Raw genomic sequence first — 230686 nt, 5'->3', positions numbered from 1 at the left:
GTTGGGATTTTGATCCTTATGTCTGGCAGCATGGCTTGTTGTTGCCATCCAATGACGGCCAAAGCCGTTATGTCAGCACGCCAACGATGCATCAGCTGGTGAAGACCATACTTGGTGATACGACGCTGCATCTGAATTGTCGCATCACGGAACTGAGTTTCAGTCAGAGCAGCTTCAGCAGTCAGCATGGTGGGGAATGGACATTAAGCTCGGCTGAAGGCGCCAGCTATCCTGGATTTGACGCCGTGGTCCTGACCTGTCCGCCAGAACAGTGCCGCCAGTTGCTGGCGAAACATCCGCTTGCTATGCAGATCCCGCCTGCACTGTTGTTGCCCTGCTGGGCGGTTTCATTGCAGCTGTACCGCGCAGTTGACCATCCGGCAGATGGTATTTTTGTCAAAGAGGGGCCGCTCAGCTGGTGTGCCCGGCAAAGTGCCAAACCAGGCAGAACCGGGATGACAGAACAATGGCTGTTACATTTTAATGCCAGCACCAGTCTGCAACTGCTGGAAGCCAGTCCGGAAGAACTTGCGGCGTTGGCCCAACTGGAATTCAGCGCCATCATCGGGCAAAAAGTTGAAAGCATCCAGTCACTCTGCCATCGCTGGCTGTATGCCAGTTATAATCCGGCGCAGCCAGCACCAGGGCTGCTGACTGACAAAGACCAACAACTAATACTGGCCGGTGATTGGTGCCTGGGTGGCCGGGTCGAAAATGCTTATCTGGCTGGCCTGCAGGCTGCAGCACGCCTGGTGCCAGAATCAATGACTGCTGCTGCCTTGTCAGCCGTTGCCAATGACTCTATGCTGGAGGACGCCATAGTGGCAAGGCATTGACGATAAAGGAGTTCAGATGGGATTGTTCAGTGGATTGTTGGGGAACGCCGGTGCAATTGATGTGGCTGAAGTCGAAGCCGAGCTGGCCAGCTTACTGGCTGACGGCGAACAGGCCGAGCAAGCATTTAAGTTGCTGCGTGATATGATTGTGTTTACCAACAAGCGGTTGATCCTGATTGATAAACAAGGCATCACCGGCTCAAAGAAAGAATATATGTCGGTGCCTTACCGCTCGATTGTGCGCTTCAGTGCTGAAACCAAAGGTCACTTTGATCTGGAATCAGAACTGGTCATTTGGCTTAGCAGCACGGCGGAGCCGCTGCGTAAGACCTTCAGTAAAGACGGCAACATTATCGCGGTGCAAAAAGCGCTGGCAACTTACGCCTGTCGCTAACGCACTGGTGGTTTAGCGGGGTACCGGCAGCGACGGGGTCTCAGGCTTCGTCGCATAGAACTGCCGGCTGTGATCTATCAACTTGCACAGCTCAGCCACGCCATCAAGGGTGCGGATTGTAGCGCGGTGCAATAAGTCGGCATTCGGTTGCGCCCGTTGTTGCAGTTGCACTGCTTTGAGGCTGGCAAAGCGTGTGGTGTAGTCCGTCAGGCGGCGTGGTTCTGTGTCTGATACTGGCTGCACAATCAAATCCGGCTGTCGTTGTAATAGCGCTTCAGCGCTGACCTGCGGATAAGCTCCGGCGGCGTCGGCAAAGATACTCTGCGCACCGCACAGCTGCAGCGCCTGTGCTGGCCATGCGCCCGGTCCAATCGTCGATAGCGGTTCGTCCCATAACTCGTAAAACACCCGCACGGTTTTTTTCTGCTGATATTGCTGGCGCAGTGCCGCCAGGCGAGACCGAACCGCACTGGCCTGTTGACTGGCGCGCGCTTGTTGACCGGTCAGGTTACCGAGACGCTCCAGATCCGCGGCAATATCGTCCAGCGTTTTTGGCTCAAAGCCTTCGGTGCGGATGCCGAGCCGCTGCAACTGGCTGATATCCGCGGCCGGGCTGCCACTTTGCCAAAACAGCACTAAATCAGGTTTGAGTGCCAGAATACTTTCCAGTTGCAGCCCGGCATAGTTGCCGATACGGGGGATAGCAGAGGCCTCTGCCGGATAATCGGCATGTTCGACGGTGCCGACAATCAGGCCGCCGGCACCAATACTGTACAGTTGTTCGGTTAAATGCGGTGCCAGCACTACCAAACGGGGGCCCGGTGCGGCCAACAACGGCGATGTACACAACAGCAATACCAGTGCGGTGACTGAAAAACGCATTACCAGTCCACTCCTTGTTGCGCCCGGACTCCGGAGTCAAACGCATGTTTGATATTTTGTACTTCACTGACGGTGTCTGCCAGCTCAAGCAAGGCGCGGTGACAGCCCCGACCGGTGATCACCACATGTTGGCTAGCCGGCCGGTTCTGCAACGCGGCTAAAACGTCATCCAGCGCAATATAGTCATACGCCACCATGTAGGTCAGCTCATCAAGCAACACCAGGTTGAGCGCCGGATCCAGTAAAAACTGTTTGGCCTGTTGCCAGACCTGTTGTGCTGCGGCGATATCGGTCTCGCGGTTTTGTGTATCCCAGGTAAAACCGGTAGACATCACCGCAAAAGGTACACCGTGTTGTTGCAACAAATTACGCTCACCGCAGTCCCAGCCACCTTTGATAAATTGCACGACAGCGGCTTTCTGACCATGACCGGTAGCGCGTGCCACGACGCCAAACCCGGCGGTTGACTTACCTTTGCCATTGCCGGTGATCACCAGTAATAAGCCTTTATCGATAGTCGCGCTGGCGATGCGGGCATCAACCTGTTCTTTTAGCTTTTGCTGGCGTTTCTGGTGACCGGATTTCTGTTCCGGTACAGGCACTTCATGACTCATTTGGACTCCGGCGTCGGCTAATTAACAACAGAAAAAACGCACTGCCGCATAAAGCGGTCAGAATGCCAATGGGCAATTCTTGTGGTGCCAGCGCACTACGGGCGACGGTATCGACCCAGATCAGAAAAATCGCACCGCCAAGCGCACTGCCGAATAACAACGTCAGGATTTGGCCACCGAACATCAGCCTGATCAGATGCGGGATCATCAGACCAACAAAGCCAATACCACCACAATAAGCGACCACCACTGCGGTCAGCAGGGCGCAAAGTAACAGCAACAGCAGACGCCAGCGGTTAACCGCCACACCGAGGCTTTTTGCCATATCGTCGGACCAGGCCAGCGCCACCAGTTGGCGGCGACCCAGACTACAGACCACTAAGGTCAAAACCAGTGCGATCGCCAGCAACTGAACGGCCTGCCAGTCAGCGTGGCTGACGCTGCCCATTAACCAAAAAATAATCCGGTTGGCGGCAAAACTGTCGGCCTGAAACAGCAATAAACTGGCCAGCGCGCTGGCACAAAATGACACGGCAAGACCGGTTAGCAATAAGGTGCTGAGGGATTGCATGCCTTGCGCGGTGGCCCGCTGTGCCAGTGTCAGCACCAGCAAGATCGCGATCAGCGCACCGGCAAAAGCCGATGCCGGCAACGCCAGTGCCAGCGCCGGGAACAACAAACTGCTGATAGTGGCGCCGAGTGCGGCACCGGACACCACACCAAATAAATACGGATCGGCCAGTTCGTTCCGGCTGAGCAGCTGTAGCAAGGCGCCACACAGCGCCAGGGCTGCGCCGGCAAGTCCGGCCAGCAATACGCGGGGCAGGCGTAATTGCCAGAAAATTTGTTGCGGCAGGGGATCGGTCGCCTGGCCGGTTAATAGTGACCAAAGCGGCAAATCGACCACGCCGATCTGCAGTGCAGCGATCACACTGACACCGGATAGTCCGATTAAAAGTAACAGCTGCAACACGCTGTGGCGGGTCATCGGCACTCCGGGGCAAAAGTTACACGGCAGTGCTGATCAAATGGGCTGTGATCAACCAGACAAGGCCGGCCATACACCTGTTCCAGCAGTTGAGGTTGCAGCACCTGTGCCGGAGTGCCAGCCGCCAGTAACTGTCCATGCTGTAACACCAGCAACTCATCACAATAAGCTGCCGCCAGATTAATGTCGTGAAAACTGGCAAGAACGGTCAGACCACTGCGGCGTAATATCGCCAGCAGTTGATGCTGATAGTGGATGTCCAGGTGATTGACCGGTTCATCAAGTAACAATACACAGGCCTGTTGCACCAGAACCCGGGCCAGATGGGCACGTTGTTGTTCACCGCCGGATAAGTGGCGCAGCAAAGCTGATGCCTTGTCGGCAAGGCCAACCTGACTGAGTGCGGCGTTGATGGCGGCTTTATCTGCAGGGGTGTCGGCCTGCCACAATGCTTTATGCGGCATTAAGCCCAATTGCAGCAGTTGCTGCACTGTCATCTCTGTGGGTGGTTGCTGCTGACTTAAATAGGCCAGCTGGCGGGCGCGGGCGCGCGGTTCGAGTTGTTGCAGGGGCTGTTGCTGTAACAATACCTGGCCCTGATCAGGGGATTTCAGTGCGGCCAATAGCTGTAACAATGTCGATTTACCGGCGCCGTTGGCGCCGAGTAAGCCATAGATTTTGCCTGCTTTCAGGGCAAAACTCAGCGGCCCAAGCAGGAATCCGCCGGGGAGTTGTAGTTGGACTTGTTGGCATTGCAGTAACACCGATGTGTCGGTCATTAAATGCTGCACCGAAAAGAACGGCTGTGGTACAGCCAGGAAAAACAATGTACGGATAGTAACAAATATTCAACGCAAGGCCCAGCCCGCCGCACGCGGCGGCGGTGGGCAATTAAAAGCATCAGTCTTTAGGTGTGTCCAGTACGTCCAGCGCTTTGGCGATGTCCTGTGGTGAACCGGTGTTGCGCGCCAGCGCCACATAAGCCACTGGTACGATATACAAGGTCAGCAACGTGGCAAAGCCAACACCGGCACAAATGACCATGCCAATCACCATCCGGCTCTCAGAACCTGGCCCCGAGGTGATAATCAACGGAATACTGCTCATCACAGTGGTAAAGGCCGTCATCGTAATAGGGCGCAGACGCTGGACTGCTGCCTGATGAATGGCCGCAGTGAACTCCACGCCGGCATCCCGTAGCTGATTGGCGAACTCAACAATCAATATGCCATTTTTCGCCACCAATCCGATAATCATCACCAATCCAATCTGGCTATAGATATTCAGTGTCATCCCGGCCAGATAGAGGCCACCCAGCGCACCGGCCATGCCAAGCGGCACCGTCAGCATAATGACAAACGGATGAATAAAACTCTCAAACTGCGCAGCCATCACCAAATAAGTAATAATCAGCGCCAAAGCAAAAATCAGGATGGTCGATTCACCGCTGTTTTTAAACATCAGCGACTCGCCTTTATAATCAATACCGCCGACGTCTTTAATCTCTGTCCGCACCACACCTTCCAGGTATTCCAATGCTTCACCGAGGCTATATCCCGGCGCCAGATTGGCCATAATGGTGATAGCGCGCATCCGGTTATACCGATTCAGTGTTGATGATGTGGCTTCTTCTTTCAGTGTCACCAGATTGTCCAGCGGTATCAGCTTGTTTGAACCCGTGGATCGCACATAAACACCAGTGATGCTGGTTGGATCGCTGAAATCCGAATCGGCGCCTTCCAGAATAAGATCGTATTCTTTACCGCGATCAAGGAAGGTCGTCACACGGCGGCCGCCCAGCATGGCTTCCAGCGCCCGGCCGACCACGCCAACCGAAATGCCCAGATCGGCGGCGCGTTCGGTGTTAATTTCCACCAGAATTTGCGGCACAGTTTCTTTGTAATCGTGATCAAGCATTTGCAGGTTCGGGTTTTCCCGCGCTTTTGCCAGCACGATGTCGCGCCATTTGGCGAGTTCTTCATAGGTATTACCCTGGATGACAAACTGCACCGGCCGGCCACCACCGCCACCGCCACGGCCAGCAGTCAGGCCGCTGCGCATATTAGTAAAGGCGCGCACGTCGGTCAGGTTATTGAGTTTCTGACCTATCTCCTGCATCAATTCTGGTGTACGGCGTTGACCGTTATGCCAGTTTTCGCTGCCGACAATCGCCATGCCGCCGCTGTTACCAAAGCCAGGTACGCGGATCAATAAACGGTTCAGTTCACCTTTTTCGTAGTAGGGCAGCAGGATATCTTCAATCAGCCGCATGTTTTGTTGATTGGACTGATAACTGGCGCCTTCCGCCGGGCTCATCATGACAAAAAAGGTGCCGCGGTCTTCCTGTGGTGACAACTCCGATGGCAGCAATTTCAGCAGTAACACGCTGATAACGACACAGCTGCCAAGCACCAGCCAGCTGGGCCAGCGTACCCGCGTTACTATTTGCAGCTGACGCAGATAAGCGGCTTCCACTTTTTCCATCGCCCGGTGGATAACCAGACTAAAGCCCCGTTTCTCTTTTTGCACTTTGAGCATCTTGCTGCACAGCATTGGTGAAAGCGTCAGTGCGGCAATCGCGGAGAATGCCACCGCAGCAGCAACCGCCAGCGCAAATTCAGTGAATAATTTGCCTAAATCACCTTGCATAAACACCAGCGGGACAAACACCGCGATTAATACCAGTGTGGTTGCGACAACCGCAAAGCCAACTTCGCGGCTGCCATGGTAGGCCGCCAGTAGCGGTGGCTGGCCTTGTTCAATCCGCCGGTAAATATTTTCCAGTACGACTATCGAATCGTCGACCACCAGACCAATCGCCAGCACCATGGCTAACAGCGTCAGCAGGTTAATCGAGAAATCCAGCGCATACAGCACGGTCACGGCAGCAATCAGGGCAACCGGCACTGTGATGGCTGGAATAAAAGTGGCGCGGACGCTGCCTAAAAAGGCAAATATCACCAGGACCACCAGCACCATGGCAATACCGAGCGTGACATAAACTTCATGGATAGATTCGGCGATAAACAACGATGAATCATAACCCGGCACTATAGTTGTTCCGGCCGGCAGACTGGCAGAGATCCGATCCACTTCAGTTCTGACGTTACGCACCACATCCAGTGTATTGGCTTTGGACTGCTTGATAATACCGATGCCGAGCACGTTCTTGCCGTCGCTTCTGAATTCACTTTCTTCATTTTCTGAAGCCAGGGTCACATCCGCAATTTCGCCCAGCCGGACTAAGTAGTTGTTGTCGCCTTTTTTCACCACCAGGCGGCGGTAATCATCCTGAGTTTTATAGGTACGGATCACCCGGACGATAAAATCGCGGTCGGCGGATTTAACGTTACCGGCCGGTAATTCGACGTTTTCATTGCGCAGCACGTTTTCAATATCGGCGACTGTGACATTTCGCGACGCCATCGCATCTTTATTCAGCCAGATGCGCATCGCGTACTTGCGCTCACCACCGATTTGCAGCCGGGCCACACCGTCGACCACCGAAAATCGTTCGACGATATAGCGGTTGGCGTAGTCGGTCAGCTCCAGGTTGGTCATGGTGTCGCTGTTCAGCAAAAACCAGGCGATGGTGTCATCGTCACCGTTGGCTTTGACCACTTGCGGCGGTCTGGCCTGATCTGGCAAGCGTTCCATCATCCGTGACACGCGTTCGCGCACATCATTGGCGGCGGCGTCGATATCGCGGTTAACATTAAATTCGATGATGACGTTCGAGCGGCCGACACGGCTGCTGGAACTGATATTGATGATACCTTCGACGCCACTGATCAAATCTTCCAGCGGCTGGGTAATTTTCGATTCAACAATCTCAGCTGAAGCGCCGGGATAGTCGGTGCTGATGGTCACCACTGGCGAATCGATATCCGGATATTCACGCAGCGGCAGCATACTGAAACAGACGATGCCGAAGATCACCAGCACCAGGTTAATGACGGTTGCGAATACCGGACGTTTGACAGACAGATCAGACAGCAGCATGGTTTATGGCTCCGACCGCGTGATCACCACGCCGGTGCGCAGCTTCTGGCTACCTTCTGTGACAATTTCATCGCCGGCTTTAAGACCCGATATGACCTCAACCAGGCCCGGTAAACGCTGGCCGGGGATGATTTCCACCTGGCGGACTTTATTTTCAGCCTCGACCACAAACACATAATGTTTGCTTTGCAGCGGCATCACGGCTTTTTCAGCGATTTGCACGACCTCAGCTTTGGCCAGTTCAACATGCACATTCAGCAGCATGCCCGGGCGCAGTTTCAAATCGGCATTGTCGATCACGGCATGGACTTTCACCGAGCGGGTCACCGGGTCAATCCGTGGGTCAATGGCCTTTACCTTGCCCTGAAAAGCAAAACCGGGATAGGCAATGTTGTCGGCGAGGATAACCATATCGGTTTGCAATGCTGCCAGATAACGTTCAGCGATATTAAATTCAACGCGGATTTTACTGATATCGTCCAGTGTGGTCAGTTCAGTGCCTGTGGCGAGGTAGGCGCCATTACTGACCTGACGTAACCCCAGCACACCGTCAAACGGCGCGTGGATCACCAGTTCATTGAGCCGGGCTTCGAGTGCGTCGAGCTGGGCGCGGGTGGCATTGACTTTGGCTTGCTGTTCGTCGAGCAACGACTGTGCGCTGGCCTGGGTCCGGGTTAAGTTTTTCAGCCGCGCTAACTGGCGGTTTTGCTCCGTCATCAGGGCCTTCAATTCAGCAATGCGGGCGCGCTCTTCGGTATCATTAAAACGGGCGATTAAATCACCTTTTTTCACCGGCTGACCTTCCCGGATATTCAGTTCAATCAGATAATCACTGCTGGCATTGACGATACGGGCGGAATCATAAGCCAGTGCCGTGCCCAGAGCGTCAACTTTTCGGGTCAGTAATGCGCTTTGAACTTTACTGGTGCTGACATAAATTTGGTTCTCAGTCCGTCGACTTTGGTCTTGCGGCCCTGTTGTTTGAAAGAATAAATACAACATAAAGCCAGCCAGCAATAAAAAAATGATCCAAATCAGGCGTGAATGGTTAATCAATGTCAGAACTCCGGTCCATATATTTCATCAAAAACTGATGTATTGTAGGGAATCCGTTCTGTATTAGATGTCGGCGTTATCGCAGTATGAGGTCGATTGGTCGTATCAGCGCGAAAATTCAGGAGATGAAATGGCGGACAAAAAGTGCGAACGCTGCAGAATGATTCGGTTTTACCTGGTCTGGACCATTCTGATGAGCTTGTTAATGTATTGGTATATGCAATCGCTATGACACACCGTCAGTTTTATGCTGCCTCGGCCAAAGGTGGTGCGACGTTGTTTCTGACGGCTGCGGCGATGTTATTGGCGGGGATGTTGTTGCTGGCAGTCCGTGCTGATTTGATGGCGGCCCAAGGCTGGGTGTTGTGGTTCCTGTTGACCCTCGTTGCTGCTTATGTCGGCATCATGAAACTCCGTGCACCGGTTTTGCTGGCAGAAACTACAGCCGATGGTTTGCGTTATTTTCACCCACGCGGCAGCTGGTTTATTCCATGGAGTTGTTTGGGGCAGGTCCAGCAAGTGACGTTGCAGGGCCGTGAAATGGCCTGGATTGGGGTGCGGGTGCTGGATTACGACCAAATTCTGACGGCTATCCCTTTGCGGCTGGCCGTACGGTTATTGATAGAACAACGTGGTTTGCTGATAGCGGCGGCGGGGGGCGGTTGTCCTGACGGGCGCTGTGTCAGCGACTATCTGACCGATGTCAGTGCCTATCGCAGTAAAACGCGGCTATACAAAGGCGTGCAGGCGATGTTCGCCCAGCGCATGGTGCATCTGCGGCAGTTTGTGCAGGCTGACCTGCTGATCCCTGCAGATCTGGCTAATTGCAGCGTCAGTGAATTTTGCCTGTTTATCAATCGGCAGCGGTTGAATTTTACTCAGGAAAACAACGGCTAGACACACCCCAACTGCTGGTTCATAATGCAAAAAACTTCCTTGCAGATTTGGTGAATGCACAGATGAGTACATATGAAAGACCTTTTCTGGTCAGTGGTCGTAATACCATTATCCACAAACAGAAAAAACTCGATTTAGTGATTATCAATGGTGATACCGACCCGGTAGTCATCGTATCCCGCACCGGCGTGAAAAAATTTGAAGAAGAAGTGCCGGCAAATCGGGTTGAAGCAAAAGAACGTTATATGGAACTGGTCGATATCGGCAGTTCAGATGTGTTTGGTGAAAGCAAAACATTATTGTTTGTGCAGGCACTGAACAACAAAGAATATAAAATCGACTACACCAAAATCGGCACTGATCTGTTTATCCGTGTTCATCAGGAAAACTATATCTGACCGTATTTCAACGGGCCTGAACGCACAATCGCTTGCATTCATGCCCGTTTTTTGTTTCAGTAACGCCACAATCAGTTTCTTTCATGTGATGTTGTCGTGAATAAAGTAGCAATGCAATTCAGCAAAGATGAAGACTTCGTCGAAGTACGGGTTGCAGTCGGATTGTATGATCTAACCGAGCAGGCTGTCCGTGACGCTTTGCAGGAAGCAGGCTACGCCCGTTGTTTTATTCTCACCGAACAAATTAACCAGTTATTGTCTGATTATCAGGCGCTGCAAAACGATATCAAGCTGAACAAACTTAAAGAAGGTGTCGTGGTCCGGCGTAAAATTGCTGAGCGCCGCAATGCCGTATTGACCATTCAAATTGCTGCCGACTCGATGTCTGCCGTGGCTGAAATTGTTGCTGCCTGGGGCGGCGCACCTGTATCAGCAAATGATCTGGTCAAAGCTGCACAAGAAGCCGGCGTTAGCTTTGGATTTCAGAAAGAGGCGATCGTGCAGCTGGTTGGCACTGCCAGCCGTGCGGAGCCCGGCAGTAAATTACAACAGATAATTGCGATTGGCCGCGTGATGCAGCCAGGTCAGAACGCCAGTTTTGAGGCCTTGGTAGAAGGGCTGACTGTTCGTCCCAACAGGCCTTTGCAGGTCAGCGAGTCAAAAGTCGATTTGCGTGACTTTGGTGTGATCCCCTCGGTTCGTATTGGAGATCCCGTAATCAGACGCCGTCCACCAACTAAAGGCGCAGACGGTGTTTCCGTTCGCGGTGATATTACCCTGGCACCTCCGGGCCAACAGGTCGAATGGAAGCCGGGTGAAGGGACTGAAGTCAGCCCAACCGACGCAGATGTGCTGATTGCCAGTCGGGATGGTATGCCACGGGTATTAGATGCCGGAGCGGCAGTTGATGAAGTCTACGCGGTAAAAAAAGTAGATTTGTCGACCGGTCATGTTCAGTTCAAAGGTTCCGTCATTATTAACGGCGATGTGACTGAAAGTATGAAAGTGATTGCCGGTGGCAATATTTTTATCAAGGGCATGGCCGAAGGATCACTGATTGAATCTGGTGGCGACGTGCATATTGGCGGTGCCATTATTGGCCATCAGTTTTCGGCACAGGATAACAGTCTGGAAAATTTCAGCACCGTGGTGCGGGCAGCAGGCAGTATCCAATGTACGTTGGCCCAATATGCGCGCATTGAATGCCAAGGCGATTTTCAGGCAACGAAACAAATTAATCATTGTGATGTGAATGCACGCAGTGTGATCGCCGGCACGGAAGATAAGCTCAATGGCAAAATTGTCGGTGGCAGTTTTTTGCTGGATTTTGGTCTGAAAGCCGGTATTTTAGGTGCTCCTTCAGAAAGCGCCTTACAGATTAATTTGAACCGTCGTATTGATCCGATCCTGGAAAAACAGCAGGCACTGAAGCAGAACATCGCCATGGTCAAACAGGAAATGGAGCAGATCCGTCAAAGCGTCGAACAAATGAAGCAACAGGAACGGTCGGAAGCTGCAGTGGAACAGATGAAATACCTGGTGGAAGATTTTGAAGCGCAAAAAGCTATCGCACTGGCGTTGATAGAAGACGTGAAACTGCTCGAAGTTGACCGGCTCAGCAAAATGACCGAAGTACTGGTGCTGGTGAAGCAGCAGATGTTCGCCGGCATCGAATTTAAACTGGGCACTGAAGTCTTGCCGGTGAAACGGGAATATGGTCCCAGTAAGATCCTGCAACAGGAAACACGGTTGAGCATTGAGCCCTGGGTCAGCTGAGAAAACCGACCAACGGACCGCAGGCTGCGACTTTCACGGCTCTGCCAACCGTTCTGTTGTGCCCGCGTATGGTATGCTGTGATGATATTGTTACCTTGCTGAATTGTGATTTGAAGTGAATATAAAGTGGTTGTGCTTAACAGGCCTGATTTTACTGCCACTCTGGACGCAGGCCAGCGAATGCAAGATGGCCTTTCGCCACGGCATCCTGATCTCCCCAGACCAAATCCGCATCCAAACCGCTGACCGTACCCAATACCAAATCAATAATGACCAACAGCTGTTTATTCAGGGCGAACTGCAGCAGTTGTCTGCTGAAGATATCCGGGTATTACAAAAATACAGTCATGGCATGCGCAAATTTGTGCCGCAAGTGGTTGGGATAGCTGTAGATAGTATGGAACTTGGTTTGCAAGCGATCGAGAGTATGCTGGTTGGGGTAGGGAACAAAGCCCAGCAGGAAGAATGGCAGGCGCTGGTACGTGAAACCACTTATCAAATCATGTCGCGTTTTGTCCGCAGTGGCGAACACTTTTACCTGGCGCCGCAAAGCCTGAATGAAATGGACGCTTTCTTACACGGTGAATTAAAGGAAAATCTGAATAATCTGGCAAAAAACACCGTTGGTGCAGTGTGGCAGGCGCTGCGGGATGCGTTGCAACAGACCGACGATAACTTTGAACTGAATGACAGCCGCGACTGGCAACCGGTCGAGCAACTGGTTGATAAAATCAACTTAGGTCTGGATGCCAAAGCAGATGAACTGGAAGCGAAATCAGCGCTGTTCTGTAATCGTCTGGTTGAACTTGACCAAATCGAAACACAGCTGCAACAACGGGTGCCGGGCCTCGCCGCATATGACGTGGTGATCGCTAAATAAATCAAAACCAGTGGGTGGCTCAGACCACCCCATAATCGTTGCCAAGCACCGCCGGCATGGCGTTATCCACTTCATCACTAATGGCATCCAACGTTTTTTCGGCTTCTGCCAGTTCGCTGACTTCAGCGATATGAAACAGCGCTTCGCCTTCATTGACTAACGGCAGGTTGTTGCGGCCAATGATAATGCCACTGAATGGTGCATGGACTGCCACTTCAAAATCAGAATACGGCGAATAGATATGAGCCAGCACATCTCCAGCCGTCACAATTTGACCGAGGCCCTGATAATACCGGGCGATCCCGTCGTGTTCGGCGCGGATCCAGCTACTTTTCTTTGAAAATAACGACCCGGTTTTCTGCTGACGTTTCAGCGTTCTGAGCATGCCGAGACTGTGCATCACATTGACAATACCCCGTACACCGATATTGATGGCTTGCTCGTCAAACCGCAGCGCTTCGCCGGCTTCATACAAAATAATTGGAATGCCCATGCCATTCGCGGTGCCACGCATAGTGCCGTCGCGACTGGCTGCCTTGATGATGATGGGGGCATTAAAACTTTCGGCCATGCGCAGCGATACTTTGTCTTTCGACGTTGCACGCACTTGCGGGTAATTGCTGCGATGAATGGCGCCAGTGTGTAAATCAATGACATGCGTCGATTTTTTTAAGATCCGATCGGTAAATTGCCAGGCCATCCGGCTGCCGAGTGAGCCCTTTTCACTGCCGGGAAAGCTGCGGTTTAAATCGCGTCGATCGGGCAGATAACGACTTTGCTGCACAAAACCATAAGTGTTGACAATCGGCACCACAATCAAGGTGCCTTTAATATTATTCAGCCGCGGCAAGCGCAACAAACGCCGGCAGATCTCCACACCATTAATTTCATCACCATGTAACGCGGCGGTAATTAACAGAACCGGCCCCGGTCTTTTGCCGTGAATGACATGCGCACCGATATTCAGTTCGGTATGGGTATAGAGTTTGCCAAACGGGATATCAACGACCATCCGTTGCCCTGGCGCGATTTGACTGTTGCCGAGTACAAAATCAGCCTGCACCGGTGTGACTGGTGAGGGTGATGCCTGGTCCGGCGATGGTTCAACGGTCAGATCCGCCACAATGTCTGGTACGATATCCGGCAGATCAGCAGGTGCAGTCATCATCGTTCCTGATGTTTTTGGTATTGGCTTTCCAGATAATCCAGAATCGCACCGGCTACGTCAACCGTTGTAGCTGCTTCGATCCCCTCCAGGCCAGGTGAGCTGTTGACTTCCATCACGACTGGACCTTCTTTGGATTGCAGGATATCGACGCCGGCGACAGCAAGCCCCATACACTTTGCCGCCTGCAGCGCGGTTTTTCGCTCTGCAGTGCTGAGTTTTACCGCAGTCGCAGTGCCGCCGCGATGCAGATTCGAGCGAAACTCACCGGCTTTGGCCTGACGTTTCATCGCGGCTACAACTTTATTGCCGACGACAAAACAGCGGATGTCGGCGCCTTTGGCTTCGCTGATGTACTGCTGCACCAGAATATTGGCATTGAGGCCCATAAAGGCTTCAATCACACTCTCTGCGGCCGTGCGGGTCTCGGCTAATACAACACCGATACCTTGAGTGCCTTCGAGTAATTTAATCACCAGTGGGGCTCCGCCGACCATTTCAATCAGGTCCGGAATGTCGCCGGGTTTATCGGCAAAACCGGTGACCGGCAAGCCAATACCTTCCCGAGCCATCAGTTGCATTGAATTGAGTTTGTCGCGCGCACGGCTGATCGCGTCAGCGGTATTCAGGCAATATACGCCCATCATTTCAAACTGACGTAGCACGGCATTGCCATAAAAGGTGATGGATGCGCCAATGCGTGGGATCACCGCATCAATGCCCTCTAATGCCGTGCCGCGGTAATGGATGGACAATGCGTTATGGTTGATGTTCATATAACACAAGGTCGGATCTATGACTTCGACCTGATGACCGCGTGCTAATGCTGTATCCACCAGGCGACGGGTGGAGTACAGCTCAGCGTTACGGGATAATACAGCAATTTTCATGCGGACTCCGAAGCTCGCAAAGACTGATCAGGAATTGCCTGATTCTAGACGGGTTTTTTAAAAGCGGGAAAGTTGCCAGCCATTTTGCAGATCTATGGCACCAGCAGTAAAGAACCAAGTCCCAGAAATACAAAAAAGCCGATGACATCGGTCACCGTGGTTAAGATCACTGAGCCAGACAAGGCCGGGTCAATCCGGGCCTTTTCCAGCCAGACCGGGATTAATACACCGGAAAATGCTGCGACCAGGATATTGATGACGATAGCCAGCGCAATAACCATTCCGATGATCCAATCGCCAAACCACAGATAGGTCACCGCACAAATTACAATCGCCCATAATACGCCGTTAATCAGCCCAACCCCCAACTCCTTGCGCATCAAAGCCCAATAGGTTTGTGGTGTGATTTGCCCCAGTGCCAGACCGCGGATGATTAACGTCAACGTCTGGCTGCCAGCGATGCCGCCCATACTGGCAACAATCGGCATTAACACGGCCAAGGCGACCTGTTGTTGTAAAGTGGCTTCAAACAAGCCAATAGTCCAGGCGGCGAGAAAAGCGGTCAATAAATTGATGCCAAGCCAGACGGCACGGCTTTTAGCACTGGACACGACCGGAGCAAATAAGTCTTCGTGTTCATCGAGACCTGCTGTATGCATAAACTGGCCTTCGAGGCTTCTGCGCACATTCTCCAGCGCTTCACCAATCGAAATACGTCCGAGCAGTTTGCCTTCATCGTCTATCACGGCCAGGGCGCTATAACCTGAGCGGGCAACGATATCAGAACCGGTGTCGAGATCCATTTCCCCTTCGACCATCGGCGCGTCTTCATCAATAAACTCAACAACCGGTAAATGCGAAGGCGCGCCTAACAGGCGAGTACCGTGCAGCTGACCGACATAACGACCGGTGCGATCAACGACCATTACGGAGTCCTGATATTCGGCATCTTCATTGAGCTTTTTAAACATCCGTACCGCATCCCGCACTTTGGCATTGTTGCGGATTGTCAGTACATCGTGATCGGCGTAGCGACCACATTGATCGTCGGTATAAGCGAGGGCGGTCGCCAGCCAGAGTTTTTCGCTGGCATCGAGTTTAGAGCAGGCCGCCTGATAGACCGCGTCTGGCAGTTCATCCAGCAGCTCAATCAGATCGTCCACATCCATCCGCGCCACCAGCTCAGTCAGCGCGGCATCAGGCAGTTGTTTAAAGATATTTTCACGCGCGTCTTCGCGCATATAACCGAGCGCATGGATCTGCTCGTCCGGATGCAGGCCAAGCCAGGTGCTGAGCCGCTGCTCCAATGGCATGGCTTCAAGCGCGACAGCGATCGCTTCCGGCTCCAGCTGGCTGAGTTTTTCCCCAAGCAGTTCGGCTTCCTGCTCGTCAAAACTGTCGCGGACAATCTCTTCGATATCCAGCAGCTGGTTTTCAGCCATAATCAGGGCCTTGTCGACAGGACTAAGCTACAGAGTCCGGTGGGTCAAAAATTGCTGCGGATGATACCGCAGCTCAGTAACATTTTTATAGTCAATTCAACAGCATTTTTCGAGTTTGTCGCCGGAGAACCGTTACCACCAGCGTTTAATTTTAAAACTCAGTAACATGCCAAGCGCAATCACCGCCATGCCGGCCAGCGTCCAGAAATACCCCAAAGGCATGTGCAATTCCGGCATATGGTCGAAGTTCATCCCATAAATACCAACAATAAAGGTCAGCGGAATAAACACCGTAGAGACCATCGTCAGCACTTTCATCCGTTCGTTAATTTGATGAGAAGAGGTCGACATATAACTGCTGACCAGATCGCCAAGTTGGTCGTAATACATCTGAGTCATGGAATGTAACCGCTCGAACTTTTCATAAAAATCTCTGAGTTCAACCGGTTCAAATTGCGACATCACACCAGCGTCGCCGTCATCCGGAGTCAGCAGGTCGGCGAACATGTCTTTCTGATAAGCGAGGTTACGGTCAAGTTTACGGAATACGGATCGGAACCGCATGATCCGGCTCATTTTATGGTCATCGCCGTGAGAGAGCATTGCGTCTTCAAATTCACCGAGTTCATCTTCAAAATTGATTAATTTTTCCAAATAGCTGGCTGACACTGTGTGGATGTAGCTTTTTACCCATTCTTTGATTGGAGTCACTGGTCGGTTCACATCGAATGCCTGGACTTTGTAATGACCCGCTTCCTCTGGCAGCTGACATTTATAAAGCAGCACCTGATTGGAGAATAGCAGCGACAGCTGGGCATGGCCTGGATACTCGTGGAAGCTTTCACCGGCAAAAGCCCGTAAAATCAATAATGTAAACCCATCGTAGGCTTCGAGTTTCGGTGGGTGACGCTCGCGTAGATAATCCTCGGCTATCACCGGGTGGATTTGAAAGTGGTTCAGTACTTGTTGTTGTTCAGCATAACTGGCGGCCGATAAGTCGATCCAGGCTTTCTGGTCGCCATGCAGCGGCAGTTGGAGCAAGTTCAGATCGCCGGATTGCCAGGCGTTGGTTTCCGGATTATATAAATGCAGGATCAGCATGCATCGTCCTTTTTGCTTATTCTGCGCCCAGCATAAGCAGTTCCGCGCGCCTGGACCAGCACAAGTTAGTCTGGCGTGCGCTAAAAATAAACCCCGGCAGTTGGCCAGGGCTTATTTCATAGTGGATAAAACCGGTAAATTTACGCGCTTTGTTTACCTTTGATATAGGCGTCCACCAGTGATTCCAGCACGTCCAGCGGTACTGCACCGTTTTTCAGCACCACATCGTGGAATTCGCGGATATCAAATTTGTCACCCAAGGCTGTTTTTGCTTTATCGCGCAGCTGAACAATTTTAATCATGCCGATCTTGTACGCGGTGGCCTGAGAAGGCATCACGATATAGCGCTCGATGGCATTTTCCGCTTCGGTGCGGGCGTTGGGGGTGTTGTCCGCCAGGTACTGGATAGCCTGTTCGCGGGTCCATTTTTTCGCATGAATACCGGTATCCACCACCAGACGGCAGGCGCGCCACAGTTCCATCGCCAACCGGCCGAAGTCAGAGTACGGGTCCTGATACAGGCCGATATCTTTTGGCAGTAACTCAGTGTACAGACCCCAACCTTCGATATAGGCGGTATAACGGCCAAACTTACGGAATTTCGGCATATCACCTAATTCCTGGGCGATGGCGATCTGCATATGGTGGCCCGGAATACCTTCATGGTAAGCCAGCGCTTCCATCTGATACTTCGGCATATCTTTCATGTTATGCAGATTGGCGTAATAAGTACCTGGTCTTTTGCCGTCCATTGACGGCTGCTGATAAAAAGCTTTGCCGGCGGACTCTTCACGAAATGGTTCTACCGCTTTGACGATCAGGTCTGCTTTGGGTTTGACCAGGAACAGGCTGTCAAGCTGCGATTTCATATGGTCAATCAGCCGGGTCGCTTCGGCTAAATAGGCGGCTTTGCCTTCGGCAGTGTCCGGGTAATAGAACTGGGCATCGTCGCGCATAAAAGCGAAAAACGCATGTAAATCGCCTTTAAAACCAACCTTTTGCATGATGGCTTTCATTTCATCATGAATGCGTGCGACTTCGGCCACACCGAGCTGATGAATTTCTTCTGCCGTCATTTTCGTGGTGGTAGTGCGTTCGAGCGCCATATTATAAAAGGCTTCACCGTCTTTAAAACGCCAGACACCGTCGTCAGTACCGGCTTGTTTTTCCTGGGCGGTTAAATAGGCAATCAGGCTTTCATAGGCTGGTTTTACGCTGCTGGTCAGCGCCACTTCCGCTTCTTTAATCAGTAACTGTTTGGCAGCATCTTCCAGCGTCAGCTTGTTGACTTTATTGCGAAAATCTTCCAGCAAAGTACTGTCTGCACCGGTGCTGAAAGGCGCACCTTTGATGATGTTCTGACTGGCCGCGATCGCCAGTGGAAACACAAATTTCGGTGGAATAATCCCCAGCTCGGCGCGTTTGGTCAGCTGAGCTTCCAGTTGTTTGAACAGCTGCGGAATGCCGTTTAACCGCGCGATATAGGCTTTAGCGTCTGATTCGTTTTCAATCTGATGTTGGTTAATCAGTAAAGAAGGCACGCCGGAATGCATGCCAAACATTTGATTGACCGGATAGTTGTAATAACGCCATTTATCGTTGGCGATATCCTGTTCCAGTTGCTGTTTAAACAGCTGATAACTTAGTGCTGTCTGGGTATCCAGTTTCGCGACATCAAATTGCGCCAGATCGGCTAAGGCTTTTTTCGTCAGCGCCAGCTCTTTGTCACTTTGCTCGTCGGTCAGCTGGTCCCACTTGTCGTAATCCTGTTTAATGCCAAGCTGGGTCAATGCCATCGGGCTTAGGGCGGCTGCATCCATGAAATATTGGTCAAAAAACGCATTGGCCTTGGCAGATTCGGTTTGTGCTGTGGCAGGCGCAGCTTGCGTGGCCGCGGCTGGTGCTGCCGGGTTAGCCGTCTGTTCCGGTGCTTTATTACAGCCCGTCAATAAGGCAGCTGAGACTGCAATAGTCAGCAGTTGAAGTTTTAGAGTCATGATATCCCCGGGTTATTGTTCATGTTTTACTGGGTAACACCAGTCAGGCGCTGGTGTTATAAAAACAGCTGCAGTAGCTCGTTCAGGAAACGCACGCCATGTGGCGTGATCTGCCAGTGCAGTGGTGTGTCGCTAACTAATCCTAACTGCACGGCGCGGGCAAGCGCCGGCGCCACCGTTTCGACAGACAACCCGGTATATGCGGTAAAGTCGGCCTTGGGGCAGGGTTCCAGTAAGCGGAAGCGATTCATAAAAAATTCGAAAGGTAGTTCGTCGGGTTCGACCGGGGTGCTGCTATCAAGATAACCGCGGCTTAAATCCATATAGCCTTTTGGGTGTTTGATTTTGACGGTGCGGACAATAGTTGCAGTTTCATCTACACCGCTGGCCGGACGAGTGATCTTGCCATGGGCACCACAACCGATACCGAGATAATCGCCAAATCGCCAGTAATTCAGATTATGCGCACATTGATAACCGGTTTTACTATAGGCCGAGGTTTCATACTGCTGATAGCCGGCCGCGGCCAGCAGCGCATGTCCCTGCTCCTGAATATCCCATAGCGCTTCATCTTCCGGCAGCACTGGCGGGCGTGAGGCAAAAGCTGTATTGGGCTCAATAGTCAGTTGGTACCAGGATAAATGCGGTGGATTTAAATCAATCGCTTGTTGTAAATCTGCCAAAGCGTCGGACACGGCCTGCCCGGGCAGGCCATGCATCAAATCCAGATTAAAGCTGTTCAGGCCCTGCTGGCGCAGCTGTGTGGCCAGTTCAGCGGCACGTCGGGCCTGCGCCGGATTATGAATGCGGCCAAGTGCCTGCAACTGCGCGGCCTGAAAACTCTGCACACCGATCGAAAAGCGGGTCAAGCCGGCAGCGACATAGCCGGCAAAGCGGCTGGCTTCGACGGTGCCCGGATTGGCTTCCATCGTCACTTCAAGATTGGGCTCACACGCCATTCTGGCGCGCACACCGCTCAGGATGGCAGCGATGCCTTCCGCGCTGAACGTGCTGGGCGTGCCACCACCGATAAAAATACTATGCAGCGCACGATTGGGGACCAGTGTCAGATCCTGGTCCAAATCGGCCAGCAAATGCGCGATATACTCGGCTTCCGGAATGCCTTGCTTCACCGCATGCGAGTTAAAATCACAATATGGACATTTCTGTACGCACCAAGGGATATGGATGTACAGCGACAGCGGGGGCAGTTGTAACACCGTTAACCCCGCAATTGCGTCAATAATAACCGCAGCGCCAGGCCACGATGACTGAGCGCAGCTTTTTCGGCTTTAGCCAGCTGCGCTGATGTTTTCCCAAGCTCTGGCAACCAGAAGATTGGGTCATAACCAAAACCACCTTCGCCGAGTTGTTGCTGATTGATTTGGCCAGACCAACGGCCATGCGCGATCAGCGGCACCGGATCGTCCGCATGTTGAACTAAAGCCAGCACACAATGAAATTCAGCGCTGCGGTCGGTATGTTGCTGCATATTCTGCAGTAATAAGCGGATATTCGCGGCGTCTTTTGTTTCTTGCGCAGTGTCCAGGCCATGCATCGCGGCGTAGCGGGCAGAATAAATACCCGGCGCGCCGCCGAGCGCGTGCACCGCCAGGCCTGAATCGTCAGCGATCGCCGGCAAACCGGTCAGTCGCGATGCATGCCGGGCTTTCAGAATGGCATTTTCGATAAAACTAAGGCCGGTTTCATCGGCATCCGGCACGCCAAACTGGCTTTGTGGCAGCACCTCGACGCCATAATCGGCCAATAAACTTTGTAGTTCAGCCACTTTGCCGGCGTTACTGCTCGCCAGTACCAGTTGTTTAAACATAACCGCTTCCTGTTATTCCGGGTAAACATCCTGGGTGAACTTCAGCACCTGCAGTTCATTACCCTGACGAATGGAGAGTTCAATGGTGATTTTTTGCTCAGAACGCGCTTCAACACCGGCCAGATAATACATTGCTGCGCCTTCTTTGACTGGTTTAAAGCTCAATTGCTGACGCTGTCCTGCCAGGTTGGTTGCAGTGCCGCTTAGTTCAACCGCCTGCGCTTTTTGGTCTGCAGTATTGAGCACCGAGATATTCAGCAGCTGGTAATTACGGCTGCGGCTTAACTGGTAATTTTTGGCGATATCCGCGTCCAGCATCGTGGTTGGCATCAGCATGTAATGCACATCCCATTTGCCAAGTTGTTGTTTTTGGTCAGCTAAGCTTGGGAAACTACCAAGCAAAAACAGCAGAAACAGTGGGTAGAGCAGCGCAGTTACAAGTTTCATCACAGGCTCCTTGAAAAGACTAGGCGGGTGGTAACCCCAGCGCAGTCAGCGCCGCCGGGATTATTTTTGGTTGGCGGATCCGCAGTTGTTTATGCCGGTTCAATTCGCCACGTTCTAATTCAATCTGGCTTTTAGCCACGTCAAACCACTGCGCCAATAATTTAATCACATGGGCATTGGCTTTGCCGTCGACAGGCGGTGCAGTGATCGCCACTTTCACTGCATCACAGTGTAAACCGACCACCTGGTCGCGACTGGCTTTGGGCTGCACGTAGATCTGCAGGATTAAATCCCCGTCGATCCAGCGCCAGGCGCTGGCTGTAGATGACATATCAGAACATACCGATAAAAAAGCTCTGTAACAGGATCTGCAGAAATTGCAGCGCGACCAACACAATCAGCACCGACAAATCAAGGCCACCCATCGGTGGGATCACTTTACGGACCGGCGCTAACAAAGGTTCAGTCAGCTGCACCAGCACCAGTTCCATCGGATTGCGGCCTTGTGAGAACCAGCTCAGGATCGCGCGGATAATCAACACCCAGAACAGCAGACTGCATGCTTCTTTTATCGTCGTCAGTACGGCGCCGGACATTAGGGCGATAATATTCAGCTGCCCGACCAGCAGCAGCTGAATGAGCAGCATTTTGCCGGCGCTGACCAGCAAGGCCAGTACCAGCGCCGCTGTGTCAAGTTTACCGATACTTGGGATCATCCGGCGCAGTGGGATCAGCAGCGGATTGGTTGCTTTAACAACAAACTGGCTGAGCGGATTATAAAAATCAGCGCGGCTGGCCTGCAGCCAAATGCGTAATAACACCACCATCAGGTACAGATTAAAAACAGTATCCAGCAGAAAATAAAATGCGTTGTTCATGCGGTTTCCTTGTCAGAGCAGGTTAAATCGGCATATTAATGAATAGTTTACAGCGTATTCGCCATCTCTTCAGCCCGGCGGATCGCTGCCTGCATTGCATCAGCAACCAGCAATTCGAGGCCGGCATTGCGCATGGTTTCAATGGCTTCATGCGTCGTACCGCCTTTACTGGTGACCTGCGCCCGTAAATCGGCAAAGCTGAGTGGCGAGCGGGCGGCCATCGTTGCGGCTCCCAATGCGGTCTGGACCACCATCTGATGGGCTTCGTCCGGGCTAAAACCGAGCAGTTCAGCCTTTTGCGTCATCGCTTGCATAAAGTAAAAAAAGTAGGCGGGTGCGCTGCCGGTGACAGCAATAATGTCGTTGATTTGACTTTCCTCGTCGAGCCACACCGTTTTACCGGTGGCACTGAACATGCTGTCGACAAAAGATTTTTCATAGTTAGAGCAACGACTGGAAAAAATTCCGGTGACACCCAGCCCGACTAGAGATGGTGTATTGGGCATAGCCCGCATCAGCCGGACTGGCCCTAGCCATTCTTCATAGCGGCTGACTGGTAAACCCGCTGCGACGGTAACAAAAAGTTTTTCGCTGATATCAGGTACCCCAGCGATCAGCTGACGGCAAACCTCACCCATCAGCTGCGGCTTAACCGACAAGACAATGACATCAGCTTTTTGCACGGCCAGCAGATTGTCCTGAGTCACTTCAATGGCAAAATCGGCGGCAAGGGCATCGAGTTTTGGCCTGCTTGGATTGGCGGCGATGATGTTCGCGGCCGGGTAGCCGGTGTTCACCATGCCCCCGATGATGCAGCGCGCCATATTGCCGGCGCCGATAAAGGCTACTGTGTTGTCATTCATGCTGTTGATTCGTTGTCTGAGAGTTATCGCGTTAACTGCGCGCGCCGAAAATGGCGGAGCCCAATCTTATCATAGTTGCCCCAAAAAGAACGGCTTGTTGCCAGTCATCTGACATCCCCATAGACAACTGATCTGCCGCTGGAAATTCTGCCTGAAGCGTGGCAGAAAGCTGCTGCATCGCGGCAAAAGCCTGCTGATTGTCACCATTCACCGCCGGGGCAGGGATTGCCATCAGGCCGGCCAGCTGGATATTCGGCAGATTGCTGATCTGACGTGCCAGTGGCAACAGGTCTTCCGGCATAATACCGGATTTGCTGTCCTCGCGACTGATATTGACCTGCAGCAGTACCTGCAGCGGCGCTTTGCCGGCCGGGCGCTGGGCGGACAAACGTTCGGCAATTTTCAGCCGGTCAATGCTATGCACCACGTCGGCGTAAACCGCGATATCGCGGGTTTTGTTGGACTGTATAGGGCCAATAAAATGCCAGCGGATCTGCGCCAAATCCGCCAGTTCCTGCGCTTTTGTCGCAAGTTCCTGCACATAGTTTTCGCCAAACTGACGTTGTCCGGCCTGATACGCTTCGCGTATGTCATTGACTGGCTTGGTTTTACTGACGGCGATTAACTGAGCAGTTGTGCCATCAGATGACTGAATTTCTGCAAGCGCCCTGTAGGCTGTCTGTAAGCGTTCTGCTATGGTGTTATGCATCAAAACCTGATTTGCCTCTTCACTGACACAGGAGTATGTCGTCATGGATATTACCGAATTACTGGCGTTCAGCGTACAACACAAAGCGTCGGACTTGCACCTGTCCGCCGGAGTGCCACCGCTGATCCGCGTCGATGGTGATGTGCGTCGTTTGAATATTCCACCGCTGACGCACAAAGACGTGCATGCGCTGGTCTATGACATTATGACGGATAAGCAGCGTAAAGAATACGAAGAGCGGCTGGAGTCGGATTTTTCCTTTGAAGTGCCGGGACTGGCGCGGTTCCGGGTTAACGCCTTTGTGCAAAATCGCGGCGCGGCGGCGGTGTTCCGCACCATTCCCAGTGAAGTATTGTCGCTGGATGATCTTGGTGCGCCGGATGTATTCCGCACTATCGCCGAAAACCCGCGTGGACTGGTGCTGGTGACCGGGCCGACCGGTTCCGGTAAATCGACCACACTGGCGGCGATGGTGGATTACATCAACACAGGCCGGCACGAGCATATTCTGACCATTGAAGACCCAATCGAATTTGTGCACCACAACAAACTTTGTCTGGTCAACCAACGGGAAGTGCACCGCGATACTTTAAGTTTCTCTAACGCTTTGCGCTCAGCGCTGCGGGAAGATCCGGATGTGATCCTGGTCGGTGAGCTGCGTGACCTCGAAACCATTCGCCTGGCAATGACCGCGGCTGAAACCGGTCACCTGGTATTTGGCACTTTGCACACCACATCCGCGCCGAAAACCATCGACCGGATCATCGACGTGTTCCCTGGCGAGGAAAAAGCGATGGTGCGCTCAATGTTATCCGAATCGCTGCGCGCCGTGATTTCACAGACGCTGCTGAAAAAAATCGGCGGCGGTCGGATTGCGGCGCATGAAATTATGATTGGGGTACCAGCCATCCGGAACCTGATCCGCGAAGACAAAATCGCCCAGATGTATTCAGTGATCCAGACCGGCGCCTCGCATGGCATGCAGACGATGGACCAGTGCCTGCTCAATTTGGTCAATCGCGGACTTATCACCAAACAGGATGCCCTGGCTAAAGCGCAGGACAAAAATGCCTTTGGTGCCATGGGCCGGATTTAACGGAGCATATGATGGAATTAATCAAACTGCTGCAAAAAATGGTCGATGTGAAAGCATCGGATATGTTTGTCACCGCCGGCATGCCGGTGGCGGCGAAAATCAATGGCGAATTGCAGACCATAGAGCAGGAGCCGCTGAGCGCTGAAGACTCGCTGGCCATCGTGCTGGCTTGTATGAACGACAAGCAAAAAAATGAATTCCTGACGCACAAGGAATGTAACTTTGCCATCGCCAATGACGCCGGGCGTTTTCGTGTGTCGGCTTTTTTCCAGCGCGATCAGGCCGGCATGGTAATGCGCCGTATTGTCACCAAAATTCCCGATGTAGATGAGCTGGGGTTGCCGCCGATTCTGAAAGAATTGATCATGTCCAAACGTGGCCTGCTGTTGTTTGTTGGTGGCACCGGCACTGGTAAATCCACCTCGTTGGCAGCATTGATTGGTTATCGCAATAAAAACGCCCGCGGTCATATTCTGACTATCGAAGATCCGATTGAATTTGTGCATGACCATGGCAAAAGCCTGATCACCCAGCGTGAAGTGGGGATTGATACCGAATCCTTTGATGCGGCGCTGAAAAGTTCATTACGTCAGGCACCGGACGTGATCCTGATCGGTGAGATCCGCAGCCAGGATACGATGGAATATGCACTGAGTTTTGCTGAAACCGGTCACTTGTGTATCGCCACATTGCACGCCAACAACGCCAACCAGGCGATTGACCGTATTTTGCACTTAGTACCAAAAGAAAAGCATGCCAAACTGATGTTTGATCTGGCGCTGAATTTACGCGGCATTGTCGCGCAGCAACTGATCGCAACTGCGGATGGCTCAAAACGGATGGCGGCAATTGAAGTGCTGACCAACTCACCATTGGTCGCTGATCTCATCAAAAAAGGCCAGATTGACGAGATTAAAGCGGTGATGGCGAAATCGCGTGAACTCGGCATGCAGACCTTCGACCAGGCGCTATATGACCTGTATCAACGCAATCAAATCAGTTACGCCGATGCGCTGCACCACGCCGATTCACCGAATGACTTACGATTGATGATTAAACTGCGTAACAACGAAACTGCCGGGGCTGGCTTTTTGGCCAATGTCACAGTGGACGGACTGGAAAAGCCTGATCGCTGAGTCATCGGCAAGCAACAGGAAAAACGCGGCTTTAGCCGCGTTTTTTTAATCAGATGACTGTCAAACCCGGCCAGAGATGTTCACTGTCCAGCGCTGCCGGCAGTACCAGACCTGCTGGCGGCTCAGTACCAACAAAACTAAACCGTGCTACTGGTTCGCCGTCAATACTGACATTTTCGCAGAACATCTGCAGCGGTCGCACCCACAGGCCAAAATCGCCATACAATGCGCGATATAGGGCATAAGGCGCATCTTCTTCACTGTGACGCACCAGCGCCAGCAGTTGGTAATAACGGCCTTTGTAGTGCCGGTAAAAACCGGGGCAGGGCAACTCAGCCATGTTGTTGCTCAAACCAGCTCTCCAGAATTAACTTAGCAGAGAAACAATCGACTGCGTCTTTGCTGAGTTTTTTAAATCCGCCCTGTGAAAACAACTCTGCCCGTGATTCGACGGTGGTCAGCCGTTCATCGTGCGCCTGCACTTTGACGCCAAAACGACCGTGTAGGCGATTAATAAACTTGTGCACCCGAGCGGTAAATGGTTGCTCGGTGCCATCCATATTCAGCGGCAGGCCAACGACAACCAGTTCTGGCTGCCATTCTTTTATCAGCGCTTCAATCTGATTCCAGTCCGGTGTACCGTCCACGGCTTTTAATGCTTTTAACGTGCTGGCGGTGCCGGTCAGACGTTGTCCAACCGCCACGCCAATACTTTTAAGGCCATAGTCAAAGGCCAGAATACAACTCATCTGTGTTCCTGTTAGTGTGGCCTGCGATCAGGCATGTCCTGCCTGTGGACTTAACTGCCAGCTCTGAATTCCGAGTTTGGCCGTAGCGCCCTGCCATTTTTCGCCATGCGGCAAGTCAAAAATAATCCGGTTATCGGCCGGTATCACCAGCCAGCTATTGTCGGCGAGTTCCTGTTCGAGCTGACCCGGACTCCAGCCGGCATAACCCAGTGCCAGAATGAATTTGTCTGGCGCAGCTTCGGTGGTCAGTTGCTCCAGAATATCCTTTGAGGTGGTGATCATTAAATCCTGATTTAGTTGCATGCTGCTGTTAAAACCAGCTTTTGGAGTATGCAAGACAAAACCTCGGTCATTTTGCACCGGTCCACCGGCACAGATCTTCATTTTCGCTGCATCAGAACCGCCGTCAAACTCGATTTCCAGTTGTTCCAGTAAATTGGCGATATCGACCGACAACGGATGGTTAATCACTATTCCCATGGCGCCGTCGGCATTATGTTCACAGATATAGGTCACGCTTCGACCAAATAAAGGGTCATCCAAACTTGGCATTGCAATCAGCAGGTGGTTTTGTAAACTTTCCACGGCGAACTCCTCAGGCTTTTTTAGCCTGTAATAACAGTTCAATCTGATCAAACAACATGCCGGTAATTGAAACCGGAAACGCAGCCTCAATTTCGCGGATGCAGGTTGGGCTTGTGACATTAATTTCGGTCAGTTTGTCACCGATGATATCAAGACCGACAAAAATCAACCCTTTGGCTTTCAGTGTTGGGCCTACAGCACGGGCAATGGCCCAGTCACTTTCGGTCAGAGGACGAGCTTCGCCGCGACCTCCCGCAGCAAGATTGCCACGGGTTTCGCCGCTGGCCGGGATCCGGGCCAGACAATAGGGTACCGGTTCGCCGTTCACCACTAAGACGCGTTTGTCGCCGTCAACGATCTGTGGAATATAACGCTGCGCCATGGCGTACATAGTGCCGTGCGCGGTTAATGTCTCCAGTATGACACTGACATTGGGATCTTGCGGTTTTAAACGAAAAATAGATGCGCCGCCCATGCCATCCAGCGGTTTTAAGATCACATCACCTTCGGTCTGATAAAACGCCTTTAATCGCGCCGCATCGCGGCTGACCAGTGTTTTCGGCGTATGTTGCGCAAACCAGCTGGTATACAACTTTTCATTGGCATCGCGCAGGCTCTGCGGTTTGTTCACAATCAGCGTGCCGGCATCTTCAGCGCGCTCCAGAATATAAGTCGCGTAAATAAACTCAGTATCAAACGGCGGATCTTTGCGCATCAGGATCACGTCCAATTCAGAGAGCGCAATGTCCTGTTCACCCTGAAATTCATACCAGCGCGCCGGATTTTGCTCCACGCTCAACAGGCGGGTGCGGGCGCGGGCCTGCCCCTCTAACAGGTATAAGTCGGCCATTTCCATATAATGCAATTGATAACCGCGGCTTTGCGCCTGCAGTAACATAGCGAAACTGGAATCTTTTTTGATATTGATGGCGCTGATAGGGTCCATCACGATGCCGAGTTTAATCAACAGCTTACTCCTTAATCAGGCGAGGTCGCCCAGTTGTAATTGCAATGCAGCGATAGCCGTCAGTGCGGCCGTTTCCGTGCGCAGGACCCGAGGGCCCAGCCGTACCGGCTGAAAACCGGCTGAAGTCGTTGCTGCGACTTCACGGTCACTGAAGCCGCCTTCCGGACCTATCACTAGTCTAAGCCGGTCCGTTGGTGATAATTGCTTAATGGTGGCGTTGGTCCAGGGATCCAAGGTCAGTTTCAGACAATTGTCTGCCTGACCGAGCCATTTTTCCAGAGTGACGGGCATGTGCACCGGTGGCACCACCGAGCGGCCGCTCTGCTCGCAGGCGCTGATGACAATTTTTTGCCACTGTTCGCGCTTTTTTTCCAAACGTTCGGCGTCAAGTTTAACGCCACAGCGTTCGGTAAACAGCGGCGTAATTTCACTGACGCCAAGCTCGACCGCTTTCTGGATGGCAAAATCCATCCGATCGCCGCGGGAGATACCTTGTCCCAGATGTAACTTCAATGGCGATTCGATCGGATTCTCGCTCGAGCTTTGGATATCGACAACCAGCTGCTTTTTGCCAACTTCGATAATGACGGCGGCGTAATTATTGCCATCACCATTAAACAGTTCGAGCGCTTCGCCGGCTTGCATTCGCAAGACTTTTCCGGCGTGGTTGGCGGCATCTTCACAGAGCGCCACAGATTGTCCCGGTGTTAACGGGCCGGGCTGATATAAACGTATTGTTCGCATGAGGCCTGATTCAGCAGCAGAAAAACTGCTATGGTAGCAGTCCCTTGGCGCTAAGGGTACCTCGAAAGGAGTCCTTGTATGGGCGTAGAAAAAGTCTCATCGGCGGCACCGGCAGTATTGGCGGTGTCGCAACTGTGTAAAAGTTATGGTGCGCTGAAGGCAGTGAACAACCTCAGTTTCAGTGTGCAGGCCGGTCAATGTTTTGGTTTACTTGGGCCCAATGGCGCCGGTAAAACCACCACGCTGGAGATGCTTGAAGGTATTATCAAACCTGATAGCGGCAGCATTTTTTATCATGGCGAAATCGCCGGCCGGCAGCATTTTCAGCAACTCGGAGTGCAGTTTCAGCAAACTGCTTTGCAGGATTTTTTGACCGTTGAAGAAACACTGCGGATGTTTGCTGCATTTTACCCGCAACCGGCTGACATTCAGCAGCTTATCAGGCTCTGTGATCTGGGCGACTTCTTAACACAAGACCACAAAAAGCTATCCGGCGGGCAGCGTCAGCGATTATTGCTGGCCTTAGCGCTGGTCAACCAGCCGCAGATCCTGTTTCTGGATGAACCGACCACCGGGCTGGACCCGCATGCCCGGCGTAATTTCTGGACGCTGATCAAACAAATTAAACAGCAGGGCAGGACCATTATTCTGACCACCCATTATATGGACGAAGCTGAGCAGTTATGTGATGACCTGATCATTGTCGATAAAGGCCAAATCATTGCACAAGGAGCGCCACAGGCTTTGCTGCGCCAGCATTTTGAAGGCGCTTTGCTGCAGCTGCCGGACCCTGGGTTTATTCCGTCTTTACCAGACGGCCACCATGCATCGCTGCAGGGCGGACAGCTCTGCATTCAGACGCCTGACGTGCAGCACAGCATTCAGGCGTTGTTGCAGCAGCAAGTGCCGCTGCAAGGCCTTTTAGTCAAATCGGCGACGCTGGACGATTTGTTCCTCAAACTGACCGGCCATGCCTTAAGCGGTGTTACCACGGAGGCTGAATGATGTTTAATTTCAGACGTTTTAGCGCGGTGCTTAAAGCGCGCAATCTTGAGTTCTGGCGCGATCGGGCGGCACTGGGCTGGAATTTACTGTTCCCGTTTTTATTAGTCGCCGGTTTTGCCTTTGTCTTTTCCGGTGAGCCGAAAGCCGAATATAAAGTAGGCGTGTTACAGCAAAGTACGGTGCTCGATACGACGCAACATCCGCTATTAACTACCCGTTTTGTCGAATTTGTGCCTTATCAGGCCGAGGCCCTGGCGCGGCAACGGCTGGCCCATCATCAGATTGACCTGGTGCTTGATTTAGCAGCAAAGCGTTATGTGGTGAATCCGGATTCGGCCAAAGGCTATCTGGTGGAAAAAATCTTGTTACAGCAATGGCCAGGCGCTATGCGGGAAGAGGTGACAGGGCAGGCGATCCGTTATGTCGATTTTGTGCTGCCGGGTATTCTTGGCATGAATATGATGTTTTCTTGTCTGTTTGGCGTTGGTTATGTGCTGGTGCGCTACCGGAAAAACTCGGTGCTCAAACGGCTGCAAGCCACGCCTTTAACGGCGCTGGAATTTGTCGGCGCTCAGGTCGTGTCGCGTTTAGCCATAGTGCTGGCAATTGCCGGTGTAGTGTTTGTCAGTTGCCAGCAGCTGTTTGGTTTGATGATGCTCGGCAGTTATGCGCTGTTATTGCTGGTCGCCGCTTTAGGGGCATTGTCGATGATTGCGCTGGCGCTGCTGATTGCCAGCCGTTTACAAAGTGAAGAGCTGACCGGTGGACTGCTGAATATGACCAGCTGGCCGATGATGATTTTGTCCGGCGTTTGGTTCAGCCTGGAAGGCGCGCCTGCAGCGGTGCAATGGTTTGCACAGTTGTTTCCGCTGACGCACTTAGTTAGCGCAGCTCGCGCGGTAATGCTGGATGGCGCCGGTTTTGCCGATGTCAGTGTGCAACTTGGTGTGATGGCGGCGATGAGTCTGGTGTTTTTAATGGCGGCGGCAGCTTTGTTCCGCTGGGCCGGCGACGGGCGTTAATCTTTTACCTGCAAGTGACGAAAACCCCTGAAAATCGCAGTGCGCTTTTCAGGGGTTTTGTTTTTACAGCGCCGGGAAGGTGTAATGCGCACCAATTCCCAGCGGAATGCCCAGCGCCCAATAGAGCAACAGGAAGGCGCTCCACAGCACCAGGAAACATACTGAGAATGGCAGCATCAACGCGATCAAAGTACCAATACCGGTCGATTTCACGTACTTCTGACAGAACACCACGATCAGCGGGAAGTACGGCATCAGCGGCGTAATAATGTTGGTTGAAGAATCACCCACCCGATAAGCGGCCTGGGTTAAATCCGGCGATACGCCAAGTTCCATCAGCATCGGCACCATAATGGCGCCGATCAGTGCCCATTTGGCCGACGCTGAGCCGACCAACAAATTCACTGATGCGGTCAGAAACACGATACCAACCAGAGTCACACCCAGTGGCAATGCCAGCTCTTTCAGTGCCAGCGCACCTTTGATTGCCAATAATGCGCCGAGATTCGACTGACCAAACGCATAGATAAACTGGGCGCAGAAAAACGCCATCACCACGTAATAACCCATGCCGGACATCGCTTTGCTCATGCCCTGGACTATTGCGCGGTGATTGTTCGCTGAACCCGAAACATAGCCAAAGACCACACCGGGAATTAAGAAAAACACAAAGATGATGCTGACTATGGACTGCATCAAAGGTGCTGTTGCGCTGGTTAACAGACCGTCTGTGCCGCGCCAAGCCGAATCAGCAGCTGAAGCCGACCAGATCAATAACAAGCCGGACACCAGCATCGACAAAGTGGCGTAGCGCAGGCCTTTACGCTCAGCATCGGTTAAAGCATCCAGTTTTGGCAGACTGGCCGGGTCACCGTCAACTTGCGTGTGTTTCAGCCGTGGCTCTATCACTTTGTCGGTCAAAAACCAGCCCACCAGGATGATTAAAGCAGCAGATGCGCTGGTAAAAAAGAAGTTATTCAGCGGGTTAATGGTCATCTCGGCGGCAGAAGGGTGAGCAGAGAGGCGTGCGGCTGCTTGGGTCAGGCCGGCCAGCATCGGGTCTAAACTCGACGGTACAAACAGGCTGGCAGAAAAACCGCCCGACACGCCGGCAAAAGCGGCGGCAATACCAGCCAGTGGATGGCGGCCAGCAGCATAAAAAATCACAGCTCCTAGCGGGATCACCAGCACATAACCGGCATCGACAGCGACGTGGCTTAAAATACCAACGGCAATCAACACTGGTGTCAGCAGCATTTTTGGCGTGACATTTAAAATCGAACGCAGGCCCGCATTGATAAAACCGGTATGTTCTGCAACGCCCAAACCCAGCATCGCGACCAGGACCACGCCAAGTGGTGGGAAGCTGACGAAGGTACTGACCATCTTACTCATAAAAGTCGTGAAGGCCGCGCCATCTAATAAATCGACGATGACAATAGGTTTGCCGGTACGTGGGTCTATTTCGCTGAATTGCACGCCGGACAAGGCCCAGGAAATCAGCCAGACGGCCAGCATAAATAGGGCGAATAACACAGCGGGATCGGGTAGTTTGTTGCCCGCGCGTTCGATTGCATCAAGACTGCGCTGCAACCAGGGTTTGGTCGTATCGGTAGACATAGAGTTTCCTAATTGTTGTTTGTCCTTTGTTATAAAAGCTTAAAAGGGCAGATAGCAATCAGGAAAAACCTGAGATGTGATCAGTTTGTTACTGAGTGAAGATAAAAAAAGGGAGCCGAAGCTCCCTGTTGATCAGAGTCTGAGATCACAGACCGGCTTCAGCACGCAGTGCGTCAGCTTTGTTAGTCTGTTCCCACGGGAACTCATTGCGGCCAAAGTGACCATAAGCAGCGGTCGCTTTGTAGATTGGACGCTCGAGGTCGAGCATCGCAATCAGGCCGGCCGGACGCAGGTCGAAATGGGCCCGGATCAGTTTAATCAGCTGGTCTTCTGACAGTTTGCTGGTACCAAAAGTCTCGACGCTGATAGAGGTCGGTTCTGCTACACCGATGGCGTAAGATACCTGGATCTCACAGCGCTCAGCTAAGCCGGCTGCAACGATGTTTTTCGCCACATAACGGGCAGCGTAGGCGGCTGAACGGTCAACTTTTGATGGATCTTTACCAGAGAAAGCGCCACCGCCGTGACGGGCCATGCCGCCGTAGCTGTCGACGATGATTTTCCGGCCGGTCAGACCGCAATCTCCCATTGGGCCACCGATGACAAAACGACCCGTAGGGTTAATGAAGAACTTCGTGCTCTGACGCAGCCATTCAGCCGGCAGTACAGGCTTGATGATGTGTTCCATCACCGCTTCGCGCAGATCTTCAGTCGAAATAGTGTCGCAATGCTGAGTTGATAACACCACGGCATCGATACCAACAGGTTTGCCGTTTTCATAAATGAACGACAGCTGAGATTTTGCATCCGGGCGTAACCATGGCAGCGTGCCATCTTTACGCACTTTGGCTTGTTGTTGCACCAGACGGTGAGAATAAGTGATTGGCGCTGGCATCAGTACGTCAGTTTCATTGCTGGCGTAACCAAACATCAGACCCTGGTCGCCGGCACCCTGATCTTTCGGGTCTTTTTTATCAACGCCTTGATTGATATCCGGAGATTGTTTACCGATGGCGCTTAACACCGCGCAAGAATTGGCATCAAAGCCCATATCAGAATGCACGTAACCGATTTCACGGATAGTGCTGCGGGTCAGCTCTTCAATATCGACCCAGGCAGAAGTAGTAATTTCGCCACCAACCAGAACCATACCGGTCTTGACGAAGGTTTCACAGGCGACACGGGCTTTTGGGTCCTGTTCCAGGATGGCATCCAACACCGCATCAGAGATTTGGTCGGCGATTTTATCCGGATGTCCTTCAGAAACTGACTCAGAGGTAAAAATGTGTTGTGCCATTCTAACTTATTCCAATGGGTTGGTTGTTTAAGCGCCAGGCGCCGGAAAATTGGGCTGCGTATTCTAGAGAAACAAATGGCAGTTTGCCATATTTTTTTGCCGCCCGGACGTCTTTCTATCTGCAAGAGTACGGGTTATCGGACGAACGGATCAAAACTTAAGGCAATCAGCATGGATCCGGTTTTATTCGTTGCCAAGGTGGGCATGGTCTGGGAAAATAAACCCGAACCGATGCGACGCGTAAAATAAATTTGCCTGTTTATTAAAAAACAGTATCACGCCATCCGAAGCGATACAGGCAACATAAAAATCCACTTGGATAAGATCCCGACAATTAGTAGCAGGAGTGACAATGCTGTCCCGCAAACAACTCGCCAACGCCATCCGCGCGTTAAGTATGGATGCAGTGCAAAAGGCCAAATCTGGCCACCCGGGCGCCCCGATGGGGATGGCCGATATCGCCGAAGTATTATGGCGTGATTTTTTAAAGCACAATCCACAGGACCCGCAGTGGGCTAACCGTGACCGTTTTGTTCTGTCGAACGGCCATGGCTCTATGTTGTTATATTCGCTGTTACATTTATCCGGTTATGACCTGTCTGTCGACGACTTAAAACAATTCCGTCAATTGCATTCACGCACGCCGGGTCACCCGGAATATGGTTATGCACCTGGTGTTGAAACCACCACAGGTCCGCTGGGGCAGGGGATCACCAATGCGGTAGGCATGGCGATCGCCGAAAAAGCACTGGCAGCGCAGTTTAACCAGCCAGGCCATGCCATTATTGACCACTATACATATGCGTTTCTGGGCGATGGTTGCCTGATGGAAGGTATTTCGCACGAAGCTTGCTCTTTAGCCGGGACTTTAGGCCTTGGCAAACTGATCGCATTCTGGGATGACAATGGCATCTCGATCGATGGCCATGTTGAAGGCTGGTTCACCGACAATACGCCGGCCCGTTTTGAAGCCTATGGCTGGCATGTGATTGCCGGTGTCGACGGTCATGACGCTCAGGCAGTTGCGGCAGCGATTCAGGCTGCGCAAGCAGAAAGCACCAAACCAACACTGATTTGTTGCAAGACTATCATCGGTTACGGTTCACCGAATAAATCCGGTAGCCACGATTGCCACGGCGCGCCACTGGGTGATGCAGAAATTGCCGCAGCCCGTGAATTCCTGCAATGGCCGCATGCGCCATTTGAAGTCCCGGCCGACATTTACGCCGCCTGGGATGGTAAAACCAAAGGTAACACTTTACAGCACAGCTGGAACGCACAGTTCGCGGCTTACGCTGCAGCGCACCCTGAACTGGCTGCCGAGTTAAAACGCCGGTTAAGCGGTGAGTTGCCAGCGAACTGGAAAGCAGAGTCAGATGCTTATATTGCCAAGTTACAGGCAAGCCCAGCTGCGATCGCCAGTCGTAAGGCCTCGCAAAATGCATTAAACGCATATGGCCCGTTATTGCCGGAACTGCTGGGTGGCTCTGCCGATCTTGCCGGTTCAAACCTGACCATCTGGTCTGGCTCTAAAGGTATCAGTGCTGAGGATGCCAGCGGTAACTACCTGTATTACGGTGTGCGCGAATTCGGCATGTCAGCCATCATGAATGGTATCGCGCTGCATGGTGGTTTTGTGCCATACGGTGCAACCTTCCTGATGTTTATGGAATATGCCCGTAATGCGGTGCGTATGGCTGCGCTGATGAAACAACGGGTGATTTTTGTTTATACCCACGACTCGATTGGCCTTGGCGAAGACGGCCCGACACACCAACCGGTTGAACAGCTGGCTTCGCTGCGTGTGACACCAAACCTGATGAACTGGCGTCCTTGTGACCAGGTGGAATCTGCTGTTGCATGGCAAGCAGCAATTGAACGCACCGAAGGCCCGACTACGCTGATTTTCACCCGGCAGAATCTGGCACAACAAGCCCGTACTGATGAGCAGGTTGCCGCCATCCGGCGTGGCGGTTATGTGCTTAAAGACAGCGCAGGTACGCCGGACCTGATCATTATTGCTACAGGTTCAGAAGTAGAGCTGGCGGTACAAGCCGCGGCAAAACTGACGGATGCTGGCCATAAAATCCGTGTGGTTTCGATGCCATCAACTGATGTGTTTGACGCTCAGGATGCCGCCTACCGCGAAGCGGTGTTACCGGCTGCCGTCACCAAACGTGTTGCAGTCGAAGCTTGTATTGTCGACAGCTGGTATAAATATGTTGGTCTGAATGGCAAAATCATCGGCATGACCGGTTTTGGTGAATCGGCGCCGGCTGAGCAGTTGTTTGAATACTTCGGTATCACCACTGCTGCAGTTGTCGAAGCCGCCGAACAGTTACTGGCGTAAGCGGTACTTTCAATGCAAAAGGGGCTTGGAGCCCCTTTTGTTTAACTTCGTGACAGTCCAGACAGGTAACAGCGCTGATGACAATCCGGATCGCGATCAATGGGTTTGGCCGAATTGGCCGCAGCATTGTACGCGCCATTTTTGAACAACAGTTACAAGATGAAGTGCAGGTAGTCGCAATTAACGAACTGGCGGAAGCCCGCGGCATCGCGCATTTACTGAAGTATGATTCCAGCCATGGCCGTTTTGGCACTTCAGTAACTCTCAACGGCGAGATGTTAGTTGTAGGCGATCAACAGATTCAGCTGCTCCATCAGCCAGATCCGGCGTTTTTGCCGTGGAAAGCACTACATGTCGATTTAGTCTTAGAGTGTACCGGTGTGTTTGGCAGCCGCGCCGATGCGATGAAACATCTCGAAGCCGGTGCTGGCAAAGTACTGTTCTCGCATCCGGCTGGCGCTGATATTGATGCGACAGTGATTTATGGTGTCAATGAGCAACAGCTCAACGCGACCATGCGCGTCGTGTCTGCCGGCTCATGCACCACCAATTGTATAGTGCCGGTATTGAGTGTGCTGGATAATACTTTTGGCGTCGAAAGTGGCACTATCACGACAATTCACGCCTCGATGCACGATCAGCAGGTTATTGATGCTTATCATCCGGATTTACGTCGCACCCGTGCTGCCAGCCAATCCATTATCCCGGTCGATACCAAACTTGCCCGGGGCATTGAACGCATCATGCCGCATCTCGCCGGCCGCTTCGAAGCGATTGCCGTACGTGTGCCAACGATCAATGTTACGGCAATGGATTTGTCCGTTGCACTTCATCAGGATGTCACCGTTGAAGCGGTGAATGCCGCGCTGCAACAAGCCCGCTTGTCTTTGCCGGGAATTCTGGATTACACCGAAGAGCCATTAGTTTCCGTTGATTTTAACCACGATCCGCATTCGTGCATCGTCGATGGTTCACAAACCCGGGTTAGCCATAAACGACTGGTGAAGTGTTTGGTCTGGTGTGACAACGAGTGGGGCTTTGCCAACCGAATGATCGATACCGCGCGTGCCATGATGAGAAGTCAGTAACGGCACTATAAACAGAATAACAGTATTCAAATCAACAAAAGGAGATGGTCATGTCCGTGATTAAAATGGCTGATTTAGATTTAGCGGGTAAACGCGTACTAATCCGCGAAGATTTAAATGTACCGGTAAAAAATGGCGTAGTGACTTCAGATGCGCGCTTACGTGCCGCACTGCCGACGATCGAACTCGCGCTCAGCAAAGGCGCAAAAGTGATGGTGTGTTCACACTTAGGCCGCCCGGAAGAGGGTGTCTATGCCGAAGAATTTTCGATGCAACCAGTCGTCGATTACCTCAAAACTGCATTAACAGCGCCTGTGCGTCTGGCCAAAGAATATCTGCAGGGCGTTGACGTAGCTGCCGGTGAAGTTGTGGTGTTTGAAAACGTCCGTTTTAATAAAGGCGAAGGCAAAAACGACGAAACTTTGTCAAAACAACTGGCCGCGTTGTGCGATGTGTTTGTGATGGATGCATTTGGCACTGCCCACCGCGCACAAGCCACCACACATGGTGTAGCCAAATTTGCGCCTATCGCCTGTGCCGGTCCTTTGCTGGCGGCTGAACTGGAAGCCTTAGCCGCAGCGCTGAAAAACCCAAAACGGCCGTTAGTCGCGATTGTTGGTGGCTCTAAAGTGTCGACCAAACTGACAGTCCTGGAATCTTTGTCCGGTATCGTTGATCAGCTGGTCGTTGGAGGTGGAATTGCCAATACTTTTATCGCAGCTACTGGTGCAACTGTCGGTAAGTCTTTGTATGAGGCCGATCTAATTCCGGAAGCACAGCGCTTAATGGCTGCGGCGAAAGCAAACGGCGGCAATATTCCTGTGCCAACCGACGTGGTGACCGGCAAAGCCTTTGCTGAAGATACACCCGCTAGTCTCAAACCGATTGCGGATATTGCCAACGACGATATGATTTTTGATATCGGCCCAGACAGTACTGCTGCATTGGTAGAGATCTTAAAAACTGCAGGAACTATTGTCTGGAACGGTCCGGTAGGTGTGTTTGAATTTGCGCAGTTTGAGGCAGGAACTAAAGCGATTGCTGAAGCGATTGCGCAAAGTGATGCGTTCAGTATTGCCGGTGGTGGTGACACGCTGGCCGCCATTGACAAGTATGGTGTGGCTGAACAAATCTCCTATATTTCTACCGGTGGCGGTGCATTCCTTGAGTTCTTAGAGGGAAAAACCTTGCCAGCAGTTGAAATTCTTGAACAACGCGGCAAAAGCGCGTAAAAATGATGTTATAAAACAGTCTGTTCGCCGAAACCTATTCCAAGCCGGCAGATCCTGACCGGCACATCCGGCGCAAAAGCGCCGGGTTCGGTGACAGCTCTGAAACTTACCCTACAAAAAGTGAGGATTTCATGGCTCTTATCTCGTTACGTCAGATGTTGGATCATGCCGCAGAATTTGGTTACGGCGTGCCAGCGTTCAACGTCAACAATCTTGAACAGATGCGCGCGATTATGCTGGCAGCCGATGCAACGGACAGCCCGGTCATTGTGCAGGCGTCTGCAGGTGCACGGAAATACGCCGGTGCGCCATTCCTGCGTCATCTGATCCTGGCGGCTGTCGAAGAGTTTCCGCATATCCCGGTGGTAATGCATCAGGATCACGGTACCTCTCCAGCGATTTGTCAGCAGTCTATCCAGCTCGGTTTTTCATCCGTTATGATGGACGGCTCGTTACGCGCAGATGGGAAAACACCAGCTGACTATGATTACAACGTCGATGTAACCCGCCGTGTTGTTGAAATGGCGCACGCCTGCGGCGTTTCGGTCGAAGGTGAGTTAGGGTGTTTAGGCTCACTGGAAACCGGTGCTGCCGGGGAAGAAGATGGTGTTGGTGCAGATTGCGTGCTGAGCCATGACCAGATGCTGACAGACCCTGAAGAAGCGGCGCAGTTCGTTAAAGCGACTGGAGTGGATGCATTGGCTATTGCCTGTGGCACTTCCCACGGGGCTTACAAATTCAGTCGTCCACCAACAGACGATATTTTGGCAATTGATCGGATTAAAGCCATTCATGCCCGCATCCCAGATACGCATCTGGTGATGCACGGCTCCAGTTCGGTCCCGCAGGACTGGCTGGCGGTGATCAATCAGTACGGTGGTGAAATTCCGGAAACTTATGGCGTTCCGATAGAACAAATTCAGCAAGGGATCAAATTCGGCGTACGCAAAATCAATATTGATACTGATTTACGTTTAGCGTCTACCGGTGCAATCCGCCGCTTTATGGCTCAGCATCCGGCAGAGTTTGATCCACGCAAGTATTTACAGGAATCTGTCAAAGCCATGATGGAGATCTGTAAAGACCGTTACCAGGCATTCGGTTGTGCCGGGCAAGGGTCAAAAATCAAAGCCATTTCTCTTGAGCAAATGGTGAAGTTGTATGATTCGGGCAAACTGACTCCGAACATTAAATAAGCAGAAAAATGAATGTTTTATTAAATTTTAAAGATAAGAATTTAATAGCAGCATTCCGGGTAAATCTGTAAGCGGATATTGCGGTGAAACAGGTCTGGCTGGCTGTCGTAGTTATATTGACATCCATTGTTTTTGCTGCAATGATGCGGGCGGTTTACCCTCTAACCAGGTCATTCTTTTTTACAAGTTTGGCCTTTCAAAATACAGGTTACGTTAATCAGCAATTATTGGTTGGGAACTATGTCTAACAATAACATTCGTAAAAACCTGATCGCATCAGCCATCGTTGGTGCTTTCATGTTCGGTGGCGTTGCAACCGCAACGACTCTCGCAGAAGTCACCAATACTGGTGTGCAAGCTGCCAAGGCATCTGCGCAGTCTCAGGAAAAGATCAACAACATTTATGAACAGTCTCAGGAACTGCTGGCTGAATACCGCACACTGGTAGAACAGACAGAAAACCTGAAAGTTTACAACGATCACGTGAATACGCTGGTGAACGATCAAAATGCACAGCTGGGTTCATTTGACAAGCAGATTGGTACGATCGAAGGCACCAAGCAGGGTATCGTTCCATTAATGTACAAAATGATTGATACGCTGGAAGCTTTTATCAAAGCAGATATGCCAATCGATCAAACAAAACGCCTGGAACGTATTCAGCGTCTGCGTGACCTGATGGGTAATTCATCTGTAAACACTTCTGAGCAATACCGTATGGTGCTCGAAGCATATCAAATCGAAAAAGACCTGGGCACAGCCCTGGTTACTTACACTGACAAACTGAACGTTGGTGGCGGTGAGAAAACAGTTAACTTCGTTTATGTCGGCCGTGTTGCGCTGTTGGCGATGTCGTTGGATGAGAAAGAAGCCTGGATGTGGAACAAGTCTACCAACCAGTGGGAAGCACTGGGTGCTGAGTACCTGGATTCTACTAAACTGGCTATCCGTGTAGCTGGCAAACAATCTCCTCCACAATTATTAAAACTTCCAGTGTTAGCAGCGGAGTAAGAATAAATGAAGAAAGTGTTTAAAGGTTTAATGATTGCAGCTGCAGTCACCATGTCTGCTGGCGTATGCTTAAATGCAGCGGCAGATACAGCGAAACTGGATCAGCTGTTAGAGCAAGTCAAAAAGAACCGCGCTGCAGATGCCAAACTGGATGCTGCTCGTGAGCAGGAATTCCTGTCTGACCGTGCTGACAAACAAGCTCTGCTGAGCAAAGCAAAAGCTGCTTTCGCTGCAGAAGAAGCGCGTGGCAAGTCACTGACTAAACAGTTTGCTGACAACGAAGGTGCTATCGCAGCTAAAGAACAAGAGTTGTTAAATGCTCAAGGTACTTTAGGTGAGATGTTCGGTATCGTTCGTGGTACTGCAACAGAAACTATCGGTGCAATCGCAACTTCTAATATCAGTGCTCAGTTTAAAGGTCGCGAAGACTTACTGAAAAAACTGTCAGTAGCTAAAGAGCTGCCGACGATTACTGAACTTGAAGAACTGTGGATCGCTCTGCAAACAGAAATGACCGAGTCTGCCAAAGTCTCTAAGTTTGACGGCGAAGTAACAGGTCTGGACGGCACAAAAGCGCCAGCTTCTGTAACTCGCGTTGGTTCGTTCAACTTAATCACTGACAACGGTTTCCTGGTGTATAACGCTGACACCAAAGAAATGCAGCCTCTGGTTAAACAACCAGAATCTTATGTTGTTTCTGACTCAGTTGCGTTCAAAAATGCAGCTGCCGGCGAGCTGAAAGCAGTATATGTTGACCCAACAGGTGGTAACTTGCTGCGTCTGAAAACTCAGGAAGCTACTCTGGAAGAGCAGTTCCATTCAGGTGGTACTCCAGGTTACGTTATTACTGTTCTGCTGATCATTGGTTTACTGATCTCTGCAGTCCGTTTCCTGTCACTGACTGCGGCAAGTTCAAAAATCAACAGCCAGTTGAAAAATCTGAACAATCCATCAACGGACAACGCACTGGGTCGTATCCTGAAAGTTTACCATGACAACAAAAAAGCTGACGTGGAAAACCTGGAACTGAAACTGGACGAAGCAATTATGCGTGAGACTCCAGCAATCGAAAAAGGTATCGGTATCCTGAAACTGATCGCTGCAGTAGGTCCTCTGTTAGGTCTGTTAGGTACAGTAGTTGGTATGATTGGCGCGTTCCAGATGATCACGCTGCACGGTACCGGTGACCCGAAAATCATGGCAGGTTCAATCTCTATGGCCCTGGTTACTACGGTTCAAGGTCTGTTATGTGCGCTGCCACTGTTGTTCCTGCACTCTTTACTGCAGTCTAAATCAAACTCAATCCTGCACATCCTGGATGAGCAAAGCGCTGGTATCATCGCTGCTCATGCGGAGAAGGAGCGCTCATAATGCATAGCCTGATAGAGCTTTGGGAATCTGTCAGGGATTTTATCGCAACCGGCGGTGATGTACTTTATATCGTCGCCCTGGTGCTCTTCATCATGTGGATTCTGATTATAGAGCGCTTTTGGTTTATCAGTCGTGAGTACCCGGCCATGCGTGACAAAATCATCGCTGACTGGAATGCAAGGACTGATACAACTTCTTGGTATGCGCATAAAATCCGTGAAGCCTGGGTGTCGCAAGCGAGTACTCAGCTGAATGAGCGTATTAATGTTATTAAAACTCTGGTTGCGGTCTGCCCAATGGTTGGTTTGTTGGGAACTGTAACAGGTATGATTGCAGTGTTTGAAATTATGGCGTTAGTCGGCACGGGTAACCCGCGTTTGATGGCATCAGGCATTTCAATGGCAACAATCCCGACTATGGCGGGGATGGTGGCTGCATTATCTGGAGTTTTTGTAACGTCCAAATTAGAAGCGAAGGTAAAAGCTGCTGTCCACGAGTTGGCAGATAGCATGCCGCATCATTGATTAGAGAGTGATTTATGGCACGTAAAACTAGACGTGAAGCAGAAGAAGCAGCGATTGACTTGACGCCAATGCTCGACGTTGTATTCATCATGCTGATTTTCTTTATCGTGACCACTTCTTTCGTTAAAGAAGCGGGTATCGATGTTAACCGTCCAAAAGCAGCAAAAGCTCAACAGAAGCCTTCAGCAACGATTTTTGTCGCTGTCCGGGCCAATGGTGAAATTTGGTTGGATAAACGCGCAGTTGATGTAGAGCGTGTAGGTGCAACCATCGAGAAGCTGTTAGCTGAATCTCCGACTGACACTGTAATTGTGCAAGCGGATAAAGAAGCGAAGCACGGTGTGGTTGTATCTGTAATGGATCAAATCAAACTGGCTGGCATTGAGAAGATCTCGATCGCGGCGGAGAAGTAATATGGCTCGGTTATTACTTTCACTCTTAATTGGTGCGGTAATAACGTTTTTCCTGTTTGTATTGATGGCATTTTTAGTAGACAGCGATGATGCTGTCTCTAATGTCGCAAAGGAACAAATCGTTATTGAGATAAACTCGACGCCGCCTGAGTCAAAAGCTCAGACCCGAACTCGGGTACCGCCGCCGCCGCCGCCGCCACCGCCGGAGCCGCCAAAGCAGCAGATCGTGCAGGAAGCATCTAATACAGATGCAGGGACAATCGGTTTTAACGCGCCAACAGTTGATGTTGGTGGTGTGAATAACGGAATCGGTGATCCTTCTGGTGCGATGATGCGTGATGGTGACGCAACACCGATTGTGCGGATTGAACCGAAATATCCGGTACAAGCCGCCCGGGATGGTATCAATGGCTGGGTAAAAATGCGTTTTTCCATTATGCCTGATGGCTCAGTGGATGAAATTGAAGTTGTTGATGCTGAGCCGAAGCGGGTATTTGACCGCGAAGCAATTCGTGCGTTAAAACGTTGGAAGTACTCACCAAAAATTGAGAATGGTCAGGCGTTAAAGCAGACTGGGATCATGGTGCAGTTAGACTTCAACCTTGATAATGCCGGAGGTTAAGTATGAAATTTAACAAACTTACATCTGCATTGATGGTGTTTGCTGCAGTCGGTATTGCCGCTCTGCCGGTAAGCTCTGCATTTGCGGCTCCGGATGCTGCCAAGATTGCTGAGCGTAAAGCCCGTAAATCTCAGGCAGTAGGCGAAAAAGTCGGTAAAGCGATCGGTAAAGCCTATGAGCTTTATGGCCAGAATAAAGTCGGTGAAGCATTGGCTTTGTTGGAACCTATCGAAGCATCGAACACTTTTGATAAAGCCTACTTAGATAAGTTTATTGGTCAGCTCTACATCGAGAAAAATCCGGCGAAATCATTAGATTATATGATTAAAGCTGTAAAACCCGATGTACTTGGTTTTACTGATCAGGCCACATTGTTGCGAAATATCGCAGACTTGAGCTTGATGGGTAAAAAGTACGAGCAGGCAATCACTTATTACACCAAGTGGGGTGATTTTACTGGTGAGATGGACGCAAACGTCGATCTGCGTATTGCCAACGCATACTACGAAATGAAGCAGTATGCCAAGGTAATTGCGCCAGCCGATCGCGCTATCGAACACTCGAAAACGCCGAAAAAAGAACCGTACCAGATGAAGTTCGCTTCATACTACGAGCTGAAGCAGACTAAGAAAGCTATCGAAGTTTTGGAAATAATGTTGCCATTGTTTCCTAATGAGAAGCAATCCTGGGTCATGTTAGGCCAGTTCTACTCTGTTGATGAGCAATACGAAAAAGCGCTTGCGATTATCGATATGGCCTATAAACAGGGTTTATTGAAGACAGAAAACGAGATTAAGTTACTCGCTAACCTGTACAACAATAACAACGTGCCGTTTAAGGCCGCTGCATTACTGGAAAAACACTTAACCGCAGGTCTGTTAAAGAATGATCGTGCAATCCTGATGAGTATCGCAAGTTCATACTCGTCGGCACGTGAATTTGAAAAAGCTGCGAAGTTCTACGGTATGTTAGCTGCTAAAGAAAACGATGGTGAGGCCTATCGCCGTCAGGGTGATGCACTGGCAATGGCGAATAAAAACGCCGAAGCAGCCACAGCATTACAAAAAGCGTTAGAAGCAGGCACCAAAGACAAAGGTAAAGTTCACGTGTCGTTGATCGGCGCATACTTTTACCAGGGCAAAATGCGTGAGGCTTATCAACAAGTCGTGCTGGCACGCCAGCATGGACAAGAAAAGATGGCTAACTCATGGGGCCCTTACGTAAAAGAACGCGCTGAGAAAAAAGGCATCAAGCTTTAACTCCAGCTGTTAAAAAACCCGCCATCTGGCGGGTTTTTTTATCACTGATGCATTTCAGTCAGCTGAATTGCCAAAAAAGCCAGCGTTTAAGCTGGCTTTATTTTGTCAGAACATCGATGGTCTCAATGTTCTTCAGTGACAGACCCAGGATGTTCTGCATCCTGGGTACGCAAATCGAGCATTTTATACTTATCAATTAATGAGTATAAAGTGGGGCGGGTTACTCCTAGCAAATCAGCAGTTTTCGACAGATTGCCATTGGCCACGTTGTAGGCATGGCGAATCGCCTGCGTTTCTGCCTGTTCCCTTACTTTACGCAGGGTAGGGAGAGTGTTTGGCTGACTGGATGGCAGTAACCCAAGGTCTTCAGCACTGATGAACTTAGTATCAGCCAGGATCACAGCCGACTTCAGTTTATTCTGTAATTCACGGATATTGCCTGGCCAGCGATGGCCCAGCATTGAGTTAATCGCGTCTTCAGTAAACCCTTGAATATTAGTGTTAAATTCAGCATTAAACCGGTGTAAAAGTGCCTTGGCGATAATAACAATATCGTGACCACGGTTGCGAAGTGGCGGGATATTGAGTGTTATTTCACTGACCCGGTAGAATAAATCCTCACGGAAGCTTTGTTCAGCGACCATTTCTGCCAGGTTACGGTGAGTCGCACAGACAACTCTGACATCTACTTCGATCTCTGCACGACCGCCGACGCGCTCAATCACACGCTCCTGCAAAAAGCGCAGCATTTTGGCCTGTAGCGCCAGCGGCATGTCGCCAATCTCGTCGAGCATCAGAGTGCCGCCATTGGCGGTTTCGATTTTACCTAAAGTTGTTTTATGGGCGCCGGTAAATGCGCCTTTCTCGTAGCCGAATAATTCACTTTCCAGCAAGTTATCCGGGATGGAGGCACAGTTGATTGCGACAAAAGGTCGATCGGCGCGCGGGCTTTGTTTGTGGATAGCGCGGGCGAAAACTTCTTTCCCGGTTCCTGATTCACCTAACAACAATGTGGTGATTTCAGTCGGTGCGATTTTCTCCACCATCCGGCAGGCTTTCAGAATAGATTCGCTGTTGCCGATAATGTCTTGCTGTTTGTATGCCGTCGCTTTCAGGACACGGTTTTCATTTTCTATCTCACTGAGTTTGAAAGCCCTGGCTACGATGACATTTAGCACGTCGACATCAATTGGTTTTTGATAATAGTCGTAAGCGCCAAGCGATATTGCCTGCAGTGCATGTTCAGTATCGGTGCTACCAGTGATCACAATGACCTTGGTATTGGGGTTGTGTTGCAGAATTTCAGTAAGACATGCCAACCCTTCAGATGCATTCGTTGGGTCTGGCGGCAGTCCAAGATCTAAAGTCACAACAGCAGGCTCAAAACGTCGTAGTTGTTGCAGTGCCGACGGACGATCTTCAGCAAAAACCACTTCGTAGTCGGTCAGGCTCCACTTCAGCTGCTTTTGGATGCCAAGATCGTCATCAATTGCGAGTAATGTTTTCATACAACATTCCGTGTATCAGTTATGGTGGTTAGTGTAAAGGAAGCAAAATGGTAAAGGTAGTCCCACGTCCCACCTCACTGCTTACCAGCAACTGTCCCTGCTGTTGCTGGACAAAAGTTAAAGCATCATACGCGCCAATGCCCATCCCCGCATTGCCTTTTGTGGTATCAAATGGTTTAAACAGCCGGGTTTGAATAAATTCTTGCGACATGCCGCAGCCAGTATCAATAATCTCCAACCTAAGCTGTCCTTCACTTTGCTGCACAACAACCCGGACTTCACCATCATCTGCAGTCGCATGCTGCGCATTGTCGATCAGATGAAACAGCACATTCGCAAAGCGTTCGGTATCAATAGTGAGTTGGCAATCATGGTGCATAACCAGGACAGGTAAGGGCAGGTTGGCACTGCACCGTTCCGCGATCAGAGTCTGCAGTAGTGTACCAACTGCGGTTTTCTTCAATTGTTCCTGGCCAGATTGCTTATTGGTGAGCTGTGCCAACATGTTTTGTAGACGGCTTTGCATTGCTTCTATGGTGGTAAAAGCATCGTCGACAAATTCGGGGTTATGCCGGTGCTTTTGCGCATTTTTCAGCAGCATATCAATTTGTGCTTTCACATTTTTCAGATCATGTACCACAAAAGCAGACATTCGGCTGAAAGCAACAAACTGGGCATTCTCCGACAACGCTTTACTCGCTTCGTCCATAAATAAATAACTGGCTATTTGCTCGGTGACCGCATTTAAATAATCACGCAGTTCCCAATTCAGCCTGAGTTTTTCATTGATATTACTCTCGAGCACGCAGAAGCCCCATAACTGATTGTTTTTCAGAATCGGGATCAGAATGCTAAAAGTAAGTCCGGATTGCGCCAGCATGCTACGCAGCTGAATAATCATATTGTCTTTTTTGTCACTGAAATCTAATAGCCACTGCTTGTTCTTTTGCTCTCTGATCACCAGCTGCAATGCTTGATGTTCATTTTCACCAAACTCTAACTGGCCTTGTGTCGCCAGCACTTGCAACTGTTCCTGTTGCAATTTAACCAATGCGCCGTGGCTGTAACCTATCGCATGGCACCAGGCACTCAGACAGACCTGTGCAGTATTTTCGTTGGCAAATTCGATCTTCTTGAGTTCGCGCGTCAGTTCGACCCATTTTTCCCGGTAGTCAAAAGTATTGGCAAAAAAATGCTTCTCAATGAAAACACGGCCTTTACGCCGCAGGCCGTCGGAAAAAACCAAAGTGCCAAGGACTGCGGTACCAGCGACCACAAAGACTACCTGCAACAATGTTGTCCAGTTGCCACCGATATAACTCAGGTAGTAACCGACGACTGCTAATAGACACAGATAAATACCGGCAGCCAGCACCAGCGAACTTTGCAGGACAATGTCCCGCGAGACATAGACATTGATGCCCCAGGACTTAATCCGTTTAACTGCGACGACCAGAAACGGCAACATGAACAGGTTGACAAAACCACGCGCCTGCCAGGTTTGTTGATTGATTTTGCTCAATAGAGCAGCTTCTGCCAGCAGGTAAAAATCAAGTAATAAACAAATGCCAACGGCGATAATCAGTGGTTTGAATTGCCACTTCTGTCCGCCGGATTGTCGATATAAGGTCTCCACCATCGCCAGCATGACAATAACCAGTAACAGCGTCCCCATCAGACGCAAACCGGCCGTATGCAAAATAAACCAGCCGGCGATTAGCCAGCTGCACAAGACCAGCAGTGTCATTCGCACTTTTTTTAATGCAAGCCACTGTCTGAGCGAAATGTCAGTTTTGCTGAGTGCTGACAACAAAAACAGCAACAACAAAGATTTCTGAATTGTTTCAATGACAAACGAGAAATCTGTAATAAATGCCAGCTGCAGCGACAGACCGTTATGCACAGCCCACAGCACAGAACACAAGGTATAAGCCGACAATAACGATTTTTGCGACGTTTTCACTCTGACGGTCAGCTGTAGAGCCCAAAACAATAAATAGCCGATCGCCGCCAGCAGAAAGCCAAATTGCCCCGGAGTGACTTCAATATTCATGGCTGGTTCCTGTCCGGGTTCTGCGATAGCAGCTGATGTAAGTGTTTGATCGGTATCGCATAAGAAATTCCACTAGGATCGCTCAAAATCGCCTCTCGGCTGCTTTTGACCAGCACCATATTGATCACCCCAACAACTTCCCCGGTATCCTGGCGATAAAGCATGCTGCCGCTATTACCGGGATATGCAGTACCATCTAATTGATAAATCATAAAAGGGTCGCGTAACTGACGTAAAGTTGCAGCAGAAATGACCTGACTGTTGTCCGCAGGGATAGCGATCGGTGTCAGAGCACTGAGTAAGGCGCCATGGGTGGCAGGATAAAGCCCCAGAACCCCGGTGATTGGGTAACCGGTGAATGCCAGTTCAGTCCCTTCAGCGACGTAATCTGATGTAGCGAGCTTCACGGCGGGCAGAGTTCCGGCAATCTCCAGCACAGCCAGATCGTGGGCGCGGTCCACTCGTGTTTTCTTGATTGGATGGACTTGCGGTTGTTGGCCGTGGCCAGACAGCACCACGTATGATTCGTTCTTTTCTTTATCAACAGGCGTTGCGATGACATGATGATTGGTCACAACCAGATTGCCCGGTGCAACGACAAAACCAGAACCAAGCAGCTTCAGCCGTGGTGAAGCTGCAGGACTGTATATAGCCAGGGCAACGACTGAGGGTTTCAGTTGCACGATCAGCTCTGGCAATGCCGCCTGAACTGGCCGTAACAGCCCTGTCAGACACAGCATGCACAGAAGACTCCGGAAGTGTCGGTAAATCAGGCGTTCCATACTTATCAGGCTCGGTCGGTGCTGGACTAAAATCGAATTCGCATCTTGAGCAAATTGGTACATACTGAAACTCTCAGTTCAGTGGCAGATGCATGATGTCTTGGTGGCCAGTATGACACAACTGCAATCGCATGAAATAGTGCCAATTTTTTCTGGTGGCGGCACCCGATTGCCTTGTTATGTAGGAATTTTGATAGCGCTGAAAGACCTTGGACTGAATTTCCACAGTCTGGTCGGCGTGTCTGGCGGCAGTATCGTGGCAGCGATGGTTGCTGCGGGTAAAAGCTTTGATCAGATGCGCGATCTTGCGCTTCATACTGATTTTAAACAATTTCGCGGTTTTTCTTTGATGAATTTGATCCGGACAGGCGGGTTGTCCAGTGGTGATACGTTTGAACGCTGGATGGATAATCAACTCGCTGGCGCTCGTTTCTGTGATTTGTTGTTAGATTTGCATGTATTGGCGACCGACATCAACGGTGGTGGTCCTGTCGTATTTAACAAAGCACGTACCCCACAGATGAAAGTATCAGAGGCAGTCCGCTATTCAATGTCGATTCCGCTGTTGTTTTCATTCAAGACTTTTGAAAATCACGTGATGGCGGATGGAGTGATCCTGGCGGAAGATGCGTTACATCAGGACTGGTCTGGTCGTGATGTACCTGTGGTGTGTTTCCGGTTGAAGAGTGAAGGTGAAGATAAACCGATCATCCGACGTAGACTTTTTCCGTTGGTCTCATATATTCTCATGTTAATTCAAACATTTATGAACGCGATGTCGAGAGAATACGTACATGCCCAGTATTGGCATAATACCGTGCTGATTAATACTGGAGATGTATCGTCGGTAGATTTTGCTTTGCCAGTAGCTAAAAAAGAACAACTGTTACGGCAGGGCTATGATACAACCATGGCCGTGATCCCGCACAAGCTCGGTTGGATACGGACTGAAGTGACGACTAATCAGCGGGAACGCCATGTTGGTTTGTCATAGCACATCGACTTTCTATACTAAAGGAGCAGGACCTGATCTCAGCAGCTGATAGCGCAACATGTGCTGGCTTTTTGCAGTTGAGTCGAAGGAATGGGTAGCGCAACTGTTGAGTCATGTTGTGCTTGCCGGTGAACATTGAGGAATCTGTCAGGTTTTTATGAAGCATTTAAAGAAATTACAAGAGCTACCTATAGTTGGAACTCTGGTGAAGAAAGCTATTGGTGTGATGGTCAGTAATAACGCCAGCAGCATCTCAAAGCATTTTTCACAGTTTCTGCAGCCACAGCTGGCGTTAACTGAAGAGTTAAAACAGAAAGTCTATAACGTCAGACATCAGGTGTATTGCGAAGAGTTAAAATTTGAGCCTGAACGGCCTGATCAGGTAGAGCTCGATGATTTTGATGCACATTCTATCCACTGTTTTGTTCGTCACATGACCAGTGGCAATATGGCAGGCACTGTGCGCCTGATCACTTCCGCTGATGATTCAGAGTTGCTACCAATCGAGAAATATTGCCTGCACTCAATTACCGATCATGAATTTAGCCCGGCAGCTTTTCCGAGAAACAAGATCTGTGAAATTTCACGGCTCGCGGTACTTGAACAGTTTCGTCGACGGGAAGTCGATAAATTTAAAGGCGCCGCTACCGGTGCTATTAATGTTGAAGCTTATTCTGAAACTGAGTTACGTTGTTTCCCTTACATTGCTATCTGCCTGTATTTTGCAGCGGCATCCACAGCTTTTCATGCGCAAAAAGAACATGCTTTTGTCATGATGGAGCCTCGTCTGGCGCGCAGCTTGGCATTTGTCGGTATTAAGTTTCATCAGATTGGTCCTGTTATTGATTATCATGGCCGGCGGGCGCCGTTTTATATTAATAAACCGATGCTGTTTGACGGATTGTCACCGGGCTTCAAAAAGTTGTTAAATGAAATTGAAAAGTCACTGGCAAATTCAGTTAAAGAGCATGGCTTTACCGATGGCCCACTGGAGCCAAAGAGAGAACCAAACAAAAGTATGCTCCCACAGCGTTGAGTCGACATGAAAATAGAATCAGCGGCAGTCACTTCAGGCTGCCGTTTTTATTGCGATAAGGACCTCAGGATGAACAAAGAGCCGCAAATCGCCAGCCTGGCAATTATAAAATGGCGTCAGTTACTTGGAGACGAGTACGTCATTACAGCCAGCGAGCCGCTGAAGCTGGCAGCAACAGCCACTTTCGCCACAAGCGCAACTGTCTCAGCAATACTAAAACCATCACGTGAACAGGTTGCGGCAGCTGTTGCAATAGCGGCTGAATTCAGTATTCCGCTATATACCATCAGCTCAGGCAAAAACTGGGGTTATGGGTCCCGTGTGCCCAGCGTTGATGCAGCAGTGCTGCTTGATTTGGGGCGTTTGACCGAGATCTCTGGTTACGATCCTGAACATCATCTGGTCACCGTCGAAGCGGGAGTCACGCAGCGTCAGTTGGCTGACTACCTTTTGGCGCAAGGCGGGACTGACTGGATGGATTGTACCGGCTCGCATCCGGATTGCAGTATTGTTGGTAATACGGTTGAACGGGGATTTGGCCATACACCTTATGGCGAACATGCAAATTTTATCGGTTCGATGGAGGTACTACTGGCTGATGGCAGGATCATAAAGACAGGTTTTGGCCGGTTTGATGGCGCAAAAGCCAGTGGAATGTACAAGTGGGGATTAGGCCCGGCACTTGATCAACTGTTCTTACAGTCGAACTTGGGTATTGTTTTGAGTATCACTTTGTGGTTGATGCCAAAACCGGAGCAATTTGTCGCATTTTATTTGTCGGCACCGAATGAATCTGCACTCGAACAAATCGTAGAGGCCTTAGTACCGTTAAAGCGCAGTGGCGTGATCACCAGCTTGCCACATATTGCCAATGCTTACCGGGTTCTGGGGGGGATGCAGCAGTATCCGTGGCCAATGTTTCAAGGCAATTCGGCGCAATTTCCACTGCAGGGCAATATATTGACTCAATTAAAAAAACAGTGGCAAGTCGGTACCTGGAACGTATCCGGTGCTTTATATGGGACAAAAGAACAGGTTGCCAATGCGCGAAAACAGGTCCGGCGTGCATTGCGGACAGTGAAGGGCGCCAGACTGAATTTTATCAGCGACAATTTGTTACGTTTTATCGAAACCTTTCAGAAGCCCATCGCACTCATCACACGTATGGATATTCCTGGCATGTTGAAAGTATTGCGACCAGTTCATAATATGATGAAAGGGCAACCCAGCGCGCAATTTTTAGCCAGTTCATATTGGCGGATGAGAACTACCCCTGACGGTCGCTTTGATATGGACAGGGACAATGTCGGATTAATCTGGAGTGCGTTTGTAGCGCCCGCCGATGCGAAGAATGCACGCCAGCTGATGGAAATCGTCGACAAAGTTTTACCGCAATTTGGCTTTGAACCAGCGGTGACCCTCACATTATTAAACGAGCGTTGCATCGATGCGGTAGTCAGCATTTCATTTGACCGCACTGCCAAAGCGCCTGAAGGGCAGACCTGGGACGAGCTTGCATTACAATGTCGCGACAGGTTATATCAAACGATGTTCTCGCATGGTTTTTACCCGTATCGCACCGACGTCGATAAAATGGCGGAAATGGTACACTGCGGTGATCCGCAGTATCTGCAAGTGTTAGCAGATTTAAAAATTGCATTAGACCCTCAGGGAATCCTGGCACCTGGACGGTACATTTCAGTAGCGTCAGAAAAGTTTACAAGCCCAGTAAATAATTAAATCAGTACAACCATAAGTTATTGAATATAAGCAAAAATAATAAATGGCATGAGAGTTGCTTTATGTCTGTCAGTAGTAGTTTTAGCCTGGCAGTAACTGGTAGGCGAGTCAAAAATACAAGGTGGTAGTAACATGAAATTTAAAACTCTTTTATCAGTAAGTGCTCTGACAGTTGCAATGTTCGCAGGCTCAGTTCAGGCTGCAGTAATTCCTGCTCTGCAATTTGCCACTCAATCTGGCTGGTTAGCTGATGGTGTGAATTCTTCCAGCAAACAAGCAAATGGCACCGTATATGACTGTGCTGCTGGTACAACAGATGCAGCGAACGGTTGTGGTTTAACTTTCGCAGGCGCAGCTGGTCTGCCAAACGCGTACGATACAGTGTCTTGGGGCTCTGCTGCTGCAAAAAGCAGTCTGAACATCGCTTCTAAATCTGATGTACTGGTAACAAACGGTGCATGGGTTCAGACTGGTTTAATCACTCACTCAAACAAAACTATTCCAACAGGCTCACGTTCATTATACAAAATGGACCTGGAAACTCTGTTTGCAATCGTTAACCCACCACTGGGTGCAAATTCAGCAACAGTTGGCATTCAGTTCAACGAAACTCCAAACGTTGCTGACTTGTCAAAATGCCCAATTCCTCAGTTATCTGGTACTGGTTGTGATGACACATTCCTGATCAAACTGAACCTGCCAGCAATCAATTTCTGGGTTGGCGTTGAACACTACAAAATTTCTTTCAAGCTGAACCCATTATCAGGTGTTACGCAATCAGTAGTTAATCCAGACGGTTCTATCCTTTTGGTTACTCGTGAAGGCACTAACAACCAACTGGAGCTGCTGGCTCAACTGACTATGGCTGTGCCTGCACCAGCTACTGTTGGCATGTTAGGTCTGTCACTGGTTCTGCTTGGCCTGCGTCGCCGCGCAAAATAATTGCGATGGTTACAACACCAGGTGTTGTAACCTAAATAAAAAACCCGGTTGGAAACATCCGGGTTTTTTATTGTCTGAAATTTCTTGCCGATACTGACTCACATCAGATGTAGTTGATCGATACCAACCGCTAACCGCTAACGTCTAACCGCTATCAGGATTGTGGACACCATAACTAAACACTATATTTTGTTGTTGATCTGCAAGTAAAGTAGGGACTCAGTGGATGACTGCTGTTTTGAATAAGCAGTGTTTTCAGGCAGGGGAGCTGCTGTGGCGACGTGGATCCAATACGACACCGGCTTACATTTGCTAATGCCAATAAAAAACGGATGCATGTTGCATCCGTTGTTAAAAGTACTGAGCAGGTAATCCGATGGTTAGTTCAGTTTTGCCTTCAGCGCGTTAACCTGAGCAGCAGACAATGATTTATCGCCAGCGATTTTATCCAAAATTGCTTTGGCTTTATCTTTCTCGCCCTTTTTAATCAGCCCATCTGCGTAGTTTAATAGCACCGCCGCATTGTCTGGCCGCAGTTTTAATGACTCTTCGAACTTCAGCAAGGCTTCGTCGACTTTACCTGAAGCGAGTAATACAGACCCATACGTATCCAGCACATCCGGATTCCGGGGGGCTAATTTCATTGCACGTTCAATATGTTGAGTGGATTCAGCCAGCTTATTGGAGTCGAGCAGGGTCCATGCCAGATTGTTTAGTACAGCTACATTGTCTGGCTCTTTAACCAGTATCTGGTTAAACATCTCAATTGACTTTTGTTTATCACTTTTGAGCATCAGGTTGGCGTAAAACAGCTGCAACGGACCATCATTGGGTTTGGTCGTGAAATGCTGTTCAACAAATTGTTTGGCTTTGTCGATATCTCCGGCACGCTCATACGTATCGGCGATCATCAGTGCCGCCATGGTTGATTGGCTTTGCTGATAACTTTCTGTCAGCGCGGTCAAGGCTTCTGTTGGTTTGGCCGCGGCCAACAAGATCCGGCCTTTGATAAACTGGACGTCAGCTTTACCAGCTTCTTCGGCCGGCAGCGTTGCTAACAATTTCAGTGCTTCATCATTTTTGCCATTTTCTGCCAGTAATTGCACCTGAGTACCAAATAACACTTTGTCTTTCGGCGATTTTTTCAGTTCTTCAGTCGACACGGCCAATGCTTTTTCAATCTGCTTGTCCAGAATGAGTGCGCGAATGTAGGTATATACGGATTCTCGCTCGGCCGAGTTCAGCTGATACCACTGCGCGGCAGCAGCCAACGATGCTTTGATGTCTTTTTTCACTGTTCGCTCATGCTCAATCAGCAAGGCCCAATGTAAAGCATGGCGTTCGGCTAACGGTTGTTTGCTGTCTTCCAGTACCGTCAGCGCTTTATCCTGTTGCTTCTGATCGACCAACATCCGCGCATATAACACCGCGACGTTATAATTGGCTGCCTCTTGTTTATAAAGCGCTTCAGTGCGTTTAAGAGCTGAACTGTCTGCCTCTGTACGCGTCATTGCATATAGTTGCTCCAGTGCCGGCAAATATTGTGGATTTTTATCCAACAAGGTTTCTAATGTTGTTTTTGCCGCGGCGTTGTCTTGTTTCGCTTGTTCAGACACCGCTTTTAACAGATAAGTAAAAGGTAATTCACTTTTTGCGGCCAACGCGTCCTGAATGTATTGCAAAGCAACTTCGTCATTGCCTTGTTGCAACGCCGAAAATGCCAGCATGTTCATACCTTGCACCTTCATCTTTTCGTCTTTCAGCCATTCTTTGGCCAACGCTTCAACTTCTTTGTATTTACCTTGCTGCAGATAAGCAGACGCTAATAACAATTGTGGTTGTTGTTCTTTCGGCGCCATTTTTGCTGCTTGTTCGAGCAAAGACAGACCTTGCGCCTCCTGACCTGGGATGCCGAGCTTTAACGCGCCGATCGCGAGTAAATCCTGCTCAGATTTGGTCTCAGTTCCTTGCTCATATTTATTGACCAGTTCTTCCGCGGCGCCATTAGCTCTTTGCTTCAAAAGCTGGAATGCGGTGGCACTGACCAGCTGCACGTCATTGGCTGCGGCCTGGTTTTTCATTAATTGTTCCTGCGCTGCATCAGTGTTGCCGCTTTGCAGTTGCAGGGCGATATAGAGCTTTTGTGCTGGTGGATAGCTGTCCAGTTCGCCGCGGACTGCCTGCAGGTGATTTAGTGCCTGGTTGCCGAGCCCTAGTTGTGATGCTGCGAGTGCTGCCAGCACTCGGGTACTGACTGAGCTCAATCCAGAGTTAATGGCCACTTCACTATATTCTTTGGCTTTCTGGAAATCTTTTGCTTCAAAAGAAATCACCGCCTTGAGGTAGTTTGCTAACGGTTGTTTCGGGAACAGTTTGAGCAACTTATCAAGTTCAATGCCGGCTTCTTTAAATTTGTCCTGAGCGACATAGGTCTGGGCCAGTAATAAACGTGCCTGATGCCCTGACGGGTTAATTTTCAGATACTCGTTGAAGCTGGCAACGGACGCATCAAACTGAGCGAGCACGTTTTGTAACTTAGCGCGTAATAATAATGCTTCCCGGTATAGCGGGTTAGTTGCCGGGATCCCGGTCAGAGCTGCTAATGCTGCTTCATGCTTTTTGTCCATAATTTGCAGTTGCGCTGAAGCCATCGCTTTGATGCCTGCATCGCTATTTTGCGCCAGGCGCTGTAATTCAGCTTTTGCATCCGCAGCTTCTGAGGCTTCGATAGCTGCCAGAGCCTGATACAGCTGAACAAAATCCAGATTAGCAGCGGAGATGCCGCTTTCTTTACTGAGCTCGGCCAGCTTCGGGAATTGTCCTGCCAGGAAATAGGCCTGCGCTAGCGGCAAAGACAGTTCATTGATGTCAGCACCATATTCTCGGGCGCGTTCCAGCTCTTTGGTTGCTGATAAACCATCGCCAACCTGCAGATAAATCTGACCCAGAGTCAGACGAACTTTGGCATTTTCCGGTTCTTGCTGTAAGGCTGATTTCAGCTCGATCACAGCCGCAGAATATTCTTGCTTACCGATAAAAGTCTGGGCGTCCTGCAGGTGTTGAGTGGCATCTTTTTTACTGCAACCCTGAGTAACCAATGCGGCCAGAATGCAGCTGACCAGGAGTGTTTTTTTCATCTGTGTAATCCTTTATACATTCTCAGGCGTTCTGCCGCGGGCGTTGCGCAGAGTTACGCCGGTTTGATTGATATGGTTAAGCCGTTTTGCCCAGTTTTTCTGTTATAAAATGGCGTAAAGAGCCAACTGTAGTGAACAGCTCTGCGCTGAGTTCTGCGTCGTCGAACACGACATCATATTGGTCTTCCAGCAATGTCAGAATGGTCATAATACTACTGGAATCAAATTCGGGGATGGCACCTAATAATGGTGTTTGATCGGTCAGGTGGTGGTGGGGGCCTAATACCGATAACAGGATCTGTTCGAGCACCTGTCCGGTCTGAGGTTGTTGGTCCCTCATAGTCAACTCCAATGGACATCAGATATTTGCACAATGTACTCTAACACAGATTAATCACAGGCAAACTATTTTGCCGCCGGAAAAATGCTGCCTGTTTTCAGTGAATTGGCGTCATATCCGGGAAAGCTGGCCCACAGGAAATTGCATGCTGCTGACCGACTCACTGGAAGGATTATTGCACCTCGGCGCAACGCGCTGGCCGCTGCAAATTGCGCTGAAAGATCCGCATGGGACTTTGACTTATGCTGAGTTGTTCGCACAGGTGCGGCAGCGCCAACGGCAGTTAGCTGCCGCGGGTTTAAATGCGGGCGATCGCTTGTTGTTACAGCTACCGAAGCAACGTGAGCTGGTGATCGAGTTGTTTGCTGCCTGGAGTCTCGGTGCTTTAGTGGTGCCGGTGCATCAGGCGCTGAAGGCACAACAATTACAATATATTGTGCAGGATTGCTCGCCGCGACTGGTCTCCATGACTGCGGCGAGGCGGACTCAACTTGCAACAGAATTCAAATTACCTGCCGGTTGCGACTGGTTTGACAGCACTGATTTCGATGAAGGCGCGCAGCAGGACCAAAGCCATGTGCAAGCTGCCGGAATGTCGGCGCAGCCGGCGGCGATTCTGTATACCTCAGGCAGCACTGGTATGCCTAAAGGGGTGGTGTTGTCACAGCTGAACTTACTGTTAGGCGCAGCCAGTGTCAGTCAGTATCTCGGTTTGCAAAACGCCGATGTAGTGCTGGCGCTGTTACCCTTTAGTTTTGACTATGGCCTGAATCAGCTGTTAAGTGCGGTCAGCGTGGGTGCCACCGTGGTGTTGCTGGATTATTTACTGACGCAGGATGTCGTGCGTCAGGTTCAGCAGCATCAGGTCACTGTGCTGGCCGCGGTGCCGCCGCTGTGGGCCGCGTTGGCGGATGCGCGCTGGCCGGATGGCAGCGCTATGCAACTGCGGCTTTGGACCAACTCGGGCGGTGCGATGCCACCGGTGTTGCTCAAACGCCTGCAGCAATGTTTTCCTAACGCGAAACCATATTTGATGTATGGTCTGACCGAAGCCTTTCGCTCTACCTATTTATCACCGGATAAACTGCCAGAAAAACCGCAATCGATTGGCCAGGCCATCCCATTTGCCGACGTGCGGGTGTTACGCCCGGATGGCACTGAATGTGCGGAGGGCGAACCCGGAGAACTGGTCCATCGCGGACCGCTGGTTAGTCTCGGTTATTGGGGCAAACCAGAGTTGACCGCCGAGCGATTCAAGCCTGATCCGTTATTGCCGCAGGCTGTTGTACACCGGCCGCCGGCAGTGTGGTCAGGCGATCAGGTATGGCGGGATGCCGATGGCGACCTGTTTTATCTCGGTCGGCTGGATGAAATGCTCAAATGTTCCGGCATCCGCATCAGCCCGACTGAAATTGAACAACAATTTTATGCATTGGTGGCCGGCGTGACAGATGTTGCCGCGATCGCGGTGCCGACTACCGCCGCAGATAATGCTGTGTTATTGCTGTTTAGTGCAGCGGAAGCGCTGGACACCGTCGCACTGATGACGGTGCTTAAGCAACAATTGCCGGCCTATATGTGTCCCAAAGCCCTGATACAATTGCAGCTGTTGCCGAAGACGGCCAATGGTAAACTCGACCGTAAGCAGCTGTCTGTGACTTATAAGGATTATTTTTGTGCACCCTCTGAATCCGCTTAATCCCGAGTTATTCGCAGCGCAGCCACAGCTTGCTGCGGCGCTGACGCCATTTGCTCACCAACAAAATGATTTGCTGGTCGGCGGTAAAACAGCGGCGCAAATCGCAGCGTTATTGGATGCTGAAGTGTTTTATGCATATGACCGTGCTGCCATCAAAGCGCGGGTCCAGTCACTGCGCGCCGCGCTGCCTGCGCGGGTTAAATTGCATTATGCCGTCAAAGCCAATCCGTATTTTCCGGTGGTGCACTGCCTGGCTGCAATGGTCGATGGGATGGATGTGGCATCACGACGGGAACTGGTGCTGGCGCTGCAAAGTGGTGTTGATGCAACACAGATTAGTTTCGCCGGGCCCGGTAAAACCGATGCTGAACTCAAAGCTGCGATCGCCGCAGGCTGTGTAGTGCATCTGGAATCGGCTGGCGAAATGCGCAGGCTACAGGCTTTGTGTTTACAGGCCAATGCTTCTGCCCGTGTCGCGCTGCGGATTAATCCAGAATTTGAACTGCGTGCTTCCGGGATGAAAATGGCCGGTGGTGCCAAAGCCTTTGGTATCGATCAGGCGCAGGTCTGGGATTTATTACCCGAGCTGCAAACAGGTCCGCTGCAGCTGGTCGGTTTTCACTTATATTGTGGGTCGCAAAACCTGCAGGCTGACGCTATTTTACAAAGCCAGCGGCAAAGCCTGCAGTTATTGATGCAGCTGCGGCCGCATTGTCCACAACTGCAGTTTTTTAATCTGGGTGGTGGATTTGGTGTGCCATATTTCCCGGCCGATAAGCCACTGGACTTAACAGCAGTGGGCGCGGGCATGCAGCAGTTATTTGCTGAATTTGCCGCCACTGTAGCAGGGCTTGAAATCATCCTTGAACTCGGTCGCTACCTGGTCGCCCATGCCGGGGTATATTTTAGTCGGGTCATCGATGTGAAAAGCTCGCATGGTCAGCAGTTTGTGGTCACGAACGGTGGTTTGCATCATCATCTGGCAAATTCCGGCAATTTTGGTCAGGTGGTACGGCGCAATTACCCGGTGGTACTGGCCAATAAACTGACCCAGGCACCGGCGGGACCAATGCAGGTGGTCGGGCCTTTGTGTACGCCACTGGATATTTTGGCTGACAAAGTGGCGTTGCCGGAAGCGGTGCCCGGCGACTGGTTTGCTGTGTTGCAGTCCGGCGCTTACGGCGCCAGTGCCAGTCCACAAGGATTTTTGAGTCATGGTGTTGTCGCTGAAATACTGTTGTGAGCCCTGGTTTTTGTCTACAAGGAAGGTCTGATGCGTAAGTATTTTTTTTGGAGCGGTGTGCTCGCCAATATCGTTTTTCTGGCCATTCTGCTGATCTGGGCCCGCAGTATCTATTGGTATGGATTGCCATTGCCTTTGTATAGCCAGAAAGTGGCAGCTGATTTACGCGTCAATTTCCCGAGTGTCGCGTTTGTCGCGCCAATGTTTGATTTCTTTGCCCGTTTCGAACAGAAGAATTATTACTTTCGTACAATCGAACCGGAGCGCTGGAATGGTGTAGGCGCACATCCGGACTATCAGCCGGCAGCTGCTGCGGACCATGTCACAGTGGCCGATATTGACAGCCTGAAGCAGGCCTTAAGCAAGGCAAAACCGGGTCAGCAGATCATCGTTGAACCCGGGACTTATACTTTTGACCGGACTTTTGAGTTGCGTCAGGCCGGCAGTGCCGGCGCACCTATCCGTTTGACCGGCCGGGCGATGCATCAGGTCAGGTTTGAACTGAAAGGCGAGGGGCTGATGTTGCTGGCGCCACACTGGCACTTTGAAAATATCAGCTTTGCCGGCAACTGCACTATGCATGATCACTGTGAACATGCCATCCACATCGCGGGCAAGGCCAGTGATGTTGTGATCCGCAATAACAGCTTTGCCGACTTCAATTCGGCGATAAAAGTCAATGGCCTAAAAGGGAATTACCCTGATCGTGGTTTGCTGGAAAATAACACTATCTACAACAGTAGTGCGCGTAAAACCAAAGGGTCTGCCACGCCAGTAGATATAGTCGCCGCCAATGACTGGCGTGTCGCAGGCAATTTTATTTTTGATATTCAGAAGGCGGCCGGCGATCAAATCAGCTATGCCGCTTTTATCAAAGGCAATGCCAGTGGCGGAGTGTTTGAGCGTAATCTGGTGATGTGTGAGGCCAATTTAAAAGACGGCCGCCATACCGCCATTGGTTTGTCGTTTGGCGGCGGTGGCACTGGTCTGGTCTACAACCGGGATGGCGTGGCCGGAACTGAACATCGTAACGGGGTCATGCGCAACAACATTGTTATGCATTGCCCGAATGATGCCGGCATCTATCTGAATAAAGCCGCAGACAGCTTGTTGGAAAACAATATTGTTTATAACACGGTTGGAGTTGACGTGCGTTATAGCCAAAGCTCAGCACTGTTGCGGAACAACGTGATCAGTGGCCGCGTCAATAACCGTGACGGCGGACAACATCAGCTGGAAGCGAATTGGATTGAAGCACGGAATTTTTTCACCGGTCGGGATCGGTTAAAAGATTTGTTTGTGGCGCCAGATGTGCTGGATTTCAGTTGGCAGCAGCCTTATCCGTTGCCAGCCGCGCCGCAAAAATCAGCGGACGGCAGTATCACTGATTTTTGTGGTGGACTGGTGCAGCAGCCTTATCTCGGCGCCTTTGCCGGCGACCAGTTCTGTATTAAAGCGAAGCCTTGATCTCTGCAGGCTTGGTTGTTGTCGCGGCACAGTTTTTTAAAAACAACACGGATGCGGCCATCAGCTGTTGCAGGTGACCTGCGTCCGTCAGCGTGTGGTTGGCCGCCGTTATGTCGATGACGTTTGCCTGCTGCCACAGCGACTGATAGGCGGATTGCTGTAACAATTGCCGGCATTCGGCTGCAGTCAAATCTGCGCCACTGAGGATTAGCTGCACCGGACCGTTGAATTGCTGCCAGTGCAGCAGCGCCTGCGGTATTGCCGTATCAACATTGAGCGTGGTCAAACTGTCTGTGCCTGAGGTTGTCCGCTGCGGAGTCGTTTGCCGATAGCCCGGCAAAATTTTTGCGAAGGCCGGCCGGATCAGACTGAGAATACTGGTCATACTGGCGCTGGCCTGCCATTGACCGCGGAGCAGTTTTTGCCAGAATTCTGCCGACAAAAGCCGGCGCAGGTAATAGAACTTCAGCATAGTGCGGGCATGATTTTCTGTGGTTCGGCACCAGGGATTCAGCAGGATCAGCGCCTGTGGTTGCAGCCACGGGCTCGCTAACAGTGCCGCCGTTGCGCCATCACATAAGCCGAATAACACTATGGGTCTTGCCTTGCCGAAATATTGCTCAAGTTGGGCTGGCAGTTCGGTCAGATAACTGGCGTGATTAACAAAAGTCCCAGGCTCACCATCTGCGTCCCCAAATCCAGGAAAATCAAAGCGTAAACTGGCGAAGCCGGCCCGTTGCCAGTGCAATGCCAGTTGTTGTTGCATCCGGTGGCTACCGGTGCGGGTCTGGGCGCCACCATTGACCATCAGCACTAACAGCTCTGAAGCTGCCGGCTGATAAATACCAAGGCTTTGCTGTCCGGCAAAGTTTAGTGGCACTACCTCGGCAGCTCCAGCCGTAAGACCGGACTGCGCACACCCATAGCTTAGTGGGTGCATGGGACGGCTCCGGTTAAAAATGTCAGGCTGGCTGCTAACAAATCACCGGTATCTGTCGGCTCCTGACTCAGCCAGTAGGGAGCCGCCAAAATGGTCTGCAGCTGTAGTTCGGGATGCGCCAGTTGAACTTTTTTTGCCACAGCACTCATTTCGCCGGTTAACGAGCTTTCCAGCCACAACATCGCACTGGAACCGGACGGTAACTGCGGTTGTAATGCCTGAATGTCAGTGCGCAGCTGCAGGGGGACTGCATAGCCGGCGACATCAAGAATGTCATCTGATGGAGTCACGGCAGCAGAGCTGAGCAGCTGTTGGCGTTGTAACTGTTGCCAGAAGCGCTCGGTTTGTAGCAGCGGCTGCCATAGCAGGATCTGTGTGATATTCAGTTGCGACTGCAAGGCTGGCAGCCAATCCAGCAGCAGTGCAGCGCCAAACCTGCAGCCAAGCAGCTTGACCTGCGAATACTGTTGCAGCTCCGGCAAAACATGCAGCAGATCTGCCCGCCATTGCTGTAACGAAATCTGGCTGAATTGGCCTGCACTGTCACCAGTGCCGGTAAAATCAGGTAAATAACTGTCGATACCAAAGCTCGCCAGTTGACGGGCCAGCTTGGCGAACAAACGCCGACAGCAATTCATTTCCTCGGCAAAAGGCGGCAGGAACAATAGCGCGGTATGGCCAGGTGATGCGGCTGAATGCCATTGCGTCAGCAGCCAGCGGTCTTCGATATAACGTGCGGTCAGCACCGCTTGTGCCGACATTAATCCGGATTTTTTTGGCGTATCAGATGGCTGCATCAATTGGTTTCCATGTCAGCGGGTTCTGGCTACAGCGACGATGCGTTGCTTCCACTGTCGTATGCGCGCTTTTAGCCGTAACAGCGCAAACTGCAGCAAAGCTGCCGGCTGATTCAGCCGATAAGCCTGCAGCTGATACAGCGGCGTCATGTTATCCATCCACTGCGCTTTATAATGATCATTGCCGGTCAGAAAATCGATGGTATGGACCTGGTCCACCTCGATCACATGATCCAATAAGGCCGCAGTTAACACAGTCCCCGGCGAATAGTGATCAAAAGTCTGGTCTTGCGCCAGTTTATAGATAGCCGCGACGCCATCCGCCACCAGCCAGCATTGGGCTGCAACCGGGCGCCCCTGCAGCCAGAGTACACCCAGCCGCAAACTGTGGTTGTGCGACGCAAGGTCCAGCAACGCATTGATAAAATCCGGATTCGGCTCTGCCGGTTTCCAGCTGTGCTGATAGACCTGCCAATAGGCCGCTACCAGCTCCGGTGTCGCCAGTTGGCTGATATCAATATGGGCGCCATCTGCGACCAGTTTTTGCCGTTTACGCCGGATAGTATTGCGTAGCTGTGAAGGTCGTTGTTGCCAATAATTTTCTGCCCGGGCCGTCCAGTTATCACTGCAGTGACTGAAAAAAAAGCCCCAGCCGGGCACTTGCAGTTGTTGCAGTTGCTGCTGTTGTCCGGCCGTCAGTGGCTGTAGTTGTAACCGCTGGATCGCAGGGTACGTCTTACCGACAGTTTCAAACAACTGTAGCCAGTCACCAGGAAGAGCCGGTGCTTTTGGCCCGAGCGCAGGGGAATAATAGTTAGATAAGCTATTGATCTGCCGCCCGCCAGCACTGCAATACAGGGCAAGTTGCCACTCTGCTGCGCTGTCGCCAGGCTGATCGGCGCCTAGCATATAACACTGTGAGTCGGTCATCCCCATGAAGCGGGCGAGGTGCTGATACCAAGGTGCCGGCTGAAACCAGGGCATCGCTGAATGGTCATCCGGCTTTGCGCCAACCGGCCATTGGCTATGTACCTGCTTATTTTCTACCGGCAGTGTCTGTCCGGCTTGCGGCCGCTGTGTCACATCAGCGTCCGGCATAAGCCTGTTTAAGTTTTTGGTCAATGCGCTTTAATGGTACATCCATCCGTGTGCACCCAATTTGATCCGGCCGTACATTAAGTTCAATCATTTGTGGACCATCGGGGGCGATGGCGACATCAACACCCGCCACCCGCACATGCGGAAATGCCTGCAGCGCCTTGCCGGCAATCGCCTGACATTCTGCCCAGAACGGTATTTGCACACCGCTGACCTGAGCGCCGGTATCCGGGTGCTGCGCCAGCTGGCTCCATGGTTCACGGGAGTATGATGCGAATTTTAACTTGCCAGTCTGAATATCAATAGGGCAATACAAGCCGCCGCTGCTGGTATTATCAACCAGACTACCTTTTTGGCCGACACGTAAAAATGCACCGGCGATTTCGGTTTTTCCCGGCAATTGATAAACCCAGATGCGCAGCGTATTCACCGAATTTGGATGTAAAGCTTCCACAACCGGATGTTGTTGTAAATAACGTTCAATGATGTAGCCGTCGGGGTTTTGTTGCGCCTGTTGCCACCAGCTGTCAATGCTGACCTGTACTCCGCTGAATGGGTGCTCAAATACCACGTCATCCGCTTGCTGCACCACTGCAAAAGCTGAAAAACCGGCACCACCAAAACCTTCCACCAGCTTTAAACAAATTTTCTGGCCAACCAGACCAGCACACAGCTGTTTCAGCTGCAAAAGTGTTTGCAGCGGGGTGCCATCAGCACAGACGCCGGCTTGCGGATGCAGATAAGCGATAAATGCTGGTGTGGGTACTGCAAGGAGCTGCAATACCGCTTTCTCTACTACCTTGTGCTGAGAAGATTTTTGATAGGGCCGCGCATTCCAGCGGTCAATAAAAGCATTGTATTCAGTGTTGTTGACGTGCAGCCACTTGTCATTGAATGGCAGATCCGGTCGCCAGAACTTGCCTTGAATGTAATAACCAGGGCCAATGCGACGCAACAAAAACAACGCGGTCATCTCTGCCAGTTGTCGCCATTTCGGCAGTTGCACGATCTGCAGATTGTCCAGTTGTTGCCAACAGCGTCGAATATCTTTCCATGCTTGCATAAAGGATCCAGGGAGCAGATTTAATACGTATGCCAGCTTTGGTTGCCATAATACGTGAAGTGATACAGCGCACGAGATTAATGCGTTTTCCAAAGCCTGTAAAGCTGTGGTCTGAACAGGTCGGCACGCTGTCCGCCCGACCTCACGCTGTGGCATAATGCAAAGAGATAGACGAATCGGCAAATTGTCGGTGCGGTTGATGACAATGACGGGGCTTCTGATGAAAAATTTGTGGTTATTGCTATGCATAACCGGGTTAATTAGCTGTGGCAGCGGTGGTGGAGACAGTCCAGCGCCAGCGCCCACGCCGGTCGTCACTAATAAAGTTGTCCAGGTTACGGTAAACGGTACCGGACAGGTCAGACTCAGCGATGGTCAGGTGTGCCAGCAAAGCTGCAACCTGACGGTCAGTAACAGCAATATCGAATTAACGCCAGTTGCGGCAGAGGCTACGCAGTTTGACAGCTGGCAACAGGACTGTTCAGGCACCGGTAGTTGCCGGCTCGATTTGACTACGCTAAGCACAGCCAAAGTGGTAGCCAGTTTTGTACCACGACATGTCGCATTGCGACTGACTTCACAGCCCGGTGGTAGTATTGACTATAGCGCCGGCACACTAACGGGAAGCTGCAGCAGCAGCTGCAGCATTACGGTGCCATTCGGTACTAATGTTGCGTTACAGGCCAAAGCCAACACCTACAGCGATTTTACCGGCTGGCAAAATATCTGCAGTGCCACTGCAACGTCGCCTCGTTGCGAATTTGTCTTGAGAGAAGAGGCAAATATCGTGGCCAATTTTGCCACGCAGCAAGTCGAGTTAAAGATTGTGGTCAGTGGTCCGGGTGAAATTAGCAGCCCGACGTTGAGCACGCCGTGTCGTACAGATTGTAACTACAAAGTGAATGCTGGTACTCAGGTAGAACTCAAAGCCTCTGCCGATGCAGGACAACGTTTTAGTGGTTTTAATCTGCCATGCCTTAATGCAACGCCCTGTACTGTCACCATGGAAACCAACCGGACAGTCACTGCCGGTTTTGTCGCTGATGAACCGGCGGCGGACGATAATGTCATCACGCTGACGAACCCAACCAGCCAGGCACTGACCAACTATCCGTTGCAGTTTGCCCGGCCTTTTGTCGCGGGGGAAATCACCCAGGCGCCGCAATTAAAATTGGCAGAGCAACTGTTGCCAACTCAGGCCGACATCAAACAGCGTTATCCGGACGGCAGTGTGCGCCATGCCATTATATCGGTGCTCATCCCCGAGATAGCGCCGAATTCGACCGTCAGACTGCAGCTGGTGAACCAGCCTGTCAGCACCAATCAAACAGGCCTGAGCCAGGCACAAATGCTGGCTGATGCCTTTGATTTTGATGCCCAAATCAAAGCAGTATTTGCCGACAATCAGACACAACAACGATCAGCACGTGAGTTGCTGAGTAAAGGGAAATTCAGTTACTGGGTGCAGGGACCGATTGCGACTACGGTGTTAATTGCAGATCACAGCGAAGAGCGGACCGGTGATTTTGGTGCAGACACACACAGATCAGTGCGGCCACTGTTTTATGCCACGTTTTGGCCGGCGCTGAACAAGGTGCAAGTCCGGTTTGTTGGTGAAGTAAGTAATACTCAGGCATTGCAGGACCAGACTTATGATCTGACTTTGCTGGGCGGCGCCAAAGCACCACAGGTGTTATACCAGCAAACTGAATTACCGCATCTGGCTATGACACGCTGGACCCGTCAGTTCTGGCTCGGCGAGCAAGTGCCAGTGCTGTCACTGAATCACCAGTTAGGTTATCTGAGCAAAACCCGGTTGTTGCCGAACTTTGACTTAAAACGCAAAGTGCCGGAAACCACGATGGCAACACAGTTCAGTAACTGGCAAAAAACGGCGAAGGATCTGTATAACATTGGTTTCTGGCAAAAATCGATGCCAGCTGCCGGCGGCCGCCAGGATCTGGGCTTATATCCCAGCTGGACAGTACGCTGGCTGTTCACCGGCGATTGGCGGATGACTGAAATTGCGCTGCGTCAGGCTGAACTGAGTGGCGCCTGGCCCATCCATTTGCGGGAAGGAGGCAGCGGGCGCACTTTTGATGAAGCACGTCTGGTGTCGGGGCTGGGCCGGATCCTGTCGATTAATCCGGGCGGTCGTCCGACTTTATGGTTTAAATCTGACCGGTTGACCTGGCCTGAAACGGCAGCCGGAGATCGCATTCAGGTGGTATCAGCACTGGCGTCCAACAGCTGGGTGCCGGATGTTGCACATCATCCGGACCTGGCGTCTGCACAATATTTGCTGACCGGTGATTATTATTTCCTCGAGCAAAGCTGGTTTTCTGCGGCCTATACCACGATGAATAACAATGCCGGTGCAGGGGGCTCGACGCTCGGTCGTGGTCCGACCGGCAGCGAAGGCGCATTATATTCAGGCGAAGCCCGGGCACAGGGCTGGGCCTTACGCAGCCGGGTGCATGCCGCTTCGGTGTCGCCTGACAATTCGCCGGAACGGGCTTATCTGGAATTGTTGACTGTCAAAGCGCTGGAGATCTGGGAAGGTTTGTACGATGTGGCGAATCCTGCCGCCAAATATCCGGACCTGCGCACTTTTGGCCGCAGTAAGATTGGACCGAAAGAATTCCCTTATGCTGCGGGAGCACCATCGCCACTCGGACAATGGAGCCACAGCGAGCAGAAAGAGACAACCTTCAGCGATGGCTATTATGATTACAGCAAGGCGGCCGCCGGTGCTTCGCCCTGGATGGCGCATCTGGTGATTCTGGCGCTCGGCAGAGCAGAAGAGCTGGGTTATCCTGCCGGTCCGATGAAAGGTTTTGTTGGCCGGATGCTGACGGGGCCGGCGACGACCGAGGGATTCCCACTGGAACTGTTGTCGGCGTATCGCCAGCCTTCGATCCGCCAGCCAGACGGGCTCTGGTTTACCAATTGGCTGCAGGTACAGGATGCCTATCTGGCGACTTATCGTGCCGAAGAAATCGCCCGTTATGCCACTGGTGTAACCATCGATGCTGAGTTTGGTTATAACGCCATTGTACTGGCAACCTCAGCTTACCTGACTGACTTGCCGGGGGGAGCCCAATTGTATAAGTTCTATTCAGAGCGCTGGGGCAATCTGGTTGAACTCGACAGATCACCGAAATGGGCATTAAAACCACGTTAACCAGACTGGTTGACAGGCGTTAATGCCAGTGGGTTAATAGTAACTAATTCAATCGGCTGATGTTTTTAGATGGACAGTATCAGCTTTACTTAGTGTGATGGGGAAGGGATCGATGAAAAACGTTGCAGTGGTAACGGGTGGTACCCGTGGGATTGGAAAGGCAGTGTCAATCGCACTGCAACAGCAGGGTTATACCGTGGCGGCCGTATACGCCAGCAATGATGCAGCTGCAGAGCAATTCAGCACTGAAACCGGCATCCATGTGTATAAATGGGATGTCAGTGATTTTGCGGCTTGTAATAGTGGTTTGGCGCAGGTTGCGGCAGATCTCGGGCCTGTCGCTGTCGTGGTGAATAATGCCGGTATTACCCGCGACACTATGTTTCATAAAATGACGCCAGAACAGTGGCATGCGGTGATTAATACCAATCTGAATTCGCTGTTTAATATGTGTCGCCCGGTGATTGAAGGTATGCGTGAACGTGGCTTTGGCCGCATCATCAATATTTCATCAATCAATGGTCAGAAAGGTCAGCTCGGTCAAACCAATTACAGTGCAGCCAAGGCTGGTGATATCGGTTTTACCAAGGCGCTGGCACTGGAAAATGCCAGTAAAGGCATTACCGTGAATGCAGTGTGTCCGGGTTATGTTGAAACCGATATGGTGAAAGCGATGTCACCCGATGTCGTCAGTGCGAAAATTCTGCCGAATATTCCGGCGGGTCGGCTGGCCCAGCCGGAAGAGATCGCCCGCTGTGTGGCATTTCTGGCATCAGCAGATGCAGGTTATATCACAGGTTCTACGCTGTCCGTCAACGGTGGCCAGTATCTGGCATAACGCGGTCTGATGCAGCACGCTGAGTTGCATGTGCTGTACGGATAGAGGTGCCGGGCAATTTGATAGCCCGGCACCGTAACAGTTCCCGACGCTACAATAGCGTTAGTGCCCGACCGGCCGGTTTTGTAGTTGCTCCGGTGTGGCGTAAATAGTAATGCCAACGGCCGCCAGTTTTTCCAGTTGCTGGTAAAAATCCTGTGCACCAATCAGCCAGCATGATGCAGCGCCGACCTGGCCCTGCCGTAACAAACCACAGGCGACTAATTCGTCTTTCATATACTGCTGCAAATCGCTGCGGGACGGGTGATCAATCCGCATCGCGGCCAAAGACTTGTCGTAAGGCCTGACCGGCACTTGCCAGACTTTATCCTGATCATCGATACAGCGCAGCAAACACTCGGATTGCCAGACCGGCAACGGAAATTGCGCACCCATGGTATCTTCCAGCAGATGGTAAAAAGTGACCGGTCCCATACTGATGCCAAGACCCAGCACTTTAGCCTGTGGCAGTGTGGCGAAGCGTTGCCAGGGCGAGCCTTCGCCAAACACTGATGGCGCTTTGTGATGTGCTTCCGTCAGAAAAACGGCATCTTTCCCCCAAACCGACACGGAATGCGTCGGGTGCAGGCTGCGCTGCACGCCGCTCGTTGCCAGGAAAGCCTCCGGTAAACGGCCCATATGGGTGCCGTGGATCCTAAGGTCAAAACAATAATCTGTCAGCTTGCAGGTATTGTCGATAGTGCCGCCAGGCAAATAATAAGTCGGTAACAGAATATTGCCATTGGGACCGACGGCAGCTTGCAATGCCGCGATCACTGCAGCCGGGCCGCCTTCGACATAACCCAGACTCTTTAATGACGAATGCAAAAAAATCGAATCACCAGGCTGGACGCCAAGTGCCCGCAGTTGTTGTGTCAGCTGTTGCTGACTGACATGTGGGGCCTGTTCTTTCAGCTCTTTGGCCGATTGCTGCCGTTGGTAATGCTTTAGCAGCTGTTTCAGCTTTTGTTTCAGATAACTCAGCATAATGGTGGTAGATCCCTGCTCATCAAAATTTCATATACATTATTCAGAATGTTATGGTCTGCTCATCTGGGCGTTGAGCAGCATGTCTTTGTTCGCAGCTATTCTGGTTGAACTCTGCGCATACAAGGTTAAACTACACCGACTTCAGCTTAAGAAACAATGACAAATGGAATTTTTGCAGTCTGCGGCGATCTCGGCCGAGCTTTGGCAGGCCTCGTTACCTGAACTCAGTCAGGTCAGTGTTTATCAGCAATGGGGCTTTAGTGAGGCGATTGCTGAGGCTTATGGTTATCAGCCGCAGCGCTTTGCCATGCGTCAGACTAATGCCAGCCACTACAGTGCTGTCGTCACGTTGTTTCGCTTCGGTAAGACCTGGGTTTCTCTGCCATTTTGCGACTGTGGTGGTATTGCGGCGGTAGACGCCGCAGCTGGTGCAGAAATGCTGACAGCACTGCAGCAACATCTAAACGGTCAACCGGTGATCCTGCGTCAGATGCATTCGTTGTCGCCGCAGCCCGATGAATTACATCTGCAGCAACAGAAAGTACGGATGGTGCTGGCGTTACAAAGTGATGCCGACGCGCAGATGCAGGCATTTAAAGCCAAACTCCGATCGCAGATCCGTAAACCTGAGAAAGAGAATTTTTATTGTAAACAAGGCGGTATCGAACTGCTGGCAGATTTCTGGCAGGTCTTTACCTATAACATGCGTGAACTTGGCTCGCCGGTACATAGCAAAGCGTTGTTTGTCGCGCTGATGCAGCAAGCGGATTTACGCAGTCAGATGTTCGTGGTGTACAGCCCGGAGCACCAGCCAGTCGCTTGTGGTTTTGCCATGGGTTATGGCGGTATGCTGGTCAATCCATGGGCCTCTTCAGACCGACGCTTTCAGAAACATGCCCCCAATATGCTGCTGTACTGGCAGATGCTGCAATTTGCCATTGCCAATGGCTATCAGCACTTTGACTTTGGCCGCTCCACACCAGGTGAAGGCACATACAACTTCAAGGCGCAGTGGGGCGCTGAGCCTGAACCGCTGCATTGGTACAGCAGCGAAGCGGACGCCGGTACTATCGCTGATAGCCGGTTGAAGCAGCTGGTGATCCAAATCTGGCAGCGTTTACCTTTGCCGTTGGTTAACCAGTTGGGCCCGGTTTTGCGTAAACGCATTCATCTGTAACAGCACTCTACAAAGGAATGGCTATGACGCTGCAGGCCCAGCTAGTTAAATCTGATATGGTCGCGCACTTCAGCACAGCGGACTATTGTCTGTGCTCGCGGGATCACACGGTGTTTCAGTTCGACTATCACAGCAGTCAATTGCGCAAAATCTGCCAATTACCGCCGGCGAAAGCTGGGTTCATCGGCTTCCTGAAAGACAAAATTGCCCGCAGCAGTCTGTACCGGCGTTTGCGACCAGCGCCGGGCCTGAGTCATCTGACGCAGACACCGGATGGCACCATTGTCATTGTCTATGACCGGATTTATCTGTGTAAGCCAGGTGGTGACGCCAGGTCCGCCATGCCATTAGTCAGCAGCCTCGGGCGTTTTGCGCCGCCGCTGCGTAATGGCATGGCCGTAGAGCAGCGCACGGGACTGGTGTATTTCGGTGAATATCTGAATAACCACAGCCGTGATGTACGCGTGATTTGTATTGACCCTGTACTAGACACGGCCCGGATCTGCTGGCAGTTCAGCCGGCAGCAAATCAAACATATTCATGCCATTGTGTATGACCCATTTCGCCAGCGCCTGTGGATCACCACCGGTGACAACGATGCAGAATCAGCGTTTTATTACACGGACGACGGTTTTGCCAGCGTGCACAAATTTGCCGGCGGCGATCAGACCTGGCGTGCCACCGGGTTATTGTTTGATGAAACTGGCATGGAATGGGGCATGGATGCCGGCAAAGACGCACCAGCCGACGCAGTTAATTATATTTGGCGCTGGGATTTTGCCACGGCCAGCAGGACGCAACGTTGTATTATCGGAAACCCGGCTTATGCGGTCAGTTCGCTGGATAATGGTGGTGCTGTGCTGACCACGACCTACGAACCCGGGCGCTTGCAGGATACGCCCGAGCAGAGCGCGTTATGGTATCGCAGCCCGGCCGGCGACTGGCAGCAAATCTATGCGCAGGATTATCAGTACAGAGCCATGCCGGGTGTCAGTAAATACGGCATGTTATACATTGCGCAGGGCACAATCCCGGCAGCGCAGTTGCTGTTTTCGCCAGTGAATTGTCGCAGCGGCCAATTTGGCATCTTCCGCCTGCCGCCGCTTTAACGACGACAGGCGTTATCTGCCTGACCGGTTTCGCGACACCGGCCCGTTTAATCGGCGAGCCGGCTGAATGGCCAGCGTTTGAGTTTTTCCGCTTTGATACCCAGTTCCAGTAAGACTTCGTGGCAATCGCGAAGTCCGTCTTTGCGCACATAAATCAGGTACATAGCATAACTCAGCACGCCGGTGACTACTTTCACCAATAACACTGTGACCGGTATAAGCTGTAGCTGCTGATAACAAAACCATGCGGTCAGCCAGACCGTGGCACACATAAACAAAGCCGCTTCGAGCGGTGTTTGCAGCGCTTTAAAATACCGACGTAACGAGAAATGCAGATGGCGGCGCGCCTGCACAAACAGATACACCGACGACAGCGGATAGGAGATCAGCAATGCATAGGCTGCACCCATCAGCCCGCCATTCACCACGCCAATATACACACTGAGTGGGATGGTGACCGCGCACAAAGTGGTGTAGCTGGCGGTAATACCCGGTTTGCCAATCGAGAAAAATGCCTGCGTGATCAGCGGGTCTACTGACTTCACTAAACCGATGACACAAAGTACCTGTAAAATTGGCACCGCTTCGAGCCAGTTGTCGCCAAGCACAACCGGCACCAGTTCCGCCGCCGACAGGCCCATGCCAAGAAAAATCGGAAACGACAGCAATGCGATACCGGAAGTTAACCGGCGCAGCGCATTGTCTAAGCGTTCTGGCTCTTTTTGCATGCGGGCGAATAAAGGCACAGATGTCTGGATCACCAGGCTGGTGATGTATTGTGTCGGCAATGTCGCTAAGGTGGACGCCATCGAATAAACCCCCATCGCGCTGGCCCCCAGCACTTTGGTGATGATTGGCGTTTTGGCGCTGTTGTACAGGTACCAGGTAATTCGGGAGTAGGTCACTGCGGCGCCGAACTTCATCAGACCCATGGCTGCTCGCATATCGCCAAGGCGGCTCGGTAACCAGTTACTGCAGAGAAACAGGCAAATGGAACGAAAGCTCTGCGCCGCGATAAAACCCCAGACCAATGACCAGGCTTTAAAGCCGAGCCAGGCCAGCACCAGCGTCACGATACATTGCAGCAGGATCATCGCAAATTCGATACCGGCATAGACTTTGAATCGCATCTCGCGTGCCAGCAATGCATCCGGTACTGTGGACAGCGCGCCAATAATAAACGTCAGACTGACCACTGCCAGCATACCGGCGAGTTCAGCATAACCAAAATAGCCGGCCAGCCAGGGACTGGCCAGATACAGCGCACCATACAAGGCAGAGCTAATAAATACCGCCAGACAAAAAGCACCGTTCAGCTCCTGCGCGCTGATCTCGGCGCGGTGTTTGATCGCTGCCCCAAGGCCAATTTCATTAAAAAAGCCGATAAAGCCAACGATCACCATCACGATAGCCATCAGGCCGTAATCTTCCGGAGTCAGTAAACGGGCCAGGACCAGCGTATTGACAAAGGAAATCAGCTTGGCTGCGCCTTTGCCCATGCCAAGGTACATCAAACCTTTCAGAGTTTTATTTTTAAGCTGGTCCACGTCAGTTCCGTTGTGCTGTTTGAGATGACAGTTGTGTCAATAACGTCGCGAGTTGCACTGCGCCCTGAAACCGGCTGAAGCTATCAGGTACTGTTACTGTGTCAGATGCAGACCGGTTGATTAATTGCTGCAAGGCACTTTTTATTTCCGAGCTTTGCCAGACCCGCAAACAATCCGGCACGCGGCGGCACACATCGGCAGTGGCACTATCCGGCGGGCAAATGGCCAACAATGGTTTTGCTGACTGCACATAATCGTACAATTTGCCCGGCACCTGATAGTTGAAAATTTCATCCTGGATCAGTAAGTTGGCAGAAGAACCCATCATTTCGGCCTGGGCTTCGGCAAAAGGCACCGCCGGCAAAAATTCGACCAGTTCACTAATGCCAAACCGTTGCAAATCACTGGCGAACTTCTCCGCTTTGGCACTGCCGCGAAACTTCAGCACGAAGTTCTGTCCATTGACCAGTCCCTGTTGTTTCAGCTCACTGATCGCCTGAAACAGTGGGCTGACGTCGCGGCCATTACCATACAAAGCGCCACTGTACAGCAGGGTGTACTTGTCCGGTCTGGTCGCGTCTGGCAATGGAGTTGGCACATAGCCATTTTCAATGACGTTGAATTTATCTGCTGGCAGCATTGGATAGATCCGGCGATATAACTGCGCCGCAGCTTCGCAGGTCATCACGACTTTGCTGGCCTGCAGCATCACTTTACGTTCCAGATGGCGCTGGATGGCATTAAAGTGCTGGTAGGCCGGATTGTAATGACATTGCAGCGGATCGCGGAAATCGGCCACCCAAGGCAGCTGATGCTGCAGACTGAGCTTGCGGCCAATCAGATGTGACGTCATCACCGGATAGGTGGACCATAACAGCTGGATATTCTTCTCACGGATCAATCTGTTACCAAGCTGCACCGCCGGAAAATACCAGGGCCAGTAGCGGTCTGGCACTGCCAGTATGTCAGGCGAACGGCCGGCGACGGCAATTTTTTTACTGATATCAGTCGCCTTTGCCCGGTAAATACGGTCAGCCAATGCGGCAGGAACCTGCAAATCATGGTCAAACCGCTGATAGACGTCCGGCGTGGCGGTCAGGATGTAGGGATCCCAGCCCAGTTCAAGCAGATACTGAGCAAAACGGTACGGGCGCTGTACACCGGCACTGCGCGCCGGTGGCATTTCAAAAGCAATCAGCAGGACAGAATTGGCGGCCATCAGGCACTGACTCCAAGCAGATGACGTAATAACGCACTGAAGCCAGATAACTCAGCTTCCAGTTCCAGCCAATGTACATCTTCGCCATCCAACACCCGGCGGATTTGCAGCGGATCTGAGCCAGGCTGATGTAAGCCAATATGCGTCGTGGTTGCAGTTTGCACGCCATTGCTGTGCAATAGTGGCAGATGTGCGGCCTGATACTCGCCACTGGGATAACAGAAATGTACCAGCTGCTGTGCCGGTGTGAACTGAGCTAACCAGGCACGGTTCTGGTCGATTTCATCGGCAAAAGCCGCACTGTCCAGCGGACTACAATGGCGATGGGTGTGTAATTGCAATTCAACATTGGCTTGTTGTAATGTGGCTAATTCATTTTGGTTCAGTAGCCGGAACAATGGTTTGCCAGCATGCACCAGACTGACACCCAGCTGCGCAGCCAGGTCATACAAAGCGACGCTGCGCTGTGCGACATCGGGTAACGAATCCAGTTGCTGACAGATTTGCCGGACTAATTCGGCGGGATTGGCGGCTGGCAATGTGGCGTTCAGCACTGGTTGTCCCGGCAGCGTCAGCGACATGGCGTGCTGGCGGCTTTTCCATAACAAATACGACACCGCGACATTCAATACCGGGATCTGCTTGTCGGCATAATAGCTGGTGACATACAACATCAGCGGAAACTGATGTTGTTGCAACGTCCGTCCAACCAGCTCAGCGGTGCCAGACCAGCCGTCGTCCATTGTCAGCACCAGTTGCCGCTCGCGCTGTGGGTTAGCCAGCGCGTCAGACAGCGACACTATCCGGTATTGACTGCGGGCCAGATAATTCAGCCGCGCGGCAAAAGTTTCCGGTCGCATAAACAGTTTCGGCCGGAACTGATGTTCATCCAGATAGGCAAAACCGTGGTAACACAAGACCCGGACATGGTATCGGTATAAATAATGGCAAATGGCAAAAACACCGAAAGTCCGTGCCAGCCACAAGAACATCAGCTTAATTTTTTTAGACATGATTGTGCCAGTTCCGTCAGAAAAGACTTGGTGTTCAGCAACGCCAGTCGTCGGTCACCCGGGTAATTTAAATCTGATTTGATTGCCGGATGCAAAAAATACAGGAAAAAACCCAGCAGGCTTTTAAGTTTAGGCAATGCGGCAACCTGCGGATCTTTCAGCTTGGACAACAAATAGCCAAAATCAGCCGGAAAGGCATGGCGTGCCCGGATCTTCGCGGTCAGTCGCACCGGCTGTGCGGGTTTGACGTCAAACAGGAAATAATCCATTTGGATCACCGGGAAATGGATGCCAGCATGAATATCCAGATTCAGCGCCGCCCAGTACCGTGAGTTCAGTTCGATAAAATCAAAGGTCTGAGTCTGGTGGTGCCATTTATATTCGACCATCGCTGGTCCATTCCACCGCAGTGCTTTTAAGCGGTGCACGGCATCCTGGTACATAGGTTCAAACCACCAGCTTTCACGCAGCGAGGTCAGACCGCCGGTGTGTGGATTTTCGTGGCTGGCCACAGCCATCGATTCTGCCAGGATCTGACCATCCTGCATCAGCAGGTTCACGGTGGCTTTGACGCCCTGGCTGCAATCTTGCAGCAATACTTTATGGTAGTTGGCAAAAGCGTCGATGACAGCCTGGCGTGCGTCCTGCGCCTGGCTGACTTTACGCACCAGCGCCTGATCACCGCTACGGGCGTAATATCCGTCACCTTTGACAAAATACGGCAGACGCCAGCCGGTAAAATCGACTGCGTCAAAGTCACTGGGACTATCCAGTACGGCAGTACGCGATATGTGCGCATGCAACTGTGTATCAGCTGATTGCAAAAACTGATTAAATACAAACACTTTTGATAAACATCCGTACACTAGCTCCGCGTCTGGCGGAATGGCCATCAGCGGGCTGAACTCGGCAAAACAATCACGGACGGCCAGCAAAAAACCTTCACTGGGAATAATGGCGCGGATATTTGCTTGCTGGATTAGGTCGCGCAGCCAGCCGAGGTAGGCCGGATCTTCATAGGCCGGACACTGATAATGAAAGCTGGCAAAAGCCGACAGACAGCCCAGGGCGCCGGCTTTGGCAGATGCCGCGTGCACCTGATAACCATGTTGTCCGAGCGATCGGACCACGGCGACTGCGCCTAATGAATCCGCTTGTGGTACAAAAATCGCGTAGGCCTGCCGATCTGCAGCGCTGACCTGTTGTCTGTTGTCTGCATTAGTTGCCATGTGTACCTACCCATTCCTTTAAGAATCTGATGCTGTAGCGTTCGGCCACAATATGTAACGCCAGGCGTAAACTGAATAGCCACGGGTTGCGATCCCAGGGCGTGAAACGTCGCAAACGGAAACGACACTCTTCTGTCGGTCGGGCCTGGCCCCAATCCGTGCAAAAAGCCGCCGCAAAACCACAGTCCTTGACCTGAGCGATATGCTCGTCTGAAAAGTCGACGGCGAATTTACCATTCGGATAAGCAAAATAATGCACCGGCTGCGCTAATAGCTGTTCCAGAATCGCTTTACTTTGGGCGATTTCCTGGCGTGCGGTCTCGGCTGATTCCAGCGCCAGAATTGGGTGGTGCACCGTATGCGCACCAATTGTCATGCCCGCCGCGGCCATTTGCTTGAGCTGCTCTGCGGTGACAAATTCATGATGCATTTGCGGCACACCGGTCTGCGCGATGAGAGCTGCGATCAGTTGGTTTCGTTGCGCCATCGCGTGATATTTAATCAGGTCGGTAATGGCGACAATACTGCGATGGCGCTCGGTTTTCCCGCTGGTTGCAAACTGACGGTCTTGCAGCTTTAGCATGGTGATTTCAGCGGGCGCCTGCAAAATTGCGTTGGCTATTTGGTTTTCCCACAGGTAACCCTGCTGTAAGCCTTGTGTGCTGATAAAAAAAGTGGCCTGAAGCTGGTAACGTTGCAACAACGGAAAAATGTGGTCAAAACAATCGGCAAAACCATCATCGATAGTAATGACGACCGCATTGGCCGGCACTTTCCCTTCAGCAGCCAGTTGCAGCGCTTGTTCCAGTGATAACACCCGGAAAAAGCGTTTTAACTGCTGCAGTTGCTGTTCAAACACACCAACATCCAATACCTGTTCGTTCCAGAAGGTATGAATGGGCATGACCCGGTGATAATTCAGCACTGCGAAGCTGGACCCGCTGCTGGCGGGTTGTTTGCATTCTTGCTGTATTTGATTGCGCTTTACCATCACAGCCTATGACTTCCCTGGCAATGTCTGAAAAGCCGGAGCGGCAGAAGCACCGGCGTTGGCAGTTTCTGCACGTTGTTGTCGCGCCATGGTACAAAGCACCACAGCCAAACCAATGATCACAAAAGTTAAATCGAAGTAGGGCTGACTGAGCAAAGCACCGCTGACGCCAAAGACAATCATCGACACCTTCAGACTATTTGCCACGTTGCGCAACCATTCGTTTTCGCCGGCGTGGCTTGCCGCATAACCCAAATGCCGGTAAGCCGCCAGTAATAACATCAGGTAGATGAACAAGCCGCAATAACCCAAATCGCCTAATACCTGAAAATAGATACTGTGCGCTGCCTTGGCAAAAGGAAAGCTGACATGCGAGGTTTCCACTATGTGGTCAAACTTTTTAAAGTCCGGTTCATACAACCGCCACAGATAAGTGTTCTGACCGGCTTTAAAACCGCCACCAAACACCGGATGATCGTTGGCCATCAATACCGCTTGTTTCCACGCCTGCACCCGGCCAATAAACGACATGTCTTCGGTCGCAGTTTCAATGGTATTCATCCGGTCGAACCAGCTTTGCGGCATCAGCGACGGCAGGGCGCCAGCAACAATCAGGCTGCCTGTCAGGATCAGGATTTTGTTTTTCCCTTTCAGGAAGTAGAAAAACGCTACGATACAAAGACCGATAAAGCCACCACGTGAGAACGAACCGATAATACAGACGATATTGGCGATAATTACACCGAGCATGATTTTTTTCAGCAACTGATGTTTGGTGCTGTTATAAAGGAAAAAACACACCGGCAGCAGCATATTCAGTGCCAGTGCTAAGTCATTTCGATCACCGATGCGGGTGCCCGGCGGCCCGACAATAATATGACCCGCGCCGGAAATAATGTATTTCAGCCCTTCGTTACAGCCAATCAGACTACCGGCAATCGCGACCGCCCACAGCATCACTTCAACTCTGTGTCTGGTGTTGACGACCATTGTCACCATAAAAAACAAAAAGATAATTTTCCAGAACACGTCCCATTCAAACCAGGCAACAGTAGAAATGCCTTCAGTAAACATGGTTGCCAGCGTGCCCCAGACAAATAACACCAGCATCCAGATACTGGCGCTGGTAAAGGCGCCTTTTCCTTCCCGTTTATTGATAATAAACGACAGCACCGTTACAGCCGTGATCACCAGATTGACGCGCAGACTGGTACCAAAACCCCACACCCAGGTATGGGGCGCAAAAATAGAAGTCCAGGCAGATAACGCTACGCCAATAAAAGGGCGACGGAATATAAAATAGAGGGCGACCGGCAGAAAACATAACAGGAACAAGTCACGCATGGATTATTGGTCCTGCTTAAGAGCGTACAGACAAAGGATCAATACCGAAACCAGCGAAATCAGAAAAAACAGACTATCCACGGACTGAGCCTCCCGCCATCACTTGCTGATAAAGCAGATTAAGCTGGTCTGCAGTGTGTTGCCAGCTAAATCCGCAGGCGTGCGCCCGGATCTGGTCCCGGTCGAAGCGACGTTGCTGACATTGTTTGACTGCCGTGGTCAGTGCTGCGCTGCTGCGCTCTGCTAATAACAGCCCCACATCATCATTTTGCAGCATTTCTGCTGCAGAGCCGACCCGGGTCGAGATCACCGCTGCACCACAGGACATCGCTTCGAGGATCACATTGGGCCAGCCTTCGCTGCTGGACATCAATACCAGCGCATCAGCAGTGGAGTAAAACCGGCACAATTCCTGTTGCGGTCTGTTGCCGAAAAACTGCACCCGATCGGTCAGGCCAAGCTCAGCACTTTGTTGTTGCAATGCACTAAGTTCCGGACCACCGCCAACAATCAGTAGGTGTACGTCGGGTAACTGAGCTAATGCACATAACACCAAGGCATGGCCTTTGAGTGGCACCAGATTGCCGACCATCAGCAAGGTATAAGCATTGCCAAGCCCTAACTCGGTTTTTAATACCTGCTGGGACTGTAGCTCCGGTTTAAATTGCTGCTGGTCGACGCCATTGGGCAACACGATAGCTTTAGCCTCAGGGCAACCGAGTCGCAACAGACCGGCTTTCAATCTCTGACTGACCGCACCACAATAACTACTGAGCCGGATCGCCTGCTTGATCAGCAAACGCGGTAAGTGATGTTGTGGCAGGACTTCAATATCGCTGCCGCGGGCTGTGATCACCAACGGGAGTCCGGCAGCCTTGGCAATTTTACTGACCGCGTAGCCGTCCGGATAAAAATAATGACAATCGATTAAATCGAAATGACGCAGCTGCAGCGGGCCAGCGCGAAAAAAGCGTCTGAGTCCACTCAGCAGGGTAAAAGGATTCAGGTACATGCCGAGGTATGGGATCGCCAGATAAGTCGGGTGGTACACGGTAATGCCATGTCTTTGGCATTGTGCTGGCACCTGAATATTGTGATAACGACCTTGCCACCAATTAATAAAAGGATAGCGGGGGATTGGTGCCACCACAGTCAATTGGTAATCCGGATAATAACGTTGCAGTTCACGCAGCCGGGTTTCAATAAAGATACCATGGCGAAACTGCTCATCATTCGGATACAACGTGGTGATCACCAGAATGTTCATTTCAGCAAGCTCTGGTACAGCGGCAGATAGTTGCTAACGCTGTTGTGCCAATTACGTTCGGATTCAACATAATGCCGGCCGCGTTGCAACACGTCAGGCCACTGGGCACGGTTCGATAATAAACTGATGATTTTGTCGGCCATAGCACTGACATTATCCGCCTGAAACAAATAGCCGTTGACACCATCGGTGATCAATTCGTGGTGTCCGCCAACATCAGATGCCAGCACCAACTTACCCTGTGCCATCGCTTCGAGTGGCTTCAATGGCGTCACCAGATCGGTTAAGCGCATCGATTTACGTGGGTACACCAATAAATCGACCAGACTGTAGTAGTTGTCAATCTGCTGGTGTGGTACCCGGCCGGTAAAAATGACTTTGTCTGCGACGCCTAGCGACTGCGCTAGCTGGCGTAGTTGTTGCTCCTGTGGGCCACCGCCAACCAGTAACAAACGTAAATCCGGAGCTTGCTGCGTGATACTGGCCAGCGCGGCAATAGCCAAATCCAGCCCTTCATACGCATAAAAAGAGCCGAGGAAGCCTAACACCTGGCAGCCAGTCAGGCCGAGCTCGGCCTCAAGTTGGGCATTCTTGGGCCCACACATCTGAAAGTGTTCGACATTAACTGCATTGGGGATCACGGTCAGTTTATTGGCCGCGAAACCGCGCCCGACCAGATCTTTACGCAGGCCTTCACAGATAGTCGTCACTGCGTTTGCGCGTTTGACGACATAATTTTCCAGCTGGCGGGTCAGTGTGTAACGTAAATCGCCTTCTTTACAGCTGCCATGATCAACAGCCGCATCTTCCCAGAATGCCCGGATCTCGTACACCACCGGCAAACCACATTTTTTACTGGCTTGCAGCGCCGCCAAGCCATTGAGTGCTGGTGAATGCGCATGAAGTATGTCTGGCTTTTCCAGTGCAACGACTTCAAGAATACGTTCAGTCATTGGCCCGACCAGCGCCAGTTGATTAAATCCTGGTAGCTTAGTCATGATGCCGCTTGGCTGTGCGGAGCGATAAAACAGCAGATCGTCTGCAGTTTCAGTACCTGCGACGGCATTACCGTGTTTTGGGCTGGTGACATGGCAGGTTTGAATACCCAAAGCTCGTTGCTGGTTCAGGATCGAACGGCTGCGAAACGTATAGCCGCTGTGCAGCGGGATTGAGTGGTCAAATATATGCAAAACCTTCACGTCACAGTTCCTTTATTGCGATTGGCGCAAAAAATTCTCAAACATTAACAAGGTCCAAAGCGCTGTGCTGTGGTCGCGCTGACCTGACTGATGCTGATCGAGCCAGCGTTCTATCGTATCCATTTGAAACCAGCCGCAATTGCGCATCAGATCACTGAGTAATGCCTGACGCAGCTGCTGTTGCAGTGCGCCGCGAAACCATTCTGCCAATGGCACCCGAAAGCCCATTTTTGGCCGGTACAGGATGTCCGCCGGCAAATAGGGTTCCATGGCTTTTTTCAGCACGTATTTCCCTTCGCCTGCACGTAGTTTCTGCTGTGCCGGGATCTTCGCTGTCCACTCCACGAATTTATGGTCCAGGAACGGTACCCGCACTTCGAGACTGTTGGCCATACTGGCGCGGTCGACTTTGGTCAGAATATCGCCAACCAGATAGGTGCGGATGTCGATATATTGCAGCAGCGCCAGTTCATCGTGACCATCAAAGTCTGCCGCCACTTCGCGAAACAGCTGCAATGTGTTGTAGCCGGCCAGTTGTTGTTTCAGTTGAGGTGAAAACAGCTGGTCGCGTTGTTCTTGTTTTAATAACGATACGGCATGCAGATAACCTTCAACCTGATCCATCGCCAGCGCCTGAAAGGTGGTTTTAGCACGCAGAAAACGCGGCGCCCAATCCAGTTTCGGATAGAGTTTACCCAGCGGTTTGAAGATAGCTTTGCGCAACGCTTCCGGCAGTTTATTGCGGACCTGCTGCTCGGCCATCAACATTTTGTAGCGCCGGTAACCAGCCAGCAGTTCGTCCGCACCATCGCCTGACATACAAACGGTTACTTTGCTGCGTGCCAGTTCACACACCCGGTAGGTGGCGAGGGCGGAGGAATCGGCATAAGGTTCGTCGTAAAAATGAGCCAGTTGCGGGATCAGGCTAAAGTCATCGGACTTAACGATTTTGCTGTCGTGCTGCGTATGATAGCGTTCAGCGATGTGCTGGGCATAACTGGTTTCGTCATAGGCCGCTACATCAAAACCAATAGAACAGGTTTTGACCGGCTGGTCTGACATGCCGGCAATCAAAGCCACCACAGCGCTGGAATCAACGCCGCCGGATAAAAATGACCCGAGCGGAACTTCAGTTACCAGATGGCTGGCAATCGCCTGATTCAGTTCCGCAACCAGCTGTTGCTGATAGTCGGCATCAGACAGCTCGATTTGAGTTTTGTAACTCAGATGCCAGTAGGTGTGCAGCTTCGGAGTCGCAGCTGAGACTGACAGCGCAAGTGTCTGCGCCGGGCATAATTTCTGTACTGACTGATAAATAGTGGCGGGTTCTGCGACATAACCAAGAGTGAAATATTGCTCAATCGCTATTGGATTAATGGTCTTGTCCAGTCCTGGGATCAACTTCAGGCTTTTCAACTCTGATGCAAAATATAAGGTCTGGTCAAACAGGGTGTAAAACAGTGGTTTAATGCCAAGGCGGTCTCGGGCAAGCAGCAGGCGCTGTGCAGCTTTATCCCAGAATGCATAAGCAAACATGCCTTGTAACCGCTCGACACAGGCATCACCCCACTGCATGTGACCACGCAGGATCACTTCAGTATCACAATGGGTTTTAAATACATGACCCAACGCTTCCAGTTCAGCGCGCAGTGCCATGAAGTTATATATTTCGCCATTAAAAATCAGCACATAACGACCAGACTCGTCGGTCATAGGCTGCTGGCCACTGGCAAGGTCGATAATCGACAGCCGGCGGTGACCCAGGCCAATCTGCTCATCGATGTATTGGTCGCCCTCATCAGGCCCACGATGATATTGTGCCTGGTTCATCGCGGCCACTAAGGCTGCGTCAACCGGACGTCCGGCCTGTAACCGAAACATGCCAACGATGCCACACATAACAACTTCCTAATGGTTAATTTGCTGATAAAGCGCCAGATATTGCGATACCATAGCCTGTTCACTGAACTGCCGGCAAACGGTTTCCCTGCATTTTATGCTTTCAAGTTGCACCCGCTCCGGGTCGTGCAGATAGGTCAGCATCATTTCGGCCAGGGCCGTCGGATCTGCGACCGGTACCAGACTGCCACGACCGGCGGCCAGCAGCTCAGGCAGGCCGCCCACTGCAGTGGCAATGACTGGCAGTCCGCCTGCCATCGCCTCTAACACCGTCATTGGAATACCTTCGGCAACGGAAGACAACACAAACAGCTGGCTTTGTGCCATCAACTCAGCGATGTCGTGACGCTCGCCCAGCAATTTCACCTGTTGCGGTGTAAACCCAAGTCGCTGATATTGTTGTTGCAGCCGTTCGCGTTCAGGGCCATCACCGACCAGCCAAAGCTGACATGGCTGCTCGCTTTGTTTAAGCACAATGGCCATAGCTTCTAACAAAGAACACTGGTCCTTAACGGCAGAGAGTCTGGCCACATGGATAAAGGTAAAGGGACGTGCTTTGATTGGCGATGGACAAAATTTTTCTGTATTGACACCGTTGTAAATCAACTGATTTTTACGCGCAGGGATCCTGACGACCTGGTCCATCCAGCGATGTAAATCTGCGCTGACCACAACATAGGTCTGCAAAAAAGGACTAACCAGCCGGCGCAGCCATTGATACTTCTTATTTTCACCGTTGGGGTCGGAGATATCGCGACCGTGCTCGGCATGCAAATGACCGGTGACGCCAGCCAGCCAGGCGATTGGGTGATATTCAAGGGTCGCCAGATTATAACTGTGCAGAATGTCGGGTTTGATGTCGCGCAATAAGCGCCATAGCTTCAGATGAATACCCAAATCTTTGCCAGGCCTTTTGTGCAGGCAATACACTGCAACATCTGTTGGCAATTGGCTGGCAAATTCAGTCGCAATAGTCAGGCTGATCACTACATGGCGGCATTGAGTCGCCGGCAACTGGCGGATACAGTTCAACATGACGCGCTCAAGACCACCGGTGTCCAGACTATAAATCAGATGGGCTATTAACATCGGTTCTGTCTGCATCAACGGATAACTTCCAGTTGCGCCAGCGCGCGTTGCAGATTTGCCGGTGGCAGGTCGGCGATTTTACTGGCAAACAGCACCGCTCGGACTTCGGAAAAGCTATGTTCGTTCAGCAACAAAGCTTGCACCTGATACCATTTCGCGGTCAATTCAGAGGTTGTTTGCCTGTTACCAACCCGATAATAAAATGCCAGCGTCTGGAAATCACCGCTGCTGTTACGTAGTTCCAGCAACGCAACCGGTTTACCGTCGCCAACCATCAGTTGCTGCTGCTGCATCACACGCCACTGCCGGCGCTGATATAGATTATTTTTCCAGCCGATCAGCTCGCCTTTGTCCTGTTTATGGCCAAATTGGGCAAACAGGTATTGTACGCCAAGGTCATCAACGGCCTGAAGACGTTGCAGGCCGTCAAAGAAGCCAGGCTGCCAAGACTTACCGGTTTGAGCTACCAGGCCTGCCGGCGCTGCGGCTACGGACGGCTGCTCCGGCGTTGCCGTGACACTGATTTGGAAACGCATGGTAAAACACAAGACTAAAATTGCCATGCCGGCGCCAAACACCGGTAATGCCGTCACTGGTTGTGCAGAATGAACCACTGGTACCGGCTTTGGCTGCGGATCTGCACATTTCCCACCGAGCCAGAACATCAAAAACATCACCAGGGCAAAGAAAAACCAGCCGTAAATAAAGTGATCCATGCCAAAGCCGTATTGCATCTGAGTAGTCTCACCAATCCAAATCAGGAAAAACGCGCGGAAACAATTCGCAATGACGGAAAAAAGCAGGATTGAAACCATAAACAGCAGATGTTTCCACCAGCGTTGGTAGGTTAAATATGAAAAAACAGCACCAATCGCCAGCGACGCGATCAAAAAACGCAAGCCAGAACAGGCTTCCGCGACTTCAAACTGGCCTACGGGTGTTGTCAGATACAAACCTTCCCGCAGCACCGGAATGCCCGACCATTGTAACAGCATGACGCTGGCATTGGCGGTGATATCCTGCAGAGGCGGATTGAGAGCATCGCCAAATGGCACCATAAAAATCAGATAAAACAATGGAAAAGCAACCTGATAGGCCAATTTCCAGCCGAGTAATGACAGCAGTAGTAACTGCAGACTGAGTATCGCGCTGAAATGAGTCAGGGTATTGATATCCGCAATGTAACCCACGAGCCAGATGCTGCAGCAAGCGATTACGGCCAGCAATGGCAGCCAGGTCGGGCGGGGCAATGCGGTGATGAGTTCCCGTCGGTCGTACAATAACCAGGCCGAGATCAATGGGATCAAATAACAATGCGTATAGGTATCCGATTCCTGCCAGATTTTTTCCATACTCTGCAGCGTCGGCCAGAACACAAAACCCCAGCCGAGCAGCACAGCGGACAGCAACAACAAGAATTGAACCGGCTTAAACTGTGACATTGCCAAGATAACCAGACAGCGGTGCTAAAGTTGCGGGCCAGGTAAAGTTTTGCTCAACCCAAACGCGGTTCGTGCAGCCTTGCTGCGGTTGCTGCAACATGTGCAAACACAAAGTGGCAAACTCGGCTGCATCATCGCTGGCTGCCAAATAGTCGGACAATGGTGCGTTGATGCCTTCCATTGCCATACAGCTGGCGACCACTTTTTTGTCCATCGCCATCGCTTCAAGCACTTTGTTCTGAATACCGCGGGCGATCCGCAAAGGCGCAACGACCATGTCGGCATTGGCCAGATAAGGACGGACATCATCGACCCGGCCGGTCACCCACACCTGATCTTTGCCGTGTAAGGCCAGGACTTGTGAGGATGGGTTACCACCGACAATATAAAAATGTAAATCGGGCTGCGCTACTCTGATCTGCGGCCAAACATGCCGGCAAAACCAGGCTACAGCATCGACATTGGCCCAATAATCCATGGCGCCGGTGAACACCAGATAACGACCATGCAACGGATATTCGGCTGTTGACAGCGTTTGTTCAGGATTAAAGAATCGGGTATCAACACCGTTCAGGACAGCGTGAATTTTGTTTGCCAAGGCAGCTGGCATCAACTGACGGAACATTGCGGCTTCATCCGGAGACACAAACAAGCTGTAATTAAAGCGTTCACAATATTGCTGTTCATAGCGTTGTAGCTGCCGATGTTCGCGGTTGTAAACCCAGCGCATCACGCCAGTTTGATGCTCCGCATATTGGCGCCATTTATCGGAATCGATATCAATGTAATCAATGACCCGGTGCAATTGGGCAAATTCCGGGTGATCAACGTATTGCGCCATCGACGACGAAAATACAAAAACTTTGTCAATTTTATGTTTCTGAATGGTTTGTTTGACCCAGTACCGTAGTTCCGCATCATAAAAGTAGGGCAGTGTGATCGGCTTGTTAGTCAAAAAGGCGCTGAGGCCCTTTATTTTTGACACCAGCTTGCGTTGCCGGCGGCATTTGAACTCGACACACCAATCGGCCAGTTTATCGATGTACTGGAAATCGTATTCGTCATCAATAAAACAGCCAAGATAAACTTCATACTGTTCAGACAAAGCTTTTAATAAATTGAAAGAGCGAATTTTATCGCCTTTATTTGGCGGATATGGAATGCGGTGGCAAAGATACAGCAGTTTGGGCTTAGCCATGCTGAACACCTGCCTGACCTGCGACACCGGTAGGGGAGTCAGAATTATGTGCTAAAACACTTGTACCGCAGGATCCAGCAGATAGACCCAGAACAAAAGCGATCGGATGAGTTGCAGGCAATGGGTGGTACATCTAAATCCCTTAGTTGTTATTTTTCTTACTTAAATCGTTGCAGTTCGCTCTGATAAACTTGATCCAGACTACCCCAGTTGAACTGGGTCAGCAATTGCCCCAGCTTATTTTCCATTCGGTTCAGATTGACATAATGACGGAAACGGGACTTTAACGGCGCACCTTGTACCCGTGGCTGCTCCGGGTCTATTTCCCACGGGTGGAAATAAAACATATAAGGCATCTTATCTTCGCGCAGAAAACGTGAAATCAGCCGGCTACTCAACCAATACGGCATCAGCCGGAAGTAGCCCCCGCCAGCGATCGGCAGCTGTTTGCCGTGCATCACTAAAGTAGGCATTGGGATCTCTAACAGACCTTCCGGGCGAAGATAAGGCTGTTGTGGCCAGTCAGGGACGCCATACAGATCGTGTTTCACCGGGTAAGTGCTGGAACTGTAGCTGTGACCGATTTCTTTGAGGATCTCAAACGCCCATTCACTTTGTTTATTGATGGAGAAACTTGGTGCCCGATATCCGACAATTTCTTGTCCGGTCAGTTGTTCCAGCATGTCCTTAGCCCGCAATGCATCGGCTTTAAATTCAGCCGGGGTTTGCTGGTGGACTTTCGTATGCGCGTAGCCATGGCTGGCGACCTCGTGGCCGCGGCGTTGTACTTCTTTAACCAAATCAGGGAATTTTTCAGCCACCCAGCCAAGAAAGAAAAAAGTAGACTTGGCATTGTGCTCGTCAAATAAATCAAGCAGGCGACGAGTATTGATATCAACGCGTGGCACCAGGCCATTCCAGTCTGCGGGCTGAATTTGTTTTTCAAACGCCGCGACGTGGAAATAATCTTCCACGTCGACAGTCATCGCATTGAGTTTTGATAAAGCAGCTGACATCAGAATTAACGGCCCTTGCCAAAGATTACTATTTCAACTGTTCTGATCAAAATGACCAAATCAAGCAACAAGGTCCGGTGTTTGATGTAATACAGGTCAAACTTCAGTTTTTCTTGTGCGTCTTCAGTCGTTGAGCCATATGGGTACTTCAGTTGCGCCCAGCCAGTCAGGCCAGGTTTTACATTATGGCGTTGATTGTAATAAGGAATTTCTTTGACTAATTTCTCGACAAATTCCGGACGCTCTGGCCGCGGACCGACAAAACCCATATCACCTTTGATGATATTAAACAGTTGTGGCAGTTCGTCGATCCGGTATTTGCGGATAAATCCACCGATTTTGGTGACCCGTGAATCGTTTAGTGTGGCCCACTGCGCACCACCGGCTTCGGCGTCTGGCCGCATACTACGGAATTTCAGGATCTGAAATGGTTTACCATCGATGCCAATCCGGATCTGCCGGTAGAACACTGAGGCGCCGGTGCGCCGTCCATCGTCAAAATAAATTACCAGCGCAGTGATCAACATCAGTGGCCATAACGCCGCCAATACAAACAGCGCCAGTACAGCATTTAAGCGGTGATCCAGACTGGTTTTAAACCGGTGGTTCATTTCAAAACCATTCGAATAAATCACCCAGCTTGGGTATATAAGGTTCACTGCGATCTGCCCGGTTTCCTGCTCAATAAAGTCGAGGATTTCGATCACATCGACACCGCGGGTTTTACACTTAAACAAATGTTCAACTGGCAGCATGTTGCGCCGTTCATCACAGGCAATGACTAACTGCTCGATTTCGTGCTCAACAGCGTATTCGTAGAGGCTGGTTTTATAATCGAACTGGATAACTTTTGAATCCGGGATATGGCCTTCCTGGTCGCCGTCGATTTTCACGAACCCGTGGATCTCAAAGTTTTTCCGGTCGACATTACGACGCATGCGGCGCTCGATAATCGACGCGCGCTCACCCGAACCAAGCACTAAAACGCGTCGGCGGCTGATTTTGGTAATATCGTGATAGTGGAACAACATCCGGAATGAGGTCAGCGTGATTAACGAAATCAGCGACGAAACCAGATTAAAGATAAAGCCGAGATGTAAAGAGGGGATCAGGCTGAAGATGAATACTTCGAGCAGAATACCTGCCAAAAACAAGGTGATTAGTACTCGTTTAAGCACTCCACCTGTATCTTCACGCAGTTTCTGGTCATACAGACCTACTGACAATGCACACAACATGACGCAGCCGGTATATAACACCGCGTTAATAGCAGCCAGTTCCTGATCTATCGGTTGATAAAACGATAGAATAAAAGAAGCCGCAAAACTTGACGCCAGTAGTAATAGCATTTCGCCCAGCAGAAAGAGTTTCTCTGCAAGCGTGTTTCCCCCGTAACGAACAGCCTTATTCATTAATTACTTCTTCCCGGAACATTCTGAATTAAGTGCAAATTTCCGCACAGTGATCTTGACTTAGTTAAGCAGAGGCAGAAGTATACGCCGATGGTCTGGAAACTGGAATTAAATTTTTATGATAGCCGTCACAGCTATGTAAAATTCAGTTATATTAAAATCGCATCAGTAACAAAGGACGTATAAGAAATGAAAGCAAGTTCTGCTATTGCCGTGGTCGTTGGATCTGTGATGTTACTTGGGTTGCAGGCTTGCAGCACCAACGAATTGCCAGGCGCTACTGTACAACCGGCACGCACCACTGCGGTTGACCAATACAGCTACCTGATCGGTCCAAATGATTCAGTGACAATATTTGTCTGGCGGAACCCTGAATTGTCAGGTTCATTTATTGTCCGCCCGGATGGAAAAATCAGCACCTCTCTGGTCGAAGATGTTCCCGTCGCCGGCCGCACACCGACGCAGTTTGCCCGCGATATGGAAAAAATTCTCGCTAAATACATTCGCGATCCGGTCGTGACTGTTTCGGTTTCAGGATTTGTGGGTCCGTTCAGTGAGCAAGTGCGCGTGATCGGTGCCGCGGCAAAACCTCAATCCTATCCTTATCGCCAATACATGACTGTGCTTGATCTGATGATCGCTTCAGGCGGCCTGACTGAATTTGCCAGCGGCAACGGTGCCAAGCTGGTTCGGGTTAAAAATGGCAAACAAATGACTTATGACGTTCGCCTGGACGACCTGGTGCGCGACGGCGACATCTCTGCAAACGTTGATATTTTACCCGGTGACATCGTCATTATCCCTGAAGCTTGGTTTTAAAATCGCGTCTGCGGAGTAGTTAGATGAAGGAATTAAACCTTGCGCTCGAGATGTTGCTGGTTTATCTGCAAGGGATTTGGCTTCGACGCCGTTATATAATTTTAACGGCGTGGTTGATTTGTCCTCTGGGCTGGTTATTTGTCTTTAACATGCCACCGACCTATCAGGCCGAGGCAAAGTTATTTGTTGAGACCCGTTCGGTCCTCGCGCCTGTCCTGCAAGGCCTGACGATCAGAGACAATCCTCAGCAGGAAATCGAGTTGATGGCACGGACTTTGTTAAGCCGGCCGAATCTGGAAAAAATCGCCAAAGCAACCGACATGGATATTTATGCGTCGGACAGCGCTGCCTATGAAAAACTGATTGACGCCCTGAAAAATGATATCAAGCTCGGGTCTTCAGGTCGGGAAAATATCTACGTCATCTCTTATTCAAATGCCTCGCCGAAAATGGCTTTAAAGGTTGTTCAGGAAACTTTAAATACCTTTATTGAAAACCGCGTCGGTGATTCCGTAGCCAGTTCGAAAAAGGCTTCTGAATTTCTTGACACACAAATAACCGACTATGAGAGTCGCTTAGTTGAAGCCGAGCGTCGCTTATCCGAATTCAAAAAAGAGCAAATCGCGTTAGGGCCGTTGTCTGACAGTAATTTTTATGGTCGGATTGAGGGCGAAAAAGAACGGCTGGAAGAAGCTCGGTTAACACTGCGGGAGTTGCAAAGCAAACTCGAGTCTTCACGCCGGCAGTTGCGTGGCGAAGATCCATTGGCATCAAATCAGTCCGGTGGAAATTCAAGCCTGACAACTCAATATGATGATCGAATTAAAGCTCTGCAGAATCAGTTAGACGCTTTGTTGATTCGTTACACAGACCAACATCCGGACGTGGCGGAAACTAAACGGCTGCTGGATTCGTTGCAGGTGATGCGTAAGCAGGAAATTGAAGCGTTACAACAGGCTGCCCGTGGTAACCCAAGTGCAAGCAGTGGGTCACAAAACGAGGTGTATCAGAATCTGAAGATCATCACATCAAATCTGGAGAATGACGTTGAGTCGGCCAAGGTTAGGGTGAAGAGCTTTGAAGAAAAGCTGGAAACGCTGGAACGCCAGCGCAACGTAATTCCTGATATAGAGGCCAAGTTTGCGGGATTAAACCGCGATTACGAGCTGACAAAATCGAAGTACGAAGAACTGTTAAGTCGTCGCGATGCATTAAGTCTGAGCCAGAAAGCTGACGAATCGCAACAAGACGTACAGTTCCGCGAAATCGAGCCACCACGGGTACCAATGAAACCGTCGGGCCCACCGCGTATTGTGTTTTACACCTTGGTATTATTTGCGGGTGTGATTGGCGGTCTGGCGATGGCATTAGTGCGTAGTCAATTGCAACCGGTAGTAACGTCTGCGCTGCAGTTAAAGACAATTTCAGATTTCCCGGTTTTTGGTCTGGTTTCTCATACATCCAAAGATGTGTTATTGCGTCAAAGCAAAAAACATCTGTTGTATTTCCTTGCACTCTCCGGAGTACTGATGCTCTGTTATACCTTGCTGGTCACCAATGAGCTGGTATTTGGTATTACAGCGAAACAGATTTTAGGATGGTTGATATGAGTACGATAGAAAAAGCACTGGATAAACTGGGGCAGGCAATGTCAGCGCCCACAGAGACTGCGAGTGCGGACATGCCGGTAGCGACCATTGAACGGTCGATTGCGGAGCCTGCTGACCATAGAACCGCCAGTCAGTTTATTGATATTGATTTAGAGAGTTTATCCAAACGTAATTTCGTAGCCAAAGCAACCGAACGCAAACTGATATACGAAGAGTACCGGGTGATCAAACGCAAATTGATTAACAATGCTTTTGGTCCTCTGAGCAGCAGCTTGCGCAACCCGAATCTGATCCTGGTATCCAGTAGCAGACCTGGTGAAGGCAAGACATTCACGTCGGTGAATCTGGCATTGAGTATTGCACTGGAGCAGGACAAAACCGTGTTGTTGGTTGATGCCGATGTGCTTCGGCCAAACGTCTCCCGCACGCTGGAGATCAGCGTGCCACGAGGCCTGACTGATTATCTGAGCTCAGACAATGTCGATGTTACAGACATCATGTACAGCACTAATGTGGAACGGCTGAAACTGATTGCGGCCGGTAAACCCCACCATCTGTCTACTGAGCTACTCGCCAGTGACAAGATGGCAGCGTTGGTGAACGAGTTTGCATCACGCTACCCGGACCGGATCGTTATTTTTGATGCACCACCATTACTGGGGGTCAATGAAACTTCGGTATTAGCCGGCATGTGTGGTCAGGCTGTGATTGTGCTTGAAGAGAACAAAACCAAACTGAATGAGCTGGAAAAGGCCATCAGCATGCTGCCGCCTGATTTAGCCACAGGTTTTGTGATCAACAAAGCGCATTACAGCAGAGACAAGGGGTATGGTTACGGATATGGATATTATGCAGAGTAATAGAGTACCAACACTGCGTTTTGCCACCTTGTTGCTGGCTATGTTGCCAGCGATGGCGCGGGCTGACTTTGATATTAAACCGTCGCTGTCCAGTGCTATTTACGCCTATGGTATTAAAAATCAGACGGTTGAAGCTGATGAGGGGATGGCGTATGAAGTCTTACCTGAACTGGATTTGTCATTTCGAGGCAGTTGGCTGACAACGAGCCTGAATTTGCAAAGCCAGAATCTGGTATTTGATGACGCCCAACGCGATAACGAAAACCTGTTTAGTTATCGTTGGTCTGGCAGTGCCAGTTTCCTCAATGAAGCCTTGGATTTGCAGGTCGGGGCCCGCCAAAGTAACAGAACGGCTTCAGACTCGACGTCCCGCTATCAGGACGAAATCAGCGCCACCGGTGATTTGGCAAAAGTTGAATCGCAGTTTGCTTCATTGTCCTTTTCCCATGACCGTTTTGATTGGGCCATGATGGATTTTGGCCTCAATGCCGTCCGTACCAAATCAGATCAATCGATATCGGTATTTGATGAGCAAAGCGGCGAGCAGGTTAGTTTAGAAAACAGCAGTCTGGCAGGCACTTTTGGCCTCAGGACGCGTGATCGCAACCGGAAATTTTTCTGGGGCTTTGAGGGTAACGCGACTAAAACAGAACGTGACGTGCGTGAATCGCAATACAACCGCCGCGCACAAGGGGTTATCGGAGTGCCGTTTTTCTGGCGGATCTCAATGATTGCCACCGGGTCTGTTGAAAGCAACAGCAATATCGCAGGCGCGAGTTCAGTATTTGCTCAATATCGTAATCACCATTCGGTCGGCGGTGGCCTGGAATGGAAAATTACCGACAGGTCCTGGTGGAACATCACTTATAACAAAGTGAATAACGCCAAAGAAGCCAAGGAATATATCGGTACCACGTTTGAACTGGCGCCGTCGCGCCGGACAAAACTAACCGGTTCACTGGATAAGCGCTTTTTTGGCAGAACTGCGCAGGCCAAAGGAACTTATAGTTTAAAGCACTTAAGGATGGAGCTGAGTGTCAGCGATACAGTCGGTTCATTACTGGGGTTTAATGACGGTGATTTGGAAAGTTCACTGTTTGTCTGTCCTCCTGGCGTGACGCCGGGTTTGGACAATTGCTTTCAGCCACCGACAGCGTCTTATATTCCGGGGCAGGGCGAGCGGTTGTACAATATGACCAGACCGGCCTCAGATCTCAGTGAGTTTCTGGTGGTACGCCGTAATGTGTCGTATCTGCTGGGCTATGATTTTAACCGGTTAAAACTCAGCAGCAGAATTGGTCAGCGCAAAGATCAGCTCATTGAACGGAATGCGGTTCGCGAAGACAAATTTATTAATGCGTCAGCGAATTGGCAGTTAAATGCGCGCAGCAGTCTGACATTGTCAGCAGATTATTCTGATTTGATTTATCAGGTCGATGGCAAAGACAGCTTTGGCGAGATGACCGGGATCGTTAAGTCAGTCAGTCTGAGTCTGAAGCGGGAGATTAACAAAGATTTGTCAGCTAATGCGAACCTGAAACGGATCGAGGTTGATTACCGCTCTGACAGTCGCGATTATCAGGAAAACCGTGCCTGGGTCGGGATTGAGTATAAATTCTGATAAAAAAAACCGCAGATGCTGCGGTTTTTTTTGGTTTTATTTGCCTTTATTGTCAGTATCGCCAGGCGTCAAGTTTTGATGCTGATTTTGCCGTAAGACTTGCTGTTGCTGTTGGCTGAGTAAGTCATCCAGTTGCTGTGCCATCCGAATTTTATGTTGTAACGAATTATCCAGCAAACCAGACAATTCAGTCAGCATAGCATGGTACGGATTAGCCGCAGGCTGTTCGGCAATGACAACATTTTCGACCTGCTGGGGTACAGGAACTACAACAGGAGGGGCTACCGGCGTATGGTTTGCGACTTCGCCACTGATTTCTACGATCACCTGTTGCACATCGTGCGGTGTAAACGTCTTAATTTCTTCCAGAAATCCGTACAACAAAACCCGATCCATCAGATTGTTAATTTTACGCGGGATCCCTGAGCTGAACTGGTGGATCATCGCAAAACAAGCATTATCCAACAGTGCCGCCGGGCCGCCGGCAGCCTGGATCCGATACTCAATATAGGCCTGACAATCTTCGACACTCAGTGCGGACAAATTTGATGATGCAATAATACGCTGACGGAACTGTTCCATATGCGGGGATTGGATCACAGCATTTAACTCATTCTGGCCGAGTAAGAAACTCTGCAGCAGTGGCTTGCCGGCCAGTTGGAAATTCGACAACATGCGCAATTCTTCGATTGATTCTAACGGCAGGTTCTGTGCTTCATCCACTAATAATAAGGCGCGTTTTTTATGCTGAGCTAAGGTCTGCAAGTAAGCAGAGATGGCTTCAAGGTACGTGGCTTTATTGTGTTCTTTGATTTGCAGTTGGAACACCGAGCAGATCATTCGCAATAAATCGTCAGGATTGAGCTTTGACGTGACGATTTGTCTGGCAATGATCTGGTGCGGGTCCAGTTTGGCCAGCAGCTGATTAGCGATGGTTGTTTTACCGGTGCCTACATCGCCGGTGATCACGATAAACCCTTCGCCTTGACTCAGGCCATATTGCAGATAAGCCAATGCGCGTTTATGCAGTTTGCTGGCAAAAAACCATTGTGGATTTGGCGTAAGCTGAAAGGGTCTGTCCTTTAATCCATAATATGCTTCATACATAACATCTGATCCTGAATGCAAATGGACAACCAGCAGCCGTCCGGGACCGATAGGGTAGCACAGCAAGGCCACGCAGGGTATATCAACACCATTTCTGCTGCTTCGGAACTGTCGCGCTAGCACATTGTTTTTTCAATATTTAGTGTAGATTTGTATTGTTTTTATCCGGTCAGATTAATTTTTACCCGATCAGATCCCCGCACCGAAAAAATTGTTGACACTCCTGGGGCTGGCCCATAGAATGCGCCTCGTTCTGTAACGCAAAGCCGATAACGCCTGCGTTGTTGATGTGGGGCTATAGCTCAGCTGGGAGAGCGCTTGCATGGCATGCAAGAGGTCAGCGGTTCGATCCCGCTTAGCTCCACCAAAATTTCTGTATGTGTCCCTTTCGTCTAGAGGCCTAGGACACCGCCCTTTCACGGCGGTAACAGGGGTTCGAATCCCCTAAGGGACGCCACTTCAGAAACAGAACATGTATATCAGTCCGTCCCTTTCGTCTAGAGGCCTAGGACACCGCCCTTTCACGGCGGTAACAGGGGTTCGAATCCCCTAAGGGACGCCAATGATATACAAGACAGTCTACTGTGTCCCTTTCGTCTAGAGGCCTAGGACACCGCCCTTTCACGGCGGTAACAGGGGTTCGAATCCCCTAAGGGACGCCACAGATTGTCACCGTATTTTCCAGATGTCCCTTTCGTCTAGAGGCCTAGGACACCGCCCTTTCACGGCGGTAACAGGGGTTCGAATCCCCTAAGGGACGCCATCTATTGAACATCCGTTCAGCCGATGGGGCTATAGCTCAGCTGGGAGAGCGCTTGCATGGCATGCAAGAGGTCAGCGGTTCGATCCCGCTTAGCTCCACCAATTTTCCTTGCAGCATAAAAAATCAACGCTAGTCATGCTGTTGGTTATTTTTCCGTTTCTCTTTGCCTGAACTCCGTCACTCCGCGCGTTGCATTGTCAGTGTCATGTCAACGCGCTTTATATCTCATTACATTTCTTCGATGAACGGCAGCACAAAATCCCTGATAATAGGCTGAGCTTTAACGTTCGGATGGATGCCATCCGCTTGCATCAATTCTGGCCGTACGGCAATGTTGTCCATAAAAAACGGCCAGAGTTTCAGTTGATGCTGTGCAGCCAGTTCTGCATAGACATTAACAAACTGCTCGGTGTAGCGTGGTCCGTAATTCGGCGGGATACGTATCTGCATCAGCACAGGAGTGGCGCCCACGCTTTTAGTGAGTTCTATCAGTTGTTGCAGGTTCTGCCGCAACCGGCTGATGGGAAAGCCACGCAAACCGTCATTGCCGCCAATTTCGATCAGCACAGCTGTAGGTTTATGTTGCTGGAGTAAGGCCGGTAGGCGTGCCAGCGCGCCACCACTGGTTTCGCCACTGATACTGGCGTTCTGAATTCGCCACGACGAGTTTTTTTGTTCGAGGCTGCGCTGCAGCAAAGCGGGCCAGCTTTGCGGTTGCTGTAAGCCATAACCGGCGCTTAAGCTGTCGCCAACAATCATCAAAGTTTTTGTTGCTGCATCCGCCGAAATCGGCAGACAGGCAAAGGTCCACAGGGCACAAATAAGGAAATAGAATCGCATGTCAGTTACACCAGAGTTGTTTATTCAGACCCGCGCGCTGTGCAAACAAGTCACGCTGCCGGGTAATACGCTGAACATCCTGACGGATATCAATCTGACAATCAATAAGGGCGACAGTGTTGCTATTGTCGGTGCCTCTGGTTCCGGCAAATCGACACTGTTAGGTTTGTTAGCCGGCCTGGATGTACCAAGTAGCGGCGAAATCATTCTGGCCGGTACACGCATTGACCTGCAGAGTGATGATGAACGGGCGGAACTTCGCGCAAAATCTGTCGGTTTTGTGTTCCAGTCATTTTTGCTGCTGCCAGCGTTAACTGCCCTTGAAAATGTCACTTTGCCGGCAGAACTCGCCGGGCAACCGCAGGCCGTGGAGCGGGGCAGGCAACTGCTGGAATTGGTTGGTCTCAGTGAGCGTATGCATTTTTTCCCGGCTCAGCTCTCTGGTGGCGAGCAGCAACGAGTAGCCATTGCAAGGGCTTTTATCACTCGGCCTGCGATTTTATTTGCCGATGAACCTTCAGCCAATCTGGACAGTGCAACTGGCCGCAAGGTCGAAGATCTGCTGTTTGAGCTGAATCAAAGCCAGGGCACAACCTTGGTTCTGGTGACACACAATTCGCAACTGGCAGCACGTTGTCAGCGTCAGTTCCAGATGGATGCTGGCCGCCTGATTGAGCAAAAGGCGACTAGCCGCACACAGGAGCGCAGTTATGCTGGTTAAGATCGCCTGGCGACTATTCTGGCGTGAGCTTAGAAACGGCGAACTTTGGGTCGTCGCCTTTGCGTTAATGTTGGCAGTGCTGACTGTCGTGAGTCTGAGTGGTATTACTGACAGCGTGCGCAGCGCCTTGATGCAGCGCAGCAGCAATTTTACCGCTGCCGACAAAGTATTGCGTTCCAGTTCACCTTTTCAACGCGAGATCTTCAATCAAGCTCAGGCGCTGGGGCTAAAAACGGCTGAGCAAATCCAGTTTAATACCATGGTGTTTGCCGGCGACAATATGCAGCTGGTGAATGTGAAAGCGGTATCCGCTGAGTACCCACTGCGCGGAAAACTAACGCTCGATACCGACAATGGTCAGGTATCGCAGTTACAACAGGGGATGTTGTATCTGGAACCCCGACTGGCGCAGATACTGAATGTCCAGACCGGCGCTACGCTGGATATAGGTGCTACGACACTCACTGTTGGCGGTTTAATTGTGGATGAGCCCGATGCACCACTGAATTTGTTTGGGGGGCAGCCGCGTGTGCTGATGCATCTTGCTGATGTTGCGGCTACCCAGGTCGTACAACCTGGCAGCCGCATTTCATATCGGTATATGTTTGCCGGCGATGAAACGGCACTGTCGCAGCTGGTGGATGACACAACACCTCTGCTGACCGCAAATGACCGCTGGCAACAGTTAGATCGGCAAAGTGCAGTTGGCAGTGCCCTCGACCGTGCCGAGCGATTTTTATTGTTAGCCGGATTACTCGGAATTGTGTTGGCGGCAGCGGCCGCTGCAGTTGCGGCAAACCGCTACAGTCAGCGCCATCAAATGGCCGTTGCAGTCATCAAAGCGCTCGGTATGACATCCGCGCAGGCAAGGCAAATTTACTTCAGCCATCTGTTACTGGTGACTTGTTTTGCCAGCGTACTTGGATTGCTACTGGGGGTGGCGGCAAACTTTGCAGTACAAGGGCTGCTGAGCCAATGGATTGATGGTTATCAGGCGGTGTTCAGTGCCAAAGCGCTCTGGCTTGGCATTGCTACGGCATTGATTTGTTCGTTCATGTTTTCGCTGCGACCGGTTTGGCGCCTGACCGCAGTGCCGGCCATTCAAGTACTGCGTCAGCAAAGCGCACCGTGGCAGATGGATTATTGGCAGCTGGCCAGTGGTTCTGCAGCCGTCTTGCTGTTGATGTGGTTATTCAGTGGCGACTTGTGGTTATCCGGTATGTTGTTTTTAGCCTGTGCCGGATTTGGCCTTTGTTTGCTTGGCTTTGCGGCGCTGTTGGTCCGGTTTGCTAAACCGATGGCGGCCGGACAAAGCAGTGCATTAAAACTGGCGCTGGCTAACTTACGTCGCCGCTTGTGGCAAAACAGCTTTCAGCTGATGACTTTTAGTCTGGCGTTGTTCTTGACGCTTGTTCTGTACTTTTTACGAGCCGAGCTGTTGGAGCAGTGGAAACAGCAGGTTCCCGAAAATGCGCCGAATCAGTTCCTGGTAAATATGACGGCGGTGGAAAAAGATCAAATTGCGGTGCAGTTACACGCAGCCGGATTGAGCACCGGAACCTTCTATCCTATGGTGTCAGGCAGAGTGCTGGCGGTCAATGGTGAAACGCTGGAAGAACCTGAGCAGGATGCGGCGGAGCAAGCCAGCAGCAAAGCGGAAGACCCACAGCAGGCCAGCGGTAAAAAGCCCGAGCAAAAAGCCAGACGTGAGGGTTTTGGTCGTGAACTGAATCTCAGTTGGTTGGAAGTACTTCCTGCCAATAATCAACTGACAGAAGGACGTTGGTTTTCTGGCAAAGCAGAAGTGTCGGTGGAGCAGCAACAAGCACAGCGGTTGCAGTTAAAGCTGGGTGACACCTTGAGCTTTGCCATTGGCGGTCAGCAGTTTGATGCCACAGTGACCAGCTTTCGGAAAGTTGACTGGAACAGTTTGCAACCGAACTTTTTTATGTTGTTAAGTCCGGATCTGATGGCCGCGTTCCCTGCGACATATCTGACGGCGTTTTATCTGCCCGCCAGCAAACAGCAAGTGCTGACCACCTTGTTAAAACAATATCCGACGGTTTCCGTGATCTCGGTCGACGCGATATTGCTGCAGGTGAGCCAAATTATTGACCAGGTATCGCTGGCATTGACGTTGATTCTGATTCTGGTATTCACCGCTGCTGTGCTGGTACTAGTGGCGCAGGTGCAGGCGACGGTCGAACAACGGGAGCAGGAGTTAGCCATCTTACGTACACTGGGCGCGCGCGGCCGTTTTCTGCAGCAGGCAGTGCTGTTTGAGTTTGCGGCATTGGGGCTGTTAGCCGGCGGATTTGCTACCTTATTGGCCGAAATCCTGTTGTCGGTGGTACAACTACGGATGTTCCAATTGCCCTTTACTCCACATTATAGTTTGTGGGGTCTCGGGCCAGTCGCAGGTGTGTTGCTGCTGACCGGATTGGGTACCATATTGCTGCGCGGCATTTTAAAACCAACACCGGCGAGCCTGATCCGTCGGGCATTACACAACTGAAAACGCGATGTTACTATAGTTTCAGTGACGCCAGCGCCTGACGCAACTGACTGTATTGAAACTGAAAACCTGCGTCTAACAGGCGCTTTGGATAGACTTGCTGACCAAACAGCAGCAAGTCTGCCATTTCGCCAAACAGCAAGCGTAAGGCAAAGGCTGGTAGCGGCAACAGTTCAGGTTTATTCAGCCGTTCTGCCAATAATTTACTGAATTGCTGGTTGGTGACTGCCATGGGTGCGGTCGCATTGTAGATGCCGTGGCACTCGCCGTGTAATAACATGTATTCAATGATATTCAGCATATCATCCAGATGGATCCAGGACATGTATTGCTGGCCGTCAGCCAGTTTGCCTCCCAGACCAAGCCGGTAAGCCGGCACCATCCGGCTTAACGCACCGCCGTGTTCGGACAGCACTACACCAGTGCGCAGAATGCAAACTCTGGTTTTGTCGGTCTGAGCGCGCATTGCCAGATTCTCCCAACGGGCGCAGATATCATGGCTGAAGTCCGGATAAAAAGTCTGGAAGCTTTCGTCAATACAGCCGCTGTCCTGACGGCCATAGAATCCAATGGCTGAACCATTGATCAGCACTGTGGGTGGGTTGTTTGCCTGCAAAATAGCGCCAGCGATTTGTTCGGTCAGTTGCCAGCGGCTCTGGCAGATCCGGTTCTTTTGTTTATCCGTCCAGCGTTTGGCTGCGATAGGCTCACCGGCAAGATTTACCACGGCGTCAAGCTGGTTAAAGTCGACGCTGGCCAGGCTATCTGTCCAGTGCACCGCCAGATCAGATTTGCGCTGTGCTTTTGTTACATCACGGCTCAAACAGATCAGTTGATGCTGATGTTGCCAGCGCTGACACAGTGCCTGACCGATAAGACCAGTCGCGCCGGTAAGCAGGATCCGCATAGAAGATCTCCTGAAATTGAGTCTAAACAGTGTAGTACGTTGACAGGCACAGTGTCAGATCAAGAGCTTAGCAGCAGAACTTGCAGGCACAACAGCGTTGAGAAGGACGGTGCAAAATGAATTCCTGGTCAGTTCGTTGTCTTGTACGCTTCTGGCCCGGAGACTAATACTGATGCTGGGTGAAAATTAAACTGAAACTGGCGCCGCCCAGAGTGCTTTGACTGATTTCAAGTTGCCCCTGATATGACTGACAGAGCTCATCGACGATGGATAAACCGACACCATGGCCATCAGTATAAGTATCCAGACGGGTTCCCCGGCTCAATAACTGCGCTTTTTTGTCCATTGGTACGCCCGGGCCATCATCTTCAACCGTCAGTTGCAACGGTTTACACTGCACCGACAGTCTGACCCGTTGTTGACAGGCTTTACAGGCGTTATCAAGCAAATTGCCCAGCATTTCCATCAGATCTGTTTCATCGCCGCGAAACATCATTTGCGGCGGGCAATTCAGCTCAAAGCGGATTTGCTTGTCGCGATAGATTTTTTGCAGCGCATTTTTCAGCTGTTCGGCGACCGGACTGATTGGAATTTGTTTTAACCAGATATCCTGGCCTGAACTGCTGGCGCGTTTGAGCTGATGTTCAATCATCGCAGTGATCCGGTCAATCTGATCACGTAGTTCGGGCTGCTCCGCCAGTGCCGATGTTTTCAACACGGCAACGGGAGTTTTCAGTGCGTGGGCGAGATCACTCAGGTGATGCCGGTAGCGTTGTTTTTGCCGGTTTTGATTGTCGAGCAGTAAGTTCAGGTCTTCTTTAATAGTTTGCAGTTCAGCAGGATAACGTTGGGTCAGTTGCTGCTGCTGGCCACTTTCGACTTCACGGATCTCGTGGTCCAGTGCTGAAAGTGGCTGTGTGGTCCAGTAATAAGCCAACAGCATGATGAGTGCCAAGACCAGACCTATACCGATAAACCAGCGCAACAGCGTTTGACGAAAGCTTTGCATCGGGGCCTCAAGCAGCCGGTCGTCCTGCAGAATATGGATGGTCAGCGGCATGCTGCGCTCACCCATGTCAAACAGCAAGGCAAAAGACAACACCCAATAAGTTTTACCGTCTTGCTCCAGCGCAACGAACTCATGTTTACCCGGTAGCATTTCGTGTACAGGTGGCGTAAAGGTCTGATTCAAAGAGGAATCAGATTGCCAAATCAACTTGTCTTCCGACACGATATAAGCGCTGGTGCCAGAATCAGTCCGCAAAAAATCCGCGGGTAAAATACTGTTATTAATCTCTACTACATCATTTTTGCTGGAGAGCTCAGATAAAAACGAATAAAGGTGTACTTCAAGCTTTTGTTCAGTACTGGTCAGTAATTGAGCAAAAAAAGCCCGTTCGATGGCGAGGAAAGAGGCTGGTAGCATAAAAATCAGCAGCACCAGGCAAACAATGGCCTGGCGCAGCTTTAACGACAATGTCATGCGCCTACCGCCAAATTAAAGCGATAGCCCCGGCCACGTAGGGTTTCTATTGGTTTAAGTTCACCGTCCGGGTCGAGTTTTTTGCGCAGCCGCAATACAAACACTTCGATAACGTTGCTGTCGAGGTCAAAATCCTGATCATAAATATGTTCGGTTAATTCGGTCTTGGAGATCACCTTAGTTGGATTGAGCATAAAGTACTCCAGCACTTTATATTCATAGGCGGTCAGCGACACCTCGGCGCCGTGACACCATACCTGCTGGGTGCGGCTGTTCAGGCTGACCGGCCCGGCACTGAGGGTAGGGTCCGGCTGACCGGCAGCGCGGCGGATCAGCGCATTGCATCTGGCCAATAATTCTTCCATATGGAAAGGTTTGGTCAGGTAATCGTCGGCACCGGCATCAAGGCCTTGTACTTTCTCCTGCCAGCTGCCGCGTGCGGTCAGCAGAATGATGGGGGTTTTAATGTCCTGCTGGCGGGCTTTCCTAATCAGAGACAAGCCATCCAGCTTCGGCAAGCCAATATCAACGATGGCCAGATCATAAGGGTATTCACTGATCTTAAAAAAACCATCCGAGCCATCATGTGACAAATCCACTGAGAACTGTTGTTGCATCAGGTGGTTTTTCACTTGTTCGGCGAGTAAGGTTTCATCTTCAACAACCAGCACGCGCATGGCATTTCCTTTTCAGTGGCGACATTCAATGGGGAGTGTAAAACAGTCGGGGTCAGGCGGGAAGCCTGACCATTTAGCTTATTGATTTCTCGGTGGTTCAACGACGACCGGCATTTGCGAGCCCGGATCACGATCGAGCATCGTCGTATATTCGCGGCCATTCAGTTGATAGGTGACCCGGTAGCCGTCAACCACACTTTGGTATTCGACTTCGGTGCCAGCCTGATAACAGACGGTTTGCAGGTGCACAACATCGGAACCATTCTGTTTGCCAACATCGTGACCAATGGAGCCACCCAATACGGCACCTGCGGCCATGCCAACTTTTTTATTTGAGCTGTTGTGACCAATGGCATTGCCCAGTGCACCACCGATAATGGCGCCAACGATAGTTGGGGTGGCTGAGTCAGATTCACGTTGCACGACTTGCCGTTCTTCGCAGACTCGTTTGGGTTTGTGGATTTCAATCGTTTTGTAGACAGGTTCGGATTTTGTCACGTTGGCCATCACATAGTGTTTCTTGCCGTAGTGGCTGGAACAGGCGGTTAATAATGGTAGTAACAACAACAAGTAACGCATCTTTGATCCTCCGAAACGTATTCAGATCGACATTAGCAACAACGAGCTTAACTTTGGCTGAATTAAAATAATGCAAACATATAAATAAATAGTTGCAAAAATGTAATTTTTAACTAATTTGAATTTACCTGATGAAAAAATGTACTAGTCAGGTAGCAATCGCCAGTCGCTGGATGGCTGGCACCTTTTAACATGCTCTGAATAGCAAGGAAAGTCCGATGAACATGAAAGCACTCTGGTTTGCGCTCTGTGCAACAATCGCCTGTATGGGGGCACAAAACGCCAGCGCCGCCTTAAACAATCCAACCAATGCTGACAGCAAAACTGTTGGCGCAGTTGCTCAGTCTAAACTGTCGTTGAATAAAGCTGATCAGCAACAGCTTGAAGCGATCCCGGGAATTGGCGCAAAAAAAGCGCAGGCGATTCTGGAATACATCAAGCAACACGGTCCGATCAAGGACAAAAAGCAATTGATGGAAGTCAAAGGCATTGGCGAGAAAATGGCAGATCGTATCGCCGGTTTCGTCAGCTTCGGCTAAAGCTTCCGGTATGTGACTGCACTGACTAGTCGGGGGGCTGTCTGTGCAGTCTTTGCTGTAAAACAGTGCGCCGCAACACCTGAATTGCGGCGACTTTTCCAAAATTACCATAAATTCGCAGCAGCTTAAGCGTCACCCAGAGCACGCATTTGCTCGTTGGCCCATTGCACTGCTTCATGGTATTTATCCGGCAATACTTTTGGATCCAGTTTCAGCTTGGCAATGGCTAAATTAGCGTCTTGCCATTCGGCCCGTTCATAACATTTGACCAGCGCCAGATACTCACTTAATAAACCAGGTTCACCAACTAACGCATCCTTAATGTCTTTGGACAGCGGCAATTTGGTCAACACTGAAGACATAGGTTCATCCAGAATCGCGTCCATCAGCGACATCATGCCGGTCAGAAAGGCTTTGGCGGTATCCGTCTGTCGATGCAACGATGCAATCCCTTCAGCAAATTTTGCCCTGGTCATCGCCAAACGCATCAGTTCTGCCGGTTTTTCGCTGGACACTTGGGCAGTAAACAACACCGACAGGAATTTTTTCAGCTCGGTCTGCCCTAACACAACCAATGCTTGTTTGATGGTTTCGATTTCAGAGCGCCGCTTAAATACTGCGCTATTTGAATAACGTAATAATTTATAAGATAAATTAACGTCACGCTCGAAAATACTGGTGATTTGACCAAGGTCCATTTCAGACTTTGAGGTCTCGTAAAGTAACTCCGCTAGTGTCATCTGGGCAGGAGACAGAGCTTTACTTTGCAGCATTTCCGGTTTGGAGAAAAAGTAACCCTGAAAATAGCTGAAGCCCATATCCAATGCGTTTTGAAACTCAGCGTTGGTTTCGACTTTTTCGGCCAATAATTTGATATGTGGAAATGGTGCAACCGCTAACAGGATTTGGTCGATAGTTGCAGCATCAGTGCTGCGAAAATCAATTTTTATGATGTCGATAAATGGATAAAAATGTCGCCAGACCGGCTGATGAATATAGTCATCCAGAGCGATGATATATCCCTCATCTTTTAATTGTTGTACTTCAGCCAGTAATTTTTTGCCGGGTTGCACCGTCTCCAGGATCTCCACGACAACCTGTTCTTTGGGCAGCATACTGGGAAATTTTTTTACCAGCGTATCGAGAGTGAAATTGATAAATCCTGGTTTATCGCCAAGAAAATCATCAAGGCCAAAATTAAACTGACTGCCTGCGATCATTTTTGACGTCGCTTCATCGCCGTCAATATCGGGGAATACGTTAGCCAGCCCGTCTCTGAACAACAGCTCGTAGGCGTACAGGTTTTTTTCCCGATCTAAGATAGGTTGGCGGGCGGCGTAGAAATACATAACAGCTAGGGTCCTCAGCGTTTGCTCTTCCAGCAATGTAGCAAAGAACATCGGGCAGTGGCTAATAAAATTTGTCGGTTTTTGTCAGGGGGATAGGCGCTCAGTCAGGCTGGACCGAGCGCCAGTTCAACTAGGATTTGAGCTGTTTTTCCATTAAGTCGAAATGTTGTTTCACAACGTTTTCCGGCGCTTTGGTCAGCATACTTACCAGCACAATGGCACTGGTCGCCAATACAACGCCTGGTACCATGGCGTAGAGGAAGTCATTTAATTGCTGTCCGTTGATCTGCAGCGGCGAGAACACCCAGAACAACACTGTCAATGCACCAACGACCATACCGGCAAGGGCGCCAGGCATAGTCATTTTGCGCCAGTACAGACTAATCAGAATTACCGGTCCGAAAGCGGCACCAAAACCAGCCCAGGCATTACCAACCAAATCCAGAATGGAACTGCTGCGATCCAGGGCAATCCAAATCGCCACTGCAGCCACCAGCATGACCGACAAGCGACCAACTAACACCTGAGTTTTATCTGAAGCCTGCTGATTCAGGAAAGTCTTGTAAAAGTCCTGAGTCAGGGCACTGGAGGTGACTAATAACTGACTGGAAATAGTGCTCATCACAGCTGCCAGCAATGCTGCTAACAAAAAGCCGGTTATAAACGGGTGAAATAGCACTTGCGACAACATAATAAAAATAGTTTCAGGATCGGCCAGCGGTTGTTGGGTCTGATGGACGTAGGCAATGCCGACAAAGCCTGTCGCCACGGCGCCGCCTAAAGAAATAATCATCCATGACATGCCGACGCGGCGTGCGACCGGGAAATCTTTGACCGAACGGATCGCCATAAAACGTACGATAATGTGTGGCTGACCAAAATAACCTAAACCCCAGGCCAGCAGTGAAATAATGCCGAGCACACTGGTTCCTGTGAAAAGATCGAGGTGATTCGGATTTAATGTTTCAACAATACTGAGGGTAGTGCCGAAATCTCCGACGACATTCAGTGCGACCAAAGGCACTAAGATCAGGGCCAGGAACATAATAATACCCTGGACAAAATCAGTCATGCTGACGGCGAGAAAACCACCTAATAACGTATAAGCAATCACGACTGAGACGGTCAGTGCCAAACCGTAGATATAATCGAGCTGGAATACGCTTTCAAACAGTTTACCGCCGGCAACCACGCCAGAAGCTGTGTATAAAGTGAAAAACACCACAATAACCACTGCCGAAATCAGTCGTAGCAAACGGGTGCGATCGGCGAAACGGTGCTCAAAGTAGTCTGGTAATGTGATCGAATCGTTAGCGATTTCGGTGTAGATGCGAAAGCGGGGGGCTAAAAATAAATAATTGGCCCATGCGCCAAGAATTAAACCGACAGCAAGCCAGATCTGCGAAATGCCAGCGGTATACAGTGCGCCCGGTAAGCCCATCAGTAACCAACCGCTCATATCCGACGCTCCGGCCGATAGTGCAGTGATGCCTGGGCCAAGTTTGCGCCCGCCTAACATGTATTCAGATAAGTTACTGCTGGACTGTCGGTATGCGTAAAGTCCGATGGCCAGCATTGCGATGAAATAAATCGCAAGCGCCAGAATAGTGCCTGTTTCCACTGGGATCCCTCGACCTGTTGGTTATAGTTATGTTGCCGGGGCTGGTCCAAGACGACCAGCCACTATGACCGGGCAATGCTAACAATAGTCACTGGCAAGGACCAGTAGTTTTCCACGAACTGCGGTCAGGCTGCTACCAGCCGCAGTTAAATGTTAAATTTAAGTGACTCAGCGAGCAGTGGTCCGGCCTTCACCAGCAACTGCGGTTGCTGCGCCACCATGACCAGCAAATGCCTGGCACTTTTCAGGCTCTGGCCAAAAAAACGTGCATCAGCAAACTGGCTTGCCTTTGCCTTGGGGAAATCGGTCTGATCCGGCACCACAAAGACGGTTAGCGGTTGGCCATCGACTTCGAGAACCAGATGCAACGAACGCACACCTTCAAAATCACAGAAACGGGCATAACGGACCGGGACGGGCAGCTCGGCGCTGAGGCCAAGCTCGGCAAACAGTGGTTGCAAACTAGGCTGGTCTAAAGTGCTGATAGCACCCAAAGCCGCCAGTTCATGATAGACATGACTCAATGCATGTTGGCCCAAATCGGCGCTGACTTGCGGCGCCGCCCCCTGATAAAACCATACTGACAACAGCAGGGCCGCCGCGGTGGCATAGGGCAGAGGGCGTTGCCACCAGTGGCGAACAACCGGCAACATCTGCTGGCGTAACAAAATCTGTTCAGCCAGCTGAGGGGGTACATCAATTTCAAGCTGTTGTTTCAACTGATGATCCAACAGCAGTAACTCCTGTTGTAGTTGCAGTAATTGCGCATCATCATTGAGCTGTTGTGGCGAAACACTGGCCGGATCCTCATACAGTGCCCGGCGAAGTAAAAGATTATCCATGCTGGGAGACTCCATCTGAGTGATCAGGCTGCAGCCGGGCACGTAATTGCGCCCGGCCGCGAAATAAGCGGGTATTGACTGTATTCAGATTCAGCTGCAGCACTGTGGCAATTTCATCACCGGTCATACCAAGTAACAGCTGCATCACTAAGGGTTCGCGGTAATCCTGTGGCAGTTCCAGCATCAAACGATGCAACCGATCAGTGGCAACCCAATGCTCCGGCGAGGCATGAGCAGTATCTTCCAGACTGTCTTGTTCCACATCACTGTAGTCAAACTGCTTACGTTCAAATCGCCGTGCATTTTCATGGCGCAGAATTGTTAGTAACCAGGATTTAGCGGCGCCGGCTTCCTGTAGCTGTGCCAGATTTTTCCAGGCGCGCAGCAAAGTGTCCTGCACTAAATCCTCAGCAATACTCTTTGACCGACACAGCCAGTAGGCGTAGCGGCAGAGGTCCGGGGTGTAAGCACGGACCAGTGCCTCATAACGTTGTTGTGCGCTGTTCATCTGAACTCCGCCATTTGACTGTAAATAGTCGACATAACAGCACAGACCGGCATACCTGCACTTTATGTGCAGGCGAAGTGAAAAAAATTAGCCGCGCGGGTATAAAGGGGCCAGGCCTTCAGCCGTAGTGACCGGCTGATGATGAAAATGTGCCCAGGCTTCCAGTAATGCCTGACCTTGCCACTGCGCACCCGCGGGTTGATAACCCTGATAACTGAGCTGCTGAATTTGCGTTTTTAAAGCGCCGTCCGGCAAATGCTGGACCAGATCGGTCAGTGATTCAATGTTTGCACTAATCAGTTGCTGCGCCCAGCGCAATAATTGCTCCCGGGCCAAAGCGGCATCGTGCTGCTGGCAGGCTTGTTTCAGCTTACGAGAATTAAACCGCAGTTCGCTGCCTGCGGTGGTGCGGGGCAGTTTTGTGTTGTCGCGCTCAGCAGTTCGCGGCGCCGCCATTGCCCACAATCCCCATGCGGCTAGTGTCAGCAGCCATAAACTCAGCAACAACCAGCTGCTATAGCTAAAGTGCCAGTCTGAGACCTGCGTTGGCTGGACCCGGTCAGCGGAAGTTGTGGTCGTGGCGGCAGGCTCAGGCTGCGATACCGCCTGCGGATTCGGTGCGACCTGCAGCGTCACAGCGCTCAACACTGCTTCGTCCGGCTGATTGGTTTTGGTATTCCACCAACGTACGCGGACTTCCGGTAAAGTCAGACTGCCAGCTTTGTCGGCGATAATGGCATAACTGAACACCTTTTGCGCCACGATCCGGCCTTTGCGTTCAGCCTTGCGACTTTGGGGTTGCTCCGGATAGATTTTGGCGCCGGCAACAGTGCCAAGTTGTAAATCCGGCAACTGATTGTCGGCTAAATCCAGTGCAGTCAGCGTAATAGTCCGGGTAACCGGTTCGCCTTGTATCAATTGGTCACCGGCCGGGTTCCATTCTTCGGTGAGCGCGACCAGCTCGGACGCCAACCAGTTTTGTTGCTGGCCGTCCGGGATTGGCTTCACTTGCAGTGACAGTGCCTGGCCTTCTGCCGACACGGCTTTAGTGCGGGCGAAATAGTCATACCGCGAGTTGTCACGGTCGATCATTTCACCATTAAAAAACGGCGGGTTCAGCGTCAGCGTGCCACTTTTTTGCGGGATCACGCTATAGCGGCGTGTGATGGTCTGGTAGCGTTCACCGTTGACAATTTCACTGTTTTCAATGTCTTTACCGACTTGCTCCACATCCGCTCCGGCCAGCTCCGGCTGACTTAGATTGCCGCGTTGCAGCTCCCCTTTAAAATAGATTTTGATTTCGTAATACAGCATTTGCTGAACATGCACGCTTTCGCTGCTAAAGCTGTTTTGTAGAAATAATTCGGCGCCTTTGCCGGATGCCTGACTGGCTGGTTGCACTTCGAGGCTGATCGGTTCGCTACTGAGTGCTCCTATCTGAAATGCCGGAATGGTCAGTGTACCGGTGCGGCGCGGAAACAAGCTCAGCTGCCAACTGGTACTTTGACTCGACTGGCCGTTGACGATTTGCATACTTTGGCTGACAGAAGGGCCGGTTACCCGAAAATCAGCTTCCAGGCTGGCAAAATCAATGGCGCCGGCATCAACTTTTTCGTCCAGCACCAATTGCAACATGATGGCTTCGCCGTACATCGCCGGGTTTTTATCGACACTGGCCTTGAGCTGGGTAGCCGCCTGGACCTGACTGATCAGGCACAGCGTTAACAACAGCAGTCGGCCAGCTAATTTGACCATCTGATTAACCATCTGATTTACCATTCTTGTTGAACACCGCGTGGTATTGCCTGTTGCTGACGTTTTTGATACTCCAGCAACATTTTGTTTTTTAATAATAAACTGGGCTCATCCTGCACTTTACGCAGCAGGTTTTCCAATTGCTGGCTTTCTTCCGCACTGGCGTTGGGCCAGGCTTGTTCTATCGCTTTTTGTTGTTCGGCCTGGGCTGATTCTTTGTCCTGCTGTTCGGCCTGCTGCGCTTGTTGTTGAGTCTGTTGTTGCTGCTGTTGTTGCGCGGGGTCAGCTTTGGCGTCATCAGCAGCTTGTTGCTCATTTTGTGACTGTTCGTTTTGCTGTTTAGAGTCCTGCTGCGATTGCTGGTTTTGTTGCTCTTGCTGCTGGTCTTTGCCGTCTTTGGAATCATTTTGCTGATCAGGATCGCCATTTTGCTGCTGATTTTGTTCAGATTGCTGTTGTTGCTGTTCGAGCATTTTTTTCATCAGTTCAATATTTTCTTTGACGCCAGGCAAGCCGGGTTGCTGCTGTTCTGCCTGTTGATAAGCTGCCAGGGCTTGTTCATATTGTTGCTGCAGGGCCAGGCTGTTACCGAGATTAAACTGACCGGCAGCAGAACTGTCTTTGCTGAACAGTTCAGCGGCGGCGGCATAATCGCCAGCCCGGTAAGCCGCGTTGCCTTGCCACAGTGGATCGGCGAATTGTTGGCGCGCCCGGGCGTAATCGCCACTGTCGTAAGCCTGTTTTGCCTGTTCCGTTTTACTCTGCCATAAATCCTGCCAGCCGAAAGCCGGAGCCGGCGCTTCAGTGGTCGCCGGTTCGGTCATCTGCCGGGCGGGCACAGGCTGTGGCCATGCCAGTAGCAATAACGGCAACATAAACAGTTGCGGCTGGCGTAAATACCAGATGCCAAGTGCCAATAACAGATAACACAGGTAAATGCCGGCATCCTGCCATTGGTCGCCTTGCATCTGAGTCTGCTCAGCGGCATCGTTGAGTTTTAATTCAGGCAGCGCCAGCAGTTTTTGCACGTCGCTGTCATCAAAAGTGCTGGTGGCAAAGACACCGCCAGTCAGGCTGCTGATTTCTTTTAATTGGGTCAACGGTACTTTTGGCAACACGATGCTGCCACGGGCGTCTTTAAGCAGTTCGCCATTTTCCAGCTGCACCGGCGCGCCGTCGGTATTGCCAAAAGCCAACACCGACACGCGATGCGCAAAGCCATTGAGCTGGTCGCGGATCTGCATAAATTGCTGGCTGTCAAAACCGTCAGTAAAAAACACGATGTCGCCTTTAACATAACCGGCCTGTTGTAACAGCTGATCCGCCATTTTCAGCGCGCTGGCAAAATCAGATCCCTGCACCGGCATAATTTCCGGTTTTAAATCAGGCAATAACAAACTGATATTGTTGTGGTCCGGCGTTAACGGCGAAATGACATAAGCATCGCCGGCAAATGCCAACAAGGCCATTTCGCCTTCCAGTTGTTCGCGGGCAAAATCCAGCGCTTTAAAGCGCGCTTGCGTTACGCGGTTCGGTTTGATGTCGGTCGAGCGCATCGACATTGACATATCCAATACCAATACAGTGGCGCGTTTGAGCTGGAATGCCGGTTGCGGCAGTTTTTGCCAGCTCGGACCGGCGCCGGCGAAAATGCCGAGTAACAGCATCAGCGGCAACAGCCAGAATTGTTTACGCGCCACAGGCTGCTGCGCCAGCAGCTGGCGATATAAATGGGGTGCCAGTAATTGTTGCCAGGCGTCGGTCGGGGGCAGGCGGCGCAGCAGCAGCCAACTCAGCGCGACCAGCGGCAACAATACTAATACCCAAGGTCGTAAAAAGTGGATGTCAACGGGCATAACGACTCCGGCGCCAAAACGCGAGACCCAGCAGCAATAATGCGCCAGCTAAGGGCCATTGCAGCAGGCTTTGCTGCGGGCGGTAATTCAGCTGATCACGTTCAATCGGCTCCAGCTGGTCCAGTAACTGATAAATCTCGGCGAGTTCCTGCAGATTGCGGGCGCGGAAATATCGACCACCAGTTTCACTGGCAAGTTCGGTCAATAATTTTTCGTCCAGATCGGCAGAAGGATTCACAACCTGTGGGCCAAAAATACCTTGTTGGACCATTTGTTCTGCCCCAACCCCGACCGCGTAGATTTTAACGCCGGCGGCTTTCGCCAAAGCCAGTGCTTCGCGCGGCTGGATATTGCCAGCAGTATTGGCGCCATCACTGAGTAAAATCAGTACTTTATTTGAACTTTGGTAGGTATTAAACCGTTTGACCGTCAGACCGATGGCCTCACCAATAGCAGTGCGCTGCCCAACCAATCCAAGCACGGCGTCATCGAGCATTTTTTGCACTGTAGTGCGGTCAAAGGTCAGTGGTGTCTGTTGGTATGCAGCATCGGCAAACAAAATTAACCCCAGCCGGTCGCCCTGACGTTTCTCGATAAACTGGCTCAGTACGTGTTTGACCGCGTCCAGCCGGTTATAGGACTGGCCTTCAATAACCATGTCATTGATATTCATCGAGCCGGACAAATCCACTGCCAGCATCATGTCGCGACCTTGCTGCGGCAGTGTAACGGGTTCACCGAGCCAGCGCGGTCCTGCTGCCGCTGTCACCAGACAAGCCCAAAATAACAGCGGTAACAGCGCCGGCAGGCGCCAGCGTTGATGTTGCGGGCTGTGTTGCTCTGCCGCAGCCAGCCGCGCCAGAGGCGGGAAAAACAGTGGCTGTCCGGCGACTGACTGACGGGCACGCAACAGCCACGGCACAGGCAGAAGGACAAATAACCAGGGCAAGGTAAATTCAAACATCTAAACCTTGCTCCCGATGCTGTTCCAGCCATAGCCAGGCAAACTGGTGCCAGGCTTTTAACTGCGATGGATCCGATGTGCGGCTGTATAGCAACTGATCTAAATCAGGCTGCTGCTCTGACAACTTGCCACTGCGCTGTAAAAACGCGACAAATCCAGTGCTTTTTTCTGCCAGCGCCGGATGACCTGGCCGTTTAGTCTGCAGATATTGTTTCAGCAATTGCAGGATGGCATTGGCGGCTTCCGGCTGTTCCAACTGAATTTGACTGAGTGCTTGCAAAACAAGGCGCCTGGCACTGTCACGCCGGTAAGTCCGGTACCACTTTCGTCCTAACCAAGCGATTGCCAGCAGTATTGGCAGTGCCAGCAGCAGCCAGCCGGGTGCCAGATAGAACTCATCCGGCAACGCAGGCTGCTGTATATCGGCCAGCGCTGTTTTTAACGTGTCAGTGATGTTGGGTTCATTCGCCATGGACAGTTCCGGGAGTATTAAACGGCGCCGAATGGGTTTGAGCCGGATTGTGTTGTTGTGCAGCAAGCTGGCTGCGCAGTGATGACGCATTACTGATCTGCATGTGGCGCAGGCCCAGACTGCGCCAGTACTGTGTGCGTTCAGCCTGCTGCAGCTGCTGTTGGTTCTCGTAGCGTTGTTTCAGACCGGCCGGCGTTAAATCCAGTTGTAACACAGCGGCATCAGTCTGCAGCGCCAGCTGTCCTGATACTGCTGCCGGGATCTGTTGCTCCAGTGGGTCAAAGATCTGACAGAGCCTGATTTCATTATGCATGCGCATCGATTGCAAATGGCGCAGCACATTAGCATCTAAGGCACTGAAGTCAGAAATGAGATAAACCAGACTGCCCGGCCTTACCAACCGGCGCAATTGACCAACGGCGTCGGCCAGACTCACCGGCTGTTGCCCGGCAGTGACTGGTTTATTGTTCAGATCTATCAGTTGCTGCAAGTAACGCAAGACGGAAACACTGCGACTGGCAGGTTTTAATTCCCTGATTTGCTGGCTATTAAACAAGATGCCACCAAATTTATCGCCGCGTTCGCGGGCATGCCAGCCAACCAGCGCCGCCAAGTGTGCCGCCTGTACCGCTTTGGTCAGCAGGACAGAGCCAAAATGCATCGACGGACTCAAGTCAGTCAATACAAACACCGGCCGCTCTTTTTCTTCACGAAATAACTTGGTGTGCACTTTGCCGGTACGTGCCGTGACACGCCAGTCGATAGTACGGACATCATCGCCGAGCTGGTAATGACGGACTTCGTCAAACTCCATGCCGCGACCTTTACTGCGCGCCAGATAACTACCAGCCAGTTTGCTCTGGATCACCTGTTGCGGCGCTAAATCCAGCACATATGTATGGTGCTGGTATTTCAGCAATTGCGGTAGATCCAGCTGCACACCGTCGGCGCCGAGTGCGGCCAGTTGTTGCGTGGCTGTTTGTGCTTGCACGGCGGGGTTCATCAGGCGATCGGCACTCGTTTTAATAATTCGCTGAGAACCTGGTCAGTACTGACCCCTTCAGCTTCAGCTTCATAACTTAAGATCAGCCGGTGACGCAGCACATTATGGAACACGGCCTGCACATCATCCGGTGTAACAAAATCGCGGCCACTGAGCCATGCCTTGGCGCGGGCACAACGTTCCAGCGCGATAGTCGCGCGCGGACTGGCTCCATACGCGATATAACGGCCAAGCTCGGCACCATAATTGCCGGCGTGGCGGGTCGCCATCACCAGTTGCACGATATATTGCTCCAGACTTTCAGCCATATGCAGCTGCAAAATGGTCTGACGGGCAGCAAAAATATCGGCCTGGCTCATCCGGACCGGTGTTTCCGCCTGCTGGGCTAACGCTTCGCCTCGGGTTAAACGCAGAATTTTCAGTTCAGTGTCGGCGTCCGGATAATCCACTTTTAAATGCAGCAGGAACCGGTCGAGCTGGGCTTCCGGCAGCGGGTAGGTGCCTTCCTGTTCCAGTGGGTTTTGCGTGGCCATTACTAAAAACAATTCGGGTAATTTGTAACTGTGGCGGCCCACCGTAATTTGTTTTTCCGCCATCGCTTCTAATAAAGCCGACTGCACCTTGGCCGGTGCGCGGTTAATTTCATCCGCCAGGATAATGTGGTGGAACAACGGACCACTCTGGAATTCAAATTTGCCGGTTTCCGGCCGGTAAATATCAGTCCCGGTTAAATCGGCAGGTAACAAATCCGGCGTAAACTGAATGCGATGAAAACTGCCTTCCACGCCGTGCGCCAGGGCGTTGACAGCGCGGGTTTTTGCCAGACCCGGTGGGCCTTCTACCAGTAAATGACCATTGGCCAGCAGCGCCAGCAGAATACCTTCAGTCAGGGCAGGCTGCCCGATCACCTGGCTGTCGAGATAGGATTTTAACCGGTTAAATGCGTTCACAAACAATACTCTCTGGCTTCGGTTTAAGTGCGTTATTTATATGAAATCACGGGGGATTTCATATGCGTATCCGATGAAAAGCGGCTAGGCTAAGACCAACTCCGCGGATCTGGGGGCGGCGACGATTAAAACAAGTGTTTTAATTTTGTCGGAGTCTCGCTACAATCGGGAAAAATCACAGGTCAGACCTGTAACGACCAGCAAAAGAGGACTTCTATGGCCAATCCCATTCAACTCAGAACCCGGCAGGGCGATCGTATCGCCATCGTCCGTGGTTTACGTACACCATTTGCCAAACAGGCGACCGAATTTCACGGTGTTTCGGCACTGGAGCTTGGCAAGCTGGTCGTCAACGAACTGCTGATCCGCAGTGAGCTGGACCCCAAGTTAATTGATCAGGTTGTTTACGGTCAAGTTGTGCAGATGCCGGAAGCGCCGAATATCGCCCGTGAAATCGTACTGGGTACCGGTATGAACGTGCACACCGATGCATTCAGTGTCACCCGGGCCTGCGCGACCAGCTTCCAGTCCGTGGTCAGCGTCACCGAAAGTATGATGGCCGGCATTACCGAAATCGCCATCGCCGGCGGTGCTGATTCCAGTTCAGTGCTGCCGATTGGCGTCAGTAAAAATCTGGCGCGGGCTTTGGTTGATGTCAACAAAGCCAGAACCTTTGGTCAGAAACTGGCGATTTTCCGCCGCTTAGGTTTGAAAGATTTAATGCCGGTACCGCCGGCGGTTGCTGAGTACACCACAGGCTTGTCGATGGGCGACACGGCAGAGCAAATGGCAAAAAGCCACGGCATCAGCCGGGCGGACCAGGATGCGATGGCGCACCGGTCGCATACGCTGGCCGCTTTGGCCTGGCAAAATGGCCTGATGAAAGACGAGGTGATGGCGGCGCATGTCGAGCCTTACAACAAATTCCTCGAAATCGATAACAACGTTCGGCTCGATTCCAAGCTGGAATCTTATGCCAAATTAAAACCAGTGTTTGATCGCAGTTACGGCACTGTGACGGCCGCAACTTCAACACCGCTGACGGATGGTGCATCTGCCGTCCTGATGATGACCGAAAGCCGCGCCAAAGCGATGGGCTACGAAATTCTCGGTTATGTGCGCAGTTACGCTTTTGCTGCCATCGACGTCTGGGAAGATATGCTGATGGGCCCTTCGTACGCCACACCACTGGCTTTAGACCGCGCCGGCATGAAACTGTCTGATTTGACTCTGATTGAGATGCACGAAGCTTTTGCCGCCCAGGCTCTGGCCAATATGAAAATGTTTGGTTCGAAAAAATTTGCCGAAGAAAAACTGGGTCGCACAGAAGCCATTGGTGACATTGATATGGCGAAATTTAACGTCAACGGTGGATCGCTGGCCTATGGCCACCCATTTGCTGCGACAGGTACTCGCCTCATCACGCAAACCTTAAACGAATTAAAACGCCGCGGTGGCGGTATCGGCCTGACCACCGCCTGCGCGGCTGGTGGCCTTGGCGCCGCGATGATAGTGGAGACTGAATAATGCAGCCAACTTTTAGCTTAAGCCAACGTGATGATGGTGTAGGTGTGATCACGATGGATATCTTTGGCGAGAGCATGAATGTGCTCAAAGCCGAGTTTGCTGACGAGATCGCGGCGGTGCTCGATGAAGTGCGCAGCAACAAAAACATCAAAGGTTTGGTGATTATCAGCGGCAAAGCCGATTCGTTTATTGCTGGTGCTGATATCAGCATGCTGGATAAATGCAAAACGGCCGCGGAAGCAACCGCGATCGCCAGCATGGGTCAGCGTATGTTTAACGAGCTGGAAAAACTGCATATACCGCTGATCGCGGCCATTCATGGTCCATGCCTGGGCGGTGGTCTGGAATTGGCGATGGCCTGTCACGGCCGCGTTGCGACTGATGACAACAAAACCGTATTAGGTCTGCCGGAAGTGCAGCTGGGTCTGTTACCGGGCAGCGGCGGCACGCAGCGTCTGCCAAAACTGGTCGGTTTGCAAAAAGCGCTGGATATGATGCTGACTGGCAAACAGTTGCGCGCAGTTCAGGCAAAAAAAGCTGGTTTGGTCGATGTGGTAGTACCGCGTAGCATTTTATTAGAGGCTGCGGTGAAAATGGCGCTGGCGGGCAAGCCAGACCGCTCAAAACCAGTGAAGTTGCCATTAGTAGGTCAGTTACTGGAATTTACGTCGATTGGTCGCGGCATTTTGTTTAGTCAGGCGGAAAAGCAAACACTGGCAAAAACGCAAGGCCATTACCCGGCACCGCTGAAAATCATCGATGCGATCAAAGCTGGTGTGCATTCCGGTATGCAAAAAGGCCTCGAAGTTGAAGCGACACATTTTGGCGAGTTGTGCATGACGCCAGTGTCGGCCAACCTGCGCAATTTGTTTTTCGCGACCACGCAGATGAAAAAAGAAAGCGGCGCCGGTGATGCCAAGCCCCGCAAGGTGAAAAAAGCTGCCGTATTAGGTGGTGGTCTGATGGGCGGCGGCATTGCCAACGTTACGGCCGGTAAAGCCGGTGTGCCAGTGCGGATCAAAGATATCAATCAGACCGGCATTGGCAATGCGCTGAAATACAGCTTCAGCCTGCTGAATAAAAAGTTTAAAAAACGTTTTATCAGTAAAACTGAGCTGCAAAAACAAATGGCACTGCTGACCGGTACTACGGATTATTCCGGCTTCCACGATGTGGATTTGGTCATTGAAGCGGTGTTTGAAGATCTGGCACTGAAACAGCAAATGGTCGCCGATATTGAACAACATTGCAGCGAACATACAGTGTTTGCTTCGAACACCAGCTCATTGCCGATTGGTCAGATCGCGGCGAAAGCAGCGCGGCCGGAAAACGTCATCGGTCTGCACTACTTTTCTCCGGTCGACAAAATGCCGCTGGTTGAAGTGATTGCACATGACAAAACCTCAGCTGAGACTATCGCTACCACCGTCGCTTTTGCCCGTAAACAAGGTAAAACACCGATTGTGGTCAAAGACGGTGCTGGTTTTTATGTGAACCGGATTTTGGCGCTGTATATGAACGAAGCGGCGAATCTGCTGCTGGAAGGTGAGTCAGTTGAGAAGCTTGATAAAGCCCTGACCCGTTTTGGCTTCCCGGTCGGTCCTATCACGTTACTGGATGAGGTTGGTATCGACGTTGGCGCAAAAATTTCACCTATTCTGCAAAAAGAACTGGGCGAGCGTTTTCAGGCTCCAGCCGCTTTTGACAAGTTGATCGCCGATGGCCGTAAAGGCAAAAAAGTCGAAAAAGGCTTTTACCTATACGGTAAAAACGCGAAAAAGGGCCGAAAAGAGGTCGATACCAGCGTATATAGCCTGTTGGGTGTGCAGCCTAATGGCCGTTTAAGCACCGAGCAAATTAGCAAACGTTGTATGGTTCAAATGCTGAACGAAGCAGTACGTTGCCTCGAAGAGGGCATTATTGCTTCTGCCCGTGACGGTGATATCGGTGCCATTTTCGGCATAGGTTTCCCACCGTTCCTCGGAGGGCCGTTCCGTTACATTGATAGTCTGGGCGCTGGTAATCTGGTGGCAGATTTGCGCTGCTATGAAGCGCAGTTTGGCAGTCGTTTTGCGCCGGCAAAGATGTTGCTTGAGCTGGCGGAGCAGGAAAAGACCTTTTACTGAGTCTTGCTTAGATGCTGAAAAAAACCGCAGCTTGCTGCGGTTTTTTTGTATAATGCCGCGTTTTTTTGCACCTGGAGTATAGCTGTGCTGTGGTTATTCCTACATCCACTGGTGAGTTTGTGGTGTTATCTGCAAGCAAAAAAGGCCGGTTTACGCAGTTGGCCCTGGGTATTGCTGGCGCTTTTGACCGGCCCTGTGTCAGTGCCGTTATTTCTGAATCACCGTCGTATGGCGCGCCGGCGGGTGATGGGGCCCGAACTAAACTGGTTCCGGCCATAATCCTGTTGTTTCACACCAGTTGGTCCTGCCAGCGGATCGGTGCGCCGTCCCGCAGCCATAACTGCACGTTGATCTGTTGCTCCGGCATCGCCAGCAGCTGATATAAGCCGGTATGACACAGATCCTGTGCCAGTGCTTGTGGTAAAAATGCCGTGCCATTACTACGCGCCAGCCATTGGCGTAGTAACCTCGGATCGCTGCAGCAAAATGCCAACGGTGCTTTACTGAGCTGCGGTAACCGACCCACCCAATCCAGCCGGCCTTCGGCCTGTGCTGTACTGCCAGCCGGGCCCACAGCAGTCAGCACTATCGTGCGCCACAGGACTGTTTTATATGCGGGATCTGTAATGCTGTCCTGGCTTGCACAGAGCACCACGTCAGACTGCCTGTTACAGGCGGTCGTGGCATCAAGTACCTGTAAATGCACTGCAGTCTCAATATTCACCACTAAGGCTTCCAGTAATTCAGCGGCGAGATATTGCAAGCCCGGTTCGACCGCCACGGTCAATCGCTGTGGCAGGCTGCTTTGTTGCTGTAATTGCGTCCTGGCAGCCTGTAGTGCGCTGATCACGGCTTCGGCATGGGGTAACAGCAGTTCGCCGGCTTCGGTCAACTGGATGTTATTACGGTGGCGACTGAACAATGCCACCCCCAGACTTTGCTCCAGTTGCCGGATGCGAAAGCTGACAGCGGACTGAGTTAAATACAGATTGTCTGCGGCTTTGCCAAAATGACGGGTTTTTTGTACTTCCAGGAAGGTTTTCAGTAGTTCGGTGTCCAAGCATTAACCTTATTATATTTTATGGTCACGATGAAAAACATTTGTTTTACGTGCGGAATTTTGTTTACCATACTCCGCACAGTTTAATTGGGATAGCTTTAGATTCAACGAGATCAGGGGAAAAAAGTGATGCAGCAAAGTTTTGTGGCTAAACGTCGCTTTTTTGATGACCGCAACTTCCCGAAAGGGTTTACCCGGTCAGGGCGCTTCACGTTAGCAGAGGGCAATCTGCTGGAGAAGCACGGTGCATCGATGCAGGAGCTGGAGGAAGGCCAGCGCCAGCCGGTGAACGAAGAAGAGCAACGCTTTTTACAGGTCATGCGCGGTGAAGCCGAAGCGGAAACTGTCTATGAAAAGGCCTGGCTGAAATACAAGCAGCGTATTCAGGAAAAACGTAAGTTTCATACCGTGTTTGGTAAGAAACGTATTGCCGATGGCAGTGACGATTTTTCTTACGTCGAAACAGACAACGATTAACAGAGCCGGAGTAACCGGTCGCAGCAGAAGGATTTTTGTGTGGACGGATTTTTGAAGAGCTTATTAAACCCGGCTGTGCTGGTGTTTTTAATCCCGCTGGCGGGTATCGCGATTGGTGGCCTGAAAATGTGGCTGAATCACCAGGAGCGGATGGAAAAAATCCGTCAGGGCATAGATCCCGACGCACGTCGCGACTGAAGTTGCATCAAAACCTGTGCACTGTATAAAAAAGAGCCTTCCGGCTCTTTTTTTATTTTCGCAATCAATGCCATCAGGTCAATGGGTTCAGATCGAGACCGGCACTGCGGCAAGACGCGGTTTATTCTGCTTCTGGTCCAGCAGGAACTGAGTGAAATCGGCGGCAGACAGCGGCTTGCTGTAAAAATAGCCCTGAATGATTTCGCAGCGCAGTTGCTTCAGTTGCGCCAGTTGCTCGGCTTGTTCCACCCCTTCGGCGACTACTGTCAGACTCAGGTTGTGCGCGATAGTGACGATGGTATCCACCATATTGCGTCCGCGCGCTGTATTCATGTCGTCAATAAAAGCTTTGTCTATTTTCAGTGTATTGAGCGGGAACTGCTTTAAATACGCCAGCGATGAATAACCAGTACCAAAATCGTCCATCGCCAGATGGATACCGCGGGCGCGCAGTTTTTTCATCGTATCAATCGCCATTTTGGGCGATTGCATCACAGTGCCTTCAGTGATTTCGAGCTCGAGGTGATAGGAGGGCAGTTCGGTCTGCTGCAGCACATCGTCTATCTGTTCACACAAATAAGGCAACATAAACTGCTTGACCGACAGGTTGACTGCTACGCGGCCATGAAACAGGCCCTGATCTATCCAGCGTTTCACGTCCAGGCAGGCTTTGCGCAAGACAACTTCACCGATTTCGACAATTTGACCGGTTTCTTCAGATACCGGAATAAATGAAGCAGGACTGATTAAACCGCGTTTGGGTGTGATAAAACGGACCAGCGCTTCCATGCCAACCAGCTGACCACTGAGAATATCCATTTTCGGCTGATAGTACACCGTGAAGAAATCTTCTTTCAGGCCATGGCGGATCAGGTTTTCCAGCTGCAAACGTTTGACTGCCAGTTTGTTCATGCTGTCATTAAAAAACAGGTAGCGGTTCGCGCCATCGCTTTTAGCATGATACATCGCTGTATCGGCATTACGCAGCAACGCTTCGGGATCGCGGCCATCTTCCGGATATAACACAATGCCGATACTGCTGGTCACGGCCAGCTCATGCTGACTAATAAAAAACGGCTGATTAATTTGTTTAATCAGCTCTTTTGCCATGGTAGTGATTGTATGAATGTCGTTGGTGTTTTCCAACAGAATCGCAAATTCGTCGCCACCGAGCCGATAAAGCCGTTCTTTTTGCCGCGTCATCTGACTGAGGCGTTCAGCCAATTTAATTAACAGCGAATCCCCCAGCTGGTGGCCGAGTGAATCGTTGATCTTCTTAAAGTTATCAAGGTCAAACACCAGCAGGGCATGTTTAACTTCCCGCTCTACCAGCCGGCCCAGTTCGGCCGAAAACATCGCCCGGTTTGGCAGGCCCGTCAGGGTGTCAGAATTCGCCAGCCGGCTTAACTCGGCTTCGCGTTTTTTGCGCTCAGAAATGTCAGAGAACACTGCGACAAACTGTGTCAGCACGCCGTGATCGTCGCGGACTATGTCAAAATTGAGCTCAGCCTGGTACACCTCACCATTGATGCGCTGGTCCTGTACTTCGCCTTGCCAGCTACCGGTCGTCTGTAACGTGTGCCCGATATCCTGAACAAACCGGCTTGGGTACATCGCCAAATCAAAGGGCTTTTTAATCACCTGTTCGCGACTTTTTCCGGTGATAGTGCTGAACGAGTGGTTAACTTCCAACACGATAAAATTGGTGTCACAGATCACCACGGCATCAGAGATATTTTCCAGGCAGCGGGCAAACAATTCCAGCCGCTCTTCGGTCTGCTTCAGTAATTGGATATTCTTTAGCGTCCCCGTCATCCGGGTCGCGACGCCTTCAGCATCGGTGGACACGACTTTGCCGCGGTCTAACACCCAGACCCAGCCGCCGTCGGATGCTCTGAGCCGGTACGCAGCTTCAAAATACGGGGTTTCACCGGCAAGGTGTTGATAAAGCTGTTCGGTGACGCGTTCAATATCGCGCGGATGAATTTGTTCCCGATTGGGCGGAAACTGGTTGGTTTCTGGTTTTAATTCAACCGGGTGCTGCCAGGAACTCGAACGATACAAACTGCCGGAGGCAATATTCCAGTCCCACAATTCGTCGCCACTGCCCCATAAAGACAACCGCAGCCGTTCTTCACTTTGTTCCAGACGGCTTTGGTAACGGCGCATTTTCAGAATAGATAGGTGGGCCAATAACAGCGCACCAAAGGAAAATAACAGGATCGATGACAACACATAAGGCATTGCATGGTCCAGATCTACCGCAAAAGCCGGCATGGCAATAAAGGCCGGCAAACACAACAGAGACAGTTTTTTATTATTATTTTTCACACATCTACGCAGCTTTCGGGCATTTTGGGTAACTTATAGAAAATCTCCTGGACTGTCAAAGCCAATCTGTCCGCAGCTCCAGCTCTGCCGCCAGTTCGGCAGTAGTTTTACTGCGCATCAGACTATGCGTTGGCGCCGGCCCGGTCGCCAGAAAAACTGCATCATATTCCGGCGCTAATAATGTGTAACAAAAATCGCAAAAATCGTTGAGACTCAAAGCTGCCAGTTCATCCTGGATCCGTTGTGACAACGAACATTGATAATCACCCTGACCAATCGCCAGCCACAACCGTTTCGCGCGGCTCGCCAGGCTGGTATCACGCTCGCGGATTTGCGCGATCAGGCTGGTTTTAATCTGATCGAACTCTGACAACGGGATCTCTGGCAGTTCTTCCAGAAACTTGCGGTAAAAAATCACTGTGGCGTAATACAAATCAGCGGCAGCCGTTTTAGGAGATTGCACATAAAACGCCATGCCCGGCTTTTGGTTCATCGGCACATAACCGGTCCCGACCAGATAACCTAATTGTTGTTCAGTGCGCAGGGCGTGAAAGTACTCCGGTGAAATCAGGTGATTCGCCAGCATAAATTTAGCCATCGACGCCGCGCTGCGATCTTTGGCCGGCAGATAGATCACCAGTGCCTGGTCGTCATGCTGCAGCTGCTGTTGCAGCCAGACAGGCCCACTGTTTTGCGTACTGTAACTTTGCCGCGGCAGCCGACGACCCGGTGAATCGATTTGCTGCTGCCACTGGCGTAGCATTTTTTCCAGCAGACTGGCATCTGCCGGATGCCAGTTACCTAACATGAAGGCCTCAACATGCACCTGCTGCATGATCTGCTGACAAAAGGTATTGAACTCGGCAAAACTGCTTTGTTCGAGCAATTGTGCCAGCTGCTGCGTTTCGGGGTTCAGAGGTTGTAATAATGACGACAATTGACTGAACAGCTGGCTGATTGGCTTGCCACTAATTTGGCCACGCCAATGTCTGACCAACTGAAATTGCAGTTCGAGAAAACGATCTTCGGCAAAGCTGAAATCACTCAGCTCGGTCAGCAAATCCTGTAATAATGTGATTTGATTGGCAGACAGGCCGCTGCTATGCAAGGTCAGACCATGTTGCTGCACATAGAGGTTGTAACTCAGGCCCGCTGTCGTCGCCGGATAAAATTGCTCGTTAATCCGATCGAGGAATAGCTCCAGCCACAGTTTGGTTAAGGCCAGCTGCGTCAAATTCTGCACAGTATTAGGCAGCGTTAACTGCACGAAAATATGGCCTTTGGGCGAATGAAAGTCAGTGTCGGCTTTAAACCACAACGACAAGTCGGCTGAATTGACCAGTTGTACCGGCTGCGTCTGATGTGCATTCAGCGTAATCAGTTGCAACTGACCCACCAGATAGGGATTGGGGGCGGGCAACTGATATCCAGGTAGCGGTTGTTGTTCGGCCAGACCTGTCAGTAATTCTGCGGACAGTGGCTCGACACTATATGGGGTATGGTACCAGCGTGCCTGCTGACTGACGCTGACTTCTGGCGCGATCAGCATCACACGCAAATTGTCGGCGCGGAAATAACTCAGCAACTGCCGGTACAGTGACTCGGACGGCGTTTCCATCCGATAATCACCAAAAATATAATCGTGTTGCGGATAATGCTGCAGATTCACCGCTAAGTCGCTGGCCAGTTGCAAACTGGCGCGAGGTTCCTGATAGGTGAAGCTCCATTGGATCAGGCGTTGCCGCTCCTGAAATAATTGCAGCGGAAATGGTTGCTGGCGTAACAGCGCAAAAAAAGCAAAGCAGCTTTGCAGGATCAGGTCGCGTTGTGCCATGCCGGCATGGGTCAGTTCAAACGCCAGCGTGAAGTCTTTGTAATTACTGCCATCGATCCCGCCGCCGGCACTCAGTGCGTTGACCAGTCCCTGTTGTTTCAACCCGCTTAATAATGAGCCAGGGCCTTCGTCGCCAATGATATGTGCAAGAAAACTGACGACCTTATATGGGTACCAGGGTTGAATGTCGGGCAAGGCAAAACTAAGCACCAGTCGCTGCGTGGGTTTATGCGGCTGAATATTCAGCTGAATACCCAGATGTTCGCGTTGGTACAGCGGGGCGGTCAGAGCGGTTTTAGCCGGCAAATGCGCCGGTAGTTGCTGAAAATACTGTTCTGCCAGCGCCTGCTGATGTTCGATCGGAAACGCCGACACCAGCACCAGACACATACGGCTGGCACTATATTGTTGCTGATAAAACTGTTGTACCGCTTGTTGTGCGCTTTGATGCGGCCGGTCGTCCAGCGTTTGCAGGTTACCGACCGAAAACTTGGCAAAAGGGTGGTCCGGATTAATCGTTTCTTTGTGCGCCTGGTAAATGCGCCGGCCATCGTCCTTCAGCTTCATCGAAAATTCGGCCTCGATGGCTTGCCGTTCTTTTTGCACCGACGCTTCGGCAAACAGCGGCGCGCCGAGCATATCGGCAAAACGTTCAAGCCCCGCAGCAAAAGCGTCATCTTCGATATCAAAATAAAAACAGCTGTGTTCGGTGCCGGTCCAGGCATTGTGGCTGCCGCCATGCGCGCTGATAAACTGCGCGTAGTCTCCGGGTTCCGGGAATTGCTGCGAACCGAGAAATACCAGGTGCTCGAGGAAATGCGCCAAACCTTCCCGATCAGCCGGATCGTCGAAATGGCCTACATTTACCGACATGGCCGCAGCGCTTTTTTCTGCATCTGCCTGTTCAACGAAAAGCACCCGCAAACCATTATTCAGGGTCAATGCATGATAACGGCGATGGTCGGCTGGGCTTTGTACGAGTTGCGTTTTTTTCAAATCAGGCCTCATTGTCAGGCTAAATGCGACGAGTTATACGGCAGCTCATCATACTATTAAGGAATATAAAGACTTAAATCTATGCTTTATTATCAGTTACTGTCGCAATGAACTTTCATTATCATAGCGCACTCTTTTCGCGTTGGGCGCGAAGTTGTTGATGGTGTATACAATGGTCAATCTGGTTATCATGCGACACGGTGAAGCGGTGGCGCAAAGCAGTCAGGATAGTCAACGGCAACTCAATGCACGAGGTGAAGCCGAAGTCAGTCAGATGGCACAGTGGTTGACTACAGTCTACCCACAGTTTGATTACGTGCTGGCAAGCCCCTATGTGCGAACCCAACAAACCGCAAAGCTGATGTTGGCACAGCAAGGGAACACAACGCAATTGCAGACTTTACCGGAGCTGGTGCCCGATGGCGATTGCCATCAGGTGCAGTTGTATGTCGATGCATTGCTGAGCCAGACACCTGATGCACGGATCCTGCTGGTATCACACATGCCTCTGGTCAGTTTTCTGGTCGAAACCTTCACAAAATCCGGTAACACCCCAATCTTTGACACCGCGTCGTTAGCTTGTATCGATTACAGCACCGGCGGTCATGGTACCTTACTGGAAAAAATTGCGCCGGCTGATTTAAGCCTGCTGCGGACCTGACCCGCTCCAACGTGGATGCCGGCTATTTATCCGGCGTTTTTAACAGCACCAGTAATGCGCCATCCCGGCCCCAATGGGTCGGAGCCGTGTGAAAAGCCCGCACATTTGGATGCTGAATAAGCCAGTTCGGTACACGCCGCGCTAACAAACCACTGCCTTTGCCGTGCACCACACAAGCGCAGTTCAGATGTTCCTGCTGACAATAATCCAATAGCCCTGCCAGTTCATGTTTGGCATCCTGCTGACTCAGTCCATGTAAGTCCAGCACCACGCCGGGCTGAAATTCGCCGCGTTTTAAATTTTTTGCCAGATGCAAATCTTCACCGGGCTGGACATAGCTGACCGTAGCGCCATCAAACTGATAACCTTCGTATTCATCAGAAAAATAGAATAAACTGGCGGCCGGCTGACTTTCAGACGTCTTGATGGCGGATTTTTTCTTGCTGCGTGGCGGGGTCAGCGTTATCTTGTCCTGCGCCATAGGGCGGGCACCCGAGATCGCATCGCGGAACAGCTGAATATCCTGATCGGTTAAAGAGGGCGTTTTTCGCATCGCGCAAGTCTATCCAAAGAGCACACTTAAAGAAATGACTGAACCACAAACTTCACCACTGACCGCGGAATTAATCGACGAAGCGATCACTGATTTACATAGTATTCACGACTGGCTGCGTTTTGCCGTCAGCCAGTTTAATGCCGCGGACCTGTATTTTGGTCATGGCACCGACAATCCGTGGGATGAAGCCGGTATGCTGATGGCATTCACGTTGCATTTGACCCATATTGCCGACCCTGTGCTGTTAACGACACGGCTGACCCGCACCGAAAAACGCCAGTTTGCTGCTTTAGTGCAACAACGGATTGAACGCCGGGTGCCGGCGGCATATCTGACTCAACATGCGTATTTTGCCGAACTGCCATTTTTTGTTGACGAGCGGGTGCTGGTACCACGCTCACCGATCGCTGAGCTGATTAAACAACAATTTTCACGTTGGTTCCCGCACAATCCGCCAGGCCGTATCCTCGATTTATGTACCGGTTCCGGTTGTATCGCTATTGCCTGTGCGCATTATCTGCCTGATGCTGAAGTGGATGCGATTGATATCAGCGAAGATGCTTTAACAGTTGCAGACATCAATATTGACCAACACGGCCTTTATCAGCGTGTCTATCCAATCCTGTCTGATGGTTATGATGCAATCCCAGGCCAGACTTACGATTTAATTGTCACCAATCCACCTTATGTTGATGCCGAAGATATGGCGGATTTGCCGGACGAATTCCGCCATGAACCGGAGCTGGGCCTTGCCTCTGGTGACGACGGTCTGGAATTAACACGGCGTATTCTGGCGGACGCTGCCGCGCATCTGAATGACGATGGCGTGCTGATTTGTGAAGTCGGTAACAGCATGGTCGCGCTGGCGGAGCGGTTTCCACAGGTGCCGTTTGACTGGATTGAATTTGAAAATGGCGGCCATGGTGTGTTTGCGCTGACCAAAGCACAGTTACAGCAATATCAGGCTTTTTTTAAGGAGTAAGCCATGGCCGGCAACAGTATCGGTGAGTTGTTTCGTTTAACCACATTTGGCGAAAGCCATGGCCCGGCCATCGGCGGTATCGTTGATGGTTGTCCGCCTGGACTGGTGCTGGATCTCGACGCTATTCAGCTAGATCTGGACCGGCGCAAGCCTGGGACTTCACGTTATACCACTCAGCGTCGTGAAGATGATGTGGTGAAGATCCTGTCAGGCGTATTTGAGGGTGTCACTACCGGAGCCTCGATTGGCCTGCTGATTGAAAACACCGACCAGCGCTCGCAGGACTATTCGAATATCAAAGATTTGTTCCGGCCAGGTCATGCCGATTATACCTACCATCATAAATACGGTATCCGCGATTATCGCGGCGGTGGTCGTTCTTCAGCGCGGGAAACCGCAGTGCGGGTTGCGGCCGGCGCTATTGCCAAACAGTATTTGAAACAACGGTTTGGTATCGAAGTGCGTGGTTATTTAGCGCAGTTAGGACCGGTCAAAGCGGAAAAGCTCGATTGGGCACAGGTGGCACTAAACGACTTTTTCTGCCCGGATCCGGACAAAATCGAGGCGCTCGACAGCTTCATGCGCGATTTGAAAAAATCCGGTGATTCGGTTGGCGCCCGCGTCAATGTGGTTGCCAGCAATGTGCCGGTAGGCTGGGGCGAACCAGTGTTTGACCGGCTGGATGCCGATATCGCGCATGCGATGATGAGCATCAACGCAGTGAAAGCGGTGGAGATCGGTGATGGTTTTGCCGTAGTGGAACAACAAGGCTCGACGCATCGTGATGCGCTGACGCCGCAAGGCTTCACCGCCAATCACGCCGGTGGCGTGCTGGGAGGTATCTCATCCGGGCAGGACATTCGCGTCAGTATGGCGTTAAAGCCAACGTCCAGTATCAGTATTCCGGGCCAGAGCATTAACACCAGCGGCGAGCCGGTGGAACTGGTGACAAAAGGCCGGCACGACCCTTGTGTTGGGATCCGTGCGGTGCCTATTGCCGAAGCGATGCTGGCGATTGTGTTGATGGACCATTTCCTGCGTCATCATGCGCAGAATCATCAGGTGCAGGTCAGTACACCAGATATCGCGGCCATTGCGCGGCAACAGGCGGAATAGACTCCGCGTGTATTTTAATCAATACAACGGCTGCTCTGTCAGCCGTTGTCGTTGATGCTCTTCAGGAACAGTATGCAACCGACTCAAAGTCTCAGTCTGGCCTATCTGGCATATTTTGCCGTATTGGGCGTGTTTGTGCCGTATATCGGTATTTTTCTCGACCATCGGGGTCTCAATTCGCAACAAATTGGTACCTTGCTTGCCATAGTGACGGCAATGCGGATTGTCGGCCCTAATCTGTGGAGTCTGCTGGCCGCCAAAAGGGGTGATCCGGTCGGCGTGATGCGCCTTGGCGCTGTATTGGCGGCATTCGGCTGGTGCAGTACTTTTGTCGATGCCGGTTATAACATGTTGCTGTTGGGGCTGGCGCTGTACAGCTTGTGCTGGACCGCGATTTTGCCACAACTGGAATCGGCAGCTTTTCACTATCTGAATAACGATACCGGCCGCTACAGTAAAGTGCGCTCCAGCGGCAGTGTCGGCTACATTTTGTTGGTGGTCGGCAGTGGCATGGCGCTGGAACAACTGGGACCGGGCTTTTTACCCGGTGGCGCCTTGTTATTTTTGTTGTTGATGTTGGTGGCGCTGTGGCAATTACCGGCATTTTCGCTAAAGGCCGCCAGCACCGAGGTGGCGATAAAATTTCGCACCCTTTGGCTGCACCGGCCCTTTGTGTTATTTATGTTCGCGGCCTTTTTGCTACAGTTGAGCTTTGCGCCGTTTTATGGCTTTTTTACCTTGTATTGCCGGGATTTAGGCTATAGCGGTACAGCCTCAGGCCTGTTGATTGCATTGGCGGTGGCGGCTGAAGTCGTGGCGTTTTTTTATGCCGGCAAAATTTTGGGCCAGCGTAGTTATACGCTGTTGCTTGGCGCCTGTTATCTGCTGACCGCGCTGCGCTGGGCCGTTGTGGGATGGTTCGGTCATTTGCCTTATGTGCTGGCGGCTTCGATGTTGTTGCATGCATTCAGTTTTGCGGTGGCACATAGCTGCGCTATGCAATTTATTCAGCAATTTTTCCCACCAGCGCAACGTGGCCGAGGTCAGGCGCTGTATGCCGGGTTGATTTATGGTGGTGGCGGCGCGCTTGGCGCATATATTGCTGGCTGGACGTGGCAGGATGGGGCCGGCAGTCAGCTCAGTTTTGGCTGGGCTGCCGGCGCATGTTTAATTGCCTTTCTGCTGGTGCTCGGCCTGCCGCGTATCATCCGGCCGCTCGGCGTCGCTGATGCGGTAACCTAACCAAAAATCCAGCACCTTGTCGAGCAACTTGGCCCGGCGCTGTGGATAGCCAAACATGCCGCTGGAGAAACGGCCTTTTTGATGCACTGCTTTGGCATGGCTGAAGGTTAAAAAGCCTTCTTTGCCGTGATAATGCCCCATGCCGGATGGACCCACGCCGCCAAATGGCAAATCGTCCTGGCCAACATGGACCAGCGTATCGTTAATACAAACACCGCCGGCATGAATTTGCTCGCGGCAGCGTTGTTGCAACTCTTTGTCCTGACTAAACAGGTAAAACGCCAACGGCCGGGGCCGTGCCCGGATAAATTCAATCGCTTCTTTGGTACTGCGATAGCCATAAATTGGCAGTACTGGGCCAAAGATCTCCTGCTGCCATAATGGTGTATCGAGGGGGGCATTGAGGACTAGCTGCAAGTCCATCCGGCGCAGCGGATCATCGGCATTCACTGGCTGCCCACAGGAAATGATCTGGGCACCGGCAGCTGCAGCATCTTGCAAACCTTGTTGCAGGCGTTGCCATTGGCGGGGATTAATCACTGAAGTCCAGTCCGCACTTTGGCAGCCTTGTGGGTACATCTGCTGATAGTGTGCGCGTAACTTTTCGGCAGCCCGTTGTTCTTTGCCAGCCGGAACCAGCAGGTAATCCGGTGCCACGCAAGTCTGGCCGCCATTGGCACATTTACCAAAAATTACCCGATCGGCATAGTCATAAAAGTGGATGTCCGGCCCGATCAATACCGGCGACTTCCCGCCTAGTTCCAGTGTCACAGGCGTCAGATGCTGTGCCGCCGCCTGCATCACATGACGACCAACCGCAGTGGAGCCGGTAAACAGCAGGTGGTCAAATGGTAACTGGCTGAATTCGGCGGCCACCGTGGCATCGCCTTCAATCACCACCACATGCCCAGCCAATGCCGTCTGACAGATTTGTCGCAAGACTTTATTGATTTCTGGCGTAAATTCGGACAATTTCAGCATCACTTTATTGCCCGCACTGATCGCGGCTACCAAAGGACCCAACGCCAGAAATATCGGATAATTCCACGGCACTATAATGCCGACCACTCCCAGTGGCTGGTATTCCACGTGGTTGCTGGCCGGCCAGAACAGCATGCCGACATGGCGCCGTTGTGGCTTCATCCAGCCTTTTAGCCGGCGCAGGCTGTAATCGATACTGTTGATACTGGGCAATACTTCGAGCAGACGTGTCTCAGAGGCGCTGCGTTGACCGAAATCGGCCGCAGCCGCCCGATACAGCTCAGCCTGAGCAGCCAGTAGCTGGATTCGCAATGTTTTCAGACAGAGTTTTCTTGCTGCATACGCAGGGCTTGGATCGTGATAAAAACTTTTGCGCAGTTGCGCGAATTGGGTCTCAAGTAACATCAGGACTGGTCCGGCCAATAAACGAATATTCTCTAATCTACTGGAGCGCAGCAACAAACTCAATCAGATGCTGGGCAAGCTTCCCAGCCAACGTTACAATGCCGCATTTTTTTGGCTGAACAGGGGAGCCTGATGGATAGGTTACCGATATTTCGACTCGGTTTAATCGTCAATCCTTACGCCGGTTTAGGTGGCGCAGTCGCGCTCAAGGGCAGTGACGATGTTGCTGCAGAAGCCTTAGCACGGGGTGCAGTGCCAATGGCGCAGCAACGCGCCCGATTGGCGCTAGAGGAATTATTGCCGTGGCAGGCACAGATCCGGATTAAAACGGTAGCTGGCGCGATGGGCGAAGCTGTGGCGCTGGCACTTGGTTTTGACACTGAGGTGTTATGTCAGGCTGCGCAGGAACCGTCGACCGCTCAGGACAGCGAACAGGCGGCGCAGTTGTTAGCACAAGCTGGCGTTGATCTGCTGCTGTTTGCCGGTGGCGATGGCACAGCAAGGAATATCTGTCACGCCATTGGCGATAGCACGACCGTTCTTGGCATTCCGGCCGGCTGTAAAATCCACTCGGGTGTTTATGCCATCACGCCTGCAGCGGCCGGGAAAGTCGTCGCGCAAATGGTGCGTGGAGAACTGTTGTCAGTGCAGGATGCACTGGTGATGGATATCGACGAAGTCGCGTTTCGCCAGGGTACGGTGCGGGCGAAACGCTACGGCGAGATGCAAATTCCGACGGCGCTGCGTTATGTACAAAGTGTCAAAACGGCGGGCAAAGAATCGGAAGAACTGGTACTGGATGATTTGGCCGCATTTTTTGTCGCGCAAATGGAACCTGATGTTCGTTATGTGATGGGATCCGGCTCCACTGTTGCGGCCGTCATGCAGGAACTGGGTTTACCCAATACTTTGTTGGGTGTTGATGTGGTTGAGAATGGCGCTGTGATCGCTGCAGATGTCACCGCCGCGCAGCTGCTGGAGCTGGTAACAGATGTGCCTGCGCAGCTGGTGATCACGCTGATTGGCGGGCAGGGGCATATATTTGGCCGGGGCAATCAGCAGCTGTCACCGGCTGTGATCCGGGCGGTCGGACGCAATAACATCCGGCTGCTTGCCACCAAAAGCAAAATTCAGCAGCTTGATGGCCGGCCGCTGATCAGCGACTCCGGCGATGCGGTGCTGGATCAACAACTCAGTGGCATGGTGCGTGTGCTGTGTGGTTATAACGATTATGTGATGTACCGGCTGGGGGCCGAAGACTAATGCAACAGACAGTCGATTTTATCAGCCGTTGTGCGGCTTTTTTTGATGACGCAGTGGCGACCGCCAGTGACGATGAATTATTTGCTCAAGGCTATTTACGTGGGCATGTTGATTTAGCCGTCGGCCGTTTGCAGCTGGAAGACCAGCCTTTTAGCGTCAGTCAGATTGTATTGGCCGTCGAGGATAGTCTGCACAGTGCGATCGCCGCAGGTGAGCTTAATGACGCAGATGCTGCACTGGTGCAGCAGATCTGGCGGCATTTGTCAGCCTGAGGCAAGACAACTGCAGTTGATTACGTTAGCATACCGTTTTTTCTGGCGGCAGTAGCTGCCTTGAACCCTGCGGATCACGCCAAAAAATCGGCCAGTCCGCCTCAACAATAAGTGAACCTTATGTCAGATCTGACTACTTTAGAACAACATGCCAGTTATGGCATCGGCCTGCAAATGGGCCAACAACTGGCCGACAATCCGTTTGATGGCCTTGATATCGCAGCCGTTGCTGCAGGTCTTGCTGCGGCATTCTACGGTGATGAGCCGGAAGTTAGTGAAGATCAGATCCGTGCTGCATTTCAGGTGATCAGTGGCCGGATGCAAGAAGCTGAATCTGCCAAGGCGCAGGTTGCCGCCGCAGTGGGCGAAGCATTTCTTGCAGAAAACGCGACCAAAGCCGGCATCGTTGTGACCGAGTCTGGTTTACAATACGAAGTGCTGAACGCCGGTTCAGGTGCAAAACCAACGCGAGCCGACAAAGTCCGTACGCATTACCATGGCACGCTGATCGATGGCACTGTATTTGACAGTTCTTATAATCGCGGTCAGCCAGCAGAGTTCCCGGTATCAGGCGTCATCGCCGGTTGGACCGAAGCGCTGCAACTGATGCCGGTTGGCGCGAAATACCGTCTGTATATCCCACACAACCTGGCCTATGGCGAGCGTGGTGCCGGTGGTGCAATCAAGCCATACAGCGCGCTGATTTTTGATGTAGAGTTGCTGGAAATCCTGTAATTTCCATTGCCATAAAAAACCGCCAGCAGGCGGTTTTTTTATGGCAAATAGCAAACGGTCTAATCGTACGGATTGTATTTATGTTTTTTCAGCTGGCTGGCGATCACCACCAGGCCGGCGATAAAAAACAGTGCAAAAGTGATGCGCATCCAGAATGGCATCGAATAACCGAGGAAAGTCCACAGGACTTCACCGCACATGCCGGTTGGTTTAAATACCTCTGGGATCCATTCGTGCAGTGGTAACCAGGCCGGGAAATCCGGGAAAATACTGCAGCTGGAAAAGCCGCCACTTTGCACCAGTTGCTCTTCTAACACCTGGTCATGAGCGATTTTTAAACCCCAGCCACTACTCAGCAGCCATCCCGCGTACGCCAGCCAGCGCACAAATGAGTATTGGCAACCAAAGGCGCCAACCAGTCCGCTGAGTAAAATGCCGACAATCGCAAAACGTTGATAAACACACATCATGCAGGGTGCCAGCCCCATCATGTATTGAAAATACAATGCAGTAATCAACAAGGCGCCGGCTAATGCCGACATCAGTAGCCAGGGCCAGGCTTTAAAAGGCAAGCGTGAAACAGCGGCAAACATCTGATTTCCTTTATCCAGAAGGACTTATTTCCAGCGCACAATCTAAGGCAAATCGCTTTTGAACACAACCTCTGCGTCCTTGGCTGTGATTGCAATTTTCTGCCCATGGCTTGTTAACTGAATCGCCTCTGGTACAATCAGTGCCAATTTTCCATTCATTACAACTATAACGGACAAATCCGGATGACAAATCTGATCAAAGCCCAGAGCCCTGCAGGCTTCGCTGAAGAATATATCGTTGAATCGATCTGGAACGGCAAGTTTGCGCCTGGTTCCATTTTGCCAGCTGAACGCGAGCTGTCTGAGCTGATCGGCGTCACCCGGACGACGTTACGGGAAGTATTGCAGCGTCTGGCGCGGGATGGCTGGCTGACGATTCAGCATGGCAAACCGACCCGGGTGAATAATTTCTGGGAAACCTCAGGTCTGAATATTCTTGAGACGCTGGCCCGGCTGGATCAGGATCGCATGCCGGAACTGGTCGATGAATTGTTATCTGCCCGTACCAATATCAGCGCCATTTATATCCGCGGCGCGATTAAAAACCATCAGGCGGAAGCCGCGGCTGCTTTTGCCGGTGCTGAACAGCTCGAAGACACGCCTGAAGCTTTTGCCGATTTCGATTACAACCTGAATCACGAACTGGCTCTGCATTCAGCGAACCGGATTTATGTGCTGATCCTGAATGGCTTCCGTGGCTTATACCGCCGAATCGCCACCTTTTACTTTTCACAGCCGGAATCACGTGAACTGGCACGGCGTTATTATCATCAGCTGAAACTGTACGCAGAAGCCGGCAAACACGATGAAGTAGTATTTGCTGTGCGCAAATATGGGAAAGAATCCGGCAAAGTCTGGTCCGCATTACGTCCGGACATTCCTAAAGATCTGGTCGAATAATGCCAAACGCCGCTTTATGCGGCGTTTCAGACTGCTGACAAAGGCCTGGACGTAGATCCAGGCCTTTGATCTAATAGAGGGAGTCCAAACAGGAGCTGCCCTCATGCTCAGAGATATCTCCCCGCAACAACATCAGCTTGAAATGGTGACACTGGAACAGCTGGTGCCACAAAACCATCTGGTTCGTAAAATCGATACCACCATAGATTTTGAATTTATCCGTGCTGAAGTCGCTGATTTGTATTGTAAAGACAATGNAATGTCTGCTGGCGGGTGCTGCGCAAAACATCAAGAAAATGGCGTTACTGCTGGCCGCCTGAGCCAGTCTCAAGCCTAAATCCCTATCAACCAAGCCAAATGCCGGCTCATTCAACACCAGCCCAATCAAATTCAACAACCCACAACTCATTATTAAGCCATGACCACTGACGGAGAATGCACCACTCCTGAAAAGCACAAACCCCAGAAAACTGGGGTTTGTCATTAATCTGAAACGCCGCTTTATGCGGCGTTTTTTTTGTGTCCAGCGATGAACGTCCTTTGCTCCACATCACTGGGAGCAATGCTGCAGCAATTCTCATTGGCACACAGGACTTACTTCCAACGCTTGCCAACGCTTTACTGTGGCTGTAGTAGTGATTTCGGGCGATGCATAGCAATCCGCACTTGTCGGGCCAATAATGTCTTGTCAGTCATGGCTGAACTTCATATCATTATCGAATATAAGATATTCCATCTGGTTATATAGGTCACATCATGTTGCAACATCGCGATAGCCGCTGTCAGGCGGAAGTTTATCTGGATAACAATGCGACAACGGCGGTGCTACCTTGTGCTGCCCAAGCGGTGTTGCATCACATGCAGACCTGTTTTGGTAATCCCAGCAGCAGCCATAGCACCGGTATTAAAGCCAAAGTTGAGCTGGAGCTGACCCGGCAGCTGGCGCGTCAGGTGATTGGTGCCAGCAGCGGACAAATTGTGTTTACCTCTGGCGCGACTGAAGGCATTCAGACGTCGATTGTGTCGGCGCTGCTTGATGCGCGCTGTCGGGGTCTGAGCGGTCCTGATACCTTGTTACTGTATGGTGCGACCGAACACAAAGCGGTGCCGGAAAGTCTGAAACACTGGAATCAGGTATTGCAGCTTGGCGCGACAGTACAAGCGATCCCTGTCGACAGCCACGGCATCCTCGACGAGCAGGCATTGGCGTTGTTGCTGCCCAAAGCGGCGATGGTTTGCACCATGGCGGCTAACAATGAAACCGGCGTGAAACAAGACTTATCGAAACTTGAGCAACTGATCCGTGCGGTGAATCCTCAAGTGCGCTGGATGGTCGATTGTGTGCAGGCGCTTGGTAAAATGACTTTAGATATTGCCAATACCAGCATTGATTACGCGCCGTTCAGCGGTCACAAATTGTATGCGCCGAAAGGTATTGGTTTTTTATATGTGCGGCAGAACACGCCGTACCAGCCATTTATCGCCGGCGGCGGCCAGGAAAGCGGCGCACGCTCCGGCACTGAAAATCTGCCCGGTATCGCGGCACTGCATGCAATTTTTACTGAGTTGTTAAAGCCGGCTGGTTCGGTGTTTCAGAGCGAAACGGTGTTGTGGCAGTATCGCCAGCAACTATTGGCAGCGCTGACCGAACTTTTTCCGCAACTGGTGTTGAATAGTGACGTTCCTTATATCGTGCCAACAACCATCAATTTCTCCGTACCAGGTTTTTTGAGTAAAGACATTCTCGACTTGTTCGATGCCGGCAGTATTCGCGTTAGTGCCGGATCAGCCTGTAGTTCTAAAGCAACCGGCAGTTTTGTGCTCGATGCGATGGGACTGGCGTCCTGGCGCAGTGAAGGAGCGGTACGGTTATCCTTTGGTCCGGCCATGAGCGCAACTGAACTGGCATCAGCCTGCGCTGCGATTCGCCGGTTGGTGCCGGTTGTACGCAATTGTTGCCTGGTGCTCAGTGATGCCCAAACAACAATCGCGGCGCCTTTAACGGGTTTAAGCCAGTTTAAATACGAAGATTTATGCAGTTATTTACTGGTTTGCCCGCACAGCCGGGACGCCGTGATCATAGATCCGGTTGAACCGCTGGTGAACCGGCTGGTGAATTTGGTGCAGGGGCAGGGTTTACATTTAAAAGCGGTGCTGGAAACGCATCAGCATCAGGACCACCCATCGGTGCGGCTCGATCTGTTAAGCGCTCTGGGACAACCCGTTTTACCAGCAGACACTGACTTGCTTGGCTGGCCACAGGCAACCAACAGTCTGCAGATTGGTGATTATCAGTTGCAGCGTTTGGCTACGCCCGGGCACAGTCCCGATGGTCAAAGCTATTTGTTATATCAGCACCAGCAGATCCTCGGCGCCTTTGTTGGTGATCTGTTATTGCCAGGCGGCTTTGGCCGGCTTGATTTGGCGGGTGCGGACAGCCAGGCGTTTGTGCACAGCCTGCAGCGGCTAAAGGCAGTCCTGCACGGCGAGACGCTGTTGTTATCCAGTCACGATTATGCGCAGCGGTTTTTCACCACCTGGCAATTGGTCTGCCAGGAAGTGCCCGGACTGGCAGATTTGGTCAGCAGTGGCACACTGACCGAGTCGTGGCGGCAAACGTTGCAACAACAGGCCATGGCGTTACAACAACAAAGCCAGTATCAATGTGGCATCGTTGAAGTCAGTTACTCTGATGCCAAGGCACTGATTGGACCTGCCGAAATTGCATCACTATTGTTGCGTAATCCGACACTGCAAATTGTTGACGTCCGTGAGCCGCATGAGCAGAACGCCGGTGAACTGGCGCCGTTGTTGCCAGCTAACGCTGCGGTACAACACTGGCCGTTGTCGCAACTGGCATGGGCATTGATGAGTGGGGCGCTACATCCATCTCAGCAACTATTGTTGGTCTGTCGTTCCGGCAACCGCAGTTTATTGGCGGCAAAGATCCTGAACCGGCTTGGCTTTGAGCAGGTGTATAACCTCAAGGGTGGCGTGGCGCTGTTAAGTTAAGCCGTTGTGCGCTGCAACAATAAAAAACCCGCAAGATGCGGGTTTTTTATTGGCTTAAGGCTGACACTTAATAAAAAAAACGTTGCAGCGGGTTCAGCCAGCGGGTCAGCCCTTCTTTGAACTGCAGTGGCGCGCTTAACACCGACAAACACAAACAAGGCTCATCGCTGATATTCCGCGGTTTATGTGTGTCATCCGGCGAATTGATAATCAAATCGCCCGGTACATAATGGCCGTTTTCATCGACCATTTCACCGGCCAGCACCAGCGTCATTTCCAGGCCCTGATGCGTATGCAACGGCACATCAGTGTGTTTATCGATAAACAATAAAGACGCGTGATGTGGTTCGCCCGACGGCAGGCGTGCTGTTGCAATACCGCCCATGCTGAGCCATTTGCTGCGTTTTGACGCAACCCGGCGCAGACTGCGCGGCAACTCAAACTGGTAACCACCGATACTAATCAGTTGTTCAACCGATTGGGCGGGTGCTGCTGCTACCGGTAGTTGTGGTGTCGCCACAATACTGTTCAACATTTCCAGCCAGTCGGCGCTGTGCAGGTCCTGTGATGCCGGAGTCGATGCTGCCAGCTGCGCGCCCAGGTCAGTTTCAATATCATGCCGCAACTGCTGACAATGTGGGCAATAATCCAAGTGGGTTGCCACCAGCAGGGCTACTTCAGCGTTCAGACTGCCATCACAATACAATTCAAGCAGGCTGATGCTCGGGTGATGATTAACGCTCTGAGTCATCCAGCGCCTCTCTTAATCGGTCCAATGCCAAACGGATCCGTGATTTCACGGTACCCAGCGGAATGCCTAACAAATCAGATACTTCCTGATGTGACATCTCTTCGAGATACACTTTCTCCATCACAGTGCGCTGTGCGGGTGGCAGTGCGGCAAAATGGGGTGCCAGCTTTTCAGTGATTAGCCAAAGCTCCCACTTTTGCGTCTGATGGTCTTCAGCTTCAGGATAATCGCCGTCAGCCCATAAATCATCGGCAGAGATGTCATCTTTACGGCTTTGCTTTTTACGCAGCATATCGAAGCGTACGTTACGGGCGATGGTAAATATCCAGGTCGAGGCGCAGCCGCGGGTCGGGTCAAACAATGCCGCCTTCTGCCAGACATTCAGCAGGGTGTCCTGCACCATTTCCAGCGCTTGCTGTTCGTTACCGAACATTTTGATGCCGAATGCGCGCAGCCGAGGAGCAAAATAGCCAAACAGCTCCTGATAGGCCTGCTTGTCGCGGGTCAGTGCTACCAGTGCCAGAGCTTGTTCCCATTGGCCCAAGTCACGGCTTGCCGGTTCAGTCGTCGCCAAATTCAATGTCCTGTCGGTTACGATTGCTGGTGTGGAAGGTTCCGGGCCATGATGCCTTGCTGTCATCATCAAATCCATTGTTTAATCTTCCGGGTCGCTGAGTTGTGCAGGTTATACGCGTCAATGCTTGGCTTGGTTCAGCCGGTATTGCAATAATTGTATTCTATTTATTCGAATATTTTGTGCGTTTTAATGCGATATATTTTCGATTAGATGTGATTTAAGCTGGTTTTATCCGTTGAAACCCGCTTCAACATTCATCGAGGAATATGCAAATGAAAAAAGTATTGGTTGTTCAAAGTTCTGTTAGTGGTGAGCAAGGTAAATCAAATCAGCTGATTGAGCAGTTTATCAGCGCCTTACCGGCTGGTTTCAGCCGGGATGATCTCGACTTAGTCAGCAATGGTTTTCCACATCTGGCGATGAGTGAAATTGGCGCCTGGATGACTCCAGCCGACAGCCGCAGCCCGGAACAAGCTGCACTGGCAGCTTTATCCGACAACGCCATCGCTCAGGTACAGGCCGCGGACGTTATTTTATTAGGCGTGCCGATGTACAACTTCGGCGTACCAAGCCAGTTAAAAGCCTGGTTTGACCGTCTGGCCCGCGCCGGCATCACTTTCAAATACACCGAGCAAGGCCCGGTCGGATTGCTGGCTGATAAGCCGGTGGTGATTTTCGCGACGCGTGGTGGTATTTACAAAGACCTGCCAGCCGATTCACAGACCCCATTCCTGAAGAGTTTCTTTAACTTCATCGGTCTGAAAGACCTGCATTTTGTCTACGCAGAAGGCCTGAACATGGGACCTGACAGTGCGGCGCAGGCGCTGTCTGCTGCCAGTGCGCAGATCCAATCGTTAACGGCAGACCTGGCCGCCTGAGCCTGATGGCATAAACAGCTATAAAGGCCGGGCATTTGGTCCCGGTCTTTGGCATTTGTGGCGCAGAAGATTGAATTTGGCTGGCTTGCTTTGTATAACAACAGGCTCTGTCCACAATCTCAGTTCAGGTCTGGCTACACAACATGAAAAAACTCCGGTACAGCACCATCGCACTCGCATTGACTGCCATTTTATCTACAGCCCCAGTATTCGCCGAGCGCGAGACCGATCGCTTTAATCTGCAAACGCAACAAATTCAGGGCCAGAGCGGCACTGTGGCGATGACCATCGAACAGGCGATGGCGCATCAGGACTGGCTCGGACGTCAGCCGGAACTGGCTTATTGGTCTGCTGACAGCCAATCATTGATTTATCAGCGTAAACAAGCCGGCAATGAACTGCGTGATTGGCATCAGGTACGTATTAACGGCGGCCAGAGCACACAGATAGCGTTAAATGATTTAGATGATGTGGGCGCTGCCGAACAGGTGTTTTCTGCCGATCGAAAATTTGCCGGTTGGATTTTTGAAGGCAATGTGTTTGTCAAAAGTCAAAGCGACGGCAAGATCAGCCAGCTGACGCGTAGCAATGATAATCGGCTGGCCTTGCAGTTTTTAACCGACGGCCGGGTTGCCTGGCGTCAGGGCTGGGATTTTTATGCCGTCGATTTAAATAGCGGCTTGCTGGTGCAACTGGCCAGCCTGAAATTGGATGACGCGCCAACGGCACCGGAAGTGCCGGACGGATATCTGGCGAAAGAACAACATAAGCTGATTAAGTTTGTTGCGCTTGAGCATAAAAACGCGCTGGATTTATATCAGCAACAGGAAGCACTGCGTAAAGCCAACAACACTGTGGCCGTGACGCCGGTGTATTTAGGCAAAGATAAGCAAATTTCTGACGCGGCTTTATCCCCGGATGGCAGCAAGCTGGTGCTGGCGCTTGGCGCGAAAACCCGCTGGAATGACGACCGCGATATCATGCCGAATTATATTACCGGCAATGGTGATATTGCCGCGCAGCCAGTACGCCGGCGCGTCAACGATCAAAAACCAGAACCAGAGCAATTTTTTCTGGTCGACCTGATAAAAGCTGAAGCGAAGGAACTGAAGCAGGACGTGCTGTCCGGTTTTGACGAAGATGTGCTGGCCAGTGTGAAAGCAGAAAACGCTAAGCGCAATGGCAAAACCTATAAGTCAGAGAAAAAACCACGCGCCATCACGCTCATCAACGACTGGAACTGGGATCAGTCCGCCATCCGCTGGAATGCCGATGGCAGTCAGGTGGCGCTGATGCTCAAAGCCTGGGACAACAAAGACCGCTGGCTGGCGACTGTCGACTTTCAAAAAGCCGGTTTTATCGAACAACACCGTCTGCACGACGATGCCTGGATCAACTACGACTTTAACAATTTTGGCTGGGCGTACGACAACCAGCTGTATTTCCTGTCGGAACAAAGTGGTTATTCGCACCTGTACCTGAAAGCATTGAATGGCGACGCGAAAAAGCTGACCAGCGGTAGTTTTGAAGTGAGCCAGCCGCAGTTAAGCCGCGATGGCCGCAGCGTTTATTATCGCGCCAATGCCCAGCATCCGGGTATTTACAATGTGTTTAAACTTGCGCTGGATAGCGGTAAAACTGCAGCCTTAACCCAACTGAACGGCAATCTGACCTTTAAGCTGTCGCCGGATGAGCAAAAACTGCTGGTGCGTTATTCCACGTCCTTGCTGCCGGAAGAGCTGTATGTGATGGATAACCAGCCCAGTGCGCCGTTAAAACGGCTGACTTACACAGTGTCAAAAGAATTGCAGAATATGGCGCTGCAGGCGCCACAAGTCGTCGCAGTGCCTTCAAGCCATGGCAAAGCGCCGGTTTATGCCAAGCTGTACTTACCGAAAGACTACCAACAAGGTGAAAAACGCCGCGCCGTCATTTTTAACCATGGCGCCGGTTATCTGCAAAACAGTGATTTAGGCTGGTCCAATTATTTCCGCGAGTTTTTCTTTCATAATCTGCTGACCCAAAAAGGTTATGTGGTGCTGGATATGGATTACCGGGCATCAAAAGGTTATGGCCGCGACTGGCGCACCGCGATTTATCGCCAGATGGGCACCCCGGAAATTGAAGATTTGGCCGATGGCGTGAACTGGCTGGTCGATAATGCCCATGTGGATCGGGCACGGATCGGCACTTATGGTGGCTCTTACGGTGGCTTTATGACCTTTATGGCGATGTTTAAGCAACCTGAGCTGTTTAAAGCCGGCTCGGCGCTGCGTCCGGTTGGCGACTGGGCCTATTACAATCATCCATATACGGCAAATATCCTCAATACACCGGATGTTGACCCGATTGCCTATGAACGCAGTTCGCCGATTTATTTCACCGAAGGCTTAAAAGGCCAGCTGTTGATTAACTCGCCGATGGTTGATGATAACGTGTTTTTCCAGGATTCAGTGCGGGTGGTACAACGTCTGATTGAACACGAGATCAACAGCTTCGAAACGGCAATCTTCCCGGTAGAGCCGCACGGTTTCCGGCAACCAAGTAGCTGGCTGGACGAATACCGCCGGATTGAAAAGTTGTTTGACCGCACGCTGTAACAGACAGATTACTGTCAAAATGAAAAGCCCCGCGAACCGGCAATGCAGATCAGTTAAGAGTACTTGACCGATCCTGGCAGTGTAGGAAAATCCGGAACCCGTCATAGGTTCCGGATTTTTTTATGCCGTTAATTCAGGATTTAACCGAAGTCATTGAGATGTCCGGGGAGCCCGTCGCCCGGATGGAAGTATTTGCCAACCATATTCCAGATGAATGGGTCCGTATCGCCGCGGCCTTATCCGACAAGGTCACTATCCGCCGCAGGCGATTGCCCGCTGATATGGTGTTGTGGCTGGTGGTCGGTATGGCTTTTTTYCGCAATGAACCTATCTCAGAAGTCGCCCGTCATCTGAATATCTGTGCTGATGGTCTTGCCAACGATGTGCTCCTGGCTGACAGTGCGCTGTCGCAAGCCCGTCAGCGGCTTGGCGAACAACCGGTTGAATGGTTATTCCGTCAATGTGCGCAAGTCTGGGGTCATGAGCGTTATCCTGCTGATACATGGCATGGTCTGCAGGTATTTGCCGTCGATGGTGCYCTGTTCAGAACGCAGGATAATCCTGAGCTCAGAGGCCATTTTGGTTCGGGTAACACCGCTACCAACCGTCAGACGCCTTATCCGATGTTGCGTCTGGTGGCGCTGATGAATGTGCGCTCGCATGTGGTGGTCAACGCAGCCATCAGTCCTTATCGCAAAGGCGAAATCCCGTTGGCCCGCGATTTCATTCAATCCTTGCCGGCGCACTCCGTGACGTTACTGGATAAAGGTTTCTTCAGTGCGGACTTGCTGCTGGGCATTGCCGATGAAGAAACTAACCGGCACTGGCTTATCCCCGAGCGTAAAGGGCTGGTGTATACCGAAGTCGAACGCTATGGCGATGGCGACCGCTTGTTGCAGATGAAAATCTCCCCACAGGCGCGTAAAAAGAACCCGGCATTGCCGGAGTTCTGGCAAGTCAGGGCTGTGACCTATGAAATTGCAGRTGGCGAGAAAACAGTCTTCACCTCATTACCTGCGACAGAGTTCACGGCACACCAGGTGGCGACGCTCTACCATGAGCGCTGGGAAATAGAATTAGGCTTTCKGGATATTAAAAGCTCGATGCAACACAATACCATCACGCTTCGCAGCAAAAAGGTGGCGTTGGTGTATCAGGAATTATGGGGACTCTTGCTGGGATACAATCTGGTCCGAAGAGAAGCCAGTCAGGCAGCAGTCGCGCACAAACGAGCCCCTGATGAAGTCAGCTTTAAGTTTGCCTGTCAGTTTATAGCCAACAAACTGGCGATGATGGCAGGCGCTATCTCACCATCGCACACGGCAAGAAGACTGTCAGAGCTGCGCGGTTGTATCGGCAATCTGTTTATAGAAAAACGCCCCAGGCCAGCAAGGCCCAGGGCGGTGAAGATATCCAAAACCCGTTATCCGGTAAACCGCAATGCGGCTCCACTTAAGTGAAGAGCATTGCGCTCACTGAGCGGGGTTTTGTGTATTGGGAGCCTGGCGGTGTACTACTCTCGCATGGCAACTGCCACACTACCATCGTCGCAGCTGCGTTTCACTTCTGAGTTCGGAATGGATTCAGGTGGTTCCACAGCGCTATTGCCACCAGGCAAAAACTGTTTGTCTGTCTTTAACTAAGTAAGCTGATAATTCGTTTCACAACAACACACGCACTCAAAACAACTTGGGCGTTGTATGGTTAAGCCTCTCGGGCAATTAGTATGAGTTAGCTTAACGTGTCACCACGCTTCCACACCTCACCTATCAACGTTGTGGTCTCCAACGACCCTTATGTGTGCTCAAGGCACAAGGGATGACTCATCTCTTGGCCGGCTTCCCGCTTAGATGCTTTCAGCGGTTATCCGTTCCGAACGTAGCTACCGGGCAGTGCCATTGGCATGACAACCCGAACACCAGCGGTTCGTTCACTCCGGTCCTCTCGTACTAGGAGCAACTCCAATCAATCATCCAACGCCCACGGCAGATAGGGACCGAACTGTCTCACGACGTTCTAAACCCAGCTCGCGTACCACTTTAAATGGCGAACAGCCATACCCTTGGGACCGACTTCAGCCCCAGGATGTGATGAGCCGACATCGAGGTGCCAAACACCGCCGTCGATATGAACTCTTGGGCGGTATCAGCCTGTTATCCCCGGAGTACCTTTTATCCGTTGAGCGATGGCCCTTCCATACAGAACCACCGGATCACTAAGACCTACTTTCGTACCTGCTCGACGTGTCTGTCTCGCAGTTAAGCTGGCTTCTGCCTTTGCACTAACCGTACGATGTCCGACCGTACTTAGCCAACCTTCGTGCTCCTCCGTTACTCTTTAGGAGGAGACCGCCCCAGTCAAACTACCCACCAGACACTGTCCGCAGTCCCGATAAGGGACCTACGTTAGAACATCAAACATACAAGGGTGGTATTTCAAGGACGACTCCATCAGAACTGGCGTTCCAACTTCATAGTCTCCCACCTATCCTACACATGTAGGGTCAATGTTCAGTGCCAAGCTATAGTAAAGGTTCACGGGGTCTTTCCGTCTAGCCGCGGGTATACGGCATCTTCACCGCAATTTCAATTTCACTGAGTCTCTGGTGGAGACAGCCTGGCCATCATTACACCATTCGTGCAGGTCGGAACTTACCCGACAAGGAATTTCGCTACCTTAGGACCGTTATAGTTACGGCCGCCGTTTACCGGGGCTTCGATCAAGAGCTTCGCTTGCGCTAACCCCATCAATTAACCTTCCGGCACCGGGCAGGTGTCACACCCTATACGTCCTCTCTCGAGTTTGCAGAGTGCTGTGTTTTTAATAAACAGTTGCAGCCAGCTGGTCACTGCGACTCTCCGATGCTTACAGAGCAAGTCTTTCACATTAGAGAGCGTACCTTCTCCCGAAGTTACGGTACTATTTTGCCTAGTTCCTTCACCAGAGTTCTCTCAAGCGCCTTGGTATTCTCTACCTGACCACCTGTGTCGGTTTCGAGTACGGTCAACAGTACCTGAAGCTTAGAGGCTTTTCCTGGAAGCGTAGCATCAGCAACTTCACCACCGTAGTGGCTCGTCTCGTATCTCAGCATTAAGGAACCGGATTTACCTAATCCCTCTGCCTACGTACTTTCACATGGACTACCAACGCCATGCTTGCCTAGCTTTCTCCGTCCCCCCATCGCAGTACTGTCGGTACGGGAATATTAACCCGTTTCCCATCGACTACGGCTTTCGCCCTCGCCTTAGGGGCCGACTTACCCTACCCTGATTAGCATGGGATAGGAACCCTTGGTCTTCCGGCGGGGGAGTTTTTCACTCCCCTTATCGTTACTTATGTCAGCATTCGCACTTCTGATACCTCCAGCAGACTTCACAATCTACCTTCGCAGGCTTACAGAACGCTCCTCTACCACTTGCACATAATGCAAGTCCACAGCTTCGGTGCATGGTTTGAGCCCCGTTACATCTTCCGCGCAGACCGACTCGACTAGTGAGCTATTACGCTTTCTTTAAAGGGTGGCTGCTTCTAAGCCAACCTCCTAGCTGTCTATGCCTTTCCACATCGTTTTCCACTTAACCATGACTTTGGGACCTTAGCTGGTGGTCTGGGTTGTTTCCCTTTTCACGGCGGACGTTAGCACCCGTCGTGTGTCTCCCGAGTAGTACTCATTGGTATTCGGAGTTTGCAAAGGGTTGGTAAGTCGGGATGACCCCCTAGCCTTAACAGTGCTCTACCCCCAATGGTATTCGCTCGAGGCGCTACCTAAATAGCTTTCGAGGAGAACCAGATATCTCCCGGCTTGATTAGCCTTTCACCCCTATCCACACGTCATCCCCTAATTTTTCAACATTAGTGGGTTCGGTCCTCCAGTTAGTGTTACCCAACCTTCAACCTGCACATGGATAGATCGCCGGGTTTCGGGTCTACGCCTTGCAACTATTCGCCCAGTTAAGACTCGGTTTCCCTACGGCTCCCCTATTCGGTTAACCTCGCTACAAAACGTAAGTCGCTGACCCATTATACAAAAGGTACGCAGTCACCCCACAAGGAGGCTCCCACTGCTTGTACGTACACGGTTTCAGGTTCTATTTCACTCCCCTAACAGGGGTTCTTTTCGCCTTTCCCTCACGGTACTGGTTCACTATCGGTCAGTCAGGAGTATTTAGCCTTGGAGGATGGTCCCCCCATGTTCAAACAGGATGTCTCGTGTCCCGTCCTACTCGTTTTCATTGATAACAACGCTTCGTGTACGGGGCTATCACCCTGTATCGCTCATATTTCCAGATGATTCCACTGCATTGCTATCAACTTAAGGGCTAGCCCCCTTTCGCTCGCCGCTACTAAGGGGATCTCGGTTGATTTCTTTTCCTCGGGGTACTTAGATGTTTCAGTTCTCCCGGTTCGCCTCGTATGACTATGTATTCATCATACGATAGTGTGTAAACACACTGGGTTTCCCCATTCGGACATCTGTGAGTCTAACGTCTCTTACCGACTTCTCACAGCTTTTCGCAGGTTAGCACGTCCTTCATCGCCTCTGACTGCCAAGGCATCCACCGTGTACGCTTAGTCACTTAACCATACAACCCCAAATTGTCTTTGACGTCGTACGTTGTTGTGAGTAAGGTTCACAATAAAATTGTTGACCTTATTTATTACTTTCTATCAGCTTACCTAATTGTTAAAGAGCAGTATGAGCGTAAAGCTCAAATCACAACACACCGCAGTGCATTCTGATTTGAACTCAAACAGTTATTTTCTTCGCTTATGATTTCACTTGATTCACAAGGAATGGTGGAGTTAAGCGGGATCGAACCGCTGACCTCCTGCGTGCAAGGCAGGCGCTCTCCCAGCTGAGCTATAACCCCATACAGGCGATATTGGTTGGTCTGAGTAGACTCGAACTACCGACCTCACCCTTATCAGGGGTGCGCTCTAACCACCTGAGCTACAGACCAGCCGTAACCGCAATGGGTCTTACTGTTTGCTCTACATGACAATCAATCATCTGTGTGGACACTTCGTTAAATCTGTTCGCTTTTGGTAAGGAGGTGATCCAACCCCAGGTTCCCCTAGGGTTACCTTGTTACGACTTCACCCCAGTCATGAATCACAAAGTGGTAAGCGCCCTCCCGAAGGTTAAGCTACCTACTTCTTTTGCAACCCACTCCCATGGTGTGACGGGCGGTGTGTACAAGGCCCGGGAACGTATTCACCGCAACATTCTGATTTGCGATTACTAGCGATTCCGACTTCACGCAGTCGAGTTGCAGACTGCGATCCGGACTACGATATGCTTTAAGAGATCCGCTCACCATCGCTGGCTTGCCTCCCTCTGTACATACCATTGTAGCACGTGTGTAGCCCTACTCGTAAGGGCCATGATGACTTGACGTCGTCCCCACCTTCCTCCGGTTTATCACCGGCAGTCTCCCTAGAGTTCCCGACATAACTCGCTGGCAACTAAGGATAAGGGTTGCGCTCGTTGCGGGACTTAACCCAACATTTCACAACACGAGCTGACGACAGCCATGCAGCACCTGTCTTACAGTTCCCGAAGGCACAACCGCATCTCTGCAGTCTTCTGTAGATGTCAAGAGTAGGTAAGGTTCTTCGCGTTGCGTCGAATTAAACCACATGCTCCACCGCTTGTGCGGGCCCCCGTCAATTCATTTGAGTTTTAATCTTGCGACCGTACTCCCCAGGCGGTCTACTTAATGCGTTAGCTGCGCTACTCACGACACAAGGTCACGAACAGCTAGTAGACATCGTTTACGGCGTGGACTACCAGGGTATCTAATCCTGTTTGCTCCCCACGCTTTCGCACCTGAGCGTCAGTGTTGTGCCAGGGGGCCGCCTTCGCCACTGGTATTCCTCCAAATCTCTACGCATTTCACCGCTACACTTGGAATTCTACCCCCCTCTCACACACTCTAGTTTTCCAGTTTCAAATGCAATTCCCAGGTTGAGCCCGGGGCTTTCACATCTGACTTAAAAAACCGCCTACGTGCGCTTTACGCCCAGTAATTCCGATTAACGCTTGCACCCTCTGTATTACCGCGGCTGCTGGCACAGAGTTAGCCGGTGCTTCTTCTGCGAGTAACGTCAAGAAGCTGTGCTATTAACACAACTCCCTTCCTCCTCGCTGAAAGTGCTTTACAACCCGAAGGCCTTCTTCACACACGCGGCATGGCTGGATCAGGCTTGCGCCCATTGTCCAATATTCCCCACTGCTGCCTCCCGTAGGAGTCTGGACCGTGTCTCAGTTCCAGTGTGGCTGATCATCCTCTCAAACCAGCTAGGGATCGTCGCCTTGGTGAGCCATTACCCCACCAACTAGCTAATCCCACGTAGGCGCATCCGATAGCATGTGGCCCGAAGGTCCCACACTTTGGTCCGTAGACATTATGCGGTATTAACAGTCGTTTCCAACTGGTATCCCCCTCTATCGGGTAGCTTCCTACGCATTACTCACCCGTCCGCCGCTAGGTCCGAAAACCCCGCTCGACTTGCATGTGTTAGGCCTGCCGCCAGCGTTCAATCTGAGCCATGATCAAACTCTTCAATTAAAAGTTTTTTGCTGTCGAAACAGCTGCTCAGTTTACTGACTAAATAAATTGACTATATAGTCACTCAACTGAAGATTTTATTCGTATCATGCGATACATCTTCAACGAGTGCCCACACAGATGATTGATTGCTAATTGTTAAAGAGCGGCCGTTTTACTTAACGGCGAAAGTCGTTGTTAATCAACCACTTTCAGAATCTTTGGCGTTTAACTTCTTCGTTTCCGAATCCGTCGTCGCTGTCGATGGAGCGCATTATAGAGAGAACAGAATCGATCACAAGATCTTTTTGACAGAATGATGATCGTTTGATGGTTTTTTCACCGAAACGGCGTTTTTTGCTGTTTTAATGTACGATCCTGAGCAGTTAATGCCAGATCCGGCAGGATCTTTCTGGATCGCTATGCCGCAGGAAAAATATCTGCGCTTTGTTTTCCCATCTGAAAGTTAATGTCTAGACTTCGAGAACCCCTCAGCTTTTTGCACAAGCACTCACAATGACACACATACATCTGCACCATCGGATGGTTTGTTGGTTCGCGTTATTGATATTACTTCCGGCGATGTCCCGGGCAAGTACACCGGAGTCACTGGCAACACTGGAAGCATCGCTCAGGCAACAGGATTATGCGGCGGCCTGGCAGCAGGCGACTGAACTGCTGACATCAGAGGAAGGTGAACCCCGCTTCGACTATTTATATGCATTGGCTGCCCGCGGTACGGGTCATTTGCATCAGGCGGTGTTTGCACTTGAGCGGGCTCTACAATCAGAACCGCAATCGCTGGATATCCGCCTCGCCCTGGCTGTCAGCTATTTCGAACTCGGAAATTTACCCGCTGCTGAACGCGAACTCCATCAACTGGAAAAAACGGCGTTGCCGGAGAGCGCGGCAAAACTTGTGCAAGAGTATTTGCATCGAATTGAAAAACTACGGTCTCCGGAAAATGGCTACTGGCAAAACTGGCTGCAACTTGGCTTGGGTAATGACTCCAATCCTAACAGCGGAGTGGACGAGGAATTTTTATTCATTCCGTTACTGGGTCAGGTCCGGTTATTTGAAGAAAGTCTGGAACGCAAAAGCAGCTTCGTTGAAATCCAGGCGCAACTGAACTGGATCCTGCCACAGGATCAACATTCTGCGTTTTACCTCTCCGGTGGTGTGTTGCATGGCGAATACAGCGAAGACGCTGTGTATAGCCGCACCTATGGCAATGCATCCGCAGGGTACCAGACCCGCTGGCATGGCTATCAGCTGGTGGCAGAGCTATTTTTCAGGCCACTACAGCTGGATGGCGACCATTACCTGAATTATCAGGGGATAAAGACTGTGATCAGTTACCCGGTTACTGATCACGCTGATTTAGGGCTGGATCTGACTTACGCCGATCAGTCTTACTCAGAGATGACAGCACTGGACCATACTCAGTTACTGACTGATGGCTGGTGGCGTGTCCGCTGGGGCCTCGCCGAGCATAGTATTCATCTGCGCTGGGGCCAGGAAGACAGTAAGCAGCCTCGGACAAAATTTAACAGCCGTGAAGTATATGGCGTTGGGTATCGATGGCAACAAACGCTGAACGAACACTGGATCGCCAGCCTGACGCTGGATTTCCTGACCGGAAAATATGACGAGCGCCATCCTTTGTTCGATCAAATCCGGGACGACAGTTTTCAGAAGTCTGAACTTGAACTCAGTTACAGCATCAACCCGGCATGGCGACTGTTGACAGCGATTAGTTATATGAAAAACGACAGTAACATTACTATTTACCAATACCAGCGCACACGTGGCTGGCTAGGAGTGCGTTATGCGTTCTGACAGTAGTCTGATCTGTGGTGTTGCCTGGCTGGTTTATGTAATCACTGTCGGACCAGTCCATGCTGCCGAACCCGCCGGTAAAACCATCATGGCAAAAGGCACAGTTGAAGCCAGCGACCAGCTTACGAACCGGGCACTCAAACGCCAGTCACCTGTATATCAGGTCGACCTGATCAGCACCGGCCACAACAGCAGCAGCCAGTTACGAATGACTGATGGTGGCTTATTGTCGATGCATGCCGACACCACGCTGGCTATCCACAATTATGAGGCGGCTCAGGGCAATCGCCCGGCGGCGGTCAACATGGAGCTGCTGAAAGGCGGACTCAGAACTATTACCGGCTCTCTGCCGCAGTCCGACAAATCCTACCAACTGAATACACCTGTTGCTTCTATAGGTGTACGCGGGACTCACTATGAAGCCGTGCTGCTGGAAGGTGATCTGTACCTGGCAGGCTGGGACGGAATTATTGATATCAACGTGACGGTGCCGGGCGTCAGTCATGCTTTCTCCCTGGGGCCGGCATTACCTTATCGCTTTGCGATAGTGCGCGCTAACGGCGATGTTGAGCTGCTACTGGGGACGCCGCCAGCCCTGACCAGCGGACAAAGCCTGGCGATACCGGACCGGACCGAATTCGATACACGTTATGCCCAGACGCCAGATCTAGCCGGGATGCAAGACTGGCTGGTGATCGGTACCAGACTGCAAAACGGCAAGTCACTTTCGGTAGATGCCGGAGGTTTTGATTTTTTTAATAATGAACAACTGACAGCCGGGTGGGCGCTGCAAGGCATGGACAGCATTTCCCGTAGTGGAACGGTCAACTTTAATCATCTGGCAGGCCACAGTTTTAGCAGTTCTGCCGGACAACTCACCGATTTGAGCATGTCGATGCAGGTGGATTTTGACAGCGCCTGGATCCCGTCCGGACAATTGTCTTTTACTGACCCTGGTGGCGAATGGTTTGCCGCATTTAATGGTGTCTTCGGTGAGCGCTCACTTGAGCTGTTTGTGAATTTCGCCAGTCATGGAAATTCGCTGGCGCAGGGCAGCATCAAAGCATTGTTGATCGACGATGCCCGTGCTGTCCTTGGCAATCTGAGTTTTACCGAACTAAATAATCCGTCGACCCGGCTCGATGGTGGTTTCCTGCTCACTGAACAGCCCTGAGGAGACTGGCCATGCCATCATTTCGCTTGTTTATTTTGCCTGGATTGTTGTTGCTGTTGTCCTGCACGCAGACCGACAGTAGCGGGCAATTTTTGCAACCAAAATCTGGATCCAGTGTCGTTGGAAACATACTGTTATCGGTAGAGGCAGCTGATACAGACGGCCTGACTCAGGTTGGTATCACATTTAACGGCCAAACCGCGCCACTGCTATTGTGTCAGTCTGCCGGAGAATGTCAGGGTAACAATTTCCGCACCACACGAAGCGACATTGATCCAGCGGCCTATGGCGCCGGACCTGGTGAACTGACTTTGCGACTCTGGGTTACCGATGCAAGCGGTGCACAGAGCAATGTTGCAACAGTCAGTGTGAACTGGCAACCGTTGAGCGTCAGTGGTCTCAATGTGCAGCGCAGCACCGGTGGCGATCAAATCAATGTGAGCTGGACGGCAAATCCTGCAGTGTTGCGGTACAACCTTTATCTGGCCAGTGTTTCAGGCGTCAATCGCAATAACTATCAACAATTGCCGGATGGTCAGGCCAGACTTGCCAGCAGTAACACGTCAGAGAGTTTCAGCGGCCTGGATCCGGCTAAATACTATTATTTGCTGATGACCGGCGTTAACGGCGCCGGTGAGGCCGCCGTTGCGACAGAAATAGTGATCCCCCCTTTACAGCCGGCCAACCGCCCCCCTGTCGCTGGCGCGGATAATTACAGCACCCCCACTAACCAGACCTTGCAGGTTGCTGCGGCACAGGGGTTACTGCGTAATGACAGCGATCCGGATAATGACGCGCTGAGTGTCAATACAACGCCTGTAACAGCGCCGCAATCGGGTACGCTGACCCTGGCGACTGACGGCAGCTTCCGCTATGTGCCGAACCAGAATTTCAACGGCACAGATAATTTTGTTTATCGCATTAGCGATGGCAAAGGCGGCAGCGCTCAGGCGGCTGTCAGCATTGTTGTTAATGCGGCACCGAATAATCCACCTGTCGCTGTGGCAGACAGTTACAGCGCGACCAGTAATCAAACCTTGCAGGTGTCTGCTGCACAAGGTGTGCTGAGCAACGACACAGATCCAGACAATGATGTCCTGACGGTGAATACCACCCCACTGACACCACCGCAGTCCGGCACACTGGCATTGGCAGCGAATGGCAGTTTCAGTTATGTGCCGAACCAGAATTTTACTGGCGCTGACAGTTTTACCTATCAGATCAGTGACGGTAAAGGCGGGACGGCGCAAGCCACTGCCACTTTGCAGGTTAACCTGGCAATCACCAATATCACCGGCGATTCGCTGAGCATGACCGGTGGCTTCCTTTATATCGGTCAGGGTGAAGATCCACCAGGCAGCCAAATTGGCACGGGCCTGTACCGCATCGGCGATTGTATCCAACTGGTCGATACCCGTTGTTCGATGCAAGGGCGTTATGCTGAAGCTGCACAAAGCGGCCACGTGCCGGGTCAGCAAGGCAATTACACTTTTGTCATGACTTACCCCGGGGTTTCCTCAACCCCGGTACTGGCGAGATCGGTCAGTGCAAACAGCAACAGCCTGCAATTTATTGCAACAGGCCAGGCACGCTTTGAGCTGAGCCTGTTTCCAGACAGCGGTGGTAAATTTACCGGCATCTACCCTGCGACGCCTTTCAACGACTCATTGAATTTTGGTGCGTTTATTCAGGGTTCAGCCAGCTGTAGCGGCTTGCCTGTCGGTTTGCCCTGTAGCATCGGTCAGGTCGGCCGGGTACCAGGGGCGCAGATCCAGGCTCAACTGGATCGGCTGTCATTTACTATCCCAGGCTCGGCACTGGACGACCCCGGGCCTGTGCCGCCAACCGCCACCGCGGATCAATATGCGGCCACTGCCGGCCAGACACTGAACGTCGCTGCGCCTGGTTTACTGGCGAACGACCTCGAAGGTAATGCGCTGCGTCAGGGCAATCAATTAGCGATCCGGCACAGCCTGAACCCGGGACTCGGGTCGCTGGTCGGGCTGTCGATCAATGAATACCAGCAGGATTTATATCTGTATCCTGCGTTTGCAGCGGCGATCCAGCTGATCGACCGGCTAGGTGCAAGCCAGGGCAACCTGCCGATGCAGGGGGAAGCCGCGAATGACGTCGACCTGGATATCACACCACAAGCCTTTACGCTCAAAGACAGCCAAATTCCACAGGGCAGCCTGCTGATTTTTAATGGTGAAACCAATGCGACTGAGATTTATGCGGTCAATCCGGCCACAGGAGCGTTGCTGGCACGGCTGGACACCGCCTTTGGCGCCAGCCATGTAGTGGGTGGTGCTTACAATCCGGTGAGTCGCACTTTGTGGTTAGTGCAGGACAATGTGCCTGCGGCAGGCGTCGGCAATGTTGTGGCGCAAATCGATCCGATCACCGGTCAGGTTTTGAGCAGTTTTAATCTGATCACTGCCCAGCATTCTTATGGCGTCAGCTTTGGCGACCTTCATATCAACCCTTATAATGGCAATGTGCTGCTGGTCAGCAGTATTCAGTCAGCGATGGCTGAATTTGACCGCACCGGTAAGTTATTACGATTACTGCCGCTGCCGGCCGGCATCAACAACATCAGTGGTTTGGCCGTCAGCGCCGATGGCGCAAGGCTCTGGCTGGCTTCCACCAATGGCGAAGTTTATGAACTGGGGTTCGCTAATCAGGGCGTGGTGCCAACGCTGACCGCGACACTGCTGAGCGGCCCGGCCAATGGCAGCGTGGTGCTGCGACCTGATGGCAGTTTCAGCTATACAGCCAATGTCGGATTTAGCGGGCAGGACAGTTTCACTTACCAGCTGACCGGCGCTTTTGGCGGCAACAGCCAGGCCACAGTGGTGATCAATGTCCAATAAAGGCGGGCGATGACGAAACTCAGGATCACCAGTTGGCTGGCCAGACAATCCATTCCGCTGCTGATCTTTGCCGGGGTGTTCCTGTTGCAGTGGTCAGCGCCCGCTGGTCTGGAGCACAGCGTGCTGCGGCTGGAAGGTCTGCTGTATGATGCCAAAGTACAGTATCTGCCACCCTGGCCACGCAGTGTCAGCAATATTCAGATTGTCGACCTCGACGAAGCCAGCCTGCACGAAATTGGCCGGATGCCGTGGGATCGCCGGCAATTTGTCAAACTGACCGAACAACTGGCCAAAGCCGGTGCAGTACTGGTGGTATATGATGTGCTGTTCTCCGAACCACAAGCCAATGCGGCGCTGCAGGCACTGCAAAGCTGGCCCCGGCAAACGACATTGTCCGGTTTACAGCGCCAGGATCTGCTGTTACATGCCAGCCAGCTCGACCCCGATACGCATTTTGCCAAAGCCTTGCATTCAACCGAAGTCGTGCTGGCCAACTTACTGCACCGCCACGGCAGCCTTCGCACCGGGCAGATCAGTCCTGCGGTGCTTGGTGTTGCCCAGCAACGTCCGGCCGGCACCACCCTATTTGAACCGTTCAGCGGTTTTGCAGCTCCGATCGCAGCTTTGGCCACAGCAGTGCGTGGTCAGGGGTTTATCAATGCCGAGGAAGACGCCGACGGGTTTGTCCGCCGGGTCGCCCTGGTGCATCAGCTGGATCAACAGCTGTATCCGTCATTGGCACTGGAAGCATTCCGGGTATACAGCCTGCTCGATCAGGTGCAGCCGCGCTGGCTGCAGCACAACGGCCAGGCATATTTACAAGGCGTACAGATCGGCAGCAGTCTGGTCCGTACCGACCAACAAGGCCGGATCCTCATCCCGTACCGTGGCGGCGCCCGGCATTATCCCTACACGTCTGCTGCCGATGTGCTGACCGGTCGGGTCAACGACCAGCGTTTTGATCAGGCGGTGGTGTTTGTTGGCACGTCGGCGACTGGTCTGGCTGATCTACAGGCAACCCCGACCGCGTTGAACTTTCCCGGTGTCGAGATCCACGCCACAGTCTTTGACGGTCTGATGGCGCCACAAACCTTGCCCTACCGGCCGGACTGGTGGGCCGGCGCCACATTACTGCAGTTATTGCTGGCTGGCCTGTTGTGCCTGTGGTTGTTTCCAAGACTGGGCCCGCTTGGCAGTGTCGCGACGGCATTGGCCCTGATCCTGCTGACGCTTAGTCTGAACCTGTGGTTGTGGCGTATGCAGACGCTGGACCTGCCACTGTTGTCGCCGCTGCTGCTGATCAGCATGCTGTCGGTTTATTTCATCAGCTACGGGTTTGTCAGTGAGACCCGACGACGCAAACAAATCAATGCCGTGTTTGATCAGTATCTGCCACCGGCCCATATTCAGCGCCTGCTGGCTGACCCGGGATCCGTCAGTCTGGCTGGGGAGAAAAAACAATTATCCGTGCTGTTTTGTGATATCCGCGGCTTTACGACTATCTCGGAGCAGATGTCCGCGCAGCAGCTAAAACTCTGGCTGAATCAATATTTCAACGCGCTGACCCGCGCCATTCAGCAGCACGACGGCACCATAGATAAATATGTCGGTGATATGGTGATGGCATTTTGGGGCGCGCCACTGGCCGAGCCTGCCCATGCCAGCAAAGCGCTGATGGCAGCTTTTGCCATGCTGCGGGCACTGGAACCGCTGAACCTTAGTTTTCAGGCCGCAGGTCAACCTGTGGTGCGGATTGGCATCGGTATTAATAGTGGTGAAATGAATGTCGGCGATATGGGTTCCGATTTTCGCCGCAGTTACACCGTGATTGGCGACGCGGTGAATCTGGGTTCCCGCCTCGAAGGGTTAACCAAATTTTATGGTGTGCCGTTACTGGTCAGCGAATTTACCAAAGCTGAAGCGCCGGAGTTTCAGTATCTGCTGGTTGATAAAGTCCGGGTGAAAGGCAAACAGATCCCGATCCGGATTTACCTGCCACTGCCGGCGGATCTGACGCCCGTACAGCGCAGTCAGTGCCAGTTACTGCAGCAGGCACTGGATGCCTATTTCGCCCGGGATTTTAGCGCTGCGCAATTGCAGTTACAGGATCTGCACTTGCAGACAGGCCAGCCTGAGGACAGTTATCAGTCATTGGATCTGACACCGCTGATCAACTTGTACCTGCAACGCATCAGCGCTTTTCACCAGGAACCGCCACTCCCAGATTGGGATGGCAGCCATGTGCATTCCTGACAGGTAAGCGCCATGGATGGTGCGAATCACCGACAGTTGCTCCTGCAATGTCGGTGTACCGTCCATCCCTGGACATAAAAAAAGCCCCCGCAACTTTTCAGGATACCGTGCGGGGGCCAAGGCTAAACATGGGTGACTGGATGCTATTAAGCAGGCAAAGGGGTCCAGCACAGACTCAGCCCCACCAACGCCAGCAACAGCGCCTGGGCCTGCCCGAGCTGACGCCGCACTTGCGGTTTGGGTGTGGTGCCCACTCCCCAGCGTACCAGGCTGAGCCATAACGTATGTGCCAGCACCGAACAGCTGACAAAAATCAGCGATAACACGGCGAATTGTGGGGCGGCTGGTTCCGTCACATCGATAAATTGCGGAAACAACGCACTGATAAATAACCAGGCTTTAGGATTGGTCAGTGCCACGCCTACACCACGGCTAAACCAGCCGGCATTGGCAGGCCGCTGCACCGGCTGCGCCAGCACCGCAGTTGTCGTGGCGCTGGCCTGTTGCCATTGCAGCCAGGCCAGATAGAGCAGATAAGCAGCACCGCAAATTTTTAACATGCTGAATGCCAGTGCCGACTGCAACAACAGCAGGCTCACCCCGCCAAACGCCAGTAACGAGACCAGCAACAGACCACAGGCATTACCCAGTGCACCGGCAAAAGCGGGTTTGCTGCCAGACGTCAGCGCATTTTGCATGGTAAACAACACTGCCGGTCCCGGCGTCAGTGTGGTCACCAGTGCAACCGCAGTAAAACTCAGCCATTGTTCCGGCGCCATAATTGCCCTGCCTGTGCCAATAAAGTGCCGCGATTGTAAAACAGCGACTCAAGCACGACGAGCCACGCCTGGTGATTTGATTGTTTCCAAATCCTTGCTGTGTCTGCTTTTTTTGCAAGATCGTTCCGCCGGTCACAAGCAATATCATTAACTTATTTAATTCCTGTCATTTACATCAACTTCACTCCGGCTAGTGTCAGAGCTGCACCTGCCCCACTCTGCTGAGTCTGCAGGGCTTATGTCAAAGTCCGCCGCTACCAAGGAGTTTGTGATGCCAAAACCATTGCCGTTATTACCATTTCTGCTTTTATTTGTTTCTGCCACCAGTCCGGTGTCTGCCAGTCCACCGGCGCCGCTGAAAATAGCCGACACAGTGCCAGCACAGGTAGAGCTGATCCCGGACACAACCCAGCGTCAGCTCATCAGCCATGAACGGCGGATTGAACACCGGCTGCGCCAGGCCGGTGCCAGCTTTATCAAAGTGCATTTTCAACACCTGAAGCTGCCAGCCGGCGCTTATGTCCAGGTCAGTTCCGCCGACGGCAGTGAGTATTATCGCTATGACGGTCGCAGCAATGCACAAGCGACTTTTAACCCGGCGGCAGGTGAAGATGGCCGTCAGCGGTTTGCTGCGATGTCGGTCAGTGGCGAACAAGCGCTGGTCACGCTGGTGCTGCCGGCCGGCGTCGACTGGCAGGACGGGCATCAGTTAAAAATCGACAAATTTTTTGCCGGTCATGCCGCAGTAGATCCGGCGCCGGATAGCGATGTCAGTACACTCTCCACCTGTGGCATCAACGAACGACGCGACGCCGTTTGTTATGCCAGTAGCCACGCCAGTGCCTTTGATCGCAGCAGACCTGTGGCCCGGCTGTTGATTGGCGGGTCCGGGTTATGTACCGGCTGGCGCGTAGGTAAAGACAATCATCTGCTGACGAACAACCATTGTGTGGCGACCGCCGGCGAGCTGAGCAGTACGGAAGTCTGGTTTAACTATCAGAACAGTCAGTGTGGCAAAAACTCGCCGGCTACGGTGGTCAAAGTGACCGGCCAGCAGCTGTTTCGCACTGATTACACGCTCGATTACACATTGTTCAGTGTGAATGACTTTGCCCGCATCAGTAGCTTTGGCCATTTAGGTCTGACCGTGCGTCCACCGCAACAAGGTGAAAGTATTTTTATTCCGCAGCATGGCGCCGGCAACCCGAAAGAGCTGGCGATCTTCAGTGATCAAAACAACAGCGGTTTGTGCGAAATCGATGTCGCCAGCACAGCAGGCCGTGCTGCCGGTACTGACACCGGCTATTACTGCGATACGATTGGTGGTTCTTCCGGCTCACCGGTGATCGCAGCGCAAACCCAAAATGCGATAGCTCTGCATCATTTTGGCGGTTGTACCAATCAGGGCGTGTTGATCAGTAAGATCTGGCCGCAAGTGGCGGATGTATTTAATCAGCAGGTGCCAGTGGGCGATCAGCAAACAGGTAGTAATCAACCGCCGGTGGCGGAATTCAGCGCCAGTTGCGACGGATATTTCTGTCGTTTTTCCGCCGAGGCCTCCAGTGATCCGGACGGCAGTATCAGTGGCTACCACTGGCAGTTCGGTGATGGCATGGCGGCATCCGGTATGGTTGTTGAACATCAGTACCACACCACAGGCCGGTTCCGGGCAGATCTGACCGTAACGGATCAACAACAGGCCAGTGCCAGTAAAAGCCGCGAGCTGGTCATTTCCGACCCTGCCTTTCGCCTGATCCAGGCCGGCGAAGCTGTCCCCAATTTACACGGCGAAAAAGATCAGCAATTAAATTTCCGTCTGCTCACCAGCATTGCCAATCAACGGGTACAGATTAGCAGCAGCGGGGGTACAGGTGATGTGCAGCTGTATGCCAGAACCGGCACTGCGCCTGATGCCAGCCAGTTTGACTGTAAATCGGCGCAAAGCGGTAATAACGAAAGCTGTAGTCTGTTTGTCGCGGAGCCAGCTACTGTGTATCTGCGGCTGATTGGCCAGAGCGCATTTAGCGCTGTAACCCTGCTCGCCACCAGTCAGACGGTGCCACCCAGTGGTTTTCCTAAACTGAACCAAAGCGCGGCCAAAGGCAGTTGGTTACGTTATGAATATAAAGTGATCGCAGACGGTAAACTCAGCATCAGCAGCACTGGTGGCAGCGGTGACGCAGACTTATATGTCCAAAAAGGTACTGCGCCCAGCACCACCTTGTATGACTGCCGGCCTTATAAACAAGGTAACAATGAAAGTTGCAGTCTCACGGTAAAAACCGGCGAAGTGATCCACATCGGTTTACGCGCTTATCAGGCCTTTTCCGGCCTGACCCTGGACGTTCGTTAAACTGCAAAGGCGGCGGCGGTATCAGACCGCTGCCGCCTTCAGGTGCATTTGTTTTAATTGCCGCTGCAACAGGGTGAAACTCAAGAGTCCCTGTACCAGCACACTGAGCGCGGAACACCACCAGACCTGGGTTGGCGTAAACGCCGGTTGCTGGCTAAGCCACAGCACAGGCCCGACAAACAAGGTTAACCTGACAGCAGAACTCAGCAACGACGGCCAGGTATTGCCGAGTGCCTGAAACATGCCGGAACAGGTCAGTACCACGGCCGAGGTCAGGTAATTCCACGAGATAATTTTGATAAACACGACACCGGCCAGTACCACTGCGGCGTCAGCAGTGAACCAGCGCATCAGGGTTTCCGCTTCCAGCTGACTGAACAGGAAAATCAATAACATCAGACCGACACTAAGCATCAGCGCCGCCCGCATCGTCTGGTGCACCCGCACCAACAACCCGGCACCGAGGTTTTGCCCGGCAATTGCAGGGATCGCAAAGGACAAGGCCACCACCGGCAACGACACCGCCTGAATGATCCGCATGCCAATGCCAAAAGCCGCCTGCACGTCGGTGCCCAGATCACGGATCACCCAATAGACAAAAGCGGTAAATAAAAACATCAGTGCATATTCACCACCCGCCGGCAAACCAATTGACAGCAAGCGGCGCCACACCGGCAATTGCAACGACCAGCCTGCACTGGTATCCAGTACCTGATGCTGACAACGACGGAAATATTGCCACAACAGCACCACGCCGACGAAAGACGCCAGTGTGCTGGCCAGTCCTGCACCGGCCACGCCTAACGCCCAACCTGTACCCCAACCGGAGATCAGCACCGGCGCCAGAATTAAATTCAGTAAAACCGTCAGCAGCTGGACCACCATCGCCGGTTTCACCACACCAACAGCCCGCAGCGCAGAGCCTATTGCGGTCGACACAAACGCCAGCGCCAGACCTGGCAGATACCATTGTAAAAACTCAGCGCCGGCCTGGCGTACCGCCGGATCGGTACTGACCGTCTGCAGATAAAAGTCCTGTAATAAAACCCCTGCCAGCAGGGTCAGCGCGGTCAGTGATCCCGCCAATAACATCGACTGACGAAATACCTGATTCGCATAAACATGGTCACTGGCGCCGGTGGCGCGGGCGATCAGACTGACTGTGCCGACACTGAGCATCTGCGTCAGCGCCAACACCAGAAACATCAGTGCTGAACCGGCTCCGACTGCAGCGACGGCCGCAGGGCCGATACTGGCAACAAAGTACATATCGACAAATAAATACAGCCCCTGCACCAGCATGCCAATCATCATCGGCGTGGCCATATTAATTAAATGCCGGGATACAGAGCCCTGGGTTAAATCAGTCATGTTGAATGTCCTATGAAACAGCGGCTTAGTATGCCGTATGTAGCAAAACACTGCATCTGCCGCGCTGTAACAGGAAATGATTGTCAGTCTGAACAAAGCCCGATACATTCAGCGTTAACACAGGATCAGGAGTCGGAATGTGAACAAGGAAGAAACCACTATACCTATAGACCAACAGCTGGATGTTGCCGGGTCTGCACAATTGTCCACGGTCGCAGTACCTTCCGGTGATACAACCGACAATGCCCGGCTCGCCGGCCAGCCTGCCAGTCGTAAAGATCGCTTTTTGGGCTGGCTGATTGATTTGGTGTTACAGGTGTTGGCCTCAGCACCGTTCTTCTGGTACATGGGATTAGAGGCCTTTCAGAATCCGACGCCGGCACTAATGCTGGCCAATTCTGCCAATGCGATCCTGGTTTATCTGGCTTTGCACGGTTATTTACTGCACAAGTATGGCCAGACTATCGGCAAAGCAGAGTTCGGCATGCGAATTGAAATGTTAAACGGGCAAAAAGCCAGCCTGCAACATATTGTGCTGTGGCGCTATCTGCCGGTGATTTTATTGTCTTTTGTGCCGGTGATTGGCCAGTGGCTGACCGGACTGCTCGACCCGCTGCTGATTTTTCGCCAGGACCGGCGTTGTCTGCATGATCACATTGCCGGCACTCAGGTGCATTATTGCTATCGTGGGGATGAGCCGCGCACTGAAACGGCAACGCCCGCAGAGCCCACCGAAGCTGCTGCGGTAACCACTGCCGACACTGAGCAGCAACGATAAGACCTGGCGCGGCCAGGCTAGTCGTCCCGGTTCAGCGCTTCGAGCAGTTCGATGACAAAAGTCAGGTCGGAATTGGGCGGGATCATGTCGCCGATTTGCCGCTCGCCGTAGGCCAGCGCGGCGGGTACCTGTAATTTACGGGTGCCACCGACCTGCATACCAATCAGGCCCTGCACCCAGCCCTGGATCACGCGGTTTTTACTCAGCACAGTTTCAAACGGCGCGTTATGCCGGTACGACGAATCAAACTCAGTGCCGTCCGCGAGGTAACCGCGATAATGTGCTTTGATTAGCGCGCCACCTTTTTTCACTGTGTTGCCGGATCCTGGGATCAGGTCTTCGATAATCAGTTCTGTCAGCGCCATGGTTAATCCACCCTCCAGCCAAAAAGCGGCATTATATCGCAAAGCCGGCAGTGTTCGTGGCGATGCTCACCACTTGTTACAAGCCAGGCTGTGACAACGCAGATCTGCTGTGATACCAATAATGCCAATTCAATTTAATAGAGGTGTGCAGATGAAAACGCTTGGACTGATTGGTGGCATGAGCTGGGAATCGACAGTGCCGTACTACCGGCTGATTAATCAACAGGTGAACCAGCGACTCGGTGGTTTACACAGTGCCCAAATAATACTGTACAGCGTTGATTTTCAAAAAATTGAAGCGTTGCAACGTAGCGGCGACTGGCCACAGGCCGGACGGATGCTGGCCGAAGCTGCACAGGCATTACATCGTGCCGGCGCTGAAGGTCTGGTGCTTTGTACCAATACCATGCACAAAGTTGCAGCGGCGATCACTGCGGCCACGCCTTTGCCGTTATTACATATTGCCGACGCAACAGCGCAACAAATCCGCCAGCAGGGTCTGCGGCGTATCGGTTTATTGGGCACCCGTTTTACGATGGAACAAGATTTCTACAAAGCCCGCCTGGCGGAGCAAGGTATCGACGTGTTGATTCCGGATCAGGCCGGACGCGATCTGGTACATCAGGTGATTTATGAAGAACTTTGTCTTGGCCAGATCAATGCAAATTCACGTCTTGCTTATCAGCGTATTATCGCGGACTTAGTGACGGCCGGTGCCGAAGGTGTGATTCTGGGCTGTACCGAGATTGGCTTGTTAGTGCAACCTGAAGATGCGGCAGTGCCATTATTTGACACCACCGCCATCCATGCCCGCACTGCGGCGGACTGGATGTTGGCTGAAAACGGCTGATCAGAAGGTCAGCGGCGGCAAGTTGGCAGGTTGCCAACTGTCGCCCGGCGCACTGGTCCAGACCACCAGCTCCAGCTGCTGCGCCATATTGGCTTCTTTGAATTTCAGACTGTATTGCTGGCTGGAACGGATCACCAGATGCCCATCTTCCAGACTGCTCACCGCTCCGTAAACCGGCACCAGACTGCCATACATAATCAGGCCACCGTCGCTGTTAATTTTGCCCTGACTTGCATATAGCGTTTTCGCGCTGTCGAGCAACAGTTTACCGGCTTCATCTTTTGCCTCAGTTGGCACCGCATCGACGGTGTAACTGAGTTTGCACATCTCCTGAGCGTTACCTGACTCATTATCTGTACCGCAGACAACAGGCCGAGCATGCGTCACATCTGTGTCTAACACAGTACCATTGCTGCTGATTTGTGCCTTTTTATCGCCACTGACCGGCACGTCCAGTTCGACTTTGACAGAATAGCCAGTGCCGATAATGGAAGGCTCAGGCGCCCAGACGCGGAAACGACCCTGCGTGACGGCTACTGGCTCCGGCCAGGCGGCCTGCATCAAATAATGTTCAGTTAACGCTGGATCGGTTTTAAACTCGGTGTCGCCACTGGCCAGCAGCTGACCTTGTACCTGATCCTGTTCAAAGATATCGCTGAACCGCGTGTCTAAACCAGTCCCCTCGACGCGCACCGGCGTTTGCAGGTGAAAGGCGGCCTGCAGTTGATTCGCCGAGCCAATTGCCGGTGTACTGGTCTGGTCTTTGACATATAACCGGGCATGCAGGATCACCAGATTTTCTTCCGCAATGGCAGCGGGGTCGGCGGTCGCGACTTGTGGTGTGGCCACTGCAGAAGTTGTAGTCGCCACTTCCGGCGCCGGTGAGCAAGCGGTTAAAACAAATAAGGTCAGACTGGCTGACGAACACAACAATGGTTTAAACAAACTGGACATGGATCCCTCCGGAAACTAGATCAGCTGAATTTCAGGCCCAGTGTCAGCAGCCAGGCCTGAATCCGCGGTGAATCATATTTCAGCTAAAACAGCTAAATACATTACCAGTGCAGCTGCGCGATCGCATCCGGCACTTCGCCGAGCAGCACCTGTTGGATGGTCCCGTCGGCTGTAACCGTCACCAGCTGCGGAATGCCTTTGCTGGCGACTTTGTGATACAGCGCCCGGTCCGGATCGGCCACTAACGCAAAATTCAGCTTATATTCGCTGCGAAACTTCTGCAGCGCCGGAATTTGTTCTTCGCGACCAATGCCAATGATTTGCAGATCTTGTTGACGCACCAGATCCGACGCCATCAGCTGGGTCATCGCCCGTTTTGAATCGCCGCACCAGGTGGCAAAAAACAGCAGCAGCTGGCGTTTACCCGACGCAAGGGTCACTTCATTGCCGTCAATAGTGCGCAGCGTCTGCCATGGCAGCTGTGCACCAGGCTGAATAGCGAATGCAGCAGCAGGCGTTGCCGTTGCCGTTGCCGTTGCCGTTGCAGGTTGCGCTGCCGCGACAGGTTTAGCTGCAACAGCTGCCGGCGTCTGACTACAGGCGCTGAGGCTCAACAGCACACTGCATACAATCCCGACACTGCTTATTCCCGCTTTGCGCATACTCAACTCCGTTCTGTTTTTGCATGATTGTGAAAAACCATCTTAAGGCTAAGCCATTATAAAAGCTTCGAAAATCTGCTAGCCGGCAACGTTGTGGTTTAGCGCAGCTGTTGGCGGATAAACTGGTCCATCTGTTCACGTAATTCCGGCATTTGTTTACCTAAACTATGATCGCCGCCCGGTACTATCACCAGCTCGTGCGGTTGTTTGCGCTCAGCCAGCAGCTTGGCGATTTGTGTGGCGTTGCCAACCGTAACCCGCTCGTCTTTGTCACCATGCACAATCATCACCGGCAAGTCGGCACGGATCTGCGGCAGGAAATGGCTGACCGAGCGTTGCTGTAAAACGGCTGTTTTGTTATTGGCGTAATCCGGAATCCGCGCTTTGAATACATTTTCCATCTCAGGGCGATATTGCAACTCGGCCTCTAAATCGGTCACACCGGCAACAATCACCAGTGCATCCAGTTCCGGCCATTGCTTGGCCGCCAACCAGGTTTGCATACCGCCCCGGCTATGCCCCATCATCGCAACATGTTCAGGATTGGCCGCCGGAACTTGGGTCAGCATGGTTTTAAAGGCCAGCACATCGGCCACATCCGCGCCGCCAAATTCGTCTTTACCAATTTGTTCTGGCGGTAGTTTCATTGGATTGTGATCACCCCGATAGTTACTGGCGAACACCACATACCCCTGTGCCGCCAGCGGCATCAGCTGCTTGAGCACTGGACCGCCAAACATCAGCTGTCCGGTGTGGCCGTTGCCACCGCGGTTGTACACCAAAACAGGTAACGATTTGGCAGCGGCTGACTTTGGCAGGATCAGATACCCCATGACCATTACACCATCAACGTCATAAAAAAATTGTTCGCAATGTAATTGCTGCTGATACTGTTCGAATTCTGCTTTAGGGAAATTGGCTTTGGTCGCCGCCTGAACTTGCGGCTTATGCTGATTGCGCGCCAGCAACATCCCCAAAAAACTGTCATGGCTTTGAAACGGGCCAGAAAAACAGTTTATAGATTTTTTCATCAACGGTTTGAAGTCGGCTGCCGGGGCAATCGCGGCAGGGGTGGCGGCCTGTGTCAGACCTGCAGCAACCACAAAAACAACAGGGCAAACAAACTGTAATAAACGCTTTAACTTCATCAGGATAACTCCATTTCCAGTTCATATCTGGTCTTAGAGTAACAGGGCGAATCGACAGATAAAAGCGATCAATTTACGTTAATTCAACATTTTCAGCATTTTTTGCAAAAATCGTTGCTCTGCGGCCTGACTGGTTTTCGCCAGCGCCTGCTGGTAATAGCGCCGGGCCAGCTCTACCTGCTGCAGCTGTCGGTAGCAGTCAGCCAATGCCGCATCCAACAAATGATAATTACTGAGTCCCCCCTGTTGTTCCAGCGCCTGCAACAGCGGCAATGCGGCCGCCGCACCGTCGCGTTGGCCGATGGCGACAGCGCGGTTCAGTGCCACCACCGGCCCGGGTTCCAGCCGTTGCAACACATCATAAAGCGCGACGATTTGTGGCCAGTCGGTGTCTGCCGCCGCCGGGCTTTCGGCATGCAGTGCGGCGATGGCCGCCTGCAGCGCGTAAGGACCAAAGCGGAGCCCGGACAGAGCCTGCTCCGTCAGTTGCACACCTTCTGCGATCAATAGCTGATCCCACAGCGCCCGATTTTGCTCCGCCAACACAACCAGATCGCCGGTAGCATCCAGTCGTGCCGCACGCCGGCTTTCCTGCAGCAGCAATAACGCCAGCAGCGCTTTGATTTCACTGTCATCTGGCAACAACTGTTGTAACAGCCGGGCGAGCCGAATGGCTTGCGCCGACAATTCCGCACACAGCAGTTTGTCACCGCTGCTTTGGCTATAGCCCTCGTTAAACAGCAGATAAATGACTTTTAAAACCGTATCGAGCCGCTCTGGCAACTGGGCGGCTTGCGGCACTTCATAGGGAATGGCAGCGTCACGGATCTTTTGTTTAGCCCGCACGATACGCTGTGCAATAGTGACCGGGCTTTGCAAAAAGGCGCGGCCTATCTGTTCAGTCGTCAGGCCACAGACTTCGCGCAGCGTCAGCGCGAGTCGCGCTTCCGGCGATAACGCCGGATGGCAACAGATAAAAATCAGCCGTAGCTCGTCATCCTGCAGCATTGCCGTGTCGTCCGGCCGCGCCGTTTCAGTCGCCAGGCCAGCGTCTTCGCCCTGCTCCAGCAACCAGGCTTCAGCAGTGGCCCGTTGACGCTGCTGGCTACGCAGTTTATCGATGGCTTTAAAACGGCCGGCTGACACCAGCCAGCTCAGCGGATTGTCCGGCAGACCCTGCTCTGGCCATTGCTGCAAGGCCGCGGCAAAAGCCTCCTGTAAGCCGTCTTCGGCCAGACTGAAATCGCCAAGCAAGCGGATTAAAGTCGCCAGCACCCGGCGTGAATATTGCTGATACAAAGCCGCTACGACTGCTGGCGTTACGACTGCAGCCATCAACATCCACCCGCGACCAGCAGAACCAACTCAGACATCCAGCTCACGCACCGGCCGCACTTCAACTGAGCCGACCCGCGCCGCCGGAATACCCGCAGCCAGCAGAATGGCCTCGTTTAAATCCCGCGCTTCGACCAGATAAAAACCCGCCAGCTGTTCTTTGGTTTCGGCAAAAGGGCCATCGGTTAACAAGGTTTTACCGGCGCGTACCCGCACTGTGGTGGCACTGGCCACCGGCTGCAGTGCCTCGGCCGCCAGCATACGGCCACTTTGCTGCACCGCTGCGGCATAAGCAAAACACTCAGGGTCCTTTGGGCTTTCCGGCAGTGAATGCAGCAATTTTTCATCGCTGTAGACCAGACATAAATATTTCATCGTTATGTTCCTCAGGCGGCGTCAGGCTGCAGATCAAACAACGCGGCCCCAGTTACCATATCAAAAGGTGCAGAAAAATGGTCGTGGAAAATCCGCCATTGGCCCTGTTGTTGCTGCCAACCCTGAGTCACGCGCATCCAGCAGCCCTGTACTTCGCCTTTGTCATTGGTGCCGGCGCAATATAACAACGCATGCATAATGGCCAGGTCCGCACTGTGACGGATCTGAATATCCTTCAGGTCAAAAGCGAGATGATTCGGGCACATTTCCAGGCATTGTTGCCAGTGTGCGAAATAGTCGGCCTGGCGAAACTGCAGTTGTTTGACCGCGTCAAAGGCCCGCACATCTTCCGTATAATGACTGCAGATCGCCGCGAAATCGCTGCGTTTTATTGCTTGCACCCATTGGTCAATCGCATGGTGTAGTTGGCTCAGGTTTGGTTCTGTGGTGTGCATCAGGTTGCTCCTTGAGGTGTTGGGCAGTGTGTAGTGATATTCAGTACTGGTCGTTGCGGCAGCAACACCCTCGACAGTCCGGCCGGATATTTTTTACTGGTAAGACCTCCTGCAGAATTTTCATTTCGCTTACAAACGCTGACAGATCCACAGCAAAGCTCCGACAGCTTTGCTGATAGGCCTGTCGCTACACTGCCTGCACTTTTTCAGGAGGACTGCGAATGAAACGCTTGTACATCAAACCAATTCTGACCGGCTGCTGCGCACTGGCCCTACTCAGTGGCTGTTATGACCACGAAAAAACCAAAGCGCTGCTGGCCGAAAAACCCACAGTGCACGGCTTTTGGCAAAAAACCGGTTATGGCACCGTCTGGCAGCTGGAAAAAAACCGGCTGCAAATCTTCAATCTGAACAAATTTGGTTGTGTACGCCAGGCCGACCATCCGGCTGCAGAAGTTCAGGCGCTGACACCACAACTGCAATTAAGCGCCGATGGCAAAGACCTCAGCCTGGCGCAGGACCCGGGTTTGTTTGGTCAGTTCCAGCGCCTGCAGCAACTGCCAGCCAGCTGCCTGCAACCACTCAACGGCGAGCAGGACAGCGCAAAAAATTTCGAATTTTTCTGGCAGGACATCCAGCAATATTACGCCTTCACGGCAGAACGCCAGCTCAACTGGGAACAACTATATCGTGACTATCAGCCGAAGTTTGCCAACGCCAGTACCGAACAGCAACAACAGTATTATCAGGAAATTGTTGCCCGGTTCGGCGATGCGCACCTGGTATTGGGCAGTGCTGATGGCCCGTCGTTACAGGGTTATGCGCGGCGTGGTTTGTTCGCGCAGGTCGAAGCCGATGGCGCTGCCGGCGACAGCGAAAGCCTGTTCGGCCAGCTGGAGCTGTATCACCAGTTGCTGCAACAGCAAACTGATGCACTGTTGCTGACGCCGGGCTTACAGCAGACGAAGGCCAGCGCCACCCTGCAATATGGCATGTTGCCGGGAGGTATCGGTTATCTGCGGCTGAACCAGCTGTCAGCACTGAGCCAGCCGGACCCGACATCGACGGCGCCCAGCGTCTGGCTGCAATTTGCCAAAGACGATATCAACACAGCGGCGGCGGCAATGCAGGAACTGCAGCCCTGGCTGGCACAAACTAAAGGTCTGGTGCTTGACCTGCGGTTTAATCAGGGCGGTTTTGATGCCGTCGCGCTCAAGATTGCCAGCCAGTTTAACGCCGAAGCCAGAGTGATCGGCAGCAAAGGCCTGCGCAGCGGCAGCCAGCACCAAATCAAACTACCGGCCTCGAATACTCCTTATCTGAAACCGTTACAGGTACTGGCCGGGGGCTCCACCGTCAGTGCCGGCGAAGTGATGACGCTGGCGCTGCAAAATCTGCCACAGGCCACTATTGTCGGCGAGCCGACGCATGGTTCGTTATCAGACGCACTGATGCATCAGTTGCCAAATGGCTGGACCCTGACGCTCAGTAATGAGCGCTATCAGGATCCGACGGGGCAATTACTCGAAGTACAGGGCGTGCTGCCCGATGTACCGGCCTATCCATATCTGAGCCTCGACTCGGCGCTGCAAAGTGTCAGTGCTTTAGATCGCGCGCTGCAATTGTTGCAGGCACCGGCAGCACAGTCAGCGTCGGCGAGCGAAGTACAAAATACGCTGCGTCAGTTCCGCCAGCAATACAACCAACCTGGCCTTGCCGCTGCAGTGGTCCGCAAAGGTAAAGTGGTGGCCACCTTTGCCGATGGCCTGGCCGATATTGAAACTAAAACTGCCATGACTGCCGATACACCGACCCTGGTCGCGTCGATTAGTAAAACCCTGCTCGGGACAGCTATCGGCAAACTGAATATTGCCGTCAACAACCCATTGCCTGCGTTGCCATTTTTTCTGCAACGACCGGATGGCCAGAGCTTAAATCCAAGCTGGCTGCAGCTGGCTCAGCATCAATCCGGCATCATCGATCAGGACAGTACGTTGTTTTGCGCCATCTACAGCGCTGAAGACGGGGTTTCTTTGCTCGATCAATTGCGCGGCACAAACCAGTGCGGCACGCCGGAACCTTCGCATCAACGTTTCCTGGCCGGTTATCTGCAAGCAGGTGGTGCCTGGTATCAACCGCAGAATTTCGCTGCCGCCGGTGTCGAAAACTACAGTAACGTCGGCGCCGAACTGGCCAGTGTGGCGCTGGAGCAACTGACCGCCGAGCCTTTTGCGCAATGGTCAGAGCGCGAAATCCTGACGCCTTTGCAACTGCACAATACCTTTTGGCCACAGCAAGATTTTCGCAACGCCGCAACTTTGTACCTGCCGACACCGGAAGGTGAACTGATGCCGCTGCCGCGTTATGCCTCCTCCGATTATTACGCCGGGATGCTGCACAGCTCGGCGCGGGACCTGGCGACTTACCTTGCAGCTATCGCCAGCGAAACTCCGGCGCAGGCGTTGCCAGGCCTGAGCCAGACCCGTCGTCAACAAATGCTCGGCTGGGACCAGCCCTATGCGCCAGGCCAGGATTTTCCGGGCTGGTTCTGGCAACGCAGTGGCGACTATGTGGGTCACAATGGGTTGTTTGTTGGCGCCAGCAGCATGATGTATTACAACAAAGCGACGGAAACCGGTTTTGTCCTGTTGCTCAACGGCGATGGCCAATACTGGCTGGCACCAGATGAAAGTAAATCACAGGCCTGGCAACAAGCGATGTTGCAGGTGGCGGCTCGCCTGTACCGGCATGGTCTGCAACTGGATTAAGCAAAAACACTAGCTGCAGCGCGGCGCAATGAAGGGTCAGCAGCAAACTCAGCGGTCATTATTACCGCTGAGTTTTCGCGGTTTTAGCAACCCCCTGCTGTGATGCAACACAGCGCTCAGAGCGCAGCAATCACTTTGTTCTTCTGCAATCTGGCGTACCAGCCGAATAACGGCATCACCAGACCAAAACTGCCATAAATAAAACCGGCCCACAGCACCTGCTCGCCTGACACTGTCGCCGCTATCAGCGCCGAACTTAATGCCACTACCAGATGTAAAGTCCAGGATTGCAGTTCCAGTCGCAATACTGTCCGTTCAAAGGTGGTAAATGGCAGCGGTTGTGGAGCACGCAAAGCATGCCATTGCAGGGCGACCAGACAAGCCGCCATAAATGCGTAACCCAGACTGTAAATCAGAAACAAACCGCTTAGTTCCGCCATCGATTCCAGCTGAATTCCCACCGGGAAATAGCCGCCGCTAAACCAATAAAGCATGCTACTGAATACCGCTTTGAGCGGATAGACATAAATAAGTACCAGCAAAACCAACACAAAACTGAGCAACACACTGATGCCATCATCCAAACCAGTGCGCCGGCTCCATTTATGATGACCGTACCAAAAAGTACCAAGCATCGCGACACTGATCAAAAAGGACGGAATATGTTGGACCGCCAGCAGCAACTCGTTGTAATTCATCGGCACTTTGCCCTGACCTATAACCAGCAGGGTGAAAGCAAACGCAAATGCAGCGTCGGTCAGAGTTTCAATTCGGGTGGTCTGCAGTCCACGTTGCTGAAACTGTGGGGCAGTGGCGACCCCAGTCGCTTGCAGATGTGTCCGGGCATAATCCGGAATATTGGGTTGATGGGTGATCTGCGGGTTTGCCGGGCTGGATGTCATGGATATCCCTGTCGTTTTTTTGGTGCTGCACAACAGCATAATGCATCGATACGGCGAGTAACATAAACCCGCAGTTAAAACCTTGCCGGATCAGAGTCTGGTGTAGCCTGCAGTTGGTTACAACGGCGGCACGCGCCGGTGAACAAGGCTGGGGTTTTGCCGCAGCCATTGAAAAAAATAAAGCCTGGCTGCGGGTGAAGTGAATCAATATGTAACCCGGATCCGTGATCTGGCGCAGGAAACACTCGACACCAGCCGCTATAACGCCGAGATCAGTGAAGAAAGCTCTCAGCAGGCCAAAACATTGCATCAAAGCGTCGAGCGTTTTTCCGCCTGAAGATAACAGCCGGGACTACAAACCCGGCCTTTTATTCTGCAGCAGTACAGGCTGCTGCAGTGTCACCCAGGGTCGGTGCGCTTAACGCAGTTGTTGCAGATATTGCTGCAACGTCTGGATGTTGTGGTCGTAGGCGGTCGGTTCACCCAAAGAAACGCCCCGGCTGCGGACATAAAAATCAAATGGCAACTGACGCTGACCGAAGAAACTGACAAAACCATCCGGCTGCAGCGTATCGCCATTTAAGCCAATCGCCCAGTTTCGCGCCTGATAGTCCTTCAGCTGACCAATAATCGCATTGACCAAATCTGCTTCTGCATTGATCTGTTGTTGGATGTATGCCTGTAAGGTGCTGATATTGCTGTCATAAGCAGCGTCGGTGCCAATAGACAAACCCTGACTGCGCACAAAATATGCAAAAGGCAGGCTGCGGTCGTTAAAGAACTTCAGAAAGCCGTCCGGCTGTAAGGTGTCACCATTGAGACCAATAGCCCAGAAGCGATTTTTATAGTCCTGCAAACCCTGAATGGTACTGCGGCTGGCATTGACGTTTTGTACCGGTAACGACCAGACCAATGATTGTTGTTCCATGTTCAATCTCCTTGAAAAAAAGAAACCTGAGATCAGTTCAGGCACCGTCAATCTAGCCGGCCGCGTACCTTTTATAGTGATAAAAATCTGATAAAATTCGCATAAACAGGAACAAATATCACGGTGGCGGTGACAGAAATTGGCTAAAGTCTGCATAATCAGCTGATTGAGGCTGAAGACAAGTTAATCGGGACATCACTGATGAAATTACGCACCTTGCTGGTGGCCATTTTGATGCTGATGAGCGGCGTTCTGGTGCATGCTGCTCCGACGCTGCAGCTGCCTTCGCCTTATCCGGTCCGGCAGATATCACCACAGCTGCAGGTGCAGCAACTGGCCGATGGCCTTTGGCTGCACCGCACAGAACAAAAGCTCAGTAATGGTGCCGTGTTCACCGCCAATGGCCTGATCCTCGAGACACCGGACGGTGTCTGGTTACTGGATACCGCCTGGGGCTTTTATCCAACCCGCGATTTATTGCACTGGATTGATGTGGTGCTGAAAAAGCCGGTACGCAAAGCCATCGCAACCCACGCCCATGATGACCGCACCGGCGGTGTTGTGGCACTGGCGGAACGGGGAATTCCGCTGCAGGTGACAGCACAGACCGGCGCTATCGCCGCAGCGCAGCAGATCACACCACTGCAGGTGGCGACTGATTTAGCACCGGGCGGGGTTTATCAGGATGGCCCTGTGCAATGGTTTTATCCGGGCCCTGGCCACACGGCCGACAATATCGTGCTGTGGCTGCCACAATATCAGCTGTTGCACGGCGGCTGTTTTGTTAAAGCTCCACGGTATCCGGGCCTTGGCAACATTGCCGACGCCGACGTTGCCGCCTGGCCGGCCAGCCTGCAACGGCTCAAAGCCAAATATCCGCAGGCCGTTATCGTCGTACCGGGCCATGGCGATATCGGTGGTCCGCAACTGCTGGATTATTCGCTGGCGTTATTCACAAAACGCTGAATACTTGACCGACCGGGTCATTGCCGGTCATGCTGGGTTCTCGTTGGTTTTGAGTGTCTGACATGTCGAAATTGCTACTAAGCGGATTGTTCACCACCAGCCTGCTGGCGACCGCGACGGAATGCCCGCCACAGCTGCGTACCTTCCATTTGTTTGAACGCCAAAGCACAACGCCAACTTGTGTCGACCAATGGCAACAGGCTTTTTTCAACAACTTGGGTTGTCCGCTGAGTTTTGTTGAAGGCAACCCTGGCACCGCAGTTCGCGAACAGAAACTGCGATCCGGCGAGATTGAACTGGTCACTGGTCTGGCGCAAACCGCACAGCGCACTTTTCAGTTCAGCAAGCCGATTGGCCGCAATAACATCTATTTATACCGGCTGAAATCCGCCCCACAGTGGGACAATATTGGCGACTGGTGTGACGCTGTGATGCAACAGGCCCGTATTCTGGTGCCGGCTCAAGGTTATTTTGGCGAACCGCTGGAAAAGCTGCGGCAGTACCCAAACTGCAGCAAGTGGTTAATTCCATATAGCCACACTACAGTACAACCTTTTGATTTATTGGATAAAGGCCGGACCGATTTATTGGTGTCCGCCGAACGTCATTTTGCCGCGTTACCGGCCGAGCGTCGGGCGAAGTATCAGCAGCTCAGGTTGGTGGTGGTCGAAGGTGAAGTTCATATCGCCTTTGCCGCGCACGTTGCGCCCGCTTTTATAAAGCAGGTGAATCAACAAATCGACAAAGGCCTGCAGAACCCGGCCACTTTTCATCCCAAAGGCAAATCTTGTTTATTACCGCCGCAGAGCACTACTACTGCAGTGCACTAAGTTGTTGCTGCCGGTAATCATGCGGCGTGGTGCCGACGACAGCTTTAAAAGCCCGGCTAAACGGGCCGGCAGAACCAAATCCACTTTCAAGCCCAACCACTAACACTGGCCAATGTTGTTTCGAAGGATCGGCCAGCAACTGCCGGGCATGTTGGATGCGCAGCACGTTGATCAACTGATTAAAATTCCACTGCGGATACTGCTGCCTGAGCGCCCGGCTGACCCGGTATTCTGGCACAGCACAGCGCCGCGCCAGATCGGCCACTTTCAGATTGGTCTGCAAAAACAGTTGTTCCTGCTGTAACGCATTGTGGATAGCATCCAGCAATGGCTGATCAGCAGCACAGAATGGTGTAGGAGCTGCCGCTTCATGTTCAGGTTCTGCTGCAGCGGGAGCCTCCAGCGCTGCAGTTTTGGCCGGAAAACGCCACCAAATTAAGCCTTGTGTCACGACCAGGATCCACATCGCAGCCAGCGCCGCCAGATTTTGCTGCAGGTGAGGCTCTGTGGCCGCTGCAGACCAGATTTTTGCCAGGATCAGACACAACAACAGCGCACTGGCAAAACTGGCCAGAAACAGCAGACGTTGCGCACGTTCAGCACCTTTAAGCTGCGTCAGGCCACGGCACCCTTCCCACAAGGTCAGCATCAGCATCGTCGATGAACATAAGGTCAGCAATTCCGTCGTGGCAGTGTTGGCCGGCCCCCAGATAGCAGCGGTGGGCTGCCATTGTGACTGCAGTAACTGCAGCAACTGATGTCCCATTACCAGCACCGCAACGACCGCTGCAACGCCGATATGCCGCTGGTCGACCGCAACGCCGGGCCTAAACATCGCCCGCGCCACCAGCCAATAGCCATTGCAGGTCAGACAGGCGCCGAGGCCAATCAGATATTGCCAGATGCCCCACTCCGCACCGCCAAGCCGCTGCAGCGCCATAATGGCGATCGAGCCACAGAACAGCGCAAACCACAGATGGACTGCCCGTTTATGTCTGACACCGGCCTGCACACACAACAGGATCAGACTAAGCACAAATAAACTGAACTGCAGGTTTTGATGCAACATCGACCGGCTCCAACCACGGGATCATCGGCCGATGCTACCACTACGGTGGCCGTCCCGGCAAAACCCAGCTGTCAGCAATTGTTACCGCCAGCGGCCGTGTGGTTTTTGCCATTTTTATTGCGCCGACTTTCAAATCCGGCGCGATCTCACCAGTCACAGCCGCCATGCTGCAGCAGAGATTGTTGCTAAAGGAGGTTTTCCGATGTCTGGTTTTATGTCGTTATCCGGCCGCACTGACAGTACACAACAGGCGGGCCATAGCGCCCGACAGTTATTGCAGTTCAGTGGCATCGCCTGGTTTGCCAGCGCGCTGTGTGGCCAGTGGCTGTTCGCGTTTTATATTGGGTTGTTGTATCTGTGGCCTGTATTCACTGGCCATTATCTGGAGGCAAATCAGGCCAGGCCCATTACCGGATTTGTCGCCGGTGATCTCAGCGGCAATCTGATACTGTTTGCCCATTTATTGCCCGCGGCGGTACTCAGCATCGGCGGGCTGCTGCAACTGGTACCACAGCTACGGCAACGCTGGCCGCGGGTCCATCGCTGGAACGGTCGGCTGTTTTTAACGCTGGGGCTTTGTGGCGCGCTGACCGGCTTGTATCTTACCTGGGTGCGTGGCTCGCGTTTAAGTGATCTGGGCGCCATCGGCATAACGCTGAATGGATTGTTGATCCCGGTCGCAGTCGGCTTTGCCTGGTTTTATGCCCGGCAGCGCAATTTTGCCTTACACCAGCGTTTTGCTTTGCATAGCTTCTTTCTGATCAACGGGGTCTGGACTTTTCGCCTGTTTCTGATGGGCTGGTACCTGCTGCATCAGGGCCCGTATGGCAACAACGCTAAATTGGACGGTCCGGCGGATTTGGTGCTGTCATTCGCCTGCTATGCCTTGCCGATGCTGGTGGCTGAAGTCTGGTGGCGCAGCCGCCGCAGCCAGAACCTGCTGCTGTTGTGGTGCGCCGGTCTGTTGATGACCGCAGGATTTTTGCTGACATTACTTGGCGTTGGGGCCGCCGCGATGATGATGTGGGGACCCCGCATCAGTGCAGTGTGGTGAGCCAACAGATGCCGGCAGTCCATGACTGCCGGCATCGCGATTTATTTCAGCAAGGTTTGCTGAATCCCGCTCGCTGTCGGCATGCTGACCTGCAACACCACCGCATCAGCAGGTGCTACGCCACAGCTTTGACAAATCAGCTGGAGTAAAGCACCAAAACGCCATGAGATCCGGTCGTCGAATGTTGCGCGATCACGTGCATCTACCCAGGGGTAAATCGCCTCGGCCAGTCGTTCGTTCAGTTGCTGCAAAGTCGCATGGTAAGCCTGCTGCTGACCGGTGGTCGCAAGCTCGCGCGGCTGCTGCAGATATTGCCGCAGTTGCGCCAGTGTGTGCAGGAACTCCTCCCATTGCACCGCCTGGCGGGCGATATCAAAAATCAGCCGCTCAGCGGGCTCGATTTTCTTGCGTGAACCTTCACCACCGCGCTGCCATAAATCCTGGGCAGTGCCTTTGCCACCCAATGTACGCATGGCGCTTTCATCCTGCAGATAATCAGCGGCAAGCCGCGCCACATCATCCCGCCTGAAGTCCGGCAATAGCAGCTGCACCGCCTGAATTTGCAGTTGCAACGCCAGCCGAAATGCACCCGGCGCTGTATTGAGCAAACGCTGCATCTGCGGAGCGGACAAATCTAACAGCAAATTTATCTGCACCTGACGCCATTGATTTTGCGCGCTGGCAACAGGTCCCTGCATTAAGCGGAAAAATCTGTCTTGCAAGCCGGGGGCAAATAACGCCAGTTGTTCCAGACTATGCAAAAACTGCTCTGCATCCTGTTGATCCAGTGTTTCTTCCTGATAGCTGTAACCAAAGGACAATTCGCTGTTCAGCAATGCCTGACCGTCGACCAGCGCCCATTCTTCTGCGCTGGCGAAGTTGGCCTCGCGCCGCTCACCCAGCAGCTTCCTGCGCTCACTGATCTGCAGCTCTGATGCGGCGGCAATGATGTGCCCGCGCTGATCGACGGCAAAATGCAGACTCCGGCTGACCGTTTTTTCCCAGCTGAATTCCAGTCCAAACAGATCTAATGCCACGCTGACCTGACGGGTAGCTTTGCTAAGCTGGTCAAACTGATACCAAACGTCGGCGATGCTGCCCTGTTGCTGTGCTTGCTGCAACAACACCGGCAATTGCTCCAGCTGTCCGTGCAGGCAACGCTGGTACAAAATGCGGCTGACAGGCGTATCAGCCTGGATAAGAAACCGGGTGACTGTTTGTTGCTGCTGACTGGATTGCCAATTGCTGACGATAGCCAGACCTAATTTTTTCTGGCTGATTTCACTGATCCTGGCGGCCAGGTTCTGCCGGATCTGGTAATAACCCGTCAGCCAGTTATTGAGTTCACGTACCAAATCCACCGCACTATTGTTGTTGATGGCCTGTTCCAGCTGACTACCGGTCGCCGCCAGCGGTAACAACACTTTAGTCTGGCTTGCCGTCACCAGCTTTGTGACCAGTTCATTCAGGACAGTGGCTAATTTTTGTCGCAGCTCCCCCAACTTCGACACGATGGCATCTTGTAGTGCTTGTAACACGGCGGGCGGCAGCGACCAGTTATTGGAAAGCTGCGTCAGGCTGTCGGTCACAATGTCCTGCACATCGCCGGTCCACACATCTGCGCGCGCAAGTAACTTATTACTAATCAGATCTGACAAACGTTGTTGTAACAACGCGGAGACCTGCTCAGGGCTTTGTAAGCCAAACACGACGGCCAGCAGTTGTTGAAGGAGCGTGGAGTCTAATTGCGTCAGCAATGTTGCGACTTCCTGCTGCAGCATGGCATAGGGGTCGAGCCAGGCGGCCAGTTTGCTCCTGAATTCAGTTAATTGCGCATCGCCGGGTAAGGTTGCCAATAAACGTGCAGCGACCTTATCGGCACCATTGATCTGCAGGCTGGCGTTTAGTGCCAGACCAAAGTCACGCTCACGCGCAGCCAGCCGCTGCAACGATAAGCGCAATACGCCGTCGCTGTGGCGCTCAACCAACAATTCAAACTGACCTTGCTGCAACGCAGCAAAGTTGACGCTGACGCCCAAATCAGCCTGCACGGACAGGTCCGCCGCCAATGCGTGGGTATTGCTGAAACTGCGGGTATAACTGCGGCCAAAACTCAGCTCACCAGACAGCTTAACCTCGGCCAGCGTCGACAGCTGCATCCGGCGGGGGCCGCTGGCCGACTGACTGAATTGCAATGTCTGTTGCAACGACCACCAATCCGGCATGCTGACGACGATGTCCGGCAAGGTGTGCGCTAATGTGCTGTTATTCGCCGCAACAAAAAACAGATCCAGCTTGGCTTTTAAGGTTCCCTGACCACTGAAGTCACCGGCCAATGCGCCGAGCGGGACCTTGCCTGTGCCAAAACCACCCACCAGCGCGCCGGTCAGACCAAAGCGGACCAGCGCCTGACTGGCCGCAATAGCCAGTTGGTGATCCTTGCTGGCATCTGTCTGATGATAAACATCAATTTCTGCTTGCGCCGTGATACTGCCGGATAACTGCAGCGGCAATGGAGTCACCGCCGTATCCCCTTGCAGCGCAATCAGTTCAATCAGCCACTCCCATTCTGTGGTGAAGTCCTGTAGTGGCCGGCTTACATCATCCAGATACTTTAACCAACGCTGCTGCGTATTATTCAGTGGTAGTTTATTGGCGGCGGCAACGATGATTGAACGCAGATCGGCCGGGATCACAGCATTCCCGGTCTCCGCCTCTGCAATGACTTGCTGTAAAGCCTGCGCCGGGCTTTGTCTGGCAGAAATCAGCTGCTGGTAACGCGGATAAACCGCCAGCAACCACAAATACCAACGCCCCTTGGGAAAATCGCTAAGCTGAAGTACGGCATATGACATCTGAACCTCCTGTAGTTTTGTCTGAAAGAGCACTGCTTTGCAGTGCTGTCGCGCGCACCACATCCTCTGCTGACGATGCGGTTTGATACCGAAACAAAGCTTGGCAATGCCGGATGACAGTGACGCGACAACATAAAGACAACTACTGGATTTTCTGCCGGTCTGGCGACCTGACACTACAGCATCCAAGCCTGCGTTAAAAAAACATCCTTGCATTCTGACAGCCCGTTCCCGACTATCCGTCAAAGATTCTGGCTGCATTTGCCCAAAGTGCAAATACTCTTGGTGGCGGAAATCGGCGAAAAATCCCCCTGTATGTTCAGACCACAAGGAGCTATTGCCGCGCTGTGCTAAGGTTAATTTCTAACACTCTTTTTGCTGCATTGTCCGGAGGTCACGCCGTTGTTGCAGTTCAGGTTCATCAAATGGCGATCGCTGCTCAGGCTTAGATGTTATTGGCTGACGGCAGCGCTTGCCGCTGTGTGCCTGCCATCGACAAGCCATGCTGAACCAGTGACCTATTTCTATTCCGATTTGCCACCCTATGAATTCAGTAACCCGCAGGGGCAAGCGGAGGGGATTGGCATCGATCAGGTGCGCAAGGTGTTAACTGCCGCCGGTTTTCAGCCGGACTTCCGCTTTTATTCGCTGCAACGCGGCTTAAATGCGTTGCAGCAAGACATTGATTTCACGACTGTCGTTGCGCCATCAGGTCAACAAACCCAGCAGTTCCACCTGAGCCGGTTGCCGGTGTATGCGGTGGAACTGGGTGTCGTGCGGTTGCGCAGCACCAAGCGCATGTCTTACCTGAGCCAGTTGCAGCATTACCCTTATCTGGCGCTCAGTGAAACCCGCTTTACATTTCTGCAGCAACGGCCAGAACTGGCCGCATTTGCAGTGAAGCGTTACGACATCAGCAACCAGCCTGATGCGTTCCGGTTATTACTCAGTGGCCGCTACGACTATTTCCTTTGTTATCACGCCAGCGAGATGGCACTGGCCAATCCAATGCTGGTGTTTGATCCATTAGAACAGTTACCGGTACACCTGGTGTTATCGCGCCAACATGCCGAAGCTGGCCATTTGATGCAACGGGTTGATGCGGTATTGGCCCGGCCGCTGCAATAAGCCTTTATTTACACTTCCGGATGGATAGACCCGCAGATAGTTGATGCCGAATTCAGTCAGGCTGGTTACAATGCGGCGAAAGTGTACAACGATTTCGACGGCGTTTTTCCGTGTGTCGCCCGGTCAGCTGATGTTGTTCCATCGGCGTGAACAGTGCGAAACGCGTTGCGTGAAACCCTCTGTAAATCAATAACTCAAACTAAATCAGCCAGTCAATCTGGCCCTTCAGTCATCAGCAGGAAAGAACAAATGGCAGCATTCGGTAGTGTATTTATGCCTGAAATGGCAATGGCCCAATTTGATGGAAATGCCTGGGGGCCGTCGGCCATTGTCCCGGCAAACAGCATCAGTCTGCATCCGGGCGCGCATGTGCTGCACTATGCAAGTACTTGTTTTGAAGGCTTAAAAGCATTCCGCCACGAAGATGGCACTATCGCCATTTTCCGCATGGATAAAAATATCGCCCGCATGCTGCAAAGCTCGGAATTATTATCTTTACCTAAATTCGAACCAGCGTTGTTGAGCCAGATGATTGTTGATGCCGTGCGTCACTTCGCCGCAGACGTGCCAACACCGCCGGGTTCAATGTATATCCGCCCTACCCATATCGGCACTGAACCCGCGATCGGCAAAGCCGCAACGCCTACGCTGACTTCAATGCTGTATGTGTTGTTATCACCGGTTGGAGATTATTTCGCTGGCGGCAGCCGTGCGCTGCGCTTGTTGTTAGAAGACAATGCCCGCTGTGCGCCGCATATGGGCATGATCAAAAGCGGTGGTAACTATGCCAGCGCATTGCAACCAACGATGCAGGCGAAAGCAAAACATCAGGCTGACCAGGTGCTGTTCTGCCCGCATGGCGATGTCCAGGAAACCGGTGCGGCCAACTTCCTGTTAATCGACGGCAATGAAATCATCACCAAAGCGCTGGATGCATCGTTCCTGCATGGCGTGACGCGCGATTCTATCCTGACATTGGCCCGTGATTTGGGTATGACAGTGTCTGAGCGTGATCTGACAGTTGACGAACTGCTGGAACGCGCCGCCAAACCTGGTACTGAAGCAGCGTTGTCCGGTACTGCAGCAGTACTGGCACCGGTTGGTACGCTGATCCACCGCGGCACTGAATTTAAAGTCGGCAGCGGTGAACCAGGCCCGACTACAGCCCGTCTGCGCCAAGCGCTGAATGATATTCAATGGGGCAAAGCCGAAGACAAACATGGCTGGCTGACCAAAATCTAACGTCATACTTTCAGACGTTTCCCGTTAAAAAAGCAGGCCTAAAGCCTGCTTTTCTTTTTGTTCTCCTCCGATGCTCCATTCTTGCAGCGCTACACAGTCTTCGATATGGTAAACAGGATGTTGACATAAAAGGATTTTGCCGTTGAACCTATTGAATTATCGAGAAAATGACTTTCGTGGAGCAACCAAAGAACCAGGATTAAGCGCAGTAGTGGCTGGTTGGCACTCGCTGAGTTATCCAGGTAAATGGCTGTTTATTCTGCTCGTTGGGCTCTTAGCAACTGCGTTCCTATTCAGCCAATGGGAACGTCAGCAACCGCTGATGATGGTTTTTTACCTGTTAACCCTGCTGGTCGCAGCGGGAAATTACCTCCGTGCCCGGGTGTTACCGCAGCTCACCGCACGTAGCCTGCTGGCCGATTTAAGCGTCAAAGACGGCCAAATCTGTATCGCAGGTTTCAGCTTTTCTGCCGCTGTACAAAAGCTGGTGCTTGGAAAACAGAGCAAAAAGGGGCCAGCGTTTTTACAACTGGCGTGGAACGGCGGCCAATTGTGGTTATTCCCATTAGATGAACTGCCGCAGGTCGAACAGTTTATCCTTCAGCATGCTCCGCACATTGAGATCATCCGCGAGTAAAGCCACGTTCGTCTTGCCTGCCTGATATATTTAATCTACATTGTAGAAAATATATCAAAGCGGGCCAGCGATGACACAGGATAAATTTATCGGCGAGCTTGAACAGATGCTGCTGCTCTGCGTCATGCAGCTGAAAGAAGACGCTTACGGCAGTCAAATCCGCAACTTTCTCGCCGACAAGGCACAGCGTGATTTAAGCATCGGCGCCCTCTACACCACCTTAGAACGCCTGGAACAAAAAGGCTTACTCAGTGGCCGGCTTGGTGAAGCCACGGCTGAACGCGGAGGCCGTGCCAAAAAATACTACAGTGTCACCGGCGAAGGACGCCAGGCCTTGTTCCGCAGTAAAGCGGCTTTGGAACAATTATGGCAAGGTTTGGCGCTGCAGCAGCAGGCACCTCAATTTGTTCGGGGAGGATTTACCCGATGAAATATGCCCCACCACCATTGCCGCCAGGTCCGTTACCACCCGCGATGCAGCCCCCAATCATCAGTCAGCTGTTACTGGAATGGGTATTACCGGAAGCACTGCAGGAGCCGGTACTCGGTGATCTACAGGAAGAATTTATTCAGCGACAACAGCACAACCGGCAGCGCGCTTGCTGGTGGTACCGGCGGCAGGCTTTCACTACTTGCTGGCATTTTCTGCATCAAACTAAAGGAGATTGGCTGATGTTCATTTTCAGCATGTTGTTTTTTATCGGGTTATCGATCTGGGCGATGCTGGCATCGGCGCCAGAAGACCCATTAGCATTTTATGACTTCATCTCGCTGGTGCTGATCTTCCCGCCGGCACTGCTGTTTGCGGTTGGCGCGACATCTCGCCAGACGTTACAGCGCGCCATCGCATTTTTGTTTAATCCTCGTACCGGCGCCGATCCGCATGACTACCAACAAATCCGGCATTTTTTCCAGGTAATGGGCAATAGTGGACTGCTTTTAGGTTGGTTCAGCACATTGATTGGTATCATTGCTATTGCTGACGGGATGAATGCAGACAATTTCAGTACTGCTTTTGGCCCGGCAACAGCAGTGAGTTTACTGACGCTATTGTATGGCGCAGCACTCAAAACACTTTGCTACATCGCTGCGGAAAAAGTCAGTTTTGTCGCGCAAAGCAGCGCTCAACAGAGCGGCATGCAGGGCTAAGGATTTAACTGCGACGCAGCCCCTCACGCAAAAAATCAAATAACAGCCGCACGCGCGCCGGCACTGGGCCGCGCTGTGGCCGGTAAAGCGACAAAGGCCAGGGCGTGGGTTCCAGCTCCGGCAGCAGTCGTACCAGCTCGCCCCGTGCCAGCAAAGGTTTTGCCAGGAAATCCGCAATTTGCCCTAAACCAAGACCCGCCGCCACCGCGGCCAGCTCCTGCTGCGCATCATTGACCAGCAACCGCACCTGGCGCGGCTGATAAATTTCACCATCGCGGAAAAACCAGGCCCAGGGCCGGCCTGTGCCCTCGTCCAGTAAACTGACTTGTTGATGATTGTTCAGCGCGCTGAGATCCAAAGGCGCACCATAAGCCGCCAGATACAGCGGGCTCGCCACCAGATACAGTGCCACTTCGGATACCTGCACTGCGACAAAACTCTGGTCGCGCAATAAACCGGCGCGGATACCCAAATCAATTTGCTCATCGACCACATCGCTGTGTTGGTCCGACAAACGCACATCGAGCCGAATTTGCGGATGCAACGCGGCAAATTCCAGCAACAACGGGCTTAATACTGGCCGGAACGCCGCCGGCGCCGCGAGGCGCACCAGCCCTTGTGCATCCTGCGTTGCCAGCCGCGGGCTGAATAACTCGTCCAGCTGCGCCAGCTGTAGCCGGCCATCCTGATACAGCTGGTCGCCAAATTGGGTTAACCGCACCTGGCGGGTATTGCGGTGAAACAGCACTTCGCCGGTCAATTGCTCCAGCTGTTGCACCGCCCGCGTCACTGCCTGTGGCGACAACGCCAGCTTGACGGCACAGGCTTTAAAATTGCCCAGTTCTGCCGCACTGCAAAAAATACGCAGCAATTCGAGTTTATTCAGCGCCATGATGATACCTGCTGATTATTCCTATTTATGGAATTCTGAAAGCTTGATTATTCCATTCTACCGCAAGTTCAGGCCAATTAAACTGCTTCTGCAGTCAAACAGCAACCCAGCTTACGGAGCAGAAACAGATGAACACACAACAACATCAAGGTATCAGTCAGAAAGTCGTATTAATCACCGGTGCCAGCAGCGGCTTGGGCGAAAGTACCGCCCGGCTTTTGGCCAGTCGTGGCGCTAAGCTGGTACTGGTGGCGCGCCGCGCCGACCGGCTGGCGCAGCTGGTCAGTGACATTCAGGCCGCCGGTGGCGACGCCGTCTATCAGGTGGTCGATGTCACTAAAGCGGAAGATTTACAGGCGGCCGTGCAACTGGCACAAAACAGCTTTGGCCGGCTGGATGTGATTATCAACAATGCCGGATTTATGGCGATTGCACCAATGAGCGAACGCCGTACCGACGAATGGGACCGGATGATCGATATTAATATCAAAGGCGTGTTATACGGTATCGCTGCTGCGCTGCCGGTGTTTGAAGCCCAGCAAAGCGGCCATTTTATTAACGTCTCGTCAGTAGCCGGCACTAAGGTATTCAGCCCGGGCGGCACTGTGTACAGCGGCACCAAGTTTGCGGTACGGGCGATCAGTGAAGGTTTACGCCACGAAGTCGGTGGCCATATTCGCACCACGACGATTTTACCGGGCGCGGTCGAATCTGAACTGAAACATGGCAGCAGCCATGGCGCCAGCGCTGAATTTGTGAATGCGTTTTACCAGCAAAATCAAATTCCGGCCGACGCCGTCGCCCGCGCTGTGGCTTACGCCATCGAGCAGCCGGACAATGTCGATATCAACGAAATTGTGCTGCGCCCAACGGTGCAGGAGTTTTAAGTCACTGCCAAAGTGTTGAGTCTATTTCTGCAAAGCTGCGCCATGCTGTAATGGCGCAGCTTTTTTTGTTGAACGCGGCTTAAAGTGACAAAGGCCAGCGCAATTCAAAACGCACTCCACCTGCTGCACTGGCACAGCAACTGGCGCTACCGCCATGCGCGGAAGTTATCGCCGCCACCACAGCTAAACCCAAACCACTGCCACCTGGCCCCGCATCTGCCGCGCGGCGAAATGCCGTGAAAACATGCGGCATAAAATCAGCAGCAAGACCCGGCCCCTGATCTTCAACCGCCAGTGTAAACCAGCCTTGTTGAACCTCAGTGCTGATGCGGATCATGCCCGGAGCTGCATGTTTGATGCAGTTGTCGAGCAGCGCCAGCAGCGCCTGACGGATCCGTACCGCATCACAGGAAACCAGCTGCTGCACTAACGCCAATTCGGTCTGCATACCTGCCGCCTGCAAAGCTGGTTGCAACAAGCTGACCACAGTACGGATATCCTGATTTAAATCGTGGAGATTTTGCTGCAACTTCAGATGGCCGCTTTCCGCCAGACTGACCACCCGCAGATCTTCAATCAACCGAGTCAGGTTTTCGACCTGATGCAACAGACTCTGGAACTGGCTGTCATCCGCCACAAACACACCGTCAGCCAAGCCTTGCAACCGACCACGCAATATAGTGACAGGCGTGCGTAATTCATGGGCAATCGCCGCATTCCAGAACTGTTGTTCCTGACTCATCTGCTGCAGTTTGCCTGCCAGCTGATTAAAGTCGGCGACCAGTTGTGCCGCTTCTGCCGGAGCTGCCGGTCCTGAGTCTGCCCGCGCCGCCAAATCGCCCTGAGCGACACGCCGGATGCCGTCCGCGACCGCATGTAACGGCGTCAGAATACGCTTGGACAACTTGATCGCAACCAGCACCGCCGCCACGACGCCCGCCAACAAAGTGCCCAAAATCCAGATCCATTCCGGGCCGGCCGGCAAAAAACCTAATTCTTCGGGAAATTGGTGCGGCCAGTATTTTTGCCACAGGTAATAAAACAGATAAGAGCTGAAGCTGGTCAGCAACGCCACCCCCAGCGCAATCAGCATCATCGACAAGCCGATTTGCCGGCTCAGCCCTGACAGCTTCATGCACTCACCAGCAGTTTATAACCGACCCCGCGGACAACAGCAGGCACGCCCGATAGTTCGGCATCCTCCAGCTTTTTGCGTAACTTGCTGATATGACTGTCGACCGTGCGCTCCAGCGTATCGCCTTCCGGTAAACAGCTGGTCAGTAATTCCATCCGGCTGAATACTTTTTTCGGCGCGCGCGCCAGCGTCACTAACAATTTAAACTCGGTCAGCGTCAGCAGCAGTTTCTTCGCGGAAGCGTCGCTACGCACTATCACTTCGTGCTGATCCAAATCTATTTCCAGCCCCGCGACGCGCAGCACCCGGCTCTGTTCCTGCGCACCCGAAGCCAGCACTCGGCGCAACACCGCCTGTGACCGCGCGACCACTTCGGCCGGGTTAAAGGGCTTCACCACATAATCATCAGCGCCAATGCGCAGCCCCATCAGTTTGTCGATATCCTGGTCCATCGCCGTCAGCATGATCACCGGGGTGGCCGCTTGGTGGCGGATCTCCGCCAGCACCTGCCAGCCGTCTAACCGTGGCATCTGCACATCAAGCAACACCAGATCCGGTTTCAGGGTTTTATGCAGCTGTAATGCCTGCTCGCCGTCCGCTGCATGCACGGTCCGCATGCCACTGCGTGCCAGATAAGCCGCGAGGATCTCAGCAATTTCAGTTTCATCTTCAGCGATCAGCACCAGCACTTGCGTCGGGTCAAAGGCCGGCGTCTGCGCCCGGGCAGGGAATTGGGCAGGATTGGACATTTTTGGTATCTCCATCGAATCTCCATAGTAGCGCAGCGCAACCGCGAAATACCATCATTAAACTGGCCACCCTGTGGTGCAATCCAATCAAGAAGGACAGTGGTCAGTATGAAGAGTGTGTTTCAGGTCGCCGGCAGCCTGCTGTTGATGTTGGGATTATCTGCCTGTAACCAGCCAGAAGAAATTGCAGCACCGACGCCGCCGCTGACAGCCATTTTGCAACTTGAACCGGCGCCGCTTGAATTGTCCGATGTGTTGCCCGGCCGGGTTGCCGCCTTGCGGGTAGCAGAGATCCGGCCACAGGTCTCCGGCATTGTCGCCAAGCGCCTGTTTGAGCAAGGCGCCGAAGTAAAAGCCGGCCAGGCGTTATTCCAACTCAATGCCAGCCCTTTTGCTGCAGAAGTGGCGGTAGCCGCGGCAGCTGTACAAAGCGCAGAAGCTGGTTTAGCCGGCAGTGAGCTGCAGCTGCGCCGGCTGCAGCAGTTGCAGCATACCGGTGCGGTCAGCCGGCAGGCCTATGACGAAGCCAACACCCAACATGCCCGTGCGTTGGCAGATGTAGCCCAGGCCAAAGCCACCTTACAGCGCCGCCAGCTCGACCTGAGTTTCGCTACAGTCGAAGCACCGATCGCCGGGCGTATCGATCAAACGCTGGTGTCGGAAGGGGCTTTGGTGTCGTCTACAGACGCCCAGCCATTAACCCGGGTACAGCAAATAGATCAGGTCTACGTCGACGTGCGTCAGTCCGCCAGCCAGTTGCAGGCGATCACCGCCGAACCTGGCAGCGATATTGCTGCCGACATTCTGGACAGCCAGGGCCAGGCCACAGGTTTACGTGGCAAAGTGTTATTTTCAGGGACCAGCGTGGAACCCGGCACCGGTGACGTGCAGCTGCGTGTACTGGTCGACAATCCACAACACCGGTTATTACCGGGCATGTATGTGCAGGCCAGGATCCAGCGGGCACGCTATGACCAGGCGCTGACCATCCCGCAACAGGCGGTAGTGCGTCATGGCGATCAGACCTTTGTCTGGCTGCTCAACGCCGGGCAGCAGGTGCGTCAGGTCGCCGTAACCCTCGGCGAACAGACCGGCCAGCATTACCGGCTGGTTGCTGGCCTCAGTGCCGGACAGCAGATCGTCGTGGCCGGTCTGGAACGGCTTTCGGATGGGATCACTGTCGAGACCCAGCCCTGGCAGCCCGCTACCGATCCGCTGACTGCCAGCCCAGTCGGCGCCAGCGCAATCACCGTCAGTCAGCCGCACTAATTCCCGGAGCCCATGATGTCAGAGTTTTTTATCCGCCGCCCGGTATTTGCCTGGGTCATTGCGCTGTTTATTTTACTGTCCGGCGTGCTGGCGATCCCGCATTTGCCAGTGGCGCGTTATCCGTCCGTGGCGCCACCATCGGTCAGCATCATGGCCACTTACCCGGGAGCAACCCCGCAGACCCTCAATGATGCCGTGATCAACCTGCTGGAGCGGGAGCTGTCAGGCGTTAAAGATCTGCTGTATTTCGAGTCTTCGGCCGACAGCTCCGGCAGCGCCCAAATCACTGCCACCTTTTTACCCGGCACCGATGCCGCGCTGGCGCAGGTCGATGTGCAAAACCAGCTCAAGGCGGCAGAACCGCGCCTGCCACAAATCGTCCGGCAAAATGGCTTACAGGTGGAATCAGCGGCGTCCGGCTTTTTAATGATGATCGGCTTAACTGCACCGGATGGTCGCTTCGATGAAGTGGCGTTAAACGACTATCTGGCGCGCAATATAGTGCCGGAGCTGCGCCGGATCCGAGGTGTCGGCCGGGTCCAGCTGTTTGGCGCTGAACAGGCGATGCGGATCTGGGTCGACCCGGTCAAGCTGTCGGCCCTGCAATTAACCATGGCCGATCTGGTGCAGGCTATCGAGCAGCAGAATGTGCAGATCGCGCCGGGCCGGCTCGGTGATGAACCTGCTATTGCCGGACAGCGTCTGACCGTGCCTTTGACAGTGGATGGCCAGCTCAGTACGCCGGAACAATTTGCTGCCGTGGTACTGCGCTCCGGCACAAGTGGCGCCAAAGTGGTGCTGGCAGATGTGGCCCGGGTCGAATTAGGAGCGCAGTCGTACGGCTATGCCAACCGCGAAAACGGCGCTGTCGCAACCAGCGCGGCGATCCAGCTGGCACCGGGCGCAAATGCTGTCGCCACCGCCAGTGCCATTGAGCAGCGGATGGCTGAGCTGGCGCCATCAATGCCGCAGGGCATGGCATATTCGCTGCCGTTTAATACCGCGCCTTTTGTCAAAATCTCGATAGAAAAGGTGCTCCAGACACTGCTGGAAGCCATGGTGCTGGTGTTTCTGGTGATGTATCTGTTTTTACAGAACATCCGCTGTACGTTGATCCCGGCGATTGTGGCGCCTATTGCACTACTCGGTACCTTGACCCTGATGCTGCTGGCCGGTTTTTCCGTCAACACCCTGACAATGTTTGGCATGGTGCTGGCCATCGGCATTATTGTTGACGATGCGATTGTGGTGGTCGAAAACGTCGAACGGCTGATGGAAACCGAAGGTTTGTCTGCCCCCGAGGCTACCCGCAAAGCGATGCAGGAAATCAGCGGTGCCGTGATTGGGATCACGGCTGTGCTGACTGCTGTCTTGATCCCGATGGCTTTTGCCAGTGGCTCAGTCGGCGTTATTTTCCAGCAGTTTACGCTGTCGATGGCGGCGTCCATTTTATTGTCGGCATTGCTGGCACTGACCCTGACGCCGGCACTCTGTGCCTCGCTGTTACGTGCCGGCACCACGCCGAATCCACTGTTTCAGCGTTTTAACCGCGCTTTTGCCCGGCTCACTGCCGGTTACGGCCTCCGTATCAAGGTCGTCACCGCACGCAGTGGCCGGATGATGGCGATTTTTGCCCTGCTGTGTCTGGTGCTGACCTTTGGCTTACAACAGGTGCCGTCGGCGTTCTTACCGGAAGAAGATCAGGGGTATTTTATGACATCCATCCAGCTGCCAACCGGCGCCACAGCCCAGCGCACGCTGGAGGTCGTCAAAGCCTTTGAAACCCATGTCGCCTCGCGGCCGGCGCTGGAAACGAATATGGTGGTGCAAGGCTTCAGCTTCGCAGGTTCTGGCCCCAACGCGGCGATGGCGTTCACGATGCTGAAAGACTGGGACCAGCGTCAGGGCGCGACAGCGGCCGCTGAAGCTGCGCTGGCGCAGCAGGCAATGAGCACTGTGCCGGAAGGGACTGTGATGAGCCTGCTGCCGCCGTCCATCGACGAGCTTGGCACCTCTGCCGGTTTCACGCTGTATCTGCAGGATCGCCGGCAACAAGGCGATGCCGCTTTGCAGGCCGCGTTGCAACAACTTCTGGCACTGGCGCAGCAAAACGATCAGGTGCAAGACCTGTACCCGGACGGTTTACCCGGCGGCAGCAGTATCCGGCTGGACATCAACAGAGCGAAAGCCGAAGCGATGGGACTGAGTTTTACTGCGGTCAGCAACACAGTCTCCGCTGCCATCGGCTCGGTCTATGTCAATGATTTTCCAAATAACGGCCGTATGCAGCAGGTGATTTTACAGGCGGACGCAACGGCGCGGATGCAGCTGGACGATGTGTTAAAGCTGCGCGTGCGCAACGCTGCCGGCGCCATGGTGCCGCTGCGCGAAGTCGTCACGCCGGTCTGGACTGAAGCGCCACAGCAACTGATGCGTTTTCAGGGTTACCCGGCGCTGCGGATCAGCGGCAGCGCGGCACCCGGGGTGTCGAGCGGCGATGCGATGCATGCCATGGAGCAACTAGTCAGCCAGTTACCCCCCGGTTTTACCGCCGCCTGGGTTGGCCAATCGCTGCAGGAACAACAATCCGCAGCACAGGCGCCGATGTTGCTGCTGTTATCAGCGCTGGTAGTGTTTCTGGTGTTGGCCGCTTTATACGAAAGCTGGGCTATCCCGTTGTCAGTGATGCTGGTGGTGCCATTGGGCTTATTAGGCGCCGTGGCGGCAGTCCTCTGTCGCGACATGCCAAACGATGTGTTTTTTAAAGTGGGCCTCATCACGATCATCGGTTTATCCGCCAAAAATGCCATTCTAATCGTCGAATTTGCCCGGCAACTGCACAGCCAGGGCTTGTCACTGGCGGAAGCTGCCGTGACCGCTGCCCGGTTGCGGCTGCGGCCCATTCTGATGACATCACTGGCTTTCACGCTGGGTGTACTGCCCCTGATGCTGGCTTCCGGCGCCAGTGCCGAAACCCAACAGGCAATTGGCACCGGGGTGTTTGGTGGCATGATTAGCGGTACAGTTCTGGCCCTATTGTTTGTGCCGTCATTTTTTGTGTTTGTGCTGAGCTTGGCAGAGCGCGGCAAATTCTGGCGTTAAGCTGCTGTCAGCTGGGGTTGGAGCCTGGGTACTGCAACGCCAGTATCTGGGTATACAGTTGTTGTGCTGCTGCATTGGGCACTGCCGCCAGCGTCAGTTTGCCGTTGGCGGTGTGAAGCTGCACATTCACCATCTGCTGTTGCTGGAAAAACGGTGTTTGTTGTAAGCGCACCTGCTGCACTTGTTTCAGCGGCAACATATACCAGCGCCGGCTCAGGCCGCCTTGCCACAGATAGAGCACATCGCCGTGCAGCCGGTAACCATGCCAGCGATAATTCAGCCAGGTTTCCAGCAACCACCAGCTGCTCAATCCCAGCGAAACCACTGCTTTGAGCCACAGCGGCGGGATATTGGATTGCCAAATCAGTGCCATGACCAGCAGCACCCCAAACCCGGACCAGCAGGCCTGCCGGCGAAAATACGCCGGCACAAACTTCTGCAAATCCGCGCCTTGCAGCTCGGGTAATCGCAGCAACTGCTGCGCCTGCAGCTGCGTATTAAGCTCCGGGGCGGTTTGCCCCAGCAGCACAAACTTGCCTTGTTGTTTGTCGTTAGAAAAACCACGGAAAATCAGCGAATAGTGGCCAAATAGCCGTGCCAGCCACGGCTGATTGACCAGCACCAGCTGGACTCGTTTGGCGGAAATACGCAGCGATTTTTTCAGCACCGAGCCCTGCGTCAGCTGCAGTTTGCGGGCGTCGCGCTGCAAGTGCTGCGGATATAGCCAAATTAATGTCATCAAGGCCAACAGCAGCGCGACCAGGGCCAGTAACATCAGGCCGCTGAACACCTGCAGCAGCAGATTGTGCTGAATATCATATTGTTGCAGCAGGGTTTTGCTGGTGTCGAGCAACCACTGCACAGTCAGCGCATCCTTAAACTGCTGACTCATCCCAAACACAGCCGCCAGCGGCAGCCATAAATAGGCATTGTATAAAGTGGCGAGCCAGATCCGGTAAAAGGGCGTCGAACCGCCGGCCGGCGTTGCCGTGACGTTTTGGCCCTGCAGCAAGGTCAGCTGCGCTTCAGTCAAACCAGTCAGGGCAAATTCCTGTTTTTTGCTGCCGGCGCTGTCGAGACTGGCGGCAAAAAGCCGCAAAGGCCGAAAATAAAATGGCTGCTTCACCTGCAGCTCCTGCACCCGCGCCTTCGGCAGCAACAGCTTTTCTTTGTGTAGCAAGCCTTTTTCCAGTTCAATGCCCTGCGCAGTCACGCGAAACCGGCTAAAGCGCCAGCCGATAAAAGCCCGGCCCAACACCAGCAACGCCAATACCGCCAGTACATAAGGCATATAAGCGGCATATTTGTCGCGCGACGACAACACGGCGCCGCCGAGGATCAAACCGAAAAACTCCCAGGCCGATTTGCCCAATAACGGCAGCAGCGCCCAGCCGGATACACGTTGCCAGGGGCTGGGTTCCCGCACGGTTTCAGGCAACATCTGCATGGTCCTCCTGCGGGATCAACCGGCTAAGCTGCTGGCACAGCGCCTGCGCCGCGTCATATTCAATGTCGGCGAGTGCGGCTTCTGCATGCAATCCACCGGCGGTAAAGACTTTGAGTGTGGCAAGGCCAAACTGCTTTTGCAGCGGGCCCTGGCTGACCGTGACATGCTGCACCCTGGTCAGCGGAATTAATACCGCCTGACGCCACCAGACACCGGATTCGAGCAAAAAGTCCTGCCGGCGCAGCAAAAACCTGGTGCGGGTCAGCTGGAACGGCAGCCATAGCTGCAGTAGAAAACCAGCCAATAACACCAAACCCAACATGGCATAGAGCGCCAGCTCGCCGTCACTCAGCACAATCAGCAGCGCCAACACCGCAAGCGGCAGCAGCGTCAGCCCCAGCCACAGCCAGCGTCTTTTACCAAGCGCCTGTTCCGGCAAATGCTGCCAGTCTTGTGGCAAAGGTGCACTCAGGCATTCGTCCTGTAAAAAAGCGGTATCGAGTAATTGGTTGGGCATGGCAATCGGAATAGTTTAAAGGCAGATAAGCCATCTTGCGTAAAATTCCCGGCGTCGGCAAGGGTGCCGTTGATGATTGTTAACAGCTTTGTTGCAAATAGTTGCTGTACAGCGCTTCAGATAAATCTGCTTACAGATCGCCCAGTTGCACCAGCACATCATTAGTAGTAGCTTGAAATACTACTAACAAAGCACAGAGCTAACCATGAGCACAGTCCGCTTACAACAGCTGGGTTTTACCAGTCTTGAAACCGATATTTATCTGGCTTTACTGCGTCACGGCGAGATGACGGGTTATGCCGTGGCCAAGCAGGTTGGCAAAGTAGTGGCGAATGTCTACAAAGCGCTGGAGTCTTTGCATCAAAAAGGCGCGGTGTTGCAGCTGCAACAGGAGCAAAAACGCTATGCGGCCGTGCCCTGGCGCCAGTTGCTGGACCACGAACAACGCAAGTTCAGCCAGACGCTCAGTGAACTGGCAACTGAACTGGAGAACCTGCCGGCGCCTGATGCGCAGGAAGCTGTGTATCAGTTGAAAAATCCGGACCAGCTGCTGTATGACAGCCGGCAATTATGTCGCGAAGCACAAGGCCTGTTGTTGGCCGACTTGCAGCCGGCAGCCGTGCCATTGCTGGCAGAAGAACTTATCACCGCCGCAGCGCGTGGTGTCGAAGTGCGGGTGAAAATCTACGAACCGGCTGACCTGCCGGGTGTACAGCTGACGCTGCGCGCCAACGGCCGCGAGGTGTACGGTAAAACCGCCGATGTCAGTTTAAAGCTGGTCGCTGACGGCAATCATTTTGTTATTGGCCTGCTGAGTGCCGATCTCAGCCGGGTGATCCAGGCTTTTAAAAGCCGCAGTGCGCTTTTAAACATGAGCCTGTTCTGTGGCCTGACCTACGAATTAATCCTGACCGAACTGAAACAAAGCCTGGCGCAAAATGATTTGGCGCGCTCGCAACAAATCCTCGCTGACACCGCACATTTGCACCCTTTTAGTACTGAAAATCAGGTATTTCACCAATTTAATCAACGTTATAACGCGGCGCGGCAGCCGCACGACAATAGCGCCGAAGCCGAGCAAAATACTCAGCAAGACAACCAGCCAGATCAGGGAGAACCCAGATGAAACCGTTGCTGACTCAACTAAAACCGCTTTCTGCCCTGAGCCTGCTTTGTGCCAGCCTGTTGGTGCCCGCTACAGCGCAGTCCCTGACACCACAAGACTTTGCCGAACTGGACAAGGCCATCGCCGCCGTGAAAACACAGGCGGGATTGCCGTTTGGCAGCGCCATCGCGCTGGTGCATCAAGGCAAGGTGATTTATCAGCATCAAAGCGGTTATGCCGATATTCAGCGTCAGCTACCGGTCAACAGCGAGACGGCGTTTTATATTGCCTCCGCAACCAAGCCCTTCACCGCTCTGGCGTTTTTACTGCTGGCGCAACAAAGCAAGGTCAATCTGGAGCAAAGCCTGCAACAGATGTGGCCGCAGCAGAAGTTTCCCAACATCGACGCCAGCCGTATTACGCTGCGCCAGCTGCTGACCCATCAATCGGGCCTCGACAATCAGCCGCTGGTCTGGGCCACCGCCTACAGCGGCGTTCATACGCCAGAAACGCTGAAGGCGCTTACCAGCATGTCGGTGCCGGACCCGGAAGCCAAAACCGGCGAATTCCGCTATAGCAATGTCGGCTACAACATCGCCAGCCTGTGGCTGGATGCGCAGAGCAGCACCGTCTGGCAGGACCAATTACAGCAGCTGATTTTTAAACCGCTGGGCATGGCGCACAGCAGCGCGCGCCAGAGCGAAGCGAAACAGTGGCCATTGGCGTTGCCGTATTCGCTGATGAAAAGCGCTGAGCCGCTCTATCTGCCACTTTATTTACAAAAAACCGATGCAACCATGCATGCCGCCGGCGGCATGTTCGCCTCGGCCGGCGATTTAGCCAAATTTGTCGCAGCGCAAATGCCGGCGATCAAAAGCTCGTTGCCGGCCGAAGTGATTAGTCAATCCCAGCAAACACAGGTCAGTACCAACAGCAGCTACGGCGATTTTCAACGCAGTGGCTATGCCTGGGGCTGGTACAGCGGGCCTTACAAGGGCCAGCCCATGCTACATCATTTCGGCGGGTTTCCCGGTTACAGCGCGCATCTGTCATTGCTGCCGGCGCAGCAGATGGGCCTGGTGATTTTGCATAACGAAGACATGTTAAGCCGCGACCTGAATAATCTGATTGCCGACTATTTTTATGGCCTGCTGCTTGGCGACAGCGGTACCAAAGCCAGAGTGCAGGCCGGTTTTGCCAAACTCGGGCAAAAACTGGCGCAGTTACCGGCGATGAAGCAGGCGCAGCAGCAAAAAATTGCAGGGCGAAAAACGCTGCTCAGTCTGCCGTATCAAGCGTACACCGGCCGCTATCTGCACCCGCAACTGGGCGAAATGACGGTCAGCCTGGATGCACAACAACTGGTATTTCATTGGGGCGCGCTCGATGCCGTGGCCACCGGCTTTGACAAGCCGGATACGCTGCGGCTGGAACTGGTGCCCAATTCTGGTGAGGTGTTAACCTTTGGCGTGGAAAATGGTGTGGTCCGCCAGCTGGCGTTCAGCGGCATGACTTTTATCAAACAACGCTAAAGAATAATCAGCTGCGATGAAATGGCGCTTTGACCGGCGCCAATTTTGCCCCTATTATAGCGCCAACTTGTTGAACTTATTATCAATCGTCTGTAAAACAGACAGGACTTGAAATGAAAATAGCCCTGATTGTGATCATCGCTGCGGCGGTGCTGTATTACTTTTATAACAACATCAATAACCAGAAAATTGCCACGCACAATATAGAACAAGGCGAAGTGTTTCTTGCCAACAATGCCAAACGCGACGGTGTTAAAACCACAGCGTCGGGCCTGCAATATGAAATTCTGCAACAAGGCAGCGGCAGCAAACACCCAACCGCCAGCGACAGCGTCAACGTGCATTACCACGGCACCCTGACCGACGGCACTGTGTTTGACTCGTCGGTCGAACGCGGCGAATCAATCAGCTTTCCGCTAAACCGCGTGATTAAAGGCTGGACTGAAGGCGTACAGCTGATGAAAACCGGCGACAAATTCCGCTTCTTTATCCCGGCTGATTTGGGCTACGGCAGCCGCAGCGCTGGCAAGATCCCACCGGGTTCTGTGCTGATTTTTTTATAAATGCGGGTCCGGTGCCGGCATCCTGCTGCTGACAGCAGCGCTGCCGGCAGCGGCACCCGGTTCCGCACCGGCTGGCGCCAGGTAATGGTCGCGGATCTGTTGCAGTTGACCACTGCGGTACAACTGCAACCAAGCGGCATCCAGTCTTGCCAGTAGTTCGGCACTGACCGAAACCCGGCTGAAGCCAAAATAGACCGGGTCAGCATGGACCAATAACAGCGGCCGATAGGCGGTTGCCTGCCCTTTCACCCGCCAGAACCAGGCGAGTTCTTCTTCCAGTACCGCCTGTACCCGTCCCGACTCCAGTAATGCCAGTTTGTCCTGATTCGACACCACCGGATAAAAACGCCGTTGCAGCACCGGATCGTCGCGCAGCTGTTGCAACTGCGGACCAAAATAGCCGCCATTGAGCACAGCAATCAGCATACTGGCCGGCCACTGCGGCAGATCGGCCAACTGGCGCAGCGGCGGCACTTTGGCCGGATCTGCGATCAGCCACATCCGCTCCTGATGATGCGGACCAATAAACGCGATGTCTTTGGCGCGGCTCTGGTTATAAGTCAGCTGACTGACCACATCAATCTCACCCTGTTGCAGCAGTTTTAACGCGCGCGCCCACGGCGAATTGACAAAACGGACGGAACAGCCAACCTGCGCCGCCAGCAGCCGGATCATCTGCACATTTAAGCCTTCAGGTTGTTGCGGGGTCAGCACTATATGCGGTGGAAATGAGGTATCCAGCGCAAAACGCAGTTCACAGCCAGGCGGCTCTGCGCCAATAGCCGGAGGACAGAGAGCAAGACCCAACATCATTCCGAGCCCACGCCAGCCAGCAATCTTGCCGCGTACATCCATCCGAAACGTCCTCATATAGAGTGCAGCATTGGCGCTTTAGCTCTGTCAGTGCTGACTGCAACAACAACGGGTTGTTGAGGCAGAACTATAGCATGGTGCAATCTGCGTCCGGTGAATGTCGATTCATTTCCCTTCAGATCAAATGGATGTTTTCCAATGCAAAAGGTCCGGCACCAATCTGCGGTGCCGGACCCATACGACCCTTTGCCGGGTTATTTCGCGTCTTTGCGGATGCCACTCCATGACTTACTGACCACCCGCCACTGACCATTGATTTTGGTCATGGCCAGATAGTCCACCCCCAGCCATTGCGGGTAATCCAGCATCACTTTCACCACAGCACCGGTGTCGGTGATATCGAGGATTTGGTACTTGCGGTGACGCTGATCTTCGTCAGGGGACACCTGGAAGCCTTTTGACCACTCAGCGCCGGAGACATTCACCACTTTTTGCTGTTTCGTTGAATAGCCAACCACTACGGTATCCGGCAGGATCACGCGGTGCGCTTTGGCTGCATCGCCTTGTTCAAACGCCTGCATCATGGTTTGCATGGTGCTGTCGATGGCGGCATATTCGGCATGTTGCTGCAGCGGCGTGCTGGCCATGGCAACTCCACTGAGGCCCAGACTCAGACAGGTCACAACGAGTGTTTTGCCGATGTTTTTGCAGAATGTGTTCATAGTCCAATTTTCCTTTTTAAATAAAATCAAAGATTAGTTTTTCACGGTGTTGCTTTGCTGGGTAAGGATCTGCACCACGGCACTGGCGACCAGGGGAGCAGACGGATAGTTCTGGCCCGTAACTAAACGGCCATCGATTTCGATATAAGGTTTTTCCGGATCCGGCGCTTTAAACAATCCGCCATGGGCTTCGATGGTCTGGCGCATCGGAAATGGTAAGTGCTGGAAATAGGCGGCAGTTTTGTCTTCATAGTCTTCCGGATAACCAGTGACCTTTTTGCCGGCAAGCAGATACTGGCCATTGCTGAGTTTGAGCTTCACGATGCCGGCCGTGCCATGGCAGACCGCCGAAATCACGCCGCCGTTTTGCTCATAAATGTGCCGGGAAATGCGCTGCAGACGCACGTCGTCGACCACCTGATACATGGCGTTGCTGCCACCGACGTAATACACAGCACGGTAACGGCTGGCATCAATCTGATCCGGGGTGTGGGTTTTGCTCAGGCCCGCCATGATGCGCTGGTCCTGCAGACGTTCCGTCAGACGCGGCCCCAGCACTTTGGGATCGATTGGCACAGCGCCACCTGCCGGCGACACAAAGTCGACGGCAAAACCGGCACCGTGGAAGGTATCCCAGGCATGCACCACTTCGCCAAAGCTGATGCTGGCGGGTAAGGTTGAATTGCCATGGAATTTCTGACTGGACAGTACAAATAACACCCGGCCGCTGGCGCCCGGTGTGGCATTTGCCGGGGCCGCCTGCACCGTATTCAGCAGGCCGCAACACAGCAGGCTCATCAACAGTAGATAACATTTTCTCCAAATCATCGGGTAAAGCTCCATCGGTTAAAGGAGCTATCACCCTAAGCGAAAATGTATTAAATCAAGCTCTTGGCAGCGGTTTCCGTACTACTGAAAGCTGTTTTCGCAGCTAAATCTGCGGATTTCGGGCCAGATGCTGCTCGCGGAACAACGCCGGGGTGCAGCCATTGGCTTTTTTAAAAGCGGCGTAGAACGTCGACAGCGACTGAAAACCGGCCGCTTCGGCGATCGCTTCCAATGTCTGGCCCGGTTGCTCCAACAGCAGGCGCTGCGTTTCACTGACCCGCAACTGTGCGACATATTGTTTAAACGAGGTGCCGTTGTTGTCATTCAGCAGTTGTGACAGCCGCGCCTGCGGCAGACCCAAACGCCGCGCCACTCTGGAGAGCGTCAGGCCCGGATCAAGATAAAGCCGTTCCCGCGTCATCAGATCGGCCAGCGCCTGTAACTCAGTGGCCGCTTGCTCCGCCGGGATACGCCTGTCCTGATAAGGTTCAACCGGCGCCTGCCCTTGCCGCCAGGCCCAGGCGACAGCGCCACACAGATACAGCACAAAAGAAAATGACAAAGCCCCGACAATATAAGAGGTAAACCCTGAAGTGAAATAAGCCAGCCAGATCAGCCAGAGCCCGGCATGCACCGCCAGCAACAAACGCCGGGCAGTGCCGGCGGGTAAACGATGGCGCTGCTGCAGCAGCAATACGGCGCTGACCAGAAGGTAAGCAAGCCAGAGCCAGGTTCCGGTCTTGACGATCGGGCCATGCCAGATCGCGGCGTGGCCGGCATAAGGCCACAACAGATTCAGTGTCAGCGCCACGATCACCAGCACGCAGCCATGCGCCAGTTCAGTGCGGCCCAGCGTGGTGGTACTGGACAGGCTGGCACGGGTAAAGAAATACAAGGCGGGTCCAATCAACAAACAGGCGGTTAAACCGGCCTGCATCACGGCGGCCGGCGTGTCGGGCAGAAAATAAAACGCCACCGATTTGCCGGTGCGCACACTGACCATCAGGATCAGCACCGCCAGAGCACGTTGCGCCAGCGAGGTGTTGCCGGCAAACCACAGATACAGCGCTAACGCCAGGCCATTAAAAGCGCCGAGCGCTGAGAAAAAAAACAACAGGTGTTCGCTTAACATTGCCAATCCTTGCCCTGCAGCAGTCATGATAAAACTGTTGCCAAATCATCCGGTTATTCCGTCAAAGCTGCAACAGGTTTTAACTGTTTGATATCGCCCTCCACTGCATCCATTTGCGCAATGGTCAGCTCGCCATAAGGTGTCACATCAAAATGCCAGATCAGATTGCCGCTTTTCAGCAGTTGCACCGGCGACTGTGCTGCCTGATGTTGGCCGTCAAGCGCCATGCTCCAGATATAATCGTGTTTCGACCAGTCCGACTGCCAGTACAACCGGTTGTTGCGGATCCGGATATTCTGCATCTGATGGGATTGTTGTGGCTGCAATTGTTGCAACAACTGCAGTCGTGTTGCGGCAGTCAGATCACTGGCCGCGAGCTGGTACCAGCCTTGCTTTTGATGCACCAGCCAGCGATGCTGCTGCACGTCAAAGTATACATTCTGAGCGTGCAGCGCCTGTTGCTGCAGCACACGGCCCTGCAGGTTATATAGCCGTAAGGTGGTGCCATCAAAGGAAAACAAGCGCTCGTTGTCGACCCAACCCAGGTTCAGCAGAGCCGTTTGTGCCAGACTGGGAAATTGCAGCAAGGTATTTTTCCGGTCATACAACACAATATCCTGATCCCGGTTGGATGCCAGCATCGACAAGTCCGGCCGCCACTCGAGGAAATTCACGAAGTCATAACCCTGATATTGCGACAGCTGCGTGATGCGGCCCTGACTATGCAGATAGACCTCGCAGACGCCGCTGCGCCGCGACATAAAAGCGGTCTCGCCGAGGCGGTTACTGACCGGCAGATAATCAATGCTGGAGGTGGAGAAGATCGGCAGATTATCCTGGTCCCGGATATCCACCTGCCAGGCTTCGAGGCCGGTATACACAACACCACTGCGATCAATACCCAGACTGGTAAACAGCCCCTGCGCCGTGGTAAACACCGGGTAACGGCGGCCATCCGGCGCCAGCGCCTGTAACGATGTATGTTTGGCGTTGTCGTTGGTCACCATCACACCCTGACTGGGATCAAAAGCAATCAGCCAGACCGGGTATGGCCAGCGTAGTTTGACCTGACCGCTGATGTCGATCAGCAGGCTCTGATGCTGATCATCTTTCAGCAGATAAAATACTTCGCCCTGCCAGCCTTTCACGGCCGTGACCAGTTGCTGGCCCGGCTGCAACGACAGCGGGATCGGCACCCATTCGCGATTAGCGGTGCGGTACAAATAGGGCCGCCATTGGCGCCGCTGTTTATGCTGCTGCCGGACCACCAGCACCAGTTCCTCGGCACTTTGCCACACCGGCTTTTGTACCTGCTGACAGGCAATCGGTGTGGCGATATGGCTGACCGCACCGGTCGCCGACAGAATTTGTAACTCGCAGCTGTCCTCGCGAAAATGCCAGAACGCCAACAGTTTTTGCGTATCGTGCCAGGCCGGTTTGACGATACGTTCAGCAAACCGCTGCTGGTAACTGACCACACCATGTTTGTCGGTGATTTCGAGGCTGTACACATCTTTGATATACGCCAGTAAATCATCAATCGGGTGAGCATCAACATCAAACTCGGCGCCGAGCGCATAACTGACATCACTTACTTCATATACCGGTGGCGCCGCTGGTTTGTCATCGCCAAAAGATGCCACCGCGCGAAAACCGGCAATGCCCGCCAGCACCAACGCTACAGCCGCATAAATCTGCCAGCGCGGCAACAGGACAGACCGGCCCGCGGCCGGGGCAAATAAGTTGTTGCCTGGCGCTGCCGTCCTGTGCTGCACTGCAGCTTCTGCAGTCAGCTCTGCACTGACCACGGCGGCAATCAGACAATAACCTTTTTTCGGGACTGTTTTGATATAGAGAGGCTGCCGGCTGGCATCGTTCAGCAACTTTCTGAGTTTGGTCAGCAGCTGGTACAGACTGTTTTGCTCTACCACCAGATGTGGCCACAGGCTTTGCTGCAAGAACTCCTGAGTCAGCACCACACCAGGTTGCAGCAGAAACAGCCGCAATAATTCGGCGACTTTAGGTTCCAGCTTCGACTCAGTGCCGCTTGGCAGGTGCCGTAGCAGGTCCTGCGCCGGCTGAAATTCATAATCGCCAAACTGCCAGATGGTCAGGCCATCTGGTGCGGCGGGGGCTGTGCACGGAGCTGTCGCAGGGTCTGCCAACACAGAGTTGCTCTTCTTTTTGTGAAAATCCAAGCCGGGCATGCCCCGGCCAACAATGCGCTGAAATTGACCTGACACCGGCCAAAAGTCAATGCAACAAAGGCTTTACACAGCATTCTTCAGGAAAAATTCAGAAAAATAAGGCCGGCAAACTGCTGCAATGCGCATAGGTTTTTCTCTTATGCCGAGACGTTATGCACCATTTAATCAGTGATCCACCTTGTTCTGCCCCCGCCATGCGCGGACTGCGGTTGTCGTTTGTTATGGCGCTGCTGAGCCTGTCCGGTGCCAGTGTCGCCGACAGCGCGCCTGGCCAGTTGGTGGGCCCCGGCCAGGCCATGGTCATAGATGGCCGCTTTGACGAAGCGGCCTGGCAGCAGGCAGAGCAGTTCAATACCTTTTATCAGGTGGTGCCGGCAAGCCGCAGCGCGCATCAGGACAAAGCGCAGGTCCGTACTTTTGCCAATGCTGACGGTATTTATGTCGGTATCACTAATTTTCAGGCCAAAGGCGCGCGGCAGAAACAATACAACCTGCAGGACGCTTTTATGCAGGCTGACTTTAACAACATCATCGTCGATTTCGCCGGCGACGGCAGCGCCGCTTATTTGTTTTCGATGACACTCGGCGGCGGCATTCAGGATTCCGCCATGACACCGCAACTGACTATAGACGAAGACTGGGACGGCATCTGGCAGGTCGGCCACTTTGAAACTGATACCTACTGGACCAGCGAATTCTTTTTGCCCTGGAGTTCCGTCTCATTCCGCCATCGTGTGCAGGCCGACGGCCGCTCGCAGATTGGTGTGTCAGTGCAACTTTATGATTTAGCGAAAAATCATGTATATGGGACTCAGCCACAAAGCCTGTCACACAGCGATTTTTACCTCGGCATGCCAAAGCTGACGGTGGCGGTGCCGGCAACAGCACACTGGCAAATTTTGCCCTATCTGACCCTGCAACACGATGCGCTGGCCGGTCGCAGCAGCAGCAACGCCGGTTTTGATCTGATTTATAAACCGGCACCGCACCAGCAGCTCAGCCTGGCGGTGAACCCGGATTTTGGTCAGGTCGACAGTGACGAACTGGTGCTGAATTACAGCAGCGTCGAAACGCTCTACACCGACAAAAGACCTTTTTTCACTCAGGATCTCAGCCTGTTCAGCACCTTATCGCTGCAGGACAGCCTGATGATCCACACCCGGCGCATCGGTGCCGGCAGTGATGACGGCAGCAGCTTCATCACGCCGATTGATGCGGCAGTGCGTCTGACGCATCAGGGTGAAGCTTTTAACGTCGGCGCTTTTGCCGTGCAGGAAGACTCGCTGGATTCCGGTGCCGGTAAAGCCTTTTATGCCGCCCGCACCACCTGGCGTAACCAGCACTGGCAAAGTGGCCTGCTCGCCACCCGCACCGAACGTCCGGGTCTGCAACGTGAAGCCGACACCCTGACCTGGGACAGCCAGTACCAAAGCAGCACCTGGTCCTGGCAAACGGCGCTGTCACGCAGTGATATTCAGTACAGTGAATTGCAGCACAGTGACTTGCCGCAAGCCCGCGCCGGTCTGCTGTCGCAGCAGCGTCCTGACAGCCAGGGCATCGCGTTGCTGGCTGCCGGCAAATACCAGTTTACGCCGCGCTTTGACCTCGGCGTGGAACTGCTGCGCTTTGATGATAATTTTGATAACAATGACTTAGGCTACATGCAGCGCAATAACTGGCGTGATCTGGCACTGCTTGGCAGCTACGCCACCAGCCCCGAAATCAAGGGGATCAGCCGGCTGAAACACAAGCTCAGACTCAGTTATCAAAGCGACGATGACGGCTTAAAACTCGCGGCGAAACAGGACTATTTAATGACGCTGCTGCTCGACAACGGCGCCCAGACCGAACTGCAGCTGGTGTATCAGACGGGCGGCTGGCAGGACAATATCGGTTATCAGAGTGACGCTTTTCTGCTGCCGGCCAGCTGGAGCCAGCGCCTGCTGTATATCAGCCCTTATGTCGGCGAACTGACCTGGGCCGCAAGTCTGCAGCTCGATGAACAGGGCTTAAACGGCCTGGCGCGCCAGTTTGGCCTGGACCTGACCTGGTTGCCACACGCCAACTGGACGCTGAACTTCAACAATCTTTACCGCGAAGGCGACGGCTGGCTGATCGCTAATAAACTGAATCAAATCAGCAGCTACGACAGTGATTTGTTCAGCAGCAACTTCAAAATCGCCGGCCTGCTGACCGATCAGCTGGAATTTGGTCTGCATCTGCAATGGGCCGTGCTGGACGCGCGCAGCGAACAGATCTGGCAGATCCGCCAGCGTCAGTTACAAGCGGACCCTGCGGCGAACGACAGCAGTTTCGAAGATCGGCGCCTGACCGCACAGTTTAAACTGCGTTACAAACTCGGCGCTTATTCGGACATCTATCTGGTGTACAACCGCGGTGGTGAGTTGTTCACGCCCGGCCAGCCACAACAAGCCTGGCTGCCGGCCATCGCCGACTTATGGCAGTCGCCGGGCCAAAACCTGTGGACGGCAAAAGTGCGCTATGCGTTTTAAGCGGCGTTTTAAGCAAAGCTAAGGCGCGTCAGACTCAGCGCAGCGCGGCCGGTGCAGCTTCTTTTTGCAACCGGCCTTTGCGCCATTGCCAGCCGAGCCACCACAGTAGTAGCGGCAACAGGCCGGCAGCAAACAACAGCCACAAATATAAAGGCCCGCCGACCGCCGCCACATGCAGCGGATAAATCAGCTGGCTGAGCTGGCGACCAGGTGCCAGATCTGTCGCGCGCTGCAGCGACAACAAGCTGCCATCCGGTGCCAGCCGGATCACCGAGCGGCCGTTCGGATGCCATTCCTCTGACAGCTGAGCGCGGATTTGCACGGCATCGGCCGGGGATTTACGAAAACTGGCGAGGTGCAACTGCGCGTCTGGCAATGCCTGACGCGCATTGGTCAGCCACAGCGGCCAGTCGGCTTGTGCCAAAGCGACCGGCGCAAATACCGGTTCTGCTGTTGCCGTTGGCTCTGGCGGATCCTGCAGCAACCAGCTGAAAAATTGCTGGGTCTGCGTGTTGTAGGCCATCGCGGTGCCGGTGCTGATCACCAGCAGTAACAACGGCAGGCTCAGCACACCGCTAACATAATGCCATTGCCGGTCGCGTTGCCAATCAGGTAAAGCACGGGCCCGCAATGGGAGTTTCAGCATGCGCCAGCGCCGCGGCCATTGGGTTTTCAGCCCGGCGATAAGCAGTAATAAAGCGCCAAGCCCGACGATGCCGGTCAGCTGATGTTTCCAGGATTTGACGAACAGGTACAGATGCAGCTGATAACACCAGTCCAGCACATCACTGTAAGGCGCGCGGCTTAGTAACAGTTGCGGTGTTTCGGTAGCAGTGGCCGGCACAGACCAATATTCCAGTGTACCGTCGAGCCGCGACAACTCCAGCCAGGGCCGCTCGGCGTGTGGTAACCGGACAAAACCATATTGGCTTTGCTCCAGACGGTCCAGCACCCGCCCCTGCAACTGCGGGTCATCGACCAGGCTGATTTGCAACTGCGGATAGAGCCACTGCAGCAACGGATTTTTAAACAGCAGAATGCTGCCGGTCAGACAGACCAGCAGCAACACCATGCCGAGCCACAGCCCGAGCAGCCGATGCCAGAAGCGGCTACGCAGCAGATTCACCGGCAGCACCAGCTGCTTTTTCGCCACGGAAACAACGCAGGTTTAAAAACCATACTGCCAGCTCAGCTGTAACATGCGGCCGAGGCCGGCAAAATAAGTGCTGTTGGCCGGTGTGGTCTGGGCGTAATAAGTAATGTATTGCTTGTCGAGCAGGTTCTCGATGCCAAGCGTCCAGACGCCGTTAGCGCCCGTGTCAAACCGTACCGAGCCATCCAGCGTCTGATAGCCATCAAAGGATGTGCCGTCGTTAAAACTTAAATCAAAATAACGGCTGATCTGCAGGCGGCTGGAAATACCGTCGGTCCATTCCTGTAACCAATACAGGTTGACGCGCTCCGGCGCGATATTGACGCCGCCCAAGTCGCGGTCGGTGCGGCCGTCATTGTTGCTGTCGTATTGGCCATGGCTACGGGCATAGCTAAAACCCAGGCTGCCAGCACTGCTGTAGTTCCACTCGCCGTCCGCTTCAAAACCGGCAATTTCGGTTTTCTCGCGCATCACACTGTAGATGCCGTCTTTGTCGGCTTGCAGGCGTGAACCTAAGTCCGAATCCGAAGTGAAATAACTCAGCTGCAGGCGGTAGTCTTCTGCGCTGTATTCCAGTCCCAACTCGGCGTTGTCAGATACCACCGGCTGCAGGTTCAGGAACTGCGCCACCGATTGGTTCGGTTTGTTAATGGCGCGCAGCACGCGGCCAACGTCCGGCATACCAAAACCTTCGTTGTAGCTGGCGTACAGCCGCAGTTCCGGCGTCAGCTGATGCACCACACCAAAGTTATGCAGCAACTCGTTAAAGCTCGGCTCGCCGCCTTTGACAAACGAACTTTTACTGGAATAAAGCGTGGTGAAATCATCCACTTGCAGCTGACCGTATTCATAACGGGCACCGGCGCTGAAAATCCAGCCGGCCAGGCCGTCGTAACGCAGCTGGGCAAAAGGTGCATAGTTGGTAAATTCGGTTTCCGGCACCCAATTGCGGCCGGTCATCACCAGTTCCTGATAGGTCAGGTCCTGCAACCAGTCGAGGCCGGTACTTAAATCAAAGTCGGTGCCGAGCAAGTCAGTACCAAACCAGGTGGCACGCGCGCCGACTTTTTCCGACACGTTCTGCGACTGGTCAAACAGATTGGCGCCGTATTTCGGGTCCTGGAAAGTGGCCGCACTGCTGCCGCCAAACATCGAACTGAAATCCTGCGCAAACAACTGCAGGCTGAGGCTGCCGCCCCACACTTGCTGATGCTGATAATCCAGCGACGCCGACGTCACTTTATTCTGCGCGCCATAACCCGGCGTTTTGCCCGGTACAGAGGTGGTCGGAATGCCGTCGGCCGGTTTGCCGTCGACCGGTTTGTAGTCGTTGTTGCCTTCAAGATCAAAGTGATTGACCATCAGCTGCATGCTTTGCACCTCGCTGAATTGCCATTTGGTCTTTAAAAACAGGTCGATACTGGCCGAATCCATCGTATCGCCCTGGGTGGTGTCGACACCAATAGGTGTACCGTTGCCATCCAGATACAGGCCGGTTTTGTTATATGCGATACCGCTGACCAGCGATACCTCGTCAAATTGTTTAGAAAACAAATAGCTGCCGCGATAACTCTGAGTATCAGCACCACCGGTGGTCGGCACTGAACCGGCCAGTTTTAACTGATGGCTTTGTTCGCCCGGCGTTTTGGTGATGATATTAATAATACCGCCGCTGGCGCCCATACCCTGAATGGCGTTGGCGCCGCGGATGATTTCAATGCGCTCAATCATCGCCGGATCAATGGTATTGCCGTCGCGTGAGCCGTTACGCAGTGGCGTCGATTGCGGTACACCGTCAATCATATACAGCGGCTCACGGCCACGCAGCGTCTCGCCGTTGGCGGTCAGTTTCTGCCGGCTCGGTGAAAAGGCCGGGATTAAATTACCGAGAATTTGTGATAAGTCCTGCGTCACCGCCAGTTGCGCTTTTAACTGCTCCTGCTCAATCACTGTGATAGTAGCTGGCACAGTGCTGACCGGATAAGCGGCCCGGATCGAAGACACCTGAATGCGCTCAATTTCCGCAGGTGTCTCAGCAGAAGCCCATTGCCCACACAAGCCTGCGCTTGTCAGCGCCAGTAACAGTTTTGCCAGTTTCATCACAATTCTCAGCGTTAATAAAAATCGTTCGCATTTATATAGATGAGAACTGCTTTAGTCAATATGGATATAGCGGAATAGCTGCCGGATGCGTTGTGTGCCGTTTTGTTATCGCTGCATACAAAGGCGGGTCTTGTGCTGCCAATGTTTTACCGCCAAGCCAGACCAGAAAAGACAAGTCACTTGAGTTTTCCTCAAGCTGATTTCCCGATTATTCATTTTTCTTCATGTCAGCGCCGGCGTATAAATGCAACAACAGTAGCATCCAGACGTTTAGCCATCCATAACCGATAAGCAACAGGTGAAGGACACAAAGGCGGGTTTGATTGCTGCACAGTTTTTACGCGGGTTTTGGCGCAGGCCATCGGGAGGCAAATCAACATGGAACACGCATTCACATTTTCGATTAAACGCATTGGTTTTGATGAGCATTATCATCCGGCCGACAGCACAAGGCTGACCACCAACTTTGCCAATCTGGCGCGTGGCGCCGAGCGCCAGCAGAATCTGCGTAATACGCTGGCGATGATTAACCAGCGCTTTAATTCGCTGGCGCATTGGGACAACCCGGCCGCCGACCGTTACACAGTCGAGCTGGAAATTATTTCCGTCGATATCAATATCGCCGGCGCCGCCAGCACCTTTCCGTCGATTGAAGTGCTGAAAACAAGCATTGTTGACCATCAGAGCGGTGAGCGGATCGATGGTCTGGTTGGCAATAACTTCTCGTCTTACCTGCGGGATTATGATTTCAGCGTGTTGCTGCCGGCACACAATAAAAACCAGCCGCAATTTAGCATTCCGGCCGATTTTGGCGACCTGCACGGCCACTTGTTCAAGCATTTTGTCAGCTCACCGGCCTATCAGCAGCACTTCCACAAATTGCCGGTGATTTGCCTGAGTGTATCGGATAACAAAATCTATCAGCGCTCGGCCAATCAGCATCCGGTGCTTGGGGTTGAATACCTGCCGAATGAATCTTCATTAACTGAGCAGTACTTTAAAAAAATGGGGCTGAATGTGCGGTATTTCATGCCGCACAACAGCGTCGCGCCGCTGGCGTTTTATTTCTTCGGTGATTTGCTGAATGACTACAGCAATCTGGAACTGATTGCGACCATCAGCACGATGGAAACCTTTCAGAAAATTTACCGGCCGGAAATTTATAACGCCCATGCCGTGGCCGGGCTGCGTTATCAGCCGAATTTAACCAGTCAGGCACATTCGCTTACCCGGATTGTGTATGACCGCGAAGAGCGCAGCCGACTCGCCGTGCAACAAGGTCAATTTGCCGAAGAGCATTTTATTAAGCCTTATCAGCAAGTGCTGGCGCAGTGGTCTGCCAGTTTCAGCCAATAAAACGCAATTCACGGCATGAATTTAATACGGAATTTGATATGAAAAAATTACTCCCCACCTCCACTGCCGGCAGTCTGCCAAAACCCAGCTGGCTGGCCGAACCTGAAACCCTGTGGTCACCATGGAAACTCGAAGGCGCCACCCTTGCCGACGGCAAACAGGATGCGCTGCGTTTGGCGCTGCACGAACAACAACAAGCCGGCATTGATATCGTCAGCGACGGCGAGCAAAGCCGGCAGCATTTTGTCACGACTTTTATTGAGCATTTAGCCGGCGTGGATTTCGAACAGCGCCAGACCGTGCGCATCCGCGATCGCTACGACGCCAGCGTACCGACTGTGGTAGGCCCGGTGTCCCGCGTGAAACCAGTATTTGTCGAAGATGCGAAGTTTTTGCGCAGCCAAACCAAACAACCAATTAAATGGGCACTACCGGGCCCGATGACAATGATCGACACTTTGTATGACGCGCATTATCAAAGCCGCAAAGAACTGGCGTTTGAATTTGCCAAAATCCTCAATGCAGAAGCGCATGAGCTGGCCGCCGCCGGCGTCGATATCATCCAGTTTGATGAACCGGCTTTTAATGTGTTTTTTGACGAAGTGAATGACTGGGGCATCGCCGCATTAGAGCGCGCCATCGAAGGGCTACCGTGCCAGACCGCCGTGCATATCTGTTATGGCTACGGCATCAAAGCCAACACCGACTGGAAAAAAACTTTAGGCAGCGAGTGGCGCCAATACGAAGCGATTTTCCCCAAACTGCAGCAATCAAGCATCGACATCGTGTCGCTGGAATGCCACAACTCGCGCGTGCCACTGGAGCTGCTGGCGCTGCTGCGCGGGAAAAAAGTCATGGTCGGCGCTATTGATGTGGCAAACCATGCCATTGAAACGCCAGAAGAAGTTGCCGCGACGCTGCGCCAGGCATTGCAATATATTGACGCCGATAAGCTGTACCCTTGCACCAACTGCGGCATGGCACCGCTGCCGCGCGACGTGGCCCGGGGCAAGTTACAGGCGTTGCAGGCGGGAGCAGAGTTGGTGCGGCGGGAGTTGCTGGGAGCCGCTGAATAGCCAGCTAGTAGTCATAGCGGCGGTGACTACCAACCACCGCCCGACTGGCTGGTCTTTTTGATCACCAGGCTGGTGTCGGCACTATCCTGCTCAGCCGGCGCCAGACCATGTTTGCGGTCTTTGGCTTTTTCAAATGCCGCGTTCATTTGTTTCACCACCGGGTCGTTCGGATTATTTAATTCGCCATTTCGCAGTTTTTCGGCGTGGATTTTTTTCTGCAACTTCGCGCCCGCCACGACATAAGACGCAGCATCCACCACTTCATTGCCAGTATCGAGAGTGACCGCAGTGTGCTTGCCAACTTTATGAATGGTACAGGCGCTGAAACAAAGCAGACTTAATAACAGGGGGAGCAACCTCAGGCAGTAGCGGAAAGATGTTTTCATGGTATGTCCATAATGTAAAAAAAATGCAGATTACCGCTTGAAAATGAATCTTATCTGAACTGGCTGCGGGCGATAGATACAGGCGCAGAATAGCGAAAACCGGTGCACGGATGCTGGAACAGGTATTACCGGATGTGGTCAGTTCAAGGCGTGAAGCGCGTGACAGGCCTGGTGAAGCTGCTTGCACGCCGCCGCTAAAAAGTATTTTATATAAAAGGTGTCCTCTGCAGTGATTGCTGCCGGGGTTTTGGCGGAAAACCGCTGTTAGCAGCTTTCGATTTGCCGGGGCTTTGGGGGCGTTATGAAACCAGATTGCAACATGATCAGCTGGCTATGCCACCGCTGACAGTCGCTGACGACCAGCCAACAGGCCATTGGGTTGGTGGTGCAGCCATGTGGCCCGGCGTTGGTTTGTTTATCGGTCGTGCCGGCGACAACCAGGAACATCATCACTGGGCCCATCAATTGGTTATCGGTCTGGACGGGGAAGTTGAGTTGAGTGTTGGGCCGCTATCAAGGCGGGCTCCCGCACTGTTCGTGCCTGCAGGCGCCTCTCACCGGCTGACGCCGGCCGAAGTCCTGATGGTGTTTCTTGATCCGACCACTGCGATGTCTCGGGCTTTATGTCAGCGCGTGATCGGCGCTGCCGCCGCAGACTGCAGCGATGACGCAAATCCTATCCGTATTCTGCCAGCCGATTTGGCAGAACTATTCCGCGTCTGCCTGGTTGGCACTGTTGATCTTGCAACAGCTGCCGAACAGATCCGCGCCGGGCTGATACCCAATTGCAAAGGGCCCGACGAGCGCATCAACAAAGTTCTGACTGCCATTATGCCAGGCACAGACCTGAGTCAACGCCTGAACCGGCGTCAACTGGCCGATCTGGCCGGTTTATCGGAAACACGTTTTTCGCATTGGTTTAAAGAAGCGACCGGGATGCCGCTGCGCAGTTACCGCAAATGGCTGAATCTGGTGCATGGGCTCGAACATGCATTACGTGGGCAAAACCTGACAACAGCAGCCCACCAGGCTGAGTTCGCTGACCAGGCGCATTTTTCGCGGACCTTCACCCAAATGTTCGGCGTCAATGCCCGGGATGTCATCGCTCAGGTCAGGCTGCTCCCCACTACCACGCAGCATCAACCATCCACCCCAGGTGAGTTGCGGGCGCTGTCCGGCATGTCATTCTTTGATGGCCGGTCATGATGAGCAGGCTCTAGAGCACCATATAGTTTAATAAGCGAACAGCAGAGCAGCCTGTAATTGCCTCAGGCAAGGCGACACGGCGAAGGAATAGTGGTGCTCTTTCGAGCTGTGGCAACGCCGCATGAGGCAATTACAGGCGCTCCCGGACGGGCGATAGCAGAATGGCCGCATGCGGCGTTAAATTTTCTCGCTTTAGAACCACTAAAGCTTCAAAAATCTGCCTTGCCTGCAGCCATTCTGCATTTCGCTGCTGCCGCTTTTTTAAACTATATGGTGCTCTAGCTCTTTCGTTCAATTGGATGCCACAGCATTATCAGACACTGTCAGCCCAGCGGTCCGCCCCGCCATTCAGCTGATGCAAAATCAGCTTAAGTCCCGTAAGGAGTTGCAATGTATTCTGTTGTTCAGCAAGTTAAACACCTGACGCGCCAGCTGAAAGCTGCCCCGGCCGCATTCGCGCCCGCACTGCTGCTTTGCGCCTGGTCTCCATTCAGTGCTGCGGCCACTGAGACACAAACCGATTGGCAAGCTGCCGCCAGACAGGATTTAGCTTTTGCTGCCCAGACGATTCAGCGCCAGCATATTGGTTATGTCGCCGGCCATCCGAATGTCGTGATCCCTTATCAGGATGGCCTGGCATTGGCAGAATCGACATTGCAGCGCGTCAAGACCCAACAGGATTATCGGCGGCTGCTGTCCCGTTTTGTCCAGGGCTTTGGCGATCCGCATCTTGGCATTGATTTACAGCTGCAGACCACCGGCTGGAGCGGGCTGGTGATCAGCAAAGTCAAAGATCAGTATCAGGTGGTCTGGTCTGAGCCAGACTGGCCGACCCCATTACCAGCCATCGGCGCAGTGCTGCACAGCTGTGATGGCGTCTGGATCGGCAGTTATCTGAAAAATGTGGTCGCCCCTTTTAGTGCGCATGCTGCTGAATACGCGCAGTCAGCACGGGTGCATGCGCAAAGTCTGATGTTTGAGCGCGGTCTGAATACAGTGCCCAAAGTGTGTGAATTCAGCGACAATTCGCCGCAAAGACGCCGCTATTCCCTGACGTTGCAGCCAGTGCCGGCCAAGGTGAGTCAAACCAGGATCAGTGAAGTACGGCAACAATTCCAGGCACGCGCCAAAGCGGTAGATGTACACGCCTTATCGCCAAACCGCTATTGGGTTGGCATGCCCAGTTTTGAGGTGCAGGATGAAGGTAAAGCCTATCGGGCTATGTACCAAAAACTGGCGGGTTTAAAGCAGGCCGAATTGATTGTGTTTGATCTGCGTGGCAACGGCGGTGGCGCCTCCAGTTGGGGCACCGAAGCGATTGCAGCGCTGTTTGGTCAGGACTATGCAGCTCAGGTTGAGCAATATGGTGGCAGCGCAAAATCGATGATCGCCGACCAGCCAACTATTCAGCTGTTGCGGGACTACGCTGCCAATCCGGCTTTTGCCAGTTTCAAAGCTGAAATGAACGCAGCAGCGGACAAACTGACGCAAGCACAACAAGCGGGCGAAAAAACCGGCCTGGTCAGCGGCAGTAATAACCTGTCTCTGCCAGCAACCACCGCCACTCAACCAGCCGGCCCCAGACTGGCGGCCCTGATCGATCACCATTGCTTCAGCTCCTGTATGAACTTTTTACAACAACTCAAAGCGATCCCGGACACTGTGGTGCTGGGGGAAAGCACGCTGGGTTATTCGCCTTATGGCGAAATCATGCCGGTTGCGCTGCCAGGCGGCAGAGCCACGTTGTATGTACCCACCGCATTTTTCACGGTGAAAGAAGCGGCGCGCGAACCTTTTGTGCCTGATCATGCCTATCCGGGAGATCTGCGTGACGATGCCGCCATTGGCAAATGGATTGATCAGGTGATTCCCCGCAGTCGATAAGACTGCGGGATAGGAGTTTGTCTGTGATGAAAATAGCTAAATTGCCGCGCTGGTGGCGGATCTGCCCGCTGCCTGGCTTGATATTTACCGGTGCAGTCAGCGCTGCCTGTGACCCTGCATTGCAGCATTCGCGTGTCCCAACGCCGACTGGATTCTACTTGTGTGCAGCAAACGGTTTATTTGACCAGCAGTACCAGCCAATCCTGACGAAAGACATCGCAAAACTGGAAAAAAATGCATTTGATTATGGCCAATACGATTATCAGGGAGAAATCGAGCTCACTGGCATTATCAGCAAATTCGAATACGAAGCTTATGGCGTGATTATCCTGTTTACAGCAGCGAACGACGATGCCAAAAAAGGCACTCCAGCAGAAACCCGGCTGGAGGAATACACCAGGCAGCGGACTTTCGAGTTTCACGATGCAGAAAAGATTGACCCTGCCACACTAACCCCCGTGTTTAATGACCATGGCTGGTGTGCGACAGCCACTGTGCAGGTGAGCAAGCTCAGGATCGACGTACAGGATACTGACGGCATTTTTGGCCCGATCATGACTGAGTATAAAATTCTGCAACAAGGCCCGTTTCAGAAATGTCCGGCGCCGAAGCCGATGTCGCAATAAATCTGCCCAATTTTTTACCGCTTTAACGATAAAACCCTACCCCATGCTTGCCTTGGCATCCGCCCGGATATCGTGCTGATCAATGCAAATTTATTGTTGACTTAGAGCATGCTCGAAGTCGTTACCCTGCACCTGCTCTTTAGTGCACCAAAGCGCTGCAGCTTGGCTGGTATGAACCCCAGCCAATCTGCGCGGTGCTGTGGTTGCAAAAAACCAATGCACGATGCGACCTGAATCAGCACTTTCGTTCAATGGTGAAAACACAAATTACCGGATACTGGCGCTGATAAAACAGAGCTGAGGCCCGACCGCGCCCGGGAAAAGGAAAAAATGCGATGAGCCAAAAACTGGAAGTCGAATACTGGTCCGACATTTTGTGTCGCGCCGCCGACGCTGGCATCAAAGTCAGTCCGACCTGCAGTTTTAACGCAGGTCGCCAATGCCTGAGCGGCAATGTGGGTTACCGCATTATTGCGGCAAACATCCGTGAATTAACTGAACCAGCGGCGTTGTTGCAAGCATGGTGCTGATTGCGCAACACCATCAACGAGTGAACAGCCCGATTTATCAACACTAGCCATTATCAACAGAAGGAAATTTTATGAATATGCGTTTCGCCCGGCCGTTGTTTGCCGCGGCAATCGTTTTACTGAGCACAACAGCACAGGCCACCATCATTCCGGTTGCTAACTTCAACCTGAGCAGCGGTTTGTTGCAGTCTGGCCAGACGGCATTACATGCCGTGGATCCACAGGGCAAAAGTAAGTTTGTCACCGACACCGTGTTTGGGAAGCAGCAACAGGTTTACCGCTTTGACAGCAGTTCAACCAACCCGACACAACAAGCCGGCTTGCAACTGGATACGCGCAATCTGGTGACCGATGCATATACAGTCGACATGGTATTTAAATTTGACCGCTTGACGTCAGGCTATCAACGGCTGTTTGACGTCAGTGCGCGCAACAGTGATACCGGGGCTTATGCCAGAGACGGTTTGATCCGTATCTATGGCACTGCGTCCGCATCGAACACCAGACTGAACGCGAACGAATACAGCCGCCTGACGCTGACGAACTCTGGGAACGGCTTGGTCAAAGCTTACCTGAACGGCGCCTGGTTATACGACGCAAAAAGCAACGCACTGGATTTTGATACCTTCACCGACGTCAATCCGAAAAACCTGATGTCATTCTTTTTAGATGATGGCAATGAATGGACCGCCGGCCAGGTGGCATCTATCCGGCTGTACGACACGGTGTTGAGCGCGAATGATGTCACGGCCATTGGCAACAGCACACCTGTGACACCGACCACCGCGATTCCGGCACCAGCGCCGGCGATGCTGATGTTAGGCGCATCGCTGCTGTTGCTGCGCCGGCGCGCCCGCTGATTGACGGATTGACGTAACCTGCTAAAACCTGACAAAGGATCCGCATGCTGAGGATCCTTTGTTTTTTGCGCAAAACCTCTGGCAATACTACGGTTTGCACCAACCCAAAATGAGTATCTATCGATGAAAATCGCTGATGTCAGCCAGCAAACTGGCCTGAGTACTTACACCATTCGTTATTATGAAAAACAAGGCCTGGTGGCCAAAGCGAACAAAGACAGCAGTGGCCATCGCAGTTATTCAGGCAAAGATGTCGACCTGCTGAACTGGGTGTCCTGTCTGAAAAAATCTGGTATGTCACTGAATAAAATCAGGGTTTACAGTCTGGCCTACCAACAGGGTGACCAGGCACAAGCGCGGCTTATTTTGCAGCAACACCTGCAAAAGCTGTTGCTGCAGCAACAGGACATCGTCCATCACATCACCGTCACCGAAGCCAAAATTCGCCAGTTAGGTGCTTGACTTAGCGCATGCTCGAAGTTGTTAGCATCAGCCGCATCTGACGATTCGCTAACAACAGGAGAGTAAAATGAAAGTACAGGTTGCTATAGTGCAGGCTTTTGTCGAACAGGGGAAAGGCGGCAATCCGGCCGGTGTGGTGTTACAGGCCGATCCGCTGAGTCAGGCGCAAAAACAAGCCGTGGCCAAAGCCGTTGGTTATTCTGAAACCGCCTTTGTGTCCACATCCGGCGTGGCGGATTTTAAAGTGGAATTCTTCACCCCAACCTGCCAAATCGCCCATTGTGGCCATGCCACCATCGCGACATTTAATCTGCTGCAGGCACAAGGGCTCATTTCGAACCCGCATAGCAGCAAAGAAACCATCGACGGTATCCGCAGCGTCACGTTGCGGCATGACCAGGCCTTTATGCAACAGCTGGCCCCCGTCTACCAACCAATCGAAGAGTGGCAGCCGCAAATTTTACAGGCGTTGGGGCTGCAAAACGCCGATCTCAGTGCCAGCCCGCTGCTGGCCGATACCGGCAACGCTTTTGTGTTGGTTGGGGTCACAGATAAAACCCGGCTTAGCGCGATCACCCCAGATTTAGCATTGGTAGATCAGATTTCGCAGCAACTGGATTTAATCGGTTTTTATGTTTTCAGTACCGATACTTATCTGCCCGGGCGCGCCGCAACCACCCGGATGTTTGCTCCCAGATATGGTATCAGTGAAGAAGCCGCTACCGGCATGGCCGCCGGACCACTCGCCTGCTATCTGCATGATTTTATGCAGCACAAGCAAAAAACACTGCTGATTGAACAAGGTTATGCCATGACAACACCATCACCCAGCCTGCTGCAGGTTGAGCTGACGGTACAAAATGACCAGATCATCAATCTGGAAGCCGGCGGTCGCGCGGCGATCAGTCATTGGCTCGAAGTTGAAGTGGCTGACTAGAAGTGGCCGACTAAGTGGCTGGCGCTGCATTTTGCTGCAGGCTTGGTTGCCCGCAGAGCGGGTGGCACTCGGTTTTGCGGCAGCTAGGTGCGGCAGCTACAGTTAGCGCAACGCTGACTGAATCGAAGTCCGCAATGAAAACCGGGTGCCAACCACAGGTGTCTGCATGCAAAAACGTGATTTTTTACGCTTACTGAGTGTGTTGCTGCTGGCGAGCGGCCCTGCCCTGGCAAGGCCGCTGTTGGGGGAAAGGTCAGGAGCAGCCGGGGCGGCCGGCAAAAAACGGATTTTGGTGATTGGCGCCGGTTTGTCTGGTCTTGCCGCCGCCCGTGAATTAAGCCGCCATGGCCATGATGTGACCATTCTGGAAGCACGTGACCGGATTGGCGGGCGGCTTTGGACCAGCCAACAGTGGCCGGATTTACCGGTCGATTTAGGCGCCAGTTGGATCCACGGCGTCGACGGCAATCCGTTAAGCAAGCTGGCAGATGAGATCAACGCCACACGGCTGGAAACCAGCTACGAGCGCAGTGTGGTCTATCACAGCAACGGCCAGCCACTCAGCGCTGCCGATGAAAAACGGCTGGATGCGCTGAAGCAACAGGTTGAACAACTGCTACAGCAGGCGCAGCAGCAACAAGAAAAGGACAGCTCAGTGCGCGCGGCGCTCTCAGCACTAAGTTCAGGACAGCTCACTGCAACGCTGACCGGGCAAGAGACCGACTGGCTCAACTTTATTCTGTCCGGCACGCTGGAACAGGAATTCGCCGGCAGCGCCGACCAGCTTTCAGCCTTCTGGCATGACAGCGGCAAAGTTTTTGCCGGCGAAGACGTGTTGTTTGCTAAGGGTTATCAGCTGATCAGCAATTATCTGGCGGCGGGCCTGCAGATCAAACTCTCGGAAGTGGTGCAGGCCATTGATTGGAGCGCTGCTGGCGTACAAGTGATCACCTCGAAACAACGCTGGCAGGCCGACCAGGTGCTGGTCACAGTGCCGCTTGGCGTGCTGAAGAACAACCAACTGCAATTTAACCCGCCATTACCGCCGGCCAAAAAAACCGCCATCCGCAGCCTGGGCATGGGCGTGCTGAATAAATGTTATCTGCGCTTTGACCGCGCCTTCTGGCCAGACGACGTCGACTGGCTGGAATACATATCCCCGCGCCACGGCGAATGGACCGAATGGGTCAGCCTGCTGCGCACAACCGGCAAGCCGGTATTACTTGGCTTTAACGCCGCCGAGCAGGGCACAGCTATCGAAGCACTGACCGACCCGCAGATCGTCGACAGCGCCATGGCCACGCTGCGCACTATCTTCGGCAACCAAATCCCGGCGCCACAGAGTTATCAAATCACCCGCTGGGCTTCAGATCCGTTCAGTTACGGTTCCTATTCATTTCTGCCGGTCGGCGCAACCCCGGCAATGCGCCAGCACCTCGCCGCACCACTTGGCCAGCAAGTCTTTTTCGCCGGCGAAGCCACCCACCCCGACTATGCCGGCACCGCGCACGGCGCTTATTTATCGGGTTTGGCAGTGGCGAAACTGATGATGGGATAAGGGGTGTATGCAGCGAGCGGCGTTTCTCAAATATCGACAACAAGAGGGCGCGTTGTTACATTAAGATGAAGCTTAAGGCCCAATAGTTCGCCTCGAAGTTATGGAGAATGCAGCAAATGGAATTGAACCTCACGTCACTACCCGAGCACAATACCCGAGTGCTGTTGATTGACCTGGAAAACTACCCAAGTCAAATCAACGAACTCCCCAAAGTGCTGGCACAGTATCATTTAGTAGTGATTTGTTATGCCCAGTCCAACGCCCGGATCCCGATTGACTGGCTGATGCCGTTAAACGAAACCATCAACAAGGCGCAGCTAAAGATTTTCCGCATGACCAGCAATGGCAAAAACGCGGCGGATTTTGGCATCAGTTTTTATGCCGGAATGCTGATGTCGCAACTGCCGCCAGATGCGCACTTTGTCATTATGTCGGATGATCAAGACCTGGACCACGTCGTCAATTTGCTGAAAAATCAACAACGTAGTGCTGAACGCTTGGGCATGCGTAAAGACGAGCCCAAACCAGCCAAACTCACTCCACCAGCAGAACCCGCAGTTCAAACGGCAGAGCTGGCAAAAACAAATGGCAAAGACCCATTAACGCTACTGATTAAACTGTACTGTGCGCACCTCATCACTTACAAAAAGAACAGGCCTGCCAAGAAAACCACATTACTGAACAGCATCAGCAACAAGCTCGGCGATGAAAAACACAGGTCTGAGGCCTTGTTTCAGGCTTTGGTAAAACTGCAGGCATTGCAAATACAAGACACAAAAGTGCAGTATTTTGATAAACGGATTGTCGAGCTGACGCATTAAGCTCCCAGCGGTGAAGTGATATTAACACCAAAACACTTGTAGCTTTTTTGCTCGTGTTTTAACTTAAATTTATCAACCGCTCGACCTATTCGCCGGGGGACCGTTTTGTTAGACATGGCAGAACTGCAGGAAAAAGCAGCCAATGGTCGTACTGAACCCTGGTTATGTCGGTTATCCGATAACCAACTGTATTATGTCAAAGGTGCCCAGGCTGGCCTAAAGGTCTGATTAATGAGGCTGTTTGTGCGTTTCTGGCCAAAGCCTTCGGCTTTAACCTTCCTGACCACCAATTCGCCTGGCTACCGCCACAACTGATGAGATACCACCCAGCGGCGCTAAAGACTCTGGGTCCCGGCGACAATGTCGTATTTGCATCAAAACAAGTGCGATATTTGCAGGAGCTGACCCCATCTTTACAGCAACAAATGCCCAATCAGTTTGCTAAGGACTTGTTTTAATTTGATTACTGGATAAAAAACGAAGACCGCACCCTGGATGTCAGGGGTGGCAACCCTAATTTGTTCTACGCCGCTGCCACAGCTGAATTTGTGGTGTTGGACCATAATCTGGCATTTGATCAGGCTTACAATTTTCAGCAAAACGCACGGCTCCACCTTGCTTATCAACATTGGTTTACTGATCAGCAAGATGATCTTTGGCGTGATTATTACAGCCCAAGGCTCGAGATTGCACTGAACGGGCTGGCACAGTATGCTGCAAGTCTGCCGGCGGATTGGCTTGCCGCTGAACCAACGTACTTAGCGCACATCTTCGCCACGTTGGAACTGTTTAAAACAGATGGTTTTTGGGAGGCTCTGGTATGAAAACCTTATATCAGTACGCAATAGTCCGGTTTTTACCGCATGCCGAAACGGGCGAGTTCGCCAATATCGGCATCGTGCTGTGCGCACCGGAACAGGGCCATGTTGAATTCCGTCTCGCCCCCAGCCGTTTTGCCCGGGTCACTGATTTTTTTCAGGACGTCAAAGGCAATTTATACAAAACCGCCATCCAGACCGTACAACAAGAACTGAAACGGGTGCAGGAATATGCCGCCGGCCGCCCCGCTGCTGAAGTCGCCGCATTACTGCAAGAAGTGGTGCGGCCGCGTGAAAGCCTGCTGCGTTATTCAGAACTGCGTACCATGTTAGTGGACAAAAAGCCGGCAGCAGTGGCAGATCAACTGTTTGAGCAGTTGATCCACCGGACTTTTCTGACCGAAGAGTATCAGGAGCAACTGATGACCCGCGCCATCAAAGCGCAACTAAAAGCAGAAAAAATGCAGCATTTTAAAGAGCGCAAACTAGCTGACCGTTTTGATGAAATTACCTTTCCACTGGTTGCCCAAACCAACGACTTTTTCGTAATCCGCCCTTTAGCCTTTGGCCAAAAAACCGCCATCAAAGTACTGGACCACGCCAACAGCTGGCTGGGCCGCCTGACGCGTTACACCGACCAGGAAATTCTGAAAAAGCACAATATCCTGCTGCCTTTACAAGGCCCGGATACAACAGCACCGATCAAGCTGCGTGATGCCTTTGCCGAAGTGCAGCATAATTTTGCCAGTGCCGGTTTACCTACTATTGCTTACCAGGACCAAACAGCTATCAGCGCTTTTGCCCGCCAAAGCTTAGCGAGCGATGGGTTTGTTTTGCGGCACTGAGCTGGCAGACTTAAATGTCACCTGAGCGAATTGATGCATTGGGGTATAGCCGACAGACCCTGCCACCATGTTCGCACATCATCCGTAGGGTGCTGCTGAGCGAAGCGATGCGCACCGGGAGTCGCACTCCGATATCGCATACCATCTCGCTGCGCTCACAAAAACCAAGACCTAACTTTCGTCCCCAAAAAAATGACTTGTCAGCCAGCAGCGGCTGTTTTAATTTGGATAAATTATGACAAGGACAGCCGCCAACCGGGCGGGCCCGCAAGTCAATCAGGAGGACATGGATGGTTCAGACTGCAACGGCAGCCACTGCCGCGCCGGAAAACCCCACTGCTATTTTTGACACGGCCATTTCTGATGCGGAGCGGCTGCTTGAGCTATTCGACAAACTATCCAAACCCGACCAACAAGCCAATGAAGTGCTAAAACGCGCAGCGCTGGTGATGACATTAACTGCCTGGGAAACCTTTATTGAAAGCTGGCTCAGAGCACAGGTATGTCAAAAGCTGGCGGCGCTCAAAGGCAGTTTTGCCGGCGACTATATCCAGAAGAAATTCACCGACGCCATCAATCGGCTACATAACCCTGACGCCACCAAAGTGCGACAACTGAGTCTGGAGTTTTTGCAGTTTGATGTCACCGACCAGTGGCAGTGGAACAACTTCGATAAACAGATGGTTTGTACTCAACTGAACAAATATCAGGCCTTGCGCGGAGAAGTGGTGCATCAGGGGCGGTCGAGTCACGACCCGAAAAATCCGCATTTGGTAAAACGCGATGAGCTGGATAAAGCGATTCGGTTTTTTCGGGAATTGGTGAAAGTGACAGTCGGATAGTCGTCGGTTTTCCGACGCTGGGCATAGAGCACGAATGAAACGACGGCTTATCAGACGCAATAAAAATCAGCAGTCCGTTTTGCTGCACACATACGGCACGCCAGTAAAACCTGCCGATTTCCGTGCCGATGGCCCCTGGCCTGAAACAACCGCCCACACCCGACAGCTCTGTAAAAGAAAACGCTGAGCAGCGAAACGGAAGCGTCACAATCGGACATCAGCCAAAATACAGAAATTTCTTCAAATTGAAGCAAAATAATAGTGCTGAGTTTTATTGCAATAACAGACAACTGTTCAAAATAAGAGTGCAGGTCGAACACATAGTAAATGTGTATGGCCAATAGTAAACAAGGGGCACGGGGCAAGACCTGATCCGAGGCATCTTATGTGTAGAAAGCATCTTTCTGGCAAAGTAAGGAAGTTCAATGACTGAAAAAGAAATGCTAGAGCATTTTGACTACATAGATGGTATGCAAAAAGCTCAAATGCTTGTTATTCGCCTGTTAGTTAAGCAAAACCCAAAAATTGCAGAGCAACTTAGAGGCTATCTTCTCAACGCTGATGCTAATGGCTGGCATGACAACCTAAATCAGATTCAACGTGAAGCAATGGAAAATTATATTGCCGATCTTACTTAGCCAAAATGTCATACATAACAAGGTGCTATTGTCATCGCTTGCGCAGCAGGGACGACCGCGCTCAAGCCGGCCCAAAGCTAACAGTTATATGCGTGTCTAGCTCCGTTTCGAAAGGAATAATTTATGTCACAAGTTCCTAGTATTAGAAAACTAATTATTAAAAATTTTGGATGTATAGGCAGTACGCCCGTAGAACTGGATATTGATAAGATCGTTGTTTTAGTTGGCCCAAACAATGCTGGAAAAAGTACAATTCTAAGAGCTTATGAGGCTGTTACTGATTTTATTAAATTAACAGAAGATGATTTCCATAACAAACAAGTTGCAGTTGATAATTATCCAGAAATAGAAGTTCATTCAATATCGACTGATGAAAATAAACCAGGTGAAGAATGGTGTCTTGATCAAGGTAATGGAACATTTCTGGTTAGAGAAAAGTGGACGTGGCTTGGTACAAATAGAGAGCCAGAAAGAGTTGGTTTCAATGTCAATTTAGATCGATGGGCTAAAGGCACTGATAAAGAAAAAATGCCTTGGGGTCCAAATAATGTAGCAAAAGCACGAAGACCAAAACCTCATAGAGTAAACACATTTGATGATCCTGAAGTTCAATCAAAAGCAATCACATCACTTCTAAAAAGTTTGCTAGAAGAGAGTATTCATAGCATCAAAGAAAATGATGATGATGAAAAATCTAAATATGAAATTTTAGTTGAAAGCCTTAAGACTCTGCGTGATTCATCCAAAGTTACTCAACAAGAAAATATTCAGAGCCTTGAACGTAATGCAAATCAAATTATTAGTAAGATATTTCCAAGCCATGAGTTAAAAATATCGGCCCCAGAAAGTTCGGCTCCAATAAAAATAGATCTACTTGGCAATGAGTTTTCAATTGAAATGGGTCCTGTTGGTGGACTAAGTTTTCCATTAGAAAAACAAGGAAGTGGTAGTAGAAGAACTGCATTATGGACTATTTTAAAATTGCTTGCAGATAGAGGTATTCGTGCTCGAAATGCGGGAGCTAAAGCACAATCCTATCATGAGCCAGTGGGTCCAAATACAGCACATGTTATACTACTGGATGAGCCTGAAGTGAGCCTTCACCCTTCGGCAACCGAAATCGCACGAGACGTACTTTATTCGTTGCCAGATAATGATAATTGGCAAATTATGGTAACAACTCACTCACCCAGCTTCATTGACTTAACAAAAGATCATACAACTATTATTCGGGTTGAAAAGAACCAAGATGAACAGATTAAAACAACAACATTATTCAAACCTGAATCAGCCCAGCTTGATGATGATGACAAAGAGAATTTAAAACTTATTAATTTATTTGATTCTCATATTTCAGAAGCATTTTTTGGTGGAAAAGTCATTGTTGTTGAAGGTGACACCGAATATTCAGCATTTAATTACATTAAAAATAATGAACATAAAAATGGCAACAACTCCTACCATGATTTAAGTATCATTAGAGCTCGAGGGAAAGTCACTGTTGCTTCCATGATGAAAGTTTTGAATCACTTCGAGAAAAAATACTTTGTCCTTCATGACTCTGATGTGCCTGAATGTGAATCAAAGAGAAAAAATAAAGGACTAAGCACTGAGAGCTCTATCGTTTATGATAAGTTCATGATGGCTAATCCTGCTTGGGCTAATAATGAAAAAATTTATGCTCAGTATTCAGAACGAGCAAAAGTAGTCGCTTCTGTCATTAATTTTGAAGATGCATATTTTGACGAAACCATTGGAAGTGACAAACCTGAAAACTGTATAAATCACATCAAGACTGATCCTATCATGTATAATAAAATTAAATCGTTACTTGATAGCATCATTGGTATAGACGATATCCCACTACCCGAAGGTGCTGTTATGTGGCCAACTATAGACGACTTATATAATGCGGTACAAATCCGTTTGTCATCAGTTAAAATCAATGATCAAGCATAAAAATATAACAAAAAATTGAAACTGGACGGCACTGCGTACCGCTATTTAAGTAAATAGTTGATTGTCCGCAACTCGTTCAAACCAACCATTCGAAGTTTCAAACAAAGGCAGCCAATGCTGCTTTTGTTTTACTTTAAACGGGATATTTACCCCTCCGCCCTTCGCTGCTCTCAGGGCGTTTAGTCGGCAAAGCGCAACATTAGTTGCGCTTCGAAACCCCGACTTCACCCGTCAAAAACGTCCGATAAGAACTATTGCCGCTGACCAGCTGATACGGATAACCCAAAGCCTCTAAATGCCCTTCAATCTCGGCAGGTTCGCCAATCTCAAAGCCTGCCAATACATCACCGGTGGCGGCGCCGTGGTTGCGGTAGTGGAATAAGGTGATGTTCCATTTCTCGCCGAGGGTGTTGAGGAAGTTCATCAGCGCGCCGGGGTATTCCGGGAAGTTGAGGACTTGTTCGTTGACCAGGCGCGGTGGCATGCCGCCGACCATGTGGCGGACGTGCAGTTTGGCCAGTTCGTCACCGGACAAATCTTGGAACTGATCACAGGTGGTGGTCAGCAGTTGCGCCATTTATGCCGTATTCGAGGTTTGTAACTCAAAACTTGGCTTTGTAAGTGAGATCGGCAATTTCTAAGTCAAAATCTGCTTTTGTAAGTAGATTGGTGTTCTTGTAAGTGTTTACACGGTGAATGACATAGGCCGTGTGAACGAAGTGCCGCCATGAGTGAGTATTAGAGGTGGCACTTTTATTCCCTTCTCAGAGCTCAGAGCGCTCATTCGGGAAATTGCAGATACACGGGCGACCACAAGGGTCGCCCCTACCCCTCCGGCCCTTCGCAAAGCTCAGGGCGTTCAGTCGACGAAGCGCAACATTAGTTGCGCTTTGAAACCCCGACTTCACCCGTCAAAAAAGTTCGATAAGAACTATTGCCGCTGACCAGCTGATACGGATACCCGAGCGCATCTAAATGCTCGGCAATTTCCGCGTGTTCGCCAATTTCAAACCCAGCCAACACATCACCAGTGGCGGCGCCGTGGTTGCGGTAGTGGAATAAGGTGATGTTCCATTTCTCGCCGAGGGTGTTGAGGAAGTTCATCAGTGCGCCGGGGTATTCCGGGAAGTTGAATTGGTAGACTTGTTCGTTGACCAGGCGCGGTGGCATGCCGCCGACCATATGGCGCACGTGCAGTTTGGCCAGTTCGTCGTCGGACAGGTCCTGAAACTCATACCCAGCATCCGTTAGTGCTTGCGTGACTTGGGCCAGTTCCTGGGCGCCGTTTCTAAGCTTAATGCCGACAAAAATATGCGCTTTGTTGTCCGAGGCGTAGCGGTAGTTAAATTCGGTGATGGCGCGGCCGCCGAGTGTCTGGCAGAAGCGGCGGAAACTGCCTTTTTCTTCCGGGATAGTGACGGCGAATACCGCTTCTTTTTTCTCACCCAGTTCACAGCGCTCGGACACGTATCTGAGCGTGTCAAAGTTCAAATTCGCACCGCTTAATACCGCGGCCAGCTGCGTCTGCTCAGTCACATCGCCGGTCTGGCTATGTTGCTGGGCGTATTTTTTCAGGCCCGCTAAAGCCAAAGCACCGGCCGGTTCGGCCACAGCGCGTAAGTCTTCAAAGATGTCTTTGATCGCAGCGCAGATCTCGTCGCTGGAGACTGTCACCACTTCGTCGCAAAACAGCTGGGCCAGCTTGAAATTTTCAGTGCCGATGCGTTTGACCGCGACGCCGTCAGCGAACAGGCCTACCCGG

Annotated in this window: 196 protein-coding genes, 8 tRNA genes, 3 rRNA genes and 2 pseudogenes (2 of these 209 cut by a window edge); 102 read left to right on the top strand and 107 right to left on the bottom strand. The window is 52.2% G+C overall.

Annotation, left to right across the window (positions count from 1 at the left end):
- Both ATY27_RS04405 and ATY27_RS04400 read left to right on the top strand, forming a co-directional pair.
- Positions 1-836, top strand: partial view of an FAD-dependent oxidoreductase gene (locus tag ATY27_RS04405; protein ID WP_208931009.1) — the 3' portion only. It extends 253 nt beyond the left edge of the window; the window shows 836 of its 1089 coding nt (coding positions 254-1089); its start codon lies off the left edge, out of view; it ends in the stop codon at positions 834-836.
- Positions 837-852: 16 nt separating this feature from the next.
- Complete coding sequence (locus ATY27_RS04400) at positions 853-1230, top strand: PH domain-containing protein (protein ID WP_208931010.1); 378 nt, start codon at positions 853-855, stop codon at positions 1228-1230.
- A gap of 12 nt (positions 1231-1242) precedes the next feature.
- Here ATY27_RS04400 and ATY27_RS04395 read toward each other — a convergent pair whose 3' ends face one another.
- From ATY27_RS04395 to ATY27_RS04370, 6 genes are all read right to left on the bottom strand, one after another.
- The gene (locus ATY27_RS04395) at positions 1243-2112 is read right to left on the bottom strand and encodes a cobalamin-binding protein (protein WP_208931011.1); all 870 of its coding nucleotides are present in this window, start codon (positions 2110-2112) and stop codon (positions 1243-1245) included.
- Positions 2112-2726 (bottom strand): cob(I)yrinic acid a,c-diamide adenosyltransferase, encoded by a 615-nt coding sequence (gene cobO / locus ATY27_RS04390; protein ID WP_208931012.1) that lies wholly within the window; start codon positions 2724-2726, stop codon positions 2112-2114. The genes ATY27_RS04395 and cobO overlap by 1 nt, the downstream gene beginning before the upstream one ends.
- Complete coding sequence (locus tag ATY27_RS04385) at positions 2716-3714, bottom strand: iron ABC transporter permease (RefSeq protein WP_208931013.1); 999 nt, start codon at positions 3712-3714, stop codon at positions 2716-2718. The genes cobO and ATY27_RS04385 overlap by 11 nt, the downstream gene beginning before the upstream one ends.
- Positions 3711-4493, bottom strand: a complete 783-nt coding sequence (locus ATY27_RS04380; protein WP_208931014.1) for an ABC transporter ATP-binding protein — start codon at positions 4491-4493, stop codon at positions 3711-3713. The genes ATY27_RS04385 and ATY27_RS04380 overlap by 4 nt, the downstream gene beginning before the upstream one ends.
- Positions 4494-4614: 121 nt before the next feature.
- Positions 4615-7716, bottom strand: coding sequence for an efflux RND transporter permease subunit (locus tag ATY27_RS04375; protein ID WP_208931015.1), 3102 nt, complete (start codon positions 7714-7716; stop codon positions 4615-4617).
- Between the two features lie 3 nt (positions 7717-7719).
- Entirely contained in the window at positions 7720-8772 is a 1053-nt protein-coding gene (locus ATY27_RS04370; RefSeq protein WP_244151294.1) for an efflux RND transporter periplasmic adaptor subunit, read from the bottom strand.
- A gap of 228 nt (positions 8773-9000) precedes the next feature.
- On the opposite strand from ATY27_RS04370, the gene ATY27_RS04365 reads away from it, so the two are divergent.
- The 4 genes from ATY27_RS04365 (at position 9001) to ATY27_RS04350 (ending at position 12723) form a co-directional block, all read left to right on the top strand.
- On the top strand, positions 9001-9669 hold the full coding sequence (locus ATY27_RS04365) for a DUF2982 domain-containing protein (RefSeq protein ID WP_208931016.1): 669 nt from the start codon (positions 9001-9003) through the stop codon (positions 9667-9669).
- Between the two features lie 62 nt (positions 9670-9731).
- Positions 9732-10067 carry a hypothetical protein gene (locus ATY27_RS04360; protein WP_208931017.1) on the top strand — a complete coding sequence of 112 codons (336 nt, stop codon included), beginning with the start codon at positions 9732-9734 and terminating at the stop codon, positions 10065-10067.
- A gap of 96 nt (positions 10068-10163) precedes the next feature.
- Positions 10164-11843 (top strand): FapA family protein, encoded by a 1680-nt coding sequence (locus ATY27_RS04355; RefSeq protein ID WP_244151295.1) that lies wholly within the window; start codon positions 10164-10166, stop codon positions 11841-11843.
- Positions 11844-12030: 187 nt separating this feature from the next.
- Positions 12031-12723 (top strand): DUF2884 family protein, encoded by a 693-nt coding sequence (locus ATY27_RS04350; RefSeq protein WP_208931018.1) that lies wholly within the window; start codon positions 12031-12033, stop codon positions 12721-12723.
- Between the two features lie 19 nt (positions 12724-12742).
- Here the strand turns inward: ATY27_RS04350 and ATY27_RS04345 are convergent, their stop codons facing one another.
- The 12 genes from ATY27_RS04345 to ATY27_RS04290 form a co-directional block, all read right to left on the bottom strand.
- A complete protein-coding gene (locus tag ATY27_RS04345) occupies positions 12743-13891 on the bottom strand; it encodes a succinylglutamate desuccinylase/aspartoacylase family protein (RefSeq protein WP_244151296.1) in 1149 nt (382 codons plus the stop codon).
- Positions 13888-14778, bottom strand: a complete 891-nt coding sequence (gene rimK, locus ATY27_RS04340) for a 30S ribosomal protein S6--L-glutamate ligase (RefSeq protein WP_208931019.1) — start codon at positions 14776-14778, stop codon at positions 13888-13890. Before rimK ends, ATY27_RS04345 begins: the two co-directional genes overlap by 4 nt.
- 92 nt (positions 14779-14870) lie before the next feature.
- On the bottom strand, positions 14871-16220 hold the full coding sequence (locus ATY27_RS04335) for a magnesium transporter (protein ID WP_208931020.1): 1350 nt from the start codon (positions 16218-16220) through the stop codon (positions 14871-14873).
- A 132-nt stretch (positions 16221-16352) separates the two neighbouring features.
- Positions 16353-17321, bottom strand: a complete 969-nt coding sequence (locus tag ATY27_RS04330; RefSeq protein WP_208931021.1) for a magnesium transporter CorA family protein — start codon at positions 17319-17321, stop codon at positions 16353-16355.
- Positions 17322-17461: 140 nt separating this feature from the next.
- The gene (locus tag ATY27_RS04325; protein ID WP_208931022.1) at positions 17462-19318 is read right to left on the bottom strand and encodes a DUF885 domain-containing protein; all 1857 of its coding nucleotides are present in this window, start codon (positions 19316-19318) and stop codon (positions 17462-17464) included.
- A gap of 56 nt (positions 19319-19374) precedes the next feature.
- A complete protein-coding gene (gene hemW, locus ATY27_RS04320) occupies positions 19375-20538 on the bottom strand; it encodes a radical SAM family heme chaperone HemW (protein ID WP_244151297.1) in 1164 nt (387 codons plus the stop codon).
- A gap of 2 nt (positions 20539-20540) precedes the next feature.
- Positions 20541-21149 carry an RdgB/HAM1 family non-canonical purine NTP pyrophosphatase gene (rdgB, locus tag ATY27_RS04315; RefSeq protein WP_208931023.1) on the bottom strand — a complete coding sequence of 203 codons (609 nt, stop codon included), beginning with the start codon at positions 21147-21149 and terminating at the stop codon, positions 20541-20543.
- Positions 21150-21161: 12 nt separating this feature from the next.
- Positions 21162-21596: a DUF4426 domain-containing protein gene (locus ATY27_RS04310; RefSeq protein ID WP_208931024.1), complete on the bottom strand. Its 435-nt coding sequence runs from the start codon at positions 21594-21596 to the stop codon at positions 21162-21164.
- Positions 21597-21615: 19 nt separating this feature from the next.
- Positions 21616-21927 (bottom strand): DUF167 family protein, encoded by a 312-nt coding sequence (locus tag ATY27_RS04305; RefSeq protein WP_208931025.1) that lies wholly within the window; start codon positions 21925-21927, stop codon positions 21616-21618.
- A gap of 1 nt (position 21928) precedes the next feature.
- The gene (locus ATY27_RS04300) at positions 21929-22474 is read right to left on the bottom strand and encodes a YggT family protein (protein WP_208931026.1); all 546 of its coding nucleotides are present in this window, start codon (positions 22472-22474) and stop codon (positions 21929-21931) included.
- Between the two features lie 47 nt (positions 22475-22521).
- The gene (gene proC / locus ATY27_RS04295) at positions 22522-23364 is read right to left on the bottom strand and encodes a pyrroline-5-carboxylate reductase (RefSeq protein ID WP_279614573.1); all 843 of its coding nucleotides are present in this window, start codon (positions 23362-23364) and stop codon (positions 22522-22524) included.
- A 4-nt stretch (positions 23365-23368) separates the two neighbouring features.
- Complete coding sequence (locus ATY27_RS04290; protein ID WP_244151299.1) at positions 23369-24091, bottom strand: YggS family pyridoxal phosphate-dependent enzyme; 723 nt, start codon at positions 24089-24091, stop codon at positions 23369-23371.
- On the opposite strand from ATY27_RS04290, the gene ATY27_RS04285 reads away from it, so the two are divergent.
- Both ATY27_RS04285 and ATY27_RS04280 read left to right on the top strand, forming a co-directional pair.
- Entirely contained in the window at positions 24090-25142 is a 1053-nt protein-coding gene (locus ATY27_RS04285) for a type IV pilus twitching motility protein PilT (protein WP_208931027.1), read from the top strand. The two genes, ATY27_RS04290 and ATY27_RS04285, sit on opposite strands and share 2 nt — an antisense overlap.
- Positions 25143-25153: 11 nt before the next feature.
- The gene (locus ATY27_RS04280; protein ID WP_208933412.1) at positions 25154-26278 is read left to right on the top strand and encodes a PilT/PilU family type 4a pilus ATPase; all 1125 of its coding nucleotides are present in this window, start codon (positions 25154-25156) and stop codon (positions 26276-26278) included.
- 49 nt (positions 26279-26327) lie between these two features.
- Here the strand turns inward: ATY27_RS04280 and ATY27_RS04275 are convergent, their stop codons facing one another.
- From ATY27_RS04275 to rsmE, 5 genes are read right to left on the bottom strand one after another with little or no spacing between them, the layout of a single operon-like run.
- A complete protein-coding gene (locus tag ATY27_RS04275; protein ID WP_244151300.1) occupies positions 26328-26630 on the bottom strand; it encodes a DUF1653 domain-containing protein in 303 nt (100 codons plus the stop codon).
- Complete coding sequence (gene ruvX / locus ATY27_RS04270; RefSeq protein ID WP_208931028.1) at positions 26611-27027, bottom strand: Holliday junction resolvase RuvX; 417 nt, start codon at positions 27025-27027, stop codon at positions 26611-26613. The genes ATY27_RS04275 and ruvX overlap by 20 nt, the downstream gene beginning before the upstream one ends.
- A 27-nt stretch (positions 27028-27054) precedes the next feature.
- A complete protein-coding gene (locus tag ATY27_RS04265) occupies positions 27055-27612 on the bottom strand; it encodes a YqgE/AlgH family protein (protein ID WP_279614558.1) in 558 nt (185 codons plus the stop codon).
- A gap of 10 nt (positions 27613-27622) precedes the next feature.
- Positions 27623-28582: a glutathione synthase gene (gene gshB / locus ATY27_RS04260; protein ID WP_208933410.1), complete on the bottom strand. Its 960-nt coding sequence runs from the start codon at positions 28580-28582 to the stop codon at positions 27623-27625.
- Between the two features lie 12 nt (positions 28583-28594).
- On the bottom strand, positions 28595-29323 hold the full coding sequence (rsmE, locus tag ATY27_RS04255) for a 16S rRNA (uracil(1498)-N(3))-methyltransferase (RefSeq protein WP_208931030.1): 729 nt from the start codon (positions 29321-29323) through the stop codon (positions 28595-28597).
- 78 nt (positions 29324-29401) lie between these two features.
- On the opposite strand from rsmE, the gene ATY27_RS04250 reads away from it, so the two are divergent.
- Together ATY27_RS04250 and ATY27_RS04245 are read left to right on the top strand one after the other, a co-directional pair.
- Positions 29402-30328: an ABC transporter ATP-binding protein gene (locus ATY27_RS04250; RefSeq protein WP_208931031.1), complete on the top strand. Its 927-nt coding sequence runs from the start codon at positions 29402-29404 to the stop codon at positions 30326-30328.
- Positions 30325-31350 (top strand): ABC transporter permease, encoded by a 1026-nt coding sequence (locus ATY27_RS04245; protein ID WP_244151301.1) that lies wholly within the window; start codon positions 30325-30327, stop codon positions 31348-31350. Before ATY27_RS04250 ends, ATY27_RS04245 begins: the two co-directional genes overlap by 4 nt.
- Positions 31351-31413: 63 nt before the next feature.
- Here the strand turns inward: ATY27_RS04245 and ATY27_RS04240 are convergent, their stop codons facing one another.
- Together ATY27_RS04240 and metK are read right to left on the bottom strand one after the other, a co-directional pair.
- Positions 31414-32970: an AbgT family transporter gene (locus ATY27_RS04240; protein ID WP_208931032.1), complete on the bottom strand. Its 1557-nt coding sequence runs from the start codon at positions 32968-32970 to the stop codon at positions 31414-31416.
- A gap of 145 nt (positions 32971-33115) precedes the next feature.
- Positions 33116-34267 carry a methionine adenosyltransferase gene (gene metK, locus ATY27_RS04235; RefSeq protein WP_208931033.1) on the bottom strand — a complete coding sequence of 384 codons (1152 nt, stop codon included), beginning with the start codon at positions 34265-34267 and terminating at the stop codon, positions 33116-33118.
- Positions 34268-34619: 352 nt separating this feature from the next.
- Between metK and tkt the strand changes: the two genes are divergently transcribed.
- The 10 genes from tkt (at position 34620) to ATY27_RS04185 (ending at position 45333) form a co-directional block, all read left to right on the top strand.
- Positions 34620-36617, top strand: a complete 1998-nt coding sequence (gene tkt / locus ATY27_RS04230; protein WP_208931034.1) for a transketolase — start codon at positions 34620-34622, stop codon at positions 36615-36617.
- Positions 36618-36694: 77 nt separating this feature from the next.
- Positions 36695-37705 carry an erythrose-4-phosphate dehydrogenase gene (epd, locus tag ATY27_RS04225; protein ID WP_208931035.1) on the top strand — a complete coding sequence of 337 codons (1011 nt, stop codon included), beginning with the start codon at positions 36695-36697 and terminating at the stop codon, positions 37703-37705.
- Between the two features lie 50 nt (positions 37706-37755).
- Complete coding sequence (locus ATY27_RS04220) at positions 37756-38937, top strand: phosphoglycerate kinase (RefSeq protein WP_208931036.1); 1182 nt, start codon at positions 37756-37758, stop codon at positions 38935-38937.
- 131 nt (positions 38938-39068) lie between these two features.
- Positions 39069-40133: a class II fructose-bisphosphate aldolase gene (fba, locus tag ATY27_RS04215; RefSeq protein WP_208931037.1), complete on the top strand. Its 1065-nt coding sequence runs from the start codon at positions 39069-39071 to the stop codon at positions 40131-40133.
- Between the two features lie 240 nt (positions 40134-40373).
- Positions 40374-41144 carry a DUF3450 domain-containing protein gene (locus ATY27_RS04210; protein ID WP_208931038.1) on the top strand — a complete coding sequence of 257 codons (771 nt, stop codon included), beginning with the start codon at positions 40374-40376 and terminating at the stop codon, positions 41142-41144.
- 6 nt (positions 41145-41150) lie between these two features.
- Positions 41151-42515 (top strand): MotA/TolQ/ExbB proton channel family protein, encoded by a 1365-nt coding sequence (locus ATY27_RS04205; protein ID WP_208931039.1) that lies wholly within the window; start codon positions 41151-41153, stop codon positions 42513-42515.
- The gene (locus tag ATY27_RS04200) at positions 42515-43039 is read left to right on the top strand and encodes a MotA/TolQ/ExbB proton channel family protein (RefSeq protein ID WP_208931040.1); all 525 of its coding nucleotides are present in this window, start codon (positions 42515-42517) and stop codon (positions 43037-43039) included. The genes ATY27_RS04205 and ATY27_RS04200 overlap by 1 nt, the downstream gene beginning before the upstream one ends.
- 14 nt (positions 43040-43053) lie before the next feature.
- Complete coding sequence (locus ATY27_RS04195; RefSeq protein ID WP_208931041.1) at positions 43054-43452, top strand: biopolymer transporter ExbD; 399 nt, start codon at positions 43054-43056, stop codon at positions 43450-43452.
- Between the two features lies 1 nt (position 43453).
- A complete protein-coding gene (locus ATY27_RS04190) occupies positions 43454-44074 on the top strand; it encodes an energy transducer TonB (protein WP_208931042.1) in 621 nt (206 codons plus the stop codon).
- A 2-nt stretch (positions 44075-44076) separates the two neighbouring features.
- Complete coding sequence (locus tag ATY27_RS04185) at positions 44077-45333, top strand: hypothetical protein (protein WP_208931043.1); 1257 nt, start codon at positions 44077-44079, stop codon at positions 45331-45333.
- Positions 45334-45455: 122 nt separating this feature from the next.
- Here ATY27_RS04185 and prsR read toward each other — a convergent pair whose 3' ends face one another.
- The 3 genes from prsR to ATY27_RS04170 are packed head-to-tail and all read right to left on the bottom strand — an operon-like array spanning position 45456 to position 49634.
- The gene (prsR, locus tag ATY27_RS04180) at positions 45456-46841 is read right to left on the bottom strand and encodes a PEP-CTERM-box response regulator transcription factor (RefSeq protein WP_208931044.1); all 1386 of its coding nucleotides are present in this window, start codon (positions 46839-46841) and stop codon (positions 45456-45458) included.
- A 28-nt stretch (positions 46842-46869) separates the two neighbouring features.
- Positions 46870-48894, bottom strand: coding sequence for an XrtA/PEP-CTERM system histidine kinase PrsK (gene prsK / locus ATY27_RS04175; RefSeq protein WP_208931045.1), 2025 nt, complete (start codon positions 48892-48894; stop codon positions 46870-46872).
- The gene (locus ATY27_RS04170) at positions 48891-49634 is read right to left on the bottom strand and encodes a serine protease (protein ID WP_244151302.1); all 744 of its coding nucleotides are present in this window, start codon (positions 49632-49634) and stop codon (positions 48891-48893) included. The genes prsK and ATY27_RS04170 overlap by 4 nt, the downstream gene beginning before the upstream one ends.
- Before the next feature lie 154 nt (positions 49635-49788).
- On the opposite strand from ATY27_RS04170, the gene ATY27_RS04165 reads away from it, so the two are divergent.
- The 4 genes from ATY27_RS04165 (at position 49789) to ATY27_RS04150 (ending at position 54388) form a co-directional block, all read left to right on the top strand.
- Positions 49789-50670 (top strand): patatin-like phospholipase family protein, encoded by an 882-nt coding sequence (locus tag ATY27_RS04165; protein WP_208931046.1) that lies wholly within the window; start codon positions 49789-49791, stop codon positions 50668-50670.
- A gap of 157 nt (positions 50671-50827) precedes the next feature.
- Entirely contained in the window at positions 50828-51706 is an 879-nt protein-coding gene (locus tag ATY27_RS04160) for a PEP-CTERM/exosortase system-associated acyltransferase (protein ID WP_208931047.1), read from the top strand.
- 69 nt (positions 51707-51775) lie between these two features.
- Positions 51776-53446 (top strand): FAD-binding oxidoreductase, encoded by a 1671-nt coding sequence (locus ATY27_RS04155; protein WP_208931048.1) that lies wholly within the window; start codon positions 51776-51778, stop codon positions 53444-53446.
- Positions 53447-53578: 132 nt separating this feature from the next.
- Positions 53579-54388 (top strand): THxN family PEP-CTERM protein, encoded by an 810-nt coding sequence (locus ATY27_RS04150; RefSeq protein WP_208931049.1) that lies wholly within the window; start codon positions 53579-53581, stop codon positions 54386-54388.
- 380 nt (positions 54389-54768) lie between these two features.
- On the opposite strand, the gene prsT is transcribed toward ATY27_RS04150, so the two are convergent.
- Both prsT and ATY27_RS04140 read right to left on the bottom strand, forming a co-directional pair.
- Entirely contained in the window at positions 54769-57525 is a 2757-nt protein-coding gene (prsT, locus tag ATY27_RS04145; RefSeq protein ID WP_208931050.1) for an XrtA/PEP-CTERM system TPR-repeat protein PrsT, read from the bottom strand.
- Positions 57526-57601: 76 nt separating this feature from the next.
- Positions 57602-57865: a phosphopantetheine-binding protein gene (locus ATY27_RS04140; protein WP_208931051.1), complete on the bottom strand. Its 264-nt coding sequence runs from the start codon at positions 57863-57865 to the stop codon at positions 57602-57604.
- A gap of 145 nt (positions 57866-58010) precedes the next feature.
- Here ATY27_RS04140 and ATY27_RS04135 point away from each other — a divergent pair, with 145 nt between their 5' ends.
- From ATY27_RS04135 to ATY27_RS04125, 3 genes are read left to right on the top strand one after another with little or no spacing between them, the layout of a single operon-like run.
- Positions 58011-59564, top strand: coding sequence for an AMP-binding protein (locus ATY27_RS04135; RefSeq protein WP_244151303.1), 1554 nt, complete (start codon positions 58011-58013; stop codon positions 59562-59564).
- The gene (locus ATY27_RS04130; protein ID WP_244151304.1) at positions 59542-60807 is read left to right on the top strand and encodes a pyridoxal-dependent decarboxylase, exosortase A system-associated; all 1266 of its coding nucleotides are present in this window, start codon (positions 59542-59544) and stop codon (positions 60805-60807) included. Before ATY27_RS04135 ends, ATY27_RS04130 begins: the two co-directional genes overlap by 23 nt.
- Positions 60808-60837: 30 nt before the next feature.
- The gene (locus ATY27_RS04125; protein WP_208931052.1) at positions 60838-62274 is read left to right on the top strand and encodes a NosD domain-containing protein; all 1437 of its coding nucleotides are present in this window, start codon (positions 60838-60840) and stop codon (positions 62272-62274) included.
- Here ATY27_RS04125 and ATY27_RS04120 read toward each other — a convergent pair.
- Genes ATY27_RS04120 through ATY27_RS04105 form a run of 4 tightly spaced genes read right to left on the bottom strand, consistent with a single transcriptional unit; the run spans position 62258 to position 66172 of the window.
- Positions 62258-63154 carry a hydrolase 1, exosortase A system-associated gene (locus ATY27_RS04120; RefSeq protein ID WP_208931053.1) on the bottom strand — a complete coding sequence of 299 codons (897 nt, stop codon included), beginning with the start codon at positions 63152-63154 and terminating at the stop codon, positions 62258-62260. The genes ATY27_RS04125 and ATY27_RS04120 overlap by 17 nt on opposite strands.
- A gap of 47 nt (positions 63155-63201) precedes the next feature.
- Positions 63202-64011 carry a hypothetical protein gene (locus ATY27_RS04115; RefSeq protein ID WP_208931054.1) on the bottom strand — a complete coding sequence of 270 codons (810 nt, stop codon included), beginning with the start codon at positions 64009-64011 and terminating at the stop codon, positions 63202-63204.
- A 15-nt stretch (positions 64012-64026) separates the two neighbouring features.
- Positions 64027-65094, bottom strand: coding sequence for a GNAT family N-acetyltransferase (locus ATY27_RS04110; RefSeq protein WP_208931055.1), 1068 nt, complete (start codon positions 65092-65094; stop codon positions 64027-64029).
- Between the two features lies 1 nt (position 65095).
- Positions 65096-66172, bottom strand: a complete 1077-nt coding sequence (locus ATY27_RS04105) for a sugar-transfer associated ATP-grasp domain-containing protein (protein ID WP_208931056.1) — start codon at positions 66170-66172, stop codon at positions 65096-65098.
- 220 nt (positions 66173-66392) lie between these two features.
- Here ATY27_RS04105 and ATY27_RS04100 point away from each other — a divergent pair, with 220 nt between their 5' ends.
- Both ATY27_RS04100 and phbB read left to right on the top strand, forming a co-directional pair.
- Positions 66393-69356: a hypothetical protein gene (locus ATY27_RS04100; protein WP_208931057.1), complete on the top strand. Its 2964-nt coding sequence runs from the start codon at positions 66393-66395 to the stop codon at positions 69354-69356.
- A gap of 112 nt (positions 69357-69468) precedes the next feature.
- A complete protein-coding gene (gene phbB / locus ATY27_RS04095) occupies positions 69469-70194 on the top strand; it encodes an acetoacetyl-CoA reductase (protein ID WP_208931058.1) in 726 nt (241 codons plus the stop codon).
- A gap of 102 nt (positions 70195-70296) precedes the next feature.
- Here phbB and ATY27_RS04090 read toward each other — a convergent pair whose 3' ends face one another.
- Positions 70297-71220, bottom strand: coding sequence for an AAC(3) family N-acetyltransferase (locus ATY27_RS04090; protein ID WP_208931059.1), 924 nt, complete (start codon positions 71218-71220; stop codon positions 70297-70299).
- 166 nt (positions 71221-71386) lie between these two features.
- Here ATY27_RS04090 and ATY27_RS04085 point away from each other — a divergent pair, with 166 nt between their 5' ends.
- Positions 71387-72400, top strand: coding sequence for a GNAT family N-acetyltransferase (locus ATY27_RS04085; protein ID WP_208931060.1), 1014 nt, complete (start codon positions 71387-71389; stop codon positions 72398-72400).
- 23 nt (positions 72401-72423) lie between these two features.
- Positions 72424-73509, top strand: a complete 1086-nt coding sequence (locus ATY27_RS04080) for a hypothetical protein (RefSeq protein ID WP_208931061.1) — start codon at positions 72424-72426, stop codon at positions 73507-73509.
- Between the two features lie 47 nt (positions 73510-73556).
- Here the strand turns inward: ATY27_RS04080 and ATY27_RS04075 are convergent, their stop codons facing one another.
- The 14 genes from ATY27_RS04075 to ATY27_RS04010 form a co-directional block, all read right to left on the bottom strand.
- Positions 73557-75056: a lipopolysaccharide biosynthesis protein gene (locus ATY27_RS04075; RefSeq protein WP_208931062.1), complete on the bottom strand. Its 1500-nt coding sequence runs from the start codon at positions 75054-75056 to the stop codon at positions 73557-73559.
- A gap of 1 nt (position 75057) precedes the next feature.
- Positions 75058-76275 (bottom strand): glycosyltransferase, encoded by a 1218-nt coding sequence (locus tag ATY27_RS04070; RefSeq protein ID WP_208931063.1) that lies wholly within the window; start codon positions 76273-76275, stop codon positions 75058-75060.
- Positions 76275-77288, bottom strand: coding sequence for a polysaccharide deacetylase family protein (locus ATY27_RS04065; RefSeq protein WP_208931064.1), 1014 nt, complete (start codon positions 77286-77288; stop codon positions 76275-76277). Before ATY27_RS04065 ends, ATY27_RS04070 begins: the two co-directional genes overlap by 1 nt.
- Entirely contained in the window at positions 77267-78517 is a 1251-nt protein-coding gene (locus ATY27_RS04060; RefSeq protein WP_208931065.1) for a hypothetical protein, read from the bottom strand. Before ATY27_RS04060 ends, ATY27_RS04065 begins: the two co-directional genes overlap by 22 nt.
- Positions 78507-79508 carry a polysaccharide deacetylase family protein gene (locus ATY27_RS04055; RefSeq protein WP_208931066.1) on the bottom strand — a complete coding sequence of 334 codons (1002 nt, stop codon included), beginning with the start codon at positions 79506-79508 and terminating at the stop codon, positions 78507-78509. The genes ATY27_RS04060 and ATY27_RS04055 overlap by 11 nt, the downstream gene beginning before the upstream one ends.
- 6 nt (positions 79509-79514) lie before the next feature.
- The gene (locus tag ATY27_RS04050) at positions 79515-80852 is read right to left on the bottom strand and encodes a putative O-glycosylation ligase, exosortase A system-associated (protein WP_208931067.1); all 1338 of its coding nucleotides are present in this window, start codon (positions 80850-80852) and stop codon (positions 79515-79517) included.
- 73 nt (positions 80853-80925) lie between these two features.
- The gene (locus tag ATY27_RS04045; RefSeq protein WP_208931068.1) at positions 80926-82119 is read right to left on the bottom strand and encodes a glycosyltransferase family 4 protein; all 1194 of its coding nucleotides are present in this window, start codon (positions 82117-82119) and stop codon (positions 80926-80928) included.
- Complete coding sequence (locus ATY27_RS04040) at positions 82116-83318, bottom strand: TIGR04063 family PEP-CTERM/XrtA system glycosyltransferase (protein WP_208931069.1); 1203 nt, start codon at positions 83316-83318, stop codon at positions 82116-82118. The genes ATY27_RS04045 and ATY27_RS04040 overlap by 4 nt, the downstream gene beginning before the upstream one ends.
- Before the next feature lie 12 nt (positions 83319-83330).
- Entirely contained in the window at positions 83331-85217 is a 1887-nt protein-coding gene (locus ATY27_RS04035; protein ID WP_208931070.1) for an XrtA/PEP-CTERM system amidotransferase, read from the bottom strand.
- A 9-nt stretch (positions 85218-85226) separates the two neighbouring features.
- Positions 85227-86321 (bottom strand): TIGR03088 family PEP-CTERM/XrtA system glycosyltransferase, encoded by a 1095-nt coding sequence (locus tag ATY27_RS04030; protein ID WP_208931071.1) that lies wholly within the window; start codon positions 86319-86321, stop codon positions 85227-85229.
- Positions 86321-87748 carry an exosortase A gene (xrtA, locus tag ATY27_RS04025; RefSeq protein ID WP_208931072.1) on the bottom strand — a complete coding sequence of 476 codons (1428 nt, stop codon included), beginning with the start codon at positions 87746-87748 and terminating at the stop codon, positions 86321-86323. Before xrtA ends, ATY27_RS04030 begins: the two co-directional genes overlap by 1 nt.
- Positions 87735-88946 carry a TIGR03087 family PEP-CTERM/XrtA system glycosyltransferase gene (locus ATY27_RS04020; RefSeq protein WP_208931073.1) on the bottom strand — a complete coding sequence of 404 codons (1212 nt, stop codon included), beginning with the start codon at positions 88944-88946 and terminating at the stop codon, positions 87735-87737. The genes xrtA and ATY27_RS04020 overlap by 14 nt, the downstream gene beginning before the upstream one ends.
- A gap of 158 nt (positions 88947-89104) precedes the next feature.
- Positions 89105-89962, bottom strand: a complete 858-nt coding sequence (locus tag ATY27_RS04015; RefSeq protein ID WP_208931074.1) for an XrtA system polysaccharide deacetylase — start codon at positions 89960-89962, stop codon at positions 89105-89107.
- A gap of 5 nt (positions 89963-89967) precedes the next feature.
- Positions 89968-91374 (bottom strand): TIGR03013 family XrtA/PEP-CTERM system glycosyltransferase, encoded by a 1407-nt coding sequence (locus tag ATY27_RS04010; protein ID WP_208931075.1) that lies wholly within the window; start codon positions 91372-91374, stop codon positions 89968-89970.
- Between the two features lie 189 nt (positions 91375-91563).
- Here ATY27_RS04010 and ATY27_RS04005 point away from each other — a divergent pair, with 189 nt between their 5' ends.
- From ATY27_RS04005 to ATY27_RS03990, 4 genes are read left to right on the top strand one after another with little or no spacing between them, the layout of a single operon-like run.
- Positions 91564-92193 (top strand): XrtA/PEP-CTERM system exopolysaccharide export protein, encoded by a 630-nt coding sequence (locus ATY27_RS04005; protein WP_208931076.1) that lies wholly within the window; start codon positions 91564-91566, stop codon positions 92191-92193.
- Between the two features lie 23 nt (positions 92194-92216).
- The gene (locus ATY27_RS04000) at positions 92217-93803 is read left to right on the top strand and encodes an XrtA system polysaccharide chain length determinant (protein ID WP_208931077.1); all 1587 of its coding nucleotides are present in this window, start codon (positions 92217-92219) and stop codon (positions 93801-93803) included.
- On the top strand, positions 93800-94663 hold the full coding sequence (locus ATY27_RS03995; RefSeq protein ID WP_208931078.1) for an XrtA-associated tyrosine autokinase: 864 nt from the start codon (positions 93800-93802) through the stop codon (positions 94661-94663). Before ATY27_RS04000 ends, ATY27_RS03995 begins: the two co-directional genes overlap by 4 nt.
- The gene (locus ATY27_RS03990) at positions 94653-96284 is read left to right on the top strand and encodes a hypothetical protein (protein WP_208931079.1); all 1632 of its coding nucleotides are present in this window, start codon (positions 94653-94655) and stop codon (positions 96282-96284) included. Before ATY27_RS03995 ends, ATY27_RS03990 begins: the two co-directional genes overlap by 11 nt.
- Before the next feature lie 36 nt (positions 96285-96320).
- Here ATY27_RS03990 and ATY27_RS03985 read toward each other — a convergent pair whose 3' ends face one another.
- Positions 96321-97391 carry an XrtA/PEP-CTERM system-associated ATPase gene (locus tag ATY27_RS03985; protein WP_208931080.1) on the bottom strand — a complete coding sequence of 357 codons (1071 nt, stop codon included), beginning with the start codon at positions 97389-97391 and terminating at the stop codon, positions 96321-96323.
- A gap of 291 nt (positions 97392-97682) precedes the next feature.
- Here ATY27_RS03985 and ATY27_RS03980 point away from each other — a divergent pair.
- The 6 genes from ATY27_RS03980 to ATY27_RS03955 all read left to right on the top strand — a co-directional run bounded on the left by ATY27_RS03980 (position 97683) and on the right by ATY27_RS03955 (position 98255).
- Positions 97683-97758: transfer RNA gene (locus ATY27_RS03980), tRNA-Ala, on the top strand.
- Positions 97759-97772: 14 nt separating this feature from the next.
- A tRNA-Glu gene (locus ATY27_RS03975) sits at positions 97773-97848 on the top strand.
- Positions 97849-97877: 29 nt separating this feature from the next.
- A tRNA-Glu gene (locus tag ATY27_RS03970) sits at positions 97878-97953 on the top strand.
- A gap of 24 nt (positions 97954-97977) precedes the next feature.
- Positions 97978-98053, top strand: a tRNA-Glu gene (locus ATY27_RS03965).
- Between the two features lie 25 nt (positions 98054-98078).
- Positions 98079-98154, top strand: a tRNA-Glu gene (locus tag ATY27_RS03960).
- 25 nt (positions 98155-98179) lie between these two features.
- Positions 98180-98255 (top strand) — tRNA-Ala (locus ATY27_RS03955).
- Between the two features lie 127 nt (positions 98256-98382).
- Here ATY27_RS03955 and ATY27_RS03950 read toward each other — a convergent pair.
- Positions 98383-98994, bottom strand: coding sequence for an arylesterase (locus ATY27_RS03950; protein ID WP_208931082.1), 612 nt, complete (start codon positions 98992-98994; stop codon positions 98383-98385).
- Here ATY27_RS03950 and ATY27_RS03945 point away from each other — a divergent pair.
- A complete protein-coding gene (locus ATY27_RS03945) occupies positions 98993-99715 on the top strand; it encodes an ABC transporter ATP-binding protein (RefSeq protein WP_208931083.1) in 723 nt (240 codons plus the stop codon). The two genes, ATY27_RS03950 and ATY27_RS03945, sit on opposite strands and share 2 nt — an antisense overlap.
- A complete protein-coding gene (locus ATY27_RS03940; protein ID WP_208931085.1) occupies positions 99705-102230 on the top strand; it encodes an FtsX-like permease family protein in 2526 nt (841 codons plus the stop codon). Before ATY27_RS03945 ends, ATY27_RS03940 begins: the two co-directional genes overlap by 11 nt.
- A 13-nt stretch (positions 102231-102243) precedes the next feature.
- On the opposite strand, the gene ATY27_RS03935 is transcribed toward ATY27_RS03940, so the two are convergent.
- The 4 genes from ATY27_RS03935 to ATY27_RS03920 form a co-directional block, all read right to left on the bottom strand.
- Positions 102244-103137, bottom strand: coding sequence for a TIGR01777 family oxidoreductase (locus ATY27_RS03935; RefSeq protein WP_208931087.1), 894 nt, complete (start codon positions 103135-103137; stop codon positions 102244-102246).
- 163 nt (positions 103138-103300) lie between these two features.
- Positions 103301-104620 carry an ATP-binding protein gene (locus tag ATY27_RS03930; RefSeq protein WP_208931088.1) on the bottom strand — a complete coding sequence of 440 codons (1320 nt, stop codon included), beginning with the start codon at positions 104618-104620 and terminating at the stop codon, positions 103301-103303.
- Positions 104617-105297: a response regulator transcription factor gene (locus tag ATY27_RS03925; protein ID WP_208931090.1), complete on the bottom strand. Its 681-nt coding sequence runs from the start codon at positions 105295-105297 to the stop codon at positions 104617-104619. The genes ATY27_RS03930 and ATY27_RS03925 overlap by 4 nt, the downstream gene beginning before the upstream one ends.
- A 78-nt stretch (positions 105298-105375) precedes the next feature.
- Entirely contained in the window at positions 105376-105876 is a 501-nt protein-coding gene (locus ATY27_RS03920) for a glycine zipper 2TM domain-containing protein (RefSeq protein WP_208931092.1), read from the bottom strand.
- Positions 105877-106094: 218 nt separating this feature from the next.
- Here ATY27_RS03920 and ATY27_RS03915 point away from each other — a divergent pair, with 218 nt between their 5' ends.
- On the top strand, positions 106095-106415 hold the full coding sequence (locus tag ATY27_RS03915) for a helix-hairpin-helix domain-containing protein (RefSeq protein ID WP_244151305.1): 321 nt from the start codon (positions 106095-106097) through the stop codon (positions 106413-106415).
- A gap of 125 nt (positions 106416-106540) precedes the next feature.
- Here ATY27_RS03915 and ATY27_RS03910 read toward each other — a convergent pair whose 3' ends face one another.
- From ATY27_RS03910 to ATY27_RS03865, 10 genes are all read right to left on the bottom strand, one after another.
- On the bottom strand, positions 106541-107764 hold the full coding sequence (locus ATY27_RS03910; RefSeq protein ID WP_208931094.1) for an HDOD domain-containing protein: 1224 nt from the start codon (positions 107762-107764) through the stop codon (positions 106541-106543).
- A 130-nt stretch (positions 107765-107894) separates the two neighbouring features.
- The gene (putP, locus tag ATY27_RS03905; RefSeq protein ID WP_208931096.1) at positions 107895-109385 is read right to left on the bottom strand and encodes a sodium/proline symporter PutP; all 1491 of its coding nucleotides are present in this window, start codon (positions 109383-109385) and stop codon (positions 107895-107897) included.
- A 146-nt stretch (positions 109386-109531) separates the two neighbouring features.
- Positions 109532-110227 carry a DUF3379 family protein gene (locus ATY27_RS03900; RefSeq protein ID WP_208931097.1) on the bottom strand — a complete coding sequence of 232 codons (696 nt, stop codon included), beginning with the start codon at positions 110225-110227 and terminating at the stop codon, positions 109532-109534.
- Positions 110220-110735: a sigma-70 family RNA polymerase sigma factor gene (locus ATY27_RS03895; protein WP_208931099.1), complete on the bottom strand. Its 516-nt coding sequence runs from the start codon at positions 110733-110735 to the stop codon at positions 110220-110222. Before ATY27_RS03895 ends, ATY27_RS03900 begins: the two co-directional genes overlap by 8 nt.
- 87 nt (positions 110736-110822) lie before the next feature.
- The gene (locus ATY27_RS03890; RefSeq protein WP_208931100.1) at positions 110823-112490 is read right to left on the bottom strand and encodes a BatD family protein; all 1668 of its coding nucleotides are present in this window, start codon (positions 112488-112490) and stop codon (positions 110823-110825) included.
- Between the two features lie 17 nt (positions 112491-112507).
- Positions 112508-114346 (bottom strand): VWA domain-containing protein, encoded by a 1839-nt coding sequence (locus ATY27_RS03885; protein WP_208931101.1) that lies wholly within the window; start codon positions 114344-114346, stop codon positions 112508-112510.
- Entirely contained in the window at positions 114336-115310 is a 975-nt protein-coding gene (locus ATY27_RS03880; protein WP_208931102.1) for a VWA domain-containing protein, read from the bottom strand. Before ATY27_RS03880 ends, ATY27_RS03885 begins: the two co-directional genes overlap by 11 nt.
- Entirely contained in the window at positions 115303-115782 is a 480-nt protein-coding gene (locus tag ATY27_RS03875) for a DUF4381 family protein (protein ID WP_208931103.1), read from the bottom strand. Before ATY27_RS03875 ends, ATY27_RS03880 begins: the two co-directional genes overlap by 8 nt.
- A complete protein-coding gene (locus ATY27_RS03870) occupies positions 115772-116773 on the bottom strand; it encodes a DUF58 domain-containing protein (protein WP_244151306.1) in 1002 nt (333 codons plus the stop codon). Before ATY27_RS03870 ends, ATY27_RS03875 begins: the two co-directional genes overlap by 11 nt.
- 11 nt (positions 116774-116784) lie before the next feature.
- Complete coding sequence (locus tag ATY27_RS03865) at positions 116785-117741, bottom strand: MoxR family ATPase (RefSeq protein ID WP_208931105.1); 957 nt, start codon at positions 117739-117741, stop codon at positions 116785-116787.
- A gap of 210 nt (positions 117742-117951) precedes the next feature.
- Here ATY27_RS03865 and fadI point away from each other — a divergent pair, with 210 nt between their 5' ends.
- The 3 genes from fadI to ATY27_RS03850 all read left to right on the top strand — a co-directional run bounded on the left by fadI (position 117952) and on the right by ATY27_RS03850 (position 121667).
- On the top strand, positions 117952-119262 hold the full coding sequence (gene fadI / locus ATY27_RS03860; protein WP_208931106.1) for an acetyl-CoA C-acyltransferase FadI: 1311 nt from the start codon (positions 117952-117954) through the stop codon (positions 119260-119262).
- Positions 119262-121388, top strand: coding sequence for a fatty acid oxidation complex subunit alpha FadJ (fadJ, locus tag ATY27_RS03855; RefSeq protein ID WP_208931107.1), 2127 nt, complete (start codon positions 119262-119264; stop codon positions 121386-121388). The genes fadI and fadJ overlap by 1 nt, the downstream gene beginning before the upstream one ends.
- An 84-nt stretch (positions 121389-121472) precedes the next feature.
- Positions 121473-121667 (top strand): hypothetical protein, encoded by a 195-nt coding sequence (locus ATY27_RS03850; protein ID WP_208931108.1) that lies wholly within the window; start codon positions 121473-121475, stop codon positions 121665-121667.
- A gap of 10 nt (positions 121668-121677) precedes the next feature.
- Here the strand turns inward: ATY27_RS03850 and ATY27_RS20055 are convergent, their stop codons facing one another.
- Positions 121678-122448: a LysR family transcriptional regulator gene (locus tag ATY27_RS20055; RefSeq protein ID WP_244151307.1), complete on the bottom strand. Its 771-nt coding sequence runs from the start codon at positions 122446-122448 to the stop codon at positions 121678-121680.
- A 129-nt stretch (positions 122449-122577) separates the two neighbouring features.
- Here ATY27_RS20055 and ATY27_RS03840 point away from each other — a divergent pair, with 129 nt between their 5' ends.
- Positions 122578-122925, top strand: a complete 348-nt coding sequence (locus ATY27_RS03840; RefSeq protein WP_208931109.1) for a DUF413 domain-containing protein — start codon at positions 122578-122580, stop codon at positions 122923-122925.
- 39 nt (positions 122926-122964) lie between these two features.
- Positions 122965-123123 (top strand): hypothetical protein, encoded by a 159-nt coding sequence (locus ATY27_RS03835; protein ID WP_208931110.1) that lies wholly within the window; start codon positions 122965-122967, stop codon positions 123121-123123.
- Between the two features lie 87 nt (positions 123124-123210).
- On the opposite strand, the gene ATY27_RS03830 is transcribed toward ATY27_RS03835, so the two are convergent.
- Together ATY27_RS03830 and ATY27_RS03825 are read right to left on the bottom strand one after the other, a co-directional pair.
- A complete protein-coding gene (locus ATY27_RS03830; RefSeq protein WP_244151308.1) occupies positions 123211-125454 on the bottom strand; it encodes a GGDEF and EAL domain-containing protein in 2244 nt (747 codons plus the stop codon).
- 55 nt (positions 125455-125509) lie between these two features.
- Positions 125510-128284, bottom strand: coding sequence for an insulinase family protein (locus ATY27_RS03825; protein WP_208931111.1), 2775 nt, complete (start codon positions 128282-128284; stop codon positions 125510-125512).
- A gap of 172 nt (positions 128285-128456) precedes the next feature.
- On the opposite strand from ATY27_RS03825, the gene sixA reads away from it, so the two are divergent.
- Positions 128457-128945: a phosphohistidine phosphatase SixA gene (gene sixA / locus ATY27_RS03820; RefSeq protein WP_208931112.1), complete on the top strand. Its 489-nt coding sequence runs from the start codon at positions 128457-128459 to the stop codon at positions 128943-128945.
- A gap of 22 nt (positions 128946-128967) precedes the next feature.
- On the opposite strand, the gene smrB is transcribed toward sixA, so the two are convergent.
- The gene (smrB, locus tag ATY27_RS03815; RefSeq protein ID WP_208931113.1) at positions 128968-129498 is read right to left on the bottom strand and encodes an endonuclease SmrB; all 531 of its coding nucleotides are present in this window, start codon (positions 129496-129498) and stop codon (positions 128968-128970) included.
- Positions 129499-129532: 34 nt separating this feature from the next.
- On the opposite strand from smrB, the gene prmB reads away from it, so the two are divergent.
- From prmB to ATY27_RS03800, 3 genes are all read left to right on the top strand, one after another.
- Entirely contained in the window at positions 129533-130483 is a 951-nt protein-coding gene (prmB, locus tag ATY27_RS03810; RefSeq protein WP_208931114.1) for a 50S ribosomal protein L3 N(5)-glutamine methyltransferase, read from the top strand.
- A 3-nt stretch (positions 130484-130486) separates the two neighbouring features.
- On the top strand, positions 130487-131599 hold the full coding sequence (gene aroC, locus ATY27_RS03805; RefSeq protein WP_208931115.1) for a chorismate synthase: 1113 nt from the start codon (positions 130487-130489) through the stop codon (positions 131597-131599).
- A gap of 72 nt (positions 131600-131671) precedes the next feature.
- Positions 131672-132841, top strand: a complete 1170-nt coding sequence (locus ATY27_RS03800; RefSeq protein ID WP_208931116.1) for an MFS transporter — start codon at positions 131672-131674, stop codon at positions 132839-132841.
- Here the strand turns inward: ATY27_RS03800 and ATY27_RS03795 are convergent.
- Complete coding sequence (locus ATY27_RS03795) at positions 132767-134227, bottom strand: coniferyl aldehyde dehydrogenase (RefSeq protein ID WP_208931117.1); 1461 nt, start codon at positions 134225-134227, stop codon at positions 132767-132769. The genes ATY27_RS03800 and ATY27_RS03795 overlap by 75 nt on opposite strands.
- A 132-nt stretch (positions 134228-134359) precedes the next feature.
- On the opposite strand from ATY27_RS03795, the gene ATY27_RS03790 reads away from it, so the two are divergent.
- The 3 genes from ATY27_RS03790 (at position 134360) to ATY27_RS03780 (ending at position 136497) form a co-directional block, all read left to right on the top strand.
- Positions 134360-135490, top strand: coding sequence for an ATP-NAD kinase family protein (locus ATY27_RS03790; protein WP_208931118.1), 1131 nt, complete (start codon positions 134360-134362; stop codon positions 135488-135490).
- Complete coding sequence (locus ATY27_RS03785; protein WP_208931119.1) at positions 135490-135762, top strand: YfcL family protein; 273 nt, start codon at positions 135490-135492, stop codon at positions 135760-135762. The genes ATY27_RS03790 and ATY27_RS03785 overlap by 1 nt, the downstream gene beginning before the upstream one ends.
- Before the next feature lie 120 nt (positions 135763-135882).
- Positions 135883-136497: an FKBP-type peptidyl-prolyl cis-trans isomerase gene (locus ATY27_RS03780; RefSeq protein WP_208931120.1), complete on the top strand. Its 615-nt coding sequence runs from the start codon at positions 135883-135885 to the stop codon at positions 136495-136497.
- A gap of 59 nt (positions 136498-136556) precedes the next feature.
- On the opposite strand, the gene dsbB is transcribed toward ATY27_RS03780, so the two are convergent.
- Positions 136557-137090 (bottom strand): disulfide bond formation protein DsbB, encoded by a 534-nt coding sequence (dsbB, locus tag ATY27_RS03775; RefSeq protein WP_208931121.1) that lies wholly within the window; start codon positions 137088-137090, stop codon positions 136557-136559.
- A 183-nt stretch (positions 137091-137273) separates the two neighbouring features.
- Between dsbB and fadR the strand changes: the two genes are divergently transcribed.
- Positions 137274-137990: a fatty acid metabolism transcriptional regulator FadR gene (gene fadR, locus ATY27_RS03770; RefSeq protein ID WP_208931122.1), complete on the top strand. Its 717-nt coding sequence runs from the start codon at positions 137274-137276 to the stop codon at positions 137988-137990.
- A 103-nt stretch (positions 137991-138093) separates the two neighbouring features.
- A pseudogene (locus tag ATY27_RS03765) lies at positions 138094-138246 on the top strand (IS5/IS1182 family transposase); the annotation flags it as partial.
- A 109-nt stretch (positions 138247-138355) separates the two neighbouring features.
- On the opposite strand, the gene ATY27_RS03760 reads toward ATY27_RS03765, so the two are convergent.
- Entirely contained in the window at positions 138356-138571 is a 216-nt protein-coding gene (locus tag ATY27_RS03760) for a hypothetical protein (protein WP_208931124.1), read from the bottom strand.
- A gap of 175 nt (positions 138572-138746) precedes the next feature.
- Between ATY27_RS03760 and ATY27_RS03755 the strand changes: the two genes are divergently transcribed.
- Positions 138747-141002: an aminotransferase class V-fold PLP-dependent enzyme gene (locus ATY27_RS03755; protein ID WP_208931125.1), complete on the top strand. Its 2256-nt coding sequence runs from the start codon at positions 138747-138749 to the stop codon at positions 141000-141002.
- A gap of 67 nt (positions 141003-141069) precedes the next feature.
- Here ATY27_RS03755 and ATY27_RS03750 read toward each other — a convergent pair whose 3' ends face one another.
- Together ATY27_RS03750 and ATY27_RS03745 are read right to left on the bottom strand one after the other, a co-directional pair.
- The gene (locus ATY27_RS03750) at positions 141070-141753 is read right to left on the bottom strand and encodes a ChrR family anti-sigma-E factor (RefSeq protein WP_208931126.1); all 684 of its coding nucleotides are present in this window, start codon (positions 141751-141753) and stop codon (positions 141070-141072) included.
- Positions 141737-142327 carry a sigma-70 family RNA polymerase sigma factor gene (locus tag ATY27_RS03745; RefSeq protein WP_244151309.1) on the bottom strand — a complete coding sequence of 197 codons (591 nt, stop codon included), beginning with the start codon at positions 142325-142327 and terminating at the stop codon, positions 141737-141739. The genes ATY27_RS03750 and ATY27_RS03745 overlap by 17 nt, the downstream gene beginning before the upstream one ends.
- 275 nt (positions 142328-142602) lie before the next feature.
- Here ATY27_RS03745 and ATY27_RS03740 point away from each other — a divergent pair, with 275 nt between their 5' ends.
- The 3 genes from ATY27_RS03740 (at position 142603) to ATY27_RS03730 (ending at position 147268) form a co-directional block, all read left to right on the top strand.
- Positions 142603-143208, top strand: a complete 606-nt coding sequence (locus ATY27_RS03740; RefSeq protein WP_208931127.1) for an NAD(P)H-dependent oxidoreductase — start codon at positions 142603-142605, stop codon at positions 143206-143208.
- Positions 143209-143351: 143 nt separating this feature from the next.
- Positions 143352-145808 (top strand): prolyl oligopeptidase family serine peptidase, encoded by a 2457-nt coding sequence (locus ATY27_RS03735; RefSeq protein WP_208931128.1) that lies wholly within the window; start codon positions 143352-143354, stop codon positions 145806-145808.
- A 122-nt stretch (positions 145809-145930) separates the two neighbouring features.
- Positions 145931-147268 carry an IS4 family transposase gene (locus ATY27_RS03730; RefSeq protein ID WP_208932816.1) on the top strand — a complete coding sequence of 446 codons (1338 nt, stop codon included), beginning with the start codon at positions 145931-145933 and terminating at the stop codon, positions 147266-147268.
- A 40-nt stretch (positions 147269-147308) separates the two neighbouring features.
- Here the strand turns inward: ATY27_RS03730 and rrf are convergent.
- The 5 genes from rrf to ATY27_RS03705 form a co-directional block, all read right to left on the bottom strand.
- A 5S ribosomal RNA gene (gene rrf / locus ATY27_RS03725) occupies positions 147309-147423 on the bottom strand.
- 85 nt (positions 147424-147508) lie between these two features.
- Positions 147509-150391: ribosomal RNA gene (locus ATY27_RS03720) — 23S ribosomal RNA — on the bottom strand.
- A 212-nt stretch (positions 150392-150603) separates the two neighbouring features.
- A tRNA-Ala gene (locus ATY27_RS03715) sits at positions 150604-150679 on the bottom strand.
- 13 nt (positions 150680-150692) lie between these two features.
- Positions 150693-150769 (bottom strand) — tRNA-Ile (locus tag ATY27_RS03710).
- 86 nt (positions 150770-150855) lie between these two features.
- A 16S ribosomal RNA gene (locus tag ATY27_RS03705) occupies positions 150856-152380 on the bottom strand.
- The 16S, 23S and 5S rRNA genes sit together here with 2 tRNA genes alongside, the layout of an rRNA operon.
- A 522-nt stretch (positions 152381-152902) precedes the next feature.
- Here ATY27_RS03705 and ATY27_RS03700 point away from each other — a divergent pair.
- The 4 genes from ATY27_RS03700 to ATY27_RS03685 are packed head-to-tail and all read left to right on the top strand — an operon-like array spanning position 152903 to position 160498.
- Complete coding sequence (locus ATY27_RS03700) at positions 152903-154198, top strand: tetratricopeptide repeat protein (RefSeq protein ID WP_208932815.1); 1296 nt, start codon at positions 152903-152905, stop codon at positions 154196-154198.
- A complete protein-coding gene (locus tag ATY27_RS03695; protein ID WP_208932814.1) occupies positions 154188-155372 on the top strand; it encodes a FecR family protein in 1185 nt (394 codons plus the stop codon). The genes ATY27_RS03700 and ATY27_RS03695 overlap by 11 nt, the downstream gene beginning before the upstream one ends.
- Positions 155373-155383: 11 nt before the next feature.
- Entirely contained in the window at positions 155384-158245 is a 2862-nt protein-coding gene (locus ATY27_RS03690) for an Ig-like domain-containing protein (protein ID WP_208932813.1), read from the top strand.
- Between the two features lie 9 nt (positions 158246-158254).
- Positions 158255-160498 carry an adenylate/guanylate cyclase domain-containing protein gene (locus ATY27_RS03685; RefSeq protein WP_208932812.1) on the top strand — a complete coding sequence of 748 codons (2244 nt, stop codon included), beginning with the start codon at positions 158255-158257 and terminating at the stop codon, positions 160496-160498.
- 146 nt (positions 160499-160644) lie between these two features.
- On the opposite strand, the gene ATY27_RS03680 is transcribed toward ATY27_RS03685, so the two are convergent.
- Complete coding sequence (locus ATY27_RS03680; protein WP_208932811.1) at positions 160645-161277, bottom strand: LysE family translocator; 633 nt, start codon at positions 161275-161277, stop codon at positions 160645-160647.
- A gap of 271 nt (positions 161278-161548) precedes the next feature.
- On the opposite strand from ATY27_RS03680, the gene ATY27_RS03675 reads away from it, so the two are divergent.
- Positions 161549-163630, top strand: coding sequence for a pre-peptidase C-terminal domain-containing protein (locus tag ATY27_RS03675; RefSeq protein WP_208932810.1), 2082 nt, complete (start codon positions 161549-161551; stop codon positions 163628-163630).
- A gap of 21 nt (positions 163631-163651) precedes the next feature.
- On the opposite strand, the gene ATY27_RS03670 is transcribed toward ATY27_RS03675, so the two are convergent.
- Complete coding sequence (locus ATY27_RS03670; protein ID WP_208932809.1) at positions 163652-165001, bottom strand: MATE family efflux transporter; 1350 nt, start codon at positions 164999-165001, stop codon at positions 163652-163654.
- 139 nt (positions 165002-165140) lie between these two features.
- On the opposite strand from ATY27_RS03670, the gene ATY27_RS03665 reads away from it, so the two are divergent.
- Entirely contained in the window at positions 165141-165779 is a 639-nt protein-coding gene (locus ATY27_RS03665) for an RDD family protein (protein WP_208932808.1), read from the top strand.
- 17 nt (positions 165780-165796) lie between these two features.
- On the opposite strand, the gene ATY27_RS03660 is transcribed toward ATY27_RS03665, so the two are convergent.
- Complete coding sequence (locus tag ATY27_RS03660; RefSeq protein ID WP_208932807.1) at positions 165797-166144, bottom strand: FKBP-type peptidyl-prolyl cis-trans isomerase; 348 nt, start codon at positions 166142-166144, stop codon at positions 165797-165799.
- A gap of 151 nt (positions 166145-166295) precedes the next feature.
- On the opposite strand from ATY27_RS03660, the gene ATY27_RS03655 reads away from it, so the two are divergent.
- Positions 166296-166994, top strand: coding sequence for an aspartate/glutamate racemase family protein (locus ATY27_RS03655; protein ID WP_208932806.1), 699 nt, complete (start codon positions 166296-166298; stop codon positions 166992-166994).
- On the opposite strand, the gene ATY27_RS03650 is transcribed toward ATY27_RS03655, so the two are convergent.
- The 6 genes from ATY27_RS03650 to ATY27_RS03625 form a co-directional block, all read right to left on the bottom strand.
- Positions 166995-167948, bottom strand: a complete 954-nt coding sequence (locus ATY27_RS03650) for a hypothetical protein (RefSeq protein ID WP_208932805.1) — start codon at positions 167946-167948, stop codon at positions 166995-166997.
- Positions 167949-168049: 101 nt separating this feature from the next.
- Positions 168050-168610 (bottom strand): TlpA disulfide reductase family protein, encoded by a 561-nt coding sequence (locus ATY27_RS03645; RefSeq protein WP_208932804.1) that lies wholly within the window; start codon positions 168608-168610, stop codon positions 168050-168052.
- Between the two features lie 98 nt (positions 168611-168708).
- Positions 168709-169758, bottom strand: coding sequence for a prolyl oligopeptidase family serine peptidase (locus ATY27_RS03640; protein WP_208932803.1), 1050 nt, complete (start codon positions 169756-169758; stop codon positions 168709-168711).
- Between the two features lie 78 nt (positions 169759-169836).
- Entirely contained in the window at positions 169837-171093 is a 1257-nt protein-coding gene (locus ATY27_RS03635) for a sigma-70 family RNA polymerase sigma factor (protein WP_208932802.1), read from the bottom strand.
- A 30-nt stretch (positions 171094-171123) separates the two neighbouring features.
- Positions 171124-171468, bottom strand: coding sequence for a YciI family protein (locus ATY27_RS03630; protein WP_208932801.1), 345 nt, complete (start codon positions 171466-171468; stop codon positions 171124-171126).
- 11 nt (positions 171469-171479) lie between these two features.
- Positions 171480-171923 (bottom strand): nuclear transport factor 2 family protein, encoded by a 444-nt coding sequence (locus ATY27_RS03625; protein WP_208932800.1) that lies wholly within the window; start codon positions 171921-171923, stop codon positions 171480-171482.
- A gap of 221 nt (positions 171924-172144) precedes the next feature.
- Between ATY27_RS03625 and ATY27_RS03620 the strand changes: the two genes are divergently transcribed.
- Positions 172145-174691 (top strand): serine hydrolase, encoded by a 2547-nt coding sequence (locus tag ATY27_RS03620; protein WP_208932799.1) that lies wholly within the window; start codon positions 172145-172147, stop codon positions 174689-174691.
- Between the two features lie 116 nt (positions 174692-174807).
- Here the strand turns inward: ATY27_RS03620 and ATY27_RS03615 are convergent, their stop codons facing one another.
- Complete coding sequence (locus ATY27_RS03615; protein ID WP_208932798.1) at positions 174808-175593, bottom strand: TMEM175 family protein; 786 nt, start codon at positions 175591-175593, stop codon at positions 174808-174810.
- Between the two features lie 199 nt (positions 175594-175792).
- Between ATY27_RS03615 and ATY27_RS03610 the strand changes: the two genes are divergently transcribed.
- Complete coding sequence (locus ATY27_RS03610; protein WP_208932797.1) at positions 175793-175930, top strand: hypothetical protein; 138 nt, start codon at positions 175793-175795, stop codon at positions 175928-175930.
- 81 nt (positions 175931-176011) lie between these two features.
- Here the strand turns inward: ATY27_RS03610 and ATY27_RS03605 are convergent, their stop codons facing one another.
- A complete protein-coding gene (locus ATY27_RS03605) occupies positions 176012-176521 on the bottom strand; it encodes a hypothetical protein (RefSeq protein ID WP_208932796.1) in 510 nt (169 codons plus the stop codon).
- A gap of 201 nt (positions 176522-176722) precedes the next feature.
- Here ATY27_RS03605 and bla point away from each other — a divergent pair, with 201 nt between their 5' ends.
- Together bla and ATY27_RS03595 are read left to right on the top strand one after the other, a co-directional pair.
- Positions 176723-177487 carry a subclass B1 metallo-beta-lactamase gene (bla, locus tag ATY27_RS03600; RefSeq protein ID WP_208932795.1) on the top strand — a complete coding sequence of 255 codons (765 nt, stop codon included), beginning with the start codon at positions 176723-176725 and terminating at the stop codon, positions 177485-177487.
- Between the two features lie 62 nt (positions 177488-177549).
- On the top strand, positions 177550-178317 hold the full coding sequence (locus ATY27_RS03595) for a transporter substrate-binding domain-containing protein (protein ID WP_208932794.1): 768 nt from the start codon (positions 177550-177552) through the stop codon (positions 178315-178317).
- Here ATY27_RS03595 and ATY27_RS03590 read toward each other — a convergent pair.
- A complete protein-coding gene (locus ATY27_RS03590; RefSeq protein WP_208932793.1) occupies positions 178301-179386 on the bottom strand; it encodes a helix-turn-helix transcriptional regulator in 1086 nt (361 codons plus the stop codon). The genes ATY27_RS03595 and ATY27_RS03590 overlap by 17 nt on opposite strands.
- Positions 179387-179588: 202 nt before the next feature.
- Between ATY27_RS03590 and ATY27_RS03585 the strand changes: the two genes are divergently transcribed.
- Positions 179589-180440 (top strand): DUF2306 domain-containing protein, encoded by an 852-nt coding sequence (locus ATY27_RS03585; protein ID WP_208932792.1) that lies wholly within the window; start codon positions 179589-179591, stop codon positions 180438-180440.
- 41 nt (positions 180441-180481) lie between these two features.
- Here the strand turns inward: ATY27_RS03585 and ATY27_RS03580 are convergent, their stop codons facing one another.
- Entirely contained in the window at positions 180482-183295 is a 2814-nt protein-coding gene (locus tag ATY27_RS03580) for a hypothetical protein (RefSeq protein WP_208932791.1), read from the bottom strand.
- 513 nt (positions 183296-183808) lie between these two features.
- Between ATY27_RS03580 and ATY27_RS03575 the strand changes: the two genes are divergently transcribed.
- From ATY27_RS03575 to ATY27_RS03555, 5 genes are all read left to right on the top strand, one after another.
- Positions 183809-184423 (top strand): transporter substrate-binding domain-containing protein, encoded by a 615-nt coding sequence (locus ATY27_RS03575; RefSeq protein WP_208932790.1) that lies wholly within the window; start codon positions 183809-183811, stop codon positions 184421-184423.
- 153 nt (positions 184424-184576) lie between these two features.
- On the top strand, positions 184577-185665 hold the full coding sequence (locus tag ATY27_RS03570; protein ID WP_279614571.1) for a branched-chain amino acid aminotransferase: 1089 nt from the start codon (positions 184577-184579) through the stop codon (positions 185663-185665).
- 142 nt (positions 185666-185807) lie between these two features.
- Positions 185808-186302 carry a hypothetical protein gene (locus tag ATY27_RS03565; RefSeq protein WP_208932789.1) on the top strand — a complete coding sequence of 165 codons (495 nt, stop codon included), beginning with the start codon at positions 185808-185810 and terminating at the stop codon, positions 186300-186302.
- Positions 186303-186372: 70 nt separating this feature from the next.
- On the top strand, positions 186373-186732 hold the full coding sequence (locus ATY27_RS03560) for a PadR family transcriptional regulator (protein ID WP_208932788.1): 360 nt from the start codon (positions 186373-186375) through the stop codon (positions 186730-186732).
- Positions 186729-187451 carry a permease prefix domain 2-containing transporter gene (locus tag ATY27_RS03555; protein ID WP_208932787.1) on the top strand — a complete coding sequence of 241 codons (723 nt, stop codon included), beginning with the start codon at positions 186729-186731 and terminating at the stop codon, positions 187449-187451. Before ATY27_RS03560 ends, ATY27_RS03555 begins: the two co-directional genes overlap by 4 nt.
- A 4-nt stretch (positions 187452-187455) precedes the next feature.
- Here ATY27_RS03555 and ATY27_RS03550 read toward each other — a convergent pair whose 3' ends face one another.
- Positions 187456-188343 carry a LysR family transcriptional regulator gene (locus tag ATY27_RS03550; protein ID WP_208932786.1) on the bottom strand — a complete coding sequence of 296 codons (888 nt, stop codon included), beginning with the start codon at positions 188341-188343 and terminating at the stop codon, positions 187456-187458.
- Between the two features lie 128 nt (positions 188344-188471).
- Between ATY27_RS03550 and ATY27_RS03545 the strand changes: the two genes are divergently transcribed.
- Positions 188472-189230, top strand: coding sequence for an SDR family oxidoreductase (locus tag ATY27_RS03545; RefSeq protein WP_208932785.1), 759 nt, complete (start codon positions 188472-188474; stop codon positions 189228-189230).
- A 79-nt stretch (positions 189231-189309) separates the two neighbouring features.
- Here the strand turns inward: ATY27_RS03545 and ATY27_RS03540 are convergent, their stop codons facing one another.
- Positions 189310-190365, bottom strand: coding sequence for an ATP-binding protein (locus tag ATY27_RS03540; RefSeq protein ID WP_208932784.1), 1056 nt, complete (start codon positions 190363-190365; stop codon positions 189310-189312).
- Entirely contained in the window at positions 190362-191114 is a 753-nt protein-coding gene (locus ATY27_RS03535) for a response regulator (RefSeq protein WP_208932783.1), read from the bottom strand. The genes ATY27_RS03540 and ATY27_RS03535 overlap by 4 nt, the downstream gene beginning before the upstream one ends.
- A gap of 108 nt (positions 191115-191222) precedes the next feature.
- Between ATY27_RS03535 and ATY27_RS03530 the strand changes: the two genes are divergently transcribed.
- Complete coding sequence (locus ATY27_RS03530) at positions 191223-192383, top strand: efflux RND transporter periplasmic adaptor subunit (RefSeq protein WP_208932782.1); 1161 nt, start codon at positions 191223-191225, stop codon at positions 192381-192383.
- A gap of 12 nt (positions 192384-192395) precedes the next feature.
- Positions 192396-195485 carry a multidrug efflux RND transporter permease subunit gene (locus ATY27_RS03525; protein WP_279614570.1) on the top strand — a complete coding sequence of 1030 codons (3090 nt, stop codon included), beginning with the start codon at positions 192396-192398 and terminating at the stop codon, positions 195483-195485.
- 7 nt (positions 195486-195492) lie between these two features.
- Here the strand turns inward: ATY27_RS03525 and ATY27_RS03520 are convergent, their stop codons facing one another.
- Positions 195493-196926, bottom strand: coding sequence for a PH domain-containing protein (locus tag ATY27_RS03520; protein ID WP_208932781.1), 1434 nt, complete (start codon positions 196924-196926; stop codon positions 195493-195495).
- Entirely contained in the window at positions 196916-197449 is a 534-nt protein-coding gene (locus ATY27_RS03515; protein ID WP_208932780.1) for a PH domain-containing protein, read from the bottom strand. The genes ATY27_RS03520 and ATY27_RS03515 overlap by 11 nt, the downstream gene beginning before the upstream one ends.
- A gap of 205 nt (positions 197450-197654) precedes the next feature.
- Between ATY27_RS03515 and ATY27_RS03510 the strand changes: the two genes are divergently transcribed.
- From ATY27_RS03510 to ATY27_RS03500, 3 genes are all read left to right on the top strand, one after another.
- Positions 197655-198575 (top strand): helix-turn-helix domain-containing protein, encoded by a 921-nt coding sequence (locus ATY27_RS03510; RefSeq protein ID WP_208932779.1) that lies wholly within the window; start codon positions 197655-197657, stop codon positions 198573-198575.
- Positions 198572-200086 (top strand): serine hydrolase, encoded by a 1515-nt coding sequence (locus ATY27_RS03505; RefSeq protein WP_208932778.1) that lies wholly within the window; start codon positions 198572-198574, stop codon positions 200084-200086. Before ATY27_RS03510 ends, ATY27_RS03505 begins: the two co-directional genes overlap by 4 nt.
- Before the next feature lie 113 nt (positions 200087-200199).
- The gene (locus tag ATY27_RS03500; protein ID WP_208932777.1) at positions 200200-200649 is read left to right on the top strand and encodes an FKBP-type peptidyl-prolyl cis-trans isomerase; all 450 of its coding nucleotides are present in this window, start codon (positions 200200-200202) and stop codon (positions 200647-200649) included.
- On the opposite strand, the gene ATY27_RS03495 is transcribed toward ATY27_RS03500, so the two are convergent.
- The 5 genes from ATY27_RS03495 to ATY27_RS03475 all read right to left on the bottom strand — a co-directional run bounded on the left by ATY27_RS03495 (position 200644) and on the right by ATY27_RS03475 (position 206312).
- Positions 200644-201504: a transporter substrate-binding domain-containing protein gene (locus ATY27_RS03495; protein WP_208932776.1), complete on the bottom strand. Its 861-nt coding sequence runs from the start codon at positions 201502-201504 to the stop codon at positions 200644-200646. The genes ATY27_RS03500 and ATY27_RS03495 overlap by 6 nt on opposite strands.
- Positions 201505-201716: 212 nt before the next feature.
- On the bottom strand, positions 201717-202184 hold the full coding sequence (locus tag ATY27_RS03490; RefSeq protein WP_208932775.1) for a nuclear transport factor 2 family protein: 468 nt from the start codon (positions 202182-202184) through the stop codon (positions 201717-201719).
- 33 nt (positions 202185-202217) lie between these two features.
- Positions 202218-203012 carry a type 1 glutamine amidotransferase domain-containing protein gene (locus ATY27_RS03485; RefSeq protein ID WP_208932774.1) on the bottom strand — a complete coding sequence of 265 codons (795 nt, stop codon included), beginning with the start codon at positions 203010-203012 and terminating at the stop codon, positions 202218-202220.
- Positions 203013-203115: 103 nt separating this feature from the next.
- A complete protein-coding gene (locus ATY27_RS03480; protein WP_208932773.1) occupies positions 203116-204144 on the bottom strand; it encodes a helix-turn-helix domain-containing protein in 1029 nt (342 codons plus the stop codon).
- Between the two features lie 53 nt (positions 204145-204197).
- Positions 204198-206312, bottom strand: coding sequence for a winged helix-turn-helix domain-containing protein (locus tag ATY27_RS03475; RefSeq protein ID WP_208932772.1), 2115 nt, complete (start codon positions 206310-206312; stop codon positions 204198-204200).
- A gap of 248 nt (positions 206313-206560) precedes the next feature.
- Here ATY27_RS03475 and ATY27_RS03470 point away from each other — a divergent pair, with 248 nt between their 5' ends.
- Positions 206561-208864: a DUF5916 domain-containing protein gene (locus ATY27_RS03470; protein WP_208932771.1), complete on the top strand. Its 2304-nt coding sequence runs from the start codon at positions 206561-206563 to the stop codon at positions 208862-208864.
- 34 nt (positions 208865-208898) lie between these two features.
- Here ATY27_RS03470 and ATY27_RS03465 read toward each other — a convergent pair whose 3' ends face one another.
- On the bottom strand, positions 208899-210017 hold the full coding sequence (locus ATY27_RS03465) for a PepSY-associated TM helix domain-containing protein (protein ID WP_208932770.1): 1119 nt from the start codon (positions 210015-210017) through the stop codon (positions 208899-208901).
- Positions 210018-210032: 15 nt separating this feature from the next.
- On the bottom strand, positions 210033-212117 hold the full coding sequence (locus ATY27_RS03460) for a TonB-dependent receptor (protein ID WP_208932769.1): 2085 nt from the start codon (positions 212115-212117) through the stop codon (positions 210033-210035).
- A 381-nt stretch (positions 212118-212498) separates the two neighbouring features.
- Between ATY27_RS03460 and ATY27_RS03455 the strand changes: the two genes are divergently transcribed.
- Together ATY27_RS03455 and ATY27_RS03450 are read left to right on the top strand one after the other, a co-directional pair.
- Positions 212499-213476 carry a DUF1852 domain-containing protein gene (locus ATY27_RS03455; protein ID WP_208932768.1) on the top strand — a complete coding sequence of 326 codons (978 nt, stop codon included), beginning with the start codon at positions 212499-212501 and terminating at the stop codon, positions 213474-213476.
- 38 nt (positions 213477-213514) lie between these two features.
- Entirely contained in the window at positions 213515-214552 is a 1038-nt protein-coding gene (locus tag ATY27_RS03450) for a methionine synthase (protein WP_208932767.1), read from the top strand.
- A gap of 26 nt (positions 214553-214578) precedes the next feature.
- On the opposite strand, the gene ATY27_RS03445 is transcribed toward ATY27_RS03450, so the two are convergent.
- Positions 214579-214938, bottom strand: a complete 360-nt coding sequence (locus tag ATY27_RS03445) for a hypothetical protein (RefSeq protein ID WP_208932766.1) — start codon at positions 214936-214938, stop codon at positions 214579-214581.
- Positions 214939-215271: 333 nt separating this feature from the next.
- Here ATY27_RS03445 and ATY27_RS03440 point away from each other — a divergent pair, with 333 nt between their 5' ends.
- The 14 genes and pseudogenes from ATY27_RS03440 to ATY27_RS03375 all read left to right on the top strand — a co-directional run bounded on the left by ATY27_RS03440 (position 215272) and on the right by ATY27_RS03375 (position 228924).
- Entirely contained in the window at positions 215272-216144 is an 873-nt protein-coding gene (locus ATY27_RS03440; protein ID WP_208932765.1) for an AraC family transcriptional regulator, read from the top strand.
- 390 nt (positions 216145-216534) lie between these two features.
- Positions 216535-218028, top strand: a complete 1494-nt coding sequence (locus ATY27_RS03435; protein WP_208932764.1) for a S41 family peptidase — start codon at positions 216535-216537, stop codon at positions 218026-218028.
- Positions 218029-218054: 26 nt separating this feature from the next.
- On the top strand, positions 218055-218654 hold the full coding sequence (locus ATY27_RS03430; RefSeq protein ID WP_208932763.1) for a hypothetical protein: 600 nt from the start codon (positions 218055-218057) through the stop codon (positions 218652-218654).
- A 335-nt stretch (positions 218655-218989) separates the two neighbouring features.
- Positions 218990-219184, top strand: coding sequence for a hypothetical protein (locus ATY27_RS03425; RefSeq protein WP_208932762.1), 195 nt, complete (start codon positions 218990-218992; stop codon positions 219182-219184).
- A gap of 71 nt (positions 219185-219255) precedes the next feature.
- Positions 219256-220044, top strand: a complete 789-nt coding sequence (locus ATY27_RS03420) for a LamG-like jellyroll fold domain-containing protein (protein WP_208932761.1) — start codon at positions 219256-219258, stop codon at positions 220042-220044.
- 123 nt (positions 220045-220167) lie between these two features.
- Complete coding sequence (locus ATY27_RS03415) at positions 220168-220506, top strand: MerR family transcriptional regulator (protein WP_208932760.1); 339 nt, start codon at positions 220168-220170, stop codon at positions 220504-220506.
- A 67-nt stretch (positions 220507-220573) separates the two neighbouring features.
- The gene (locus tag ATY27_RS03410; RefSeq protein ID WP_208932759.1) at positions 220574-221443 is read left to right on the top strand and encodes a PhzF family phenazine biosynthesis isomerase; all 870 of its coding nucleotides are present in this window, start codon (positions 220574-220576) and stop codon (positions 221441-221443) included.
- A 166-nt stretch (positions 221444-221609) separates the two neighbouring features.
- Positions 221610-223001, top strand: coding sequence for an FAD-dependent oxidoreductase (locus tag ATY27_RS03405; RefSeq protein WP_208932758.1), 1392 nt, complete (start codon positions 221610-221612; stop codon positions 222999-223001).
- 116 nt (positions 223002-223117) lie between these two features.
- Positions 223118-223822 (top strand): PIN domain-containing protein, encoded by a 705-nt coding sequence (locus ATY27_RS03400; RefSeq protein WP_208932757.1) that lies wholly within the window; start codon positions 223118-223120, stop codon positions 223820-223822.
- 114 nt (positions 223823-223936) lie between these two features.
- A pseudogene (locus tag ATY27_RS20050) lies at positions 223937-224646 on the top strand (HipA family kinase).
- Positions 224643-225485: a DUF3037 domain-containing protein gene (locus ATY27_RS03390; RefSeq protein ID WP_208932755.1), complete on the top strand. Its 843-nt coding sequence runs from the start codon at positions 224643-224645 to the stop codon at positions 225483-225485. The pseudogene ATY27_RS20050 and the gene ATY27_RS03390 overlap by 4 nt, the downstream one beginning before the upstream one ends.
- A gap of 290 nt (positions 225486-225775) precedes the next feature.
- Positions 225776-226327, top strand: a complete 552-nt coding sequence (locus ATY27_RS03385) for a HEPN domain-containing protein (protein WP_208932754.1) — start codon at positions 225776-225778, stop codon at positions 226325-226327.
- A 425-nt stretch (positions 226328-226752) separates the two neighbouring features.
- Positions 226753-226965: a hypothetical protein gene (locus ATY27_RS03380; protein WP_208932753.1), complete on the top strand. Its 213-nt coding sequence runs from the start codon at positions 226753-226755 to the stop codon at positions 226963-226965.
- Positions 226966-227088: 123 nt separating this feature from the next.
- Positions 227089-228924 (top strand): AAA family ATPase, encoded by a 1836-nt coding sequence (locus ATY27_RS03375; protein WP_208932752.1) that lies wholly within the window; start codon positions 227089-227091, stop codon positions 228922-228924.
- A gap of 199 nt (positions 228925-229123) precedes the next feature.
- Here ATY27_RS03375 and ATY27_RS03370 read toward each other — a convergent pair whose 3' ends face one another.
- Positions 229124-229501 (bottom strand): hypothetical protein, encoded by a 378-nt coding sequence (locus tag ATY27_RS03370; RefSeq protein ID WP_347876418.1) that lies wholly within the window; start codon positions 229499-229501, stop codon positions 229124-229126.
- A 302-nt stretch (positions 229502-229803) separates the two neighbouring features.
- Positions 229804-230686, bottom strand: partial view of a threonine ammonia-lyase, biosynthetic gene (ilvA, locus tag ATY27_RS03365; RefSeq protein WP_244151431.1) — the 3' portion only. Its footprint extends 683 nt past the window's final position; 883 of the gene's 1566 nt are visible here — the last part of the coding sequence; its start codon lies beyond the right edge, outside the window; the stop codon is at positions 229804-229806.

This window comes from Rheinheimera sp. F8, from assembly GCF_001518915.1.
Note: the sequence above shows the minus strand (reverse complement) of the source record. Positions and strands in the feature narration are given on the sequence as shown.

What these genes read in the sequence shown, in the direction of transcription:
- ATY27_RS04115 (WP_208931054.1), bottom strand. Translation starts at nt 64,011, where the DNA reads ATGCAGCCATCTGATACGCCAAAAAAATCCGGATTAATGTCGGCACAA.
- rimK (WP_208931019.1), bottom strand. Translation starts at nt 14,778, where the DNA reads ATGAAAATTGCTGTATTATCCCGTAACGCTGAGCTGTACTCCACCCGT.
- phbB (WP_208931058.1), top strand. Translation starts at nt 69,469, where the DNA reads ATGAAAAACGTTGCAGTGGTAACGGGTGGTACCCGTGGGATTGGAAAG.
- ATY27_RS04080 (WP_208931061.1), top strand. Translation starts at nt 72,424, where the DNA reads ATGACGCTGCAGGCCCAGCTAGTTAAATCTGATATGGTCGCGCACTTC.
- ATY27_RS04300 (WP_208931026.1), bottom strand. Translation starts at nt 22,474, where the DNA reads ATGAACAACGCATTTTATTTTCTGCTGGATACTGTTTTTAATCTGTAC.
- rsmE (WP_208931030.1), bottom strand. Translation starts at nt 29,323, where the DNA reads ATGCGAACAATACGTTTATATCAGCCCGGCCCGTTAACACCGGGACAA.
- ATY27_RS03525 (WP_279614570.1), top strand. Translation starts at nt 192,396, where the DNA reads ATGATGTCAGAGTTTTTTATCCGCCGCCCGGTATTTGCCTGGGTCATT.
- ATY27_RS04070 (WP_208931063.1), bottom strand. Translation starts at nt 76,275, where the DNA reads ATGGCCGCCAATTCTGTCCTGCTGATTGCTTTTGAAATGCCACCGGCG.
- ATY27_RS03415 (WP_208932760.1), top strand. Translation starts at nt 220,168, where the DNA reads ATGAAAATCGCTGATGTCAGCCAGCAAACTGGCCTGAGTACTTACACC.
- smrB (WP_208931113.1), bottom strand. Translation starts at nt 129,498, where the DNA reads ATGCGAAAAACGCCCTCTTTAACCGATCAGGATATTCAGCTGTTCCGC.
- ATY27_RS04335 (WP_208931020.1), bottom strand. Translation starts at nt 16,220, where the DNA reads ATGGCTGAAAACCAGCTGCTGGATATCGAAGAGATTGTCCGCGACAGT.
- ATY27_RS03495 (WP_208932776.1), bottom strand. Translation starts at nt 201,504, where the DNA reads ATGGATGTACGCGGCAAGATTGCTGGCTGGCGTGGGCTCGGAATGATG.
- ATY27_RS03925 (WP_208931090.1), bottom strand. Translation starts at nt 105,297, where the DNA reads ATGCGCGTGCTGGTTGTTGAAGATGAAACCTTACTCGCCGAACAAGTG.
- ATY27_RS03630 (WP_208932801.1), bottom strand. Translation starts at nt 171,468, where the DNA reads ATGAAATATTTATGTCTGGTCTACAGCGATGAAAAATTGCTGCATTCA.
- ATY27_RS03585 (WP_208932792.1), top strand. Translation starts at nt 179,589, where the DNA reads ATGTCTGGTTTTATGTCGTTATCCGGCCGCACTGACAGTACACAACAG.
- ATY27_RS03460 (WP_208932769.1), bottom strand. Translation starts at nt 212,117, where the DNA reads ATGAAACTGGCAAAACTGTTACTGGCGCTGACAAGCGCAGGCTTGTGT.
- ATY27_RS04305 (WP_208931025.1), bottom strand. Translation starts at nt 21,927, where the DNA reads ATGTCATCTACAGCCAGCGCCTGGCGCTGGATCGACGGGGATTTAATC.
- ATY27_RS04400 (WP_208931010.1), top strand. Translation starts at nt 853, where the DNA reads ATGGGATTGTTCAGTGGATTGTTGGGGAACGCCGGTGCAATTGATGTG.
- ATY27_RS03625 (WP_208932800.1), bottom strand. Translation starts at nt 171,923, where the DNA reads ATGCACACCACAGAACCAAACCTGAGCCAACTACACCATGCGATTGAC.
- ATY27_RS03410 (WP_208932759.1), top strand. Translation starts at nt 220,574, where the DNA reads ATGAAAGTACAGGTTGCTATAGTGCAGGCTTTTGTCGAACAGGGGAAA.
- ATY27_RS03515 (WP_208932780.1), bottom strand. Translation starts at nt 197,449, where the DNA reads ATGCCCAACCAATTACTCGATACCGCTTTTTTACAGGACGAATGCCTG.
- ATY27_RS04155 (WP_208931048.1), top strand. Translation starts at nt 51,776, where the DNA reads ATGAACAAAGAGCCGCAAATCGCCAGCCTGGCAATTATAAAATGGCGT.
- metK (WP_208931033.1), bottom strand. Translation starts at nt 34,267, where the DNA reads ATGGCACAACACATTTTTACCTCTGAGTCAGTTTCTGAAGGACATCCG.
- ATY27_RS03920 (WP_208931092.1), bottom strand. Translation starts at nt 105,876, where the DNA reads ATGCGTTACTTGTTGTTGTTACTACCATTATTAACCGCCTGTTCCAGC.
- ATY27_RS03785 (WP_208931119.1), top strand. Translation starts at nt 135,490, where the DNA reads ATGCAACAGACAGTCGATTTTATCAGCCGTTGTGCGGCTTTTTTTGAT.
- ATY27_RS04050 (WP_208931067.1), bottom strand. Translation starts at nt 80,852, where the DNA reads ATGCGTGACTTGTTCCTGTTATGTTTTCTGCCGGTCGCCCTCTATTTT.
- ATY27_RS04325 (WP_208931022.1), bottom strand. Translation starts at nt 19,318, where the DNA reads ATGACTCTAAAACTTCAACTGCTGACTATTGCAGTCTCAGCTGCCTTA.
- tkt (WP_208931034.1), top strand. Translation starts at nt 34,620, where the DNA reads ATGCTGTCCCGCAAACAACTCGCCAACGCCATCCGCGCGTTAAGTATG.
- ATY27_RS04205 (WP_208931039.1), top strand. Translation starts at nt 41,151, where the DNA reads ATGAAGAAAGTGTTTAAAGGTTTAATGATTGCAGCTGCAGTCACCATG.
- ATY27_RS03450 (WP_208932767.1), top strand. Translation starts at nt 213,515, where the DNA reads ATGAAAAAATTACTCCCCACCTCCACTGCCGGCAGTCTGCCAAAACCC.
- ATY27_RS04385 (WP_208931013.1), bottom strand. Translation starts at nt 3,714, where the DNA reads ATGACCCGCCACAGCGTGTTGCAGCTGTTACTTTTAATCGGACTATCC.
- ATY27_RS03405 (WP_208932758.1), top strand. Translation starts at nt 221,610, where the DNA reads ATGCAAAAACGTGATTTTTTACGCTTACTGAGTGTGTTGCTGCTGGCG.
- ATY27_RS03750 (WP_208931126.1), bottom strand. Translation starts at nt 141,753, where the DNA reads ATGACTCAGAGCGTTAATCATCACCCGAGCATCAGCCTGCTTGAATTG.
- ATY27_RS03550 (WP_208932786.1), bottom strand. Translation starts at nt 188,343, where the DNA reads ATGGCGCTGAATAAACTCGAATTGCTGCGTATTTTTTGCAGTGCGGCA.
- ATY27_RS03930 (WP_208931088.1), bottom strand. Translation starts at nt 104,620, where the DNA reads ATGACATTGTCGTTAAAGCTGCGCCAGGCCATTGTTTGCCTGGTGCTG.
- epd (WP_208931035.1), top strand. Translation starts at nt 36,695, where the DNA reads ATGACAATCCGGATCGCGATCAATGGGTTTGGCCGAATTGGCCGCAGC.
- ATY27_RS04100 (WP_208931057.1), top strand. Translation starts at nt 66,393, where the DNA reads ATGAAAAATTTGTGGTTATTGCTATGCATAACCGGGTTAATTAGCTGT.
- ATY27_RS03800 (WP_208931116.1), top strand. Translation starts at nt 131,672, where the DNA reads ATGCAACCGACTCAAAGTCTCAGTCTGGCCTATCTGGCATATTTTGCC.
- ATY27_RS03620 (WP_208932799.1), top strand. Translation starts at nt 172,145, where the DNA reads ATGAAACGCTTGTACATCAAACCAATTCTGACCGGCTGCTGCGCACTG.
- prsT (WP_208931050.1), bottom strand. Translation starts at nt 57,525, where the DNA reads ATGAAAAAAACACTCCTGGTCAGCTGCATTCTGGCCGCATTGGTTACT.
- ATY27_RS04105 (WP_208931056.1), bottom strand. Translation starts at nt 66,172, where the DNA reads ATGCAAGCATGGAAAGATATTCGACGCTGTTGGCAACAACTGGACAAT.
- ATY27_RS04135 (WP_244151303.1), top strand. Translation starts at nt 58,011, where the DNA reads ATGCTGCTGACCGACTCACTGGAAGGATTATTGCACCTCGGCGCAACG.
- ATY27_RS04005 (WP_208931076.1), top strand. Translation starts at nt 91,564, where the DNA reads ATGAAAGCAAGTTCTGCTATTGCCGTGGTCGTTGGATCTGTGATGTTA.
- ATY27_RS03605 (WP_208932796.1), bottom strand. Translation starts at nt 176,521, where the DNA reads ATGGAACAACAATCATTGGTCTGGTCGTTACCGGTACAAAACGTCAAT.
- ATY27_RS04065 (WP_208931064.1), bottom strand. Translation starts at nt 77,288, where the DNA reads ATGTCTAAAAAAATTAAGCTGATGTTCTTGTGGCTGGCACGGACTTTC.
- fba (WP_208931037.1), top strand. Translation starts at nt 39,069, where the DNA reads ATGGCTCTTATCTCGTTACGTCAGATGTTGGATCATGCCGCAGAATTT.
- ATY27_RS03375 (WP_208932752.1), top strand. Translation starts at nt 227,089, where the DNA reads ATGTCACAAGTTCCTAGTATTAGAAAACTAATTATTAAAAATTTTGGA.
- ATY27_RS03660 (WP_208932807.1), bottom strand. Translation starts at nt 166,144, where the DNA reads ATGGCGCTGACAGAACTGATTATCGAAGACCTGATCCCAGGATCCGGC.
- ATY27_RS04055 (WP_208931066.1), bottom strand. Translation starts at nt 79,508, where the DNA reads ATGGTAAAGCGCAATCAAATACAGCAAGAATGCAAACAACCCGCCAGC.
- ATY27_RS04170 (WP_244151302.1), bottom strand. Translation starts at nt 49,634, where the DNA reads ATGCTGTGTCTGACAGGGCTGTTACGGCCAGTTCAGGCGGCATTGCCA.
- ATY27_RS04030 (WP_208931071.1), bottom strand. Translation starts at nt 86,321, where the DNA reads ATGCAGACAGAACCGATGTTAATAGCCCATCTGATTTATAGTCTGGAC.
- ATY27_RS03535 (WP_208932783.1), bottom strand. Translation starts at nt 191,114, where the DNA reads ATGTCCAATCCTGCCCAATTCCCTGCCCGGGCGCAGACGCCGGCCTTT.
- ATY27_RS04375 (WP_208931015.1), bottom strand. Translation starts at nt 7,716, where the DNA reads ATGCTGCTGTCTGATCTGTCTGTCAAACGTCCGGTATTCGCAACCGTC.
- ATY27_RS04365 (WP_208931016.1), top strand. Translation starts at nt 9,001, where the DNA reads ATGACACACCGTCAGTTTTATGCTGCCTCGGCCAAAGGTGGTGCGACG.
- ATY27_RS03505 (WP_208932778.1), top strand. Translation starts at nt 198,572, where the DNA reads ATGAAACCGTTGCTGACTCAACTAAAACCGCTTTCTGCCCTGAGCCTG.
- fadR (WP_208931122.1), top strand. Translation starts at nt 137,274, where the DNA reads ATGACAAATCTGATCAAAGCCCAGAGCCCTGCAGGCTTCGCTGAAGAA.
- ATY27_RS03435 (WP_208932764.1), top strand. Translation starts at nt 216,535, where the DNA reads ATGTATTCTGTTGTTCAGCAAGTTAAACACCTGACGCGCCAGCTGAAA.
- ATY27_RS03520 (WP_208932781.1), bottom strand. Translation starts at nt 196,926, where the DNA reads ATGTTGCCTGAAACCGTGCGGGAACCCAGCCCCTGGCAACGTGTATCC.
- fadI (WP_208931106.1), top strand. Translation starts at nt 117,952, where the DNA reads ATGGCCAATCCCATTCAACTCAGAACCCGGCAGGGCGATCGTATCGCC.
- ATY27_RS03595 (WP_208932794.1), top strand. Translation starts at nt 177,550, where the DNA reads ATGTCGAAATTGCTACTAAGCGGATTGTTCACCACCAGCCTGCTGGCG.
- xrtA (WP_208931072.1), bottom strand. Translation starts at nt 87,748, where the DNA reads ATGTCACAGTTTAAGCCGGTTCAATTCTTGTTGTTGCTGTCCGCTGTG.
- ATY27_RS03645 (WP_208932804.1), bottom strand. Translation starts at nt 168,610, where the DNA reads ATGCGCAAAGCGGGAATAAGCAGTGTCGGGATTGTATGCAGTGTGCTG.
- ATY27_RS04150 (WP_208931049.1), top strand. Translation starts at nt 53,579, where the DNA reads ATGAAATTTAAAACTCTTTTATCAGTAAGTGCTCTGACAGTTGCAATG.
- ATY27_RS03695 (WP_208932814.1), top strand. Translation starts at nt 154,188, where the DNA reads ATGCGTTCTGACAGTAGTCTGATCTGTGGTGTTGCCTGGCTGGTTTAT.
- ATY27_RS03455 (WP_208932768.1), top strand. Translation starts at nt 212,499, where the DNA reads ATGGAACACGCATTCACATTTTCGATTAAACGCATTGGTTTTGATGAG.
- ATY27_RS04360 (WP_208931017.1), top strand. Translation starts at nt 9,732, where the DNA reads ATGAGTACATATGAAAGACCTTTTCTGGTCAGTGGTCGTAATACCATT.
- cobO (WP_208931012.1), bottom strand. Translation starts at nt 2,726, where the DNA reads ATGAGTCATGAAGTGCCTGTACCGGAACAGAAATCCGGTCACCAGAAA.
- ATY27_RS03650 (WP_208932805.1), bottom strand. Translation starts at nt 167,948, where the DNA reads ATGTCCAGTTTGTTTAAACCATTGTTGTGTTCGTCAGCCAGTCTGACC.
- ATY27_RS03555 (WP_208932787.1), top strand. Translation starts at nt 186,729, where the DNA reads ATGAAATATGCCCCACCACCATTGCCGCCAGGTCCGTTACCACCCGCG.
- fadJ (WP_208931107.1), top strand. Translation starts at nt 119,262, where the DNA reads ATGCAGCCAACTTTTAGCTTAAGCCAACGTGATGATGGTGTAGGTGTG.
- ATY27_RS04290 (WP_244151299.1), bottom strand. Translation starts at nt 24,091, where the DNA reads ATGACGACATACTCCTGTGTCAGTGAAGAGGCAAATCAGGTTTTGATG.
- prsK (WP_208931045.1), bottom strand. Translation starts at nt 48,894, where the DNA reads ATGAATATTGAAGTCACTCCGGGGCAATTTGGCTTTCTGCTGGCGGCG.
- ATY27_RS04035 (WP_208931070.1), bottom strand. Translation starts at nt 85,217, where the DNA reads ATGTGTGGCATCGTTGGCATGTTTCGGTTACAGGCCGGACGTCCGGTT.
- ATY27_RS04010 (WP_208931075.1), bottom strand. Translation starts at nt 91,374, where the DNA reads ATGAATAAGGCTGTTCGTTACGGGGGAAACACGCTTGCAGAGAAACTC.
- ATY27_RS03430 (WP_208932763.1), top strand. Translation starts at nt 218,055, where the DNA reads ATGAAAATAGCTAAATTGCCGCGCTGGTGGCGGATCTGCCCGCTGCCT.
- ATY27_RS03545 (WP_208932785.1), top strand. Translation starts at nt 188,472, where the DNA reads ATGAACACACAACAACATCAAGGTATCAGTCAGAAAGTCGTATTAATC.
- ATY27_RS03935 (WP_208931087.1), bottom strand. Translation starts at nt 103,137, where the DNA reads ATGCGGATCCTGCTTACCGGCGCGACTGGTCTTATCGGTCAGGCACTG.
- ATY27_RS03590 (WP_208932793.1), bottom strand. Translation starts at nt 179,386, where the DNA reads ATGTTGCATCAAAACCTGCAGTTCAGTTTATTTGTGCTTAGTCTGATC.
- ATY27_RS03840 (WP_208931109.1), top strand. Translation starts at nt 122,578, where the DNA reads ATGCAGCAAAGTTTTGTGGCTAAACGTCGCTTTTTTGATGACCGCAAC.
- ATY27_RS04285 (WP_208931027.1), top strand. Translation starts at nt 24,090, where the DNA reads ATGGATATTACCGAATTACTGGCGTTCAGCGTACAACACAAAGCGTCG.
- ATY27_RS04210 (WP_208931038.1), top strand. Translation starts at nt 40,374, where the DNA reads ATGTCTAACAATAACATTCGTAAAAACCTGATCGCATCAGCCATCGTT.
- ATY27_RS03380 (WP_208932753.1), top strand. Translation starts at nt 226,753, where the DNA reads ATGACTGAAAAAGAAATGCTAGAGCATTTTGACTACATAGATGGTATG.
- ATY27_RS03420 (WP_208932761.1), top strand. Translation starts at nt 219,256, where the DNA reads ATGAATATGCGTTTCGCCCGGCCGTTGTTTGCCGCGGCAATCGTTTTA.
- aroC (WP_208931115.1), top strand. Translation starts at nt 130,487, where the DNA reads ATGGCCGGCAACAGTATCGGTGAGTTGTTTCGTTTAACCACATTTGGC.
- ATY27_RS03995 (WP_208931078.1), top strand. Translation starts at nt 93,800, where the DNA reads ATGAGTACGATAGAAAAAGCACTGGATAAACTGGGGCAGGCAATGTCA.
- dsbB (WP_208931121.1), bottom strand. Translation starts at nt 137,090, where the DNA reads ATGTTTGCCGCTGTTTCACGCTTGCCTTTTAAAGCCTGGCCCTGGCTA.
- ATY27_RS04085 (WP_208931060.1), top strand. Translation starts at nt 71,387, where the DNA reads ATGGAATTTTTGCAGTCTGCGGCGATCTCGGCCGAGCTTTGGCAGGCC.
- ATY27_RS03425 (WP_208932762.1), top strand. Translation starts at nt 218,990, where the DNA reads ATGAGCCAAAAACTGGAAGTCGAATACTGGTCCGACATTTTGTGTCGC.
- ATY27_RS03700 (WP_208932815.1), top strand. Translation starts at nt 152,903, where the DNA reads ATGGTTTGTTGGTTCGCGTTATTGATATTACTTCCGGCGATGTCCCGG.
- ATY27_RS03685 (WP_208932812.1), top strand. Translation starts at nt 158,255, where the DNA reads ATGACGAAACTCAGGATCACCAGTTGGCTGGCCAGACAATCCATTCCG.
- ATY27_RS04380 (WP_208931014.1), bottom strand. Translation starts at nt 4,493, where the DNA reads ATGACCGACACATCGGTGTTACTGCAATGCCAACAAGTCCAACTACAA.
- ATY27_RS04195 (WP_208931041.1), top strand. Translation starts at nt 43,054, where the DNA reads ATGGCACGTAAAACTAGACGTGAAGCAGAAGAAGCAGCGATTGACTTG.
- ATY27_RS03480 (WP_208932773.1), bottom strand. Translation starts at nt 204,144, where the DNA reads ATGTTAAGCGAACACCTGTTGTTTTTTTTCTCAGCGCTCGGCGCTTTT.
- ATY27_RS04240 (WP_208931032.1), bottom strand. Translation starts at nt 32,970, where the DNA reads ATGTCTACCGATACGACCAAACCCTGGTTGCAGCGCAGTCTTGATGCA.
- ATY27_RS04350 (WP_208931018.1), top strand. Translation starts at nt 12,031, where the DNA reads ATGGCCTTTCGCCACGGCATCCTGATCTCCCCAGACCAAATCCGCATC.
- ATY27_RS03915 (WP_244151305.1), top strand. Translation starts at nt 106,095, where the DNA reads ATGAACATGAAAGCACTCTGGTTTGCGCTCTGTGCAACAATCGCCTGT.
- ATY27_RS03670 (WP_208932809.1), bottom strand. Translation starts at nt 165,001, where the DNA reads ATGACTGATTTAACCCAGGGCTCTGTATCCCGGCATTTAATTAATATG.
- ATY27_RS03900 (WP_208931097.1), bottom strand. Translation starts at nt 110,227, where the DNA reads ATGGATAATCTTTTACTTCGCCGGGCACTGTATGAGGATCCGGCCAGT.
- ATY27_RS03580 (WP_208932791.1), bottom strand. Translation starts at nt 183,295, where the DNA reads ATGTCATATGCCGTACTTCAGCTTAGCGATTTTCCCAAGGGGCGTTGG.
- ATY27_RS04165 (WP_208931046.1), top strand. Translation starts at nt 49,789, where the DNA reads ATGACACAACTGCAATCGCATGAAATAGTGCCAATTTTTTCTGGTGGC.
- ATY27_RS03790 (WP_208931118.1), top strand. Translation starts at nt 134,360, where the DNA reads ATGGATAGGTTACCGATATTTCGACTCGGTTTAATCGTCAATCCTTAC.
- ATY27_RS03370 (WP_347876418.1), bottom strand. Translation starts at nt 229,501, where the DNA reads ATGGCGCAACTGCTGACCACCACCTGTGATCAGTTCCAAGATTTGTCC.
- ATY27_RS04245 (WP_244151301.1), top strand. Translation starts at nt 30,325, where the DNA reads ATGATGTTTAATTTCAGACGTTTTAGCGCGGTGCTTAAAGCGCGCAAT.
- ATY27_RS03760 (WP_208931124.1), bottom strand. Translation starts at nt 138,571, where the DNA reads ATGAGAATTGCTGCAGCATTGCTCCCAGTGATGTGGAGCAAAGGACGT.
- ATY27_RS03740 (WP_208931127.1), top strand. Translation starts at nt 142,603, where the DNA reads ATGAAAAAAGTATTGGTTGTTCAAAGTTCTGTTAGTGGTGAGCAAGGT.
- ATY27_RS04220 (WP_208931036.1), top strand. Translation starts at nt 37,756, where the DNA reads ATGTCCGTGATTAAAATGGCTGATTTAGATTTAGCGGGTAAACGCGTA.
- ATY27_RS04000 (WP_208931077.1), top strand. Translation starts at nt 92,217, where the DNA reads ATGAAGGAATTAAACCTTGCGCTCGAGATGTTGCTGGTTTATCTGCAA.
- ATY27_RS03485 (WP_208932774.1), bottom strand. Translation starts at nt 203,012, where the DNA reads ATGATTTGGAGAAAATGTTATCTACTGTTGATGAGCCTGCTGTGTTGC.
- ATY27_RS03445 (WP_208932766.1), bottom strand. Translation starts at nt 214,938, where the DNA reads ATGAAAACATCTTTCCGCTACTGCCTGAGGTTGCTCCCCCTGTTATTA.
- ATY27_RS03885 (WP_208931101.1), bottom strand. Translation starts at nt 114,346, where the DNA reads ATGCCCGTTGACATCCACTTTTTACGACCTTGGGTATTAGTATTGTTG.
- ATY27_RS04330 (WP_208931021.1), bottom strand. Translation starts at nt 17,321, where the DNA reads ATGCTGATCCTGCATTTATATAATCCGGAAACCAACGCCTGGCAATCC.
- ATY27_RS03945 (WP_208931083.1), top strand. Translation starts at nt 98,993, where the DNA reads ATGTCAGTTACACCAGAGTTGTTTATTCAGACCCGCGCGCTGTGCAAA.
- ATY27_RS04200 (WP_208931040.1), top strand. Translation starts at nt 42,515, where the DNA reads ATGCATAGCCTGATAGAGCTTTGGGAATCTGTCAGGGATTTTATCGCA.
- ATY27_RS04045 (WP_208931068.1), bottom strand. Translation starts at nt 82,119, where the DNA reads ATGAACATTCTGGTGATCACCACGTTGTATCCGAATGATGAGCAGTTT.
- ATY27_RS04345 (WP_244151296.1), bottom strand. Translation starts at nt 13,891, where the DNA reads ATGATGACTGCACCTGCTGATCTGCCGGATATCGTACCAGACATTGTG.
- prmB (WP_208931114.1), top strand. Translation starts at nt 129,533, where the DNA reads ATGACTGAACCACAAACTTCACCACTGACCGCGGAATTAATCGACGAA.
- ATY27_RS03795 (WP_208931117.1), bottom strand. Translation starts at nt 134,227, where the DNA reads ATGTTACTTGAGACCCAATTCGCGCAACTGCGCAAAAGTTTTTATCAC.
- ATY27_RS04125 (WP_208931052.1), top strand. Translation starts at nt 60,838, where the DNA reads ATGCGTAAGTATTTTTTTTGGAGCGGTGTGCTCGCCAATATCGTTTTT.
- ATY27_RS03780 (WP_208931120.1), top strand. Translation starts at nt 135,883, where the DNA reads ATGTCAGATCTGACTACTTTAGAACAACATGCCAGTTATGGCATCGGC.
- ATY27_RS04190 (WP_208931042.1), top strand. Translation starts at nt 43,454, where the DNA reads ATGGCTCGGTTATTACTTTCACTCTTAATTGGTGCGGTAATAACGTTT.
- ATY27_RS04280 (WP_208933412.1), top strand. Translation starts at nt 25,154, where the DNA reads ATGGAATTAATCAAACTGCTGCAAAAAATGGTCGATGTGAAAGCATCG.
- ATY27_RS04160 (WP_208931047.1), top strand. Translation starts at nt 50,828, where the DNA reads ATGAAGCATTTAAAGAAATTACAAGAGCTACCTATAGTTGGAACTCTG.
- ATY27_RS03640 (WP_208932803.1), bottom strand. Translation starts at nt 169,758, where the DNA reads ATGAAGTTAAAGCGTTTATTACAGTTTGTTTGCCCTGTTGTTTTTGTG.
- prsR (WP_208931044.1), bottom strand. Translation starts at nt 46,841, where the DNA reads ATGAAAACATTACTCGCAATTGATGACGATCTTGGCATCCAAAAGCAG.
- ATY27_RS03530 (WP_208932782.1), top strand. Translation starts at nt 191,223, where the DNA reads ATGAAGAGTGTGTTTCAGGTCGCCGGCAGCCTGCTGTTGATGTTGGGA.
- ATY27_RS03690 (WP_208932813.1), top strand. Translation starts at nt 155,384, where the DNA reads ATGCCATCATTTCGCTTGTTTATTTTGCCTGGATTGTTGTTGCTGTTG.
- ATY27_RS04395 (WP_208931011.1), bottom strand. Translation starts at nt 2,112, where the DNA reads ATGCGTTTTTCAGTCACCGCACTGGTATTGCTGTTGTGTACATCGCCG.
- ATY27_RS03950 (WP_208931082.1), bottom strand. Translation starts at nt 98,994, where the DNA reads ATGCGATTCTATTTCCTTATTTGTGCCCTGTGGACCTTTGCCTGTCTG.
- ATY27_RS03675 (WP_208932810.1), top strand. Translation starts at nt 161,549, where the DNA reads ATGCCAAAACCATTGCCGTTATTACCATTTCTGCTTTTATTTGTTTCT.
- ATY27_RS04090 (WP_208931059.1), bottom strand. Translation starts at nt 71,220, where the DNA reads ATGCTGAGTTATCTGAAACAAAAGCTGAAACAGCTGCTAAAGCATTAC.
- ATY27_RS03655 (WP_208932806.1), top strand. Translation starts at nt 166,296, where the DNA reads ATGAAAACGCTTGGACTGATTGGTGGCATGAGCTGGGAATCGACAGTG.
- ATY27_RS03880 (WP_208931102.1), bottom strand. Translation starts at nt 115,310, where the DNA reads ATGTTTGAATTTACCTTGCCCTGGTTATTTGTCCTTCTGCCTGTGCCG.
- ATY27_RS03400 (WP_208932757.1), top strand. Translation starts at nt 223,118, where the DNA reads ATGGAATTGAACCTCACGTCACTACCCGAGCACAATACCCGAGTGCTG.
- ATY27_RS04310 (WP_208931024.1), bottom strand. Translation starts at nt 21,596, where the DNA reads ATGAAACTTGTAACTGCGCTGCTCTACCCACTGTTTCTGCTGTTTTTG.
- sixA (WP_208931112.1), top strand. Translation starts at nt 128,457, where the DNA reads ATGGTCAATCTGGTTATCATGCGACACGGTGAAGCGGTGGCGCAAAGC.
- ATY27_RS03890 (WP_208931100.1), bottom strand. Translation starts at nt 112,490, where the DNA reads ATGGTCAAATTAGCTGGCCGACTGCTGTTGTTAACGCTGTGCCTGATC.
- ATY27_RS03510 (WP_208932779.1), top strand. Translation starts at nt 197,655, where the DNA reads ATGAGCACAGTCCGCTTACAACAGCTGGGTTTTACCAGTCTTGAAACC.
- ATY27_RS03875 (WP_208931103.1), bottom strand. Translation starts at nt 115,782, where the DNA reads ATGGCGAATGAACCCAACATCACTGACACGTTAAAAACAGCGCTGGCC.
- ATY27_RS03910 (WP_208931094.1), bottom strand. Translation starts at nt 107,764, where the DNA reads ATGTATTTCTACGCCGCCCGCCAACCTATCTTAGATCGGGAAAAAAAC.
- ATY27_RS03390 (WP_208932755.1), top strand. Translation starts at nt 224,643, where the DNA reads ATGAAAACCTTATATCAGTACGCAATAGTCCGGTTTTTACCGCATGCC.
- ATY27_RS03985 (WP_208931080.1), bottom strand. Translation starts at nt 97,391, where the DNA reads ATGTATGAAGCATATTATGGATTAAAGGACAGACCCTTTCAGCTTACG.
- ATY27_RS04020 (WP_208931073.1), bottom strand. Translation starts at nt 88,946, where the DNA reads ATGGCTAAGCCCAAACTGCTGTATCTTTGCCACCGCATTCCATATCCG.
- ATY27_RS03940 (WP_208931085.1), top strand. Translation starts at nt 99,705, where the DNA reads ATGCTGGTTAAGATCGCCTGGCGACTATTCTGGCGTGAGCTTAGAAAC.
- rdgB (WP_208931023.1), bottom strand. Translation starts at nt 21,149, where the DNA reads ATGTTTAAACAACTGGTACTGGCGAGCAGTAACGCCGGCAAAGTGGCT.
- ATY27_RS04015 (WP_208931074.1), bottom strand. Translation starts at nt 89,962, where the DNA reads ATGTCAGCTGCTTTATCAAAACTCAATGCGATGACTGTCGACGTGGAA.
- ATY27_RS04185 (WP_208931043.1), top strand. Translation starts at nt 44,077, where the DNA reads ATGAAATTTAACAAACTTACATCTGCATTGATGGTGTTTGCTGCAGTC.
- ATY27_RS04140 (WP_208931051.1), bottom strand. Translation starts at nt 57,865, where the DNA reads ATGAGGGACCAACAACCTCAGACCGGACAGGTGCTCGAACAGATCCTG.
- ATY27_RS04250 (WP_208931031.1), top strand. Translation starts at nt 29,402, where the DNA reads ATGGGCGTAGAAAAAGTCTCATCGGCGGCACCGGCAGTATTGGCGGTG.
- ATY27_RS03385 (WP_208932754.1), top strand. Translation starts at nt 225,776, where the DNA reads ATGGTTCAGACTGCAACGGCAGCCACTGCCGCGCCGGAAAACCCCACT.
- ATY27_RS04060 (WP_208931065.1), bottom strand. Translation starts at nt 78,517, where the DNA reads ATGGCAACTAATGCAGACAACAGACAACAGGTCAGCGCTGCAGATCGG.
- ATY27_RS03755 (WP_208931125.1), top strand. Translation starts at nt 138,747, where the DNA reads ATGTTGCAACATCGCGATAGCCGCTGTCAGGCGGAAGTTTATCTGGAT.
- ATY27_RS03615 (WP_208932798.1), bottom strand. Translation starts at nt 175,593, where the DNA reads ATGACATCCAGCCCGGCAAACCCGCAGATCACCCATCAACCCAATATT.
- ATY27_RS03990 (WP_208931079.1), top strand. Translation starts at nt 94,653, where the DNA reads ATGCAGAGTAATAGAGTACCAACACTGCGTTTTGCCACCTTGTTGCTG.
- ATY27_RS03680 (WP_208932811.1), bottom strand. Translation starts at nt 161,277, where the DNA reads ATGGCGCCGGAACAATGGCTGAGTTTTACTGCGGTTGCACTGGTGACC.
- ATY27_RS03440 (WP_208932765.1), top strand. Translation starts at nt 215,272, where the DNA reads ATGCCACCGCTGACAGTCGCTGACGACCAGCCAACAGGCCATTGGGTT.
- ATY27_RS03895 (WP_208931099.1), bottom strand. Translation starts at nt 110,735, where the DNA reads ATGAACAGCGCACAACAACGTTATGAGGCACTGGTCCGTGCTTACACC.
- ATY27_RS03560 (WP_208932788.1), top strand. Translation starts at nt 186,373, where the DNA reads ATGACACAGGATAAATTTATCGGCGAGCTTGAACAGATGCTGCTGCTC.
- ATY27_RS03735 (WP_208931128.1), top strand. Translation starts at nt 143,352, where the DNA reads ATGAAAAAACTCCGGTACAGCACCATCGCACTCGCATTGACTGCCATT.
- ATY27_RS03490 (WP_208932775.1), bottom strand. Translation starts at nt 202,184, where the DNA reads ATGAACACATTCTGCAAAAACATCGGCAAAACACTCGTTGTGACCTGT.
- ATY27_RS03540 (WP_208932784.1), bottom strand. Translation starts at nt 190,365, where the DNA reads ATGAAGCTGTCAGGGCTGAGCCGGCAAATCGGCTTGTCGATGATGCTG.
- ATY27_RS03635 (WP_208932802.1), bottom strand. Translation starts at nt 171,093, where the DNA reads ATGGCTGCAGTCGTAACGCCAGCAGTCGTAGCGGCTTTGTATCAGCAA.
- ATY27_RS03500 (WP_208932777.1), top strand. Translation starts at nt 200,200, where the DNA reads ATGAAAATAGCCCTGATTGTGATCATCGCTGCGGCGGTGCTGTATTAC.
- ruvX (WP_208931028.1), bottom strand. Translation starts at nt 27,027, where the DNA reads ATGAGTTGTATTCTGGCCTTTGACTATGGCCTTAAAAGTATTGGCGTG.
- bla (WP_208932795.1), top strand. Translation starts at nt 176,723, where the DNA reads ATGAAATTACGCACCTTGCTGGTGGCCATTTTGATGCTGATGAGCGGC.